Annotated in this window: 212 protein-coding genes, 6 tRNA genes, 1 pseudogene and 1 riboswitch (2 of these 220 only partly in view); of the genes and pseudogenes, 141 read left to right on the top strand and 78 right to left on the bottom strand. The window is 37.1% G+C overall.

Annotation, left to right across the window (positions count from 1 at the left end):
- From CUN60_RS11830 to ligA, 12 genes are all read left to right on the top strand, one after another.
- Positions 1-3,549, top strand: partial view of a glycosyl hydrolase family 18 protein gene (locus tag CUN60_RS11830; RefSeq protein ID WP_102952241.1) — the 3' portion only. Its footprint begins 414 nt before the window's first position; only the last 3,549 of its 3,963 coding nucleotides appear in the window; its start codon lies beyond the left edge, outside the window; its stop codon occupies positions 3,547-3,549.
- 256 nt (positions 3,550-3,805) lie between these two features.
- Positions 3,806-5,626, top strand: a complete 1,821-nt coding sequence (locus CUN60_RS11825; protein WP_102952240.1) for a hypothetical protein — start codon at positions 3,806-3,808, stop codon at positions 5,624-5,626.
- A gap of 127 nt (positions 5,627-5,753) precedes the next feature.
- The gene (locus CUN60_RS11820; RefSeq protein WP_102952239.1) at positions 5,754-6,896 is read left to right on the top strand and encodes a hypothetical protein; all 1,143 of its coding nucleotides are present in this window, start codon (positions 5,754-5,756) and stop codon (positions 6,894-6,896) included.
- A gap of 185 nt (positions 6,897-7,081) precedes the next feature.
- Positions 7,082-7,675 carry a hypothetical protein gene (locus tag CUN60_RS11815; protein ID WP_102952238.1) on the top strand — a complete coding sequence of 198 codons (594 nt, stop codon included), beginning with the start codon at positions 7,082-7,084 and terminating at the stop codon, positions 7,673-7,675.
- A gap of 38 nt (positions 7,676-7,713) precedes the next feature.
- Positions 7,714-7,822: riboswitch (TPP riboswitch) on the top strand.
- A gap of 35 nt (positions 7,823-7,857) precedes the next feature.
- Positions 7,858-8,487, top strand: coding sequence for a thiamine phosphate synthase (gene thiE, locus CUN60_RS11810; RefSeq protein ID WP_102952237.1), 630 nt, complete (start codon positions 7,858-7,860; stop codon positions 8,485-8,487).
- Between the two features lie 39 nt (positions 8,488-8,526).
- Positions 8,527-9,321, top strand: a complete 795-nt coding sequence (gene thiM / locus CUN60_RS11805) for a hydroxyethylthiazole kinase (RefSeq protein WP_102952236.1) — start codon at positions 8,527-8,529, stop codon at positions 9,319-9,321.
- Positions 9,322-9,323: 2 nt separating this feature from the next.
- Positions 9,324-10,151, top strand: a complete 828-nt coding sequence (thiD, locus tag CUN60_RS11800) for a bifunctional hydroxymethylpyrimidine kinase/phosphomethylpyrimidine kinase (protein ID WP_102952235.1) — start codon at positions 9,324-9,326, stop codon at positions 10,149-10,151.
- Positions 10,151-10,813 (top strand): TenA family protein, encoded by a 663-nt coding sequence (locus CUN60_RS11795; protein WP_102952234.1) that lies wholly within the window; start codon positions 10,151-10,153, stop codon positions 10,811-10,813. The genes thiD and CUN60_RS11795 overlap by 1 nt, the downstream gene beginning before the upstream one ends.
- A 207-nt stretch (positions 10,814-11,020) precedes the next feature.
- Positions 11,021-11,545, top strand: a complete 525-nt coding sequence (gene yjgA / locus CUN60_RS11790; protein WP_102952233.1) for a ribosome biogenesis factor YjgA — start codon at positions 11,021-11,023, stop codon at positions 11,543-11,545.
- On the top strand, positions 11,538-12,665 hold the full coding sequence (locus CUN60_RS11785) for a hypothetical protein (RefSeq protein ID WP_102952232.1): 1,128 nt from the start codon (positions 11,538-11,540) through the stop codon (positions 12,663-12,665). Before yjgA ends, CUN60_RS11785 begins: the two co-directional genes overlap by 8 nt.
- A 69-nt stretch (positions 12,666-12,734) precedes the next feature.
- A complete protein-coding gene (gene add / locus CUN60_RS11780; protein ID WP_158649414.1) occupies positions 12,735-13,769 on the top strand; it encodes an adenosine deaminase in 1,035 nt (344 codons plus the stop codon).
- A 123-nt stretch (positions 13,770-13,892) separates the two neighbouring features.
- Positions 13,893-15,986, top strand: coding sequence for an NAD-dependent DNA ligase LigA (ligA, locus tag CUN60_RS11775; protein WP_102952230.1), 2,094 nt, complete (start codon positions 13,893-13,895; stop codon positions 15,984-15,986).
- A gap of 19 nt (positions 15,987-16,005) precedes the next feature.
- Here the strand turns inward: ligA and CUN60_RS11770 are convergent, their stop codons facing one another.
- The 4 genes from CUN60_RS11770 to CUN60_RS11755 form a co-directional block, all read right to left on the bottom strand.
- Positions 16,006-16,779, bottom strand: coding sequence for an NAD-binding protein (locus CUN60_RS11770; protein WP_102952229.1), 774 nt, complete (start codon positions 16,777-16,779; stop codon positions 16,006-16,008).
- Positions 16,779-17,777, bottom strand: coding sequence for a tryptophan--tRNA ligase (trpS, locus tag CUN60_RS11765; protein WP_102952228.1), 999 nt, complete (start codon positions 17,775-17,777; stop codon positions 16,779-16,781). Before trpS ends, CUN60_RS11770 begins: the two co-directional genes overlap by 1 nt.
- A gap of 82 nt (positions 17,778-17,859) precedes the next feature.
- The gene (gene ylqF, locus CUN60_RS11760; protein ID WP_102952227.1) at positions 17,860-18,843 is read right to left on the bottom strand and encodes a ribosome biogenesis GTPase YlqF; all 984 of its coding nucleotides are present in this window, start codon (positions 18,841-18,843) and stop codon (positions 17,860-17,862) included.
- Positions 18,844-18,972: 129 nt separating this feature from the next.
- Positions 18,973-19,995 carry a tetratricopeptide repeat protein gene (locus CUN60_RS11755; RefSeq protein WP_158649413.1) on the bottom strand — a complete coding sequence of 341 codons (1,023 nt, stop codon included), beginning with the start codon at positions 19,993-19,995 and terminating at the stop codon, positions 18,973-18,975.
- Positions 19,996-20,532: 537 nt separating this feature from the next.
- Here CUN60_RS11755 and CUN60_RS11750 point away from each other — a divergent pair.
- From CUN60_RS11750 to rplS, 6 genes are all read left to right on the top strand, one after another.
- Entirely contained in the window at positions 20,533-20,994 is a 462-nt protein-coding gene (locus tag CUN60_RS11750) for a pilin (RefSeq protein ID WP_102952225.1), read from the top strand.
- A 447-nt stretch (positions 20,995-21,441) separates the two neighbouring features.
- Complete coding sequence (locus CUN60_RS11745) at positions 21,442-22,578, top strand: hypothetical protein (RefSeq protein WP_102950789.1); 1,137 nt, start codon at positions 21,442-21,444, stop codon at positions 22,576-22,578.
- 278 nt (positions 22,579-22,856) lie between these two features.
- A complete protein-coding gene (gene rpsP / locus CUN60_RS11740; RefSeq protein WP_102952224.1) occupies positions 22,857-23,096 on the top strand; it encodes a 30S ribosomal protein S16 in 240 nt (79 codons plus the stop codon).
- Between the two features lie 3 nt (positions 23,097-23,099).
- Complete coding sequence (gene rimM, locus CUN60_RS11735; RefSeq protein WP_102952223.1) at positions 23,100-23,609, top strand: ribosome maturation factor RimM; 510 nt, start codon at positions 23,100-23,102, stop codon at positions 23,607-23,609.
- Entirely contained in the window at positions 23,606-24,355 is a 750-nt protein-coding gene (gene trmD, locus CUN60_RS11730) for a tRNA (guanosine(37)-N1)-methyltransferase TrmD (protein ID WP_102952222.1), read from the top strand. The genes rimM and trmD overlap by 4 nt, the downstream gene beginning before the upstream one ends.
- 24 nt (positions 24,356-24,379) lie before the next feature.
- On the top strand, positions 24,380-24,760 hold the full coding sequence (rplS, locus tag CUN60_RS11725) for a 50S ribosomal protein L19 (RefSeq protein WP_102952221.1): 381 nt from the start codon (positions 24,380-24,382) through the stop codon (positions 24,758-24,760).
- Between the two features lie 41 nt (positions 24,761-24,801).
- Here the strand turns inward: rplS and CUN60_RS11720 are convergent, their stop codons facing one another.
- From CUN60_RS11720 to CUN60_RS11660, 13 genes are all read right to left on the bottom strand, one after another.
- On the bottom strand, positions 24,802-25,179 hold the full coding sequence (locus CUN60_RS11720) for a hypothetical protein (RefSeq protein ID WP_102952220.1): 378 nt from the start codon (positions 25,177-25,179) through the stop codon (positions 24,802-24,804).
- A gap of 11 nt (positions 25,180-25,190) precedes the next feature.
- Positions 25,191-26,639 carry a hypothetical protein gene (locus CUN60_RS11715; RefSeq protein ID WP_102952219.1) on the bottom strand — a complete coding sequence of 483 codons (1,449 nt, stop codon included), beginning with the start codon at positions 26,637-26,639 and terminating at the stop codon, positions 25,191-25,193.
- Between the two features lie 223 nt (positions 26,640-26,862).
- Positions 26,863-27,216, bottom strand: coding sequence for a transposase (locus CUN60_RS11710; RefSeq protein ID WP_102952218.1), 354 nt, complete (start codon positions 27,214-27,216; stop codon positions 26,863-26,865).
- 412 nt (positions 27,217-27,628) lie between these two features.
- Entirely contained in the window at positions 27,629-30,088 is a 2,460-nt protein-coding gene (locus CUN60_RS11705) for a hypothetical protein (protein WP_102952217.1), read from the bottom strand.
- A gap of 220 nt (positions 30,089-30,308) precedes the next feature.
- Complete coding sequence (locus CUN60_RS11700) at positions 30,309-31,238, bottom strand: LysR family transcriptional regulator (protein ID WP_102952216.1); 930 nt, start codon at positions 31,236-31,238, stop codon at positions 30,309-30,311.
- Positions 31,239-31,240: 2 nt separating this feature from the next.
- Positions 31,241-32,128 (bottom strand): LysR family transcriptional regulator, encoded by an 888-nt coding sequence (locus tag CUN60_RS11695; protein ID WP_102952215.1) that lies wholly within the window; start codon positions 32,126-32,128, stop codon positions 31,241-31,243.
- Positions 32,129-32,427: 299 nt separating this feature from the next.
- Complete coding sequence (locus tag CUN60_RS11690) at positions 32,428-34,260, bottom strand: ribonuclease catalytic domain-containing protein (protein WP_102952214.1); 1,833 nt, start codon at positions 34,258-34,260, stop codon at positions 32,428-32,430.
- Positions 34,257-35,780, bottom strand: coding sequence for a ubiquinone biosynthesis regulatory protein kinase UbiB (gene ubiB, locus CUN60_RS11685; RefSeq protein ID WP_102952213.1), 1,524 nt, complete (start codon positions 35,778-35,780; stop codon positions 34,257-34,259). Before ubiB ends, CUN60_RS11690 begins: the two co-directional genes overlap by 4 nt.
- Complete coding sequence (locus tag CUN60_RS11680) at positions 35,777-36,349, bottom strand: SCP2 sterol-binding domain-containing protein (RefSeq protein ID WP_102952212.1); 573 nt, start codon at positions 36,347-36,349, stop codon at positions 35,777-35,779. Before CUN60_RS11680 ends, ubiB begins: the two co-directional genes overlap by 4 nt.
- A gap of 19 nt (positions 36,350-36,368) precedes the next feature.
- Positions 36,369-37,112 (bottom strand): bifunctional demethylmenaquinone methyltransferase/2-methoxy-6-polyprenyl-1,4-benzoquinol methylase UbiE, encoded by a 744-nt coding sequence (gene ubiE, locus CUN60_RS11675; RefSeq protein WP_102952211.1) that lies wholly within the window; start codon positions 37,110-37,112, stop codon positions 36,369-36,371.
- On the bottom strand, positions 37,105-38,130 hold the full coding sequence (gene queA, locus CUN60_RS11670; protein WP_102952210.1) for a tRNA preQ1(34) S-adenosylmethionine ribosyltransferase-isomerase QueA: 1,026 nt from the start codon (positions 38,128-38,130) through the stop codon (positions 37,105-37,107). Before queA ends, ubiE begins: the two co-directional genes overlap by 8 nt.
- Positions 38,131-38,138: 8 nt before the next feature.
- Positions 38,139-39,059 carry a cell division protein FtsX gene (locus tag CUN60_RS11665; protein ID WP_102952209.1) on the bottom strand — a complete coding sequence of 307 codons (921 nt, stop codon included), beginning with the start codon at positions 39,057-39,059 and terminating at the stop codon, positions 38,139-38,141.
- A gap of 1 nt (position 39,060) precedes the next feature.
- Positions 39,061-39,717 (bottom strand): cell division ATP-binding protein FtsE, encoded by a 657-nt coding sequence (locus tag CUN60_RS11660; protein ID WP_102952487.1) that lies wholly within the window; start codon positions 39,715-39,717, stop codon positions 39,061-39,063.
- Positions 39,718-40,060: 343 nt separating this feature from the next.
- Here CUN60_RS11660 and CUN60_RS11655 point away from each other — a divergent pair, with 343 nt between their 5' ends.
- Together CUN60_RS11655 and CUN60_RS11650 are read left to right on the top strand one after the other, a co-directional pair.
- Positions 40,061-40,501, top strand: coding sequence for a porin family protein (locus CUN60_RS11655; protein ID WP_102952208.1), 441 nt, complete (start codon positions 40,061-40,063; stop codon positions 40,499-40,501).
- Positions 40,441-41,457, top strand: coding sequence for a hypothetical protein (locus tag CUN60_RS11650; RefSeq protein WP_102952207.1), 1,017 nt, complete (start codon positions 40,441-40,443; stop codon positions 41,455-41,457). Before CUN60_RS11655 ends, CUN60_RS11650 begins: the two co-directional genes overlap by 61 nt.
- 53 nt (positions 41,458-41,510) lie before the next feature.
- Here the strand turns inward: CUN60_RS11650 and CUN60_RS11645 are convergent, their stop codons facing one another.
- Both CUN60_RS11645 and CUN60_RS11640 read right to left on the bottom strand, forming a co-directional pair.
- The gene (locus CUN60_RS11645) at positions 41,511-42,641 is read right to left on the bottom strand and encodes a M14 family metallopeptidase (RefSeq protein ID WP_102952206.1); all 1,131 of its coding nucleotides are present in this window, start codon (positions 42,639-42,641) and stop codon (positions 41,511-41,513) included.
- Positions 42,638-43,081 (bottom strand): Fur family transcriptional regulator, encoded by a 444-nt coding sequence (locus CUN60_RS11640; RefSeq protein ID WP_102952205.1) that lies wholly within the window; start codon positions 43,079-43,081, stop codon positions 42,638-42,640. The genes CUN60_RS11645 and CUN60_RS11640 overlap by 4 nt, the downstream gene beginning before the upstream one ends.
- A 187-nt stretch (positions 43,082-43,268) precedes the next feature.
- On the opposite strand from CUN60_RS11640, the gene zigA reads away from it, so the two are divergent.
- From zigA to CUN60_RS11620, 4 genes are all read left to right on the top strand, one after another.
- Positions 43,269-44,465: a zinc metallochaperone GTPase ZigA gene (gene zigA / locus CUN60_RS11635; RefSeq protein ID WP_102952204.1), complete on the top strand. Its 1,197-nt coding sequence runs from the start codon at positions 43,269-43,271 to the stop codon at positions 44,463-44,465.
- 66 nt (positions 44,466-44,531) lie between these two features.
- Positions 44,532-45,389: a metal ABC transporter solute-binding protein, Zn/Mn family gene (locus CUN60_RS11630; protein WP_158649412.1), complete on the top strand. Its 858-nt coding sequence runs from the start codon at positions 44,532-44,534 to the stop codon at positions 45,387-45,389.
- 7 nt (positions 45,390-45,396) lie between these two features.
- Positions 45,397-46,089: a metal ABC transporter ATP-binding protein gene (locus CUN60_RS11625; protein WP_102952202.1), complete on the top strand. Its 693-nt coding sequence runs from the start codon at positions 45,397-45,399 to the stop codon at positions 46,087-46,089.
- The gene (locus CUN60_RS11620; RefSeq protein ID WP_102952201.1) at positions 46,076-46,873 is read left to right on the top strand and encodes a metal ABC transporter permease; all 798 of its coding nucleotides are present in this window, start codon (positions 46,076-46,078) and stop codon (positions 46,871-46,873) included. The genes CUN60_RS11625 and CUN60_RS11620 overlap by 14 nt, the downstream gene beginning before the upstream one ends.
- A 41-nt stretch (positions 46,874-46,914) precedes the next feature.
- On the opposite strand, the gene CUN60_RS11615 is transcribed toward CUN60_RS11620, so the two are convergent.
- On the bottom strand, positions 46,915-47,505 hold the full coding sequence (locus tag CUN60_RS11615) for a hypothetical protein (RefSeq protein ID WP_158649411.1): 591 nt from the start codon (positions 47,503-47,505) through the stop codon (positions 46,915-46,917).
- Entirely contained in the window at positions 47,442-48,275 is an 834-nt protein-coding gene (locus tag CUN60_RS11610) for a glycosyl hydrolase family 8 (protein WP_102952199.1), read from the bottom strand. Before CUN60_RS11610 ends, CUN60_RS11615 begins: the two co-directional genes overlap by 64 nt.
- A gap of 283 nt (positions 48,276-48,558) precedes the next feature.
- Between CUN60_RS11610 and CUN60_RS11605 the strand changes: the two genes are divergently transcribed.
- A complete protein-coding gene (locus CUN60_RS11605; protein WP_102952198.1) occupies positions 48,559-49,545 on the top strand; it encodes a LysR family transcriptional regulator in 987 nt (328 codons plus the stop codon).
- 30 nt (positions 49,546-49,575) lie between these two features.
- Here CUN60_RS11605 and CUN60_RS11600 read toward each other — a convergent pair whose 3' ends face one another.
- A complete protein-coding gene (locus CUN60_RS11600) occupies positions 49,576-50,097 on the bottom strand; it encodes a disulfide bond formation protein B (protein WP_102952197.1) in 522 nt (173 codons plus the stop codon).
- Positions 50,098-50,223: 126 nt separating this feature from the next.
- Here CUN60_RS11600 and ppsR point away from each other — a divergent pair, with 126 nt between their 5' ends.
- The 5 genes from ppsR (at position 50,224) to alsS (ending at position 55,474) form a co-directional block, all read left to right on the top strand.
- On the top strand, positions 50,224-51,036 hold the full coding sequence (ppsR, locus tag CUN60_RS11595; protein ID WP_102952196.1) for a posphoenolpyruvate synthetase regulatory kinase/phosphorylase PpsR: 813 nt from the start codon (positions 50,224-50,226) through the stop codon (positions 51,034-51,036).
- A gap of 140 nt (positions 51,037-51,176) precedes the next feature.
- Positions 51,177-51,965, top strand: a complete 789-nt coding sequence (rpsB, locus tag CUN60_RS11590) for a 30S ribosomal protein S2 (RefSeq protein WP_222593329.1) — start codon at positions 51,177-51,179, stop codon at positions 51,963-51,965.
- A 76-nt stretch (positions 51,966-52,041) separates the two neighbouring features.
- Positions 52,042-52,920: a translation elongation factor Ts gene (gene tsf, locus CUN60_RS11585; RefSeq protein ID WP_102952194.1), complete on the top strand. Its 879-nt coding sequence runs from the start codon at positions 52,042-52,044 to the stop codon at positions 52,918-52,920.
- A gap of 176 nt (positions 52,921-53,096) precedes the next feature.
- Positions 53,097-53,819, top strand: coding sequence for an acetolactate decarboxylase (budA, locus tag CUN60_RS11580; protein WP_158649410.1), 723 nt, complete (start codon positions 53,097-53,099; stop codon positions 53,817-53,819).
- A gap of 11 nt (positions 53,820-53,830) precedes the next feature.
- The gene (gene alsS, locus CUN60_RS11575) at positions 53,831-55,474 is read left to right on the top strand and encodes an acetolactate synthase AlsS (RefSeq protein WP_102952192.1); all 1,644 of its coding nucleotides are present in this window, start codon (positions 53,831-53,833) and stop codon (positions 55,472-55,474) included.
- A 68-nt stretch (positions 55,475-55,542) separates the two neighbouring features.
- Here the strand turns inward: alsS and CUN60_RS11570 are convergent, their stop codons facing one another.
- On the bottom strand, positions 55,543-56,649 hold the full coding sequence (locus CUN60_RS11570; protein ID WP_102952191.1) for an ion channel: 1,107 nt from the start codon (positions 56,647-56,649) through the stop codon (positions 55,543-55,545).
- Between the two features lie 21 nt (positions 56,650-56,670).
- Positions 56,671-57,282, bottom strand: coding sequence for a helix-turn-helix transcriptional regulator (locus CUN60_RS11565; RefSeq protein ID WP_158649409.1), 612 nt, complete (start codon positions 57,280-57,282; stop codon positions 56,671-56,673).
- Between the two features lie 310 nt (positions 57,283-57,592).
- Here CUN60_RS11565 and CUN60_RS11560 point away from each other — a divergent pair, with 310 nt between their 5' ends.
- The 7 genes from CUN60_RS11560 (at position 57,593) to glmS (ending at position 64,627) form a co-directional block, all read left to right on the top strand.
- The gene (locus tag CUN60_RS11560; protein ID WP_102952189.1) at positions 57,593-58,006 is read left to right on the top strand and encodes a carboxymuconolactone decarboxylase family protein; all 414 of its coding nucleotides are present in this window, start codon (positions 57,593-57,595) and stop codon (positions 58,004-58,006) included.
- Between the two features lie 11 nt (positions 58,007-58,017).
- Positions 58,018-59,751: a thiamine pyrophosphate-binding protein gene (locus tag CUN60_RS11555; RefSeq protein ID WP_102952188.1), complete on the top strand. Its 1,734-nt coding sequence runs from the start codon at positions 58,018-58,020 to the stop codon at positions 59,749-59,751.
- Between the two features lie 205 nt (positions 59,752-59,956).
- Positions 59,957-60,289, top strand: coding sequence for an iron-sulfur cluster insertion protein ErpA (gene erpA / locus CUN60_RS11550; RefSeq protein ID WP_102952187.1), 333 nt, complete (start codon positions 59,957-59,959; stop codon positions 60,287-60,289).
- Positions 60,290-60,342: 53 nt separating this feature from the next.
- On the top strand, positions 60,343-60,891 hold the full coding sequence (locus CUN60_RS11545; RefSeq protein ID WP_102952186.1) for a hypothetical protein: 549 nt from the start codon (positions 60,343-60,345) through the stop codon (positions 60,889-60,891).
- Between the two features lie 13 nt (positions 60,892-60,904).
- Positions 60,905-61,813, top strand: coding sequence for a glycerol-3-phosphate 1-O-acyltransferase PlsY (gene plsY / locus CUN60_RS11540; protein WP_102952185.1), 909 nt, complete (start codon positions 60,905-60,907; stop codon positions 61,811-61,813).
- A gap of 2 nt (positions 61,814-61,815) precedes the next feature.
- Positions 61,816-62,787, top strand: coding sequence for a ferrochelatase (hemH, locus tag CUN60_RS11535; protein WP_158649408.1), 972 nt, complete (start codon positions 61,816-61,818; stop codon positions 62,785-62,787).
- Positions 62,788-62,800: 13 nt separating this feature from the next.
- Complete coding sequence (glmS, locus tag CUN60_RS11530; protein ID WP_102952183.1) at positions 62,801-64,627, top strand: glutamine--fructose-6-phosphate transaminase (isomerizing); 1,827 nt, start codon at positions 62,801-62,803, stop codon at positions 64,625-64,627.
- 64 nt (positions 64,628-64,691) lie between these two features.
- Here glmS and CUN60_RS11525 read toward each other — a convergent pair whose 3' ends face one another.
- Positions 64,692-65,360, bottom strand: coding sequence for a hypothetical protein (locus CUN60_RS11525; RefSeq protein WP_102952182.1), 669 nt, complete (start codon positions 65,358-65,360; stop codon positions 64,692-64,694).
- Positions 65,361-65,698: 338 nt separating this feature from the next.
- Between CUN60_RS11525 and CUN60_RS11520 the strand changes: the two genes are divergently transcribed.
- Together CUN60_RS11520 and CUN60_RS11515 are read left to right on the top strand one after the other, a co-directional pair.
- Entirely contained in the window at positions 65,699-66,346 is a 648-nt protein-coding gene (locus CUN60_RS11520) for a DUF47 domain-containing protein (protein WP_102952181.1), read from the top strand.
- A gap of 2 nt (positions 66,347-66,348) precedes the next feature.
- Positions 66,349-67,236 carry an inorganic phosphate transporter gene (locus tag CUN60_RS11515; RefSeq protein ID WP_222593268.1) on the top strand — a complete coding sequence of 296 codons (888 nt, stop codon included), beginning with the start codon at positions 66,349-66,351 and terminating at the stop codon, positions 67,234-67,236.
- A 158-nt stretch (positions 67,237-67,394) separates the two neighbouring features.
- On the opposite strand, the gene rpmG is transcribed toward CUN60_RS11515, so the two are convergent.
- Complete coding sequence (gene rpmG / locus CUN60_RS11510) at positions 67,395-67,550, bottom strand: 50S ribosomal protein L33 (RefSeq protein ID WP_102952180.1); 156 nt, start codon at positions 67,548-67,550, stop codon at positions 67,395-67,397.
- Between the two features lie 16 nt (positions 67,551-67,566).
- A complete protein-coding gene (rpmB, locus tag CUN60_RS11505) occupies positions 67,567-67,803 on the bottom strand; it encodes a 50S ribosomal protein L28 (RefSeq protein WP_102952179.1) in 237 nt (78 codons plus the stop codon).
- Positions 67,804-68,104: 301 nt separating this feature from the next.
- Between rpmB and CUN60_RS11500 the strand changes: the two genes are divergently transcribed.
- From CUN60_RS11500 to CUN60_RS11475, 6 genes are all read left to right on the top strand, one after another.
- A complete protein-coding gene (locus CUN60_RS11500) occupies positions 68,105-69,004 on the top strand; it encodes a DMT family transporter (RefSeq protein WP_102952178.1) in 900 nt (299 codons plus the stop codon).
- A gap of 222 nt (positions 69,005-69,226) precedes the next feature.
- On the top strand, positions 69,227-70,663 hold the full coding sequence (locus CUN60_RS11495; protein WP_102952177.1) for a mannose-1-phosphate guanylyltransferase/mannose-6-phosphate isomerase: 1,437 nt from the start codon (positions 69,227-69,229) through the stop codon (positions 70,661-70,663).
- A 45-nt stretch (positions 70,664-70,708) separates the two neighbouring features.
- Positions 70,709-71,953 carry a serine hydroxymethyltransferase gene (gene glyA / locus CUN60_RS11490; RefSeq protein WP_102952176.1) on the top strand — a complete coding sequence of 415 codons (1,245 nt, stop codon included), beginning with the start codon at positions 70,709-70,711 and terminating at the stop codon, positions 71,951-71,953.
- Between the two features lie 179 nt (positions 71,954-72,132).
- Positions 72,133-73,089 carry a hypothetical protein gene (locus CUN60_RS11485; protein ID WP_102952175.1) on the top strand — a complete coding sequence of 319 codons (957 nt, stop codon included), beginning with the start codon at positions 72,133-72,135 and terminating at the stop codon, positions 73,087-73,089.
- 191 nt (positions 73,090-73,280) lie between these two features.
- Positions 73,281-73,367 (top strand) — tRNA-Leu (locus tag CUN60_RS11480).
- 166 nt (positions 73,368-73,533) lie between these two features.
- Complete coding sequence (locus CUN60_RS11475; protein WP_102952174.1) at positions 73,534-74,079, top strand: lipocalin family protein; 546 nt, start codon at positions 73,534-73,536, stop codon at positions 74,077-74,079.
- A gap of 265 nt (positions 74,080-74,344) precedes the next feature.
- Here CUN60_RS11475 and CUN60_RS11470 read toward each other — a convergent pair whose 3' ends face one another.
- From CUN60_RS11470 to glnA, 6 genes are all read right to left on the bottom strand, one after another.
- On the bottom strand, positions 74,345-74,932 hold the full coding sequence (locus CUN60_RS11470; protein WP_158649407.1) for a BON domain-containing protein: 588 nt from the start codon (positions 74,930-74,932) through the stop codon (positions 74,345-74,347).
- 288 nt (positions 74,933-75,220) lie between these two features.
- Positions 75,221-75,904: an ABC transporter ATP-binding protein gene (locus CUN60_RS11465; RefSeq protein ID WP_102952172.1), complete on the bottom strand. Its 684-nt coding sequence runs from the start codon at positions 75,902-75,904 to the stop codon at positions 75,221-75,223.
- Positions 75,897-77,144, bottom strand: a complete 1,248-nt coding sequence (locus tag CUN60_RS11460) for a lipoprotein-releasing ABC transporter permease subunit (RefSeq protein ID WP_102952171.1) — start codon at positions 77,142-77,144, stop codon at positions 75,897-75,899. Before CUN60_RS11460 ends, CUN60_RS11465 begins: the two co-directional genes overlap by 8 nt.
- Positions 77,137-77,358, bottom strand: a complete 222-nt coding sequence (locus tag CUN60_RS11455; protein WP_102952170.1) for a hypothetical protein — start codon at positions 77,356-77,358, stop codon at positions 77,137-77,139. The genes CUN60_RS11460 and CUN60_RS11455 overlap by 8 nt, the downstream gene beginning before the upstream one ends.
- A 3-nt stretch (positions 77,359-77,361) precedes the next feature.
- Entirely contained in the window at positions 77,362-78,096 is a 735-nt protein-coding gene (locus CUN60_RS11450) for a C40 family peptidase (protein WP_102952169.1), read from the bottom strand.
- Between the two features lie 200 nt (positions 78,097-78,296).
- Positions 78,297-79,709, bottom strand: a complete 1,413-nt coding sequence (gene glnA, locus CUN60_RS11445) for a type I glutamate--ammonia ligase (RefSeq protein WP_102952168.1) — start codon at positions 79,707-79,709, stop codon at positions 78,297-78,299.
- Positions 79,710-79,944: 235 nt separating this feature from the next.
- Here glnA and ttcA point away from each other — a divergent pair, with 235 nt between their 5' ends.
- From ttcA to CUN60_RS11430, 3 genes are all read left to right on the top strand, one after another.
- A complete protein-coding gene (gene ttcA / locus CUN60_RS11440; protein WP_222593267.1) occupies positions 79,945-80,805 on the top strand; it encodes a tRNA 2-thiocytidine(32) synthetase TtcA in 861 nt (286 codons plus the stop codon).
- A 183-nt stretch (positions 80,806-80,988) separates the two neighbouring features.
- A complete protein-coding gene (locus CUN60_RS11435) occupies positions 80,989-83,517 on the top strand; it encodes a glycoside hydrolase family 18 protein (RefSeq protein ID WP_102952166.1) in 2,529 nt (842 codons plus the stop codon).
- A 92-nt stretch (positions 83,518-83,609) separates the two neighbouring features.
- Positions 83,610-85,370 carry a lytic polysaccharide monooxygenase gene (locus CUN60_RS11430; protein WP_102952165.1) on the top strand — a complete coding sequence of 587 codons (1,761 nt, stop codon included), beginning with the start codon at positions 83,610-83,612 and terminating at the stop codon, positions 85,368-85,370.
- Between the two features lie 120 nt (positions 85,371-85,490).
- Here CUN60_RS11430 and thrC read toward each other — a convergent pair whose 3' ends face one another.
- The 3 genes from thrC to thrA all read right to left on the bottom strand — a co-directional run bounded on the left by thrC (position 85,491) and on the right by thrA (position 90,360).
- Entirely contained in the window at positions 85,491-86,765 is a 1,275-nt protein-coding gene (gene thrC, locus CUN60_RS11425) for a threonine synthase (protein WP_102952164.1), read from the bottom strand.
- A gap of 177 nt (positions 86,766-86,942) precedes the next feature.
- Positions 86,943-87,899 carry a homoserine kinase gene (locus CUN60_RS11420; protein WP_102952163.1) on the bottom strand — a complete coding sequence of 319 codons (957 nt, stop codon included), beginning with the start codon at positions 87,897-87,899 and terminating at the stop codon, positions 86,943-86,945.
- 4 nt (positions 87,900-87,903) lie between these two features.
- A complete protein-coding gene (gene thrA, locus CUN60_RS11415) occupies positions 87,904-90,360 on the bottom strand; it encodes a bifunctional aspartate kinase/homoserine dehydrogenase I (RefSeq protein ID WP_222593266.1) in 2,457 nt (818 codons plus the stop codon).
- Between the two features lie 173 nt (positions 90,361-90,533).
- Between thrA and CUN60_RS11410 the strand changes: the two genes are divergently transcribed.
- The 4 genes from CUN60_RS11410 (at position 90,534) to CUN60_RS11395 (ending at position 96,038) form a co-directional block, all read left to right on the top strand.
- Positions 90,534-91,184 (top strand): M48 family metallopeptidase, encoded by a 651-nt coding sequence (locus CUN60_RS11410; protein ID WP_102952162.1) that lies wholly within the window; start codon positions 90,534-90,536, stop codon positions 91,182-91,184.
- Between the two features lie 71 nt (positions 91,185-91,255).
- Positions 91,256-92,035, top strand: coding sequence for an inositol monophosphatase family protein (locus CUN60_RS11405; protein ID WP_102952161.1), 780 nt, complete (start codon positions 91,256-91,258; stop codon positions 92,033-92,035).
- A 9-nt stretch (positions 92,036-92,044) separates the two neighbouring features.
- Entirely contained in the window at positions 92,045-94,618 is a 2,574-nt protein-coding gene (gene mutS / locus CUN60_RS11400; protein ID WP_222593265.1) for a DNA mismatch repair protein MutS, read from the top strand.
- Positions 94,593-96,038, top strand: coding sequence for a cation:proton antiporter (locus tag CUN60_RS11395; protein ID WP_102952160.1), 1,446 nt, complete (start codon positions 94,593-94,595; stop codon positions 96,036-96,038). Before mutS ends, CUN60_RS11395 begins: the two co-directional genes overlap by 26 nt.
- 201 nt (positions 96,039-96,239) lie before the next feature.
- Here the strand turns inward: CUN60_RS11395 and CUN60_RS11390 are convergent, their stop codons facing one another.
- From CUN60_RS11390 to lpxK, 3 genes are all read right to left on the bottom strand, one after another.
- Positions 96,240-96,677, bottom strand: a complete 438-nt coding sequence (locus tag CUN60_RS11390; protein WP_102952159.1) for a VOC family protein — start codon at positions 96,675-96,677, stop codon at positions 96,240-96,242.
- Between the two features lie 189 nt (positions 96,678-96,866).
- The gene (locus tag CUN60_RS11385; protein WP_102952158.1) at positions 96,867-99,176 is read right to left on the bottom strand and encodes a beta-N-acetylhexosaminidase; all 2,310 of its coding nucleotides are present in this window, start codon (positions 99,174-99,176) and stop codon (positions 96,867-96,869) included.
- A gap of 18 nt (positions 99,177-99,194) precedes the next feature.
- On the bottom strand, positions 99,195-100,217 hold the full coding sequence (gene lpxK / locus CUN60_RS11380) for a tetraacyldisaccharide 4'-kinase (protein ID WP_102952157.1): 1,023 nt from the start codon (positions 100,215-100,217) through the stop codon (positions 99,195-99,197).
- Between the two features lie 177 nt (positions 100,218-100,394).
- On the opposite strand from lpxK, the gene CUN60_RS11375 reads away from it, so the two are divergent.
- Positions 100,395-100,904 carry a lactoylglutathione lyase family protein gene (locus CUN60_RS11375; RefSeq protein WP_102952156.1) on the top strand — a complete coding sequence of 170 codons (510 nt, stop codon included), beginning with the start codon at positions 100,395-100,397 and terminating at the stop codon, positions 100,902-100,904.
- 377 nt (positions 100,905-101,281) lie between these two features.
- Positions 101,282-101,710: a hypothetical protein gene (locus CUN60_RS11370; RefSeq protein ID WP_102952155.1), complete on the top strand. Its 429-nt coding sequence runs from the start codon at positions 101,282-101,284 to the stop codon at positions 101,708-101,710.
- A 5-nt stretch (positions 101,711-101,715) separates the two neighbouring features.
- On the opposite strand, the gene CUN60_RS11365 is transcribed toward CUN60_RS11370, so the two are convergent.
- Positions 101,716-103,365: a cytochrome c biogenesis protein DipZ gene (locus tag CUN60_RS11365; protein ID WP_102952154.1), complete on the bottom strand. Its 1,650-nt coding sequence runs from the start codon at positions 103,363-103,365 to the stop codon at positions 101,716-101,718.
- Between the two features lie 218 nt (positions 103,366-103,583).
- Between CUN60_RS11365 and CUN60_RS11360 the strand changes: the two genes are divergently transcribed.
- From CUN60_RS11360 to CUN60_RS11340, 5 genes are all read left to right on the top strand, one after another.
- A complete protein-coding gene (locus CUN60_RS11360) occupies positions 103,584-104,789 on the top strand; it encodes a hypothetical protein (protein WP_102952153.1) in 1,206 nt (401 codons plus the stop codon).
- A 228-nt stretch (positions 104,790-105,017) separates the two neighbouring features.
- A complete protein-coding gene (locus CUN60_RS11355; RefSeq protein ID WP_102952152.1) occupies positions 105,018-105,947 on the top strand; it encodes an FUSC family protein in 930 nt (309 codons plus the stop codon).
- Positions 105,932-106,837 (top strand): FUSC family protein, encoded by a 906-nt coding sequence (locus tag CUN60_RS11350; protein ID WP_222593264.1) that lies wholly within the window; start codon positions 105,932-105,934, stop codon positions 106,835-106,837. The genes CUN60_RS11355 and CUN60_RS11350 overlap by 16 nt, the downstream gene beginning before the upstream one ends.
- Positions 106,824-108,224, top strand: coding sequence for a TolC family protein (locus CUN60_RS11345; RefSeq protein WP_222593263.1), 1,401 nt, complete (start codon positions 106,824-106,826; stop codon positions 108,222-108,224). Before CUN60_RS11350 ends, CUN60_RS11345 begins: the two co-directional genes overlap by 14 nt.
- A 48-nt stretch (positions 108,225-108,272) precedes the next feature.
- Positions 108,273-108,806, top strand: coding sequence for a cupin domain-containing protein (locus CUN60_RS11340; protein WP_102952150.1), 534 nt, complete (start codon positions 108,273-108,275; stop codon positions 108,804-108,806).
- A gap of 54 nt (positions 108,807-108,860) precedes the next feature.
- Here the strand turns inward: CUN60_RS11340 and CUN60_RS11335 are convergent, their stop codons facing one another.
- Both CUN60_RS11335 and dapA read right to left on the bottom strand, forming a co-directional pair.
- Entirely contained in the window at positions 108,861-109,697 is an 837-nt protein-coding gene (locus tag CUN60_RS11335; protein ID WP_102952149.1) for a 4-hydroxy-tetrahydrodipicolinate reductase, read from the bottom strand.
- Positions 109,698-109,813: 116 nt separating this feature from the next.
- Positions 109,814-110,689, bottom strand: coding sequence for a 4-hydroxy-tetrahydrodipicolinate synthase (gene dapA / locus CUN60_RS11330; RefSeq protein ID WP_102952148.1), 876 nt, complete (start codon positions 110,687-110,689; stop codon positions 109,814-109,816).
- Positions 110,690-111,174: 485 nt separating this feature from the next.
- Here dapA and miaB point away from each other — a divergent pair, with 485 nt between their 5' ends.
- The 12 genes from miaB to CUN60_RS11270 all read left to right on the top strand — a co-directional run bounded on the left by miaB (position 111,175) and on the right by CUN60_RS11270 (position 119,554).
- Entirely contained in the window at positions 111,175-112,503 is a 1,329-nt protein-coding gene (gene miaB / locus CUN60_RS11325; protein WP_102952147.1) for a tRNA (N6-isopentenyl adenosine(37)-C2)-methylthiotransferase MiaB, read from the top strand.
- A gap of 283 nt (positions 112,504-112,786) precedes the next feature.
- Positions 112,787-113,431 carry a 50S ribosomal protein L3 gene (gene rplC / locus CUN60_RS11320; RefSeq protein WP_102952146.1) on the top strand — a complete coding sequence of 215 codons (645 nt, stop codon included), beginning with the start codon at positions 112,787-112,789 and terminating at the stop codon, positions 113,429-113,431.
- Positions 113,431-114,057 carry a 50S ribosomal protein L4 gene (rplD, locus tag CUN60_RS11315; protein ID WP_102952145.1) on the top strand — a complete coding sequence of 209 codons (627 nt, stop codon included), beginning with the start codon at positions 113,431-113,433 and terminating at the stop codon, positions 114,055-114,057. Before rplC ends, rplD begins: the two co-directional genes overlap by 1 nt.
- Positions 114,054-114,353 carry a 50S ribosomal protein L23 gene (gene rplW / locus CUN60_RS11310; protein WP_102952144.1) on the top strand — a complete coding sequence of 100 codons (300 nt, stop codon included), beginning with the start codon at positions 114,054-114,056 and terminating at the stop codon, positions 114,351-114,353. The genes rplD and rplW overlap by 4 nt, the downstream gene beginning before the upstream one ends.
- A 14-nt stretch (positions 114,354-114,367) precedes the next feature.
- Positions 114,368-115,195 carry a 50S ribosomal protein L2 gene (gene rplB / locus CUN60_RS11305; RefSeq protein WP_102952143.1) on the top strand — a complete coding sequence of 276 codons (828 nt, stop codon included), beginning with the start codon at positions 114,368-114,370 and terminating at the stop codon, positions 115,193-115,195.
- A gap of 16 nt (positions 115,196-115,211) precedes the next feature.
- On the top strand, positions 115,212-115,487 hold the full coding sequence (gene rpsS / locus CUN60_RS11300) for a 30S ribosomal protein S19 (RefSeq protein ID WP_102952142.1): 276 nt from the start codon (positions 115,212-115,214) through the stop codon (positions 115,485-115,487).
- A gap of 11 nt (positions 115,488-115,498) precedes the next feature.
- Positions 115,499-115,828, top strand: coding sequence for a 50S ribosomal protein L22 (rplV, locus tag CUN60_RS11295; RefSeq protein ID WP_102952141.1), 330 nt, complete (start codon positions 115,499-115,501; stop codon positions 115,826-115,828).
- A gap of 12 nt (positions 115,829-115,840) precedes the next feature.
- Positions 115,841-116,596 carry a 30S ribosomal protein S3 gene (rpsC, locus tag CUN60_RS11290; RefSeq protein ID WP_102952140.1) on the top strand — a complete coding sequence of 252 codons (756 nt, stop codon included), beginning with the start codon at positions 115,841-115,843 and terminating at the stop codon, positions 116,594-116,596.
- Positions 116,580-116,996 (top strand): 50S ribosomal protein L16, encoded by a 417-nt coding sequence (gene rplP / locus CUN60_RS11285; protein WP_102952139.1) that lies wholly within the window; start codon positions 116,580-116,582, stop codon positions 116,994-116,996. The genes rpsC and rplP overlap by 17 nt, the downstream gene beginning before the upstream one ends.
- Positions 116,996-117,181, top strand: coding sequence for a 50S ribosomal protein L29 (rpmC, locus tag CUN60_RS11280; protein WP_102952138.1), 186 nt, complete (start codon positions 116,996-116,998; stop codon positions 117,179-117,181). The genes rplP and rpmC overlap by 1 nt, the downstream gene beginning before the upstream one ends.
- A 2-nt stretch (positions 117,182-117,183) precedes the next feature.
- Positions 117,184-117,432, top strand: coding sequence for a 30S ribosomal protein S17 (gene rpsQ, locus CUN60_RS11275; RefSeq protein ID WP_158649406.1), 249 nt, complete (start codon positions 117,184-117,186; stop codon positions 117,430-117,432).
- A gap of 109 nt (positions 117,433-117,541) precedes the next feature.
- Positions 117,542-119,554, top strand: a complete 2,013-nt coding sequence (locus CUN60_RS11270) for a DUF4118 domain-containing protein (protein WP_102952136.1) — start codon at positions 117,542-117,544, stop codon at positions 119,552-119,554.
- Positions 119,555-119,619: 65 nt separating this feature from the next.
- On the opposite strand, the gene CUN60_RS13365 is transcribed toward CUN60_RS11270, so the two are convergent.
- The 5 genes from CUN60_RS13365 to kdpB all read right to left on the bottom strand — a co-directional run bounded on the left by CUN60_RS13365 (position 119,620) and on the right by kdpB (position 124,218).
- Entirely contained in the window at positions 119,620-119,937 is a 318-nt protein-coding gene (locus CUN60_RS13365; protein WP_279639053.1) for a potassium-transporting ATPase subunit KdpA, read from the bottom strand.
- A 38-nt stretch (positions 119,938-119,975) separates the two neighbouring features.
- Entirely contained in the window at positions 119,976-121,367 is a 1,392-nt protein-coding gene (kdpA, locus tag CUN60_RS11265; RefSeq protein ID WP_279639052.1) for a potassium-transporting ATPase subunit KdpA, read from the bottom strand.
- Positions 121,368-121,379: 12 nt separating this feature from the next.
- Positions 121,380-121,469, bottom strand: coding sequence for a K(+)-transporting ATPase subunit F (gene kdpF, locus CUN60_RS13495; protein ID WP_102952135.1), 90 nt, complete (start codon positions 121,467-121,469; stop codon positions 121,380-121,382).
- A gap of 2 nt (positions 121,470-121,471) precedes the next feature.
- Entirely contained in the window at positions 121,472-122,041 is a 570-nt protein-coding gene (gene kdpC / locus CUN60_RS11255; protein ID WP_102952134.1) for a potassium-transporting ATPase subunit KdpC, read from the bottom strand.
- 113 nt (positions 122,042-122,154) lie between these two features.
- Positions 122,155-124,218: a potassium-transporting ATPase subunit KdpB gene (gene kdpB / locus CUN60_RS11250; RefSeq protein WP_102952133.1), complete on the bottom strand. Its 2,064-nt coding sequence runs from the start codon at positions 124,216-124,218 to the stop codon at positions 122,155-122,157.
- Positions 124,219-124,834: 616 nt separating this feature from the next.
- Here kdpB and rplN point away from each other — a divergent pair.
- The 20 genes from rplN to CUN60_RS11150 all read left to right on the top strand — a co-directional run bounded on the left by rplN (position 124,835) and on the right by CUN60_RS11150 (position 135,694).
- The gene (gene rplN / locus CUN60_RS11245; protein WP_102952132.1) at positions 124,835-125,203 is read left to right on the top strand and encodes a 50S ribosomal protein L14; all 369 of its coding nucleotides are present in this window, start codon (positions 124,835-124,837) and stop codon (positions 125,201-125,203) included.
- An 11-nt stretch (positions 125,204-125,214) separates the two neighbouring features.
- Positions 125,215-125,529: a 50S ribosomal protein L24 gene (gene rplX, locus CUN60_RS11240; RefSeq protein ID WP_102952131.1), complete on the top strand. Its 315-nt coding sequence runs from the start codon at positions 125,215-125,217 to the stop codon at positions 125,527-125,529.
- A gap of 12 nt (positions 125,530-125,541) precedes the next feature.
- On the top strand, positions 125,542-126,078 hold the full coding sequence (rplE, locus tag CUN60_RS11235; protein WP_102952130.1) for a 50S ribosomal protein L5: 537 nt from the start codon (positions 125,542-125,544) through the stop codon (positions 126,076-126,078).
- 9 nt (positions 126,079-126,087) lie between these two features.
- A complete protein-coding gene (gene rpsN / locus CUN60_RS11230; protein WP_102952129.1) occupies positions 126,088-126,393 on the top strand; it encodes a 30S ribosomal protein S14 in 306 nt (101 codons plus the stop codon).
- A 15-nt stretch (positions 126,394-126,408) separates the two neighbouring features.
- Positions 126,409-126,798 (top strand): 30S ribosomal protein S8, encoded by a 390-nt coding sequence (rpsH, locus tag CUN60_RS11225; protein WP_245866352.1) that lies wholly within the window; start codon positions 126,409-126,411, stop codon positions 126,796-126,798.
- Between the two features lie 15 nt (positions 126,799-126,813).
- Positions 126,814-127,350 carry a 50S ribosomal protein L6 gene (gene rplF / locus CUN60_RS11220; RefSeq protein ID WP_102952128.1) on the top strand — a complete coding sequence of 179 codons (537 nt, stop codon included), beginning with the start codon at positions 126,814-126,816 and terminating at the stop codon, positions 127,348-127,350.
- Between the two features lie 20 nt (positions 127,351-127,370).
- The gene (gene rplR / locus CUN60_RS11215) at positions 127,371-127,724 is read left to right on the top strand and encodes a 50S ribosomal protein L18 (protein ID WP_102952127.1); all 354 of its coding nucleotides are present in this window, start codon (positions 127,371-127,373) and stop codon (positions 127,722-127,724) included.
- 13 nt (positions 127,725-127,737) lie between these two features.
- The gene (gene rpsE / locus CUN60_RS11210) at positions 127,738-128,232 is read left to right on the top strand and encodes a 30S ribosomal protein S5 (RefSeq protein WP_102952126.1); all 495 of its coding nucleotides are present in this window, start codon (positions 127,738-127,740) and stop codon (positions 128,230-128,232) included.
- Between the two features lie 4 nt (positions 128,233-128,236).
- Positions 128,237-128,419, top strand: a complete 183-nt coding sequence (gene rpmD / locus CUN60_RS11205; RefSeq protein WP_102952125.1) for a 50S ribosomal protein L30 — start codon at positions 128,237-128,239, stop codon at positions 128,417-128,419.
- Positions 128,420-128,423: 4 nt separating this feature from the next.
- Positions 128,424-128,849, top strand: a complete 426-nt coding sequence (rplO, locus tag CUN60_RS11200) for a 50S ribosomal protein L15 (protein WP_102952124.1) — start codon at positions 128,424-128,426, stop codon at positions 128,847-128,849.
- 10 nt (positions 128,850-128,859) lie between these two features.
- A complete protein-coding gene (secY, locus tag CUN60_RS11195; protein ID WP_102952123.1) occupies positions 128,860-130,152 on the top strand; it encodes a preprotein translocase subunit SecY in 1,293 nt (430 codons plus the stop codon).
- Positions 130,153-130,157: 5 nt separating this feature from the next.
- On the top strand, positions 130,158-130,376 hold the full coding sequence (gene infA, locus CUN60_RS11190; protein WP_102952122.1) for a translation initiation factor IF-1: 219 nt from the start codon (positions 130,158-130,160) through the stop codon (positions 130,374-130,376).
- 145 nt (positions 130,377-130,521) lie between these two features.
- Positions 130,522-130,635 (top strand): 50S ribosomal protein L36, encoded by a 114-nt coding sequence (rpmJ, locus tag CUN60_RS11185; RefSeq protein ID WP_102952121.1) that lies wholly within the window; start codon positions 130,522-130,524, stop codon positions 130,633-130,635.
- Between the two features lie 30 nt (positions 130,636-130,665).
- Positions 130,666-131,031, top strand: coding sequence for a 30S ribosomal protein S13 (gene rpsM / locus CUN60_RS11180; protein ID WP_102952120.1), 366 nt, complete (start codon positions 130,666-130,668; stop codon positions 131,029-131,031).
- A 19-nt stretch (positions 131,032-131,050) separates the two neighbouring features.
- On the top strand, positions 131,051-131,443 hold the full coding sequence (rpsK, locus tag CUN60_RS11175) for a 30S ribosomal protein S11 (RefSeq protein ID WP_102952119.1): 393 nt from the start codon (positions 131,051-131,053) through the stop codon (positions 131,441-131,443).
- 19 nt (positions 131,444-131,462) lie between these two features.
- Positions 131,463-132,083 (top strand): 30S ribosomal protein S4, encoded by a 621-nt coding sequence (gene rpsD / locus CUN60_RS11170; protein WP_102952118.1) that lies wholly within the window; start codon positions 131,463-131,465, stop codon positions 132,081-132,083.
- 33 nt (positions 132,084-132,116) lie between these two features.
- Complete coding sequence (locus tag CUN60_RS11165; protein WP_102952117.1) at positions 132,117-133,133, top strand: DNA-directed RNA polymerase subunit alpha; 1,017 nt, start codon at positions 132,117-132,119, stop codon at positions 133,131-133,133.
- Positions 133,134-133,152: 19 nt separating this feature from the next.
- Positions 133,153-133,548 carry a 50S ribosomal protein L17 gene (gene rplQ, locus CUN60_RS11160; RefSeq protein ID WP_102952116.1) on the top strand — a complete coding sequence of 132 codons (396 nt, stop codon included), beginning with the start codon at positions 133,153-133,155 and terminating at the stop codon, positions 133,546-133,548.
- 47 nt (positions 133,549-133,595) lie between these two features.
- Positions 133,596-134,303 carry an HAD family hydrolase gene (locus CUN60_RS11155; protein WP_102952115.1) on the top strand — a complete coding sequence of 236 codons (708 nt, stop codon included), beginning with the start codon at positions 133,596-133,598 and terminating at the stop codon, positions 134,301-134,303.
- A gap of 26 nt (positions 134,304-134,329) precedes the next feature.
- Positions 134,330-135,694, top strand: a complete 1,365-nt coding sequence (locus CUN60_RS11150; RefSeq protein WP_102952114.1) for an aldehyde dehydrogenase family protein — start codon at positions 134,330-134,332, stop codon at positions 135,692-135,694.
- Position 135,695: 1 nt separating this feature from the next.
- Here CUN60_RS11150 and CUN60_RS11145 read toward each other — a convergent pair whose 3' ends face one another.
- From CUN60_RS11145 to CUN60_RS11135, 3 genes are all read right to left on the bottom strand, one after another.
- A complete protein-coding gene (locus tag CUN60_RS11145; RefSeq protein WP_102952113.1) occupies positions 135,696-136,604 on the bottom strand; it encodes a LysR family transcriptional regulator in 909 nt (302 codons plus the stop codon).
- Positions 136,605-137,301: 697 nt separating this feature from the next.
- The gene (locus CUN60_RS11140; RefSeq protein WP_102952112.1) at positions 137,302-138,225 is read right to left on the bottom strand and encodes a glycosylasparaginase; all 924 of its coding nucleotides are present in this window, start codon (positions 138,223-138,225) and stop codon (positions 137,302-137,304) included.
- 1 nt (position 138,226) lies between these two features.
- Complete coding sequence (locus CUN60_RS11135) at positions 138,227-139,684, bottom strand: peptide MFS transporter (protein WP_102952111.1); 1,458 nt, start codon at positions 139,682-139,684, stop codon at positions 138,227-138,229.
- Positions 139,685-139,959: 275 nt separating this feature from the next.
- Between CUN60_RS11135 and CUN60_RS11130 the strand changes: the two genes are divergently transcribed.
- The 4 genes from CUN60_RS11130 (at position 139,960) to CUN60_RS11115 (ending at position 147,685) form a co-directional block, all read left to right on the top strand.
- Complete coding sequence (locus CUN60_RS11130; protein ID WP_102952110.1) at positions 139,960-142,350, top strand: hypothetical protein; 2,391 nt, start codon at positions 139,960-139,962, stop codon at positions 142,348-142,350.
- A gap of 151 nt (positions 142,351-142,501) precedes the next feature.
- Positions 142,502-144,952, top strand: a complete 2,451-nt coding sequence (locus CUN60_RS11125; protein WP_102952109.1) for a hypothetical protein — start codon at positions 142,502-142,504, stop codon at positions 144,950-144,952.
- Between the two features lie 187 nt (positions 144,953-145,139).
- Complete coding sequence (locus CUN60_RS11120; RefSeq protein WP_102952108.1) at positions 145,140-146,720, top strand: hypothetical protein; 1,581 nt, start codon at positions 145,140-145,142, stop codon at positions 146,718-146,720.
- A 32-nt stretch (positions 146,721-146,752) separates the two neighbouring features.
- Complete coding sequence (locus tag CUN60_RS11115) at positions 146,753-147,685, top strand: hypothetical protein (RefSeq protein ID WP_102952107.1); 933 nt, start codon at positions 146,753-146,755, stop codon at positions 147,683-147,685.
- 13 nt (positions 147,686-147,698) lie between these two features.
- Here the strand turns inward: CUN60_RS11115 and CUN60_RS11110 are convergent, their stop codons facing one another.
- The 3 genes from CUN60_RS11110 to CUN60_RS11100 all read right to left on the bottom strand — a co-directional run bounded on the left by CUN60_RS11110 (position 147,699) and on the right by CUN60_RS11100 (position 151,283).
- On the bottom strand, positions 147,699-148,532 hold the full coding sequence (locus CUN60_RS11110) for a helix-turn-helix transcriptional regulator (RefSeq protein WP_102952106.1): 834 nt from the start codon (positions 148,530-148,532) through the stop codon (positions 147,699-147,701).
- A gap of 169 nt (positions 148,533-148,701) precedes the next feature.
- Complete coding sequence (locus tag CUN60_RS11105; protein WP_102952105.1) at positions 148,702-150,264, bottom strand: acetate and sugar kinases/Hsc70/actin family protein; 1,563 nt, start codon at positions 150,262-150,264, stop codon at positions 148,702-148,704.
- Positions 150,265-150,464: 200 nt separating this feature from the next.
- On the bottom strand, positions 150,465-151,283 hold the full coding sequence (locus CUN60_RS11100) for a helix-turn-helix transcriptional regulator (RefSeq protein WP_102952104.1): 819 nt from the start codon (positions 151,281-151,283) through the stop codon (positions 150,465-150,467).
- A 432-nt stretch (positions 151,284-151,715) separates the two neighbouring features.
- Here CUN60_RS11100 and rpsL point away from each other — a divergent pair, with 432 nt between their 5' ends.
- The 5 genes from rpsL (at position 151,716) to rpsJ (ending at position 156,398) form a co-directional block, all read left to right on the top strand.
- Complete coding sequence (rpsL, locus tag CUN60_RS11095; RefSeq protein ID WP_102952103.1) at positions 151,716-152,087, top strand: 30S ribosomal protein S12; 372 nt, start codon at positions 151,716-151,718, stop codon at positions 152,085-152,087.
- A gap of 29 nt (positions 152,088-152,116) precedes the next feature.
- Positions 152,117-152,587 carry a 30S ribosomal protein S7 gene (rpsG, locus tag CUN60_RS11090; protein ID WP_102952102.1) on the top strand — a complete coding sequence of 157 codons (471 nt, stop codon included), beginning with the start codon at positions 152,117-152,119 and terminating at the stop codon, positions 152,585-152,587.
- An 18-nt stretch (positions 152,588-152,605) separates the two neighbouring features.
- Positions 152,606-154,699 carry an elongation factor G gene (fusA, locus tag CUN60_RS11085; protein WP_102952101.1) on the top strand — a complete coding sequence of 698 codons (2,094 nt, stop codon included), beginning with the start codon at positions 152,606-152,608 and terminating at the stop codon, positions 154,697-154,699.
- Positions 154,700-154,874: 175 nt separating this feature from the next.
- On the top strand, positions 154,875-156,065 hold the full coding sequence (gene tuf, locus CUN60_RS11080; protein ID WP_102950428.1) for an elongation factor Tu: 1,191 nt from the start codon (positions 154,875-154,877) through the stop codon (positions 156,063-156,065).
- A gap of 15 nt (positions 156,066-156,080) precedes the next feature.
- Complete coding sequence (rpsJ, locus tag CUN60_RS11075; protein WP_102952100.1) at positions 156,081-156,398, top strand: 30S ribosomal protein S10; 318 nt, start codon at positions 156,081-156,083, stop codon at positions 156,396-156,398.
- Positions 156,399-156,479: 81 nt separating this feature from the next.
- Here the strand turns inward: rpsJ and CUN60_RS11070 are convergent, their stop codons facing one another.
- Positions 156,480-157,274, bottom strand: a complete 795-nt coding sequence (locus tag CUN60_RS11070; protein ID WP_158649405.1) for a helix-turn-helix transcriptional regulator — start codon at positions 157,272-157,274, stop codon at positions 156,480-156,482.
- Between the two features lie 235 nt (positions 157,275-157,509).
- Here CUN60_RS11070 and CUN60_RS11065 point away from each other — a divergent pair, with 235 nt between their 5' ends.
- Entirely contained in the window at positions 157,510-158,409 is a 900-nt protein-coding gene (locus CUN60_RS11065) for a LysR family transcriptional regulator (RefSeq protein ID WP_102952098.1), read from the top strand.
- A 51-nt stretch (positions 158,410-158,460) separates the two neighbouring features.
- Here the strand turns inward: CUN60_RS11065 and CUN60_RS11060 are convergent, their stop codons facing one another.
- From CUN60_RS11060 to CUN60_RS11035, 6 genes are all read right to left on the bottom strand, one after another.
- Positions 158,461-159,957, bottom strand: a complete 1,497-nt coding sequence (locus CUN60_RS11060; protein ID WP_102952097.1) for a PilV family protein — start codon at positions 159,955-159,957, stop codon at positions 158,461-158,463.
- A 19-nt stretch (positions 159,958-159,976) separates the two neighbouring features.
- Positions 159,977-160,222 carry a hypothetical protein gene (locus CUN60_RS11055; protein ID WP_102952096.1) on the bottom strand — a complete coding sequence of 82 codons (246 nt, stop codon included), beginning with the start codon at positions 160,220-160,222 and terminating at the stop codon, positions 159,977-159,979.
- A gap of 218 nt (positions 160,223-160,440) precedes the next feature.
- Positions 160,441-161,181: a hypothetical protein gene (locus CUN60_RS11050; RefSeq protein WP_102952095.1), complete on the bottom strand. Its 741-nt coding sequence runs from the start codon at positions 161,179-161,181 to the stop codon at positions 160,441-160,443.
- Positions 161,182-161,327: 146 nt separating this feature from the next.
- Positions 161,328-165,911 (bottom strand): RHS repeat domain-containing protein, encoded by a 4,584-nt coding sequence (locus tag CUN60_RS11045; protein WP_102952094.1) that lies wholly within the window; start codon positions 165,909-165,911, stop codon positions 161,328-161,330.
- 60 nt (positions 165,912-165,971) lie between these two features.
- Complete coding sequence (locus tag CUN60_RS11040; protein ID WP_102952093.1) at positions 165,972-166,553, bottom strand: hypothetical protein; 582 nt, start codon at positions 166,551-166,553, stop codon at positions 165,972-165,974.
- 21 nt (positions 166,554-166,574) lie between these two features.
- Positions 166,575-167,258 carry a hypothetical protein gene (locus CUN60_RS11035; protein WP_102952092.1) on the bottom strand — a complete coding sequence of 228 codons (684 nt, stop codon included), beginning with the start codon at positions 167,256-167,258 and terminating at the stop codon, positions 166,575-166,577.
- A gap of 592 nt (positions 167,259-167,850) precedes the next feature.
- Between CUN60_RS11035 and CUN60_RS11030 the strand changes: the two genes are divergently transcribed.
- Positions 167,851-169,098: a hypothetical protein gene (locus tag CUN60_RS11030; RefSeq protein ID WP_102952091.1), complete on the top strand. Its 1,248-nt coding sequence runs from the start codon at positions 167,851-167,853 to the stop codon at positions 169,096-169,098.
- 88 nt (positions 169,099-169,186) lie between these two features.
- On the opposite strand, the gene CUN60_RS11025 is transcribed toward CUN60_RS11030, so the two are convergent.
- From CUN60_RS11025 to CUN60_RS11010, 4 genes are all read right to left on the bottom strand, one after another.
- Positions 169,187-169,384, bottom strand: coding sequence for a hypothetical protein (locus tag CUN60_RS11025; RefSeq protein WP_102952090.1), 198 nt, complete (start codon positions 169,382-169,384; stop codon positions 169,187-169,189).
- A gap of 13 nt (positions 169,385-169,397) precedes the next feature.
- The gene (locus CUN60_RS11020) at positions 169,398-172,646 is read right to left on the bottom strand and encodes a beta propeller repeat protein (RefSeq protein ID WP_102952089.1); all 3,249 of its coding nucleotides are present in this window, start codon (positions 172,644-172,646) and stop codon (positions 169,398-169,400) included.
- 88 nt (positions 172,647-172,734) lie between these two features.
- Positions 172,735-175,335, bottom strand: a complete 2,601-nt coding sequence (locus tag CUN60_RS11015; RefSeq protein ID WP_102952088.1) for a beta strand repeat-containing protein — start codon at positions 175,333-175,335, stop codon at positions 172,735-172,737.
- A gap of 268 nt (positions 175,336-175,603) precedes the next feature.
- Positions 175,604-176,974 (bottom strand): pentapeptide repeat-containing protein, encoded by a 1,371-nt coding sequence (locus CUN60_RS11010; RefSeq protein WP_102952087.1) that lies wholly within the window; start codon positions 176,972-176,974, stop codon positions 175,604-175,606.
- 317 nt (positions 176,975-177,291) lie between these two features.
- Here CUN60_RS11010 and CUN60_RS11005 point away from each other — a divergent pair, with 317 nt between their 5' ends.
- The 11 genes from CUN60_RS11005 (at position 177,292) to CUN60_RS10960 (ending at position 192,214) form a co-directional block, all read left to right on the top strand.
- A complete protein-coding gene (locus CUN60_RS11005) occupies positions 177,292-178,035 on the top strand; it encodes a class I SAM-dependent methyltransferase (RefSeq protein WP_102952086.1) in 744 nt (247 codons plus the stop codon).
- Between the two features lie 552 nt (positions 178,036-178,587).
- Positions 178,588-181,878, top strand: coding sequence for an Lcl domain-containing protein (locus CUN60_RS11000; protein WP_158649404.1), 3,291 nt, complete (start codon positions 178,588-178,590; stop codon positions 181,876-181,878).
- Positions 181,879-182,202: 324 nt separating this feature from the next.
- Entirely contained in the window at positions 182,203-182,352 is a 150-nt protein-coding gene (locus CUN60_RS13015) for a hypothetical protein (protein WP_158649403.1), read from the top strand.
- Positions 182,353-182,701: 349 nt separating this feature from the next.
- On the top strand, positions 182,702-183,061 hold the full coding sequence (locus CUN60_RS10995; protein ID WP_102952084.1) for a reverse transcriptase family protein: 360 nt from the start codon (positions 182,702-182,704) through the stop codon (positions 183,059-183,061).
- A gap of 240 nt (positions 183,062-183,301) precedes the next feature.
- On the top strand, positions 183,302-183,865 hold the full coding sequence (locus tag CUN60_RS10990; RefSeq protein ID WP_158649402.1) for an Lcl C-terminal domain-containing protein: 564 nt from the start codon (positions 183,302-183,304) through the stop codon (positions 183,863-183,865).
- A 436-nt stretch (positions 183,866-184,301) separates the two neighbouring features.
- A complete protein-coding gene (locus tag CUN60_RS10985; protein WP_102952082.1) occupies positions 184,302-184,649 on the top strand; it encodes a hypothetical protein in 348 nt (115 codons plus the stop codon).
- Positions 184,650-184,862: 213 nt separating this feature from the next.
- Positions 184,863-185,090 (top strand): hypothetical protein, encoded by a 228-nt coding sequence (locus tag CUN60_RS10980; RefSeq protein ID WP_102952081.1) that lies wholly within the window; start codon positions 184,863-184,865, stop codon positions 185,088-185,090.
- Between the two features lie 152 nt (positions 185,091-185,242).
- The gene (locus CUN60_RS10975) at positions 185,243-186,496 is read left to right on the top strand and encodes an MFS transporter (protein WP_158649401.1); all 1,254 of its coding nucleotides are present in this window, start codon (positions 185,243-185,245) and stop codon (positions 186,494-186,496) included.
- A 58-nt stretch (positions 186,497-186,554) separates the two neighbouring features.
- Positions 186,555-189,374 (top strand): beta strand repeat-containing protein, encoded by a 2,820-nt coding sequence (locus tag CUN60_RS10970; protein ID WP_102952079.1) that lies wholly within the window; start codon positions 186,555-186,557, stop codon positions 189,372-189,374.
- A 69-nt stretch (positions 189,375-189,443) separates the two neighbouring features.
- Positions 189,444-190,721 (top strand): hypothetical protein, encoded by a 1,278-nt coding sequence (locus CUN60_RS10965; protein ID WP_102952078.1) that lies wholly within the window; start codon positions 189,444-189,446, stop codon positions 190,719-190,721.
- 8 nt (positions 190,722-190,729) lie between these two features.
- A complete protein-coding gene (locus CUN60_RS10960) occupies positions 190,730-192,214 on the top strand; it encodes a hypothetical protein (protein WP_102952077.1) in 1,485 nt (494 codons plus the stop codon).
- A gap of 303 nt (positions 192,215-192,517) precedes the next feature.
- On the opposite strand, the gene CUN60_RS10955 is transcribed toward CUN60_RS10960, so the two are convergent.
- The 6 genes from CUN60_RS10955 to CUN60_RS10920 all read right to left on the bottom strand — a co-directional run bounded on the left by CUN60_RS10955 (position 192,518) and on the right by CUN60_RS10920 (position 202,392).
- On the bottom strand, positions 192,518-193,300 hold the full coding sequence (locus tag CUN60_RS10955; protein ID WP_102952076.1) for a sulfite exporter TauE/SafE family protein: 783 nt from the start codon (positions 193,298-193,300) through the stop codon (positions 192,518-192,520).
- A gap of 51 nt (positions 193,301-193,351) precedes the next feature.
- Entirely contained in the window at positions 193,352-193,870 is a 519-nt protein-coding gene (locus CUN60_RS10950; protein WP_102952075.1) for a hypothetical protein, read from the bottom strand.
- Positions 193,871-193,909: 39 nt separating this feature from the next.
- Positions 193,910-194,443 (bottom strand): outer membrane beta-barrel protein, encoded by a 534-nt coding sequence (locus tag CUN60_RS10945; RefSeq protein ID WP_102952074.1) that lies wholly within the window; start codon positions 194,441-194,443, stop codon positions 193,910-193,912.
- Between the two features lie 292 nt (positions 194,444-194,735).
- Positions 194,736-197,948 carry an Ig-like domain-containing domain gene (locus CUN60_RS10935; RefSeq protein ID WP_102952072.1) on the bottom strand — a complete coding sequence of 1,071 codons (3,213 nt, stop codon included), beginning with the start codon at positions 197,946-197,948 and terminating at the stop codon, positions 194,736-194,738.
- Between the two features lie 151 nt (positions 197,949-198,099).
- Positions 198,100-200,802: a COG1361 family protein gene (locus tag CUN60_RS10930; protein WP_102952071.1), complete on the bottom strand. Its 2,703-nt coding sequence runs from the start codon at positions 200,800-200,802 to the stop codon at positions 198,100-198,102.
- Between the two features lie 570 nt (positions 200,803-201,372).
- Positions 201,373-202,392, bottom strand: coding sequence for a LysR family transcriptional regulator (locus CUN60_RS10920; protein ID WP_158649400.1), 1,020 nt, complete (start codon positions 202,390-202,392; stop codon positions 201,373-201,375).
- 263 nt (positions 202,393-202,655) lie between these two features.
- Here CUN60_RS10920 and CUN60_RS10915 point away from each other — a divergent pair, with 263 nt between their 5' ends.
- On the top strand, positions 202,656-203,393 hold the full coding sequence (locus CUN60_RS10915) for a helix-turn-helix transcriptional regulator (RefSeq protein WP_102952068.1): 738 nt from the start codon (positions 202,656-202,658) through the stop codon (positions 203,391-203,393).
- Positions 203,394-203,411: 18 nt separating this feature from the next.
- Here CUN60_RS10915 and CUN60_RS10910 read toward each other — a convergent pair whose 3' ends face one another.
- The 3 genes from CUN60_RS10910 to CUN60_RS10900 form a co-directional block, all read right to left on the bottom strand.
- Complete coding sequence (locus CUN60_RS10910) at positions 203,412-203,693, bottom strand: hypothetical protein (protein ID WP_102952067.1); 282 nt, start codon at positions 203,691-203,693, stop codon at positions 203,412-203,414.
- Between the two features lie 13 nt (positions 203,694-203,706).
- Positions 203,707-204,099 carry a pilin gene (locus CUN60_RS13360; RefSeq protein ID WP_102952066.1) on the bottom strand — a complete coding sequence of 131 codons (393 nt, stop codon included), beginning with the start codon at positions 204,097-204,099 and terminating at the stop codon, positions 203,707-203,709.
- A 313-nt stretch (positions 204,100-204,412) separates the two neighbouring features.
- Positions 204,413-205,459 (bottom strand): NHL repeat-containing protein, encoded by a 1,047-nt coding sequence (locus CUN60_RS10900; RefSeq protein WP_102952065.1) that lies wholly within the window; start codon positions 205,457-205,459, stop codon positions 204,413-204,415.
- A 183-nt stretch (positions 205,460-205,642) separates the two neighbouring features.
- On the opposite strand from CUN60_RS10900, the gene CUN60_RS10895 reads away from it, so the two are divergent.
- Positions 205,643-205,840, top strand: coding sequence for a hypothetical protein (locus CUN60_RS10895; RefSeq protein WP_102952064.1), 198 nt, complete (start codon positions 205,643-205,645; stop codon positions 205,838-205,840).
- 127 nt (positions 205,841-205,967) lie between these two features.
- On the opposite strand, the gene CUN60_RS10890 is transcribed toward CUN60_RS10895, so the two are convergent.
- On the bottom strand, positions 205,968-206,972 hold the full coding sequence (locus CUN60_RS10890) for an HlyD family secretion protein (protein WP_102952063.1): 1,005 nt from the start codon (positions 206,970-206,972) through the stop codon (positions 205,968-205,970).
- Between the two features lie 140 nt (positions 206,973-207,112).
- Positions 207,113-208,105, bottom strand: coding sequence for a YeiH family protein (locus CUN60_RS10885; RefSeq protein WP_102952062.1), 993 nt, complete (start codon positions 208,103-208,105; stop codon positions 207,113-207,115).
- A 311-nt stretch (positions 208,106-208,416) separates the two neighbouring features.
- Here CUN60_RS10885 and uxaC point away from each other — a divergent pair.
- From uxaC to CUN60_RS10825, 13 genes and pseudogenes are all read left to right on the top strand, one after another.
- Positions 208,417-209,810: pseudogene (gene uxaC, locus CUN60_RS10880) on the top strand (glucuronate isomerase).
- A gap of 23 nt (positions 209,811-209,833) precedes the next feature.
- On the top strand, positions 209,834-210,787 hold the full coding sequence (locus CUN60_RS10875; protein WP_102952061.1) for a sugar kinase: 954 nt from the start codon (positions 209,834-209,836) through the stop codon (positions 210,785-210,787).
- A gap of 276 nt (positions 210,788-211,063) precedes the next feature.
- Positions 211,064-213,415 carry a 3-hydroxyacyl-CoA dehydrogenase/enoyl-CoA hydratase family protein gene (locus tag CUN60_RS10870; RefSeq protein WP_102952060.1) on the top strand — a complete coding sequence of 784 codons (2,352 nt, stop codon included), beginning with the start codon at positions 211,064-211,066 and terminating at the stop codon, positions 213,413-213,415.
- Between the two features lie 145 nt (positions 213,416-213,560).
- Positions 213,561-214,745, top strand: coding sequence for an acetyl-CoA C-acyltransferase (locus CUN60_RS10865; protein ID WP_102952059.1), 1,185 nt, complete (start codon positions 213,561-213,563; stop codon positions 214,743-214,745).
- A 47-nt stretch (positions 214,746-214,792) separates the two neighbouring features.
- Complete coding sequence (locus CUN60_RS10860) at positions 214,793-216,469, top strand: AMP-binding protein (RefSeq protein ID WP_102952058.1); 1,677 nt, start codon at positions 214,793-214,795, stop codon at positions 216,467-216,469.
- A gap of 13 nt (positions 216,470-216,482) precedes the next feature.
- On the top strand, positions 216,483-217,298 hold the full coding sequence (locus tag CUN60_RS10855; RefSeq protein WP_222593261.1) for an SDR family oxidoreductase: 816 nt from the start codon (positions 216,483-216,485) through the stop codon (positions 217,296-217,298).
- Between the two features lie 12 nt (positions 217,299-217,310).
- Positions 217,311-219,758, top strand: coding sequence for an acyl-CoA dehydrogenase (locus CUN60_RS10850; protein ID WP_102952056.1), 2,448 nt, complete (start codon positions 217,311-217,313; stop codon positions 219,756-219,758).
- Positions 219,759-219,772: 14 nt separating this feature from the next.
- Complete coding sequence (locus tag CUN60_RS10845) at positions 219,773-220,030, top strand: acyl-CoA-binding protein (protein ID WP_102952055.1); 258 nt, start codon at positions 219,773-219,775, stop codon at positions 220,028-220,030.
- Positions 220,031-220,174: 144 nt separating this feature from the next.
- Complete coding sequence (gene rpsF / locus CUN60_RS10840; protein ID WP_102952054.1) at positions 220,175-220,513, top strand: 30S ribosomal protein S6; 339 nt, start codon at positions 220,175-220,177, stop codon at positions 220,511-220,513.
- A gap of 18 nt (positions 220,514-220,531) precedes the next feature.
- Positions 220,532-220,810 (top strand): hypothetical protein, encoded by a 279-nt coding sequence (locus CUN60_RS13490; protein WP_425266157.1) that lies wholly within the window; start codon positions 220,532-220,534, stop codon positions 220,808-220,810.
- A 10-nt stretch (positions 220,811-220,820) separates the two neighbouring features.
- Positions 220,821-221,048: a 30S ribosomal protein S18 gene (gene rpsR / locus CUN60_RS10835; RefSeq protein ID WP_102952053.1), complete on the top strand. Its 228-nt coding sequence runs from the start codon at positions 220,821-220,823 to the stop codon at positions 221,046-221,048.
- A 20-nt stretch (positions 221,049-221,068) separates the two neighbouring features.
- Complete coding sequence (gene rplI, locus CUN60_RS10830) at positions 221,069-221,521, top strand: 50S ribosomal protein L9 (RefSeq protein WP_102952052.1); 453 nt, start codon at positions 221,069-221,071, stop codon at positions 221,519-221,521.
- 63 nt (positions 221,522-221,584) lie between these two features.
- A tRNA-Val gene (locus CUN60_RS10825) sits at positions 221,585-221,659 on the top strand.
- A 154-nt stretch (positions 221,660-221,813) separates the two neighbouring features.
- On the opposite strand, the gene CUN60_RS10820 is transcribed toward CUN60_RS10825, so the two are convergent.
- The gene (locus tag CUN60_RS10820) at positions 221,814-222,917 is read right to left on the bottom strand and encodes a hypothetical protein (protein ID WP_102952051.1); all 1,104 of its coding nucleotides are present in this window, start codon (positions 222,915-222,917) and stop codon (positions 221,814-221,816) included.
- Positions 222,918-223,136: 219 nt separating this feature from the next.
- Here CUN60_RS10820 and CUN60_RS10815 point away from each other — a divergent pair, with 219 nt between their 5' ends.
- The gene (locus CUN60_RS10815; RefSeq protein ID WP_425266156.1) at positions 223,137-224,072 is read left to right on the top strand and encodes a PhoH family protein; all 936 of its coding nucleotides are present in this window, start codon (positions 223,137-223,139) and stop codon (positions 224,070-224,072) included.
- 35 nt (positions 224,073-224,107) lie between these two features.
- On the opposite strand, the gene CUN60_RS13355 is transcribed toward CUN60_RS10815, so the two are convergent.
- The gene (locus CUN60_RS13355) at positions 224,108-224,230 is read right to left on the bottom strand and encodes a hypothetical protein (protein ID WP_279639051.1); all 123 of its coding nucleotides are present in this window, start codon (positions 224,228-224,230) and stop codon (positions 224,108-224,110) included.
- Between the two features lie 32 nt (positions 224,231-224,262).
- Entirely contained in the window at positions 224,263-224,439 is a 177-nt protein-coding gene (locus CUN60_RS13010; protein ID WP_158649399.1) for a hypothetical protein, read from the bottom strand.
- Between the two features lie 939 nt (positions 224,440-225,378).
- On the opposite strand from CUN60_RS13010, the gene CUN60_RS10805 reads away from it, so the two are divergent.
- The 12 genes from CUN60_RS10805 to CUN60_RS10750 all read left to right on the top strand — a co-directional run.
- Entirely contained in the window at positions 225,379-226,164 is a 786-nt protein-coding gene (locus tag CUN60_RS10805) for a segregation and condensation protein A (RefSeq protein WP_102952049.1), read from the top strand.
- Positions 226,161-226,757 carry an SMC-Scp complex subunit ScpB gene (scpB, locus tag CUN60_RS10800; protein ID WP_102952048.1) on the top strand — a complete coding sequence of 199 codons (597 nt, stop codon included), beginning with the start codon at positions 226,161-226,163 and terminating at the stop codon, positions 226,755-226,757. The genes CUN60_RS10805 and scpB overlap by 4 nt, the downstream gene beginning before the upstream one ends.
- Entirely contained in the window at positions 226,750-227,028 is a 279-nt protein-coding gene (locus CUN60_RS10795; RefSeq protein WP_102952047.1) for a YbeD family protein, read from the top strand. Before scpB ends, CUN60_RS10795 begins: the two co-directional genes overlap by 8 nt.
- Complete coding sequence (gene lipB / locus CUN60_RS10790; protein ID WP_102952046.1) at positions 227,028-227,666, top strand: lipoyl(octanoyl) transferase LipB; 639 nt, start codon at positions 227,028-227,030, stop codon at positions 227,664-227,666. Before CUN60_RS10795 ends, lipB begins: the two co-directional genes overlap by 1 nt.
- Position 227,667: 1 nt before the next feature.
- Complete coding sequence (locus CUN60_RS10785; RefSeq protein ID WP_102952045.1) at positions 227,668-228,267, top strand: hypothetical protein; 600 nt, start codon at positions 227,668-227,670, stop codon at positions 228,265-228,267.
- A 246-nt stretch (positions 228,268-228,513) separates the two neighbouring features.
- A tRNA-Val gene (locus CUN60_RS10780) sits at positions 228,514-228,589 on the top strand.
- A gap of 3 nt (positions 228,590-228,592) precedes the next feature.
- Positions 228,593-228,669, top strand: a tRNA-Asp gene (locus tag CUN60_RS10775).
- Between the two features lie 21 nt (positions 228,670-228,690).
- A tRNA-Val gene (locus tag CUN60_RS10770) sits at positions 228,691-228,766 on the top strand.
- A gap of 10 nt (positions 228,767-228,776) precedes the next feature.
- Positions 228,777-228,853, top strand: a tRNA-Asp gene (locus tag CUN60_RS10765).
- A 248-nt stretch (positions 228,854-229,101) separates the two neighbouring features.
- Positions 229,102-230,034 carry an MBL fold metallo-hydrolase gene (locus CUN60_RS10760; RefSeq protein WP_158649398.1) on the top strand — a complete coding sequence of 311 codons (933 nt, stop codon included), beginning with the start codon at positions 229,102-229,104 and terminating at the stop codon, positions 230,032-230,034.
- A 51-nt stretch (positions 230,035-230,085) separates the two neighbouring features.
- Complete coding sequence (locus CUN60_RS10755; RefSeq protein WP_102952043.1) at positions 230,086-230,574, top strand: DUF2844 domain-containing protein; 489 nt, start codon at positions 230,086-230,088, stop codon at positions 230,572-230,574.
- A gap of 11 nt (positions 230,575-230,585) precedes the next feature.
- Positions 230,586-230,686: the start of a DUF3443 family protein gene (locus CUN60_RS10750; protein ID WP_102952042.1), read on the top strand. Its footprint extends 916 nt past the window's final position; the window shows 101 of its 1,017 coding nt (coding positions 1-101); it begins with the start codon at positions 230,586-230,588; its stop codon lies off the right edge, out of view.

Here is a 230,686-nt window from a genome sequence, read left to right as displayed (position 1 = left end):
GAAGCTAATTATGCTGAATTAACCAAATTCAAATCACAAAATAGTAGTACGCTTGTCATTGCTTCAGTTGGTGGCTGGTCATATACGGCACGGTTTAGCCAGTTCGCCAAAGATGCCAATTATGATGTTAATTCTACAGTCGCTAAAAGCTTCCTTGATTCTTCTGAAAAATTACTGCGTGGTACTCTAACACTTCCAAATGGTGCGGCTTATCCAAAGTTCGATGGTTTAAATATAGACTGGGAATATCCTGGTTATGGGCATAATGCTACAGCGCAGTCCGCGCTTTCCAAAGAGCCAGCATTTTTTGCGGCTTTAATGAAAGAATTGCGTAACCGCGTAAATAAAGTAAAAGCTGATACTGGTGAAGTGAAAGTATTAACCGTAGCACTGCCGATTGTACCTGCAAAAATGACTGGTAATAACGCGATCAATTGGTCAGATCTAAAAAATACCTTTGACTGGATTGATTTGATGGGCTTTGATGCACATGGGCAATTTGATGCGGCAGATAGCAATCTTATGACATCTATTGATCAGGCTCCAGCAGGTGAACTCAAGGCTGCAATTGACTATTTGGTTAATACTGCTGGTGTTGACTCGCGTAGAATTGTTCTTGGCGATCCAACTTACACCCGTCAAATGCTAGTAAAAAATAAACCATCAAATACTAATAATTATGGTTACGGTGATTCAAAAAATATGGATCCAGTTGCGATTGGTCTAACTGTCTACAAACCAATGTTGTTTACCGATGCACCAAATGCGGAAGATTATTATCCAGCAGGTGGAATGGTTGATAATACTGGAGTTTATAGTTATAACTGTATGTTACAGAAACAGGGCTTATTATCAGCTAATTATTGTCCGGCACCAGATACTGTCCCAACCAAAACAGATAATCGTGGATTATTTGGTCAACCATTGCCAGCTAAATTATATTTTACCGAAATTGCAGGTGATAGTAAGGATCTCGGTGTATCACATGCTTGGGCTTATGATGATGCATTCAACGTAGTAAAATCTCCTGCTGCAGGTAATGCGGTTACTGTTAATGTTAGTTCAAAATATAATGGTTATTCGGTATTTAGTTATGATACTCCAACGGTTGTTGAGCAGAAAATTGACAAATTAATCAAGCCGCTTAATCTAGGAGGGATGTGGTTCTGGGATATCCATAATGATGCCTATAAATCCGCAGATGCAAGTCGATCATTATACCTTGCCGCCACTAATAAGCTTGGGACTAATACGGGCGGTAATACCCCAGCTCCTACACCTGCTCCAACTCCTACGCCGACACCTGCTGGTGCATTGGTAACTCCTGATGGTACTTGGACTGGTAGTTATTTTACTAACTGGAATGTATGGCGTAATTCGGATGTGTCGGGTGAGGCAATTGGTAGTGTTAAGCACCTAGATATATTTGATCAGAAAGCCCCAAGTTATATCAGCTATGCTTTTTTTGCACCGAAGGTAAGTTCAGATAGTGCAAGTACTCAGGGCTATGGTGGTGGAGCAATTGGTTCTGGTTGGGCTAATCAGGCAAATGGTACCATTGGTGATCCAGATAATGCGTATGAAGCAAATATTGCCCAGCTAAATTATAATGAGCTAAACCGTTATAAGGCTAATAATAGTGGTACATTGTTAATTGCCTCGGTTGGTGGCTGGTCATATACGGCACGCTTTAGCCAGTTTGCTAAAGATGCACAATATAATATTAATTCTGCAGCAGCTAAAGCATTTCTCGATTCTTGTGAAAAATTGTTACGTGGTACATTAAGCCTATCTGGTGGCTCAGCGTATCCACAATTCGACGGGATTAATATTGATTGGGAATATCCAGGCTATGGTCATAATGGCTCTGTCCAATCAAATCTAGCTCAAGAGCCAGCGTTTTTTGAGGCTTTAGTTAAAGAATTACGCAATCGTGTTGAGAAAGTTAAGGCAGATACGGGTAAAACAAAAGTTCTGACAGTGGCATTGCCAGTGGTACCAGCTAAAATGACAGGTAATAATGCAATTAACTGGTCTAATCTGAAAGATACTTTTGACTGGATTGATTTAATGGCCTTTGATGTACACGGGCAATTTGATGCTGCTGATCCAAATCTGATGAAGGCCATGGATCAGGCTCCTGCTGGGGAAGTAGCTATTGCGATTAATTATTTACTAGATTCTGGGGTGGACTCGCGTCGAATTGTACTTGGTTCACCAAACTATACTCGTCAAATGCAGGTTGTTGATAAACCATCTTCTAGCAATAATTATGGTTATCTTGGCAATATGGATCCGACAAAAATTGGTCTGGAAGTATATTATCCGATGCTGTTTACTGATGCGCCAAACGCTGAGGCTTATTATCCAGCAGGTGGAATGGTTGATAATACGGGTGTTTATAGTTATAACTGTATGTTACAGAAGGAAGGTAAATTATCTGTAAATTATTGTCCAGCACCGAAGTCAGTTCCAACTAAAACTGATAACCGCGGTTTGTTTGGGCAGCCATTGCCAGCAGAGTTATTTTTTGTTGAGATTGCTGGTGACAGTAAGGATCTGGGCGTCGGGCATGCTTGGGCATATGATCAGGGATATAATGTAGTTAAATCTCCAGTAGCGGGAAATGCAGTTACAATTAATCCAAATGCTAAATATAATGGTTATTCTGTATTTAGCTATGATACTCCTAAGACAGTTACCCAGAAAATTGATAAACTGGTTACACCATATAAATTGGGCGGTGTTTGGTTCTGGGATATTCACAATGATGCCTATAAATCGGCTGATGCTAGTTTGTCATTATATATGGCAGCTGTAGGTAAACTTGGGACTAATACTCAGGGAAGTGGAACTGGTGGAGGTGGTGGAAATACTTGTACCACTATAGCTTGGAGTAGCACAGCTACATATACTGGTGGAACACGAGTATCTCATAATGGAGTGATTTATGAGGCGCAGTGGTGGACTCAGGGAGAAAATCCTGCTAGTAACAGCGGAGCCGCTGGCTCAGGAAAAGTATGGAAAGTAATTGGTAATTGCACGCCAACGCCTACGCCTACGCCTACGCCAACGCCAACGCCTACGCCTACGCCTACGCCAACGCCTACGCCTACGCCAACGCCTACGCCAACGCCTACGCCAACGCCTACGCCTACGCCTACGCCTACGCCTACGCCAACGCCTACGCCAACGCCTACGCCAACGCCTACGCCTACGCCTACGCCTACGCCTACGCCTACGCCTACGCCTACGCCTACGCCAACGCCTACGCCTACGCCAACGCCTACGCCAACGCCAACGCCTACGCCAACGCCAACGCCAACGCCTACGCCAACGCCTACGCCTACGCCTACGCCAACGCCAGGATATGCTAAATATCCAAGTGGTATTGGTTCATATGCCGCAGGAACAAGGGTAATTGGTAGTGATGGTAAAGTTTATCAATGTAAACCTTGGCCTTTTAGTGGTTGGTGTAATGGTGCTGCCTTTGCATATGCCCCTGGAACGGGTTCTGCGTGGTCTATGGCTTGGACTTTAGTGAAATAAATCTAATTCTTAGTAAAGCAACCATTTTTATGGTTGCTTTTTCTAGGTAAGATTAATTATAACTTTCATAATATCTGGGAAATAGCAAAATAGAAAATTTTCCAGATCTACTACCTTTATCTTCTAGCTATTTTTGTAAAAGAGTTTTGTGAACCGTCCAATTTGGACGGTTCTTAAACTTGGTAATTTAATCTAGAATATGCTATTGAACCAAATAATTTTAGCTAAGAAGTACATATTTTTAAGGAAAGTGTCTATGAAAATTAAAACATTAATCAGCTCCCTTTTAGTATCTTCCATTTTATTGGGATGTAACAGTGGGCAATCAAACTCTATAAGCAGTGTTCAATCTCCTAGTATAGCAATTAATCAAAATCTTAATAAAAAGCAATCGTTAAAAAGCGATACCCTTCCAGATGCACAACAGTATGAAATAGTTTACGGTGCATCTACTGGTATTTATTCAGTCCCTATATATGGACTATTAGTGCGAGGTTCACTTGAGAATGTGTTTATTTCAGAGGTGGCACAATTTGTAATGGAGGGGATTGGTTCCATTATGTTCGCCAATCTTGGTGGACTCGTAACTGCTTTTACTGATGGTATTTATCATGCGATTGCTAATATGGTTACAAGACATGATGGCTACCAACATATAAACTATTTGGGGATTGGTCCACAGCTTGAGGGTGTTAAATGTCCCTTGATATTATCAACTGGAGGATTTAACGTTGATGGAGCTGGAAAATTTGGTAACTCTTCAGTAGTTCATGATTTTAATGGTAATTTATGGAATGATATATCAGACACAAAAGTTTATGATGAGATTGTTCAGACTTCAGTTTCTTGGGATAGAACGATTAAATATGCAAATGCAAATGGCTTAAGCGTAGCAGGAATTACACCGTATATGGTTATTGTTACCAAGTATGGAAAAGTTAGGTACTATGATCCTGCTAAAAATCAGTGGAGTGATCTAATGGATCAAGCCCATAAAGGAGACATTAACTATGTTAATTCAAATAATGAACTAACTAATACAGTTACTGCTATGTCAGTATTATGGCCAAGTAATGGTGATGATCCAAAAATAGTTTTGGGTAGTGATAACAATGGTGAGAATGGTGCGGAAGTTTATTATTATAATGGTCATTCGTGGACAAATTTTGGGATTACAACTGGACACGGTGACTGGGGTAAAGGAAATAGCGTTACTCAATTAAATGTTTCATGGGATCGTTATGGTTATGAGACTCCAGATAGCTCTGCACCTTATATTGTAGCAGCTACTAACTTTGGTGAAGTGAAGTACTATGATCCTAGCCGTAACAACTGGTTTAATCTGGTAAGGGACGATGATAAAGGTAATATTGAAAATGTTGTCAATGGTAGAGCTATTGAGGGTGATGCTATAGGTGTAATGTCTGTTGATTGGAATATAAGTGGTGATCCACAGATAATGCTAGGTACAAATAATAGTGGTGCAAATGGGGCTGAAGTCTATTACTACAATGGTCAGGTGTGGAACAATTTTGGGATTAAGACTCATCAAGGAGATTGGGGCGTTGATAATGCTGTTACTGCTATGCAAGTTGCTTGGTGTGGGCAAAATTGTATTCCACGAATTTTAGTTGGTACAAACTATGCTGAGGTTAAGTATTATGATCCTAGTCGTAATAGCTGGTTTAACCTAGTAAGAGACGATAACAAGGGTAATATTGAGCATGTTGCAAATGGCAAAGCTATTGAAGGTAATACTATTTTAGATCTTCAAGCATATTGGCCATCATCAGGTGATCCGCAAGTTGTGATTGCTACTAATAATAGTAATAAAAATGCGGCGGAAGTTTATTATTATGACAGTCATACTTGGACAAACTTTGGTGTTACAAGTGATAATGGAGATTGGGGAACTGATAATGCAGTTACTTCAATGAGAGTTTATTGGCCGTTAAATGAAGATCTAACACCTAAAGGAAATGGAGTTCCATATATTCTTGCTGGGACGAATTATGGAGAAATTAAGGTATTTGATCCAGGAGTTAATCATTGGAATCAGTTAGTGTTATTTCATTAAAGTTTGCAAATTGGTGAAGGAGGAATAGGACTGAATCAGTCAAAAGGCTCGTGTTGGGTTTATTTTTCAATTGAGCTCTAGTAGATAGCTAATTTAGCAAATTTAGTTTAATTTTAAAGGAAATCAGATGTTAGTAAAACGTAATGTCATAATTTTAAGTTTATGTGCTTTTCCACTAATTATTGCAGGTTGCAATAGTGGTGGATCTTCTGGTGGAAGCACAGCACCAGTAACTAATCCGACAGCTTTTATTTTAAATCAGGGCTCTGGAGATATTTCGGTATGTCCATTTATTCAAGCTCAAAACAATTTTGGTATATGTTCAGTTATGCGTCCGACTACAGCCAATACTACTGTTGCTACTGGAACTGATTATGGATATAACCCGCTTTTAAATGGGGGGTCGCCAGTAGGGATAGTAATTAATAATAATTATGCATTTATCAGTTTGGATAAAGGAAGTAACCCTTTAGCTGCTTCACAGATAGTTAGCTGCGCGATAGAGTCTAATGGTCAATTTGATCAATGTAACGTATATACTACTAGTGAACTTAATCCCCAAGCACTAAGAGCTTTCCAACCTGCCGTATCTAATAATACTTTGTATTTTCCAACATTTGGATTGGGAGAACAGAGTAAAGCATCAATTATGGCATGTCAGATCGGTGCTAAAGGTGAGTTAAGTGCAGACAGTTGTATGCTTTATAGCTCGGTTTATTCGGCTAGTAATACAGACTTTAGTCTAATTGCGGCAAATCAGATGTTATACGGAGTATCCGGTGCGACTGATGTAGTTAATGTTATTGGTTTAAATGCGGATGGCAGCCTTATTCCAGATAGTCTAAGAGTAAGTAATGCCCCCAACAGTAATGGAACAGGCAGTTTAGTTGATCCAAGGATGATGACCATTACTAATGGCTATGCTTACATAACTGATCCTGGTCAACAAAATAATGCCAATATGGTAGCTTGTCAACTAACTGAAAGTGGCTTATTGGCAAATTGCCAGCCGCAGCAAGGACAAACCAGCTCTGGGGAAAATGTATTTGCTGGTCCGGTAGGGATAGGTAGTTATCAGCAAACAGTTTTTCCACTTAACTGGGGGTATAATGGGGCTCAGTTAGGTACTAGTGTTGCGCTGTGTGCCGAAGGATCTGGAAATAGTCCACTAGTTCAGTGTAATTTGAGTATGGCAGATGGGCTTTATGGTTATTCAACACCATATATTCCAATTGGAATTGCAGTATCTACACTAGTATCACTTCAATAATTAATTTTGTTGTATTAGGGTGATTAGGTTATATCCAAATTTGTAATTGTAAAAATCAGGGGTAGTAAATCTTCTATCTAAAAACTACCCTTTGCGTTGTTCCCGTCCATTTTGGACGGTTTTTTAATAGTGTATCTAAGTGTAAAATAAGCTTATTAATAAATTTATTTTAAAGGTGATGAGTCATGAAAAAGATTTTGCTGCTGTTAGGTATATTTGGTATTACACATGTTTTCGCTACTCCAGATATTTATCTGACTATTAATAATAATACTTCTGCGGCTTACACTATATCTGTAACAGATAGTTACCACTTTGATTGTCAGCTTGAAGGGCAGAAGGACAGTAAGGATTGTGGAGATGAGGTGCAATTTTTAAATCAGCAAGTTATTAAAGCTAATTCCAGTTTTCATGTGAGAGTTACACCACAAGTGGTAGAAGAAAAAAGTAGCATGCTTATTTATTTACTTCCTTCAGAGACAACGCAGTTACTTCTCGGTTTTGGGCTATGGGGCTATGAAACAGGTTCAGATCATCTACCACCGAGTGATGCTTATAAACATTATAATTTAAGCTATAATGCCAGCTATGCAAATAATACTAATTGGAGTGAACTACACAGTTCTGGCGATTGCGTCCGAGGGATGATGCTAGAAACCAGTAACCCACTAGTTACAACTTCTATGGCTTTCATTGAAAATAGTAGTAATCATTATTATACTGCCACAGTAAACGTTAACCAGTCTCTTATAGCTTCAGCAACACGCCTACCATGGTAAACATCTTTATGGTTGCTTTTTTTATGTTATAATCCTGCAAATTCTAGCGGGGGTGCAACAATCTAGTTGCTGAGAGAGGATAATTCCTTAACCCTTTGAACCTGATTCTGGCTAATACCAGCGTAGGGAGGCTAATTCACAATATTATCCTTTTTACGCTTATTTTGTAAGAAAAGTGCAAAATGAGTGCTCATAATACAATTCAAATTCATCTATTGACTAATTGTCAGGTTTTTCCTGATGATAAGTATCTTAAATTTATCGAAATTTGTGCCAAAAGTGGTATAACTCATCTCCAGTTACGTCAGAAAAACTGGGCTTATCCTGATCTACTATCTTTTGGGCGGGAATTAAAAGCCGTTCTCTCAAACTATGATGCTTCTCTAATAGTCAATGATGATTTCAAACTAATGCTGGAACTTGATGCAGACGGTATTCATCTCGGGCAGACAGATGCTAATCCTGAATTAGTTAGGGCATTAATCGGGCAAGATAAAATTATCGGTTTATCGATTGAATCGATGAGTGAGCTTTTGAGCGCTAATCAACTTGATTATCTTAATTATGTAGCAGCAAGTAGTATCTTTCCTACTAATACCAAAAAAAATCTCAGGACTATCTGGGGTATCGACGGATTAAAACAGTTTTGTCAAGAATCCAGACATCCCGTTATCGCAATTGGTGGAATTAATCTTACTAATGTGAGTCAGGTCTATGCTACTGGAGTTGCTGGTATTGCACTAATCAGTGCTATTCACGAAGCTAAAAATCCGGAATTATATATTCAAAACCTTATAAATCAAGCTAGATAAATTAAATAGTTATAAAAGTAATTTTAGAGGAGAATCTGGATGATAGATTATGCAGATATTTATAGATTACATCAAAAGTTAGTCAACACCAAACCAGTTGTTTTAAATCTGACCAACTCAGTTACACAAGATTTTATGGCAAATGTTTTATTGGCTTTAGGTGCTGCGCCAATTATGTCTTCTTCAATTGATGAGGTTGCTGAACTAGTGTCAATTTCCGGTGCAATAAATATAAATATTGGGACGCTTGATAATCAATTTATAAATATTGCTAAATATGCAACTAAAGATGCCAATGCAAAGAATAAGCCTGTCATTCTTGATCCGGTTGGTGCTGGTGCTAGCCAGATTCGTACTAATAGTGCAGTTGAGCTGAGTCAGTATGCGAATATTATCCGCGGCAACTCTAGTGAAATTATGGCATTAGTGCGGAATGATGTAGTTACTCATGGTGTCGAATCTAGTCGTCAGTCGCAAGATGCTATTGAAAGCGCTAAATCTCTTGCAAATAAGTATAAATCTATTATCGCGATAAGTGGTGAAACTGATTATATCATTGGAGTTGATCAAGCCAGTGAGAGTAGTTATGGTACTGAATTGATGACTAAAGTTAGCGGGATGGGCTGTGCTCTTGGTGCCGTAATTGCTGCCTTTGCCGCGGTCGAGAAGGATTATTTTCTCGCGACAAATATAGCCATAGCATTTTATACTTTAGTTGCAGAGGATGCACGGCGTAGAGCTGATAAGCCAGCAAAATTTAGGACTGAGTTTATCGATAGTCTTTTCGCGCCCGATTGGGATTTTATAAATGATAAATTAGGAAAGGTTAAATAATCATGTTAGCTAAAGCATTAACTATTGCTGGATTTGATGCTTCCGGTGGTGCGGGGATACAGGCTGATTTAAAGACTTTTTCAGCATTGGGCTGTTATGGAATGAGTGTATTAACTGCATTACCAATACAGAATACTTGTGGTGTGAGTAATTGTTATTCAATTCCCTTAACAGCAATTGAAGAGCAGCTAGATAGCATATTTTCTGATATTACTCCGGATGTTATAAAGATTGGAATGTTATTTAATAGTGAAATAGTCAATCTAGTAGCTCAGTATCTAAAGCAAAATGCGAAAGGAATACCAGTAGTTGTAGATCCGGTAATGGTTGCCAAAAGTGGTGATATGCTACTACTTCCAGAAGCGGTTAGCACTTTGAAAGAAAAAATCCTGCCATTAGCAACGGTTGTTACGCCAAATACTGATGAAGCGGAGGTTTTATTTGGACATAAAATTAATACCCAAGAGGCAATGCTGGATGCTGCCAGACAAATCCTTGAAACTGGGGTCGAGGCAGTTTTTCTTAAAGGTGGGCACATGGAGGGAGGTATGTGCCAGGATTTATTATTTACCGAAGATAAATACCAGTGGTTTATATCTAGAAGGATCAAAAGTAAAAACACACATGGTACTGGTTGTACATTATCGGCGGCAATTGCTAGTGGGCTCGCACGGGGAGATTCATTAGTAACTAGCTGTAGTAATGCCAAGGAATATATTACTCAGGCAATTTTGAGCTTTCAGTATGAGGCGATTGGTAAAGGACATGGACCAGTAAACCATTTTCATGCGATCTGGAAGCAGAATCTAGCAGAGAAGGTGGCAATATAATGAAATTTTCACAGTTGGCATGGCAACAAAGTGAGCATAATTATGCAAAGATTCTGAATCATCCGTTTAATCAGGAGTTATCGCAAGGTACATTAGGAAAAGATAAATTCATGTACTATATCGAACAAGACTCAATCTATCTGAAAGAATATGCCAAATCGCTAGCAACAATAGCTTCCAGACTTGAATTGAACGAGCATATTCTTGAATTTATCGATTTTGCCAAAGGTGCCTTTATTGCTGAACAGGAAGTGGTACATAGTTCTTTTCGGAAGCAATTTAGCGAAGTGAGGGCAATTGATAAATCAATCTCAAACGCCTGTATCGGTTATACCAGTTATCTGAACGCTACAGCGAAAGGTGAAGCAGTTGAAGTAGGTGTTGCAGCAGTCTTACCTTGTTTTTGGGTTTATCATCAAGTAGGTTGCCATATTCATAAATATTCAGCGGAAGGGAATCCCTACCAGCTTTGGATAGATAACTATGCGAGTAGTGAATTTGAAGCTGGGGTTAGGCGGGCAATAACGATTGCTGATGAATTATATGTTGCTGCTAGTGAAAGTACACGGATAAAGATGCTCGATGCGTTTACCAACTGCGTTATTTGGGAGTATCACTTCTGGAATGATTCATATAACCGCAACTACTTTGGCGTGCTTTAGTAGAAGTGGGCTGACTGCTATCAAAATCAATATGTTTATGCGGATTCAACTTATTTGTCTAGTCATATAGCTATAGTTTTCATCTACGTATTTGCCAATTAATAGTGGTAATTTTTTGAAATTATTCATTTTTCATATATTTAATTGGATTTTTCAATGTGAAAATATAGTAATATAATGGTTGAAGTTAAATAACTTATAAGCTATATGAATCAAAAAAATACAAATCTAAATGAAGAAGAGCTTTTGGATCCGCTAAGTAAAACCAAGCGTAAAGCCCAGATGGAAGAGCTTCAGGATTTAGGAATAGAATTGGTGAAGCTACCAAAAGACAAATTAAAAAAACTGGAATTACCTCCGGAGCTGCTTGAAGCAGTAAAACATGCGCAGCAGATAAATTCTAATGGTGCATTACGTAGGCAATATCAGTACATTGGTAAATTGATGCGAAAAATTGACGCAGAACCTATAGTCAACAAATTGGCGGATCTAAATGGCGAATCTTTAAAGTCCACTCAAGTATTTCATTTAAGCGAATCATGGCGTGACAAATTATTGTCTAGCGATGAAAGTTTAACCCAGTTTGCACTTGAGTTCCCCATCCCGGATATTGCTGAGTTGCGAATTTTGATACGGCAGGTGCGTAAAGAGCAGCAGGCAAATCAGAACCGGAATTACACCAAACTATTTCGATTAATTAGAAGCATAATTGAGGAAAATATTAATGAATGAAGTACAGCTTAGTATAGTCGTTATTATTGCGGTAATAGTTTTAGCAATAATAGTTTATTATATTTATCAAGAGCATAAATTTAAGAAAATTATCGAAGCAAATTTTAATCAGGCTGCTGATGATGTGATCAAACACGATCAGGGATTGATTTTTGATAATCAGGCAAATGAAATTTCAGCATTTAAGAGTTCGGTTGAAGATCGTGTAATCCATGAGCAGGATAAACTTGAACAGGCAGAAATGGCGTTTGATCCATTATTAAATGATAGTGAAGTTATAAAACAGCCAAAAGACATTGATTTTATAGATTATGACAAGATAGAGTTTCCATATGCAAATATTGTTGAGCGTGAACTTGATCATGTCATTGACATAACTTTTCCTAAAGCAGTGAAAATTAAAATGTTACCGGACATTAGCCAGTATATTACTAAAAGTTATGTTTTCTTTGTTCTTGATAAAAGTGGTGGTTGGCAAATCTATCAGGCGGGAAATAAGTATATTGTCCGGGGCTTAAAACTGGTTTTAACGCTAGTTGATAACGAAGGCGTGGTCAATGATTTGCAATTAAACAACATTTATAATGAATTAGCCAAATTTGCTCTTCATCATGAAGCTCATATCCGACAAACGGATTCAGAGTTACAAATCAGAAAACTTCAGCAACAATTGAAGGGATTAAATAATGTTGAACTTGAGCTTGCCTTGTATCTAGTGAATAAAGATAAGCTTGAGTTTCGTCATTTGCAGAAATATTTTGATAGTAAGGGTTTTAGTTTTAATCATGGTTATTTTGAGAAAATAGAAAATGGCAGAACTTTGTTCCGTATTGGTGATGAATTTGATAAACCATTAAATCTAAAATCATCGTACCAGCTTCTTTCAATTAATGCTAAATTACAACATTTAGAATATCCAATGCTTGCAGTTGAAAGTATTTTTGATTTTGCTGAAGATTATATGCAGATTTTTGAGTCAAGATTACTCACAAATAACAAACTGGTACTTGCTGAGAAGGATTATAATACTCTAGTTAAGCAGGTAAATGTGTACATTAATAATATGAATCGTCAGGGTGTACAGCTGGGGTCAGCATTAATTATGCGTGTATTCCCATAATAAACAAGTAAAAAGCTAATATTGCGTTAGCCAGCTTCTGAAACTTCAGAGTTAATGGCTAGGAAAGTAATGATGTTGTCATTTAGTGAAATTCGTAGTATGCCCAAAGTCGTGTTACACGATCATCTTGATGGTGGGCTACGAGCCACAACAATTGTTGAACTTGCAAACCAGCAGCATATTGATTTACCCATTAGCGAGCCGGAGAAATTAGCAGAATGGTTTTATAATGAATCAGTTGCTAAAGATTTATTTCGCTGTCTTAATGCTTTTAGTGTATCATGTTCAGTGATGCAAACTCCTGAATCTCTACGCCGAGTTGCCTATGAAATGATGGCTGATTTTGCCAATGACAATGTAATTTATGTAGAAAGTAGGTTTTGCCCATTCCTACATCTTCAGCAGGGTTTAAGTTATAGCGAAGTTATGGATAGCATTATTCTAGGGATGGAGCAAGGCAAGCGTGATTTTGGAATTGAGTACGGTATCCTTATCTGTGGAATCAGAAATTTCACTGACGAGATCAATTTTGAGCTTGCAAAACTCTGTGTAGAATTTTATGGTGAAAAGGTTGTTGGTTTTGACTTTGCTGGTGCGGATATTGGATTCCCATTGTCTCGGCAAAAAAACACCTTAGATTTGCTTCATAAGCATAATATTCCATTAACAGTGCATGCAGGTGAAGCTGGGGATATTTTTTCAATTATTGAGGCTTTGGACAATAAGGCGTTGCGGATTGGACATGCTTGTCAAATACTTAATCATAAAGATGAGCGATTGGTTAATGAAGTTATCAAGCGTATGATTAATGAAGGTATTCATGTTGAAATTAATTTATCGAGCAATCTTGGAACTGGTGTTGTCAGCGAGTTAGACCAGCATCCGGTAATGCATCTGTTTAATAATGGTGTAAGTTTGGCTTTGAATCCAGATGATCGGTTGATGTTTAATAATAGTACGACAAATGAATACTGGTTATTAGCCGAGAAATATGGAATTAACGAAGATGATATAGTTAAAATGAATATAAGTGCGTTAAAAGCCTCGTTTGCTAGCCAAGAAATTAAAGATTGTTTAATTGAGAAGTATTTTTCTCACGGTTAGTTCTGATATTATTAATGCAAACTAGACTTCTTGTTTAATTATGTGTATCCTAAAAATGATGGTTAATACATATTATTTTAATTTCTACCTCATCAATCTGGTGAGGTTTTTTGTTGGTGGAACATGGATTTATTTACTGTGAATGAGAATGAAATAACAGTTGGTGCAAAGATTAGCCAGTTAACCTCAGATTTAAATAAATTTAACTTGTATTATCATACTTATGACCAATCTCTAATTAGTGATGAAGAATATGATCGTCTATTTAAAGAGTTACAAGAACTTGAGCTTAAATATCCTGATCTAGTGCAGCCAGATACCCCAACTCAGCGTGTTGGTGGTAGAGTTTTGGATGGTTTTAGTCAAATAACACATGAATTACCCATGCTTTCTTTGTCAAATGTATTTTCAGTGATGAATGAAGTAGAATCATCATTACGCCATAAAGAATTATTTCAATTTGCAGAACGGGTTGATAAAGAATTGGGTGTTGGTATTGATCAAATTAATTTTGTGGCTATGCCAAAATTTGATGGGGTAGCAATTAGTCTTATCTATGAAAATGGAGTTCTAACCAAAGCAGCAACTCGCGGTGATGGTTACACTGGCGAGGATGTTACCCAAAATGTAAAAACAGTACGTAATATTCCACTTTCTTTTACAAATGATCTTACCCGATCTGAGATAATTGAAGTGCGTGGTGAAATATTGATTCTAACAGAAGATTTTATCAAATTAAATGTTGAACAGCAGCAGAAGGGCGAAAAGATTTATGCAAATCCGCGAAATCTTGCAGCAGGAACGATACGTCAGCTAGATACTAGTATGACGGCTCTGCGACCATTGCGCTTTTTTGCCTACTCAATTGCTAGATGTAGTGATGAGGTAAAGTGTAATACTTTTTATGAAGAGCTGGAGCTACTTAAAAAGCTTGGGTTTACAATTAGTAACGATTGCCGATTATTATCTGGTATAAAAGAATTGGTTATCTACTATGAGGAAATGCTTACTAAAAGGAATCTCCTTGAATTTGGCATTGATGGTGTAGTTTATAAGATTAATAGTATTGCTGAACAGAAAAGATTGGGCTTTGTTTCACGTGCACCCCGATTTGCTATTGCACATAAATTTCCAGCTGAAGAGGTTGAGTCAGAAATTATAAATATTGAGGTTCAGGTTGGACGCACTGGGGCATTAACTCCGGTGGCAAGAATAAAACCTGTCAATGTGGCTGGCGTAGTCGTCACTAACGCAACTCTTCATAATCAAGAAGAAATTCATCGCAAGGATATTCGTATTGGCGATAAAGTAATTGTTAGACGAGCAGGAGATGTAATCCCTGAAATTGTTAGAAGTATCCCAGAAGCGAGAACTCGTGAGCTTGATGTGTTTCACATGCCATTAAGTTGTCCGGCATGTGGTTCACATCTAGTGCAAGAGTCAGGCGAAACAATTATTCGCTGTTCAGCGGGATTATATTGTATAGCGCAAAAGAAGCAGGCGATAACCCATTTTGCTAGTAAGTTGGCATTTAATATTGATGGGCTCGGCGAAAAAATTGTTGAGCAATTGGTTGATGCCAGGTTAATTAACTCCATTCCCGATATTTTTCGTCTGACTGAGATTCAATTAATTAGCCTTGAACGATTTGCCGCAAAAAGCGCAAGGAACCTTGTTGAAGCGATTAATAATAGTAAGAATACTACATTGCCTAGGCTAATTTACGCGCTAGGAATTCGTCATGTAGGAGAAGCCTCAGCTAAAGATCTGGCAAAAGCATTTGGCTCGATAGATAAACTACTGCGGGCGACAAAAGAAGAGTTGATGCAAGTAAATGATATTGGTGAGGTTGTAGCCGAATCAATTTTGAACTTCTTTGCGGAGGAGCATAATTGCATTGTCATCGATGAATTAAAACAATTGGGGGTTAACTATCCTGAGCTTGCTGCTAAAAATCTTTTTAACCCACAGGTAACTGGCAAAACATATGTTATTACTGGGAGTTTTGTTAATCATAAACGTGATGAAATTAAGGCAAGACTGGAAGAGTTTGGAGCTAAAGTTGCAGGCAGTGTTTCTAAAAAAACTGATTATGTGATTGTAGGAGAAGATGCCGGGAGCAAGCTTGAAAAGGCACGAGAATTGGGCGTTACGCTAATAGATGAAGAAAGGCTAGGGACACTTCTTGCGGAGCTGGATGGCAGCAAAACAGGATAATTATGCTATTGGGTTATTTTTATAATAACCCAATAATTGCTGTGGCTTCCATTAATGTGGGCGAAATTACATGATCAGCGCCATTGCGTTTGGCTGGTTCGGCATTTTCTTCATATAATACCCGTACCAAAATTTTAAACTTTGCTCCATATTCTTCACGCAACTTATTGGCATTGATTGCTGCAAGTATATTTTCACTATCGAGTGATGAGGTTGCTATTACTGCTTTACAGAATTCTATATTAGCTTTTGCTAGACTTTCAGCCCGATTAGGTACGTTTACAAACAGAAAATTTTCTTCATTTGGTAATTCCGGATGTGGTCTATTATCAAGGACAATAAATTTTATATTACTTTTATTATACTTACTGATTAATAATTCAGTAAGTACACTGTAACCACATAGGATAATGTGATCTTTCATATGCAGTTTCCCTCCGTGAAGTTTATTTAATGCTTTTTGGATGCGATTTACAACCTGATAAAAAACTACCGAGACAAACATGGCAAAATTACCAAAGCCAAGTACGACCATGGTAATTACCAGATATTTAGCTCGCTCGGTAACTGGATAAATATTTCCATCACCAAGAGTACTGTAAGTAACTACCGTATAGTAGAATGAGTCATTGAGGCTTTTGATACCACTAAACTCATCACGCATCAGGTAACTACCAATAGTCCCATATGCTAATACTGCTATAAATGAGATAATAACAATCAAGCTATATAGATTAACCCCAGCAATGATCCATTTATAGAGTTTACGATAATATCTTTTCTTTTGTGGCATTAGAAGTATTGAACTCCGATAGCTCGTCTAACTTCACTAAGGGTAGTCGCTGCAACTTCCTTAGCCTTCAGTGAGCCCTCTTTAAGCATTGCCATAATCGCAGCTTTATCTTTAGCCAGTTCTGCACGTTTCTCACGAATCGGCGCAAATTTAGCTTCTAATATTTCCAGTAAATAACGTTTTACTTTTACATCACCTAAGCCACCACGCTGATAGTGTGCTTTAAGTTCGGCGATATGCTCTTTATCTTGACCAAATACGTCCAGATAGGCAAATACCATATTTCCTTCAACCTTACCGGGGTCTTCTACGCGTAAGTGATCCGGATCAGTAAACATTGACATTACTTTTTTCTTGAGTGTATCAGCATCATCCGCAAGATAAATTGCATTATCCAATGATTTACTCATTTTGGCTTTACCATCAAGTCCCGCAAGACGGGTGGTAGTTGATAATAAACCTTCTGCCTCAACTAGAACTTCACCGTAGATACTATTAAATTTACGGACGATTTCGTTAGTTTGTTCAATTACCGGTAATTGGTCTTCACCAACTGGGACAATCTTTGCCTTAAATGCAGTAATGTCAGCTGCTTGACTAACTGGATACATCAGAAAGCCGGCTGGCACATCAGCACCAAAACCTTTTTGCTGCATTTCATTTTTAACGGTTGGGTTACGTTGTAAACGAGCAACCGTAACCAGATTCAGATAATACATGGTTAATTCGGATAACTCAGTAATTGCCGATTGGATAAACATAGTGGTTTTGGTAGGGTCAAGTCCGACAGCGAGGTAATCAAGCGCAACTTCCACTACATTACTCCGGACTTTTTCTGGGTTATCTGCATTATCAGTTAGTGCTTGCATGTCAGCAATCATGATAAATTGCTGATGATTATCTTGGAGCTTAACTCGGTTTTCGAGTGAACCAACATAATGCCCCATATGTAGTTGTCCGGTTGGGCGATCACCAGTTAGTATAATTTGTTTTTCCATCTGTATTTTCCTAATGTCTAAATTTCTTTATCTGATCAAATAATTAATGACCATAAATAATAGCTCTGTACTTATATTCTTATTATTTCTTCTTTGCGCTTGTCCGATTAGGTCGTGTAGTTTTTTGCTCTTCTTCATTGTATTCATATTCTGGACGAGTATGCATTTCCTCTTCAGCAGTAGATTGTTCCTCTTCCTCGACAAATTCGCTAATCCACTTATCCCATAATTCAGGGGTTTCCAAACTAATTTTACCGATTTTGCCATCACGAAAATCTTGGATAACAATTTCACTGATTTTTTGGCGGTCAATCACGCCACCAGACATGATACAGCCTCGTTTATTAGCTAGTACGTCAAGCAATTTATCATAATGTAACTCAAGCTGCTCTGGCTTTAATTTATAGCGTGCAGCAAAAGAATCGCGATAAATGCTTTGCTGTAAAAATTCTACTAAGTAGAGAGCTACCAATTCTTCATCTAAAGCATTACGCCCGATACTATTACAGATTGCTAGATTATAACCAATTTGTGGATAGCGGATTTTTTGCCACATCATGCCTGGGGTATCAAAAATTACAAAAGTATCACTGACATAAAGTCGCTGATTAGCTTTGGTAACCGCAGGAACATCGCCCGTTTTAGCGGCTTTTTTGCCGACAAGTTGATTGATTAAGGTTGATTTACCAACATTGGGTATCCCGGTAATCATCACGCGTAAAGGCTTTTCAAAACTAGTACCACGTGCAGGCGCAAGCTCTTTGCATAAGCGAATTATTTTATCGCGTTGCTTCTTATTGTCTTTATCGCCTAAAATAGCTGTGGTGTTTTCTTGTTGACTAAAATAATCTAGCCATACTTTACTAATTTCAGGGTCGGCTAGATCACTTTTATTGAGAATCCTGATTTTACGCTTGAAACGAATTATATTTTGAATTAGCGGGTTACAGCTGGAAAAGGGTGCGCGCGCATCAAGCAACTCAATGACGATATCAATTTCTTCACTTAATTCTTGTAGTGCTTTTTTCGCACGATTCATATGCCCCGGAAACCACTGAATAGCCATTATAAACCCTTATAAATTTGCCAAGATTTTATCATACTTCACAGCCAGTAATGGAGTTCTGGAGTGGTAGATGGGAAGCTTGATGATGCGCAGCATGAAATAAGGGGTGTAACAGCTATTTTAGGTTCTTTAATTTAGGAAAAATTTACTGCCAGTTACAACTTCATTATTTTTTAGATTATTAATTTGTTTAAGTTTATCGATTGCTACTTTGCTGTTAATCGAAATCCTGAATAGAGTATCACCTGCCGTGATGATGATGTAACTTCTGCCATCAGCTGCTGTTTTTACTCTACTGTTAAAGTTGTTAGTATTTGTAGCCGGAGTAGTTTTACTCTCTGTATCTTTAACTACAATGGTAACTGGAGCGGTAGAGTTAGTAATTTTATTTGTAGCTGCTATTTGGCTTGCTTGTTGCTGGTTATTGTCTTTAATGCCAAGCTCTTCTTTTAATTCATTGATGGTTTGTTGAATTTTTTCCCGATTGGTAAGTTTTGGTTCTGTTTTTATCAGCCCATTAAGAGTGACTAATTTTATCTGTAGGTATTGTTTATTTGGGATTCCTTTATAGAGACCCAGATAGTAGTTGGCAACTGGAAAGTTTTCCTGAAGTATGTATGCGTGAGCAATGCCAATATATGCAGTTACTGGAGCACTTTCATCTGCCAGCGCATTGGTGTAGCTTGCTATAGCTGGTTCCAATTTATTTTGGGTGGTGAGACAGTCGCCATTGTCGATATAAATTTTTGTTAATTGGTGGTTTAGTTTTTTGGCTTGGTTATAAGCCTGATCATAGTAAATTTGGGCTTTAGTATAGTTTTGCTCTTGGCATAATAGGTTAGCATAGCTTACCATATAACTTTCATTTTTCTGGTCAAGTTTTAATGCGGTTTGGAAATCGGATTCAGAAGCTGCAAAGTTATTTAGCTGCTGGTAGGCTAATCCTCGCAGATGGTATGCTTCGGCATTTGGCTTGCCACTTTGTATGATTTTTGTGCTTGATTCAACTGCAAGTTGAGGGTTTATTGTCAAATTTTCTTTTGTGGCGGTTAAGTATTGTTGTGTTGTCTGCGCGCTCATAGTAGCACAGCCGAATAAAATTAAACTTCCTGTTGCTATTAATGCCTGACTTAGCAGAAATCTATTTTTCATTCGACGATCTCCTTGAGTTTGTAAACATATGGTTGAATTTGAGTGTTTTTTATAACAAATGTTAACTTGTAATAAGGATATTTTATTCTTATAATTCATTAAAATAAGTCGATAGTACAACTAATACTAGAAATAAAATTTATCCCTTAGACAAATTTATAAGTGACAGCAATACTTAATCACAGCAGAGTTTAACATTGTTTTTGACTTTATGCAAATATGGATATTAATGGCTTTTTTGTTTAAAGTAACCAGATTTACAATGCTTAATTAATTGCTTGCAAATATAAATGTTATGTTTGTCACAATTGATATTATATCAATACTTGTTAATCAAATGACACCAACCAAATTTGTGGGCTAATTATGTTATCCCGAGTTCGCGCTAGAAATGTCAAGTGCAATTTTTGTGCTTTTGTTAAATATCTAGTAGCTGGTAGAATTATTAGTTATATCAAATAAGCTTTTAGACTTTGATACTTTGATGTTTAAGTTGAATATAGCGCTTATTACAACCCTATTTTTGAAGCATAGTCTATGAAACGTCAAGGTTTTACAATGATTGAATTAATGATTGCTGTTGCAGTTATTGGTATTTTAGCAGCTATTGCAGTACCCGCATATCAATCATATACTATCCGTTCTAAGATGTCAGAAGTATTTATATTCGCTAATAATGCTGAGCTAGCCGTTAATGAGTATTATATGACGAACCATGAATTCCCCACTACTAATGATCAGGCGGGATTAGCAACTAACATAACTGGGCAATACGTAACGAATGTAGAAGTAGTAGTCCCCACACCTGGTGGTAGTAACAGTAACCCTTTTATAAGAGTAACCTTTTCAATACCTGGATTATCTACTTCATACGCGAATGATCTAAGATTTCTTGTTACAGTAAACTCTGATGCCACCTTAACCTGGAAGTGTACTGCTTTAGGTCAATCTGGAGCCTATAGAATGGATCGAGCATATATACCAACTGCTTGTCAATAGATGGCTAATTAATAACTACATTGTAAGTTACCCAATCTGCTCACTAGCTTACAATTTCAGCGGCAACTATTTAATGAAGTTGCTGCTTTTATTAAAAGTGTTGGTATGGTAGGTCTGATAAATGCATAACCACATTACCGTGTCAATTCATAATTTCTAAATTGATGTAATATCAATACTTGTTAATCCAATGATACCAAGCAAATTTGTCAGGCTAATTATGTTATTGATTTGATGGTAGGGTATTGTATGTGTAAGTACTATTAGCTGTATTTAGTTAGTTGATATTCCTTTCTAAAGGGGTGAGTTTAGATGCCTCAAAATCGTATAGGTAGATTGCGTAGTTAGCTATATTCAGACTGTGTGATGAATTGTTAATATAGCGTCATGGGAAATAAAAAGCCCGGTAAGCAAAAAAGTAAAAAACATACGTCAAGGAGACATCAAATGAAAAAACTACTTATCGCTTTAGCTGCAATTGGTTCAGTAAATGCTTTTGCAAGTAATATAAATGTTCAGTTACAAAATAATACAGTATGCCCAGTATCAGTAAATGGTAGTACAGTAGCTCCTGGTGGTACAGGCACAGCAACAATAAATTCAGATGGTACATATGCAGTAACCGAATATGCTTCATATTCTGATGGTTCATACCATTGTGAGATAGCAGCTGGTTCAGTGCTATTATCAACTGCTGGGAATCACTCAGGAGCAAAAGAAGATGATTCGTTTACTCTGACTGCAATCCAAGGGAGTTCATTCTCGACAATCAGTAACCCATTTGGTGGTGTACTACAGGTTGACGGGCAAAGCCAGCCATTAAATAATGCTTCAATTAAATTATCCGCTGGTCAGACACATAATGCGGTTCTGACAGTAAATGGTGGTGGAGTTATTCCATCAAGTGAGAAACCAAAACCAGTACAACCGGATTACCAATACCCAAGTGTAATTCGAGCAACAATAACTAATAATACAACCTGTCCGATGATGGTACTGGGTGGTCCAACAATCCAAGCTGGGGAAACAGCAAGAAACATTACGCTAGGCGCAACCAGTGCTCTTCTAGAGAAGATGGATGGACCAACTGGGAAATGTGCATTGTCGGCAACAGCAAGTGTTTATTATGATCGTGCAACAGTAACTCCAGCTACTAATGGTAAAGTTACATTAGAGCAAAGCCCATTAGAGAACAAAGGTTCTTACTTTAAGATTAGTGCAGTATCAGGTAATCAAAGTGGATCAACGACATCAAAATCAGCAGGAACATTCCTAAACCATGCGTTTAATGATGAAGTAGAGAAGAACAATCCTGCAGTAAATATAGCAGTAGGTACACATATCAATCCAGAGCCAACACCACAAGCAGGGGTATATCCGGAAGGTTACCCTAACTATAAGGCAGGTGATCGTATTAAGGGTACAGATGGTAAGACTTATGAGTGTAAACCATTTCCTTACACCGGATGGTGTAATCAGGCTCCATCGGTTTATGCACCGGGAACAGGGACTAGCTGGTCAGATGCATGGACAGTGGTAAGTAATAGTGTATCTGTAGCAGGTGCAGGACATAGTTTCTGGTAGAACACAGTAAGCACACAGAAACAAAGATAGTGTAAAGATCCTTGACGGCCACCGTAGTTTACGGTGGTTGTTTTCTTTTATTTTTCACTATTTGCGGTAGGGTTGTAGCTTATTTGTTACTACTGTTCGCCTATGGTTTATGCTGCTGGAAATTGGTGTGGAATATCTATCTGCAAATTACTGTGTATGGTTTTAAAAGTTATACATTGACATTTTTTATAAATTTAAGTTAAAATAACGGGCTTATTTTAAGTATATTACATTAAAAGGATTTAGTAATGGTTGTTATCCGTTTAGCACGTGGTGGAAGCCATAATCGTCCATACTTCAGTATCGTGGCAACTGATTCACGTTCACGTCGTGATGGTCGTTTTATTGAAAAATTAGGCTTTTATAATCCAGTTCCTTCTGAAGGTGTTGAAGCTGTGCGCATCAATTCTGAGCGTGTTGGTTATTGGACTTCAGTTGGTGCTCAAGTTTCGCCTGCTGTAAAAAAATTATTGAAAAATAATAAATAATTCATGACAATAGCCGCTAATCTAGTGCCGATGGGTTATATAGCTGGTCCGTTTGGCGTAAAAGGCTGGGTTAAGGTTAAAGTCAGTACTGAATATTCAGACTCACTTGATGAGTATCCGGAGCTTTTTCTGGGTAAGGATAGCAGCTGGAAATCAGTAACAATTGAATCAAGTTTTGCTCGTGATGGTATCTTTCACGCAAAATTTATCGGAATTGATGATCGGGATGCTGCGTTTTCTTTAAAAGGAACAACTGTAGCAGTACCACGAGAGCAATTTCCGGAAGCTGAAGAAGACGAATATTATTGGGTTGATTTGATTGGGTTATCGGTAGTTAATCTTGAAGGTGAAAACCTTGGGCTAGTTACTGATCTCATGGAAACTGGCGCTAATGATGTGTTGATAGTAAAAGACGATAAAACTGAACGCTTAATCCCGTTTGTTGCGCGTCATGTTATCAAAGTTGATCTTCAGCAGAAACAGATTACAGTTGACTGGGGACTTGATTATTGATCTTTAGTGTCATTACCATTTTTCCAGAAATGTTTGATGTGTTGCGGCGCTATGGTATAGTTGGGCGAGCACAAAACAATAATCTGTTTCAATTAGATGCAATAAATCCACGTGATTACACGACTGATAATTATCATCGGATTGATGATAAAAGCTTTGGTGGTGGTCCAGGAATGGTTATGATGATTGAGCCGCTTGAAAAAGCCCTAGAAAATGCAAAATTGTCACATGCTAAACAAGGCATAAATCATTCCAAAGTAATTTATCTGTCGCCTCAGGGGCAAAAAATTACGCAAAGCTTAGTTAATCAACTTGCTTTAGAGCAGGGGTTAATTATGATCTGTGGACGCTATGAAGGGGTAGATGAGCGTTTTATTGAACGAAATGTTGATCTAGAACTATCAGTAGGTGATTTTGTGGTCTCAGGTGGCGAATTGCCAGCCCAGTTGCTGATTGATGCAATTGCGCGGCAGATGCCCGGAGCATTAAATACCAGTGAATCAGCATTAAATGATTCATTTATGGATGGACTTCTGGATTATCCGCATTATACCCAGCCACGGGATTATAATGGTAATTCAGTGCCGGAGGTATTATTGTCAGGTAACCATAGCCTGATAAAAAAGTGGCGGTTGCAGCAAAGCTTATGGCGAACTTATCAAAGACGTCCTGATTTGCTTGAAAACCGTGAATTTACAAAAGAAGAATCTCGGCTACTTCAGGAAATCCTTGAAAAAGGTAAGTAGGAACAAGATTTATAAGGAAAAAAAATGAATATTATTCAAATTCTTGAGCAAGAAGAAATTGCACGTTTAAATAAAACTATTCCATCTTTCGCACCTGGTGATACAGTTGTCGTGCAGGTTAAAGTAAAAGAGGGTACTCGTGAGCGTTTACAGGCATACGAAGGTGTGGTAATTGCTAAACGTAATCGTGGTTTAAATTCAGCTTTTACCGTGCGTAAAATCTCTGCTGGTGAAGGCGTTGAAAGAACATTCCAGACATATTCTCCATTAGTAGAATCAATCGAAGTTAAACGTCGTGGTGATGTGCGTCGTGCTAAACTTTATTATCTGCGTGAGCGTTCTGGTAAATCAGCTCGTATTAAAGAAAAACTTACTCGTAAAGAGACTGTGCAAGCAGCACAATAATAAGGCTATCTTAAAAAAAAGGCACTTTATCAGTGCCTTTTTTATTTTGCTTGAGAACTATTTGTAGTTGTTTTTTTTGCTTTACATTTATATAGTTTATCATTTCTGTAATAACATTTGAGATGGCTACCATCATCGGTATAGAAAGAAACTTTCTGCAAATTTGCAACTGTTGGATCGGTATCGTCTTCTTCAATCAGATCGCTGCCGCGTAAATCTCCAGCATTGTGACCGCTAGTAATTTGTTTATCTGTTCTTACTTTTACGTTTTTACAGTTTTGACTGATAATTGCAGAGGTTGTGCTATCTGTCAGCTTTACTCCTTTACAGGTGAATTTCTGCTGGGATAAATCTACTTTGGTCATCGCAAACGTAGAACTAACCCCCATCATAGTTAAAATCATTAATATCTTACGCATTTAAATTTCCTTTAGTATAGATAGCTGACAAATATTTGTGTAACATAGGTACTACCCGCAGTATTATAGGTAGAGTATGGAACTGATTGATAGGCATACACACCAAATAAAGTTAATCCCTTGATTTCAGGTATTGAATAGGTTGTTACCAAATCATATTCTTTAGTTCCATTCCATTGTGGTGAAGCAGTAGTAAATGAGGTAAATGCTGGTGCGATTGACAAATTACCATTTAAGAAGTTAAATGAAGGACTGACCTTATAAGCGCTACCTGCAGTTCCCAGATCTACTAAACCTGCCATATATGGGGTGGTGTATAACGGATCAGTTGCAAAACCATAGGTATATGGTGAAACAATACCTCCATTACCATAAGCGGATTGTGGACCCCAAACACTATTGTAGCCAACATTCAGACTAAACCATTTATAAGTCATTCCGCCCTGGATACCCACGAAATTACTTGAAATTTGACCTAGTCCGGCATCGGTCATGGCATTGGTTCCATTTGGATTGCCTGCACTACCATTAGAGTTATTCGTTCCACCCTGTGCAGCTACATTAAAAGCTAAATTCTCAGTAGGCTGGAACTTAATACTATTATCCGCATATAATAAACTGCCATAATTTTGAAATTCATATCCCCATAGGCGCAGATTATATTGGTTATTCCATGCTAGATAGTTAGCTCCAACCGCAATGGTTTGGTTTGATGTACCAGTTGTAGTATTATTAGCAATCAACCCGCCTCCATAGTCATAACCTTTATTGTAAAAGGTTAAGCCTGTAAATCCAGTTTCACTTACTGCTTGAGCTGCATTAAAGCCAAGGGCAGTTAATAACCAGCCACCACCTGCATCTATATTAACTAAAATTCCCTGATAAGTGGCACCAGGTGCTAGGATATTACTATAATAATTTTGTGATAGCCAAGGACTATTATTAATACCAATTAAACCAGCATCTACTTGTACAATATTACTGTATTGGTATTCTACAAAGGCTTCAGATACGGCTACCTGTTCATTAGCTGGTAAAAATGGTGCCAAATTCTGGTTATAACCATTCATATTGCTGGAAAAGAATGGGTTAACTGCAGTTAATAAACCACCAAATGAAAATCCGGCTACCTGACCTGTTTGTCCAAATAAATTTGCACCATAGGCATAACTTGGAAATCCAGCACCAGCTCCAGTGTATTGTGCAGCAGCACCTGCTAATACATTCCATGTCCCATCTGCAAACCATTTTTCTGCAACGTTCTGGTTTGCCATCTGGCTTTCACTAACAACTTGAGTACCGCCACTACTAGTCAATGTTCCATAGGGGTTTTGAATATAGGCAGTTGGGTTAATGTACTTATCATTATTATTTACTACAGGAGGAGCAGATTCGGAGCCGTCGGCAAAAGCTAAGCCCGAGATTCCTGACATGATCAGGCTATAAATTAATTTCTTCATTTTATTTTCTTCCACAAAAATTTATCTGCCTTGAATTATTTTAATTTATACACTAAATATATCCATTAATAAATCCATTTAAATAGTAGAATAAGTTCATGTCTTAGAATTTAATGTTAAAATATTGATTTATAACAGTTTGTTATATTGAAGTTGTGGTGTAGTTTAATGTAACGTTTATTATATGCTATTTTGTTTATCTAGTTACATAAGAACCTATTTGCTAAGTCGCATTCAGGCGTTTTAACATCAGCCTAATCATGGCAATTTTAATAAACGTCTCAGATGATGAGGTTTTGTGCTCATAATCTTTAGATAGCCTACGATGACTACCAAGCCAAGCAAAAGTTCGCTCCACTATCCACCGTTTAGATAAAACAACAAATTTACTCTGTTCATTACGTTTTACTATAATGAGCACCCAACGAAACATTGCAAAAGTCCAGTCAACCAATTTGCCAGTATAGCCACTATCAGCAAAAATAGCTACTATATGCCTATAGTTCTTGGATAAAAGTAGCAGGGCTCTAGCTCCTACCCGATCTTGAATACCTGCTGAATGAACTATTACTGCCATCTTTATCTGTCAGATTACTTGGATAATTCGTCATTTTCTCTATGCTAATTCTAAAAACCTATATTTTATCGGGCTTTATGAACTTAGCAAACAGGCTATTCGTGAATGATGTTTATTTAATAGACCTCTTTCCTAACCTGCTTCTTTAACTCTTATACGTTGTCATAAAGACTTCTGCGATACTCATGTACTTAAGTGTACACTCCGTTTCTCAAAGTCCTTATTCCTAGTCTAAGAATGAAATAATGGGTTATGAAAGAACTCTAATTTGTAAGTATGATTGAAATAAGCTATAACCTTACTTCGGGATATAGCTTATTATAGTAACTAGCAGATTGTCTGAATGTAAGATCCAATACTGCATTATTATGAAATGCGGCTTTTTATGGATCACACTCTTTATAACCTGTAGTTAATCGGTGGTATTGATTTCAAAATGGTTATTTCCTTTATCTGACACACATGTTTTGAGATTTTTACCAAACTTGGTGCTGTAGCTATGGCAAAAACCATTCTCCATTTTTAGATTGAATGATGGAGTATCATCTTGTCCAGCTTTGTTAATATCTTGCATACCGTATGAATATTTAAATCCTACTACTTTCTCTTTATTATAAAAAACATCAGTAGAATTAGGTGCAAGATTATGACTTCCTGAAGATATACTACTAATTTTTGGCGAGTAATAAAAATAGTTATAACTCGACGATTCGTTTTGTGAGAAACGGAAACTGGTGGTTATTGTATATTTTTGCCAACTAACAATCTTAGGATCTCTTGTAATATTAATATTAGTATTCCCACGCTCACCACTAATTACGACAAAAGTACCATCGGGATAAGCAAGCGTCCGATCATCAAGTTGTTTACAAATGAAAGTTGGACAAAACAATCTAAATCCCCAAGCCCATTCATCACGCCACCTTGCATCACAGCCAAAATTATTGCACTCAGATTTCAGGATACTAGTATTTCCCCAGGCACCATACTTCACTCCAAAGGCATACTGTGTATTTGCTGGAACGTTACCCCCACTTACCGCATATATTGCATACCTTGGTTCGACATCTCCCTGTTTGCTAACGTTTGTTTCATAGTTAGGACGATTCATTCGAATATGGTTGCCATTTATCACTTCCATTGGGCGATTCCATTCGTAAAGATTAGCATTCCCTTCTTCATACAAGCGTACCAGATGCTGATAATTTAACTCTGAATACACAGGGATATCATTGAATGCTTTCGAATTATAAAACCTAGACTTGCGCCAGTGTATAACATCACTATTCCACTTAGCCCCATCTTTACCCCACCAAGTACGAAACTCTGTATGATCAACATGCTCTAGGCGAACTATTCCATCATAACTATTATCTACAGCATTTTGTGGAATAAATATAGCTTGATCATTAATAACGTGAACTTTACTATTTTGATAGTTTTGGAATGGAAGACTAAATACTGCGGCAGTAGGCCAATTTGAGCGCGAATTTCCGCCATAAGTTCCAACAAGTGTAGTTCCATCATAGGATGTAATAGTCAACCCAGCCAATGATGATAATTTTGTAGGATCTAAGCGACCCTCGCTACTAAATCTCGAATAATCATCAAACCTTAAGCCCGTTGGTCCATAGACATCTTTTAAACTATTCTTATCAATTGGAAGTTTATTTAGTAATAATTGTATTTTTTTTGCGTAAAACTCACGGACTATTGCAGCATTCTGTTGTATAGTATTTTGAGGTGATACTCCATCAATTTTAATCGAAATGTGTCCGGCATAAATATTCGCATATTGAAAATCTTTACTGATTAAAGTAGCTCCAAGTGTATCAATCTGCTGCATACTTGCAATAGCAGCAAGAATATCGGTGTAGCATTTTATATATTCTGCGTTATAAAAGCTATTTAGCGCAATATAATTGACTTTTGCATTATCACGACTGGTTTCATGCATTAAAGAATCAAGAACCGATTTTATATTTGTTAGATTATCACCATTTTTACCCAAAATATTGCCTAAGGCGAGTTCAGCAGCATTCCGATCCTTTTGAAAAAAATCCATTATCGTAGTTAACCGTTCAGTCTTCTGATGAGCTTTCATATATTCAATTAGACTATTATTAGATGATTTTAATGTGTAGCCAACCTGCTGAGATAATTGATTAATAATTCCCAGATCACTATTAAGCCCTTTAATCTTATCCTGAAATCTGTCTTTATTGTATTGAGTATAAAAATTTATTAATTTATCCTCAAGGATTTTTACTTGAGTACCAACTTGACTAATCAAATCAATTGCGAGGAGTAACTGCTTATTCGTTGTATTTAAATCAATACTTCCTCCGCTATTTTTCGGGAAAATTAATTCTATTACACCACCAGCAAAATCACTGACTGGTTTTAATTGTGGGAAAATCGCAGCAATAATTTTAAAGCTTGCACCAACACGCTGAGATATTTCTTTATAATCACCAAGGTTACTACCATCAATACTAATTCGTGATGCTTCAGGCGTAGCTAAATTGCTAAGATTTAGATTATTTAAATTTAGATTGATATTATAAATATCGTCACCCGGAAGATTCGCAAATTTTTCAATTGGTGCACTACCGATCTTCTTGCCGTTATTAGCCGCATAGATATTAATTTCATAAACCCCAGGAGCTAATGAGACTCCTGCCATGGTAATGTCACAATATGAAAGATTCGCACAGTTTTGTGTGGCTGATTTTATTCCGCTAATAGTAGGGATCTCAGCTCTAATAACCGTATAGTTATTAAGTTGTGTAGAAGGAACACTTATTATAGTATTGGCTGCATAGCTATTTAAAGCTAGACAGGTTAATAGACTAATCAGCTTGGCTTTCATATATATCCCTTTTTTAATTAAACTTAAAATTGCTAATAACTAGCATAAAGTATTATCCTCTAACTTAAACTATCATGTAAATGAACATTTGTGTATAACAACGATTCATTTTTGAAAATCATATAAGAATTACTTATTCTAAAAATATTTATAATCCTCAAAAATACAGCTATACTTTTTCTCTATATAAAGGCTTTTTTATTAGCTAAATAATAGATCATTAAAGAGGTTCAGTTAAAGGGTTCATCTTATTATGTAATGATTCATTAAATACCTTGATGATAAACTCAGCAAATGTTTGCTCAAGCTTACTGGTAACTCCTGCTTTACGCACCAGAAAACACGGAATTTCAAAAAAACTGTAGTCTGGCAATATTTCAACTAATTCGCCGCGAGCTACTTCATTAGTCACAACAGCATCCCAAGCGCCGGTGATAAACTCACCGTGTTTAGCAACAATTGCTGCATGTGAAGTAGTATCCATATATAGCCTACTGGTATAAGAGATTATTTTCTCCTCGCCTGTTTTTAGGTTTTCCGCCTTATAGTTATTATTTTCTTCGCCAGCAAAACCAAGTGAGCCAATACAACGGTGGGTTAATAATTCATCTAGGTTGGTAGGTGCGCCATATTTCTTTATATATTCTGGGCTTGCATATGGTTTAAACTTGAATTTACTAAGAATGGTTACGGTATGTGTTGCTGACTCTGGTAAAGACGAGCTAATTGCAATATCATAATGCTGTTTTACTAGATGAATTGCCTGCGTTGTAAATGTTACATGTAGCCTAGCTCTAGGGTGTTCATTTAAGAAGTCTTGGAGTTTTGGTAAGATAATATCTCTTGCTCCTTCGGTAGTCAATGCTAAACGGATAGTTCCTTGCAGCTCATCCTGTAATTCTTCACAAACCAGCCGCCATGATGACTCCAGATTAGTTGCTGGTTTTTTAAATTGTTCATATAGCATTTGCCCGTCATGAGTAACTTCAAGATGGCGTTGATTGCGGTTAAGTAGTGTAACACCTAAATTCTCTTCAAGGCTTTGGATGCGGCGGCTCACTGTTGCCTGACTGGAATTTAGTAATTTTGCCAATTGACTAAAACTACCAACCTCAACTAGTTTGATAAAAAGAATAATATCATCAAACATGGTTACACTCCAAGACTTTTAAAAATAAAATCGGTAAACAGATTCTCAAGCTTTGACGGAGTATTATTATGCCGAATAAAGTAGCATGACATTTCACCAAATAGATAATCTTCCAGTACCGGAATTATAGAGCCATTTTCAAGTTCAGTTTTCATCAGTTCATCCCAACCACCAATAATAAAATTGCCCGTTTTGGCCAGCTGGATTCCATGCAGCAGATTATTTATATAAACCGATGCCTGATGGTTAATTATGGTTTCTTTACCGGTTTTTACATTTGTAAGCGGATAGCTTACACGTAAATGACCATCTAGGCTCATTAGCCCAATTACATTATGATTATTTAGATCTTCCGGTTTTTTTAATTTTCCGTGGCTTTTAATATACTCTGGTGTAGTATAAAGCTTAAACTGAAATTTTTTAAGTAGCTTAACTTTACTATTTTGGGAGGTTGGTAGAATAGTACTAATTGCAAGATTATAGTCATCTTTCATTAGATCAATTGGATTACTGGTATAGGATACTATTAGTTGTACTTGTGGATATGATTGATTAAATTTGCTTAATAGCGGTGTTATCAATTCATAGGATAGTGCTGCTGGAATAGCAATTTTTAGTGTCCCACGAATAACATCCTTGTTTTCTTTAAAGTCGCTAAGTGTGGTATTAAAGTCTTTTACTGATTCAACCATCTTCTCATAAACGAGTTTACCTTTGTCGGTTAATTCAAAGGTACGACTATTTCTTTTTATCAGGTTAACCCCTAGTTCCTGTTCAAGACTTTGCAGCCTTCTGGTTATGGTTGCCTGACTGGTTTTTAATAGTATTGCCGCTTTACTATAATTTGCAATTTCAGCAACTTTAATAAATATATGTAAATCATCATACATGGTGGTAAATTCCGTATCTGTATTGATATGATTATATCACTTAGATGCAAAATATTTGTAATATTGTGTTGTAGATTGACTGAATATTGTTTGATTTTTTTGTTTTATGTTGCTATTAATCCAGAAGGGGGATATTTAGTTGGATATCATTCTCGATATTACCAAAGTGGGGTACAGTAGTAATACGTTAAATAGAGAGAAATAAGCAGAAATCTAGTTTAAGTAAAGACTATTTTAGCTAATATTCTTTATGAGCGAGTAAGGTTAAATCAGTGACTCATATTTTATTTCGATATAATCTAGTTTATTATTCGGTAATTAAATGTCTGATTTATCAAATTAATATCACTGATAGCTAGTTTAATAACTGTACCCGCTGGTTGCATAGTTGTCAGATGGCTAATATCAAGCTGGATAGGCACACCATCAAGCTGAACATTGCATTTAAAGGTAAATGTTGCATTGACCTGAGTAATATTTTCTTGTAAGAAATAACGTAATGACCAATAATGTTCCATACTATCCTGGAATTTCAGATAAGCAGAATACACATCATCAAAATTCTCAACGATATTAGCTACCGCATAATCAGTCGCAGCTAATGGTTTTGTTTTGGTTAGTAAACTGATTATTTGTGATTGATTGACAATATCTGCTGCACGCCTTAGTGGCGAAGTTGCCCAAGTATAATAATCAACATTAAGCCCAGTATGTGAATTAGGCGTAAGAGTCATTACTACCGGTTCTCGTGGCTGTTTAACCCGATAAATTGCCGGAATAAAGGCGTTAGTAAGCATGCGACCCCACGTACAATTAGCTAGTATCATTAATTCACTAACCAGTTTATCAATCGGATTACCGCGTAACCGTGGCTTGATAATTACCTGGCCATCATCACTAAAGCTAAAATTATAATCAACCATTAGCTGATTAACACTTGGGCGTCCGCGTTTTTCTTCTAGGGCTAAAGCAAATTTATGTAGTAGCTTTAACTCTGATTCATACGGGTAGCCATGATCAATTGAAAGATTTTCGGTATTGAAATATTGTTCCAATGTTTCTGTACGAAGATTATCACTAACTTTTACTAGTTCAAGTTTGCTTTCATGTGAAACAACTATCATTTGGTTATCAATTGTGAAGTAAATACTCACAACTGGTAATTCCTTACCTTGATCAAGACTATAATGAGAGATAATCTGCTCGGGTAGCATGGTTATTTTATGTCCCGGATAATACACAGTTGAAATGCGGCTACTTGCGATTGTTAGTAATTCCTTATTTAGTGAAGGAGCCGAGATATGAATCCCGATTTTCCAGCCATCATTAATTTTTTCCACAGAGAAAGCATCATCGATTTCGGTAGTATTACTATCATCAATTGAAAACACTTTGATTGTATTATTAAATGGAATATCTTCGCTATGGTCATTAATAGTTATGTTAGCTAATTCTGTTCCTTGTGGGAAATAATGACGAATAAAATTAGTAGTCATTAATTCTTCAATTGATTTTATATAACCAAGTTCAAATAATAACTCTGCTAACGTAAGCTTTAATTCTTTGGCAGCCTTACTGCTCGCCTTGAATTCAATTGAGTTCTTATCCGGTTTATTAAGTAAGCTAAGTGGATCAATCTGCCAATCGGGCTGTTCTTTATTGATGAGTTTATTATAAATGCGGTCAAATTTTTCCTGATATTCTTTTTGCTTGGCAATTTGGAGCTTATGCTGGTTTATTTCTTCTTGATTACAACGTTTTAGTTTTTTTTCTTTTGGGTTATAAACGAAGTAGATCTCAGGAGAGGTTAGTGCAATAAAGAGTGCTATCTTATGTGCCAAAGAGCTGTCACTAAAATATAATTCAGCTAAACTTTCATAATTCCATAGCTGATTATCACTACTTAATTCCCAGAGTAATTCTTGATCAATCTCCTGGCTCAAAGTAGAGACTGATGTAATTAATTTTTCTGGATTTGAAGAGCTAAAACTATCGACCAGATTATCAAATTTAATCTTTTTTTGCTGTTTGTTCGCAGCAAGCAATTCAATTGATACGCTTTTTTTGTCCTGACTAAGCAGTCTTACAATTTTATAGCTATTGTCGTCGTAAATTAGAGCTAAATCGGTCATAGTTTGATACACAGTACTAGAATTAATATGATTATTACAAGAATCAGTAATTGATTTTGTCGCTGATTATTTTTTAATAGTTTTTCATAACGCAAATTCATATCACTAGACTCTTGCAGTTTAAGCAAGGTATTGGCAAAGTTACGCGGTAGGGTAGGCAAAGTATATGACCAGTGCGGTAATTCTTCTTTAAGGTTTTTGATTACTCCCTTGATACCCATTTGCTCGCGGAGCCATTTATTTAGAATTGGTTTGGCAGTTTGCCAAAGATCTAATTCGGGATTAAGTAATCGACCTAAGCCTTCTACATTAACAATGGTTTTTTGTAGTAGGATTAATTGTGGCTGGACTATAATTCCGAAGCGCCGGGAAACCTGAAACAATTTGATCAGTACTTGGGCAAAAGATATTTGCGCTAGTGGTTTATTAAAAATTGGTTCACAAACTGCGCGAATTGCATTTTCAAATTGTTCGATTGGCGTATCTTTGGGTGCCCAGCCTGATTCAACATGAGTTAATGCAACTTTTTTGTAATCACGATTGAAAAATGCCAGAATATTGATTGCGAGATAGCGTTTATCTTCTTCTGATAAACAGCCAACGATGCCAAAATCAAGTGCGATATAACGTCCATCTGCTGCGCAAAGGATGTTTCCCGGATGCATATCGGCATGGAAAAAACCGAAATGAAATACCTGCGTATAGAAGATCTCTACGCCATAATGCGAGAGTTTGACTAGATCAATATTTTGTTCCCGAAGCTTAGCTATTTCTGAGATTGGAATACCATTTTTCCATTCCATCACAATAACATCTTTGGTGCAGTAATCGTAATATATCTCAGGAATTACTATTCGATGATCACCTTTATGTAGCCTTGCTAACTCGGTACAATTAGCAGCTTCCTGAGATAAATCTAGCTCACCATAAATGGTTGTTTCAAACTCTTCAACAACAGCAAGTGGACGTAAGCGCTTGCCATCACTAAACATTTTCTCAACTATTTTGGCAATTATTTTTAGGAGGCGAATATCTTTACGGATTATTTTACCAATACCCGGACGTAAAACCTTAATTGCAACTTCTTTGCCATTTTCAAGTAGTTTACCCCGATGGACTTGTGCTATTGAAGCGGATGCAACTGGATCATCAGTAAATGAACTAAAAACCTTCTGAATCGGATGCTTTAATGCCGACTCAATAATTTCCCGAGAAAGTTTTGAACTAAATGGGCGAACTTGGCTTTGCAGTTTAGCTAATTCTTCCATGTATTCAGCAGGAATTAAATCTGGACGGGTTGATAGTAATTGACCGAATTTGACAAAAACTGGTCCAAGCTTTTCAAAGGCTAGTTTTACTCTTTTGGGTAATGGTTCATTGGCTAATTTAGCTGGAATAAACCAGAGCAGTAAGTCAATTAGTATAGCAAATCTGGTAATTCGTTCATTAAGCCGTAGGATCTGGAATAAGCCATAGCGTTTAAATGTAATGATTATCTTTAAAAGACGAAGTAATGTCATATATTTCTTAATCTGGCAATTCGTTTATTTAATAGTTCATAGCGGGAATTTAATTCATCAACCTGATTGCAGAAGTCTTCTATTTCATAATGTCCAACTAAATCTTGACTTTCGTATTGCAGATATTGACTACTTGAATATAATCCATTACTAATAAGGAGTTTGAGATAGTCAATTACCATTATGACTAATTTTTCCAGTTTACGCGTAATTATTCCCAGAATCATATTATCATGTTGATATAATAAATCTTCCGGATGAAGCTGGCTTAATAGTTGCAAAAATTCCTGCCCGATTTTAAGTTCGCCTTCAATCTGGATCTGTTTCATAGTCTTTAGCTGATCAGGATTAATCAGATGAGTTGAAGCACTAAGTGGAATATTTATTCGCACATTTGGTTCAGTGTTTTCGGTTTCAGTAATAAAGTTACCAGTTATTTCAAATCGGAATTTTGCGCCAATGAGGATAAGTTCAATAGTTTTCCCTGTAAGCTTGGCCATTTTATCAGCTAGTCCGACATTTGCACGGAGTAGGCGATTTATAATAAGGATAAATAACTGATTTTTCATGATTCTAGCTATTTCATGGTTAGGCTTTATAGCCTTTATGTAATGCTGTCACACCAAAGGTAAGATTATGATATTTTACTTTATCAAATCCTGCTTCAAGCATCATCTCTTTCAAGGTTTCCTGATCGGGATGCATCCGGATTGACTCTGCTAAATACTGGTAACTATCAGCATCTTTGGCGATGACCTTACCCATTAATGGTAGAAGCTTAAATGAATAAATATCATAAATTTTATCGAGTGGTTTATGAACTTTGGAAAATTCCAGCACCATCAATACGCCACCTGGTTTTAGTACCCGATACATTTCTTTTAGAGCAATATCCTTATGGGTCATATTCCGGAGTCCGAATGAAACGCAAACCCCATTAAAGTAATTATCTGGGAATGGCAGCTTTTCCGCATCACATAGGCATTGTGGAGTTAGAATTCCTTCATCAAGCAAGCGATCACGCCCAACCTTTAGCATTGATGAGTTAATATCGGTATGCCAGACTTCGCCACTATCGCCAACGATTTTTTTAAATCCTTTGGTCATATCACCAGTACCACCAGCAATATCGAGAATTTTATCTCCCGGTTTTATTTCTGAGGTAAATAATGTGAATCTCTTCCAAATTCGGTGTAATCCAAACGACATAACATCATTCATAATATCATAGTTTTTGGCAACTGAATGAAAGACATCCGCAACCAGACTTGCCTTTTTATCTTCAGTAACTGTTTTAAAACCAAAGTGAGTTTGTTGCTTATCATCATTCATGGTTACTCTCCTTTCGAGTCAATAGCATGGCATCACCATAGCTAAAGAATCGATATTTATTTTCTATTGCATATTGATATGCATTTTTAATTTCATTTATTCCGGCAAATGCCATTACTAGCATTAGTAAGGTTGATTTAGGTAAATGGAAATTGGTGATTAATTTATCTACTATTTCAAATTTAAAGCCGGGAGTTATAAAAATATCAGTTTCACCACTTTGAGCTACTAAGCCGCGTTTGGCTACTGTTTCGAGGGTGCGCATACTGGTAGTTCCAACAGCAACTATTTTCCCGCCTTTTTTTTTGGTGTGAATAATTTTATCAATTGTTTCCTGACTGATATTAAAGATCTCACTATGCATCTTATGTTCTGAAATATTCTCTACACTAACGGGTTTGAATGTCCCAGAACCTACATGTAGGGTTACATAGGCGATTTTTGTCCCCTGTGCTTCAAGTTTATCGAGAATTTCTTTGCTAAAGTGAAGCCCCGCCGTAGGCGCAGCAACTGAGCCTTCATCCTTAGCATATACTGTTTGATAGCGTTCTTCGTCGGATAATTCTGCCTGACGCTGCATATATGGTGGCAATGGCAGATTTCCATGTTTATCGAAATAGTCTATCCAGTTTACTGGGATTTTGCTACTTACCTTAAATAATCCACCAAGAATTTCAGTGATTTCAACTTCTAGTTCAGGTAGGGTTATCTGCATACCTAGTTTAATTGATTTACTAGTGCGTACGTGGGCAATTAATGAGTAATCATCAACTATTCGTTCCAGCATAACTTCAACTTTGCCACCACTTGGCTTATGCCCAAATAATCTAGCTTTAATCACCCGAGTATTATTTAAAACCAGTAAATCTCCGGGAGAAATATATTTGCTTATGTCTTTGAATTGTTGGTCAAGCAATTTGTCGCTAACTATTAATAGGCGACTATCATGGCGCTCTTTTAATGGCGCAGTTGCGATCAGTTGTTCTGGTAAATAATAATCAAAATCAGAAAGTTTCATTTTGTGGCTTAAATATGATAAGTATTACGAAATACCCAACGAACAGCAATAAATACAGTAAATATTGTAAAAATAGTTAAAACTAGCCATATTACGAGCATTTGTAACCAAGGTAACGGTAGGATTTGGATACCATTACCAAATAATGGCTGCATTGTAGATAATAGTTGATTTAAATATTTATTGAGAAAGTGAACCCCCAGTGCGGCAATACTGGTTGCAAGTGTTACTTGCCATACTGCATAGTGAATTAACGGGCGCATAATGAAGCTATCGCTGGCACCAATTAACCTAGAGACGCTAATGGCATCGACTTTAAGTAACATTTGTAAGCGAATAATATTGTATACTACCAGTGCTACCAGAACTATGCAAATTAGCTGAATCGCCTGCACAATAATTGAAGAAAATCTTACCAGATGGCTGATCTTTTGGGCATAATTTAAGTCAACGTGCGAATTATCTACTTTTGGTAGTTGTCCAAGCTGAATATTTATCCGTTCTATATCTTGGCTGTTATTGGTAGCTGTTTCAACAATAAATACATCTGGTAACGGGTTGGCATTTTCTTCAAGTGTATCAGATGCTATTTCTTTTAGGTTCTTATCTTCTTGTAGTTCGACAAGAGCCTGTTCCTTACTGATAAACTTGTAGTTGCTAATTAAAGAATGATCAAATTTATGTAATTCTTTTTCGATCTTGGCAATATCTTTGCTATTGGCCGATCTGTCTAGATAAATTGTAATTTGTGGGTGTAGAATATTTTTTTGTTGCCAGTGGCTCAGGTTGTTTCCAATAATTATAGCTATTAGGCAAATTGCGATAATTACAGTTAGTGCCATAATATTGATAAAGTGTTCAACTGGTTTGGTTAAGATATTATACCAAGCATTATTAAAACTTCGTAAGTGTTGTGCTAGTAATTTCATGCTAACCCCGGAATTGACCGTTATTCAGATAAAGTATCCTTTTTCCATAATCGCTTAAAAGTGTTTCATCGTGAGCAGAAATTATAATCGTCACTCCTGCCTTGTGAAATGCCTTGAATAATTCTAGGATTTTTAATGCATTTTCCCGGTCAAGATTTGCGGTTGGCTCGTCAGCTAGTAATATTTTAGGTTTGTGTACAACTGCTCTTGCAATACACAGGCGCTGCTGTTCTCCTCCGGATAGTTCTTGTGGATGAGTTTTGATTTTATGTTCTAGTCCAACCGCATGAAGGGCGCTAGTGACCCGTTCAATGGTTTCTTCTTTATTATATAGTCCGGTTATATCAAGACCCAGTCGCACATTGTCAAATACATTGCGATCAAATAATATCTTGTGATCCTGAAAAACGATTCCTACATGCTGGCGAATAAATGTTCGCTGGTTTTGGCTGATTTGGGCTAGGTCAATACCGTTAATAATAGTACTGCCCATGCTGGCAATTTCTATCCCGGCTATGAGTTTAAGGATGGTTGATTTGCCAGCACCGGAGTGTCCTGCCAAAAAAACCAGCTCACCTTTATTTATGCTAAAACTAATATTATTAAGAGCATTGTTTGACGTACCATAGCTTTTAGTTACCTGATTAAATTGAATAATTGGGGTTTCTGGTGTCACCTTAGTGCCTTATAAAGGTCTTATATATATAGTCTCGGTTATAAAAATTATTGTAATAAGTTGAATATTATACCATTTACTAGTTTTGGTCTGGCTGGTTAAATTGCTATTTGCCTATTTACGTATAAAAAAATTGCATAAATGCAACATAAAAATACCGTGAATTGAAAGAAAAACTAAAAAAGAATCAATTTTCGAAGCTGGGCGGATTAGTTAATATTTGTTATATGCTAAAGTAATGGTATATCATCAAGGGTAATTTTTCTATTCCCTGAGTAATTTTTGAGGAAAATCCTCCATTTATGCTTTGTGGAAGGGGCATGTAATGAATAAAAAAATTCTTGCGCTTATTTGTGCCAGCATTAGCTGTGGAAGCTATGCCGATGTGACGTTGTATGGTCGTGTATCTGCTGCTTTGGAAAATGATACTTTTCCTAGTGCTAATCAGGTTCAGCCTGGCGGTACATCAGTACAGGATTATGGTTCGTATTTTGGTATTCGGGGTACAGATAATGTATATGGACAAACAGCGGCAATCTGGCAGGTAGAGCAATTTTTAAATATTACGACTGGTGAAGCCTATCAAAATACTACAGGCTCAGGCTGGGTACCAAATCATCCAGGTAATACTACATATTATGGACAGCCAACTTCTGGTGTCAATGTTCTGGCTTCATCGGATTCTTATATTGGTTTGCAGGGGGCATGGGGCGTGTTCGTATTGGTAACCTTTCTAATACATTCCGTACTAATACTGGTGCCGTAGATATCTATAATGGTGCTAATGCCAACGTATTTGGTACCTATGATCGTATGCTTGCAGTATTACCTAATAACGTTAAATATGATTCTCCGGCATGGGGCGATGTTTCTTTTTCTGCTTATTATAGCTTCAATCTAGATGGAAACTTTAATACTGGTGGTGCCAATGGGAATGGTATGGATGCTGCTGGTGACATGAATGGAGCAAATAATGCCGGGATTTATGGTTTTGGTATTTTCTATACCCCTGGTAATGTTTCTCTGACTTGGAATAATCAAATTTATCAAAATACAGGTATTTATCAAACCATGGGTGGAAGTCAGCCTGGTGGGGTAGGTACTGGTGCTAATGGTGGGTTTTTATATACGGCGAATCAGGGTATTAATGCGTATGTTAGCCGTCTGGAGCTACAGTATGATGATCCTGATAGCTGGTTTGCTGGTGTTGGTGGGCAGATTACACAGGGTCTTGGTTATTTCTCGGTACCAGGAAATGGTAATATGAATAATTACTGGATCCAGAATCCTTCAGCTAATGGTGTAAATAGCCAATATATAAATTCAGCAAATTGTGCCAATGGCTATTGCCCACTAAATCAAGCAGTGTTATCGACAGCTGAGATTGGTGTGAGTTTTGGTTGGCATATTGATAACTGGACACCAAAAATTGGTTATGTGTATGGTAGCAATCTGATGGCTGGTGGATCACCGTGGGATATTATTTCTGGAAATAATCAGCTTGGTGGCACTGGCTACCAACAGGCAATTGCTGAGCTTGACTGGAATATTACTCCGCGCACAATTGCATTTGTCAACTATGGTCAAATCTGGTGGGGCAATGCTGCACAAAATACTATTATGTCGGATGGAACTAACCCTGGTGCAAATGCAATTGCTCAGTCGGGTTCCAAATGGATTAATAATGGAACTGCGGCAGTTGGATTTTCACATACTTTCTAGAGTCTGTTTTCATAGCAAAGCCACCAAAAATTGGTGGCTTTTTATTTGATTAATTAACTTTTATTTTTGACTATTATCTGATAAATGACACTAAGAAGATCACGCCCAAGTAGGCTTGAGCGATAACCATTCCAGCCATATTCAATATCTGGTAGGTTGGCATTATCCTTAAATGGCATTTCTAATGTGAATGACAGACAGTCAAACTGGTTTCCAATCCAACTGGTTGCAATGGTTGGCGTTTCGACATTAAAATGACCCTTTTCGTAGCCATATTTGGTTTGGTAATCTGGGTTGATTAATTGATAAATTTCTTCAAATTTCTTCTCTAGTGTTTTTTGTTTGTTACTATAGCTTAAATTATCAGCACAGCCAGCGGTAAAGATATATGGTAGCGCTTCATCGCCATGAATATCAAAACTCATGCTAACACCTGTTGCAAGCATTTTATTTCGAACATGAAATACTTCCGGAGATTTCTCAAGACTTGGGGTTAGCCATTCGCGATTTAAGTTAGTTCCGCTAGTATTAGTCCGTAAATTACCATTATAAGCTCCATCTGGGTTCATATTTGGTACTAGATAGAATACTGAATCTTGTAATAGGCTATTACTGATCGCATCCTGATTATCAAGAAGGCGATGAATCAATCCTTCCATAAACCATTCTGCCATAGTTTCGCCCGGATGTTGTCTCGCGATAATCCAGATTTTATTTTTAGCCTCTGCTTCGCCGATAACAAGTAAATCAATATTACGTCCTTCTGCAGTTTGCCCAAGGATTTCGTGAGAAACAGTATGGTGTGAATTGGCAAAGCCAATCAATTCTAAGTGGCGGTTATATGAATATGGCTCAAAATATGCAAAATAAATTGAGTTTGCTTCGGGAGTGATGCTAAATTTTAGCGTGTTGTTATTAAACTGTGATTGAATTCTAAACCAGTTCTGGTTATCATAACTAGCACAGACATTATAGTTTTCCCAGCCACCCGGATATGCTGTTTTATCTAAGTCTTCAAGGTTGATTGTCAGTTCTTGATGTTTTACATTATTTAGCTGGAAATAAAACCATTGAGCAAAATGCGAGTTGGTGTCGTTTCTTATTCCAAAATGTAAGTTTTTGGGGTTGCTAACATCTTTTACTATGATGCTCCCAGCATCAAAGCGGGTATTTACATTTATCATAAAGTTCCTTTCATTTGACATTTGGCGCATAACCCAGTTATCTCAAGCGGGTTTGCGAGGTTGAAATTATAGGTTTTACTGATTTCTAGTAGAGCTTCAGTTATCTTTGAGTTGTGTATTTCGGTTTGGTTTCCACACTCTTGGCAGACAAGAATTTGGCAGTGATGGTCATGTTTGCAATAAAGGTGGTTACATAATTTGTAGGTATGATTAAAAGCCACTTTATGAATTAGCCCGTTCTGTATCAAGATTTCTAATGCACGATGAATTGTCATCCGGTTTGCTTTAGGATTTAATTTTTGTAGCTCATGGAGTATCTCATTTGCTGTTAGTGGTGAAGCTATTTCGGTAATTATTTTGATGATCAGGGACTGCTGGTTTGTTAGCAGTATGCTGTTTGCTACACAATAGGCTGTTATTTTTTCAATTTTAAGCTGCATACTGAAATTATAAGTTGGTTATTAATACTATATTATAAAACTAATTATTGTTTGTCGAGGTTTATTTTAGTTTAGTGATGTAGTTTTTTATTATGGTATAATGTTACAGTGTAACATTAATGGGTGTCGATAGATTATGTCTAAAGATTATAAATGATGTTACTTTGTAACAGAAAGGTGTATAATTATGAGAAAATTACCTGTGACTGTGTTGTCAGGGTTTCTGGGTGCTGGTAAGACTACTCTTTTGAGTAATATTTTAAATAATCGCGAAGGCTTGAAAGTAGCGGTTATTGTTAATGATATGTCAGAAGTCAATATTGATGCTGCGATTATTGAAAAGGGTGATGCCAAATTATCCAAAACCGATGAAAAACTAGTTGAAATGTCAAATGGCTGTATCTGTTGTACTTTGCGTGATGATTTGCTAGTAGAGGTTGAGAAATTAGCCAATAGTAACAAGTTTGATTATCTATTAATTGAGTCAACTGGTATATCTGAGCCGCTTCCGGTTGCTGCAACTTTTGCTTTCCGTGATGAGAATGGTAAGTCGCTTTCTGATGTTGCCAGTCTTGATACTATGGTGACAGTTGTTAATGCTGAAACTTTACTTAAAGATTATAGTTCAGATACGTTTCTCAAAGATATTGGCGAAAGTCTTGGCGAGGATGATGAACGAAGTCTAGTGAATTTACTGGTTGACCAGATTGAATTTGCGAATGTAATTATTGTCAATAAGGCTTCCCTTGTCGATAAAGATGAGTTGCAGCAAATTATTTCGGTTATAAAAGGACTTAATCCGACCGCAAAATTACATATTACTGATTATGCGCAGGTGGAATTAAAAGAGATTCTAAATACGGGATTATTTGATTATGATGAAGCTAGTCGCTCACCTTTATGGGTTAAAGAGCTAAATGGTGAGCATGTCCCGGAAACAGAAGCGTATGGAATTAGTGGTTTTGTTTATAAAGCGAGAAAGCCATTTCATCCTAAGCGATTTTATGAGTTCCTTGAAAGTGATTGGGGGAGTGTAATCCGAGCAAAAGGATATTTCTGGCTAGCGACGCGTAATGATTGGGTTGGTCAAATTGCCCAAGCGGGGATGGCAGTACAGCATGAGGCTGTTGGCATGTGGTGGGCAAGCTGTCCGGCAGAAGAGCTTGATGAAGAAGCGTTAATTGAAATGCAGAAAGATTGGGATCCACGCTGGGGCGATCGTCGTCAGGAAATGGTTTTTATCGGTATTGGGATTGATAAAGAGAATTTAATCTCAAAACTAAATGACTGTTTACTTACTGATGCTGAAATGAATCGGGGGGTTGATGCTTGGCTCAAATTTGAAGACCCATTTCCACGCTGGGCATTCGTTGATGAAGAATAGGCTTAACTAATTTAGTTTAAGATGTATCAGGGTTATTCTAAAAATAATTTTATAAAGGTGTTAAGTATGAAAAAATTTGGTTTAATTACATTATTATCAATTCTTGGTGCTAGTTCTTTTGCTGCTGGGATAAATATTGTTGCTGCTGAGAATTTTTATGGTGAATTAGCAACTGAAATTGGCGGGAAGCAGGTGAATGTGCAGAGTATTATCAGTAATCCTGATGCAGATCCACATTTATTTACAACTTCTCCTTCGACAAGTAAGGCTCTTGGGCAAGCACAAATCATAATCTATAATGGTGCTGATTATGATAGCTGGATTAATCAAATGATAGCTGGCGTTGATAAGAAAAAGGTGATTATAATTAATGTAGCTGATTTGGTTGGGGTGAAATCAGGTCAAAATCCACATCTATGGTATAAGCCTGATACGTTCCCGAAATTAGCCAAGGTATTAGCAGATAAAATTGCTACACTCAATCCAGCAGCTGCATCTGAGGTTAATCAGAATTTGGCGACCTTTATCAAAGGGCACGATACGGTAGTTAAGATGATAGATACTACTAAATCAAAATATGCTGGAACTCCAGTTACTGCGACAGAACCGGTTTATGGTTATATGGCAGATGCAATGGGTTTAAAAATGGAAGGACTTGATTTTCAATGGAAAGTCATGAATGATACTGAACCTACCCCTAAAATGATTGCTGATTATCAAAGTAGGTTAACCAACAAGCAGGTTAAAGTATTATTCTATAATAGTCAAGTTTCCGATTCAATCACTAAAAATATGCAAGATTTGGCGAAGAAAAATAATATCCCGGTTGTTGGTGTGACTGAGACTATGCCTGCTAATACTACTATTAATAAATGGCTAACTAGCGAAGTAGAAAATACTAACCAGGCTTTAGCTAAGAAGTAACCATAAGATGATAATTTGTAAAAATCTTGAATTGGGCTATGCCTCGGGAAGCTTAACACCTGCTTTTAATCTTGAGATCGATGATAATCAGTGGATTGGGATTATTGGCAAAAATGGTGCGGGGAAGTCAACCTTTCTAAAAACAATTCTTGGCGTTATCCCGGTGATAAAAGGTGAATTAACTATCTTGGGGCAGAAGCTAGGTGAATGTAATAAATTGATTTCGTATATCCCGCAGGAGCGCGAAATTAATCTTGCGGATAAGATGAGTGGCGTGAGTCTGATAACTTCAAGCTACTGTGGCTCAAAATATGGCTTACCCTGGGTTAGTAAAAAATTAAAATCTAGAGTAGATGAGTTGATTGATCTAGTTGGTGCTAATAGTTATGCACATCAACCATTTACAACTTTATCCGGTGGGCAGAAAAAAAGGATTTATCTAGCACAAGCATTGATAAATCAGCCTCAGCTACTATTACTTGATGAGCCTTTGGCTGATCTTGATCCGCATGCTAAGCAGCATTTTATTGAAGCCTTGCAAAAAATTCATCAGCATCAACGGCTGGGCTTAATGATAATTTCACATGATATGCATGAAATAGCTAGTCATCTGGATGCGTTTGTTCATTTTAGCGGTACTGGTGTACACTACTGCCCAACTATAGAATGTGTAAAAGAGGATACTTATGTGGGCATATAGTTTTATGCAAAACGCGCTATTTGGCGGTATTATTGTTGCTACAGTATGCGGGATTGTTAGCGTTTTTGTTATTTTAAGGCGGATGGGGTTTGCTGCTCATGCGCTTGGACATATGAGTTTGACCGGTGCATCAGCCGCAGCATTACTTGGCATGTCTTCAATTCTGGGGCAATTAGTACTAAATGGTTTAGCTGCTATTGTTATGGGTTTAATGGGGGATAAGGTTAAGAAAAACGATCTGGCAATTGGAGTAGTTTTGACATTTGTCCTTGGGCTTGGAGCCTATTTTCTTTTTCTTTTCCAAAATAACTACGCTGGTAGCGTTATGGCGATACTTTTTGGCAACATTTTTGCGGTATCTAATACCCAAATCTGGCAGCTTCTTGGTTTAGCTTCTGTTATTCTCATGATTATGCTCGTGATTAGTCGTCCATTAATCTTTGCCTCCATAGACCCGGTCGTTGCAGAATCAAAAAATGTTTCCGTAAAGCTATTATCCGTAGTGTTTTTCTTGGTGCTGGCAATTACTGTATCTATGGCGTGCCAAGTAGTTGGTGCGTTACTGGTATTTGTATTATTAATAATCCCGGGCGCTATCGGGATTCAGTGGGGCGAATCAATTTACCGTATTGTAGCAATTAGTGTTGGGGTTGCGAATGCTGCACTGATACTTGCACTTTATGTTTCATATCATTTTGATTTGCCAGCTAGCTTTTGTATTACCATGTTATTATGTTGTGGCTATTTTATTGGTGTAGTAAAGGCTTTTATAAAAAGAGGGTAGCAATATTATGCTACCCTGTAAATTAAATAATTTTTAGTTGTTTAATGAAAAGTATTAACACCCCAGTAGTTACCAGTCATAATAAGTAATGAGAACATGGTAATTGAATCTTCGTAATAATCTTCATGCTTATTTTTTATTTCTTTATAAATCTTATTTAGCCATTGTTGTTGTGATGCTCCCCCGGTCATTGCAGCAACACCATATGGTGCGGCAAAGAAAGCCGTGAAATAATCTTTAGACTCATCTAAGAGAGCATCGCCATTTAGATAGTAGCCAGCATGAATATTCAATGGATTGTTATTCGTTGAATTTTGCATCCAATGTGACATCCTGCGAGTTTCAGCTAAAGAGTCGAAGTCATTATTTAATAATGCATCAACTCCTAGCCGCCAAGGGTCACGTCCTGCATTATAGGCATAGTTACCATCATCTTTTCCTTCCAGAAAACCGATATAGGCAGGGGCAAAATCATTTAGATTGGTTCCAACAATAAAATCTGGTAACAAGCCTGTAATTGGGCTATAGTTTTCTTGCATATAATCAATGACAATATGAGAGTTATTTATTACTCTATTCCAGTATTCCGGATTATTACTGATGGCTGCAAAGCTATGGAAATTTTCGGGCATAAAATCAGAAGATCTTGGTGTCCACTGGGTATGGCTTTCATCGTAAGGGGATGACCATTTTGTCCTACCCAGTCACCAAGCATTGGTAAATAGCTATCTTCACCGATAGTTGATTCTTGAATCCCGGCTATAATATTCTCGGCTTCAGCCAAGTAGTTTATTGCTCCATTGCTTCCCCATTGTTCGGCAGCAAGGATAAGCCCCAGCGCAATATCGGCATCACCATCAAAAGCACTGCTATCATTATCTGGATTCTTTGGCTGTTTCCATGACATTAGACGGTTATTATTGGGGCTAGGGTGCGCTTTGACATAGCGGAATAAGCCATCAAATAAGTTTTGAGCATTTTCATCATAGCCTGCCATCATCACCGTAAATATCATGCCATAGCCTTGTCCCTCGGAGACTGTAGTGTTGGCATTGTTGCCAGATTTACCAAATTTTACCCGATAAAGAGTTTGTCCATTAACTGTGCCTGCTGTAGTAATATAATTATTTTTCCAGTAATCATAAAATGTACTAACATCCGTATCATTCCGGGTAGTTGGATAAATAGCTTCTGTTCCGTCAGCAAGATGATATGAAATTTTTGCTGATTGTGGAAACGGATGGTTTGCAACTACGTAAGTGCTTTTTGTTTTTTGATTAATTCTACTAGCTAGCTCCATATTAGCTACTTGAGCGTCAGAACTACCGCTATTACACGCAACAAGCATTAATCCTGTACTTATTATCCCCGAATTGATTAATGGATTAATAAAATTTTTCAAATAAAATCTCCCTTTAGTTTATTTTAAAAATACTGGATTGAAATAATTATCCAATAAATTGATTTGACGTTATAAAAATTCTAAACATTGTTAGGATTTCTTTTACACCATATGGAGATTATAGGTTAAATATTGAAAAAATAAAATAGCAAAATCAACATAGGATTTATGCATAAATGCATAAATTAAAAGACGCTACCCTGAGTTTATGCATGTGTGTTATCAGTGAGTGAATTATTGTTATCATATTATATGCTTAGATCTAATTCTCTTGTATGTTAAAATGACTTATCCTATCTATTTTATAATGGGTGCTGAGATGAATATTCTTGAAATACGCAGCATTTATAATGATGCCCTAATTTTTTGTGAAGTTTATGAGATAAAAAACTTTAGTCTTGTTGCTAAAAAACTAGGGATTAATCAATCTACTGTTACCAGACGAATCCAGGCTTTGGAAGAGAAGTTGGAGTTGCAGTTAATTCGTCGAAGTACTAGAAAAATAGAAGTTACTGATGATGGAGTTAAATTCTATCAGCTCTTTACCGGACAGGAAAACTATTTACGAAATGCAATTGAAGAGTTTAAGTTTTCAAGAAACTCACTCAATGGCAAGATCAGGCTGGCAATTCCTTATGGAATAGCCAATCATATTTTATCTCCGTATATCGCTAAGTATGTCAGGGAAAATCCTCAGGTTAATATTGAGTTAATCTATCAGAATCGCGAAGCAGATTTGATAAAGGATGCAATTGATTTGGCAATTGTTCGCCAGATTCCTGCACAACAGACACTAATGGTAAAAAAAATATATGAGACGTATGTTCAATTATTTTGTACGCCAGAATACATATCACGTTATGGAGAGCCAAAAGATCTAAATGATCTGGAACAGCATCTGATAACTGGTTATATAAAAGATGACTCTTCAATTGATAACTTGATGCGGGTTGAACATCTGGATGGTAGACAATTTTTCATTCGTGGGAAGTCTAGCCTTTCAATAAATAGTACTGAAGCGGGGAAAACACTTATAAGGGGTGGGCATGCTATAGTGATCGGACTTGATGAATTATATGAGGGCGAGCAAAAAAGAGGCGAAGTAGTAAAGGTATTACCAGAATACCGTTTTGCTCATACGGCATTTTATCTAGTTCGACTAAACAATAATAATAGCCCGCTTGTTAAACATTTCATGCAATTTATAGAAGAGTGCTTTAAATTAAAAAATAAAAATAGTAATCAAGTAAATTTACCCGAGATTAGCTAACTCATCTATACTATCTAAATTAGAGCTGGGTTATTTTGTTTTTATTAATGATCTCATTATGCAAGTTAGAGTAATTAAAGTAATTAGACTAAATCCATAAAGACTTAGTTTGGCACCAGAAATACCAAATACCTTCCAGCTAACCATTGCGCATTCTGCCGACCCTGATAAAACCGTATGTAAAAACCCGCTTAGTGGGATTTGTTTATATAAAATGTCAAGTGGCATCCCGCACGATGCAGGCCATTCTGAAGGTGGTAAGCTCTGTAACCAGACGTGGTGATAAGCAGTTTTTATGCCAAAGATTGCGATAGCACCTATGATTAGACTGTAAATTATGGTTCCCGTTTTTTTTGCGCCATGAATTAATGCTACAAGTGATATTAAGGCAATTGCTGCAAAGATTACTCGTTGAGCAATACATAATGGGCAGGGATCTGCATTTTGATAGAATTGTGCATACATTGCATAGCCAACCGCAAAAAAACAAATTAGAAAGATAGCCAGAAACAGGCAGCGCGTATTTATTTTATTCAAGAGACTAGTTTGCATTTAGGGTAGCCTTTAAGTTTTATCTTAACCTTATTCTATGGGGATAATTGTGATATATTTACGGTTAAATTATATCCGGTAGCTATTATCGCACATTAACCTGATTATATCCAATTTGGAGGATTTATGCGGAGTGTCTTTTTTATCTCTGATCAAACCGGGATTACCACTGAAAAGCTGGGTAATGCCCTTTTAGCCAAATTTCCTGAAGTTGAATTTCGCCGCGAAACATTTCCATTTATTGACACACCTGCGAAAATGAGTCAGGTGATGTTGCGTGTTTATAACCGTTATTTGCAAGATGGTGAGAAGCCAATTGTTGTTTCTAGTGTTCTTAATGCTGATTTGCGTAAGATTATTGAAGTTGATTATGCACATAGTTTAGATTTCTTTCAGGCATTTATTCCTCAGTTAGAAGAGGCTCTTGGCGTACAGGCGACCCAAAAAATCAATAAATTACATGGTATCAGTGATGAAGAGAAATATAACCATCGAATTGATGCAATTCATTTTTCACTCGAAAATGACGATGGGGTAAGCAGTAAAAACTATCATGAAGCTGATGTAATTATCGTTGGTGTTTCAAGGGTTGGTAAGACTCCTACCAGTATTTATCTAGCAGTTAATTATGGAATTAAGGCTGCTAATTATCCATTTGCCGAACTGGATCTTAAAACCGATCATTTACCAAAATCATTGGTTCCATTTCATCAAAAGTTATTTGGACTTAGTATCGAGGCAGACAGATTACATCAGATTCGTTCACATCGACTGCCTAATAGTAAGTATGCAAATATTACTACTTGTATGGATGAGATCAATGCAGCTGAAAGAATTATGAATACCTGCGGGATTCCATTCTTAAACACCAGTCATAAGTCAATTGAGGAAATTTCGGTAGCAATTATGCAGATGGTACGACTTAAGCGTCAGTATTAGTTAAATTAAAAGTAGAAAAATATTTCTATTTAGTGTATAATGTGGCTCTTATTTTAAAATTCACACATCTGTGGTTAAAGGGTGTGGGCTTAGTGCTCATCTAAATCCATGGGTGGCGGTATAACCCTTTTTAAGGAAAAATTATGTCTGTTTCTATTCGCGAAATGCTGGAAGCTGGTTGCCATTTCGGTCACCAAACTAAATTCTGGAATCCAAAAATGAAGCCATATATCTTTGGCTCTCGTAATAAAATTCATGTTATCAATCTGGATAAAACTTTACCTATGTTTGAAGATGCAATTAAATTTGCTAAGCAAACAGTAAAAAATAAAGGTACTATTTTATTTGTTGGTGCTAAATCTCAAGCTAGTGAAATTATTGCTGAAGAAGCTGCGCGTTGCGGGATGCCTTATGTTGATCACCGTTGGTTAGGTGGTATGCTTACCAATTTTGAAACAGTAAAAAAATCAATCAAAAAATTAGAAACTAAATCTGAATTAATGGAAAAAGCTGATGCTGGCTTATCTAAAAAAGAATTACTTGACTTATCTCGCGATGTTGAAAAACTGCAAAAAACAATCGGTGGTATCGCTGAGATGAAAGGTTTACCTTCGGCACTATTTGTAATTGATACTGGTGTTCATGCAATTGCAATTCTTGAAGCTCAAAAACTTGGTATTCCTGTTATTGCTGTTGTTGATACTAACAATGATCCATCAGGCGTTGATTATGTAATTCCTGGGAATGATGATTCAGCTCGTGCGATTAAACTTTATGCTTCAGCATTTGCAGATGCAATTTTATCTGCCAAGGATGAAACTGTTGCTGATTTGGCAAAAGCTATTAAAGTTGAGATGGTAGAAGATGCTGCACCGGAAAAGAAAACAGTGCGTACGGTAAAAAAAGCTGAAGAAGCTTCTGCTGAGTAATTCGATAAACCGTAACTAAGTTACGGTTTTCTGTTTATTTTTCTAAATTAATACAATACGAAATTAGGAGTAAAGAATGGCAAACATTACTGCTGCGATGGTAGCTCAGTTACGTGAAATGACTGGTATGGGGATGATGGAGTGTAAAAAAGCTCTAGTTGAAACTGATGGCGATCTTAAAAAAGCTGAAGAATTAATTCGTGTAAAAAGTGGTGCTAAAGCATCAAAAGTAGCTGGACGTACTGCAGCTGAAGGTGTGGTGGTGGTTGCTACTTCTGCCGATGGTAAAAAAGGTGTTGTGGCTGAAATCAATTGCGAAACAGATTTTGTTGCAAAAGATGAAGGATTCCTAGATTTTGCGAATAAAGTTGCTGCAGCATTGCTTGCGACTCCGGTGGCTAGCCTTGAAGAAGCGGCTAATGTGAAAATGGCGGAAGGTAAAACTATTGAAGAAACGCGTAAAGATATTATTGCTAAACTAGGTGAAAATATTTCTCTACGTCGTTTTCAGGCATTTTCTACTGAAGGTTCACTTGCAAGTTACCTGCATGGTAAAAAAATCGGTGTGGTTGTTGATTTGGTTGGTGGTGATACTGAGCTTGGTAAAGATATTGCGATGCACATTGCTGCGAATAAGCCAATTTGTGTTTCTAAAGATAATGTTCCTGCCGAGAAAATCGAGGAAGAACGTAATATCTATTCACAACAGGCTGCACAATCTGGAAAGCCAGCTGATATCGTGACTAAAATGGTTGAAGGACGTATTTCTAAATATCTTGCTGAAGTTACATTATTAGGTCAGCCATTCGTTAAAAATCCAGATCTAACAGTTGAAAAATTGTTGGCTGCGAAAAATGCTAAAGTTAATAGTTTCGCCATGTTTGTAGTAGGTGAAGGTATTGAGAAAAAAGTGGTTGATTTTGCTGCCGAAGTAGCTGCGGCTGCTAAAGTATAAATCATCTTATTGTGATTAAAAACCCCTGCAATTATTGCAGGGGTTTTTGTTTTCTAGTATCGGTTTTTAGTGCCGTTAAAATAAAATTAGATATATGAAAACTTGTCTGTTATAGTTACTTTACTAATTTTAAATTATGATATTCTAATGGTAATTGGTTAAAAATGGAGGGTAGGGTGTCAAACTATAAAAAGAAGCCTAAAATGTATCAGACAGGCACGATTAACTCGTTAATCAATGCTGTCTATGATGGTGATATTTGCATTGGTGAATTAAAAGAACATGGCGATTTTGGTCTTGGAACTTTTGACATGGTTGATGGTGAAATGATTGTTTGTGACAATATTTACTATCGAGCGGATGTTAATGGTAATCTTGAAGTAGTAAGTGATGAGACTCTCACTCCATTTGCAGTTATAAATAAATTTATACCAAATCAGGATATTGGTCTCAATAATAAACGTTATGAACAGATTGAAGAGTATTTATTGAATTTCTTTCCTTCGAAAAATATGATTTATGCAATCAAAATTGAGGGGAAATTCAAGTCTATATTACTTAGAAGCGAGGCATGCCAGCCAAGAACTTATCAGAAGATGAGTGAAACGATGCCTGAATTGCAGAAAACCTTTAGTAAAAACGACATTGAGGGCACGTTGGTTGGTGTTTGGTTTCCTCAATATCTAGAACAGTTGAATGTGCCTGGTTTTCATTTTCATTTTATTGATAAAGACCGCTCTATCGGTGGTCATGTCTTTAATTTTGAGTTAGAGAAGGGGCGGGCTTATATTCAGGAATTGAAGAGTTTGCAAGTGGATTTGATTGATAATGATGAATTTGCGACGGCTGAATTAATGGCAGATAGTGAAGCAATCCATCAGGTAGAAAAACAACGTTAATTGGAGAAAAAATGAATAGAAATATTGCTACGTTATTAGTTGATCAGATGGAAAATTACGGGATTGAATATGTTTTTTGTGTGCCGGGAGCTTCGATTGATGCTATTACTACGGCGTTAACTGGGCGCAAACCTAAATTAATCTTGTGCCGCCAGGAAAGTGGTGCAGGTAATGCAGCTGTTGCCTATGCTAAAAAAACGGGTAAGCCAGCAGTAGTATTAGTAACTGCTGGACCTGGTGCAACTAATCTAGTAACTGCTGCCGCCACTGCAACATTGGAACATAATCCACTGATTGCAATCTGTGGGCAAATGGATAGCCGAACAACATTTAAGCCATCCCATCAAATTATTAATGCCGAGGATCTATTTTTACCAGTTACTCGTTATAGCAAAGAGGTAACTAATCCAGATACGGTAAGTGGCATTTGGGATTTTGCATATAATAAAGCAATAACTGGAGAGACCGGAGCAGTTCATTTATCCTTTGCTGCTGATTTATTAGCTCAACCAACTAAACTTATCGCCTCTACACCACGTAAAGAATCCGTAGCAATTGCCCAACAAAGTGATATAGATGCGGCGCAAGAATTGATTAAACTTGCGAAATCACCATTAATTATAATTGGTGCAGATGCAGCGACTAGTGCGGTTGCTGATAGTTTAGAGAAGCTACTTGATAATACCAAGATTCCCGTATTAAGCTCTTTTGAGGGCGGTGGAATGGTGATGCCCCGTCATTTAGGGCATTTTATGGGACGTTTGGGAGCATTCCAGAATCAACCATGTAATGAGATTATCCAACAGGCTGATTTATTCATTGCTATTGGTTACAATATTGCTGAACTTGATCCATTAAAATGGAATCCTACTGACAAGAAATTAATTCATATTGCAAATTATACTCCGGTATTTGCAGAGGGCTATCGTCCGGATATTCAGCTATTGGGGAACATTGCCCATAATGTAGCGGTATTGTCGGAAGGATTAAATTATTCACCATCAGAGGAATCACAATTACAGCAAAAAAAGGTTAGAGAAAAGCTTGCTAAGCGATTAACTAATTATACGCAGCCTAAAATAAATATGGTGCATCCACTTGAAGTGGTCGCACTAATTCAGGCAAATATTGGTAGTGATGATACTCTAGTTAGTGATGTGGGGAGTCATCAATATTGGCTATCTGAGTATTTTGTTAGCCATACTCCGCGCCAATTTATAAATAGTATGGGCTTTCAGACGCTTGGGGTATCAATTCCTTTTGCTGTTGGTGCTGCGTTTAGCAATAAATCGCGAGGGCTTGATAGTGCACGGGTTTATTCGGTATCTGGCGATGGTGGTGTATTGATGTGTATTATGGAATTAGCTACCGCAGTCGAACACCAATTACCAATAATTCATCTGGTGTGGAAGGATCATAGTTATAATTTAGTTGCAATACAGGAAGAGCATAAATATGCTGAAACTAGTGCAGTCAAATTTACCCATAATATTGACTTTGCAGAAATGGCAAGAAGTTTTGGCGCCTATGGAATAACAGTAACAGCTCAAGAACAGCTACTGCCAGCTCTAAAGGAAGCGCAGTCGCAGACTGGACCAGTAATTATTGACGTTGCAATTGATTATACGGATAACCTGAAATCATTGGTTGAGTAGATTAATAATAGCATAAATGCCCGTGAATGATCTGCTTCTCATTTAGTGGATAGATCAAATCCGGGCGTTTATTTTCTCTTGAGTATCTGCTCGGCAGCTAAAACGTGTGGAGCAATGATCTCATCAGCTCCAGCACGTTTTGCCTTACTAATATTTTCAAAATACAATATCCTAACAATAATTTCTGGTGTATTTGGTTGATTCTTTGACTCCAGATATTCACGGGTGTTCATGGTTGCTAATATACTGGCTTCATCTGTATCGTGGGCGATAATAATTTTTGCGGCTAATTCTGCCTGTGCCTTGATTAATGAGTCATTATTTCCATGGTATGAAGCAATTATCAATCGGTTGTTATCTATTAATAATTGTTTTTCATAATCAAGATTTTTGTCTGTATCAATAACTAAGAAATTTATTTTGTCTTTAATGTATCGTTCAATGAGTATTTTAGTAAAAATTCCACAACCAATTAGAACAATGTGATTAGTCATGCCAAGCCTGCCTTTATTGAGATGATTTAGTACTTTTTTTAAATGTCGATTTATATTATAGGCTATTACCGTGATGCTGGTAGCGAAAACGACCAAACCTATTATGATCATACTAATTACAAAAAACTTTGCAAATACTGTTTTTGGAGAAATATCACCATAGCCAACGGTGCTATAAGTTACAATAGTAAAATAAAGTGCATCATAGATTGAGTTAATGCCAGTAAAATCAATGCGAAAAAGGTATGTGCCAATAGTCCCATAAATCAAGGCAAAAATCAGAAACCCAAAAACAAATAGAAATATATATGAAACAAATAAATCCAGATCAAAGGCTTTTCTGGAGATAAGTAGTAATGCCAGTGTAATTAGGTAATAGTATAAGATTGTATAGTTTGTCCAAAAAATGATATTGGTAATACAAATAATTATGATTAGGCTAATTGCTATATACCATACTATCCGAGAACGGTTTGCGAGGAGTAATCCGATCACTAGTGAGCAATAGGTAAAAATGACCTGGGAGAATATCTGTATCCCAACTTTTGATTTATATATGAAGTCATTTTCTGGATGACTTCCAACTAATGGAATCAAGCCTTGTGTAAGGATGATAGCTGCACTTATGACTAGCATAACACTGCATAGTTTGGCTAGCATACTAAAATATTTATATGGCATTTGATATGTTTCTAATTAACATCAGGATAAGTCAAGAGTTGAAAATACAATTAATTGGTTGCTTGCAATTAATGACTTTGGAATAAATTTATCCATGCCCGAATTATGTATTTTCTTAATAAGATCAGATTTATTATGCACATCAAGTTTTCTATACAACTGATTATATACAATACTGGCTATAGTTTTATCTGAGACAGGCGAGCCTTTAGTGCTTAATATTTCACTAATTTCCCGATCTGTTTTGCCAAGATATTTTAATACTGCGATTTCATATTCTCTCTTAGTCAGAGTTGGAAAATGAAGTTGATAATCTTTCTCTTCATCAAGGATATTGATGATCGGGAGTCCAGCCATACTTATACATTCGAGTTCAATACCCACTAACTCCTGATTTTCATCCATAATTGGCGATAGATATACTCGATCAATTAAATGTCCACTACTTCCATCTAAATCTTGTGCAATAAAATATCCTTGTACTTTTTTGCTTATAATTAAATTGGTATATATTTCGCTTTTTTTATCCATTAGTGGCAAATGTTTTAAACAGTCAAAGAGGTTACTATTTTCTTCAAAACCAGCATTATATCTTGTGAAAAATTCCGGATTAGTTATACACAGTATTTTCATATCAAGATTGACGATGATAATGTTATGATTAGACTTAAATTTTTTTGTAAAAATACAGTATTCGGACAGTAAATTGGACATAAATCTGACATAATTATAAAAACCGATTTTCGATTTTAACATATATCAAGAGTACTTGCAATAAGAGAAAAATCTTACTTAACAATTTCGCCTTAGTGTATTACAATATGGTAATATTTTGATGCTTTTGGTGTTTGCATTGGCTTTGTAATTTAATGTGTGAAGCTTATCTTACCAAAAGAGTTATAAGCTATAAAATTGAACCTATCTTGGAAGTGAGCTCGACTTAATGGCAGATTATAAAAATAGTGATAAATATAAAGCTGGTATTAAACTTATGCAGGAAAAGTATGAACAGTCGGTGATTGATTCTGTTGACAAAGGGTTATATGAATTTTCACCAGAGTTGGCTGATTTAGTAGTTAGTCATGGTATGGCAGAAGTTTGGGGCGAAAAGACTTCATCTCTTGCCTTAAAAGATAAAGAGATGTTGATTGCTGCAGCCTTAATTGCTCAAGGTGGCTGCGATGAAGAATTTGAAGGACATATCTATAACTCTCTAAGTGTCGGTAATAGCAAACAGCAGATTAAGGAAATGTTGATATTGTTAACTCTTTATGTTGGCGTGCCTAAGGTTTTAGCTAAATTACCCTATGTGCAAAAAGCATTTAAAAAATTTGATGATTCTAAATTAAACAAATAGAAGGGAATAAAATGAAAGTAAAAAGATATGTAATTGAAGCTTTGAAAGCTGAAGGAATTAAGCATGTATTTATGGTGCCAGGTGGTGAATTAGATCCGATTGTTTTTGATATGGTAGAGGAGGGAAGTATTCAACCCATTTGCTCAGCTATTGAGGGTGGTGCGGCATTTATGGCGGATGGCTATTCAAGAAGCTCAAATAAATTTGGTGTTTGTGCTGCGATTGGTGGACCTGGTATTTTAAATATGGCAACAGCTATTGCTACAGCTGCCGCGGATCATTCACCGATGTTAGTAATTTCGGGTGATGTTCCTCTTGATGAAGAAGGGAAGGGATTTATTCAGGATAGTAGTTCATTAGGTCTTAATACTTCGGCGGTAATGGCGCCACTAATGTCTGGACAGGTTGAAGCGCATTCGGCAAATCAGGTTCCATTTGGCTTGAAAAATCTAATGAACAAGATGCTAACACCAAGTACCAGAGGTCCGGTTCATTTATCGATGACACTTGATGTACAGGATAGTGATATAGCTGATGAAACAAGCTATAAACCTGTTTCAGAATCAATGTTGCACCCTAAATATTTAAATGAGGAAGCGTTTGAAGAAGCCTTTAGTGCTCTTGCAAATGGTAAAAAAGTAGTTATTTATGCTGGAAGTGAAGTTAGAAAATCATCTTCATGGGAGCTATTGACCCAATTTGCTGAGAAATATAGTATTCCTGTTGCAACTACCATTAGTGCTAAAGGTGTTATCTCAGAAGAGCATGAATTATCATTAGGGATTATTGGTTGGGTTATTCATCCATATGCAAACAAAGTTGTTATGGAAGATGATATTGATGTCATGTTATGTCTGGGAGTTCAGCTTAATTCCGCCGAAACAATGGCTGGTAGCAAGGAGTTTAAAGCTAAAACGACGATTGTTAGTTATACTAATTTCCATAATGTGTTCCAGAATATTGATTATGAGTATGAAGTTTTAGGTGATAGCTATTCTTTCCTGAAGCATGCATTGGCTGTTAATGATGAACGTAGTGCTAAGTTATTAGCAGGTAAACAATTCCGTGAAGAGTGGTTGGCTACAGCAAAAGCAGGCTGTAATAATGTTAATGCTTATGATATTGAAAATACTGCTAATGTAGACAAGCCTATACATCCTGCGAGATTAGTAAAAGCCTTGCGTAATGTGCTGCCTCAAGATACAGTAATGGCAATTGATTCTGGCGCACACATGATGTTTGCATTCCATTATTGGACAGTAACAGATCCTACCCAAGTAATTACAGCACTTGATTATATGGGTAGCATGGGTTGGGCATGGGGTGCTATTATTGGTAGTAAAGTTGCTTTGCAAAATCGTCCGCATGTATTATTTACTGGTGATGCCTGTACACTTATGCATGGCATGGAGATAAAAACAGCTGTTGAGTATGATATACCTGTGATCTTTGTTATCTCAAATAATCGTGCCTATGGTAATCCCAAATTACGCGCAATGAAATTTAGTCAAAAAGTAAATGACTTTATGAATATTCCTGCATTTGATTTTGCTGCCCTTGGTCGCTCGCTAGGTGCAGAAGGGTTTACCGTAACAGACCCAGCTGATCTGGAAGCAACTATTGACAAAGCTTATAAGTTAAATAAACCAGTTGTGATTGATGTTATCGTTGATAATGTTCCCACACCAACTAAAGTTTATGATAAATACTTTGCTGCAAGTTTTTTCCATGGTGGGAAACTATAAATAAAACTGCTAAGTATCTTAAAGTCAAATAATAAACTGTAAAACCACCTTTTTAAAAGGTGGTTTTCTTCTTTAGGGTGCCTTGACTATGTCAAACTAAAGGCTGACACCTTACTGTAAGTGATATTGATGAATAAAGCTCGACATTGGAGGTCATTTTTTGCTATAATAAACATATAATTATATTTTAAATTTAGGATGAAAAATGGAAGTAGCAATTAATTTTACGGATAGCGCGGTTAGTAAGGTCCGCGAGCTGATCGAAGAAGAAAATAATCCTGATCTTAAATTAAGGGTGTTTATTACTGGTGGTGGTTGTTCTGGCTTTCAATATGGCTTTACTTTTGATGAAATAGCTAATGAAGATGACTTTTTGATTGATCGGGAAGGTGTGAAGTTTTTGGTCGATACCATGTCATATCAATATCTGGTTGGTGCTGAAATTGATTATATTGATTCTTTTGAAGGGTCGCAGTTTACAATTAAAAATCCAAATGCCCAGACTACATGCGGTTGTGGTTCTTCTTTTTCGGTATAAAGCAAATTATTATTAATCTGAACTGAAAGATTCAGAAAAGGCTAATTAAAAAAATGACTGCGCCTAAGTTATTGGTGATTCTATTATTTGTCATGTCAGAAGTTTTTGCGATAAGTCTGGATGATTTTGTTCCTGATTTCTTGGATCCGTCTGGTCATAAAACTGAAAGTAGCATTGATCCGCAAGTGGCATTTAGCTTACCTGCGGATACTAAAAAACGGGCAGCAAGCAGCAGTGATGCTTGGTACTGTAACCGGAAGCAAAATGTTTTCTGTAACCGAAAAGAAGAAAGTTCGGCTAATACTACCTTAGTAGTAGAAAGCTCTTCTGGGGTTACTGGTAATGGTATTGCTAATGACGCATACACTGGTGCAAATGGTAGTTACTTTAATCGCAATAGTAATAACTATGATCAGAATGCATTAAATAATTTTAATATTACCAATTCTAATCAGGCAGCAATGCAGGTTGCTTCTCCTAAACTAAATAACTCTTCAATGGAAGATCAGCTCCGCAATAATGTAACCGTACCAGTTCAGGCGGGTAAAAATACCAATGTTAATATTGGTCAGCAACAAATTGAATTTAATATAAAATATTAAAGAGGAATTCTTAATGATGCTTTATTCCATGCTCATTATTGCCTATTTACTAGGCTCTTTGTCATTTGCAATTATTGTTTCTAAGTGTATGAAACTTGAAGATCCGCGCAGTTATGGTTCACAGAATGCTGGGGCAACTAATGTGATGCGTAGTGGTAACAAGAAGGCGGCTATTTTTACTTTGCTTGGCGACTTGATAAAGGGGCTTCTAGTTGTAGTGGTTGCCAGATTTATTACACATGGAATTGATGGTGGGGATGCAATAGTTGGTTTGTGTGGTGTAATGGCGGTGATTGGACATATTTATCCAATTTTCTTTAAATTTAAGGGGGGTAAGGGTGTTGCTACAGCAATTGGTGTAATGCTTGGGTTAAACCCTTATTTGGCAATGCTTCTGGTTGTAACTTGGATCATAGTTTTTAAGTTATCCCGTGTTTCCTCTCTTTCAGCAATTATTGCTACGTTGATGTCTCCATTATACGCTTACATTTTAATGGGTAATTCATCCTATTTTGGTGCAACTACTATAGTAGCATTTTTTGTAGTTTATAAGCATAAAGATAATATTATTCGCTTGATAAAGGGTACGGAAGGTAGTTTTAAGCAAAAGAAACCAAGTGAAGATCATCTTGATGATGTTGTTCATATTGCGGCTGTGACTGAAGGTATTATTGAAGAAACAGTGAATGAAGAACAGATTGATTATTATGATATTCTTGGTCTATCAAAAAATGCAACTGATGAAGAAATTAAAGAAGCTTATCATACTATAAAATCGAGACTTCCCGATGGTTCCACCAGTGTTAAGTTTGTTTACTCTGCTGCACAGCTTGAAGAGGCTTACGCTACTTTAAGCGACTCAGTAAAGCGTAAGGCTTATGATGATGCTTATCTTAAGTTTTCTGAAGAGCAAGGGGATTAATTTTGACTGACTTTTCGCGAAAGTTGATTTTATTGGTTAATTTGGGCTCACCAGATGAGCTTTCAGTTGTGGCTATCCGTAAATTTTTGCGGATATTTTTATCAGATCAGCGAGTTGTTGGGTTACCAAAATTACTATGGTATCCTATCTTGTATGGAATTATTTTACCAATTCGGGCAAAAAAACTACTCCACAAATACCAGCAAATTTGGCATTCGAGTAATAGCTCTCCACTAGTTTACTATACTCAGGAGCAGTCGCGCTTATTGCAGGAAAAAATTGCTAATGGCTATACTGTTGACTATGCCTTTAGCTATGGAAGCACTTCAATAGCTGAGGTACTTAATCAAGAAAAATACAAACATTTTGAAAGTTTGATTGTTATTCCGCTATATCCACAATATTCAAGTTCAACTACTGCTAGTGTATTTGATCAATTAGCTAAATACTATAGAGCAAAATATTTCATCCCGGAGATACAATTTATCAATAGCTTTTCTAGTAATCCAGTTTATATTAAAGCTATTGCTGATAAAATCAGGCAGCATTGGGAGCTAAACGGACGAGCAGAGCGTTTATTAGTCAGTTTTCATTCAGTTCCAGTTGCTCTTATTGAAAAGGGTGATAGTTATTTTGAAGAATGTAAATTAACTTACTTTTTGTTGTGTAAGGAATTAGCAATAAACCCGGAGATTGATGCAAAATTATCCTTCCAGTCTAAATTTGGGCGGGCAAAATGGATTGAACCTGCAACAAGTGATGTGGTTGAATTATTCGCAAAAACACAAATAAAAACAGTCGATGTGGTTTGTCCTGGTTTTATGAGTGATTGTCTTGAAACACTTGAAGAAATTGCTATAATGAATAAAGAGATCTTTATTGCTAATGGTGGTTATGATTTACGATATATCTCCTGTCTCAATGATGATCCAGTGGTTGCAGATATATTGAATGAATTAATTAGAAAAGAATAGAGGAAACAAGTAAATGTGCGGAGTAGTTGGTGGTATTGGTGAACGGAATGTAGTCTCAGTGATTCTTGAGGGATTATCGCGACTTGAGTATCGTGGTTATGACTCCGTTGGGGTAGCAATCATTGACGATGATGGTAATTTGATGCGCCAACGGGTAACTGGTCGTGTACGTCAATTAACTGAATTATGTCAGCAAACAAAATTTAAAGCACATATTGGGATTGGACATACCCGTTGGGCAACACATGGCGGTGTTAGCGAAACTAATGCTCATCCGCATTTTTCTAAAGATACTTTAGCGATAGTGCACAATGGAATAATCGAAAATTATGCTGAACTTCGTAGTGAATTGATTGAAAAGGGTTATGTTTTTGATTCTGAGACGGATACTGAAGTTATAGTTCATTTAGTTCATTCAATTTATTCTGAAACTAAGGATTTATTAGCTGCCTTAAAACAAGCTATAACACGCTTACATGGTGCATATGCAATTGGTCTAATTAATCGCGAAAACCCACAAGAAATCCTTTGTGCTAGAGCTGGTTCACCAATGGTAATTGGGCTTGGAATTGAAGAGAACTATTTCGCTTCCGATGTTTCAGCTTTGTTGCCAGTAACACAGAAATTCGTCTATCTCGAAGAGGGTGATATTGCTAGGATAACTATTGATGGTTATCAAATTTGGGATAATATGGGTAATCTAGTTACCCGTCAAGTAAATATCAGTGAACTTTCTGCGGCGGCAACCGAGCTTGGGCATTATCGGCACTATATGCAAAAAGAAATATTTGAGCAGCCAAAAGCAGTTGCAGATACCATGCAGCACTTGGGTAATAGCTTTGACCCAGCGGCATTTGGTGCTGAAGCAGAAAATATATTTAGATCAATTAATAAAGTGCAAATTATTGCTTGTGGGACCAGTTTTAATGCCGGTTCAATTGCTAAATACTGGATAGAGGAGTTTGCTAATCTGGAGTGTGCGGTCGATATTGCCAGTGAATATCGTTACCGTAAGATTCCAGCAAATAAAGATACTCTGGTTATTAGTATTTCGCAATCTGGTGAAACTGCTGATACTATGGCAAGCATTAAATATGCAATTGAATTGGGAATGGTTAATACGCTAGCAATTTGTAATGTACCAGAAAGTAGCTTGATTAGGTTGTCTAAATTAAAAGTTTTAACTCAGGCAGGTCCAGAAATTGGTGTAGCTTCAACCAAAGCCTTTACAACTCAGTTGGTAGTTTTACTATATCTTGCATTTACCTTAGCTAAGGTGCGAGGGGAGTTAGCGAATGAAGCCGAATTGATTGAACAGATTCGTAGATTGCCGCATATGGTGGTAGAAGCATTGTCGGTTGAAGATGAAATTAAGCAGATTGCCAAAGAGTTTGAATATAAGCATAATGCCTTATTTCTTGGGCGACATACTATGGCGCCAGTAGCAATGGAGGGCGCGTTAAAGCTAAAAGAAATTTCATATATTCATGCTGAGAGTTATGCAGCAGGTGAATTAAAGCATGGTCCGCTAGCATTGATTGATAAAGACATGCCTGTCATCGTTGCTATGCCGCATAATTTACTAGCAGATAAAGTTAAATCAAATGTACAAGAAGTACTGGCTCGTCAAGGGCAGGTTTATTTGTTTACTGATAAAGAAGACGAACTAAGTAAACAGTGTTACCGGACTATAGTTATTCAAGCTAAAGGCATTCCTCCTTATCTTGCTCCGATTATCTATACAATTCCAATGCAGCTTTTAGCATATCATACCGCGATTGCCAAGGGAACCGATGTTGATAAACCAAGGAATTTGGCGAAATCAGTTACTGTTGAATAAAAAAATAAAATCCGGATGTGGTGGTTTTTGCATCCGGATTTTATTACATGGAAGAACTTGAAAGTTAGAATAGGTAACCTACTCTAACATTAATTGAACTATTTCCATCTCCTCCACCAACTGTGCCTTGCGAATTGAATGAGTTGGTATAACTATAGCCAGCACCGAGTAAGACAGTTTTTGATATATCATACTGAATTTCAGGTGTTATTGCATAAGCAAAATTTTGTCCATCAGTAGTTGCACTACTGCCACCAACATTGGATGTAGTTGTAACGCCAGTTTGTATTCCGTAGATGTTCATGTCTAATGCTAATTTTAATGAATCAAGGAGTCGGTATTCAGGCTTAATTCCGAGAGCATATTGATATTGAGTCCCATTTCCCTGTGATCCACCACCCTGTTGCATACTTAAACCAATATATGGAATTAGCTGAAACCCATTCGAGTCATTCTGGAAAAATTGTAGTGCATAGCCTCCCTTGATTCCAAAGTTTGAGAGAACATCGGCATTTTTGTTAGTGCCGGAAATAGCATTTGCATTTAACCAAATATCATTTTTGGTCTGTACCGTGCCACCAACACCCCATTGATTGTAGCTGGCATAAGTTCCTTCGTTTGGTGCAAGATAATTATATTGTGCATATATATTGTTATTAAACTCTTGAAAAGAATCTGCATAACTGAAGCTTCCGATGCAACCAAAGATTGTTCCAAAAATCAATTTTTTCATATTACCTCCAAAGATTTTACTTAACTATGGCTTGAGGTTGTGATTGTATAGGTTATGTGTACGTAAAATTGTCCATATTTGTGGACAAATGATTCTTGTTCTCCTAAAAAATTGGTATCGAATGCTGTGTTTTTATAATAATAACAGTTGGTTATTCGAAGAATTTGGGTGATGTAGTTTTCTGTAAATGTGTTTGTTAGTTTTGGGTTGGTTTTTGATTGTAACATGCTGATATTAATTGAAAAATATCTTATATTGATAAATTTTAAAAAATAAAACTCAGTTTGTGTATGGTTATGATATTATACTGGCGTATAAAATAAATAGGAGTCTATGGCGTGTTACGTCGAATAATTAAAGCTATATTGCCAAGTAAAGGTGAAGTATTTTTTAATATGTTTGTGGAAGCTGCAACTAATGCACATGAAGCCGCAATTGTTTTTACCGAGATTATCAATACTAATGATAAGACTCGTGAGGCACAATTATCTTCTGATTTGCGTAGTAAGCGCCAAAAAGCTGTTGAAATAGAAAAAAAAGTACTGATTGAATTAAATAATCAGTTTATTACTCCGCTTGATCGTGGTGATATTCAGGAATTATCGGTTCTTCTTTTGAAGCTTACTAAGCGAATAGTTAAGATTAATCAAAAGCTTAAAATCTATAGCATTGATGCTAGAGCAGATGATTGCCTTATCCGTAGTGCAACAACGCTACAAAATATTACCAAGGTGCTGGTTGATATTATGCAGGCCTTAAAAAATGGTAATTATGAGCGGATTTCCAAAGATGATCAGAAGACTGATGAGTTTGATGATAGTATGATCGAAGACTTGCGTCATGCGATGAAAGAAATGTATTCTGGTAATTATGATACTATGACCATCCTTAAATTGAAAGAAATCTATAAAAGTATAGAAAATGCAATTGATACCAGTGCAAATATTGCTGATCTGGTAATGCAGATTTCAATTAAGGATATGTAACTATGAGTCCCTCGGTAATTTTAATCGCGATTATTATTGTTGCTCTTGCATTTGAATTTATCAATGGCTTTCATGACACGGCAAACGTTGTAGCTACTCCAATTGCTACCCGCTCACTTTCTCCTTATCAGGCAATTATCATTGCCGCAATCTTTAATTTTATCGGCGCTTTTATGGGTACCGGGGTTGCCACAACTATTAGTAAAGGTTTGGTTGATTCTAATCTTGTTACCCATGTAGTACTAATTGCAGCATTAGCTTCAGCAATTAGCTGGAATCTAGCAACTTGGGCACTGGGGATACCATCCAGTTCTTCGCATGCATTGATTGGTTCTCTTGCTGGGGCAGTAATTGCTACGGATGGCTTCTCAGCTGTTAAATATGCTACTTTAGTGAATAAAGTAATTATTCCGATGGTTATTTCACCGATTCTAGCTTTTTTCCTCGCGCTGACAATCATGCTGATAGTCATGCGGGCATTACATAATAATAACCATCCAAGAAAAGCAAATAACTTTATTCGTGAGTTACAAGTTTTATCTAGTAGTTTGTTGGCACTTAGTCATGGCTCAAATGATGCACAAAAAACAATGTCAATTATAACACTAGCATTATTTAGTTTTGGTCTCGTTAGCGATGCCGCACATATTCCGGTTTGGGTTATTGTTATTTGCGCGTTGGCAATGGCATTGGGGACTCTATCTGGGGGGATGAAAATTATTAAAACCCTAAGTACTCGAGTTGCCAAATTGCGTCCGGCAAATGGATTTGCTGCGGAGCTAAGTTCTGGTGCATTAATCCTTGCAGCCTCTCACTTCGGGCTTCCGGTTAGTACGACACAAGCTGCATCTGGCTCAATTATGGGGCAGGCTATACTGGTAAAGGTTTAAACTGGAATGTGGTTCGTTCAATGGTTACTGCATGGATTTTGACTTTACCTGTATGTATGCTACTTGGTGCAGCAATCTTCAAGATTTTGCATATCTTCTGGTAAGTATAGGGCTGGGTAATAAAAAAACCGAAGAGTTAATCTTCGGTTTTTTAATGCTTATTTAAGTTTTGTTTCTTTATAAAGAACGTGTTTACGTGCTTTAGGATCGTACTTAGTAAGCTCTAATTTTTCGGTTGAGGTGCGTTTATTTTTAGTTGTAGTGTAAAAATGCCCCGTACCTGCCGATGATTCTAGTTTAATTTTCTCACGCATGATTGTACCTTATAAATTAGATAGCAAGACCTGTCGCGCGTAATTCGGCTAAAACTACATCAATACCTTTTTTATCAATGGTACGTAGAGCAGCATTAGTTACACGTAGACGAACCCAACGATTTTCGCTTTCAACCCAGAATTTGCGTGATTGCAAATTTGGCAAAAAACGACGTTTGGTTTTGTTATTTGCGTGAGATACGTTGTTACCAACCATAGGCTTTTTGCCTGTCACTTGACATACTCGTGCCATAATCTCATCACCTTTAAAAATTAATGTAAGCCCGTAATTCTATCCGATTTTAAGATTTGATGCAACTATTTTTCTGGTGAAGTAGTTAGAAGAAGATACTAGGCTTTTATTGGGGGTTTCTTAATTAAGCTATCTTCGCTGATTTTTAATGCCTGCGTATAGCTTAATTGAATAGTTTCAAGGATGGACAAATTTGTACTTGATTATAGTGTGTGGGTATAATTTCTCAAATTGCTATTATACAGTCTAACGTTATGATAACATATGCTTATAAATGTTATTTTAATTCATGTGAGCTCTTATGGCAAAGTTGACATTTCTCCACCAGTTCTTTTATTCAAAATGGCTTGATGTGATTTTGCTATTACTGGTAGCTATTGTTTGGGGAACTAGTTATGGTGTTGCTAAACATGCGGTACTATATTATCCTGTTTTAGGATTTCTTGCATTGAGATTTTGTATTACATTTCTAGTCTTTCTACCATCTTGTTTTCGCTTAAGTGCCGATAGTATCAAAGCAAATATAAAAATAGGGGTTCCTTTAGGTCTGGTATTACTACTAATTTTTATTAGTGAAACCTATGGCTTATCTATAACAACAGCTTCAAGCTCGGCATTTTTAATTAGCTTATATGTGGTTCTGACTCCGTTTATCCAATGGCTGGTATTAAAAGAGCGTCCACAAAAGACAATTATTGTTGCAGCATTTTTATCTGTCATTGGTGCATTTCTACTAAGTAAGAATAAAGATGGATCATTTAATCTAAATTTGGGTGATTATTTGATAATTGCTGCGGCTATCATGAGAGCATTCATGGTTACATTTACAAAAAAATTAACGCAGGATGCTCCTACAAATATGGTTTTTCTTACTTCTATCCAAACTGGTATTGTTGGATTAGGATGTCTTTTACTTGGTTTGTTATTAAACTATGATCAACTTAAGATTTTACCCTCCAGTGCTGTTTTTTGGCTTGATTTAATTTATCTTATTTTATTTTGTACTATGTTTGCTTTTTTTGTTCAAAATTTCTCGGTGAAACGTACCTCTCCAACTAAGGTTTCACTATTAATGGGTAGTGAACCAGTGTGGGGCGCTTTATATGCTACAATAGTTATTCATGAGTCTTTAAGTCCAATTAGCTGGCTAGGAGGAGTATTAATTGTTGCTGCATCATTATGGGCAAGCATAAAACATTAAACTCTGTCCCAACTTTGTTTCATTAATTTTTTTGTGTTGTTATAAAGGTTTCTGCGATACTTAAATCAGATTCACTGACGTCTATCTGAGTAAAGTAATTCAGAATTTGCGTTTTCAGAAATATCATTTAGGATCATCTAATTATAAGCCATTACACTGGGTTTTTACCGTATAATATAGCCTTAATCTAAGCTTAGTAGTAATCACTCTCATGAGGATGTTATGATTCCAGTAATTATTTCAGGCGGTAGTGGTTCACGCTTATGGCCAGTTTCACGGCAGGCTGACCCAAAACCATTTCTTAAATTGTCTGATGGTAAAAGTTTATTACAAAATACTTTTTCCCGTTCTGCTACCCTTACAGAGTCAATCACGAGTATACTGACTGTTACCAATGAAAAGCTTCATTTTCGGATGAATAATGAATATCAGCAGATAAATGATAAAAGTATTCGCTGTGATTTCATCCTTGAACCATTTGGGCGTAATACTGCGCCAGCTGTTCTTGCAGCAGCTATTTTTGCTAAAGAAAACTATACTGAAGATGAAATAATTCTGGTTTTACCGGCTGATCATTTGATAACTGATCTTGATGCATTTAATAGCACTGTAGCAAAAGCGGTAGAAATGGCAAAGCTTGGCTATCTGGTTACCTTTGGAATTAATCCAGAATATCCTGAAACAGGTTATGGCTATATTGAGGCAGATACAGCAACCCAGATTGGTAGTGGTTTTGCCGTGAAGCGATTTGTGGAAAAGCCAAATTTAGAACTAGCAACACAATACGTTGAATCTGGCGATTACCAGTGGAATTCGGGTATGTTTTGCGGTCAGGTGAAAACTTTCTTGGCTGAATTTGAGAAAAACTCACCTAAATTGGTTCGTGATGTACACAAGTGTCTGTCAAATTCGGTGGTAAATGATTCGGATACTGGTAAGTCGGTAAAGCTAAATCCTGAATTATTCATTAATGCGGAAAATATCTCAGTTGACTATGCCTTATTTGAAAGAACTGCCAAGGCAGCAGTGATCCCCTGTTCTATTGGTTGGTCAGATATTGGTTCATGGCTCTCAATTGCACAAACTTTACCCAAAGATGCGAATGGGAATGCAATAATTGGTGAAAGTATTTTACATAATACCAAGGACTGCTTGGTTTATTCCACTAATCGGATTATTGCGGGTGTAGATATTGCTGATCTAGTTGTGGTTGATACTCCGGATGCGCTATTGGTTGCTAACAAAAATCAGACGCAGGACGTAAAGCACATTTTTGAGCAACTGAAAAAAATGCAGCATAGCACTTCGGAATTGCACCAAACCGTCCATCGTCCGTGGGGAACTTATACTACGCTTGAGGAAGGTCCTTTTTATAAGATTAAACGGATTGAAGTAAAGCCAGGGCATGCATTATCTGCGCAGTCTCATGCTAAACGGAGTGAGCATTGGGTTGTTGTTGATGGTGAGGCAACTGTTTTACATAAAGATAAGGTTGTACGATTATTAGCAAATGAGTCAACTTTTATCCCAGCGGGTGATAAACACCGTTTAATGAATGCTAGTGAAGATGAAACACTGGTGATTATTGAAGTTCAATGTGGTAATTATCTTGGCGAAGACGATATTGTCCGCTATGATGATATGTATGGGCGTGAATAGTTTTTATATATTTAAATATTAAATATGATTTAGGAGAATTTATCGATGAATAAACTAAATAATGTACTTAAAAATAGTGATAAAGCAATTTTTGATCTGATTGGCGAGGAAGCTCGTCGTCAGGAAGAACATATTGAACTAATCGCATCTGAAAATTATGTATCAAAGGCAGTTCTTGAAGCACAAGGTTCTGTCCTTACCAATAAATATGCCGAAGGTTATCCACAAAAGCGTTATTATGGTGGATGCTATTATGTTGATCAGGTAGAGCAAATTGCTATTGATCGGATTAAACAGTTATTTGGTGCTGAGTATGCCAATGTTCAGCCACATTCTGGTTCACAAGCAAATCAGGCAGTTTATTTTGCAGTATTACAACCGGGTGATACGGTGCTTGGGATGTCCTTAGCTCACGGTGGACATTTGACACATGGTTCGCCAGTTAATCTATCCGGCAAACTATTCAAATTTATCAGCTATGGTTTAAATGATAAAGAAGAGATTGATTACGCTGAAGTTGAGCGTTTAGCGATGGAGCATAAGCCAAAATTAATCGTTGCTGGTGCATCGGCTTATTCTCTTGCAATTGATTTTAAACGCTTCCGTGAAGTTGCTGATAAATGTGGTGCATTATTGATGGTAGATATGGCGCATTATGCAGGCTTGATCGCAGCTGGTGTTTATCCTAATCCAGTACCGCATGCTGATTTTGTTACTTCTACTACGCATAAAACATTACGTGGTCCGCGTGGTGGGATTATTCTTGCCAAAGAAGAGCATGGCAAAATGTTAAATTCTTCAATTTTCCCAGGTTTACAGGGTGGACCACTTGAACATGTGATTGCGGCTAAAGCGGTTGCTTTTGGTGAGGCATTAGAGCCTGATTTTAAAGCCTATCAGGAGCAGGTTAAGAAAAATGCAGTTGTATTGGCGGAAACATTGATTAAGCGTGGACTGCGGATTGTATCTGGACGCACCGAGTCGCATGTTATGCTAGTAGATTTACGTGCTAAGGGGATTACTGGTAAGGTTGCTGAAGAGGTATTGGGTAATGCTAATATTACGATTAATAAGAATGCGATCCCAAATGATCCAGAAAAACCGTTTGTAACTAGTGGTATTCGCCTAGGAACTCCAGCAGTTACTAGCCGTGGATTTAAAGAAGCTGAATGTGAAGAGCTTGGCAATATGATTGCTGATGTCTTAGAAAACCCTGATAATCAGGCTGTGATTGAAAAAGTCAAGCAACAGGCACTGGCTTTATGTGGTAGATTCCCAGTTTATCAATAATCTATACTCAATCAGATTCATAATTCTGGGTTGTTGCCAAGCTTCTTGCTTACTAGTTGTAGGCGGCGGCTCTTGTCGCCTACCAGTATTTCGAATCTGGTTGAGTAAGTTATACTTACAAAAAATATAAAAGTCCAGTTAAAATAGATACTGGACTTTTTTTATAGATATGGAAAGTTATGCTTACTTATTTAACCAGCTCATTTAGGCAATATTGCAAAGAATGGTCTGAAGCTGATCTGGAAAAATTTAATGTTTTTATTTTTAAGAATATTCTACGTCATATCTTTAGACTAGAAAGTATTCTTCCAATTCTAATGGTTATACTGGTGGTTGCCCTTAGCATCCAAGCGCAGCGAGCTACTTATATTTTTATTCCCCAGTCAAGCCTTACTGCTTATGCGACCTTTGTGGTTTTGCAGCTATCAATTGCCTTGCTCGTGATTTTTATTTACCCATTTCTAATAATCCTTTCATTTAATTATATTGGTTATCGCTTACCACATATTATTCCGCGGATTTTCTTGCCAACTAAGCTGATCTTGCTGTTATTGACTTTTTATTTATGTCTTCGCTTGATCTCTCATGATACATTAAAGCCAGTAATTGAAATATTGGTGGTAGCTACTTGGGCATCACTCTATTTCTTTTTGATGAATCTGTATCTGGCTTATAAGCATAAAAGAAATGCATTACATTTGGGTAAATTCCGCTTGATATTTATTTTGCTTTTTCTGGCATTAATGATTAAACCGTTTAGCATGATGTTATATCGTACGGCAGAAATGATAAATTTTATGGAAGTAAATCCATTATTATTTATTGATTCCAATCAGTGCAAATTGATCGGTAGGAAAATAAATAGTTCGGTTAAAGATACAAATATGGCAATAAATAATCCGGAGATTATTGAACGTACTAGCAACGGCTGCTTTCTGTATGGTAATGTAATCCGCTTCGGATTTGCCAGTGATTATGTGATTATGTTCAAGAAAAACATGTATCCTGTAGCTGAAGCTGACGGTCTATATAATTATTACGCTCACTTAAGTTGCTACTCGGGAAACTGTTTTGTTGAGGATAATGTTCGGATTAATGTCCTAAATGATATTAGTAATAAGATACTTATGAAGTAGTTATACTCAAATAGATTCATCATCCTGGGGTGTTGCCAAGCTTCTTGCTTACTAGTTGTAGGCGGCGGCGCTTGTGTCGCCTACCAGTATTTCGAATCTGATTGAGTATAGATTTTAATTTTAGCTTGATTTTTGTAAAATACTTTGACGTTCATTCTAAACATAATATATAATCTCTATCTCATCTTTTAGCCGGGATGGTGGAATTGGTAGACGCGCCGGACTCAAAATCCGGTGCCAGCAATGGCGTGAGGGTTCAAGTCCCTCTCCCGGCACCATAAACTCTCTAAACTTATTTTAGCTTTATTAAGTACCTATTTATTAAGTATATTGATATTTTTTGTGCGAAATGATCAGGAGTTATTCCTTCTTGAGTATAGATCTTTTTCCTAGCCTGTTTTTTATGCTTATATGTTGTTATAAAGACTTAGATAGAAAGAAAATATGAAAAAATTACTAATGAGTTTTGTATTGTTTACTGTTTATATTACTGCTTATGCTGGTGATATGGCTGCAATTGATAATTTTGATAGTAGCAAATACCTTGGTAAGTGGTATGAAATTGCAAGGTTACCCAATAAATTCGAAGATAAATGTCTGCCACCAGTTACCGCAACGTATCAGCTAAACCCAGATGATGACAATAAAATAATTGTTACTAATGAATGTAATACTCGGGATAGTGTTCCTGAGATTGCAGAAGGAATGGCAAGCTTTGTCGAGTCACATAATATTGCTAAATTGAAGGTGACATTCTTGCCAAAATTTATTCGCTGGCTACCTTTTGGTTATGGGGATTATTGGGTTTTGAATGTTGATTATAATAAGATGGCATTGGTTGGAAGCCCGGATCATAAGTACCTTTGGATATTATCCCGTTCTGAAAATGTGCCAGAAAGCGATCTTAAGGCAATAATATTGATTGCAAAAGATCAGGGCTTTGATACTTCGCAGCTTATTTATAATTACACCCCTCCAAGCATATTTTGAGATAAACCCCTTGCGTTTGTGTAAGGGGTTCTCTTTTGTAGCTAAAACTATTAGTTTGTATGTGTCCCACCAAGGGACAACGAGATCTTTTAGCAAATAGTATAATTCTGGCTACTTTTTCATTTTAATTTATTCTTCCCTTGATTGCCAATCGCTGGCAATTTTCTGCCTTACCGCTGAGAAATCAGCGGTTATTTTTTATCGTATGGGCAAAATAAAAGCACTGATATAAAAACAGTGCTTTAAAGAGCTTTTTTGAGAGTAATTACTCTGTGCCTGGTAGATTGAGCTTACTATCTGATGTTTTATAGTGAACTAGAGGGATAACTTTTTTAACACCATCAACATTGCTTGCAACCGTTACCATGTTTTTTAGCTGTTCTTTTTTGATGATTCCTAAAATATAAACATCACCAGCATAGGTAACTATTTTTACATCATTACTATTCACGTCTTCAGAAGCAAAAAGTTTACTTTTTACGGTAGCTGTAATCATTGTATCATCAGTTGTTGAAGCAGTATCAGTTTTAGCAATATACATATAATCATAAACCTTTGTTACGCGGTCCATATTTTTTGCTGCTTCGACTATTTTATGACGCTGGATAAGACTTAAAGCTTGTCCATTCAATAAAACTTCATGATTATAAACGGTAGTCTGAATATGTGCACTTTCAAACTCTTTATCCATATATTTTACTTGTAAATTACGCATAATATATTGATCATCGGTAAGAGTAGTTATGCTTCGCGGATCAGTTACTGCTAGAGCAGCATTTGCACAGCCAGTTATTGTTACGGCGATGTAAATACTACCCACTACAAGCATTAATTGCATAAGCTTATTTCTCAATTGTAAATTTCCTCTCTTCATAAATAAAAAAATAGTTCTTGGAGTTAAGCACAAGAGCCCCCAAAGTAGAAGTATTTTAACAGATAACCAATTTTATAGCTGGATTATTGAAGCCATTATAATTATTTTACGGTAACTGCTTGTACTATCTCGCAATGGCTGCGTTGCCAAGCTCCTCATTTACTTCTCATGTAACCCGCGGGACACACGTGTCCATCTTGCGCCTTCTCTTGCTAGCATATTCCGACAGTTACGGGGTTACATAGTATGAGTATTTACATTTTACGATTAATTAGCTAATTCACCATTATGCAGGGTAAGCTTTTGTTGTGTTCGGCTGGCTATCTCATGGTCATGAGTAACCATAATGAGACTGGTATTTAACTCTTGCTGTAGCGAAAGAAAAATATCAAGTACCTGATGGGCTGTGGTATTATCGAGATTTCCAGTTGGCTCATCTGCAAATATTATCTTTGGCTGGTTAATTACAGCTCGAGCAATTGCTACGCGCTGGCGTTCTCCACCAGATAGTTGGCTCGGGTAGTGTTGTGTACGTTTACCTAGTCCGAGTTTACTTAGAATATAATTTGCATACTCTTTACCTTGTTTATCACTTTTATTGCCAATGATTAATGGCATTAGAGTATTTTCAAGAGCAGTAAATTCCGGCAGTAGATGATGAAATTGGTAAATAAAGCCCAGCTTCTTGTTGCGTAATTGGCATAACTGGTTGCTATTCATTTGTTGTAAATTTTCGCCATCTATACTAACGTATCCATCGGTAGGGCTATCAAGACCAGCTAATATCTGTAATAGTGATGTTTTGCCGCTTCCTGAACTGCCAACGATACTGACAGTTGCACCGGCTTCAAGGTTAAAATTAATATTGCTAAAAATTTGTAGCTTGTCACCACTGGATTGGGTAAAAGATTTTGAAAGCTTCGTAGTTTGCAAAATATAATTATTATTCATAGCGCAGTGCCTCAGCTGGGTTGGTTTTTGCCGCGGCTCGGCTTGGATAAATGGTTGCCAAAATACTTAGTATAATTGACACAGTAAATATACTGGCAACATCACTAAACTCTACCTGAGATGGCAGGTAATCTATCATATAGACTTCACCAGAAATAAGTTTAGTATGAGTAAGCATTTCTATGCCATGAACCAGATCGCCAATGGTCAGGGCAAGGATCACACCAAGGACGGTCCCACTGACTGTTCCAATAATCCCGGATACCCCACCTTGTAACATGAATATCTTCATTATGCTTTTCTCTGATGCTCCGATTGTGCGTAGAATTGCAATGTCCGGACGCTTATCGTTTACTGTCATTACTAAAGTTGAAACAAGATTAAATGCGGCTACTGCTACGATTAGGGTTAATATTACAAACATCATTTTCTTTTCCATGGCAACAGCTGCAAAATAGTTTTGATGCTGATCAATCCAGTCTTGAATTATCAGATCTCCGGGCAAGATTCCATAAAGCTGGTTTTTGATTATTTGTGTTCGCATTACATCATCAACCTTCAACCGTAATCCGGTTACACTATCTGGTGTTTTGAATAATACCTGTGCTTTTGCAAGACTAATAAATACTAATGAAGTATCATATTCATACATGTGGCTATCGAAGATACCACTAATGGTAAATTGCTTCAATCTTGGAATCATTCCTGTCGGGGTAATTTGCCCATCTGGAGTAATTAAAGTGATTTTATCACCTAAAGTTGCACCAAGCTGGCGGGCGAGTTCTTTACCTATTACGATGTTAAAGCTGTCTGATTCAAGACTTTTGAATGTACCCTGAACGATTTTATTGGTAATATCATCTACTTTTGGTTCATATTCTGGTTCTACGCCACGAATTAGTATTCCACTAACGCTGCCGCTAAATGAAATGAGTCCTTGACCGTCAATATAAGGTGCATAAGCAAGGACTTCCTTATTTTTCATGGTAAGTTTACCCGTATCCTGCCAATTAGAAAGTGCATTTGCTGCCGAAATTATCTGCATGTGCGAAGTTACGCCAATTATCTTGTTGCGAATCTCACGCTGAAAACCATTCATTACAGATAGTACAGTAATAAGTGCAGCCACACCCAGTGCTATACCGATTATTGATACTAGTGAGATGAATGATACAAAGCTATTTTTTTGTTTGGCACGTAAATAACGCAAACCAACCAGTAATTCAAATTTATTAAACATTTTGATCCTTATAGGGATTGTCGAGGTTGTTGACTAGAGTCAGCAAAAACTGCCGGAATTGGGTTTCATCAACATCCATTAGTAAGGCATCCTCAAAGGCATCCTGCAAATATTGTTGCAGCTCTTCAATATTTTCACGCATAACCTTGATTTTCTCGGTGCAGGCAATTATCTCTCCATTGCTTCTATGCCAAGTTGGAATTTGTAATTTCATTTATCAATGTTTTTTACGCTTCTTCTTGGTGGAAGATTTTTTGCTGCCAGATTTTTTACTGGTGGTAGTTGCATGTTTTTTGGAACTATACCGCGAACGACCTGCATGTTTGGATGATTTTCCACGATAACTACTTGGTAGTGCTTCATCGTGAATGTCCTGATAGCTTTCGACAGACGTATTACCATTGTCATCAACATTTTCCTGAACTACTCGTTTAGCACCGTTAAAATGTTGTCGCCACCAGCCATCAAATTCAGTGATTTTTATGTTCTCACCAGTTCGGGGCGCCTGAATAAACTTATTATTACCCAGATAGATCCCAATATGGGTATTTGAGCCGCGTCTGGTATTAAAGAAAATTAAATCACCCGGTTCTAGGTCGTCAGGGCTGACTTTTTTCCCAACTTTTGCCATTTCAGCAGCTGTTCTTGGGAGATTAATGCCGAGAGATTTTTTAAATACATAACGTACAAAACCGCTGCAGTCCATCCCGGTATCGGGAGTATTTCCACCCCATTTATAGGCAATGCCCATCAGGCTTACTGATTGAAGGAGCATGTTTCCAATTGCATCGCTGGAGGTTGCATCTTTTTTGACAGTATCCGAGCTACTATCATCAGATGAAACTCCGCTTAAATCATTAATATCATCGGCTACTGATACGGCGGGGTATATAATAGTTGCCGCTATTAGTGCTAATGCGAGTATTCTTTTTTTGATTTTTAAAAATTTCATTGTAAATAGTACTTTTCTTTGCGTCGTAAGTTACTGCTTTTATGTAACTTTTCTGGTCAAATCTTAATTTTTAGGTATAGTAACCTTACTGCTGGGTTTATTAAAGTAATAACCCCCGATTTTCTCACAAAACCCGATATTTTTCAATTAAAAAAGCCACTAGCTTTATTAGTGGCTTTAAATGCATTTTCTACAGGCTGTTACAGGCTATAGTACATCTGTAATTCAATCGGATGAGTTGTCATACGATATGTTGTTACTTCATGCATTTTTAATTGAATGTAACTATCGATCCAATCGTCAGTGAAAACGCCACCACGAGTTAAAAACGCACGATCTTTATTTAGATTTTCCAGTGCCATTTCTAGACTAGAACAAACCTGAGGGATTTTTGCTAGTTTACTTTCTGGCATTTCATATAGATTTACGTCCATTGCTTTACCTGGATCAATCTTATTGATAATTCCATCAATACCTGCCATTAACATTGCGCTAAATGCTAAATATGGATTAGCCATCGGATCCGGGAAACGAACTTCAATTCGCTTAGCTTTATCTGATGTAGTAAATGGAATACGAATTGCAGCAGAACGATTACGAGCTGAGTAAGTAACGATTACTGGTGCTTCAAATCCCGGTACTAGACGTTTGTACGAGTTAGTTGTTGGATTAGTGATTGCATTTAAGGCTTTTGAATGCTTAATAATCCCACCGATATAGTGTAGGGCAGTTTCAGAAAGATTAGCATATTCTTTACCCGCAAATAGGTTTTTGCCGCCTTTCCAGATTGATTGGTGTACGTGCATACCAGAACCATTATCACCAACGATTGGTTTTGGCATGAAAGTAGCAGTTTTACCATAGCGGTGAGCAGTATTTCTCACTACATATTTTAAAATTTGTGACCAGTCAGCACGCTCAACAAGACTACTAAATTTAGTCCCGATTTCGCATTGACCTGCAGTTGCTACTTCATGGTGGTGTAATTCAACCGGCACGCCTAATTCAGATAGAGTAAGACAGGCAGCAGCACGTAAATCTTGATGTGAGTCTACTGGTGGTAAAGGGAAATATCCACCTTTAACTCTTGGGCGATGTCCAGTATTACCACCTTCAATCTCGGCACTAGAACTCCATGCCGCTTCTTCAGCATTGATTTTGTAGTGACAACCACTCATATCAGCGCCGAAAGTTACCGAGTCAAAAATAAAAAATTCTGGCTCTGGACCGAAATAAGCAGTATCACCTATTCCACTTTCTTTGATAAATGCTTCAGCTCGCTTGGCAATCCCGCGTGGGCAGCGATCATAGGCTTCCATTGTCGCTGGCTCAACAACATCACAAGTCATAAATAGGGTTGCATCATCAAAATATGGGTCAACTTTTAATGTATTTGCATCAGGTCGTAATAACATATCAGATGCTTCAATTCCTTTCCAGCCCTCAATTGAAGAGCCATCAAAAGGATGTCCGATTTTAAATAAATCTTCACTGATTACATCGGCTGGTAGGGTAACATGATGTTCCTTGCCTAGTGTATCACTAAATCGTAAATCAACGAATTTAATATCATGTTCTTTAATTAGTTTTTCAATTTTTTGGAAGCCACTCATTAACATTTTACCTTTAGAAAGATGGACTAAGAATTATGGACAAACGCCTATTTTATATCATCATGTTGCTATGCAGCAAATAATTTTAATAAATTATCTGTATGTCGTTTTTTTCTTAAAACGTAGTGCAAAATTACTGTATAATATTGTCCTCTTTAAAATTGTAATCTCAGTTGCAATTCTTGTTGCATCAACATATAAAATAACCTCTTAAATATCAGATAAAAGCATCACTATGGATCAGCAATACGAAATAAATAAATTGGCAAAACGTTTACGCGCTGGCGTTGGCAAGGCTATCAATGATTATAATATGATTGAAGCTGGTGATACTGTAATGGTTTGTCTCTCTGGTGGTAAAGATAGTTATAGTATGCTTGATATTCTGATGAGTCTTCAAAAATCCGCACCAATATCATTTCGCCTTATTGCAGTAAATCTTGATCAGGGACAGCCGGGCTTTCCTAAGGAAGTGTTGCCAAATTATCTTGAAAGTCTTGGGGTAGAATATAAAATCATCGAAGAAGATACTTATTCTACCGTGAAACGGGTGATTCCTGAAGGTAAAACGACCTGTGGTTTATGCTCGCGTTTACGCCGGGGGATTTTATATCGGGTGGCGCGAGAAATTGGCGCAACGAAAATCGCCTTAGGACATCATCGTGATGATATCCTTGAAACGCTATTTCTAAATATGTTCTACGGTGGAAAACTAAAAGGTATGCCTGCTAAGCTAGTGAGTGATGATGGTAGTAATGTTGTTATTCGTCCATTAGCTTATTGTGCCGAAAAAGATATTGCGCGTTATGCAATGATTAAAGAATTTCCGATTATCCCATGCAATTTATGCGGTTCTCAACCAAATCTGCAACGTCAGGTAATCAAAGATATGTTAACCGAATGGAATAAAAAGCATCCGGGCAGGATTGAAACTATGTTTCGAGCAATGCAAAATATTGTCCCGTCGCACCTGATGGATACTGCGTCTTATGATTTTGTAAATCTAAAATCTGATGGTATTGCTAGAGAAGATGGTGACAAAGCTTTTGATAAAGAAGTATTTTCAGCGCCGTTGGCGGTTAATTTTACTAATTAACTTATCCCGAGTTCGCGTTGTTAACTGAATTTTATGTAATTCCCCTTCTATAAGGTTATTTCTCGAGCCCCGTCATTTTTGGACGGTTTTCATGTTTAACTTTCCTTGGTAGAATGAAGTCTTGAAATTGTTATCGCAATTATTTTAAGAATCATACTATTACTTTTAAAGGGGTGTTAAAGCATGAAACATAAAATTAAACGAATTATACCAGTTATTTTGATTGCCGGATTAGGTGCCTGCCATAGTGGAGGCAGTACTTCTTCTGCTTCTGGTTCAGTGCCTGTTGCTGGAACTATTGATTTCTCATCAACTAAACAGTACGCCACACCATTATTAAATCAATCATTGGTTACGGAACAAACCGCTAGTAAAGCCGCTAATGCTTCTACTGCGTGTCTTGCTGTTACGAGTTCAAGTTTTCAGTCTAGTGGTCAATATTATGGTAGCGGTTCATTTGTTATTACCAATGGTTGTGGTGAAACAAAGAGCCTTGATGGTATGCAGGTAACCATGGAAGATTCGACCAGTCTAGATCCAAGTAGTTTTGCATATAGCACCGTTAGTCCTTGGATGGAAATAAAAACAAGTGTTGTTGGTATAACTGATGATAATGGACCAACCAAGCTATCAATAACTCTTGAAACTGGCGGAGTACTTGCTCCTAATGCATCAGTTAAAATCAGCTATGGTTATAATTCTCCATTTGGTAATGCTCCAGTAAACCCTGTAGTTAGTTCTGATGGCGAAGTTACTCCAGTTGAACCAGGTAACATAAATCTGACAATAAATACTAGTAAACTGGTTACTGCTTGTCAAGAGCCAACTATCTGTAATATTCCAGTAGTTCTTGCTGGTCAAGGTGGACAATTTGAATCAGTAATTGCAAGAATTACCAATAGTAATGTAAAAAGCAAGATTGTTCAAAAGCTTAATGGACTTAAACCTAGTACTTATTCTTTGACTGTTCCTGCAAATACTTTGCCACCAAAAATTATGTTTAATGCACCAAATCCAATTTTATTGGCTGCTGGTCAGACAGTTTATGAATCGGCATCGTTTTCAGCAGCTAAAGTTACTACAGGCGTTATAAGCTATAGTATTAATAAACCAACTGGAATAGATCAAAATACTCTAGATGTTTCGGTTATTAATGCTGAAAGCCAAATGGTTGCGACTATGAATACTGAATTTGGTAAGACTGTCAATGTTGGCAATTTGACAGCGGGTCGTTATACTTTAACTTCATATGGTCTGGCAGATGCAATCAAAGGAATATTCTATAATCCATTAAATAAAGTAGCTCAAGTAAAAGCTAATAAAACGACTGAGCTTGGAGCAATCAGTTTGGTTGCTCAACCTGAATCAAATATTGTTCCTGCTAAGCTAAAAATTACTGGTCTTGATGCTGGTGATACTGCAACAATTACTTTTACAGATAACTATAAGGGCAAGCAGTATAAATTTAACCAGCTGACAGCTTCTAATGGAACTAGTAATCTTAAATTGCTAAAAGGTGATGTAGTTACACTTAATGTAACTTCTAGCGCTGCTAGCAAATATGAAGTGGTTGCACCAGTTACTGGCACTATTAAAGCAAATACAACTTTGCTTGTACCATTTAAACATAAATCTCAACCTTCTGGAGGCAACCATATTGCTGTAGGATATATTGATGGTACTGCAACGGGAGCTTTTGCTGCAATCCCTGATGCTGCTTTTGCTAAATATGATGTCTTAATAGTTGGTTTCTCTGCCTGTGATGCGGATCATGTAAATTGTGCAAATAATGCAGATGATGCATTGGTTCCTATTTTCCAAAGAGTATCCAAAAATGCTAAATCTGGAACAGTAATGTTGCTTAGTCTTGGTGGTCAAAATGGTAGCCATTCATTTAGTGGCGGTAGCAATGCTGCGGAAAATATGTCAACATTAGCCAAATCGTTAGATGCGGACATTCGTTATATCAATAGCAAGATTACCACTCCAGTTAAAGTTACTGGTGTTGATCTGGATATAGAAGCAAATGATTCTGGCAATAATATTACCGAATTAGCCAAAGCTTTGCATCAGATGGGGTATTTGGTATCAACTGCACCTCAAGCATCAACAAATGGGGTCGGAGTAACCAATCCATCTAACCCAACCAGTGTTGATTCATCGAAGCCAAGCAACTTTATTTTAACAGCTTCAGGAACTACAAATAACGATTATGGAGCAGCAATTGCGGCTGGTTATGTTGATTATATCAATCTTCAAGCTTATAACTCTGGTCCAGGGGTAATCAAGATTCCTCGGGAAAATGGTGGCTTCAGTGATGAAACTTATACTGATTTCCATCAATATATCGCTAAAGCAATGAACCAAACGGTTAGCAATGATTGTGGTACTCTTGATCCAGTAACCAAGCTTTACAAAAACGGTAATCAAGTATGTATTCCAAGTACAACAAAAATCTTAATTGGTACAGTAGCAAATAAAACTGCAGGTGGTGATGCAACGATGTGGGCGTATGAAGAAAAAACTGCAGCAGGAAATGCAAAAATCCTTGCTGAATATACTAGCTCTGTAAAAGTTGCAACTCAGTACCAGTACTATGGTGGAGTAATGGTGTGGGCACTTGGTAACGATTATTACCCTAGTGCTTGGGGTGGTAATACTTGGGATCCAGCTGGTGCATATACTGACAATTTGGTAAACCTTGGGTTTTAATAGTTATTTAATTTTAAATTAATATTGGGCAGGATTTAATATAAATAGCCTGCCTAAAAGTAAAAATAATTTATCAGAAAAGAGAAATTCATATGAAAAAAAATAAATTAATTACGCTACTATTAGCGCTTGCTACTGGTCAGGTATTTGCTCATGGCTATCAAACAGCTCCCTATTCAAGAACAGCATATCTTGTTGATACTAACAAGGTTGGCTTAATCGAATATAATCCAAATCAGATATCTAATAATATGCCAACACAGGAACTTGGTAGTATGACATTAACACAGATTAATGCTTATGTTAGTCCTAAACAGAATGGTACTGGTCCATTGGCATTTTATAAAGATAACTATCCAATACAAGATGATCGCTTATGTGGTTATACTGAAAATAGTAGTGCCAAATATTTTCCGGATCTTAATAAGTCATTGCCTGATAACTTGATGACTAAAATCAGTTCTGGGCATGATATCCAGTTTAACTGGTCATATTCTGCATGGCATAAAAACAGTAATAACTTTGTATTTATTACGCATTATGCACCTGGACAGTATAAGCCAAATCCTAGCTGGAAAGATTTGCATTTAGTTTGTGCATTGGGAGCCGACCCGTATGTTAATAGTGGCGACAAGACTTCAAGCTGGAAATGCAAATTGCCTGAGATGAGTGGTGATGAAAAACAGGTGATGGTTACTATCTGGCAACGGGTTGATCCTGCTGGGGAAAATTTCATCTCGTGTTCAGATGTTAAGGTAGAAGGTGGACAGGTAGTTCCTCCTGAGCAGATTTGGACAGTACTTAATAAGAGTCTTGGTCCATGGCCAGCTAATCTAGCGGCGGAATCAGCTGCACCAAAAGCCGGGCAATTGGTTACTTTTGAGTTATCTGGAACTAAAAATGGAGTGAAGAGCATAATTGAAAGCTACTCACTGTCAATTTCAGCAAATAATCTTCATAATTGGGAGAAAGTTCTTGCTGCTAAAATTAATAGTGACACTACTCATGCGAGATATGTTGAAGTAGGTGAATTAAATAAATCAACTGGTGGTGTTGTTTATAATGAAAATGATAAAACCAAGAATTATGTATATCTTAATCATACAATTTCAGATCCAACTGTTAAATATAGCTATCGCTTAACCAAGAAAAAAGACCCTAATCCGGTAATTACTACCTGGACTCCGGTTGGTGAAAAATTAAGTAGCTGGGTAAATCCGACTTTGGTTAAAGCTAAAGACAAACTGACTTTTGCCTTGCAAGTTAATGGTACTGAAGAAACGGTTCCTGCTGTAACTGTTAGTACTCCTGAGAAAGCAGAAACACAAGTAGCCAATGCGGTTAATAAGTATGTATTTAGCAATTCACTTAAAGTTCGCGCTGGAGTTTTATCTGGTAATACGGTTAAATTTGTTGCTGGCGGAGATAATCGTGTTTACGTTTATCGCGCAACAGATGATACCAGAACTATTTCTTATGTTGTAAGAAATAGTCATGCGAAACCAGCGAGTAATTATCCGGTTTATCCAGCAGGTATTGGTAGTTATAAAGTTGGTGATCTAGTACAAGATGCAACAAGTCAGCGTGTATATGCTTGTGTTGAAGCTAGCTGGTGTAATATGTCACAATATACATTGACAGGTACAGAGGGTGCGTGGAAAGAAGTACACCCAAAAGCTGCACCAAGCGGTTACCAAACTTATCCAGCAGGACAACCTTATGCAGTTGGAAGCACAATTGCCGATGTTGAAGGTAATTTGTATAAATGTAATGTTGCTGGTTGGTGTAATCAGGGTGGCGCATATACCCCGGGTATTGGTGCTCACTGGGCTGATGCATGGTCTAAGCTATAAATTCTTTTACGGGTAAGGAAGATCATCACCTTAATTGGTAGGTCTTCTTTATGCTAATGAAATGACTTACCCCCATTATTTAGTAATGGGGGTAAGTCATTATAAAATAGTCTATTTTGTCTACTTATTTGCTAGGGCTGCTGCAACCTGACGGATATCAGCATCAGTTTCAACCAATTTGACTGGTTTATCCAGTAACGTTTGTAATTGTGGCGCAACTGGTAAGATATTACCAATAATTGGCTCAATAATAGTTTCAAATTTGCATGGATCTGCTGTTGCTGCAATTATCCACGGTTTATCATCAAGCTTTTTGCGGGCAAAATATCCGGTTGCCGTATGCGGACATACCACATAATTAAATTTCTGATTAACTTCAGTAATAATTTCCCTGATTTCTTCGTCGCTAACGCTAAAGGCTTTAACATTTGCGCGGAATGTTTCAGGAGTATTATATAAATAGCTCAGACGCTCAAAATTACTTGGATTTCCAACATCCATTGCATTCGCAATTGTTGCAATACTCTTACGCGGCTCAAATTTACCATTATCTAGATAGTCTGAGATTACCCGGTTGGCATTGGTCGCAAGACTAATTTCGCGAATTGGGAAGCCCATTGCTTTTGCCCAGAAAGCTGCTGTAGAATTACCGACATTACCAGTTGGGATAATATACCCAGCTTTCTCACCATGTTTTAGGAAAAATTGCCAGCTAGTATAAGCATAATAAGTAAGTTGTGGCAGTAATCGAGCAATATTAATACTATTCGCGCTACTCAAATGTGCACGACTAGTAAACCATTCATCGCTAAACGCTTGTTTAACAATTTTCTGGCAATCATCAAAAGTCCCGTTAACTGCAACTGAGAGAATGTTTTCGCCCCAACAAGTAATTTGTTGTTCCTGACGTTTGGAAATTTGTCCTTTCGGGAACATCACCACAACTTCAATATTTGGCTTTTGATAAAAAGCACCAGCAACCGCAGAACCTGTATCCCCGGAAGTTGCAACGATAATTGTAGTTTTTCGTTCTTTAGATAAACGAGTCATACATTCAGCAAGAAATCTAGCGCCAAAATCTTTGAATGACAGAGTTGGCCCTTGAAATAATTCCATTATATAGGTATTCGCGTTTAATTCACGTACAGGTAACGGAAAATTAAATGCATTCCGACAGATGTCAGGTAACTGTGATTCAAGCTGATCGCCTTTAAAATAATCCGCAAGAATTTTTGCTGCAAATTCTGGATAGCTTAATTTACTATCCAGATCGGCAATATTTATCTGCGGGAAATATTCTGGGACAAATAAGCCGCCATCTTCTGCTAAGCCTTGTAAGATTGCTGCGCTTACACTTTTATGGTTATTTTTATCACGAGTACTATAAAAAAACATGATTTATTCCTGTGTTAATTAAGCCGGGATTTTTGGCTAAAATAATTATTTATACTATATAATCCCTTATAGCTGCCGGAATATTTAGCAAAAGCAAGGAGCAAGGCGACGCGGTTTACATGAGAAGTAAATAAGGAGCCTTGCAACGCAGCTATTGCGAGATAGTCAGAGCAGCTACTATTTATCTTCGATTATATATGCACCATCTGGATTTATTGGAGAAATCCATTGGTCTGCTTCAATTCCATGTTTATTAAACATGGCTAACATCGCTAGAGTTACTTTTTCAGCATTTGCTTTACTATCGCAAAACGCTAGCATACTTGGACCTGACCCTGAAAAAGTCGCCGTAATTGCGCCACTTTTAAGGGCGGCTTCTTTTACTTGATAATAGCCAGTTACCAGATTAGCTCTTTGTGGCTCAATGATTAAATCCTGCATTGAACGGCGTAATAATTCAATATCTTTTTGATAAAATGCACAAATTGCAGCACCAAGCTGAGCAGATTGCTCAACGTATTTTTTTAGTGGTATTTCAGGTTTCAAAATACCGCGGGCACTTTTGGTTTCTACTTGAAGGTGCGGATGAATTATTACGCAATATAGTTCTGGATAGGGCAGATTAATGACCTCCATTGGCGCAAGGCTACGAATTAGAGTTATCCCACCAAAAACGCATGGGGCTACATTATCAGCATGACGTCCGCCAGATGCGATTTCTTCACCGTAAAGAGCATATTCTACCAATTTCTCTCGCGAAACTGGATTACTCAAAAAGCCATTTAGGGCAACTACTGCAGCAACGGCAGAGGCTGCTGAGCCACCCATTCCTGAACCCATTGCAATGCCTTTATCAATCTGCATTGAAAAGCCACAGCTAATATCCAGCTCTTCACACATTTTCTGTAAGGCATATGAGGCAGTATTTTTATTTGGTTCAAGAGGTAATCCAGTAACTGAATTAATCTTCTCAATAATAATCTGTCCATCATCACGTTTAGTAAGTGTAACTTTATCACCAACCGCATCAAGAGCCAAGCCAAGGATGTCAAAGCCAACCCCAAGATTGGCACTAGTTGCTGGGGCAAATGCAGTTAGCTTATTAACCCCTTCTTTTAATTTAACGTTACTCATTATATTAATACAGATATGAAGTTAAGCGTAGTAAATCAGCAAATACACCAGCGGCAGTTACTTCTGCTCCAGCACCCGGGCCTTGAATTACCATTGGACGACTACTATTGTAACGTGAAGTCTGGAATATTAGGATATTATCAGTGCCATTTAAGCGCGCTAGTGGGTGTGATTCAGCTACCGACTGAATTGCAACAGTAATTTTGCCATCTTCATGGATTTTACCAGCATAGCAAACTTTTTCATTATTAGCTTTAGCTTTGGCTGCCATTTCCATGATAGTTCCATCAAATTCTGGTAAACGAGTTAGAAACTCATCTATAGAACAACTACGTAGGGCTTCTGGTACCAGATTAGTAACCTGAATATCAGATAGTGAAACACTATAGCCACTTTCACGGGCAAGACAAACTAATTTACGGGCAACATCCTGACCAGATAAATCTTCACGTGGATCTGGTTCGGTATAGCCTAATTCTCTGGCTTCTCTAACTACATCTGAGAATATGCGACCTTTACCAAGTTCATTGAAAATAAAGCTTAAAGTTCCGGATACTACACCTTCAATCGTAACTACTTCATCACCAGTTTTAACTAAATCTTGAAGGGTGCTGATTACTGGTAATCCAGCACAAACCGTTGCTTCATATAGATAATGACAGCCTTTTTTATGTGATGCTGCCATAATCTGGCGATAATAATCAAGATCACCTGCATTAGCATGTTTATTTGGTGTAATGATATTAATGCCTTTATTGAAGAATGATAGATATTGTTTGGATAGTTCATTGCTTGCGGTACAGTCAATAATTACTGCATGCGGAATGTCATCGCTTAGTAAATGTTCAATGAATTTATCTAGATCAGCTTCCGTTGCATTTTCTTCAAAATTTGTTTTCCAGTCGCCATCAAGTGCATTCTCAGCAAGAATCATTTTTTTACTACTCATGATTCCACGTAAGCATAAGTCAACCTTGTTTTTAGCTTTTACTGAATCTCGTGCCGCAGCAATCTGATTTAGTAATGCAGCACCAATTCCGCCCGGTCCAATCAAGCCAATCGCAATTGGCTGATCCGCTAGATAAAAACTAGCGTGCGCAGCTTGCAAGGCTTTATTAATATCTTTACTATCAATAACGGCTGAAATGTTGCGTTCTGAAGATCCTTGCGCAATTGCCCGGATATTGATATTAGCTTTTGCCAAAGTATCAAAGAATTTACCAGCAACTCCTGGACTACCAATCATACCATCACCAACAGCAGCAAGAATTGCACAGGTTGTATCAGCGGTTACTTTATTAATCTGTCCGGTTTCAATTTCAAATTGCAAGTTAGTATTTAATGCTTCAATTGCTTTGGCTGCAAATTTATTCGCAATTGCGATACATAGTGAATGTTCAGAACTCGCTTGAGAGATCAGAATTACCGAGATATTACATTGTTGCATAATCTGGAAGATTCGTGCGGCACTGCCAGAAACTCCAGCCATACCTGCACCTTCAATATTTATCAGCGCAATATCATCTACATATGTAAGACCCTTGATTCCGTGTTCAGATTTGGTTGAAGTGTGTGAAATATACGTTCCAGGCGCAGCTGGATTATAGCTGTCTTTAATATAAATAGGAATATTGTCATCTTGAGCCGGAGCAATAGTCATTGGATGAAGTACGCTCGCCCCAAAATATGCTAATTCAAGAGCTTCTTTGTATGAAAGAGTATCAATACAGAAAGCATTTTTTACTTTAGCTGGATGCGCAGTATAAATTCCGTCAACATCAGTCCAGATAATTAATTCGATTGCATGGAATAATTTAGCAAAAATCGCGCCAGAGAAATCACTACCATTGCGTCCAAGAGTAGTGCGTTTACCTTCAGGTGTTGAAGCAATAAACCCAGTTACAACTAGCTGATCAAATTTTTTATCTTGAAAGTAATTAATCAGTGCTGCTTCACTACGTTCCCAGTCGATGCAAACTACACCGTCTTTTTTGTATGAGTATAATACTTTAGTTGCATCAAGATATAAAGTGTTTGTACTTAATGCTAAGTAGGCTGTCAAAATTTGTGCAGACCATTGTTCTCCATAGCCAAGAATAAAATCTTGAATGTCTGTAGAATAATTACCAATCTGGCTAACGGTATTAAATACATTGGCAATAGTTGCGAAATCATGCCCAATTACCTGTAATAAATCCCCACGTTTATTGTCTGGCAATAGACTTTCTATTATGATCTGATGTGATTTCTCAAGTGCCGCTAGCTCTTCTTGCCAAGCTAACCCATCGCGGGCATTATCCATTAATAGTTGTAGTTTTGAGGTGGTGCCTTTTGTAGCTGAGACCACAATAACTTCTTTTGTGCCGGTTAAGATTTTTTTGACTTCAACGAAGCGTTCAGCATTGGCTACGCTTGAGCCACCAAATTTATGTACAGTGTAATAACGTTTGATCAGTTCCACGGTAGTGTCCTATCTATTTTTGCTAAATGGAGTTATTTTAAACGCGTAATTATATCATTTATCAGTTGCTTATGAGGGCTAATGGTTAAATTATTTTGCAATGCAATATAACGGGAATTACGGGTGTCAGATAGTTATGGCCATAGACAAGCTACATCAGTTATAATTGCGAAATGGAATATGAAATTATCAAATCAAAACGTAAGACTATGGCTATTAGTATTAATCATGATGGTATGGTGGTCATAAGAGTTCCGTTTCAGGCAACTACTAATAACATAAACGACCTTATTCAAAAATATCAGCATTGGATTGACAAAAAACTTGCTGAAGTTAGGAGTAGAAAAAAAGATACTGGGGTGATTTATTTTCTAGGTGAGACTTATTCCTTGGTGTTATTGGAAGGTGATTCTCCAGCGGTTCAAATTGTAGCAGATACAATCAGAGTTTATGGCTATTCTAAAGAGGAGCATCAGTTAAGATTAATTAACTGGTATAAAGAGCAGGTAAAAAATATCGTACAACCATTAATGGTAAAATACCAGAATTTGTACGCTCTTAAACCCGAAAAGGTGAAAGTAACTAAAGCTAAGGGGCGTTGGGGAAGTTGTAGTAGTAAGGGGACAATTTCGTTTAGTTATCGACTTATAATGCTTCCACTATTTGTGATTGAATATATTGTAGCACACGAGCTTGCACATCTGAGAGAGTTAAATCATTCTCTGCATTTCTGGACACTGGTTGCTAACATTTATCCAGAGTATAAAATGGCTGAGAAATGGTTGAAAAATCATCGCTACCTTTTGGCTGATTTATTTATTTGAAGTAAAAGCCATGGCATCATCTGCGGTATAATACTGGGTTAAAAACTGATTTTAGAATACAAAGGATTAGCATGTCAGGCATATTGAATATTGCGGTACAGGCTGCATATAACGCAGGTAATATCATTCAGCAAGAAAGTAAAAATATTGGTAGACTCAAAGTGGATCGTAAGGGACACAATGATTATGTAAGCGAAGTTGATAAAAAAGCTGAACAAATTATTATCAATACCATTCTAAAAGCTTTCCCAGATCATAATATTCTTGGTGAAGAAGAGGGGAATATTGATAATGGTTCAGACTTTACTTGGATTATCGATCCTTTGGATGGGACTACTAATTATTTACATGGGCATCCACAATATTCAATTTCAATTGCTGTAAAGCATCAAGATAAAATTACTCATGCGGCAATCTTTGATCCAAATCGTAATGATATTTATACTGCTGAACTAGGTAAAGGTGCTCGCCTAAATAATGGGCGGATTCGAGTATCTACGACAGCAAACTTAGCGGATAGTTTATTGGCAACTGGATTTCCAACTTACGATATGAGTTTACTTGATAAATACATGCCAATTTTTAAGGAAATGCTTTTATCTACCTCAGGTCAACGACGTGCTGGTTCAGCTGCGCTTGATTTAGCTTACGTTGCAGCTGGTATGGTTGATGGCTTCTGGGAATTTAACCTAAAGCCATGGGATATAGCAGCTGGATATTTATTAGTTAAAGAAGCTGGTGGATTGGTTTGCGACTTTAATGGTGGTCAAGAGATGCTTGATAGCGGTAATATTATTGCGGCTAATCCTAAATTAGTTAGCCCAATTCTTAAAATTATCCAGAAATACTAAATCCAATCAATGAGTGCTACCGATATAAGTAATCATACGCCAATGATGCAGCAGTATTTGCGCATCAAGGCAGATTATCCGGATATGCTGTTATTCTACCGGATGGGTGATTTTTACGAGCTATTTTTTGAAGATGCGGAGCTTGGTTCCAGATTGTTAGGAATTACGCTAACTCAGCGTGGTTCATCTGCTGGTACGCCGATAAAAATGGCGGGAGTCCCATTCCATTCTGCTGATCAGTATCTGACTAAAATGGTCAAGCTTGGGCAATCGGTAGTTATTGTTGATCAGGTAGGTGAAGTTACTGGGAAAGGACCGGTTGAGCGTAAAGTTACTCGTATCATCACGCCAGGAACACTCACTGACGAAACCCTTCTAAATGATAAAGAAGATAACCAGATTTTGGCGATCTATCAGAAAAATAATCAATGTGGTCTTGCTTGGATATCACTTAGTGGTGGTAGTTTTCTGATTAGTGAATGTGTTGCTAGTGATCTCCAGAATCAAATCGAGCGGATTCGTCCTGCGGAAATAATTGCCAGTGAAAATTTGATTAAGCAGCTAAAAATTATCCGTCCAAATCTTGCCTATAAAATTATTCCCGAATGGCATTTTGAATATGATCTGAATTTACGCCGTTTGTGTGAGCATTTTTTAGTAAATGATCTCGATGGTTTTGGGATTAGTCATTATCATCAAGCTATCATAAGTGCGGGTATTATCCTTGATTATGCCAAACAAACACAAAATAATCAGCTACCACATATTAATAGTGTTATTTATGATAATCAAAATGATTATCTGATTCTTGATGCAATCTCACGAAAAAATCTTGAGATTAGTGAAACTATTCGTGGTGAAAAAGCTCCGACATTATTTTCTGTAATGGATCAATGTGCTTCAACAATGGGTAGCCGCTTACTTGATAAATGGTTAAATAATCCATTGCGTGATCATAAAGAGATTCGTGCGCGGCAGGAAGCTGTCAAAGTACTTCAGGAAAATTATAACCAGATACATGGTGTATTAAAACAGGTAAGTGATATTGAACGTATCAGTTCGCGTATCGGTCTAAGAACTGCTCGCCCGCGTGATTTATCCGGGTTACGTGACTCTTTACAGCTGATTCCACAGCTTGGGTTTATTCGTGAATATTGCTCGATTAGTCTGATAGCTGAAATTTATGCTAAATTTAGCGAGGTAAGTCAAGAGATTTATTCTTACCTCCTTGCCGCAATAAAGCCAGAACCAAAATTATTGATTCGCGAAGGTGATGTGATTAATGAGGGTTACAACCCTGAATTAGATCGCTTACGAAGTATCAATACTGATGGTAGCCAGTTTATTCTTGAATTGGAAGCCAAAGAGCGTGAACGTACTGGGATTGCCAATTTAAAAGTCGAATATAACCGTGTGCATGGATATTTTATTGAAATTTCGCGTTCCAACCTAGATAAAGCCCCGGTTGAATATCGGCGTACCCAAACTCTCAAAAATGCTGAGCGATTTACGACTCCAGAATTAAAATCTTTTGAAAATGAAGTTTTAGCCGCAAATGACAAGGCGTTGGCACTTGAGAAAAAAATTTATGAAGAAATTCTTGATTTTCTAAATCAACATCTTAGTCAGTTGCAGCAATTAGCCGATGCAATAGCAACACTCGATGTTTTAGCTTCGTTTGCCAAGGTAAGTCTTCTGGGTAATTATTGTTGCCCAGAACTCATTAATCATCACCAGATTCGTATTGATGATGGGCGACATCCGGTTGTCGAAAAACAGATTGATCAGTTTATTGCCAATAGCATTAATGTAGATGATACTAGTAAATTTCTAATGATTACTGGTCCCAATATGGGAGGTAAATCAACTTATATGCGGCAGGTAGCAATTATTTGCCTTCTTGCGCATTGTGGTTGTTATGTTCCGGCAACTAAAGCTGTAATTGGGGTAATTGATCGTATATTTACCCGAATTGGTGCATCAGATGATTTATCAGGTGGCAAATCAACCTTTATGGTTGAAATGTCTGAAACGGCAAATATTCTGAATAATGCTACTAGTCAATCACTCGTAATTATGGATGAAGTTGGGCGTGGTACTTCCACTTTTGATGGCTTAGCACTTGCTTATGCAATTGCGCGCTATCTAATCGAAAAATGTGCTGCTTATAGTCTTTTTGCAACTCATTATTTTGAATTAACCGATCTTGCCAATCACTATGCTAAAGTCGCTAATGTTCATCTAAGCGCAGTCGAACATAAAGATCAGATTGTATTTATGCATCATGTTGAATCAGGGCCTGCTGCCAAAAGTTATGGAATACAGGTTGCTTCACTTGCTGGCGTGCCAAAGCCAGTTTTAGCTACGGCAAAAAAATATTTGCAACATCTTGAAGATGGAAGTGAAAAACAAGCTAAACTCGACTTATTCAGTATTGATGCAGCACTTACAGATGAATATCCTAGTTCACTTAGCCCAAATGAAGAAGCTGTGCTAAGTAAGCTTAGGCAAGTTGATCCGAATGATTTAACCGCAAAACAAGCACTGGATCTTCTTTATGAACTTCAGCAAAAACTACGTTAATCAATTTGTATGGTACGCTCTTGGATTGCTATTAGACACAAAGATAGTTACAAGAGGCTGCCTGATTACTCTATTTCTCTTCATTTCATTAAAAAGCTTTGCTAGTTCAACTGCTAATACTAATACTTCAGGGACAGTTGATTTTACTCCCGCAATTTATCTGTGGCTTGCTTTATCAATATTAATGTCGCGAGGGTTATCAATTGTCAAAAAAATTGGTTTACCAGTAGTTACTTCGGAAATTCTTGCTGGGATAGTTCTTGGACACCTTTATTTATTTGGTATCACCACATTTATCGGCATGAATCACAATGAAATTATCCAGTTTCTGTCTGAAATAGGTGCAATGATTCTGATGTTTGAAATCGGTCTTGAGACTCAAATAAAGGATATCAGCAATAAACTGGTTTCTGGAATGAAGATTGCTTTATTTGGCACGGTTCTTACTTTTAGTGGTGGGTATTATCTTAGTGCTTTTTTCTATCCGGATATGACTACCGATAGTCGAATTTTATTAGGTGTTATAACAGCTGCAACAGCAACGGGAATCTCTGCTAAAGTTTTTAAGGATCTAAAGATTCTTGGCAGCCGGGAAGTGAAGTTGGTACTTACTGCTTCATTGATTGATGAAGTACTAAGCATCTTATGTTTTGCGATAGTTTCTGGTGTACTAATCGCAGGTAATATTGAAATAGAAACATTAATCACTATTACAGCAAAAATTACAATGTTTTTCCTCCTTTCGATAACTTTAGGTACACGGTTGACACCTTTATTGACAAAATTGTCAGTGAAGATTCATGCCGGTATTAGTATGAAAATTGGCTTATTATTTTTTATCTGTACTCTTTATACTTGGCTTGCTAGTATTCTTGGCGTTGCTCCGGTTATTGGTGCTTTTATTGCTGGTCTGGTTATTGATCCTGAGCATTTCAAAAATTTTTCACAAGCAAAGTTTTTGCGTGAATTAAAGTTGATTGCCAATCATACCAGTGACGAAAATACCAAGGTCCAGATATTGAAAACTGTTCATGCACAGGAAACTAGATCACTTGATGAACTTATTAAACCCTTGTCTAATATCTTTGTCCCAATATTCTTTACTTACATTGGTTTGATTTTTAAGCTTTCTGACCTTACGAAGCCAAGGGTAGTTTTATTTGCTATTTCATTGTTAATAATTAGTCTGATCGGGCGAATTATCAGTGGCTATAGTGAGAAGGAAAAGCTTAATAAATTATTAGTTGGGCTTGGGATGACACCTATTGGAGAAGCTGGTCTTATTTTTGCTGTAACAGGTCATCAGCTGGGTATCATAAATAATGATATTATGTCAGCAATTGTACTTGCTGTTGTTTTGATTACTATCATTACACCAATTCTTATCAAAATTTCCTTAAAATCAGGACGTCTTAGTTAACAGTGATTTGCCATATCCTTGCTTTTTAGATTGGAAAAATATAATCAGGTGGTGGAAATAGAAAACCGCATTGAGGAAGAAACTAATGCGGTTTTATTTTTTTAGTCAAGAATAGTTATAGACTAAACGATTATTATATCGGATTTTATCTAATTGTGTAGTAGCGCTGCACAATTATTGAATTACTGGCTTGTGTTGCGATTAATTTTGTGGGTAATCGTAATTTACCATCCACTGAATGCCAAATTTATCGGTTAACATGCCAAAGTAAGCATTCCAGAAAGTTTTTTGTAATGGCATGCTTATAGTCCCTCCAACAGCCAAAGCTGCAAAAAGCTTATCTGCCTCAGCTTCGTTGTCGGGAGTAATGCTGATAGTAAAATTATTCCCTGCTACAAGTTCTTGGCTTCTACATTCAGGTATAGAATCTATCGTATCAGACGCCATTATTGTCTGACCATTAGGCAAAGTTAATGATGTATGCATTACTTTATTCTGGTCAGGTTCTGGTAATTTCTCTCCTTCTGGCATATCCTTGAAGCGATGTGTTTCTAAATTACCACCCAAAGCCTGTTGATAAAAATTAAATGCTTCTTCCGCATTACCTTTGAAAGTCAAATAAACACTAACTGCTTGCATAATAAACTCCAGAGAAAATTAATATTTTAGATTGTAACATCAGTTAAATAACTCATATTACGCAGATAAGCCATTTCAGAGGTATAAAACAAATTTTTCCTCATGGCGGACGGGTTCAAAACGACGAACCAGTCCGCAAAATCGTTAAAATTCATTTTATACCTCTGAAAATTAAATACATGGGTAAAATCAGTTACACAATAATGGTGCTTCAAGCTTGATTCCATTTGGATAGCCACGATAGATTATACTATAGGTCTGATTTAAATAAGCCAAAAATCCGGTCTTACCACAGCCAAGCCTACTTGCTAATGATTGCCATTGTGGTTTTGCACTGGCATAGCTAGAGTACGACCATGCAGCTTCAGCTAGCCCGGCAATTTTCGGGAATGCCATATATTGTAGCTGGCTATAACTTGGGATAATATCTGTCCAAAGTGCTCCTTCGATACCCAAAATCTGTTCAGGGTGTTTAGTACTTTTAAGCGTCTTGGCAACTGGATTGACTGAACTTAATAAGGCATTGGTATCACTGAATTTAGTATCACCATAAAACCCGGGTTCATGAATATCTGCATTATAGGTCATATTCATATATAGATAATCAGAATAATCTAGGACAACTGGATAATTGGCATTAGCAAGTTTAGTTGCAATAGCTGACGACTTCACCGAGTAGTTATTCCATACCCAGACATGACCAACATCATCGTTAGCTATGGCATTACTGTTATTTACATTGCCATTTTTATCAGTAAGAAACTCATGCCAGCCAGATAGTTTCAATTTATTTACTTTAGCATCGTCGTTTAGCATACCTAAGAAATAATGTTCTTTTTCGGTTTCTGACATGCTATTCCATGGTGAAACCTGACAGGACGGAGCATCTTTCCAAGTACCTTTAAACACTTCATCACCACCGATACTCACTTCATTATTTGTGGCATAAAGGGTCGTTTGGTTACTAAATAAACTAGCTGTATCATTGAGGATGCCAGTAATAGCGCTAGTAAATTTTTTACCAAGTTTAGTACTACTACCATATGCGCAGACCGGGATACTATCATCGCCGTAGCCAGCATATTCACTATGATCTTCCGGTTCATAGAATGCTTCGGGCATTGCTTTCATCATTGCGCGCGAATGCCCCGGGATGTCAATTTCTGGGATAATGGTTATTTGTCGGGAGTTGGCATACTTTATCAAATCGCGAATATCATCACTTGAATAGCTGCCACCATAATCGCTATCCGCAGTTGCAACTTTTTCATCTTTGCTGGTTTTACCAAGGTTTTTCTGTGGGAATGCTATAGGACCAATTAATTGTCCATAACCACGATGACTAGCTTTTTTTGCCAAATCCGGGTAATTGTCAAGTTCTAGTCTAAATGCTTCATCATCAGATAGATGCAAGTGTAGAGTATTTAGTTTGCTAGTAGCCATTACATCAATAAAGTTTTTTAGCTCTTTAGGTGTGAAATAATGCCTAGCAACATCAAGCAATATTCCGCGATATTTAAATTTAGGTGTATCAAGAATTGTCATGCTTGGGATAGCTGTATTTTTAAACCATAGCTGGCGAAGACTTTGTAAGGCATAAAAAAATCCGGCAGCATTACTGGCATTAATAGTAATTGCTTTTGCTGTAATTTCGATATCATAGCCTTCTGGATTTTCCATTTTGCTATTGCTTACTTTATTTAGAATGATTCCAGAGGTGGCGTCTTTAGTATCTATATCTGGTGTTAAATCATGATCCTGCTTTAACGCTTGTTGCCAGAATTTTAGTTGCTCTTTATCTAGTTCAGCTAGATTATGAATTGCCAGATTATCATCGAGAATAAACGGATTACTACTATTAATTGCGGTAACTTGGGTTGGCATGGGAATAATATTAACAATCGGCTCTGTAGTATCAGAATTACTCCAGTTATTACTGATTCGTTTTTGGTTTGCTACTTGATTTTGTTTATTGGTCGCTGATGTTAAGTTATAGCTAGCATAATTTGTCGCTAAATTAATCACGCTATCATCATCAGTAATAAAGAAATTTTGCGGAAATGAGGCGTAATTTTGTGGACTACTTGAGCTATTATGCAAGAGGCTAATCTGGTATTTTTTGCCTTTTTGTAGCGGATATTTTCCTTGTGGTTTGACAATCGTTGTAAATACAGTACTTAAATCTGGATCAGTAAATTTGGCTTTTTGGTAACTAAGTGGAGCGCATTGATTGGTATTATCACAAATTTTCATAGTCAGATTTAGATTACTTTTGCTAGTTTTACGAAAATTTCTTGGCATATAAAAACCAAATTGCCAATTATCAATATCCTTATAGTTATTGATTAGACTGACATTGATTGAAAAATTAGTTGGTTTATCTCCTGTTTGCGGACCAACGATTACCTGCTTTATCTGTAATTGGCTGCTACTCGCGGCGTTGGCATAGCCTATTCCTGTACTAATAGCTAAAAGCAAAAGTTTTTTCTGTTTATTCATGTTTATCCTGATCCTTATTTATTGGTGCTTAACTAGGCTGACTATTTTATCAATTAGTGATTCATCGCTTAGTTCTGCGCTGACATTTGCTACCCAGATTTGTTTATTTTTAAATTTCGCAAGTTTGGTATAGTCTTTTTCTGTAGTTATTATCGTGTAATTATCTGGAATATCACTAATCACATAGTCATGGTGATCGGGTAATGATTTAACTTTACAAAAATTTACCCCTAGGTCTTTGAGAAAGTAATAAAAGCGTTGTGGATTGCCAATTGCTGCCATCGGTAGAAGCTCGCTAATTTTATTCAGTTCTTCAACTGTGGTTACTTTATCCAATACTGGATTATAAAAATTGATAAAGCGCAGTTCCTGATAAATTACTGGTTTACCATATTTAGTCAAAATTTTATTTAACTGCTCTTGATTATGTTTACCATTAATCGCAAAATAATCTATTGTTTTTAGCCTAGACATCGGCTCACGCAATGGACCAAGCGGCAGCACCTGTTGATTACCAAGAATGCGGCTACTATCGATCACGCATATTTCGAGATCTCGTTTTAGGTAATAGTGTTGCATGCCATCATCGGCGAGGATTAACTGTATCTCTGGATATGTAGCTAGAAGTAGCTTGGCTGCTTCTACACGCTTACTGCCAATAGCTACCTTAAAACCAGCTTGAGCATAAATTAGCGCTTCATCACCAACTAGACTACTGTAATCTTCAGGCAAAACTATTCTGGCATCTTTGCTGCTACCTTTATAGCCGCGTAAGATAATTCCGGTATTTATTCCGCGCTGATTTAGTTCAGTTGCGAGCATCTTAGTTAATGGTGTTTTACCCGCACCACCAACACTGATATTACCTATTATTACTACTGGCACAGGTAATTTGCTTGATTTTTTCAAGCCTAATTTAAATAACAACCAACGTATCCTGACAATTAGTTCATAAATCAGGCTAAAAGGAAACATTACTACGCCGATTATAGGGTCAAATTTGCTGTACCAGTGGCTTTCAATTATTGTTTGTAATTTCATGGGTGCTTGTTAGATTAATAGTTGCAGTATTTTATCAATTTGTTGTCAACTGTTTGGATTTATTTCTTGTCAGATGATAGAAATTAGTAAAACATTCTTGAAGCTTATTTGACTTTAGTTTAAATAGCTGCTAAATTTACTCTTTCAAAAATTTTTGCAATATAAGGAAGATAATCGATGACGCAGCAAACATATCCTAGAGCCTTTTCGCATATCGGTATAACTGTTCCAGATTTGAACAAGGCAGTTGAATTTTACGAATCCGTATTGGGGTTTTATATCATAATGCGCCCAACCGAAGTTCTTGAGGATCCAAATACCGCAATTGGAATAATGTGCCAAGATGTTTTCGGTGCTGGTTATGGTAAGTTTAGAATAGCACATATGTCAACATCAGATAAAATAGGTATTGAATTATTTGAATTTCCTCAAACAAAAGATCTGCCAAAACCTGAATTTAACCCATTCAGAACGGGATTATTCCATTTTTGTGTTCAAGATCCTGATGTTGAGGGATTGGCAGCCAAAATTGTTGCCGCTGGTGGCAAACAGCGTATGCCTGTCAGGTATTATTATCCAGATGAAAAGCCTTATCGGATGGTTTATTGCGAAGATCCATTTGGCAATATTCTAGAAATTTACTCTCATTCTTATGAGTTGCACTATGCCGCAGGAGCTTATAAATAAGCAGCTGGATTTAATGGGGTGGAAATGAAACAGAATACCAGCGACTAGCTGGTTTGTTTTATTAAATTTTAGATAATATCTATCATAAAAAGTTAGTTAGGTACAAAAATACTAACAGATTCACCTTTCTTAATGTTTGAGTAGAGAATTGTTGTCATAATGATTTTTGCGCTACTCATTTGACTCTCATATAAATTTTGTCTTTCAACATTTTTATTCCTAAGTCTAGGAGTGAAATAATTGCTTATGAAAGAGATCCAATGACGTAAGTGATGAAGAAATAACTAATAATCGATGCTTTCAATTGACAAGAACTAATATTCTGGTTTATTATTTAGTTTGATCATAGATTCATTATAATTATTTTAGGGAAGCAAATGTTGGCGCAAAAAACTTTATCCTTAGCAGGGATTGGATTGTTGGCACTTATTATCGTAGGTTGTAACTCTGGTTCTAGCTCTTCTACATATCAATATCTACAAGTTACAACCAGTGTAAATCCTCCAGTTTATATGGCAAAAATTGGCGAATCTGCAACAATGACTTTTATTAATACGATTGTTAGTAATGCTGCACCAAGTTTTAGCCAGTATAATATTGCGGTGGCTGTTCCTAACTCAGCTTTTACGGTTTTAACTGAGTCGGGCAATAATGGCTGTATGTATATTACTGCAAATCAGTCATGTAATATCAAAATCAGTTTTACACCAACACAGGCAAGCGATTATCAAGCAATTAATAGTATTCAATTTACGGTTGGTAATCTGGAAAGTACCGTCAATGTTGCAACGGTACCTAATCTATAATTATGTTAGCCAAAAGTAAAGGCGTAAGCTTCAACTCCTGATTCTGAAGCATTGATTTCAAGTAGGCTATTAGCAACTTTTCCTTGATCAATCAAATCATATAGGCGATAGTTGTTAATCGTGACGCTGCTATTTTTTACGTCTTTACCAGCGGTGTTCAGAACAGCTTTCCCGTTTAGTTTAAGGCTTACTTTGATTGGCTTCCCGCTAGCACTACCTAATACCAGATATACATGACGTGCGTTGAAGTTTAGCTGTAAGTCAGACTTACCACTACCCGAGACAATTTGCTGTTTATGAATCGTCCAGTTACCCTGAAGCGCCCAGTTATTTACCGATAAAAACCCGGGTAAAGAGTAGTTATTTGCTTTATCCATGATTATTCCTTCCGGGCTTGCAAAAGCTTCAGTTCTAGCATAGCCAAGATAAGTTTCTGGTGTTTGGCTGATATTGTAATTTAGCCCGCTATCTTCGGTACTATTCCCGATGGTTTTTTGCCCGAGTAATACTCGGATATTATTTTCAGTTTCCTGATATTGTCCTTCACCAAAATGCGTATATACCACCATTCCATTTTTGTCTATCAAATAATGTGCAGGCCAGTACTGATTATTATAATTAATCCATGTATCTAGGTTATTATCCATCGCAACCGGATATTTGATATTATAGCGGCTGATCGCTTGCTTTACGTTATCCATGTTTTTTTCAAATTCAAATTCTGGTGCATGAACCCCAACGATAACTAGCCCATCTTTACGGTATTTTTTATCCCATTCGGTAATGTATGGCAGAGTACGAATGCAATTTATGCATGAGTACGTCCAAAAATCAACGAGTACTACTTTACCTTTTAGGTTTTTGATGCTGAGTGGCTGATTATTCGGCGTATTTAGCCATTTGTCTGACGCTGCAAACTCTGGGGCAGGGTATGGCGTTGCTAATGCTCCTTGTAATTTATCTGAGCCAGCTGTAGCTTTATTATTCCAGCTAGTCAGATCGGCTGCATTTACGCCAAAGCTGATTAACGCGATACTTGATAGTATCATGATTCCTAATGTTTTATGAACTAGTGCTGAATGGTTGCTGATGAAGCGTAATTTCATGATTAATTTCCTTCCGGTCAGTGAGATGATAAACATTGGTAAGCCAGCACCAAAGCTAAAGGCAAAAATAAGCATTATTGCATTTAGATTCCGCTCGGCTCTGATAATTTGTATCAAGGCTGAAGCCATAATCGGACCTGCACATGGTGTCCAGACTAATCCGATAAGTGCACCAATCATAATGCCACTTAAAAATCCATCGCGTTTTATATTGGAGCTTTGCATGCCAAAATTGGCTAGTCTTTCGGTGAGGCTAGCAAAGCGTGCCAATAGCTTTTCAGACAGGAATAACACTCCAAGTAATGTAAGTAGGGCTAATGAACCGTATTTTATATAATCAAGGTTTATATTGAATAAAACTACTAACTGACGTGAACCAAGGGCGAATAAGGCAAAAGTGAGGATGAATCCGAGTATGATTCCAAATGGGCGGCGTCTGCCACCATCTATCGATGTCGATAAAACCAGTGGTAATACTGGCAAGATGCACGGGGAAATTATTAATGCCAGTCCTTCAATAAAAGCTAATCCAATCTGTAAAAAATCCATGGCTTATGTCCTGATACTTATTCTTATTTGTTAAAAGTTGAATGCTAAACTAATTTTACTATAAAAGCCCAATTGGCTGTCTTAAATTTGAAAAAACATAAGGATGACAAGCTTGAAAACTTTAACAATACTGATGTTGGTGGGCAGATATATACGATATTAACGTGTTGGAATTAAAAATCGAGTTATAATAAAGAGTTATTTTCAAGGGGGGTAATATGGATAGATACGCAAGACATTTAGAAGGAAAAGCAGCAGATTTGAAGGGAAAGACTGGTGAATTAATTGCATATGAGTTAGCTCAGGTTTCATTTTTGAAAGATTGGTGTTTTCAGTCACCACTAAAAGAAGATGGTAAAGAACTATGTGATTTACTTATCATTTTTGATGATACGATTTTTATTTGGCAAATAAAGAACGTAAAGTTAGACGATGGGCACTATAAAGAAAAGCATAAAGTTAAAAATATAAATCAGTTAATCGGAGCATATAAGACTATATTTGTAAAAAATGAGGAAATTAAATTGCCAGGGTATGGTATTTTAGATGGTAACGTATTTAAAAATATTTTCCTATGTTCTGTTTTTATGGGGGAGAGTGAGTTTATTAGCAAAATGATTGAAGAATCTGAAGGTCTGGTAATTCATACGATACACAGAGATTCACTTGATATTATTGTAAATGAGCTTGACACCGTGTCAGACTTTATTCATTATTATCAAATGAAATTGGATATGTATAAAAGGCCTATGGGTATGATGATAAATGGTGGGGAAAAAGAGTTATTGGCGCACTATCTAAAAAATAATAGAGATTTGAACTTTAATGATGCAGATTTTATTATTCTGGAGGATGGTATCTGGGAAAATTTGCAAAATAATGAGCAATATTTGGCAAGAAGTGAGGCAGATAGATATTCCGAGATTTGGGAGCATATAATCAATACCATTAACGAAGAAGCTAAGTTGCAATTATTAGATATTAAGTCATTAATGGTTGAATTATTAAGGCCAAATAGGTTCTATCGACGGGTATTGTCTAAATGTTTCCTCGGGCTAATTATTAAATCGGAGAAACATTCATTAATTGAAATGAGGAGATATATTTATTTAGAAAGTTTAAATACAGCATATTGTTTTATGTATATTGATTTGACAAATGATAATAATATTCCAGTTGCTAAATTACTTGAACTAGGATGTATTATATCTAGAACCCAGCATTCTCAAGCAAAACTTGTGGTTGGAATAGCATATTTAAAACATGGCAATTTATCATCATATACTTGTATTTTATATGATGGGGATGGTCTAACAACAGAAGAATATGAAAATTATAGAAAACAGTTTAATCGAACTGTTGAAATAGTTGAATTTAATGAAGAGGAGTATCCTGAAGCTTCTTTAGTTAACAATATTCGATAAATAAAGAACATTTCCAGATTGTTACAAATAGCTTTAAGGCTTTTAAAGTAAGTATTTCCTTTTTTTGAACTTTTTGATGGAGCGAAGGTTTTCTCAAAATAGGGTTAATCTGGAAAAGTGTATTTTATTTTACCAATAAAAAAATAAAATACTCCCATAAATTATGAGAAAATATCAATTCGTTTTACCATGCGGAAATTTCAATAAATATGTATAAAAAATCAGAGTATGTTTATAAATAGTCTTAGAACAAAACTAGTTAATTACGACCGTTTTGGTGAGCACCGGGTTAACGGGCTAAAAGCAGTATTTATTCTAGAGATACTATTTTTAATTAATCTCATCTATAGTATCCATACTCCATATTTTTATTATTTCTATATCCCATTAACTGCTTTTGCTGCGGAAGTGGCTGGTAATAGCTTAAAAGATAAATTTACCCTTTATTTTTATACTCTGCTGGGTAGCACTATCAGTGTTTTTCTCTTTGGGATGTTTTCTCCGTACCGGACATTTTTTGTCTTCTTTGTTTTCTTTTATGCAATATTGATTTATCTGGTTGCGATATATAAATTACGAAATATGTTTGTGCCAGCTCCACTTATCCTGAGTCTAGCTTCATATTCATTGAACTATGGCAGTAGTGACAGTAATTTTTATATTGCAATCAATCACGCTATGCAAACACTTTTGGCTACCTCATTAGTAATGAGTGCATTATTATTCTTTCCGCGCCTTTATTATCTATGGATTTGGCGTAATGGATTTTACGATGTATTGACTCGGATCGAAGAACTAACAGGGAAGATAACTAATGGGGTAGAGGTTGAAGTACCGATTATTCCGGGGACAATTGTGATGGATCGGTATTCGCGGATGTTATCAAGAAGGATGAAGGTATTTAGTATCCTGAAAATTACCTTATTAACTCTGGATCTGGTAATGGCAGTATCTTATCTGGTATCATTCCAAAAGCAACTTCGCGCGCCATATATTGCCTTCTTACATCGCTATGTGCTATTACTGAAAGAATCGTGTAAGTTAAAAAAACCATTGATGATCAAGCCAAACGAAGACGTGATTTTTCGTGAGACTCACGAGCTACGCACACTACACGCAATTATACTTAGCTGGAATTATTTATGCTTAAACAAATAATCAGTCAGCCACTAAGCTATAGGGCAATCCGCGCACTACATATTTGTATTGTTTTTGGCTTTATTATCTTTGTGCAGGAATTTCTGGGTTTTCCGCAAGCTGGATGGGCTGGCTTTTCGCTAATGATGATTTATGCTGGGTTTGATAATGGAACAACACTTTTTCGAGCTTATCATCGCTTTTGGGGTATGATACTTGGGCTATTTAGCGGCTATATTTTATGGTTTATAGGACATCTTGATTATCGCTTGCTGATATTGATTATCCCGGTGACGGTGTTCTTTGCCTACTTTTTGGTTGGGCGAGCATACAGTGTGCCAACTATTTTTACGGTAAATACTGCGGTGATAGGTACCGGATATTTTGCCGCGCATAGCGAATTTTCAATTACGGCTTTTTTGGTTGATTATACTGTTTGTACCATATTTGCTTTTGTAATTTGCGTGGTTTTTGAGTTTTTTATCTTCCGTAAATATGGCTTAATGAAGCGTTTTATCGCAGATACGCAAAAAGATGTAGTTAATCATTTACTAGGCTTAATAAATCTACTAAATCAGGAAAAAATTGATCGTAGCCGATGGTTTAATGCCTGCATCAATTTCAATCGTAGCCTAAATGAGGTAAATAATCTAGTTAGTAATTCAGCCTTTGAGCATAGTTCTGAGGCGGCAGTTGGTGATGAGTTTAATCGCTTCGTGCTTCTGACAAATAAAATTTTTGTTGCCCTAAAAGCACTCTATTCAGCATATTATACCAAGCGCTATCATAAGCATGATTATAATCAATTGTTTTTACAGGTGCAACAAGACCTTGTCGAGCTACAACAGCTTATTAATAGCCAGCAAAATTTAACGATTCAGTCAGGAACTATTTACGATGCACAAAAATAGAGTTTTAACGATGATAATTGCCAGTTTGCTAGCTGGTTGTGCCTACTTTAGCGAATATAAAAAGCCTGATGTGCCTGTAAATAATCAGTGGGATGTACCGCAAAATACTGGCTTGAGTGAAAGTAATCTTCCTTTTGTTAGCTGGTGGCAAGGCTTCAATGACCCAACACTTAATCAGTTAATCGAAAGTGGATTAGCTAGTAATAATACTCTAAATATGTCACGAGGTAATGTCGAAGCCGCTGAAGGTGAATTAAAGAAAGTTCAGTTGCAATGGATTCCTGATATTAGCGTTATACTTGGTTATTCAAATAATCCGGCAACTGGGTTTCCGGGCTTACTGGCCGTTCTTGCGCCCAATTATACGATGAATGTATTTAGTCAGATTAAGCAGCAGAAAAAAGCTAAATATGAGTTAGCCGAAGCCAAAGCAGAAGATGATGCGGTAAAATTAAATGTGATAACTCAAATTACTGCCAGTTACTTCACTTATCAGGCAGAAATCGAGCGAAAACAGTTGCTTGATGTTTTAGCCAATGATATAACGCATCTGGCGGAAATTGCCAAGAAAGTTTATAAGGGTGGGTTAAGTGCCAATATAAGTGTGCAGGATTTGGATGCACAGGTAAATATGATTCGTGGCGAGCAAGAGGTGATTGAACAAAATATCGTTGTTAGTCGCAATGCTCTTCGCTATCTGATTAATCAAAATCCAGGGCAAATTACTACTTCCCAGAAATTCTCAATGCTGAATAATAAAACTCTGGCACCAGCTCAGTTACCAATGACGGTACTTGAGAATCGTCCGGATATGCAAATGGCAGAAAATCGCCTGCGTGCTTCTAATGAGGGAATTGGGCTTGCCGCTAGTCAGTTGTTGCCTACGGTACAATTAGATTTTATCGGTGGTCCAGTTGCCGGTAATAATTCTTATAATATTCCAAACCCGATAACAACCAATGTAGTTGATTTCAATGACGAGCTGCTAAAAATTCCGGTATTACGTGCCTCGGTGCTTGGGGAGATTGATAAAGCCAAGGGCTTGGATAAAGTTTCTTATTATAATTATGTGGAAACCTTGCAGAAAGCCTTACGTGATACTTCGAATGCTTTTTCAGCAAATTACCGGTTAACAAATAAACTAACGCAAACTGAATCAGCACAGATGCATTTGACGAAATCTTATCGGCTTAACCAGAGTTTGACGGATAGCGGGATTCAGAGTGTAATGGACACCTTGAAAACCAAAATTGCACTTGATCGTATGAATATTAGTGTAAATCAGGATAAATTGCAGCAGTTGATAACTATTGTCAATCTTTATCATGAGCTTGCTGGTGGTTATAAAGCTGGTGAAGATACTGCAAAAACTGCTGAATCAAAGTAAGTAATGCTTTATAATTTGAGGGTTAATTTGTTAATAAAAGGAAAGTTCATGAAAGTTACAAGATTACTTGCTGGTTTAATGGTAAGTGGTTTATTGTTTGCCTGCTCAAGTACTCATGCACCGGGTGATACCGATGGTAATGACGATAGCGTTACATTGACAGCTGTGCCAGCACCAAAACTTAAAATGGATCAGCAAGCCTATAATGGTAGTGATGATCTGAAAGTTAACGGTGAGACTCCGTATGGTAAGGTTGGTGGTAAATTCAAAACTTTACTTAAACAAACTGATAAAAATGATATTACTCGCACAGTTACTGAGATTACTCGTGAGCCAGGTTACCGCTCTTCTGTTCATTATATGAATTATGCTGTAACTACTTGTGTAACCAAAGGTGAAGCAACTATGGAGCTAGATGGTAAAGAACCTCAATATTTTACTGCAGGACAGTGTTTTATCATGCCTGTAGGAGTTAAAGGTTACGTTGCCAATGATGGCAAGGGTGTTTTAAAAATGCTTGATTATAATACTTTCCCTGCCGGTGAGGATACTATGGTTATGCTAGAAAGTAGCAAACACTAGTACGCTTAAATCTTAATATAAAATACCAGACTATCAGTCTGGTATTTTATTTGATTACTTAAATAGTCCCAGAATTTTATTTTTGAATTGTTGTAGATAATTGCTACTGGCTTTCTCCTCCATTTGTTTCTCTAGTAATTGTTCTTTTACTCGGTTTTTAATTACGTCTTCCATGCAATATAAGCCTGGTCCTGCATTTATCAGCCACTTGGCAGCAAATATCGCACCCTGACCAAAAGCCGCTTTGCTGATGCTTTCATGAGTCAGGCGGATGGTCTGGTTTGGCAAACCAAAAATGACTTCATGCTTGCCAACGATACCACCGACTCGGATTGAATTAATCTGGGTTTCTTCATCAAGCCCCAAGGTGTCAGCAATTTTCTTTGCAGTACCTGAAACTTCATTTTTGTTTCTGAAGTGTTCTTCAATTATTTCAATGTCCGCATGTGGCAAAATATTTTGAAATATTTGCGCTGCCATTAGAATTAGATTAATCCCAATTGTAATATTCGGTGAATAGAGAACAGCCGTCTTTAAACCTAGGTTTTTTAGGTATTCCATATCCCCACTTTCATATTGGGAAATTGCTGAGATAATCTTAATACCTAAGTCGGCAGCTGGAGCATAATAATTAACCCCAGAAGTATCTGAGAAGTCAACAATTATATCAACAGGATTATTGGTGAAAAATTCTTTATTAATTTCTGAAATGGGAACAATCTTGCCAGACTGTCCTTTAAGCCCAAGAGCATCACTAGCAAATATAAAGTCCTCACTAGCACTTCGTTTTGCAACCCATACCAATTCAAAGCTTTCATTGTTTATAAATTCGTGTGCGACAAGTTTTCCGGTTTTACCAAAACCGAATAAACCAATTTTTATCTTATTCATTTCATCCTTCCTTATTCATGAAGCCAAGCTTTTATCTTTAGAGTCTTAAATACAAGAAAACTTCTTAACAAGATAAATTGGGAAAGCAGAGTTAAGCTACCTTCCCATTGTAATAATCAGACTGCTTCAAGCGCTGCTTTTACTTTTAGCTGATTTTGTGGAGTGAGTTCCGTTAGCGGTAATCGTAGCTGCGGTGAACCAATGATTTGCTGATAGAATAAAGCCCATTTAACCGGAATTGGATTTGCCTCACAAAATAGCGTATCATATAATGGTTCTAGTTTCTGATTTACTTGTTGCGCTTCTTTAAAGTTTCCCGCTAGACCATATTTGCATAATTCAACCATTTCGGCTGGGCAGTTATTACTTGCTACTGAGATTACTCCATCGCCACCAGTTAATAGAAACTGGAGTAATGTTCCATCATCACCAGATAGTAATGAGAATCCAGCTGGACGATTTCGTACCAGATAACCACAGCGTTTTATATTTCCTGTAGCATCTTTCAGTCCAACTATATTAGAGAATTCTGTTGCTAGTCGCAAGGTGGTTGTGTCCGATAAATCGGTCGCAGTTCTTCCCGGAACGTTATATAGTATTATCGGTAGTTTAGTTGCTTTGGCTAGCGTAGCAAAATGAAGGTATAGCCCTTCTTGAGTTGGTTTTACGTAATATGGTGTTACGCACATCAGGTAATCAATCCCGCTAATACCTTCCAATAATTTGAAACAGTCTAGCCCTGACTGAGTACTTACTGCGCTTACACCGATGATAATCTTAATCCGACCCTGATTAATATTAATAACATGTTTGATAACGGCAAGTTTTTCTTCGCTAGTAAGCGCAGTTGATTCGCCTGTAGTTCCCATTACTACCAAACCATCAACTTTGTTTTCTATTTGAAACTCTACAAGCTTAGTTAATGAGTCATAATCAACTTGACCATTTCTATCCATCGGTGTAACTAAGGCGGTAATGCAACCTTTTAGCATAGATGATACTCCTAATCTTTCTGGTACAATTATTTTACTGTGTATGTTTATTAATTGTGTTTATTTGATTTTATATAATTGCTTATTGTATAATTTGCAGATAATAGTTAAAGGAAGCTATCAATATTACTATCAAGCGTTCTAGTTTCTAACTATTCATGAAACAGATTTTGTGTTCACGGCTAATTCATTGCCGGTTTATAGTATGCATAAGACATGCAAAGACTCCTCTAATAGGCTGATTCGTTACCAACCTTTGACTGTCAATATTTTTGCTTAATTGACAAGTCTTCAAAAACAATATGGTAATGGATATCCTGCTGGGCTCATTATAGCAAGTTAAATCTAAAATAACAAGACCTCTTTAGGTAATTATCACTGGATTAATTAGGTTAAATCAGTTATAATAGCGGGCTTACATTACTAATATAACAGCTTAAAACAATTTGTTAGCTGATGATTTTTTAGGTTCCAAGAATTTTACAATGACAAAAAAAGTTTATATTAAAACTTATGGCTGCCAGATGAATGAATATGATTCCGACAAAATGGCGGACGTATTAAATAACTTTCAAGGTTATGAAAAAACTGACAATCCTGATGAGGCAGAGGTAATCTTATTTAATACTTGCTCAATTCGTGAGAAAGCACAGGAAAAAGTGTTCTCCGATTTAGGGCGTGTGCGACATTTGAAGCAAAAAAATCCTGATCTCATTATCGGAGTTGGTGGTTGTGTGGCCTCTCAGGAAGGGCAGACAATTGTCAAAAGAGCTCCTTATGTTGATGTGGTTTTTGGTCCGCAAACCTTACACCGAATTCCTGAACTGATGGAAGAAAGACGTAAGACTGGTAAGTCGCAGGTGGATATTAGCTTTCCCGAGATTGAGAAATTTGACAAGATGCCCGATGCTAAAGTTGAAGGTGTGACGGCTTTTGTTTCAATCATGGAAGGTTGCTCCAAATATTGCTCTTATTGTGTAGTGCCATATACCAGAGGGGAAGAGGTTTCGCGTCCATTTGAAGATGTGTTGACCGAGATTGCTAAGCTGACACTGCAAGGGGTTAAGGAAGTTAACCTTTTGGGGCAGAATGTAAATGCCTACCGTGGTAAAATGGCAGAGGGTGGAATTGCTGATTTTGCAATGCTATTAGAATTTGTCCATGAGATCCCGGGTATTGAACGAATTCGTTATACTACTTCACATCCAAATGAGATGAGTCAACGAATCATAGACTGCTATGGTAAGTTGCCAAAATTGGTTTCGCACTTGCATCTTCCTGCACAAAGCGGTTCTGATCGGATTTTGGCTGGGATGAAGCGTGGTTATACTTCGCTAGAGTATAAATCAGTAATCCGTAAAATACGTGCTTTACGTCCGGATATTTCCTTTTCTTCTGATTTTATCGTTGGTTTTCCCGGTGAGACTGACGAAGATTTTGAAAAAACTATGAAGCTGATTGAAGATGTATTTTATGATGTTAGCTTTAGCTTTATATTCTCTGCTCGTCCGGGGACTCCAGCGGCTGAATTAAAAGACGATACGCCACATGAAGTAAAACTCGCACGCTTACAACGCTTACAGGCGCGGATTGAAGAGATGGCTGGCGTGATTAGTCAGAAAATGGTCGGTACTACTCAGAAAATCTTGGTCGAAGGAGTTTCCAAAAAAGATCCGAATACTTTAACTGGGCGGAGTGAAAATTTCAAGGTTGTGAACTTTGTTGGTAATCCACGCATGATAGGTGAAATTGTCGAAGTTAAGATAACTGCTGGTAATCCATATGCTTTAACCGGCGAGGTTATAACTGTGTAAGTGTTTTGATGTTTGATAAATTAGACCATAAAAGGGTGATATGACAAATTATCACCCTTTTATTATTTTTTGCTACTGAAATTAATTTACTCAGTATTGTATTTTAATTTTGGTTGTTTGAATATCGAATTTACTGATAAATACTTGCTTTTGCTAATCTAATTATGCTATAATCGCGTCCCTATTGTGTTAATTATGCAATAGAAAATTATTGGTCAATTGTAACCAAGCCATTGCTGTGTAAGCAGTATTGGTAAATAATAACAAGAAAGGTAAATATAAAATGAGTCTAGGACTAGTAGGCCAAAAACTTGGCATGACTCGCATATTTGCTGAAGATGGAGCCTCAATTCCGGTAACGGTTTTGGCGATGTCTGCAAATCGCGTAGTTCAAGTTAAAACGGCGGCAACTGATGGATATGATTCAGTTCAAGTTACTTTTGGTGCTAAAAAAGCAAACCGTGTAAGTAAACCGTCTAAAGGTCATTATGCGAAAGCTGGTGTTGAAGCTGGTGTTTCGTTACAAGAATTCAATTTAACTGCTGAAGAAGTTGCAAACTTCCAAGCTGGTTCAACAATAACTGTTGAAATTTTCTCAGCTGGTCAATTAGTTGATGTTACCGGTACCTCAAAGGGTAAAGGTTTTGCTGGTGCTATCAAGCGTCACAATTTTGCATCAAATCGTGCTTCTCATGGTAACTCGGTTTCACATAACGCTCCAGGTTCTATCGGTCAGCGTCAAGATCCAGGTCGTGTATTCCCTGGTAAACGCATGGCTGGACATCTTGGAGATGTAAAAGTTACAACGCAAAATCTTGAAGTTGTACGTGTAGATGCTGAGCGTGGTTTACTGCTGATTAAAGGTGCCATTCCAGGTGCTAAAGGTGGTAAGGTTGTTGTTCGTCCAAGTGTGAAGGCAGGTGCATAATGGAATTAAAACTATTAAATATGCAAGGTGCTGATGCTGGTCAATTAACAGTTAGTGATGCATTGTTTGGTCGTGAATATAACGAAGCTTTAGTTCATCAGGTTGTGACTGCATATCTGGCTAATGCTCGTTCAGGTAATAGCAAACAAAAAACTCGTGCTGAAGTTACTCACTCAACTAAAAAGCCATGGAGACAAAAAGGTACTGGACGTGCGCGTATTGGTACTACAACTTCACCTGTTTGGCGTGGTGGTGGTCGTGCCTTCCCTAATACTCCTGAAGAAAATTTTACGCAAAAAGTTAATCGTAAAATGTACCGTGCAGGTATCGCAGCTATTTTATCTAAACTAGTTGCTGATGGTCGTTTAGTTATCGCTAACGAATTAAATATTGATAGCCCTAAAACTAAATCATTTGTTTCGGTGCTTAATAACCTATCATTAAATAATGAAACCGTATTGGTTATCGTTGATGAGTTAACTGAAAATGTTTATTACGCTTCACGTAATTTGCCAACAGTATTGGTGTTGGAAGCTCATCAGATCGATCCATATACCTTACTACGTTGCAACAAAGTTGTATTTACGCAGAAAGCTATTGAGAAAGTACAGGAGCACTTGGTATGAAACAAGTAGATTTATATAAAGTATTGATTTCTCCGGTAATTACCGAGAAAGCAAATACCGTTGCTGAAAAATATGAGCAAGTGGTATTTAAAGTGCTAAAACAAGCTAGCAAAGATGAAATCAAAGCAGCTTTTGAGTTGGCTTTCAATAGCAAAGTTGCATCGGTTCGTGTATTAAATGTAGCGGGTAAAGCAAAGCGCTTTGGTCGTTTTAATGGTCGTCGCGATAACTGGAAAAAGGCTTACATTAGCCTTATGCCAGGTCAAAGCTTTGACTTAGCTGCAAACCAGAAGTAAGAGGAGCTTAGACTATGGCTATCGTTAAATTAAAACCTACAACCCCGGGTCAACGTGGTGTAGTAAAGATTACAACTCCAGGTCTGCATAAAGGTAAACCTTTTGCTGCTCTTCTGGAAAAACAGACGCGTGGTTCTGGTCGTAACAATAATGGTCGCATTACAGTGCGTCATAAAGGTGGCGGTCATAAACAACACTATCGTCTAGTTGACTTTAAACGTAATAAATTAGATGTTCCTGCTAAAGTAGAGCGTATTGAATACGATCCTAACCGTACAGCACATATTGCATTATTATGCTATGCTGATGGTGAGCGTCGTTATATTATTGCTCCTAAAGGTATGGAAGCTGGTCAAACAGTTATTTCAAGTAATGAAGCACCAATTCGTGCTGGTAACACTTTACCGCTTAGAAATATTCCTGTTGGTACGACAGTACACTGTGTTGAAATGATGCCGGGCAAAGGTGCTCAATTGGCTCGTTCAGCTGGTACTTCAGTACAACTATTGGGGCGTGATGGTATTTATGCTCAGTTGCGTCTACGTTCTGGTGAGATCCGCAAAGTTCATTTAGATTGTAAAGCTACAATCGGTGAAGTTTGTAATGGTGATCACAACTTACGTCAATATGGTAAGGCTGGTGTTAAACGCTGGTTGGGTATTCGTCCAACAGTGCGTGGTGTAGCAATGAATCCTATCGATCACCCACATGGTGGTGGTGAGGGAAGAACTGCAGCAGGTATGCATCCAGTTTCACCTTGGGGTGTTAAGACTAAGGGTTATAAAACTCGCAACAATAAGCGTACGGATAATATGATCATCCGTGATCGTCGTCGCAAATAGTAGGTAAGGAATAATAATGGCTCGTTCATTGAAAAAAGGTCCTTTTGTGGATCATCACTTAATAAATAAAGTGCTGGTTGCAGTTGAGAAAAGCGACAAACGTCCAATTAAAACTTGGTCTCGTCGTTCGACAATTCTTCCAGAAATGATTGGTTTAACAATTGCTGTGCATAATGGTCGTGCACATGTGCCAGTATATATTACTGATAACATGGTAGGTCATAAATTGGGTGAGTTCGCTTTGACTCGCACTTTCAAAGGCCACGCAGCTGATAAAAAAGCTAAACGTTAAGGAGTTTATAAATGTTAGTAAAAGCTCATGCTAAAAACATTCGTGTTTCAGCACAAAAAGCGCGTTTAGTAGCTGACTTGATCCGTGGTTTGCCAGTGGCTAGAGCCCTGAATACTTTGACGTTTAGCAGCAAAAAATCAGCTGGAATCGTTAAAAAGACTTTGGAATCAGCTATTGCAAATGCTGAACACAATCAAGGTGCAGATATTGATGCACTTAAAGTAAAAGAAGTTTATATTGATAAAGGTCCTAGCTTGAAGCGTCATACTGCTCGTGCTAAAGGTCGTGGTAGCAAGATTGAAAAACAAACTTGTCACATCAATATAGTGGTTGGTTATTAATAGGAGATCAAGATGGGACAGAAGATTGACCCACGTGGGTTTAGGTTAGCAGTAACGAAAGATTGGTCTTCTCGCTGGTATGCAAATAACCAATCATTTGCTTCAAATCTAGCTGAAGATATTAAAATTCGTGAATATATTCTTAAAAAATTTGGTCGCCGTGCTGCGATTGGACGTGTTGTAATTGAACGTCCAGCAAAAAGCATTAAAGTAACAATGTTTACTGCGCGTCCAGGTGTAATCATTGGTAAAAAAGGTGAAGGCATTGAGCAAATCAAAAAAGAATTGCAAAAAATGACTTCAGTTCCTTTACATCTGAATGTTGAAGAGATCCGTAAGCCGGAATTAAATTCACAAATCGTTGGTGATCAGGTTGCTCAACAGCTTGAAAAACGCGTTGCGTTCCGTCGTGCGATGAAACGTTCAATGCAAGCTGCGATCAAGCTTGGTGCGGAAGGTATCAAGATTGAAACTTCAGGTCGTTTGAATGGTATCGAAATCGCTCGTAGCGAGTGGTATCGTGAAGGTCGTGTGCCATTACATACATTACGTGCAGATGTAGAATATGCAACAAGCGAAGCTTTGACTACTTATGGTATTATTGGTATCAAAGTGTGGATTTATAAGGGTGATCTTAACCTTAATAAAAACAAATTTGCTAAAACTGCAACTACTGGTGATGATGATAAAAGAGCCAATAAAAAGCCAGGTGCGCGTAAACCAGCACCTCGTAAAAGAAAGGTAGAAAAAGATGCTATCGCCGAATAGATTAAAATACCGTAAAGTACAAAAAGGTCGCAATAAAGGGATTGCTACACGTGGTGTTGCAGTTAGCTTTGGAGAGTTTGGTCTTAAATCTGTAAGTCGTGGTCGTTTGACTGCGCGTCAGATTGAGGCAGCACGTCGTGCAATGACTCGTCACATTAAACGTGGTGGTCGTGTATGGATTCGTGTATTCCCAGACAAACCTGTTTCTAAAAAACCAGCCGAAGTTCGTATGGGTGGCGGAAAAGGTTCTCCGGAATATTTTGTTGCTGAAATTCAACCAGGTAAAATGTTGTATGAAATGGATGGCGTAAGTGAAGAGCTTGCTCGTGAGGCTTTCCGTCTTGCAGCGGCTAAATTACCATTCAAAACAACATTTGTAATTAGACAGGTAGGTGCGTAATGCCAAATACTGAATTAAGAGCTAAATCAGTAGATGAATTAAATGCTGAGCTTGAGGCTTTGTTAAAATCTCATTTTTCTTTACGTATGCAAGTTGCAATGCAACAGCTTACTAAAACAAGTGAGTTGAGAAAAGTGCGTCGTGATATTGCACGTGTAAGAACAATTTTACGTGAGAAGGCATAATAATGACTAAAGTTATTCGTACCCTGATTGGTAAAGTAGTTAGTGATTCACGTGATAAAACTGTATCAGTTTTAGTTGAGCGTCGGGTTAAACACCCTTTATATGGTAAAATTGTTAGAAAATTTAACAAATACCAAGCGCATGACGAGAATAACCAGTATAAAAATGGTGATATGGTTGTAATCGTTGAAACTAAGCCAATTTCAAAAACTAAAAACTGGGCTGTTCAATCTTTGGTTGAAAAAGCTTAAGTTTGTAGGGTTTAGGTAAAGAAATGAAATGGGTGGCAAATTTTGCCACCCATTTTACATTGTATGGTTCTATCTATTTTTTTAGTTATTAATTCTTACAGGTTATATCATGGATAATCGTCCCAGCCCAGAACAGTTACTTTTAAAATGTGCTCAAGATAAAGATTCTAGAGGTAAACTGACGATTTTTTTAGGAGCTGCAGCTGGTGTTGGTAAAACCTTTACTATGTTAAAGCAAATACCAGAATTAAGGGAAAAAGGTGTAGATGTAGTAATTGGATACATCGAATGTCACCAGCGTAGTGATACTATTAGTGCCTTGCCGGATGAGGTTGAAATAATTCCATTAAAAGAAATTGAGTATAAAGGAATTATTCGTAAAGAATTGGATGTTGACGAGATATTAAAACGTAAGCCCGAGCTTGTTATTGTTGATGAGTTAGCTCATTCCAATGTTCATGGGTCGCGCAATACAAAACGCTTTCAGGATGTACTTGAGATATTATCGGCGGGAATTAGTGTTTATACCGCTTTAAATATTCAGCATATTGAATCTCTGAATGACGTTGTCGGACAAATTGTTGGTACTACAATAAAAGAAACGGTTCCAGACTATGTTTTAGAAGAAGCAAATGAAATAAGGTTGATTGATATAACGCCTGATGAGCTGATTAATCGCCTAAAAGAAGGTAAGATTTATCCTGTAGAGCGAATTAATACCGCCTTAGGCAATTTTTTTCGTAAAGGTAACTTAACTGCTTTACGCGAAATGGCACTGATAAATACCGCACGTAAAGTGGAAAAGCAGGTTAAGGAATATCGTTTACACAATGCAATTGAGCAAATATGGTCTAGTCATGATAATCTCATGGTTGTTTTGGAAATCGGTTATTCAACTGAGAAAATTATTCGTAGCGGCAAAGCTATGTCTAATAAAGGCTTTAGTAACTGGTTTGTCGTATATATGGATAATTCTGAGTTTGCTGATAAGAATATTAAAGAGCGTGAGAAATTATTAAAATTACTTAGTCTAGCTGAAGAGTTAGGGGCGAAAGTTTTACCACTAAATGGTGACCGATTGGATGAAGCTATAATTGCATTTGCACGTGATAATAATGTTAATACAGTATTATTGTCTCAGTCACGGATCAATTTATATTACAGATTGTTTAACACCTCATTAGTTGATAAGGTGCGTGAATTAGCTCCTGAGATTAACTTACATTTAGTTACTGATGATGAGAGTAATAAAAATGGACTTGACCTATCGGCAAATAAACTAAAGCTAAAGAGTAAGCCAATCAACTATCCTAAATTAATTAAAAAAACTCTTACTAATTTGATTATTTTTACTGTGCTTAGTTTGATATTAATTCCTATTAGTAAGTATACATCAAATATAAATATATTGATGGCATATCTTTTGGTAATTGTATTGACTAGTCGTGGTAGGGGTATATTGTCTTCAATAATTACAGCACTTATAGCCACCTTATCTTTTGATTTCTTTTTTATTCCGCCGCAATTTTCTTTCTCAATCTCTGATTTGCAATATGTATTTACATTTATAGTAATGGCAACGGTTGGTGTATTATTTGGCGTAATGAATGGTAATTTACGTTTTCAGCTAAATATCTCACGTAAAATCCAAAAACAAACCAGAATCCTATATGCATTTAGCCGCAAATTATCCGAGGCTATGGTAGAGAGCCAGGTGGTTGAGGCTACTACTGAATTTATTCCGCCGCTACTTGCTAGTCGATACACATTAATGGTTCATACATTAAATGAAGAACTTTCTATTGTGTATCAGGATATCGATAATATAGATTTAGTAATTGCACAATGGGTATTTGATAATCTGAAAAGTGCTGGCTATGGAACAAATACATTTTCTAGTAGTAAAATTTGTTATCTTCCCATTCACTCAAAAATTAGAAGTAGGGGAGTACTGGCTATTTTGCCAGATGAAAATAACATTACGTTATTTTTGCCAGATACACAGGAGCTTATTGAGAATATCACCCAATTACTGGCATCAACCCTTGAACGTATCCACTTTACTCAAATTGCAATAAAAACTGAGGTGATGCTTGCTAAAAATAATAATTTAGGAATGTGATTATTGAGGAAGTTTTGAAGGGTAATAAAAAAACACTAGCAAGCTAGTGTTTTTTTATTACGGAGTTATTTATATAGCTGAAGATGTTCCACTATTGGACCTAGTGCTAATGCTGGAATATACGTTAGAACTCCAACTATAATGATGACCCCAATCAGTATTGTTATAAATAATAATCCTGTAGTTGGCATAGTACCTGCGCTTATAGGGAGCTTCTTCTTATTCGCTAGGCTCCCAGCGATAGCTAATATTGGAATAATCACGCCAAAGCGTCCAGCAAATATTGCAATACCTAGCATTAGGTTATAATAGACCGTGTTTGCATTTAATCCGGCAAACGCACTACCATTATTATTAGCTGCGGAAGTGAAGGCATAAAGCACTTCAGATAAACCATGTGCTGATGGGTTGCTAATCCCGGCTAATCCCGGGTAATAAGTAGGGATATTGCTGTACCGAGCAGAACTATCAGTGGAACTAGTAATATTATGAGTGCCGTCATTTTCATTTCGAAACTCTCGATCTTCTTACCCAGATATTCCGGGGTGCGCCCAATCATTAGCCCACAAATAAACACTGCTAATATGGCAAATATTAACATCCCATAAAGCCCACTCCCTACGCCGCCATAAATGACTTCGGATAATTGCATCAGGAATAGTGGAATAAATCCCCCCATTGGTAATAAGGAATCATGCGCTGCATTTATTGCTCCGCACGATGCGGCTGTAGTTACTGCTGCAAAAATTCCAGAACCAATGATACCAAAACGTGTTTCCTTGCCTTCCATATTGCCGCCACTTTGTAACACGCTATGTAATTGGTCAACATGAAATTGATTGAATACAGGATTGCCACGTGCTTCAAAACATAATATTGCAATTGTGGACAGAATAAAAATAATACTCATTGCTAAGTATAGGGAATAGCCTTGCTTGCGATCTTTCACCATTTCGCCAAACATAAAGCATAGTGCAGCAGGAATCAATAGTATTGATAGCATTTCAATAAAATTACTTATCGCAGTAGGATTTTCGTATGGATGCGAAGAATTGGCATTAAAATACCCGCCTCCATTGGTGCCAAGCATCTTAATTGCTTCTTGTGATGCTATTGGACCAAGTGGTAATGTCTGAGTTTTTATAATATCGGTATGATTTTTACCATCAATTACCTGCGTTACTGTCTGAGGGTCAAGAACATTACTAACTGCATAGTTATTGAAACTTTGAGGTACTCCCTGCTGTACCAGAATAATTGCAACAATAATCGAAAGAGGCAGTAATATGTATAGGGTAGATTTGGTTATATCAATCCAGAAGTTACCGATGGTTTTTATGCTAGCCCTACTAAACCCTCGAATTAATACTAATAGTACTGCCATACCTGTTGCCGCCGAGAGAAAATTTTGTACTGCAAGCCCAAACATTTGTGTGAAATAGCTCATTGTAGTTTCACCCGCATAGGATTGCCAATTTGTGTTGGCAATAAAACTAATAGCAGTATTAAATGCTAGATCCCAGCTTAATTTATCAAAGTGCTCTGGGTTTAATGGAAGGTTTTTTTGTGCGGTAAATAATATACACAAGAATATTGCACCCATGATATTAAAGAACATCAAGCTTAGTGTATACTGTTTCCAATTTTGTTCTTCACTATTGGATATTTTCAAAAGCATGTAAATGGGTTTTTCAATAAAGCCAAGAAAGGTGATTTTATTTTCAAAAACTAATGCAATATATTTACCAAGCGGTATTGCCAATACCGTTAGTAAAACAAAATAGATAGACAAATTAAGATATGCCATATTCATAATGATTCTCAATTAAAATTTTTCGGGATTAAATAACGCAACAAATAGGTATACAAATAGCAATAATGCTATGATACAACTAATAATATATAAAAACTCCATGATTAATTTCCTTTATAGTGATCTAATGCAATATTCAGGCGTAAAACATTTACCCGAGTTTCGCCTAGAAAGCCCAAAATAGGGTATTGTGTATTTTGATTAATTAAAGCTTTTACAGTATCTATCGCCATATGGCGTGCTTGTGCTACTCTAGGTATTTGATAATATGCGGCAGCAAGACTTATTTCTGGATCAAGTCCGCTACCAGATGCTGTTACTAAGTCAACTGGTACAGCATTGTCTGCTGAGGCTTTTAGTGCCGCAGCATATTGTGCGACATTGCTTTCCAGTTGTGGGTTTAGTGGTCCCAGATTTGAACCACCAGACGCTAAAGCATTATATGGATAATTGGTAGTAGCAGAAGGGCGTGACCAGAAATATTTTTCTAGAGTAAATTGTTGCCCAATCAGCAGTGAGCCCATTGGTTTATTATCTTTATCATAAATAATACTTCCATTTGCCTGAAATGGAAATGCTGTTTGTCCTACGATATAAATGATACCCGGATATATTATTCCAACAATAATACTGAGTATTATTAGTGAGATAATGGATTGATAAATATATTTCATGATATATTATTTTACCTTTCAGATTTGAGTTTAATAGTTACTCAAAATAAATTTTATAACGTTTTATCTAATGCTATGTTTAAATGCAATTTTTACGGTCAATCAAAGCTAGTTTAGATTAGTTGTAACAGAACATCAATTAATTTTATTCCTATAAATGGAACTATCACGCCACCAAGACCATAAATGAAGAAGTTTCTTCGTAATAGTTTACTTGCTGACATTGGACGAAATTTAACGCCTTTTAGTGCTAGCGGAATCAGAAATACAATGATTAAGGCATTGAATATGATTGCTGACATAATTGCAGATGCTGGGGTTGCCAGATACATAATATTAAGCTTGTTCAATACCGGATAGGTACTTGCAAATGTTGCTGGTATAATTGCAAAATACTTGGCAATATCATTGGCTATGCTAAAGGTGGTTAGTGAACCTCTGGTCATAAGCATTTGTTTTCCAATTTCAACAATCTGGATTAGCTTCGTGGGTGATGAATCTAGATCAACCATATTGGCAGCTTCTTTAGCTGCCTGAGTACCACTATTCATTGCAACGGCAACATCCGCTTGTGCAAGTGCTGGAGCATCATTAGTTCCATCACCAGTCATTGCTACTAAATGACCTTTTTGCTGGTATTCACGTATCATTGCTAGTTTGTTTTCTGGTGTTGCCTCAGCAAGAAAATCATCAACGCCTGCTTCTGCCGCTATAGCAGCAGCAGTTAAACGGTTATCTCCGGTTATCATGACAGTTTTAATTCCCATCTCACGCAACTCCATGAAACGTTCCTTAATGCCTTCCTTGACTACATCTTTTAACTCAATAACGCCTAGGACAATATGATTTCTAGCAACAACTAATGGTGTAGAGCCACGGGATGCAACCATATTAACAATTTCTTGGGTTTGTGCTGGATAACTCTGACCATTACTTGCTATCCATTTTTGAATGGCATCTACTGCACCTTTGCGAATTTCAATATTTTGATAATTTACTCCCGACATTCTAGTTTGTGCCGTGAATGGAATAAATTCAGCATTGGTTTCATTTACTTCTGACGGTGGAATGTTGTATTTATTTTTTGCGAGGGCAACTATACTTTTACCTTCTGGTGTTTCGTCTACCAGAGATGAGATCATTGAAGCTTCAGCTAGATCTTGACTTGAAATTCCATCGATTGGATAAAACATACTTGCCTGACGGTTACCATATGTAATCGTGCCAGTTTTATCTAGAAGTAGTACATCAACATCTCCTGCGGCTTCAATTGCTCGTCCTGATGTTGCAATTACATTTGCAGTCATCATTCGTCCCATGCCAGCTATTCCAATTGCAGATAATAAGCCTCCGATTGTAGTTGGGATAAGGCATACCAATAATGCCACCAGAATCGTGATGCTAATAGGAGTACCAGAGTGATTGGCATTTACACTGTAGATTGACATTGGTAATAATGTAACAACAACCAGTAAGAATATTATTGTCAAAGCAGTTAATAATATAGATAGGGCAATCTCATTGGGTGTTTTTTTTCTTTTGGCACTTTCAACCATTCCAATCATCCGGTCAAGAAATGATTCACCTGGATTAACTGTAATTTCAACTATTATCCAGTCTGATAAGACTCTGGTCCCGCCTGTGACCGAACAAAAATCACCACCAGCTTCTCGAATTACTGGAGCTGATTCACCTGTAATTGCGCTTTCATCTACCGATGCGCAACCGTTTAATATTTCTCCATCACAGGGAATATTGTCCCCGGCTTCAATTAGAACAATATCACCTTTGCGAAGGGTGCTACTTGAAACGGTTGTAATATTTTTGGCTGGATAGCTTCGGTCAGCAACTTTTTTGGCGGGAACATCCTGTTTGGCAACTTTTAAGCTATCGGCTTGTGCTTTTGAGCGACCTTCTGCAATCCCTTCTGCAAAATTCGCAAATAATAAGGTTATCCATAGCCAGATGGTAATCCCAATAATAAATGATGGTGAACCTCCAGCATCATGACCAGTTATTGCATATATAGATAAGAAAGTAGTTAGAATGCTGCCAATATAAACCACGAACATAACCGGATTTTGAGCCTGAGTAGTTGGGTTTAGTTTTTTAAAACTGATTATTAATGCTTCGATAACCAGATGCTTGTTAAATAAATTAGATTTAGTTTTCTTCATGTTAGTTTACATCTATTAAATGTTGAATAATAAATATTAGTTTATCCCTTAGCCTACGTAACTAATTACCCTAGATCCTTACGTAATTTTAAACTTACTGCTAAAGGACATTGAGGCAATTAATTGTAGGTGATTTGTATTTGGTTAAAATGAATAACAATACAATATAATGCCATAATCCATTGATGAATGGCAGAATGTATTAAATTATTTTATTTATAATTTGTTTAGCTATGGGATCTTTTTATGATTGAATTTGATAATGAAGGGAGAATTATTGTGAAGCGTAGAAACACACTGTTGTAAAATTTTAAATTTCATTTTATTGATGCTAGTAAATAGCATACTCCTGTAAATAAACGGACTCAAATTGTAGCACCAAATAAAATAAAAAGTCAAAAATATTAATAACAGTTATTTAAGAAATTATAATTATAATACTTCAATCACTTGTAAGTATATGAAACCCAATCAAAATTAAATAATGAATAGTTGTTGCAAATCGCAGTTGACTTATGTTAAAATGCTCGCCTTACTTATGATGTCTAGTAGTCCGGTTCTATCGGACCCAATACTGGCCGTTTGCGTAACGTGTTAAGTTGGAAAGGTAAATCAAATGATTCAAATGCAAACAAGATTGGATGTTGCTGATAATACTGGTGCACGTTCTGTTATGTGTATTAAAGTGTTAGGCGGTTCAAAGCGTCGCTATGCAAGCGTTGGTGATATCATTAAGGTATCAATCAAAGATGCTGCTCCACGTGGTCGTGTGAAAAAAGGTGATGTTTATAACGCGGTTGTTGTGCGTACAGCTAAAGGTGTACGTCGTCCGGATGGTTCATTGGTCAAGTTTGATGGTAATGCTGCGGTATTGCTTAATGCAAAACTTGAGCCAATTGGTACTCGTATTTTTGGTCCGGTAACTCGCGAACTGCGTACAGAACGGTTTATGAAAATCGTTTCATTAGCTCCAGAAGTAATTTAAAGGCAACAATAATGAAAAAAATTCGTAAAGGTGATGAAGTCATCGTTATTGCTGGTAAAGACAAGGGTAAAATTGCTCAGGTTCAACAAGTTGTTGAAGATGGTAGCAAAGTTATCGTTGAAGGCGTTAACGTTGCAAAAAAACATGTTCGTCCTAACCCAATGAAGGGTGTTCAAGGCGGAATAGTAGATAAAACAATGCCGGTTGATATCTCGAATGTTGCTATCTATAACTCTGAAACTAAAAAAGCTGATCGCGTTGGTTTCAAAGTTGAGGGCGATAAAAAAGTTCGTGTATTCAAGTCTAACGGTAAAGTGATAGGTTAATAGAGGTAGAAAATGGCAAGATTAAAAGAGTTTTATACTACCAAAGTTGTTCCTGAATTGATGAAGCAATTCAACTATGATTCAGTAATGGAAGTGCCACGTATTGAGAAGATTACTCTTAATATCGGTTTGGGTGAAGCTGTTGCTGACAAAAAAGTAATGGAATTTGCTTTGTCTGATTTAACTAAAATTGCAGGTCAAAAACCTGTGGTTACTAAAGCGCGTAAATCAATTGCAGGTTTCAAAATTCGTGAAGGTTATCCGGTTGGTTGCATGGTTACATTGCGTAAAGAAAGAATGTATGAGTTCTTTGATCGTTTGATCAGTATTGCAATTCCACGTATCCGTGACTTCCGTGGTTTAAATGGTAAGGCGTTTGATAAATTCGGTAATTATAACTTCGGGATTAAAGAGCAAATCATATTCCCGGAAATCGAATACGATAAAATCGATTCACTACGCGGTATGAATATTACCATTACAACTAGTGCTAAAAATGCTGAAGAAGCGCGTGCTTTACTTAAAGCATTTAGCTTTCCAATCAAATAAGGATATATTATGACTAGATTGGCCTTAATCGAAAGAGAAAAAAAGCGTGCTAAGTTAGTACAGAAATATAGTGCTAAACGTGATGCTTTATTCGCTATTATTGAAGATTCATCAAAATCAGATGAAGAAAAATTTGAAGCCAGACTTGCGCTACAAAAATTACCTCGCAATGCTGCGCCTATCCGCAAACGTAATCGTTGTGCGTTGACAGGTCGCCCAAGAGGTACGTTCCGTAAATTTGGTATTGCCCGTAACAAACTACGCGAGTTATCACTTAAAGGTGATATTCCTGGTGTTGTTAAAGCTAGCTGGTAAGGGAGGGTATTAGAAATGATGCAAGATACTATTGCTGATATGTTGACTCGTATTCGTAATGCTCAGGCTGCGAATAAAGAAGTTGTTACAATGCCTTCATCAAAAATCAAAGTGTCTATCGCTAAGGTTTTGAAAGAAGAAGGTTATATTGATGATTTTAAAATTGATGGTACTGTAAAACCTGAATTAATAATTACTCTACGCTACTATGCTGGTCGTCCGGTAATTGAAAGAATCGAACGTGTATCACGTCCTGGTTTACGTATTTATCGTGGTTGTGAAGAATTGCCTACTGTTATGAACGGTTTGGGCGTGGCTATTGTGTCAACTTCACGTGGTGTTATTACTGATCGTAAAGCTCGTTCACTTAAAGTTGGTGGCGAAGTTTTATGTCTAGTTGCTTAATAGGGGGGGCTCGTAATGTTATCACGTATGGCTAAAACTCCTTTAGCAATTCCTGCTGGTGTTGAAGTAACTCTTGATGGTTCAAACGTTAAGGTAAAAGGTCCTCTTGGAAGTCTTGAGTACACTTTTAACGATACTGTTACCATTACCAAAGATGGTACTAATATCGTTTTTGCAACTAAAGAAGATTCTAAGTTTGCTAAAGCGTTATCTGGTACTGTAAAAGCAGTTATGAATAACATGGTTACTGGTGTAACTAAAGGTTTTGAGAAAAAACTTACAATTCTTGGTGTTGGTTACCGTGCTCAAGCTCAAGGTGCCAATCTTAATCTAACCCTTGGTTTCTCTCATCCAATTGTATTCCAGGCTCCTGTCGGAATTAAAGTTGAAACTCCTACTCAGACAGAAATTCTGATTAAGGGAATTGATAAACAACTAGTTGGTCAGGCTGCTGCGGATATCCGTTCTTATCGTCCGGTTGAACCTTATAAAGGTAAAGGCGTTCGTTATGCGGATGAAGTGGTTATCCTAAAAGAGACTAAGAAGAAATAATTTTAGAGGTTAGTCTGAGAATGAGTAATAAAGTTAATCGTATTAGACGCGCACGTAAAACTCGCTTAAAAATTGCTGAGTTAGGTGTTAAACGTCTTGTTGTACATAAAACAAATTGTCATATTTACGCCCAAATTATTGATGAGACAGGTTCTAAAGTGCTTGCAGTTGCTTCAACTGCACAAAAAGCTCTTTCTGGCTCAGTAAAAAATGGCGGTAACATTGAAGCTGCAAAATTAATCGGTAAAGCTATTGCTGAAAAAGCAACTAGTGCTGGAATTAAAGAAGTTGCTTTTGATCGTGCCGGGTTTAAATATCATGGTCGTATCAAAGCAGTTGCAGATGCAGCTCGTGAAAACGGTCTTGTGTTCTAATTGGAGTAAATAAATGGTTGAAAATAAAGAACACTTAATAGAAAAACTGATTAGCGTTAACCGCGTAACAAAAGTGGTTAAGGGTGGTCGGATTATGGGCTTTGCTGCACTAACAGTTGTTGGTGATGGTGATGGCGGTATCGGTATGGGTAAAGGGAAAGCCAAAGAGGTTCCTGTTGCTGTACAGAAAGCTGTTAAAGAAGCTAATAAAAACATGGTTAAAGTTAGCCTAAAAAATGGTACTATTCATCATACAGTAAGTGCAACTCATGGTGCAACTACTGTATATATGCAGCCTGCTAAAGAAGGTACTGGTATTATTGCTGGTGGTGCAATGCGTGCATTGTTTGATGCTATCGGTGTTAAAAACATCACCGCTAAAGTACATGGCTCAACTAATCCTTATAACGTAGTGCGTGCAACTATTAAAGGGTTGCAAGCAATTACTACTCCTGCTGAAATTGCTGCTAAACGTGGTAAGACAGTAGAAGAAATCCTTGGGGAGTAATTAAATGGCTCAAAAAACAGTTAAAGTTACTTTGATTAAAAGTCTGATTGGTCGTCTTGAGAACCATAAAGCTTCTGCTCGTGGTCTTGGTCTACGTAAAATTGGTCAAACAGTTGAAGTTATTGATACTCCAGAAAATCGCGGTATGATTAATCGCATTAATTATTTAGTAAAATGTGAGGGTTAATACAATGTTTTTAAATAGTATTAAACCAGCTGAAGGTGCTAAGCATTCTTCTAAGCGTGTAGGTCGTGGTATGGGTTCTGGTCTTGGTAAAACATGTGGTCGTGGTCACAAAGGTCAGAAAAGCCGTGCTGGTGGATTCCATAAAGTAGGATTTGAGGGTGGTCAGATGCCTTTATACCGTCGTTTACCAAAACGTGGTTTCAAATCATTGAGCAAACAAGCTGAGGTTAGACTTGGTGATTTGGTTGCTTTGGCTGGGAATGATATCGATCGTATCGCTTTGATCAAAGCTGGTCTGATTTCAGCATTAGCTGACACAATTAAAGTTATTGGTACTGGTACTATTGCTGTTGCAGTTAACCTACGTGGTATCAATGCAACTGAGAGCGCTAAAGCTGCTATTATAGCTGCTGGCGGTTCGGTTGAGTAAGGTATAAAAAATGGCGATAGCAAAAGTTGATAAGTTTGCTGATCTCAAAAAACGTGTCTGGTTTTTGATTGGGGCTTTAATCGTTTTCAGGATTGGTGCGCATATTCCGGTTCCCGGGATTGACCCAACTCAGTTGGCGAAGTTATTCAAATCAAGCCAGACAGGTTTACTAGATATGGTAAACATGTTTTCAGGTGGAGCGCTATCGCGCTTTACAATTTTTGCCTTAGGAATAATGCCATATATTTCAGCCTCAATTATTCTACAACTATCATCAGAAGTATTTCCATACCTGATTCAGTTAAAAAAAGAAGGTGAGGCTGGTCGCAAAAAAATTACTCAGTATACTCGTTATGCTACAGTAATACTTGCATTTGTGCAAAGCTTTGGTATTGCTACCATGCTTTATAAACAACCAGGTTTGGTAGTTGATTCACAATTTCATTTTTTTGCAACCGCAATTATTTGTTTAGTTACAGGTACTATGTTCTTGATGTGGCTTGGTGAACAAATCACTGAGCGCGGAATTGGCAATGGTGCTTCAATGATTATTACTGCGGGTATTATTTCTGGGATTCCTGGTGCAATAGGAAAAACCTTGTCACTTGCATCGCAAGGGTCAATGTCAATATTTTCTGTGATCATGATTTTTGTGATTATTGCAGTAATTACTTATGTGGTAGTTTTTGTTGAGCGTGCACAACGTAAAATTCCTGTAAACTATGCTAAACGTCAGGTTGGTAATAAGATTATGCAAGGGCAAAGTACTCATTTGCCATTGAAGTTAAATATGGCTGGGGTAATACCACCAATTTTTGCTTCAAGTATTATTTTGTTTCCGGCAACATTGCTTGGCTGGTTAGGGCGTGGAAAGTTATCTTTCCTGTCTTCAATAGGTGATTCTTTACATCCAGGGCAGCCTGTATATATTGTAGTCTACACTGCTGCAATCATTTTCTTCTGCTTTTTCTATACTGCACTAGTATTTAATCCAAAAGAAACTGCGGATAATTTGAAGAAGAGTGGTGCATTTATCCCAGGTATCCGTCCAGGTGAAAATACTGCGAGATATATAGAAAAAGTTTTATTGCGCCTTACTTTTGGTGGTGCAGTTTATATTGCAGCGATTTGTTTGTTCCCTGAATTGCTGATTCTAAAATGGCATGTGCCATTTTATTTTGGTGGGACATCACTTCTAATTGTCGTTGTTGTAACTATGGATTTTATGACTCAGGTTCAATCACAGATTATGTCTGTTCAATATGAAGGTCTGATGAAAAAAGCCAATCTTAAAGGATTTTAATAGTTATGGCAAAAGATGATGTAATACAGTTTGAAGGTGAAGTTCTTGAAGCTTTGCCGAATACTATGTTTAGAGTGAAATTGGAAAATGGTCATGCGGTTTTGTGTCATATTTCCGGTAAAATGCGGATGAATTATATTCGTATCTTGCCAGGGGATAAGGTTACTGTTGAGATGACGCCGTATGATTTAAATAAAGGTCGCATTGTTTTTCGTGCGAAGTAATATTGTTTGCTCACAGTCTAGTACTGTGTTGCAAAACTCCTCGTGTACTTTTTTTATGTACACGTCGTCGTTTTGCGCCTTGTCCTAGCCGTGATAAACAATATTAATAAAACTCTGTGTGACACAGATATTTACGAGGTGTAAAATGAGAGTTCAGCCTTCAGTGAAAAAAATATGTCGCAACTGCAAAATTATTCGTCGCAACGGTGTTGTACGTGTAATTTGTAAAGAAGCAAGACATAAACAAAGACAAGGTTAATTTTTTTATATTGATTTGAAAGGAATTAGAATGGCTCGTATAGCTGGTGTAAACGTTCCTGATAATGCTCATATCGTTATCGGTTTACAGCATATTTACGGTATCGGTCCTTCTCGTGCCCAATGGATTTGTGATGCGTCACAAGTTAGTCCACAAACTAAAGTTCGTGAATTAGCACCAGAAGCAATGGAAGCTATTCGTAACGAAGTTGCCAAATACACTGTAGAAGGTGATTTGCGCCGTGAAGTTTCGATGAGCATTAAACGTTTGGTTGACCTAAAGTGTTACCGTGGGCATCGTCATGCCAAAGGATTACCAGTGCGCGGTCAGCGTACTAAAACTAATGCACGTACCCGTAAAGGTCCTAGAAAATTAGTTAGTGGTAAGAAAAAATAAGATTTAAAGGATTTTTTGTATGAGTAAAGCAAACACAGCGCGAGTACGTAAGAAAGTTAAAAAGCAGGTTAGCGAAGGTATCGCTCACGTCCATGCTTCTTTTAACAATACCATCATAACCATCACAGATCGTCAAGGAAATGCATTATCTTGGGCTACTTCTGGCGGTGCTGGTTTTAAAGGTTCACGTAAAAGTACTCCGTTTGCAGCACAGGTAGCTGCAGAAAAAGCTGGTAAAGTTGCCCAAGAATATGGTATTAAATCATTGGATGTTAGAGTGCAGGGACCTGGTCCAGGCCGTGAATCTTCTATTCGTGCTTTAAATGCTTTGGGTATAAAAATTACATCAATTAGTGATATTACCCCATTGCCGCACAATGGTTGCCGTCCACCAAAAAGACGTAGAGTATAAATTTAAGGAGTAGATTCACATGGCAAGATATACAGGACCTAGATGCAAATTAATGCGTCGCGAAGGGTTAGATCTTTCATTGGTAAGTACCCGCAAAAGTGCGGATGCAAAATGTAAATTAGCTAGTGCACCTGGTCAGCATGGTGCGAAATCTGGTAAATTATCAGACTACGGTGTTCAATTGCGTGAAAAGCAAAAAATTCGCCGTATTTATGGTGTGTTAGAGCGTCAATTCAGAAAATATTTTGCTGAAGCTACACGCCGCAAGGGTTCTACTGGTGAGAACCTATTAAAATTATTAGAATCCCGTTTGGATAACGTTGTTTATCGTATGGGTTTTGGTTCAACTCGTGCAGAAGCTCGTCAACTTGTTTCGCATAAATCGATTACAGTTAATGGTCAGGCAGTTAATATTCCTTCATTCCAGATTAAAGCTGGTGATATTGTGTCTCTTTCTGAAAAAGCTAAAAAACAAGTACGTGTTCAGGAAGCTGTTTCTTTAGCAGAACAGTCTGGTTTCCCGGCTTGGGTTGAAGTTGATGCCAAAAAATTGGTTGGTACATTTAAAGCTGTTCCTGAGCGTACAGATTTATCTAGCGATATCAACGAACAATTAGTTGTTGAGTTCTATTCTAAATAATCAACTAAGCTATGCTTAGGAGGAATAAATTATATGCAAGCTTCTAGCAAACAATTGTTAAAGCCAAAATCAATTACAATTACACCACTTGGTGTAGATGCCAATAATTGTAAAATTGTAATGGAGCCATTTGAGCGTGGTTTTGGGCATACAATAGGTAATTCTTTACGCCGTATTTTGCTGTCATCAATGGTTGGTACAGCAGTTACTGAAGTAAAAATTGCTGGTGTAAGCCACGAATATGCCGTTTTAAATGGTGTGATGGAAGATGTAGTTGATATATTACTAAATCTTAAAGGTTTAATCTTTAAACTGCATAATAAAGACAGCATAATTGTTAAACTGCAAAAAAATGAGCCAGGAGTAGTTACTGGTAAAGATATCGAGCTTACGCATGATCTGGAATTAATGAATCCAGAGCATGTAATTTGTACACTGGCGAAAACTGGTTCCATTGATATGGAAATCAAGATTGAAACTGGTCGTGGTTATCAGACAGCTAGCTCCAGACGTCAGGAGACTGATACTTTGGCTACAGGTTGGATTTTGCTTGATGCAACCTTCTCTCCTGTAGTACGTGTGGCTTTTACTGTTGATAATGCTCGGGTTGAGCAAAAAACTGATTTGGATAAACTGGTTCTGGAAGTAGAAACGAATGGTGTTATTACTCCAGAAGATGCTGTACGTTCAGCATCTAAAATCCTGATTGAACAAATGCTAGTTTTTGCTGGTCTTGAGCATATGCCAAATACCGAGACACCAAGTAGCAGACTTGCTGCTAAAGTTAAGGAAGAGCCTGAAGTTGATCCGGTATTCCTTGAGTTGGTTGATAACCTTGAACTGACAGTTCGTAGTGCGAATTGTCTGAAACATCTTGATATCAACTATATTGGTGATCTAGTGCAAAAAAGCGAAAATGAACTGTTGAAAACACCAAATCTAGGTAAAAAATCACTTACTGAAATTAAAGAATTATTGGAAGTTCGTGGTTTAAGATTAGGTATGCCTCTTGATAATTGGCCACCTGCGTCAATCAAGAAAAAGAAATAATTAAATAAGGGATGTAAAGATGAGACATCGTTGTGGACATCGTAAATTAAATCGTACGTCAGCGCACCGCAAAGCTATGTTTAAAAACATGGCAGTTGCTTTGTTGACACACGAAGCTATTGTAACTACTTTGCCAAAAGCTAAAGAGTTACGTAAAGTTGTTGAGCCATTAATTACTTTGGCTAAAAATCCTTCACTTGCTAACCGTCGTCTTGCATTTGACCGTATCCGTGATCGTGATACTGTGGTTAAATTGTTTGATGTATTGGGACCACGCTATGCTACCCGTCCAGGTGGTTATACTCGTGTTCTTAAATACGGTTTCCGTCCTGGTGATAATGCTCCGCGTGCTTTTATGGAGCTGGTTGACCGTCCGGAAGATACTTCGGCAGTTGAAGATAATTCTGATGCATAATAAAAAGCTAACCATTTGGTTAGCTTTTTATTTTTGGAGATGATGAAATGATGAAGAAATATACTACGATATTATTTGACCTAGATGATACGCTTCTTGATTTTGTCAGTGCAGAGAAAAAGACTCTTCGCTACATTCATCAAGAATATTATTCTAACTATGAGTTTGAGAATTTTTTAAAGACCTATCAGACAATAAATAATAATTTATGGGAACAGGTAGGAAGCGGTCATGGTTCTATCTTGCCGAGAGATGTCAGATATCGCAGGTTTATTGATCTTCATGCGACGTTAAAAACTGATCTGAATCACGAAATAGTTGCGCACTCTTTTGAGAATTATCTTGGTGTAAATACTGACTGGATTGATGGTGTAGAAAAGGTTATCGATCTTTTAGCCGGGAAAGGTTATCGTTTAGGAATAATTACTAATGGGCTTACCTCAGTACAATATCTGAAATATAAGACTAATTTGCTACATCAATGGTTTGAGTGTTTTGTTGTTTCTGACGAGGTTGGGGTTGCAAAGCCGGGGCGAGAAATATTTGAAATTGCCTTTGCACAAATGAATCTTAAAGATCAAGATGTAGCTCAGATATTATATGTTGGTGACTCATTAGCTAGTGATGGTTATGGTGCCAAAAATGCGGGTATTGACTTTGCTTTCATAAACCGGAAAAAACTAGCTGTAGAAAACCACGATTTGCAAATTCACTTTAATCTTGATACGGTTGCCGATTTATCGAGCTTACTTTAATTTATCTTGTTAGCTGAGGCTCTTGAATGGATTATGCACTAAAAATTATTGAGCAAAGAGAGTTTTTTGATAGTGGGATAACCCATGATCTGAATTTTCGAAAAAAACAGCTCATGCAATTAAAAGCGGCAGTCGAGAAATATGAAACAGCGATCCTTGATGCATTATACAAAGATTTAGGTAAATCAGAATTTGAGGCGTATAGTAGCGAAATTGGATTAGTATATAAAGAAATTGACTTTGTATATAAGAACTTACATAAATGGGTGAAAGAAAAAAGAGTTCCCTCACCGCTAACAATTTTCTATTCTCGAAGCTCTATCCTTAGAGTTCCTTTGGGCTTGGTTCTTATCATTGCACCATGGAATTATCCTTTTCAATTGTTAATTTCTCCATTAATCGGCGCGATTGCAGCAGGAAACTGTATTACTCTAAAACCATCTGAGATAAGTAGTAATACGACTAAAGTCATTAGCGCTATGATTAGTGAATTTTTTGCCGAAAATTATATCTCAATTGCTGAAGGTGATGGTGTGGTGGTAGTTCCAGAGCTGATAACACGGGGTAGTTTTAACCATGTGTTTTTTACTGGTTCGATAGTTGTTGGGCAACAAATTGCCAGCTTATGTGCTAAGCGTCTGATTCCTTATACACTTGAATTGGGTGGTAAATCGCCAGCAATCATTGATAAAAGTGCAAATCTAAAAGTTGCAGCAAAGAGGCTTATTTGGGGCAAGTTATTTAACTGTGGACAGACCTGTATTGCTCCTGATTATGTGCTGATTGAGGCGAGTATATATGCCGATTTTGTACAAGAATTGATTAATGCGGCAAAAGAGTTAGGAGCGGATGACTTTAATCATGCTGGGAAGATAATCAATAAACGCCAATTTGAACGGCTAATTTCATATTTGCAGCATGGGAAGATAATTTTTGGTGGAGCTATTGATGAAGAGAATTTACAAATAGGTTTAACCATTATTGAAAATCCGGATTTTGATTCGGCACTCATGCATGAAGAAATCTTTGGACCAATATTACCATTAGTAAAATATGCTAGTTATAATGAGCTGATTGAGATACTAAATATTAACCGCTATCCATTAGCAGTTTATTTATTTAGTAATGATAGGAAGTTTAGGGAAAAAATTATTCATCAGCTTGAAAGTGGCGCTATCGGTATTAATAATTGTCTCTACCATTTCGTCAATCATAATTTACCTTTTGGTGGAGTAATGTATAGCGGAAATGGACATTATCATGGTAAATTTAGTTTTGATGTTTTTAGTCATCCAAAAGCATTAGTTAGAAGCAGTAATTTTCCCGATTTTTCAGTGAAGTATCCACCATATGACAAACTCAAGCTAAAATTACTCAAGCTATTTACTTAGTTTACGGAGCTATATTACTACAATTATATTCTCTAAAACATTCTTCAATAAAATCAGCAACTATATTTATCTTATAGTCATCTTCAAGCCGTTTTATCAGATAAAAATTGCCAACTTCAAAACTATAATCAACAAGAACTCTCACATATTTACCATTCCGGATATCATTTGCCATGACAGAATAAAATGAGCTGGCAATATATTCACCTGTATCAACTAGTTTTAGTGCATGTGTAAAGCTATTTGTCGCAATATTATAATCAATTTTTGCAGATTCTATTCTTCCGGTTTTATTATTTATCAGGTTGATACGGTTAATAAGTTCTCCATGGTCTAAAAGGACAGGCAACACTTTATGTTGGTTAATATCTTCCAGATTATTTAACATACCATATTGTGCAATATATTTTGGTGTGCAAAAGGCAACTCTTTCAGCCTTATGAATTAATTTTACCTTTTGTGCTTGCTGTTCTGGAAGTCCGTATACTAGTGCCAGATCAATTAGGTTTTTTTGAAGATTAATTTCATGATTTTGATAATAAATTCGTAGCTTGAGTCTAGGGTGCTTCTTGATAAACTCTGGTAAGCGAGGGGTAATAATATTTAATGGTAATGAATGAGGTAGCATAATTTTAACTTCCCCAAATACGATTTCGTCTTTATCGAGTGCTTCATGGATTTTATTTTGTAAAACTGCCTCATCATCCTTTAGTAATTCAAAAAATTTTCTTCCCTGAGTGGTTAATTCGAAGTGACTGGCATTTCTATTTATTAGTTTTACTCCTAGAGTTCTTTCTAGGTTAATTATACGCCGACTGAGTGTCGATTGGTAAAGTCCTAACTCTTTAGATGCTTTAGTAAAACTGCCAAATCCAGCAGTCTTTATAAACAAAAATAAGTCATCAAACATTTGCTACCCTTATTTTATAGTAAAGTTTTCTGCATAAATTTTATCATGCTAATAAATATTTATGTTTATACATTGAGGATTTATTAAAGCTGGATAAAATAGATGGTAAGATAACTTTGATAAAGATATTTTACCATCTATTCTTGTCTTTGAAAGTTTTACAATTACTTAATAACTGGAAGGAATAGCTAAAGGATCAGAGTTTGCAAAAACGGATAATTAATTATCTGCGTTTGCAACTTTTCTATTATTCTATTAATAAGTATAATCTGGTTTTATGAATTGATGTAAAGAGAGCTTATCAATTAAAAATAGTCTTCCTCTAGGTGATGTAATATGAGTTCTGCCTGCATATTACTAGAACCGTTGGCATGGTATTTAATAAGTATCATGCCATTTTTTTTATAGATAACATAATTAGGACACTATCTTATTAAAAGCAAAAAAAATACCGCTGAAAAATCAGCGGTCAAATGTGGAGGGAATTACAGGCAGAGTCATATCTCTCTCCACCTAGCGATATTATAGCTATATCACAAATTAACACCAAGTCCACTTTAGTGGAGTTTTGCTAATATATTTATATATACTAATGCCGTGAAGGTTCTGAGTCGTTGCACTGCTCCTTACTTTCTACTTGTAAGCTGTGTTGCACGCCTACCACGCTTCTTCGCTGATTGAGTATAACCACTAAATATTAGAGGCGAACGATTTCTGCAACTTTAATTTCTGGTTGTTCCATTCCTGGCTGCCAGATAACATAGCGGATTTCTTCACTTGAATTTAATCCAATCACCTTATGGTTGCCTGATTTATCTACTGCATGAATAGTAACTTCATCTAAGTACCCGGTTTTAAGATCAGCAAGATCGCGGGCTGCTTCATAGACTGCATCAGCTACACTTAAACCCATTTTCATGTAAAGTACAACACTACGGGCTGTACCCGCGCGAATACTCATTTCTCCAGTGTGGGTACAGGCGCATGCACCATAGCGACTATCTGCATAACTGCCAGCACCGATAATCGGGCTATCACCAAGCCGCCCCGGATATTTCCATGCCCAGCCAGAGGTACTAGTTGCCGAAGAAATCCGTGCTTCATGATCAATACTGAGATAAACAGTGGTATCAAAGAGCTTTTCTGGGTCAACTGCTTTATTTTTGATGTCAAGAAGTCTTACATCTGGAAACTTAGCTTTCTGTTCTTCGGTTAATACGTCATTAAGATGTTTGTGCCAAGTATTTATCGAGAGTTCGGTTTCATTTTTGGCGATTTCGGCACCAATTTCACGGGCAAAGCGTTCTGCACCTTCACCAACTAATATTTCATGGTCAATATCGGTCATGATCCGATAAGCCACTTCAACTGGGTGTTTGAAATTTCGTAATGCACCTACCGCACCAGTTCGCCTAGTTGTGCCATCCATTACAGCTGCATCAAGCTGTAGTTCGCCAAGAATATTTGGCCATGAACTCATGCCAACAGTATGAATATCCAGATTGGCCTCGACAATTTTTATTCCTTCGATTATTGCGCGTAATCCATTTTCCTTGCTAGCAAGGATTTCAGCTGCACGGTTAGTCCCGGATCTTCCTTCATAATTTGCGATTAATAACATCTTAGCTTCTTTCATCAATTTTATTACGAATTATAAACAATATTGCGGTGATTATTATGCCAAGAATGGTTACCTTAATAAATCCATTTTGATAAATATTTAATTGTTCGGCAACTGGAAGTTTATCCGCCGACTGAAAACCAATTAATTGGGCAATTAATCCTGCGGTCAAACCAGCAAAGGCATTAATCATCCACCATAATCCCATCATGATACCAGATAGATTTTGCGGCGCATATTTTGTTACTAGCGCAAGACCATTTGGTGAAATACATAATTCGCCAAAGCCAAGTAGGGTATAGCAAACTAGTATCCAAACGAGACTCATTTTACCCGAATGTTCAGCCTGCATAATCCCAAATATTATGAATACAAATGCTAGAGTTGCGACAAATAAACCAAGCGCAAATTTACCCGCATAGCCTGGCTCATGTTTGATTTGTTTCGTAAAATTCCAGAACCAAGCAATTATTGGTGCTAAAATGATCAAAATCAGAGAGTAGAAGCTTGAGATACTTGAAGCGGGAATTGTAACGCCAAAATAATTTAAATCAACTACTCGATCGATAAAAATTGGCAGGCTCGCAATAGTCTGGTTAGATAATGTCCAATAACTAACTGAGAATATCGATAATACCAGAATAATCCAAACTTTACTGCGTTCTTCAATAGTTAGTTTGCGCCATAATGAGATTATGTAACCACCAAGGATTAGGAGACAGATTCCTGAAACTACCGTTGATTGAATTGGATTAGCTAATAGTGTAGCAAAGATTGCGGCTAAAGCCAAAAGCATCACATAAACCCAAATATTTAGCTTTATTCCAGCAAAGCGAGAGTTAATTAGTTCATTATTGGCAACCTTACAATTAGCAGGGAATTCTTTTTCTCCGCGTTTAAAAATATATAAGCCAAGTGCCATCCCGATTGCCGCTAGCCCAAATCCTGCATGCCAAGCAACTTTTTCGGCAACAAAACCAACCGCAGTTGGGGCAATCACCGCACCGATATTAATTCCCATATAATAAATATTAAATCCCTGAACGCGCATATCTTCATGTTCGTCGGAATATAATTTACCAACCATGACCGAGACATTTGGTTTTAGTAGTCCAGTTCCTGTAGCGATACAACCAAGACCGAAATAGAATAACGAGAAACTAAAATTTGATAAAGCCATCGTCAGGTGCCCAATCAGGATGAATATACCGCCAATGAATGCAACCTTTGCATAACCGTAAAGTCGATCGGCAAGAAATCCAGCAATTGTAGTCGAGAGATAAACATATGTTACATAACTACCGAATATGATTAAAGCTAAATCTTCTGGTATATGCGCCGCTTTAGTAAGAAATAGTACTAAGACCGCATTTAAGCCGTAGAAGCTAAAGCGTTCCCACATTTCGGTAAAGAAAAGCCGTTTCAGACTTCTCGGGTGGTTTCTCCATCCTGTAAACATATGATCTTCCCTCGAAAAATGATTATTTTAAGTGTCTATTTTATAGTATTGGTACTGACATTGGTAAAAAGAAACGTAGCGTTTGGTGTTACTGCTAAATAGGGTATTTCATTGAAATGATAGTTGTAATTTAGTTTCGCCTTTGAGCGTGGCTAGTCTAATTGAAATAAATCATGAGGGATAGACAAAATTATCTATTGTGGGAGTTTTACTAACCCTGTAAAATCTACTTTATCTAGATTAAAGAAAAATGATGGGTTTAAAAAGGGAATGTCATGAAAAGAAATATTAAACTATCAGCCATACTAAGTGTTGCACTATCCTTGTCAATGCTGGATGCGCATGCGGTATGGAATACTAATAGTATTGGTGATGATGGTAATCCACATACAGAGGGTAATGCGGGTGCTAATGAGCATCATGCAAAGCTAAAGTCTGCGACAAAATTAGTGTTGCGTAATGATACAAATTCAATAATTAGCTCAATTCAAATCAAGGATCCCGATGGTAAAGTTCATTACAGTAATAATCTTAATTGCGCTACTGAGAGTTTTTGTGAAATTAGTGCACCGGGATTAAAGCTTAATAAAGATTTGGATGCATTTTTCTTTGATAGCAAAAATAAGCTAGTCTCTGTTTATGATTTTAGCTCAGTACCTGATTCTTCGCAATATGAGTACATATACGCTAGTAATCTCTCCTTGGGTTTATATATCTATAGCCTACTTGAGGTTATCGATAAAGCTATGACATTTGAGCGCTTAAGTCATGCCTTTGGCGCGAATAGTGAGAAATATTCGCCATTTGAATTATTGGGCGGATATTATCAGCAACAAATTGATAGCGGTAAATCATCGAATCAGGTATTAAACTCGATAGACAATGTTATAAAACATAATGGAGTGCTTATGCTTAATTCCAGCCTATTAAAAAATAGTCATTTGCTTTTATCTTCTAATCAGGGGAGAATGGTTGGTTCTTCGGCTACAAAAAGTCCATTTTGTAGTAGTGGCATGAAAACCGCGGTTGGATTCTTTGAGGCTGTTGCCAAAGGCCCATTCGCTGGGATAGGAATAATTACAAAAATGATTACAGCTGCACAGTATTCTGCTTGTCCAAGTAGTACTCCTGATTATACCCAGCAATTTAGACAAATTAATGAACGGCTGAGTGAGTTACGCGACCAAATGAATGCGATCAGTGATCAGATAGGCGCATTATCAGTTCAAGCATCTTTAATTCAGATAACTAATGTGACCAATGAGATGGATAGAGATACTAATAGTATGGAAACAGCATTAAATCTATACTATTCGTTTCTGCGAAACCAGCCAGATCGGAGTGGTAGATATCATACAACCTTACAATCTTATGTTGCTGCGAATGGTGGTATAAATCGTGTAATGAATTCCAACCTCTGGACATCACTAAATAATCTCTATGCAACCTCTAATCAACTAAGAACTTCAGTACAAGACCTTGAGTCCACAAGACCTAATCTAAGACGAGAACTGGATACTTTTTGCCGCGTAAATAGTTCAACTGCTAATCCGGTTGATAATATAGCCGGTAGCATCATGCGCCGACGAATAGATTGTAACTATTATGTACTTAGAAGCTATGTTCGTTATACAAGTATTGCTACTGCAGCACAACAAGCATTACAAGATATGTTTAATTCATTAATCGGTGCAGGAGGCGCAAGCAACTTCCAATATCAGAATGATCAGGCTAGATTAAATAGCGACTTTGGTACTTTCCTACAGAGTATGGAGGCTGGTTTTGGTAGTAGTAGATCATTTATACATCTAATTAATGGGTTAGATAGCCGTTTGATTAGCCGAATCGAGGCAGTTGGATGTATTCACAGATATCGAGACAGCAATGGACAAAATATTAGTGAACCTTATATTCTTGACTGGCACGGTGGAACAAGTCCGTATGTAGAAGTTATGTGCCCGGGAGATGATCAAAATACTATGTTTAGATCTCGTTATCAATACCGGAGTGGAACTACTAATTATTTTAATCCGCGAAATGTAATGGGAGTCCTAGTACCAAATGAATTTTTCTCTAGCACTAGAAATAACAATCAATTTCAGCATTCTGGCGATGTAAGTCACTCATCAGGAAGCAACGATGAGACGATATTGTGGTACCGATTAATTGCTCCACAAAATACAAGAGTATACTCTACTAATCTGACAAGTATTACTGGTATCACTGATATTCGTTTGAATCCACATCTGTTTCAGTTAAATTCTAATGGTGGTGTCTGGAATATAATGACACCAATTAATCATAATATTGGAGCGGTGAATGTTTATGAAAATAGAACCAACAGTTCATTTCTACGCATAAGAAATGGTTTAGTAAGCCAAGAACGAGAGTATAATAGTTTTATTCGGTTTACTGATGAAGCTGGTTTAAGTTGGGTTTGGAGTATAGTGTCAAAATATTCTCGTTCTTTCCATGGTATCTGGGGTGCAAATGTGAGTGAAGGATTCCAGCAGCAATGTATGACTCTTGATTGCCAGGCAACTCCTTCAAGTCTAGCAGTTAGGTTTGGTCTGACTAGCTATAGTTGGAGGGCAAGTCCGGCTGGATTACTTGATTCCTCATATATCATGACTATCAATGGTGAAGCAATACCATTTTCTCGCTGACAAAAGCCCTGCGGGGCTTTTTTATTCCTCTTTTGTAATAGGGGGAATAGACAAAATCATCTATTGCGGATCGCAAGTAAATAGCAGATAATCATTATCTGAGAACAATATAAACCTTCAACCTCGCTACTTATGAAAGGATGCGATTATTATGAAAATTATCAATAAACCAAAATCATTATTCATGGTTTTACTTACCTCACTTGCATTTAATGCTAATGCTATCCTTAATGTAAATAGTATTGGTGATGATGGTAATCCAAATACTGTTGGTAATGCAGGAGCAAAGAAAAGCAACGCTAAAAGTGTAAATAATGGTCAGATTTTATTTAATGTAAATAATCAGTCAAGTGCTGCGATAAGCAAGATAGTAGTTGTAAATAATAAAGATAAGCAACTATACAGTGGCAAATTTAATTGTAAGGTTGATCAACGTTGTGATTTAAACCTCGGTAAAGTAGAATGGCAAGGCACAGTTTATTTAAAATTTTATGATGCAAAAAATAATTTGGCTTCAGCTTATCAATTACTTGATAAACCATCATCAGGGACTAACTATATTATGATCAATGATGCATGGCTTGGTGTTTACGTGTTTAATCAGTTGCAGCAAAAATCTGGCAAGCCAGCAATGAAATTAAATGAAGAATTAACCAGTTTCTTCATAAATTACAGTAGTCCGGATAATACTCCTGATATCTTTGAAGAGTTAGGACTATATTTTGTCGCACAAAAAGTCGGGGCTAACGAAAATAAATTCTACAAAGATTTTCTGGTTAAACTGGCACACGATAAGGTATTAAATAGTGAGACTGCTAGAGGACCTATGGTTAAATCTGTTGCTATGCCATTTCCCTCTGGTAAGGGTATCTGTGATGATGCGGCAAAAGCCCAAAGTATCTTTAGTTATATGGGTTCAGTTATTGGTATGATCCCTGTAGTGGGTGGTGTAGTTGGAGGGTTTTTCAGTATTGGTTCGCAGATAGTTGGCGATGCTTGTCCTTCTGGTACTGATGCAAAACTGGCTGAAATTAATAATAAAGTAGAAATGCTGGATTCAAAAATTAACGCTTTAGATTATCAAATTGATGCTTTAGCCAGTAAACTATCTAAAGCTGATGCACAAAAAGCAATAAATAGCTTGACTGACCGTAATCGGTATAACTATAACTTCTATGTGGCGAAATATGTTTCATTTACCAATAACTACCAAACTATTTTAAATTATGTGCAAAATAACGGTGGCTTAAGATCAGCTTTCGAAAAGTCTGACAATGCTAAATATTTGTTACAAAATTTAACGGCGCAACTAAATCAATTTGAAGGATTGTTGACGAATCAGAATATAAAAGATCTTAAAATTTCTTTGGATGAGTGGTGTAACAAAGACCCTAAGCAAATAACTGGTGATGTAATAGCTAATAGAATTCAGTGTGATATTGTCATAAATAAAGCAGTTACAACGGTAATCGCTAGTTCAATGCAATTTAAACCAATGCTGAAAGATGAAATCAATACTATTGTAGAGGCAAAAAAAGCTAAAACAATTGATAAAGCTTGGCTAATTGACAATTTGGCTGAAAGCTTTACCTATCTGCCAGATGGTGTTGGTAGTAAAAGTATTTCTGTTCCATGGGAGCAAGCTGCCGCTAAAGTTGATGAGATTATAGATGCTAAAGTAAAATTTTTAAGTGATACTCTACTTGGTGCAAATAAGGATCAATTATATGTACCATTAGCTGGCTTCCCTGAAGAGTTAGCCAAAGGCATGATTGCGGCAGGTTGCTCTTCATTATCTACTGATGGTAAAACAGTGATGCCAGCAGTTCTTGAATGGTATGCAAGAACAAGTGATAACAAACCATATATAGTGACGCAATGTAAAAATGGAAATGAACTAGTTAAATCCAAATATTATTATCAGAAAAGAGGTGCAACTGAAGTTGATGGTAAAGTAGTAAATGTGATAGGTGTATTAGTGCCAGATAGGTTTTTCCATGGTGGAACTGGTAATAATTACGGTGATGGTTCAGCATTCCCATGGGCAAATTATAGTTTGTTACAAGATACTTCTGGATCAGGAGTATTTGATGATGTTTCTGTGTCAGCAGGATTGAGAGCACCCGATAGTACCCTTGCTGCAGGTTTTGGTTTCTCACCAGCTGATTTGAATAAATTAGTTATTCCAGCAGGAGGTTTTACCGAAAAATTTACTAGAAATAGTAAGTCTTATATCCGTAGCATTTTTAATCGTTCAATTCTTACTAATGGTGGAGATTGGGCATTTGGCATTACTTACTATGGTGCTGATTACTGGCAAATTGGTAGTGGAGAGTTTTTTAGTTTCATGCGCTATGTTAATAGTGATGGTACTTCGTATGTATGGGCAATCCGTTCTAAAATTGATAAAGCAGATAAGAGGTTGCAGCTTTGGCTTACTCCACAATGTATAACCAATGATTGTAAAGCAATTGATACAGGTGCGAAAATGGATGAGTTACAATTTAGCAGTGGGCCTAAAGTAAACTGGGTGGCAAGTACATATGGTGGTAGTGGTACATACGTATTATCTGTTGATGGTAAACCAATGCTGAAAAATTAAGCTGGTAATAATTAAAATAGCCAGTCATAATGACTGGCTTATTTTTAAAGTAAGATGTTTAGAGAATATCTCACAGCTTATATTAATTCAATAAGTAGACAAAATCATCTATTGTTGAAGTTTTGCCTGTCAGCTATAATACTTTCATCGCTTCCAAAAGGGGGCAACAAATAAATAAGGGAAAATAATGGGAAATAGAAAAGCAGCTTTTGCTGGGTGCATTTTGACTTTATTGGCAGGAAGTGGTTTTGCCAGTAATGCTAATCTGCAATTGAAAAAAAGTTCGTTAAAAAATGCAGTCAATGATGATTGGGCTATTCTAGGTGCTCCTACTCTTAGTGCAACAGGCATGCCAACTAGTTCTACTATCTGTATGGATACGAGTAATGTAAGTATTGGTACTTCGCCTCAGGCGGGGCTAACCTTTAATTCGACTGCCTCAAATCTACAGTTAAGTCGTTCCTTAAATCTTGGCTTAGGGCTCGATGGTCTTCAGTTGTACGGAATAACTGTTGGTGCTAATGCTTCTTTTGCTTCCAGTACCAAGAATACTGACTATACCTATAATTATACTTATCTATATACATATTCAACCAAAGCTAGTTTGACAACAGTTTATGGTAACGATAATCTTAGCACCAGTGGTAAAAAGGCCTTGGCATCTAGCGAAGCTGCATTTTTTCAGACTTGTGGTGATTCTTTTGTCAGTAATCTGGATGCTGGGGCAGTTATTGCAGTCAATGTTAGCATAACTTTTAAAACAAAAGAACAGGCAAATGAGTTTAATGGTTCTGTTTCGGCAGGAGTTAGTCTGGTTAGCATTGTCCCAACACTTAAAATGGCAGGCAGCAAGATAACTAAAGATGCCGTTATTGCCATTTCTGCTTTGCAAAATGGTGGTACTCCAGAAAATCTGAATGATATTTTTGGCAAAGATCCAAATACAGGTAGCTATAATGTTAGTGCCTGTAGTGTTGATACTCCGGCAGCCTGTCAGGCTTTAGTTGATTCAATTATTGCTTATTCTTCAACGCTTGGCTCACAAGTTAAAAATGATAGCGGCATGATTGTTAATAATCTATTTTATTTTAATCCGGTATTAACTTCTTATTCTTCAGTAGGAGTAACTGTACCTGCGCCAAAGCCACTTTCGACAGCTGCTGTTACGGCACAAAATGAAGTATTTGATGAATTAAATCTTTCTAAAAGCCGGATTGAATTTCTAAATCATTATAAGGGTGATTCATTACCGATTCAGCCTGATCTTAATTCGTATATCAATAGCCAAACAAAAACATTGAATGCCCGGATTGATTATATTAATTCTAAGGCGGTAAATTGTTTTAATGCTCAGGCTGAAACGTGCCCGGCTATTGTAACCCAAATGAAAAGCACTTTTAATAATAGTAAGACAACCTATAATTTTGATGCTGTAAAGTATGGGCAATTAAATAGTGCTTGGTATTATATTCTTGGTGGAAACTTGACTTATCTGGTTCCGGTCTCATTTGTGAATGTTTATTCAACATATACTACCGATAAAAATACTACGAATAAAACCGCCCAAGGATATACGGCTACAGAAAATGGTGTTTCATATATTAATCAGTTTGTGATTCCATATAAAGGACTTTTGGGTGCAAATAGAACTTATAAATGTCTGCCCACTACAGGTGATAATAAACTTGCAGATAGCAGAACTTTTGCTTGTAATGATGGACTTACAAATTTCAATATGCAGTTTACTAAAGTAGTAAATCCACTTTAACGCAAGTACATAAATAAAGAAAGAATCATATTATGAAAATTAAATTGAGCAACAATTTTTTAGGTGGATTAATATTACTGAGCATAATTCTTGCCGCATGCAATGGAACAAGTAATTCATCGGGAAATCAGACGAATATTACTGAAAACCCAACCTTAAGCGGTTTAGCTTATGATCCATTAAGTAAAAGTGTTTATAGTGTAGATCAAAGTGGGGTTTTATGTAAGCTTGCATTGCAGAATGTTCCCGGCAAGATGAGTTGTAATCTGACTGTGCCAAATAATATTATCATCTCATCTCAAGTTGTTAGTGATAATCAAGGTAATATTTATGCATTAGGAAGTCAGGCTACAACTGAGAGTAACTTCATCCTAAAATACCAGACGCAGACAAATACTTGGACAGTTAACAATATTGATATTCCTTTCGTAATGTCATTCAGTAAACTACTCTATCGTCAGGGGCAGTTATATCTGGCGGATCCGAATGAGTCGGCATTATATACAATTCAATTGGCTACTAATCAGTTAGAATCAGTTCCCGATTTTTTTATACCAGGTCCGGCTACTATTGAAGACTTTGATCAGAGTGGTAATCTTTACTTTAGTTATCAATTAAACACTGAATCGAACTTCCGCACAGTTACTACCACTCAAGTTTATCTGACGCCTCTTGGTAGTAGTGCTACTCCGGGGATAAAATTTGGAGCGGATAACAAAAATATTAATGATCTGGTCTATATTAAAAATACTGCCTATGCCTGTGCTGAATCAGATTTTCTATATTTGCCAGCGGATTCTTCTGCAAATGCTAACTGGCAAATTTTGACTAACTCAGCGGAATCAGGGTATTTCTCTTGTGATTATCTTACAACTGATGGAAATAATCTATACTATGTTGAAGGGCAATGGGGTAGCGAAAACAGTTTTAGTAATAACTATGTAAACACAATTAAAATCCAATAATGTAGGTGAAATTCTAGTAGCACGTGAGAGCCTCTTTTTTAAGAGGCTTTTTTTTATCCAGATTTATTTCTTTGGCAAGCTGCTCATCCAGAATAATGATATATGGTTTCGATAGCGATTCTGGTATCAGCTTATGGTAACCTTGTTCAATTGCTAGCTGGGTTAGCAGTTTCGAGTTGGAACCAGCTAGTCCAAATTTTTTGCTGAGTTGTTTAGCAATTATATTGGCGATAGTACTTCTGCTAATTCCCAGTATTTGGGTCATCTGTTCTGGTGGAATCAAATTTGCCAATAAAAAAAGTATCTCATGCTCGCGATTGGTAAGTTTTACCGCTGTTTTGCTGATCTCGGTTTGCTTATTATACCCCAAGATATTTTGCAAATAATCATGATGGCTAAAAAAAGGAATACTGGTAGCAAAGCTTTGAATACCAATAACTTCACCTCTTGGATGAAATATCGGCACATAAGTTATCAGATAGGCAATAAACTGATCATTGTATGGTAATAAATCAATAAAATTCACCACATTTTTATTACGAAAAATACTTAATTGCAGCTGATATATTTTCTCAATATAGTGATGAATAAACTCGACAAAGGCTCCTGTATACTTGGAGCCAAAAATTTTAGCACCCAGATCGGAACGGTGCTGATCTTTAAATGATATGCCAACCGCATCCTTCCAAGATTCCATTGCAATTGATTGCGCCGAATAATTGGTGCAAATAGCAATCTTACAGTCATAGTCATAGATGACTGAAAATATCTTTTGCTCGACTAATGGCATAAAATCTGATATTACAACTTCCTGCAGATATTTATATTTTTCTTGTTGACTTAGCATGTTTTCCAGTTAAATCGAATATGAAAATAAACTGGATATTATTATACTACATAAATCTTTAATGGTTTGCGCGTCAGGATGCATTGATTTAAAATTAGATGTGAAAATGATGAGAATTTTGTTACTGTATATAAAAAAGGCTGCAAATGCAGCCTTTTAACTTTTGGGACTAGTTAGCATATTTTTGTAGCAGATAACCACGAGTCCAAGTTAGCACAGTAACACCGTTTATTTTAGACGGTAAGACTCCCGAAAAGCTAGCAGTACTTCCATTAAATAAACCATTAGTAGCAGCAAACAGAAATGAGTTCATAAAAGTACCATTCGCACAAATTGCTTGTATTTGTAATTTATTTCCAGCAATCACTGTAGAGCATTTACTTACCAAATTATTTTCAAACGTAGTTGGGTTAAAGTTTGTTGATTCAGCAAGATTCAAATCTGCAGCTGTATAATAAAAATTATCAACACCAACAAATGGGCTAGTACTTGTCTCTAATGTTTGTTTAAATTCAGCCCAAGTAGCAGTATTTCCTTCATTTAAGGTACCATTATTATTACGTGCCAGAGAAATTACCTGACTGATTACTGTATCATATTTAGCGCTACAGGTATTCAAACTATAGTTAGGATTTCCTTGCAGGTTAAGTGCTGAGGCAGACAAAGTAAACCATGGCGTAGTGGTAACAGTATTTCCGGGGAAAATATTTGGCGTTAAGGTTGTTGATGGATAGAGTGAAATTCCACTATCTTCAGTTGTACTAGATTCTGTTGCTCCGGTTGCAAAACAATCCAACCCGCCATTCTGGTTACTATAGTTATATGCTCTTACATACTTACGGGCATCATCGGCACCTAAGCCAAGAAAGGATTTGCTATAGACATTAAATGTTTTGCCATTAATCGTTACCTTATATACATTCCCTGTAGGATTTGGCGTGGTATTGGTTGGAAAAGCAATCTGCATTGAGGAACCACCCACTTCAAAATCTCCAACAGGTTGCTGAATTGTAGCGCTAACAGTTGTGTTCCCACCAAACACATTGTAGTAATAATCATTCAGGTTAATCCATGTCCAGACACCTTCTTCACTATTCCCGTTAATAGTTTTAAATTCACCCGTTGCAAAACCCATTCCGGCAACATAGGTTTTCATTATCTGGTAGTAAGCTGTTATGGATTCAGTTGAATAACTACCACCATTACGAGTATCTTCGGTACGCATACCAGCGGTTGCAAAAAGTTCTGTTTTCACTTGGGAACGAGTCAAGTTATTTGCTGCTAAGGTAGTATCTTGAGAATTTAATAGTGGAGCCAATACACATGGGCTAACATCAGACTCTCCCAAACCAATAATTTGAACTTGTTTACCAGTAGTTTGCTCAGTGCCACCAGTACAATTAACAGGTCTGGTGCCTCCCGGAAGGGTATTTACGCCAGCTTTATCAACCAACTCTATGGTTCCGTTTCCATTTAGGAAGTCATTGATGCCATTATCGTTATACTCTTTTTCACTTAGTTTAGTGATCTGCGGATAGCCACCATTTCCGGGAATAACTTTATACAGAGATAAGCGTGTGCCACTACTTCCAGCATCAAAAAGAATCGTATAAACCGGCTGAGATGATGCACTACTTGAACTACTACCCGAATTGCAGCCAGTAAGTATTGCTCCGCTAATAATACTTAATACTGTTAGAAGGATTGGATTCTTTTTGTGTTTGATTAGCATTTCTAGTCCCTTTTAAATAGTTATCTAATTTACTAACCAAATTTTAAATGATTGTTAGATTACTCGCAATAGATGATTTTATCTATTGCATTATGAACTATTGGATTGATAAAGATTATGTAGTTTTTAATTTTAGGTAGTAGTATCAATCGGTGATTATTAGATATTTAATTCGAGTGTGATTTATTTGAGCTACCATTTTATTCACTTAGCGGATTTAATCCTATCGTATAATTTCCTATTTGTTCAGCCAGCTTCTCATCTAAAACGACAATATATGGGCGATAGAGACTGGAAGGGACTAGTTGGTGGTATTCATGATTTAATGCCATTTGTGCCAAAAGTTTTGTATTTGATCCGGGAATACCAAATTTTGGACAAAGCTGATTTGCGATGATATTGCCAATTGTACTTCGGCTAATTTTTAAAATCTGGGCACATTGCTCTTGATTAATACCATTAGCAAGTAGAAACATTATTTCATGCTGTCTCAAAGTAAGCTTATCAAGGTGAAGGTACTTGCTTTGTTTATTTTGATCGATTATTACTTGTAAGTAGTCCTGATGGCTAAAAAAGCGAGACTCAATTGCAAAGCTCTGAATAGCAACTACTTCCCCGCATGGATGCAAGATAGGAACGTATGTGACCAGATAGGAGACAAACTTTCCGTTATAGGGTAATAAGTCAATAAAGCTGATAATGTTTTTTGTTTTAAATACGGTCTTTTGTATTTCATAAATTTTTTGTGCATATTGGTGGAGCGAGTCCATTAGGTCTTCAGTGTAATGTTCCGCAAATATTTGAGCGGCAAGTACGGTATCTTCATAGTTACGAAAACTTAACCCCGTTGCCTCTTTCCAGTTTTTAAAGCCAATCGACTGTGCTGTTTTAGTAGTGCAAATTGCAATTTTTAATTCGTGGTCAAATAGTGCGGAATAGATATTTTGGTCAATTAGATGGGTAAAATTGGGAATTAATACTGATTCCAGATATTCATTTTTTTGTGCTTGATCCAGCATTAATGGAGATCCTTTTCGGATAAAATTTAGCTCTGAGGTATGTAAATTTTTAAGATTGGGTGGGGTTCAGTAACGCTCAAGTTTAGCATTTAAGCTGGTTATTGTGCAAGCTGAATAATAAAGCCAGGCATGTATTGAGCGCAAAACTGTATTTTTCTGTGGTTTTATAGGGTGGTATTTGTGGCATAACGCTACAGAAAATTGGCGTATTTTCTGGGAATAATGCAGGTGTAAGCTTGATGTAGTTATTTGAGTTAATTTGCTTTGTGATTTATCTTGATTGTATGGTATAATAACGCGCCTCAAAATAATATTTTGAATAAAAGCATATTTATAATCAATAAATATATTGTATATATCTGATGCGGCTTATGCTTGGAGGCTTGGACATGGGGTCCACGCTTCAGTATTTTTAATAAAAGAAGGAAGATAATGCCTACTATTAATCAATTAGTAAGAAAGCCACGTGTAAGCGTTCGCTACAAGAGTAAATCTCCTGCGCTAGCTGAATGTCCTCAACGTCGTGGTGTTTGTGTACGTGTGTACACTACAACTCCTAAAAAACCTAACTCTGCATTACGTAAAGTATGTCGTGTACGCTTGACTAATGGCTTCACTGTGAATAGTTATATCGGTGGTGAAGGTCATAATCTGCAAGAGCACAGCGTGGTACTTATCCGTGGTGGTCGTGTGAAAGATTTACCAGGTGTACGTTACCATACAGTGCGCGGATCTCTTGATCTGGCTGGTGTTAAAGATCGTAAACAGTCACGTTCTAAATACGGTGCTAAACGCCCTAAATAATAAAACAGGTTTTTTAAGGAAAAGAGATTATGCCTAGACGTAGAGAAGTCGAGAAAAGACAAGTATTGCCAGATCCTAAATTTGGTAGCCATGCCTTGTCAAAATTTATGAATATCATTATGGAAAGCGGTAAAAAAGCCGTTGCTGAGAAAATTGTTTACGGTGCTTTAGATATCGTATCAAACAAATCAAAAAAAGAAGGTATTGAAGTATTCAATCAGGCACTTGAAGCGGTTAAGCCGATTGTTGAATTGAAATCACGCCGTGTTGGTGGTGCTAACTATCAGATTCCTATCGAAGTTGCGCCTGAGCGTCAGGTTGCTTTAGCAATGCGCTGGTTGCGTGATGCTGCTCGTAAACGTGGTGAAAAATCAATGGACATCCGTCTTGCAAATGAAATGATGGAAGCAATCGAAGGTCGCGGTGCTGCTATGAAACGCCGTGAAGAAGTACACAGAATGGCTGAAGCAAATAAAGCTTTTGCTCATTTCCGCTATTAAGATAGGGATTAAGACAAGATGGCAAGAAAAACTCCGATTGAAAGATACCGTAATATTGGTATCTCTGCGCATATTGATGCTGGTAAAACCACTACAACTGAGCGTGTGTTATTCTACACTGGTGTAAATCACAAAATTGGTGAGGTACATGATGGTGCGGCGACGATGGATTGGATGGAGCAGGAGCAAGAGCGTGGTATTACCATTACTTCTGCTGCTACGACAACTTTCTGGCGTGGTATGGATGGTAATCGTCCTGAGCATCGCGTAAATATCATTGATACACCAGGGCACGTTGACTTCACGATTGAGGTTGAGCGTTCTATGCGTGTACTTGATGGTGCATGTATGGTTTACTGTGCAGTGGGTGGGGTTCAGCCTCAGTCTGAAACTGTATGGCGTCAAGCTAATAAATACAAAGTACCGCGGATTGCATTTGTAAATAAAATGGATCGTCAGGGTGCTAACTTCTTTAAAGTGGTTGACGGTATCCGTAACCGCCTTAAAGGTAATCCAGTTCCGATGCAAGTGCCAATTGGTGCTGAAGAAAACTTTACCGGTGTAATTGATCTGGTTAAGATGAAAGCGATTGCTTGGGATGATTCTACTCAAGGAATGAAGTTTGAATACGTTGATATTCCTGCTGATCTAGTTGATGTTTGTAATGAATGGCGCGGTAAAATGGTTGAAGCTGCGGCTGAAGCTAGTGAAGAGTTAATGGATAAATACCTTGAAGGTAATGAATTAACTGAAGCTGAAATTATGGCTGCTATTCGTCAACGTACAATTGCTTGCGAAATCATTCCGATGTTCTGTGGTTCAGCATTTAAAAATAAAGGTGTTCAGGCTATGCTTGATGCCGTTATCGATTATTTGCCTTCACCAACAGAAGTTGCTGCGATTAAAGGTGAATTACCTGATGGTACTGAGTCAACTCGTGAGTCATCTGATGATGCCCCATTCTCAGCTCTTGCATTCAAATTGATGAGTGATCCGTTTGTTGGTCAGTTAACATTCTTCCGCGTTTACTCTGGTGTGGTTAAATCTGGTGATTCAGTTTATAACCCAGTTAAAGGTAAAAAAGAGCGTATCGGACGTATCGTTCAGATGCATGCTAATAACCGTGAAGAGATTGAAGAAGTTCGTGCGGGTGATATTGCTGCGGCAATCGGACTTAAAGAGGTTACAACTGGTGATACTCTATGTGATTCAGCACATGAAATTACGCTTGAGCGTATGGTGTTCCCTGAGCCAGTAATTCATATCGCGATTGAGCCAAAAACTAAAGCCGATCAAGAGAAAATGGGTGTTGCGCTTAACCGTCTAGCTAAAGAAGATCCTTCATTCCGCGTTAAAGGTGATGAAGAAACTGGTCAGACGATTATCTCTGGAATGGGTGAGCTTCACTTAGAGATTATTGTTGATCGTATGAAACGTGAATTTGGTGTTGAAGCTAACGTTGGTGCTCCTCAAGTTGCATATCGTGAAACTATCCGTAATGCAATCGAAGTTGAAGGTAAACACGTTAAGCAGTCTGGTGGTAAAGGTCAGTACGGTCACGTATGGATTCGCATGGAGCCAGCTGGTGAAGGTAATGGTTACTCATTTGCTGATGAAATTAAAGGTGGTACAGTTCCGCGTGAATTTATCCCTTCGGTTGATTATGGTATCCAAGGTGCAATGAAATCAGGTGTCGTTGCTGGTTATCCAGTAGTTGATGTGAAAGTTGCGTTATTTGATGGTTCTTACCATGATGTCGATTCATCACAATTAGCATTTGAGTTAGCTGGTTCAATGGCGTTTAAAGAAGGTATGCGTAAAGCACAACCAATTTTACTTGAGCCAATGATGGCAGTTGAAGTTGAAACTCCTGAAGAATACATGGGTGATGTGATGGGTGACCTTTCATCTCGTCGTGGTATCATTCAGGGTATGGATGACGATGATAGCGGCGGTAAAAAAGTTCGTGCTGAAGTTCCTCTAGCAGAAATGTTTGGTTACTCTACTGATTTGCGTTCAATGACTCAAGGTCGTGCAACGTATTCGATGGAATTTAAACATTATGCGGAAGCGCCTAAGCATATTGCTGACGCTGTTGTAAACAAAAAATAAATCTTGATTATGAAGTGATAACGTTGTTGCAAGGCTTCTTGTGTACTATTAATGTACACGGCGTCGCCTTGCGCCTAGTTTTCACTTCATACTCTTGCGATTTTATCTTATTATCTTATAAATAAAAGCTGTGGATAGTTGTATTCTTTGACTATCCAGTATTAAAGGAATAAAAATGGCTAAAGAAAAATTTGAACGTACGAAACCGCATGTAAACGTAGGAACGATTGGTCACGTGGATCATGGAAAAACTACATTGACAGCAGCGATTACGACAATTCTGTCAAAAAAATTCGGTGGTGAAGCTAAAGGTTACGATCAAATCGATAGCACTCCAGAAGAAAAAGCACGTGGTATTACGATTAATACAGCACACGTAGAATATGAAACAGAAGGTCGTCATTACGCACACGTTGACTGCCCAGGACATGCTGATTACATCAAAAACATGATTACAGGTGCAGCACAGATGGATGGAGCTATTCTTGTAGTAGCAGCATCAGATGGTCCTATGCCACAAACACGTGAGCATATCCTTCTTGCGCGTCAAGTTGGTGTACCATACATCGTTGTATTCTTGAATAAATGCGATATGGTTGATGATGAAGAACTTCTTGAACTAGTAGAAATGGAAGTTCGTGAGTTGTTAAGCCAGTATGAATTCCCTGGTGATGATACACCAGTAATTCGTGGTTCAGCTTTGAAAGCCCTTGAAGGCGATCAAGGTCAATACGGTGAGCCAGCAATTTATAAACTAGCAGAAGCTTTAGATGCTTACATTCCACAACCAGAGCGTGCAGTAGATGGTGCATTCTTGATGCCTGTTGAAGATGTGTTCTCAATTTCAGGTCGTGGTACAGTTGTAACTGGTCGGGTAGAGCGTGGTATTATCAAAGTAGGTGAAGAGATTGAGATCGTAGGTATCCGTGATCTTCAAAAAACAACAGTAACTGGTGTTGAGATGTTCCGTAAATTATTGGATCAAGGTCAAGCTGGTGACAACGTTGGTTTACTACTTCGTGGTACAAAACGTGAAGACGTTGAGCGTGGTCAAGTATTGGCTAAGCCAGGTTCAATCAAGCCACATACAAAATTTGAAGCTGAAGTATATGTACTAAGCAAAGAAGAGGGTGGACGTCATACACCATTCTTCAGTAACTACCGTCCACAGTTCTACTTCCGTACAACGGATGTAACAGGAGCAGTAGCATTACCAGAAGGTACCGAAATGGTTATGCCTGGTGATAACATTCGTATTACTGTAGAATTGATTGCACCAATTGCGATGGAAGACGGTTTACGTTTTGCGATTCGTGAAGGTGGTCGTACAGTAGGTGCTGGTGTTGTTTCTAAAATTATTGCTTAATAAAGGATACTGAAAATGACTCAACAAAGACAAAATATCCGTATCCGTCTTAAAGCTTATGATCATATTCTTATTGATCGTTCTGCTGAAGAGATCGTAGAAACAGCTAAACGCACTGGTGCTATGGTTAAAGGTCCGATTCCTTTGCCTACTAAGAAAGAGCGTTTTGACTTATTACGTTCACCGCACGTAAATAAAACTTCACGTGATCAGATTGAAGTTCGTACACATTTACGTGTTATGGAAATCGTTGAGCCTTCAGACAAGACTATTGATGCTTTGATGAAGCTTGATCTTCCTGCTGGTGTAGATGTAGAAATCAAATTAAAGTAATTTAATTTGTTAGATAAAAAAACCTCACGGTACTCCGTGAGGTTTTTTTATTGTCTATATTCTAAATTTTGTTAACTCCTGCTATGCCCGAGCTGAATCAAATAAAATAAATTTTTGTTTCCGTAATCTAAAAGGGATTAGTTCATTTATACCTAGGTTAACAGCACGTTCAATTAGCTTTGCGGTATTTGGCGGATTAAGATTAAATTTTCTAATTATTTGCGTATTAAGGATCTTCGCTACGGTGCTTCTTGAAATGTTTAAGAGGTCAGCTACCTTGTACTGATTTAGTCCATTAGACATAAGAAATAGAATTTCATGTTGCCGCTCACTAAGTTCAATCCCAAATTTTTCCTGAAACTCGGACTGTTTCCCACTCAAACTATCTTCCGTACTATTATCCATTCCTATATAATCTTTTAATAAGTTTATTAATATATTAATACTACATTGTCTAGTATGAGTTTGATATGCGATTAGCTCTCCATTTGGATGAAAAAAAGGAACTATTGTTACCATATGGCTTGATAAGTTATTATAATATGGAGATAGGTCAATATATTGGACTATTTCTTGCTTCTCAACAACATATTGATGTAGGGTAAACATCTGATTAAAATCAAGCCAGACATTTTGTATGGATACTCTAGTTTTAGTTGAGATTTTTTCAAGCATAGCAATTGGTAAATTACCCAGGTTTAAACCGAGGCATTGAGAACTATTTTCTGCAGCGAACATCTGTACTTGGGCATCAGATAACATGAGTAGTGTGCCATTTCTATCATAAAGGGCATATAGTCCATTATTATTTAGCATTCCTTTAAATAATGGTATCACCATGTGCTCAATAACATGTGGGAAGTAATTTTTAGTCATTTCAATTTTCATTATAGGGTAATTTACGCTATTATAGACAATAAAAATTTCTTTGACTATAGTCATTTATAGATAGCTGTCTTCTATTTTTAGTCATTGCTTATTAATTTTAACCATTCAGTAAAGAAATACTGATATATATATAACAAAATGTTAAACTATTGCTTAATAATATTAGATAAATTATAAGCTGGTACGTGAAAGTAAAAATTATTATATTTGGGGGTAAGAAAAAATGTTAGATGATTTATCGCTATTTATCAAAATTGTGGAATGTGGTAATTTTACCAAGGCAGCAAATGTTCTTAACATCTACCAATCAAAAATAAGCCGGAGGATGAACTCTCTGGAAGAAATGCTTGGTGTGCAGCTATTTAAAAGAAATGTCAAAGAGATGGAGTTGACTGAGCATGGGCTTATTGCTTACAATATGTTCAAATTTAATATAAATTCATTAATTAACCGGATTGACGATTTTAATGCTTTATCTGGTAAAATTACCGGCAGAATTAATGTTATACTACCACCACTATTTGCAAATAGATTTATTAATCATAGACTTAATAGTTTGATTAATGAATATCCTGATCTTGAGTTAAATATCTCCTATTTGGTACTAAATGAGCACGACTTAAATTCATTTGTCTTTGATTTAGCTTTAAGTCGTATTCCGGCAACAAAGCCTTCTTTTCAGCAAAGCGTATTATTTAAAACTAAATTAATATTATGCGCATCCAAAGAATATCTTGAGAAAAATGGAAGCCCAGCAGATTTTAGTGATATTTTAAAACATAGGCTAATTACAATTGTAGCAGATGATAATAATCATCAGCTAACTGCATTTGGTGAAGTAATTGGTGAGGCTGACAGCAATAATGTAGAAATTGAATTACCTCGCTATAACATTATTCATAATAGCAGTCTTGCGGCATATGATATGGTAAAAGCTGGGACTGGTTTAACTTTCATGCTTGAGTACGGCATCAAGGAGGAGCTTGAGAATGGCGATATTGTAAGGCTACTACCTGACTACCATTTCGGGGAAGTTAAATTTTATTTGATTCAGTCAAACCATGAAACTAATAGTAAACTTGAAATAGTAAAAAAATTTCTTCGTGAAAGTTTAACTGACTAATATTTCTATCATTCATAGGCGCATTGTGGTTTAGCAAACAGGCTCTAAGAGCTAGCATGGACCTGGATTAGCAGTTGACGCTCTACAGGTTGAACCACTACAATTAGCGCCATTGCCGCAAGTGCCACTAATTTGTGAATTGCTACAATTAGCATTGTTACCGCAGTTACCTTTGATTATTGAATTACTACAGTTAGCATTATTATTGCAATTACCATCAATAATTGCAGACTGGCATTGCGCATTATTGCCACAGTCGCCGTTAATTGCTGAACCATTGCAAGTCGAGCCATTCGTACACTGTCCCATTATCCGGTTTGAACAATCAGCCCCGCTACATTGCATACCATTTTGGTTGCCAGTTTGAAGCTTATCTATCAAGTAATTATTAGGAGTATTTTTGCTAATTAGTAAGTTATTGGCAGTATTTCCGGTGATGGTGACATTTAAAGTGCTAGTTAAACTGTTAACTAGAGATGCATTGCCAGAGCACGTCCCTGATGGGCAGCTTCCACCTATAACATAGGTGCCGCTACAGTTACTTGCTGTACAGCTGCCATAGACCACCGAGTTGGTGCATGTTCCGCTACATGTCCCATAAACTATTGTATTATCACATAACCCGGTGCAGTTTCCGGCAACTACTGTTCGGCTGCAATTACCAGAGCATTGACCATAAACTACTGCATCTTGACAGCTACTACCATTGCAATTTCCCAAAACAAATGAATTATTGCAGTTAGCACTATCACACTGTCCGTAAATAACCGCATTGGAACAGTTCTGTGAACTATTATAACATGCGCCAAAGATTACTGAACCTGCGCAGCTGCCACTACCAGAAGTGCCACACGTTCCAAAAATGGCACTATTTGAGCAATCAACATTGCTTCCAGAGCAATAATTCATAGGTGCCCACCAACTCGTTGACCAGAAACCAGACATTTTAGTTGGATCTAATGAATAAGCTGGGGTATTGTTGACTTGATTATCAACAGCTGCCAGTGCCATACTTATTTCTTCATTAACTGGTACAATCAGATAGTTACGAACATTGCCGCTTTCAACGAGAGCCAAATTATGTGCCCAGACTAGCTTGATATATAGATTGCTTCCTCCAGAACAGTTTGGTGAATTTTGCGTCGGGATTCCAGGACTATTTCCATCGAGACACACAATCCCTTGTAGAGAGTTTATTTTCAATGTGGCTAGATATTCATGCCATTTAAATAAGTCATAATTTCTTTGCTGGATTTGATTGCACTGATTGGTATCACACATTGTCTGTGGTGTAGGGTTGCTGCTTAGCCAGTTAGTTCCCTCAGCATAATGTAGTGGGCTAGCTACGCTTCCATTTATTATCCGATTTGCATTTATTCTATCCAGCATGGATTGTGCGGCAAAATGGGTTAGCTTTTGTAAATTGGAATAGGAAGCTGTTTTTACGCTGGAATTTAATAATCGTATAAAGCCAAAAAATACAGTGGAAATAATTAACATTGCTATCAATATTTCAATGGTGCCAATGCCATGAATATTTCTTTTCATTGTGTACTTTACTAATAAATTATAGAAAATTACCAAATAGAGAGGTAAGCTCTGGTATTCCAGCTTCAGAATAGTTTGGAGCATCAGAAACATGGCTAAGATAGCAAGATTTAACTTGCTTGTTATGAACCAGAACGATTTCTTTATAGAGAAAGCCTTTTTCACGGTAATCAAGTGGGGTTATCGATAATGAATAGGTCAGAAATAAGGCAGATGAAAATTTTAATATATTGCCAGTGTTAATTCGAGTTAGTATCAATTTCATAAAGATTACCCCTTATACAAATATCGTGTATTGTAGCTGGGGTAATGGCTTAATTGATATAGCTAAAAATAGAAGTGATGTTTCCAGAAATAGGAAGAAGGGGATATTTTATGAGGGGATATAATTACACAAGACCTCATGGAGGGTTGAATGGCAAGACTCCATGAGGTCTTAAGAGAAAAACTAAGTTGTAGTTAAATATGTCTCACCAGACAAGGTTATAAGTTTTCAACATTAATCACTCTAAACTGTCTATGGCCCTTACCTGTTATCTGAATCAAAGCAGGAGTATTAGTTGCACTATTAACGCAAGTTAAATCAAATTTACGTAAATTATCAACTGAGCTGGCAAAGCCCATCTGATTTTCTTGCCCAATAATAAAACTGTCCCAAGTACTACCATACCATGCTCCTATACCAACATTACTGCATTTATATTGTTCCTGATCATATATTATTGATAAATCACCTCTTGTAATCAGGTCTAATCCTTTACAGGTTATACATGCTGGTTTAAAATTATTGATATTATCTGCGCTACCCATATGCCATTCATTTGTCCACGAATGATAAATATACCCCCATACATCTGAATAACTGAAAGAGTTATTGGCAGTTTTTTCATAGGTACTCTTAATAGTTAGTGTTCCATAAACAGGGTTTCCAGAGTCTCCTTCTTCAACAGTGATATTAGCAGCTCCTCCAAGCTTGCAATGATAACTATTTCCATCAATAGGGCTTGCTTCTTGAACTCCATATAAACAAGGAGAATATACTGTTTTGTTGAAATTCATAAAATCTGATTGTTTGGTTACAAAATTTACATTACTTATTTTGTGTCCATCGTTAGCATAGAAATACATATTCCAAGTAGCAGTGATTGCATGTGCAGAACAACTGATACTTATTAATATTATAGAAAGTACACAAATTTTGTTTAATAAGATAGGTGCTTTCATATATTTTTCCTTTATGATTTTAAGTATTTAATCCCTTATGACTTAGCAGGCTAAGACAGTAATTTCCTGCGAATGGCCTTAAAGAGAAAGGTTGCTGTATATCTCCGCTGTAAACAGCGAAGATATACAAACATAGTTCGTTGGTTTTAATACCAAGGATCGGCTTTACCCGCATGAAAAGTATTACTAAATATCTCAGAGCTGGTTGATGAATGTACACTTCCTGATACACTTCTATCTCCTAGTAAAAGCTCAGGTCTGTATTCTGAGACAAAGGAAGTTCCAGATAGTTCCTTGTTTAGCCGAGCTGTGTTTTTCTCTAGTATTTGTAGTTGATATTCTTCAAATCTTTTATTTATGCGAAGCATCGGTTGTTTTTCCTGATAGTTGAAATATCTTCTACTCCATTTTGCAATAGGTAGTCCAATCATGGCGAAATCTGCAATTTGATACAAATGTAATTGGTCTGAGAGTGTCCCGTTCACTATTGAAACAGCAGATGACACCCCCGCGATTATATCAGTCGCAACTGTAGCTCGATTAGAATATTTAATTGCTTTAGCTGCTTTTGACACATTTCCTCCTATAGCCTGGGATTTTAAAGCTGCCTTTTCTGCCTGTTTCCAGAATCCTTTGCTTGTTGGTCTAATCATTGCCTTAAGTCCAGCTTTTACACCCATCTTTAACGCACGTGTTGCAGCTATTCTTCCAGCCGCAGCAATAGCATATGTACCTCCTGTAGCAATAGTTCCAATTATAGTTGTAGAAATATCTATCCAGCCCCAAACTGACAAGTGCCCACTCGGATCAACCTTATTAATCGGATCTCCCTCGGTATATGCATATCGATTCATTACATCATACGTATCTATATTCATGAACCTCATCAGTCTTGGATTATAAAACCTTGCTCTTAAAAATACCAAGCCTGTTTTGTCATCCAGATACTCCTGATTCCAGCCTAGATATTCCTTTTCTTCTTTATTGTTCTGGCTTACCGTTTGACCATAGGCATCATAGCTGTAGCTATTAGATACCTGACCTTTACTAAACGTGCCTATCGTTGAACCATGGGCACTTAATAGCGCCGATATATGGGTTCCTTTCATGCGGCTTAATGGTTTTCCATTTCCATCTAACATATAGTTACTCACTACACCATTTGTTACCATGGCATCCACATTTCCTCTGTCGTAGTAAAACTGCTGATCTTCGTTGCTACCTTCTTTACGACTCAGTAATGAATCAGGATAATAACTATATTTACTTATCGCTACCCCGGCTTTTGTTACTGATGTTAGTCGATTTAATCCATCATAACTATATACATTTCCCTCGTCATCAACTGTCATATTTCCAGCACTGTCATACGTCACTTTTTTGCCGTTAACTGATGTTAATTGATCCATATTGTTATAGGTATAATTTGTAACTTCTGTTCCACGTGCATGAGAAAGAATATTGCTTTTAACATCATAGCTGTAGCTATCGGTTATAGTTTTACCATTTTCTCTTGTTGTTGCCGATAATAGCTGATTTAATCCATTATAGCTGTAGCTTTTTTCAGTATTTAGTTCAGCGTTAGCCAGGCTACTTGATGTTTTTTGTCTGATAAGCCGATCGAGGTGATCATATCCATACTCGGTATCAATAACCTGTCCATTTTGATTTACCTTATCTGATGTTACCTTGCCCCAGCCATCATAGCTATAATTATGGCTTAGATTACTACCATCTCCACTAAAGCTACTTGATGTTAACAGAAATTGTCCGGCAATAGGCTCATTTGTATAGGCATAGCTCATGCTTGCGTTTCCGCTTGATATACCAGTTACCCGACCGATTTTGTCTACCGAATAATTAGTCGCAATTCCATAAGCATTAACTTTTTTGATCAAAGTACCATAACTATCATATACATAATTTACGGTTTTTCCATCTGGATACTTTTCTGATAGCAGATTACCCAGTTGATCATAAGTATAGCTTATTGTGTGCATACCATCTGAAATACTAGTTACATTATTCATGCTATCATATGTTTTACTTATCGTAAGACCGCCTTTACTCATAGTTAATTCATTGCCATTGGCATCATAGCTGTGAGTAGTTACACTTCCATCAAAATCAGTGAAGCTGATTAAATTCCCATCCGCATCATAGCTAAAACTTTTCTTTTTGCCGGCAGGATTTGTTTGCTCTACCAATCGGCCTAACTCATCATATTTCTGAAGATCAGAGCTATAGCTTCCTTTGCCGCTAATATTCGTAGTTGTTAGTGTTATGTTTCCGTAAATATCATATTTATTTGTTCTTGATATTGCTGTTCCATCTGATAATGTGGTAGTTGAAGTAATTACCTTATTTGCCCCATTATACTGATTAACTGTATCGGAAATTGTTATTGAACCATTTCTAACAACCTCATGCAGCACATTACCAGCTAAATCAACTGTCATCGTCTTGGTTTTAACACTACCATCAGCACCGTATTCAGCTCTATAAATTTCGGCTCCAGCACCATTTTTCTGGATCACTGATGTGGTTTTTCCATTTAAACTTGTAGTAGTGGTTAAGCCGTCTGCACTATAGCTTATATTTGTAACGTTACCTAATGCATCTACTGATTTTATTACCCGGTTAAGCCCATCATATTCGTAGCTGGTTACGTTACCACGTATATCTGTTTCTGTTTCCACCTGACCTAGGCTATTATAGCTTTTTGTCCCAAGTACACGACCCAGACTATCCGTACTCTTGATTAATCGACCAAGACCATCATAGTATTCAGTCACACTATAGCCATTTGGACTGCGTCTGGTCATTGTATTACTCGCCCCAGTAGTGTAACTATAGCTCGTAACGTTACCTTTTGGATCTGTTTCTGTTAATACTCGTCCCATATCATCATAGCTTGATACTACTTTATGTCCACCAGTTGTAGTTTCTTCAAGTACCGGACTACCAGGTAAAATAGTACTTGATAATTGCTGTACCTTTTGATGTTTTGCGTTTATCTTGGTTCCCGACATTACGCCTGTACCAAAAGAGTAATTATACTGTGTGGATACAGATGTAATACCATCGTTCATCCCAGGTGAAGTAAGAGTTGCACTTGTTAATAATCCATCCTTGGTAAATTCACTGTCACTGGTATCAAAAGGCATTCCATTATGTTTTCTGGAACTGTGCTCAATATTTGTTTTCTCGCTATTTAAACTATTGCTGGTTTCATCAGTTATACCACTGAGTAAATCTTTATGGGTGCTTTTTACAACCAGATAGAAAGCTTCCGAATCATATTCCTGTGTATCTTCGGATGCCGGCACTAATGAGCCACCATTATTGATGTAACTCTTTGTTCTTACAACTTCGCCATATTCATTATAAGTATTTTCTGACTTGGTGAGTACACTACCACCCACTGATTGGATTTGTTCTACAGGGTTTGTATAGCTTGCTGATCGTAAGTAACTCTTTTCTGGTATATCATACTTGAAAGTATTGCTTGTCAATACCTTACCACCTGATAATACTTCTTGGCTTACAGGTAATGCTAAATAATTATAACGTGTCTTTGTCTTTGTTGCCTGTGAGTCTTTTCCTCTCGTGACAACTACATCATAATTAAAACCACTACTTAAACTATCTGCTAGTTTATCAGAATCAGACCCCATGCAAACAGATGGATAACCTGTAAAATTATTTCCACTTCCATAATCATAACTAACACTATCCGAAACACCACCGCCTGAATGAACAATTCTCGAAACTGCAGGTAAAGATTTTACTTGCCCACCATCACAATCCTTATAGCTTATATTTGTGTAATTGATATTGCTTGTAACTCCTGATGGATGACGAATCGATGTAATTACACCATTATCATATGAATAAATTGTTTTATTACCAGCTGCATTTACAAAACTAGTTATTCCAGCATCTGTGAAATCAAAGGACGCAACTAGACGCTTATCTTGGCTTATTGTAACCGCAGAGCTACCACTTTGAATAATATATCTGTTTCCATGACTATCTACTATTGATGTCAATAAAGAATGATATACACTTCCAGATGAACTATAGTAATAGCTTATCATATTACCAAAGCGATCTACGTTTGCCAGTAATTTTCCGTCAGTATCAAAATACTGGTGTCCGCCCTGTGCATCATTATAAACATATTCATAACGACGAGTATCTGATTTACCAGATAATGTTCCAACCTGGCGCTCAAATTTTACCCCATGATTATTTACATATTTTAATCCCGAACGATAACCATTAATATCTTCCCAGTTTTCATCAATGGCAAAAGTAGAACCTCCTATTGTTAATGACTTACCAGGAATTACAAATGATATGTCATAACTCCAGCCACGAGGTAAACCAAGTATGCTTTGATCTGTTGCTGATGAAGAATAAAGTAAATTCAGACTCAAATTAACATATTCTGAAAGTCCCTTGGTATTTATCAGGTTTTGTCCTAATGTTAATGTACCAGTCTGCTCATTAACATTCTCACCAATAAATAATGAATTTGCATATGCCTGAGAGCCTTTATAGGCGCTATTATCCTGTCCAGCATTTGCTGATTTCAGTGCGTGACTTCCTCCAATATTCGTATTTCCCGAATGGCAGGATATCAATAGCATAGTTAATGTACTTAAGCATGGTGCCAGTAATTTTCTTTTTGCGATATTTTTTTTGTTAGTAGTTTGATTTATCATGATTTACCTCAATTCTTGTCTATTAATTGCTATATACGTTTTATTTGGTGTAGAGTTTTATCATTGTTTTTTAAGTTCAACAGTAAATTCGCCAACTCCCATACCTTGAGTAAATGGTATTTGATCTGTTGATGTTGAAGTAAATTCGCCAGAAACCCCATCGATTGTATTTATCCATTTCCCAGATGTACTAGCGTTAGTAAATCTTTCTAAGAGTCGTGTGTCAATCATCAAATTTTGCATTGCAGTAAAATTATATGAAGGTTGCTGCATTTCATTAACAGTACCTTCTGCTTTCACACTAAAGTAAGAGTGTGAGCTCCAGCAAGTATCACCATTAGAAGTACTATTTTTAGGTACTATCCATACAGGCGCTCCACAAAATTTACCTTTCTGCCCATCTGGTATCTTTACCGTAACTTTAATATCGTTGTTTTTTGCCGGGCTATACATGCAAGAAGCACCGTGCCAAGCAAATTTAGCACTTGCAAAAGTAAATTCTATCTTAGTGTCGGTTATTTGATTAGTATTTACTTCCACACATGGTTTTATGTGCTTACCTTCAAACGCTCCAGCAGCAGCATTAGATGTTTGCGCCAATAGAAGTAGGCATAAGGTATTTGTTATAATTTTTAGTTTCATGATTCTATTCCTTTAAGATAATTATTGATTAATGATGCTAGCAATGGATTTAGCACAAGCGGTTGTATTGGTAGCAGATCCACTTCTTGAGTCTGGCACTTGTAATTTAAAACAATCTGTTTGAGGCTCATATTTAAGTACGAATTTTTTATTTGGATTATTTCCATACCACTCGCTAAATACAATTGGCGTAGCATAAGTTATTAGCTCACGTTCACCATTATTGCTTGTTGCTTCACGTTCAAAATAAAAACCTACGTACCCATAAAACAAAAAACCATTTTCTTTATATTTGGCATCAGCCGTCCAGCTTGTGCTAACTGTTGCATCTTGGGGTGCGTTGCTTGAAAGATCACCTAAGTGGCTTTGCCACGCATAAGCATTTATTTCATAGTAATACCAATCAAATGTGTTGATAGTTACATTTTTTAAATTCACCAGCTCAGGAGGCGTAGAACCATCTTGAAGAACTATCTCAACAGGGATATTTAATTTTGCTGGTCCATTTGTTGCTCCGAGTTGATTATTGTCTTCGGCTTTATTGTTGGCACTATTTTCTTTACTGACATGATTTTCGGTAGTGTTCGGAGCCTTCATATTCGATTGTCTTGGCTGTATGCCAGTTCCGCTATTACATGCAGATAATCCGATCAAGAGTAGGGAACTGATAGCGGATAGTTTAATTAAAGTTTTATTTGGTTTCATAATGATGCTCCATCAAAGAGTGATATTAATTTGTAATCTGATGGCATAATTTTATTGCTGAAGCATGTAAGAATGATATAGCTAAAAATAGAAGTGATGTTTCCAAAAATAGGAAGATGAGAAAATTTCAAATTATTCGCCCTTTTTATATGCAATTATTCTGCTATTTTATGTATTGCTTACTCCCGCTCAACTACTAACCCATGGCAGCAATCACCTTATGCTTTTGTAGCATTACATCTACAAAAATCAGCAAAAAGCTTTAAAAAAAATTTAGTGATTTGAGTAAAAAGTAGCTGAATTTCGGCTGATGCCGTCTATTTTAGTTGGCTATGGTTTTATGGTGGTTTTCGATGCTCAATTCCGTGAGGGTTTATTGCGTATATGTTAGATGTATCAATATACTATGAGATAGACTACTAATCAGGAACTATTCGCTATATGATAATTAATCAAATGTGCCTGATTTTAGTGCTATCTAAAAATAGAAATAAAGCATGGGTTTAGTTCTATAAATAGCTATAGACTGTGCGGGGGGGGGCTGATATTATACGCTCGTTAAAAAAGTTTGTTAATCTTGGAAAGGTAAATTATGCATAAATCTATTATGTTTAGAAACATAGTTTCAGTCTCAGGGATTTTTTTATCAGTGAGCTTGGCTGCCTGTTCATCAGGTAGTGGCTCGTCAGGGGCTAATGGTTCAAGTGGGGTAGCTTATGTTTTAAACGATCAGACGTGGAATATATCAAGATGCCCACTTGATCCTGATGGTAATTTAAATAATTGTGATTTGATTACGCCAACAGATGAATCAGGAAATAATATTATGCGAACTGCTAACTCGGATGGAGAACCAGGAACCACCGCTGCTGGTATAGTATTTAATAAACAATATGCATACATTGGCATCGCTAATAATGGTAGTAGTAGCTATAATTCATACATATCAGTATGTTCGTTGGGTTTTAATGGTGAGTTAACTAGCTGTAAAAATGTTGATACCAATGTATTATTTGAATCAGCGACGAGTAGGGTATCACAAACACCGATTTTAAATAATAAGATTTACTTTACCAGTCGGAGTCAGGCACAAGCAGGCATTGAAAGTAATGGATACATAGTTTGGTGTGATTTAGCTGATAATGGATCTATCCTATCCTCTACTTGTAAAAATATCAATGATAAGAGCAATGAGCCGGGTAATTTGGTTTTATTTGGTAATTATGGTTTAACTATTAGCAATAACCATATTTATACCATATCAGCTCGAAATAAACTAGTAAGTATATTAACACTTGACTCAGCAGGTAATATTCTGGCTGATTCCCTGTATCTGGATCATGGCTTAAATGCTAATGGAGTTTCAGTACTTGAATCTCCGAGAAAGATGACCATTGTAAATGGTTATGCCTATATTACTGATCCTGGATATAACGGTACGGATGATTCATTGGTTGTCTGTCAGGTAAATGGAGAAAATGGACATTTATATAATTGTCAACCTGAGTATGCACGAGATAAATATACGGATAAAAATATTCTGTTAGGACCAGTAGGTATAGGTAGCTATGGCAATAAGGTTTACCCTTTAAATTGGGGCTATAATCGGGATGAATTGGGACATACTGCTGGAGTTTGCGATTTATTTTCAGGAAAAGATACTTTATCTTGTATTACAAGCTATGGTTATGATTCAAACATGGAAGGGACATTTAATATCCCAATGGATATGGCAGTAATCAGTGCCAATCAAATAAAACTAAATAGTGTAAAAGGTGTTAATAAAAAATCTGTACCTCTATTAGCGCCAAATAAATTTATGGAGGCGCAATTACCTTAATTCAGAGCAAAATTGAATTAATTCTAGTCTAATCTATTAATATTTGGCGACATTCTGTCGCCTTTTTTATTAGTTGGCTTGGCTAAAGTTAATCGAAGAATTTTTTGCGACTAGTATCATTTAATGCACTACGATATAGGGCATGGTTTCTTTCGCTATTAATGGTCTGTACTTTTAGTTTCTTGATTAATTCCAGATGGATGTTATATAGGTCACGGTTACAATAGATCCAATTATCCAGCAAACTAAAATTAAAAGTGTCAGTTATATTTCTTGGGGTGCGCATACAAAATTCCTTTCTAATCCGGGATTACCGCGTATAAATTATTTGAATTACTATTATTAGTTGGCCAGGTTGCAGCTGTCCAGCTTGACATATTTGAGGAATAGATAAGCCTTCCAGCTTTACCAACGGCGGCAAATACGCCCGCATTGTAGCTAACTGAAGTTATATCCGAGGTTCCATTTGAAGTGGATGTCCAGCTGGTGCCAAATGCGCTAAAGATAATACGTCCAGAATCACCGACAGCTACACAGCCGATATTCTCACCGCAGGCAATAGCATTTAGATCGTTGGTAGTGCTGGAAGTGACACTAGACCAATTTAAACCATTAGTCGAAGCATAGATGACACCACCATTACCAACTGCAAAATACTTATTATTGTAATAGGTTATTCCATTAAATTTGCTGGTCGGGAGCGTTGCAGTAGTTACAACCCAACCGGTATAGTCATTGCTATAAAGAAGTGTGCCTGTATTAGTCGCATTATTACCTCCGGCAATCACGCAATTATTATCCTGACAAACCATAGCCATTAGGTTACGGGTAGTTCCCGAATCGAGCTTAGTCCAACTAGTTCCATCGGTAGTTTTGAGAATAGTGCCATTTTCACCAACTGCGAAGCATAAATTATTACTTGGACAGTAAACGGTATTTAGCACCGTACCAGTGGTTAAGCCACTAACTCCAGATAGATCAACTTGCGACCAATTGCTGGCATTGTTGGATGAGTACATATTACCGAGATTATCTACCGCCAGATAGCTACTACCATTTTTTGCAATGCTTTGTAAGGCTGGGGTTTTCCAAGAAGTAACTGAACCATTTGATTTAAAGATTGCATTAACTCCGGTTAGCCAGATATTATTTTTGGCAGCATCATAACTAGCTCCAGTCAGATTCATAGTCGTGGTATTTTGTCCAACAACTAATCCATTAGCCAAATTACTACCAGTATTGGCTGTCCAGGTGCCAGTCGGGGTAGTCGTACTAACATTAACACCTGAATTACCAACCGCCAGATAAGTCCCGCTATTGATACCGCTGGCATATATCAGTTTGTTAAATTGGGTTGATCCATTATATCCTCTAGTAAAACTGGTCACATTTGTTGAGGTATAAATATCGCCATCAGACATTGCTAAAATATATATCCCACCCTCATATAACGCCCCTCTGACCGCACTAGCTGCTGGTCTAGTCGTAGTATATCCTGTCCAATTAGTGGTTACCGTAGCTATTGGCTCCGAGCTTCGGTAACCAACCGAGTTCCAGGCATATAAGGTATTCGATGCTCCGAGGACTACTGAGAAAAAATTACTATTCGCGGCACCACCTATGCCAGAATTTGGTTGATTCCATGTCGCTCCATCAGCGGAAGTAATTAATCCGAGACCAGAGTTAGAATTGGCAACAGTTGCGACAAAGGCGCTATTGCTACCATTATTAAAATAGCTGATATCATTAATATTGGCGGTCTGACTAGTTGAAAACATTCCATTCCAGCCACTAGCAAGATTGGAAGTTTTAATCACACAACCACGACTATTAGTACAACTCTGAAAATTCTGGGTTGGTGTCCCACAAGTATAGTAATTGCTACCATCATAAACAATTGAGCAGGAGCTAAAGTCGATACCTTTACCACTACCCAGTGGGCTAGCTTGCCAAAATAAGCCATTTAGGGTGCTATAATCAATAGAACCATCACTTAGCGTCATCACATGAGTATTGCCATTTACGAGCATACTATTGGCTGAGGTCGTCGTCGTTGCAAAAGGGCTAGCTACATTGGCAATCCAAGTGCCAGCTCCACCGTTGGGCGAAGTAAATACCATCCCAAAATCGCCAACCGTCTTGAATTTACCGCCACCGCTACTAACTGCAGAAAATGGCAGCGTAAGACTCGTATTCGAATAAGTTAGTGTTTCGCCGCCACTACCTGTATAGCTAGCAGTTACGATAAATGGAGCTGTGCTTGGGCTGGTAGTACTGCTTGGAGCATAACTCATTTTCATCATGCAACTGGCACCGGCAAGTAAAGTTTGTCCATCCTGACAGTTGCTGCCAGTGACAAAAGAACTCATTGCACTATTTATTGTATAGAGATTATTGAATTTCAGGTTAGTTAGTGGCGTAGTGCCATTATTAGTGATAGCTGCGGTAACATAAGAGCTAGTGTTGGTGAGGGTATTTAAAAATGAACCACTGCTAGTTATCTCAAGTGAAGCTCCTGCTACTGGAATGATATAGCTGACATTTAGTGATAAAATTTGGTTACCCGCTTGATTGAGATAATTTATCATTACCGAAGAATTGCCGCTAGCACTGAGGTTGGCTAGTGTATTGATCTTGAATGTACATGAACTATTTGCGGCTAGTGTGCTTGTACAGAAATTATTTTCTATTTTTAGTGGGGTGAGAGCATTGATATTCACACCCGTTGCTGGGGCAGCACCATTATTATATAAAGTAACCGTATATGGATTACTTCCATTTGCTGGGCTAATAACCGGGTTAATGGTAGATACTATCAGATTGGCACTTAAATTGGGATTAACGGATAGCACTGCACTGGCAAAACTATCGGTAAATCCAGTTTGTTGTCCACGAAGTAAGATTTCGGCATTAGCCGTATAGCTACTTTTATTTATGCTAAGGGTACACAGGCTGCCTTTATGATAGCCATTGCTACAATTAACTGGTAAATTCGTATCATTATAGATGGCGCTTACTTGATTAAAATCTTTATCCAGTAAGACTGGCAAGTTAAAATTAGTTTCTTTATTTGTGTTATTATCACGATTTAAAATAAATCCATCCTGCTCGACCAATTCACCTGTAACATTAATCATTTGATTAAGGCTAATTACTTTGTTGTTGCTCGTAGTATAGTATAGATTGAGTAAGTATCCTCCGATAGGGAGATTATTATGGATTTTTATCTTACAGCTGCTATTTGACTTGATTTGCTTACAGTCTGCTAGATCAAAATACTTATCCTGTTCTGCTTTTTTTAGCTCTTTAGCTCCATTGGTGATGATTATATCTTTAAAGCTAAGAGATGTAGCTCGCGGGTTTATAACCGTGAGAAGAGCATAGTTATCCGGATTATTCGCATATGGGATTTCTGCCATAGTTGCAATATTAGCAACTGCCGTTTCAGTAATCTCATTATTACCTTCTGACTGATTCTGATAGTGATTACCAAAATTACAGCCACTAGCTATAAGCGATAAGCATAATAGTAATAGATTTAATCGCATTTTTATTCTAGAGCCTTATACAAAAACCTGTTAGGATTAACCAATGTCTGGGGACAAGCCCAGAACATTAGTAAAAAATAGCTATATCCTAGTTAATCGTAAATGATCCTGATTGGATAATACTATTTGTGGTACTAGGAGTTACAGTACCTGTAGGTGATACATAATAAATATAACTAGCAGTACCTGCCGGGAATGATGCCGGAATCGTTACTGGAATATTACATGTGCCACCTGCAATAGTACAAGTACCACTATTGCCAACGGTAAAGCCTTGCAGCTGACTAGCTGGAATAGTTATAATCGTACCATTAGTAGCACTAGTAAACGTAAGATTACCTGCCGCACCGCCAGCAGTAATTGTTGGCGTATTACTAGTAACTGAAGCAAACAATGTAGTTGTCACTGCTACTGCATTAGATGAACTATAAGTTGGGCTATTATTAACATTTAGCTTGGTATTGGTATCAGTATAGCTAAAGCCTGGAAGATTAAAGCTAAGCCCACTACCTTGTAAGGCAAATGGATTATAAAGACCAGTTGGATTTACCGCTTGGAATTTAACATTACAGGTACCTCCTACTGCCAATGTAGTTGTAGTCGCACCAGTTCCACAGGCAGTACCTGATGGTGTAACTGAAGCATAACCAACTGGCAGATTATTCAGTGCTACATTGAAGTTACTTGCATTCGCAGTACCACTATTAGTATAGGTTACTTCGACAGCTAATGGAGTCGCTGGCGTATTTACATAACTAAACGTAGGATAAGTACCAGTAGCACCAGTCACAGTAACATTAGTAATCTTAACTAGAGCTGCTAAAGCGGCGTTATAATCAAGATTAGCAAATGCGGTTACGTCACTAGTATAGTTACCATTTGGCTTATAACCAGCAGTTAGTTGTACGGGAGTATTATTACTATCCTCAGCTGTAGTAGTTGGACCATATTCGACATTAATCGTACATGAGCCATTTGCTGCCAGTTCATCATTTACCGCACAAGTCCCAGTACCTAAATCTGTGAATTCAGTAGGGATTGTCAGTGAATTGATATCTGCTGCTTGTAAGCCAGCATTTACTAGAGTGAAAGTTTGCGTTGCGGTATCTACACCATCAGCACGGATTGCAAATGATACATAGTTTGGTGTGATATAGAAGAATGCATCCCCTTCAATTGCTGACCAGGCAAAGCCACTAGTCATTGAATAAGTTTGCGAACTACCACCAGGGCTTGTCCAATCACCAAGTGCAGTTACGTTTAGTGTACCACTACCAGTTGTAGTTGGTGCAAAATTAACTACTAGGGTACAAGAAGTACCCGGTGTCAAACTTTGTGTACCATTAGTTAAACAGCTGCCACTTCCATAAGTAAATGGTGTAGCCATTGAAGTAAATTTGATATTACTTATAGTGGCACTACCAGTGTTTGCTACAACTAGCGTAGCTGTTGCCGTTGTATTTTTGGGAATGTTCACTAAACTATTATTTGTGGTAATAGTTAATGCTGGCGAATCTGCACTAGCAATATAAATCACATTAAATGCCAATACGCCGGAAGTATTACCAGTACTAGCTCCATTATTATAGTTGACCGTAACTGGCGCTTGCCCACTGGTGCTTGACGTAACATTTACGGTAAAGGTACAGCTAGCATTTGCCGCTAAGCTACTACAGCCATTGCTGCCAATTATTACCGGGGTAGCACCACTAATCTGGATATTACTGATAGTAGCAGCACCATTATTTAGTAAAGTAATGGTTTGAGCACTAGTACCATCAGATGGACTAACTACTGTATTGATAGCCGAAGTAACCAAATTACCAGTTGCATTTTGGCTAACTGTAATTTGCGTACCAAATAAATAGCCAGTTTCACCTTTCAGGCTGGATGATTTGGCTGATACAGCTTTATTAGCTGATTTTGCTTGTACAACACTATCACCATAAACACTTATCCCACCAAGTACCATTGGTGCTGTTCCAGTACCGGAGATTTTAACTGAAAGAGTACATAATGTACCAGCAGCAAAGCTATTTCCCGGGCAGTTTATGCTTGGTGCAAATACCGGGTTGTCATTATTACTCTTCGCAGTAACTTTTCCAAATGATTTGGTTAGCTGAAAAGGAATATTAATAGTAGTAGTTCCACCTGCTTCATTATAGACATTGTTATTCTGACTTGAGTAGCGTACCCCAGTAGCAGTTGCTGGTATAGCTTCCGAGTAGCCAATAATGTTACTTGTAGTATGGCTTTTACCAGTAGCAGGATCTAGATAATCAAGTTTAAGTGTATATTGCCCTTGAAGACTACCTTCTGGAAGATGAACGCCGATGCTACACACGCCGTGAGCACCAATACTGCTACACTGACTGACATCAAGTGGACTAGCTGCATTATCAGCTGGTAATTCTGCACTGGTTGTGTCATTTTGCGACAGCACATAAGTAGCTTTTTGCAAAATCACTTTACTCGCAAGATTATTGCTTACGGTTACTGATGAGATACCGGATGAGCCATTACCAGTTGGAATGGTAGTTATATTACCGATATTAACCGAAGTAGCAACGGTAATTGGACCTGGTCCTGGCTGTGGGTTATTTCCACCGCTACTACCACCGCCACCGCTACATGCTGCTACACCAATAGCTATCAGTGCTGCAGTTGTAAGTTTTATGTATTTTTTCAAGGTTTTCCCCCTAAAAATTAAATATAACTGGATGTTGCCATCCAATAACTAGATTAACTGGAAATTTCCATGTTAATTAGTTGCAATTTTACTTTTTAACGACATCCTTTTGATATGGCTATTTATAGAAAGCTATTTTCTATTTTTAGGTAATCATTGTTGTGAGATTAGTAAAATGGAGTAAATAACAAAAGCCCGGATAATCCGGGCGATTGTGACACTAAAGGGTAGAGATAGTGCCATAGAGGAAACTAATGAACTTATCAGATTACAAACATTTCCCTATTGAACCCTGTTGACATACCTTACCTTCTGGGATTACTTCACCGTCTGGCATTACTGCGCCGCTCAAATCTGCCCCGGTAAAATTAACATTAGTTAGTTTAGCCCCTTTGAAGTTTACATTTTTTAGACTACTATTGGTGAAGTCTACGTTTGTTAAAGATGAACCTACAAATTGTGAATCTTGTAAATTACAGTTTTTATAATTTGTGTCGATTATCTTATTGTAGTTATAATTTGAGCTTGGTAGATGTGAATCGATAAAATTAACATTTACCATACTGCTCGGCATACCCGTAGAGGCGATTACTGCTTTATTGAATGTGGAGTTCGATATTTCAGAGCCCACAAACGAGCTTTTATCTGAGTAAAAGTTATTAAAGATAACATTATCTATTTTTAAATTAAGCTTATTGTTAATAAAGTCACCTGGCCTAAAAGCTAGATTATTAATGGTTTTATTGCTTATTGATACATTGTTAAGATAACTATTTTTGAAGCTTAAGTTATCAAGTTCAGCTTTTGATAAGTCTGCTCTTTCAAACCGAAGTTCATGTTCGAAGTAATCATTACCAGCTGGTTCAATATTAGTTACTTTAAATGCAGCCACATTTTGTGTTGTAAGGGTTACCCAAAAATTACCATTACCCAACCCCTGATCGTTTTTACATCTGAATCTGACAGTTGTATCATTATATTTACGAGAGGCAGAAGTGTAGCCGTAAGTTAATAGCTTTTCACCCAACGACTGAGCTATGTAAACATAGTTATCATTGTCAAAGGCAATGCCCATATTTGAACATTCGTAGACGTAGCCCAGCTTATCCTGAACAAACAATGTTCCACGTGATATCATCTTGACATTTGGCATTTCAAGTATGTCGAAGCCTCTACCCAAGATTTTAGTGGTAACTGCATAATTCATATTGTATTGCCCGCGCCATTTATTTTGAACGTCTTCAGTGCTAAACGGATAATACATGAATGCGGTTGGTTCCAGATACTTCAATGTTAATTCAGCATATTCATTAGAGTAATCAGGTTCAAATTTTTCTACCATATGTGCAGTTGACCCATATCCTTTGTAGGCCCCCACTAAATTACCCTCGGCATTATAATTGAGCTCTGGATCTAATGAAAAACCAATTACGCTGCCACCAGGACCGTTTTTGTTGAAGAGCATCGCCATGGTTGTCTCGGTATCATGGCTGCTGAGCGCATGATTTTCGGTAGTGTTCGGAGCCTTCATATTCGATTGTCTTGGTTGTATGCCAGTTCCGCTATTACATGCAGATAATCCGATCAAGAGTAGGGAACTGATAGCGGATAGTTTAATTAAAGTTTTATTTGGTTTCATAATGATGCTCCATCAAAGAGTGATATTAATTTGTAATCTGATGGCATAATTTTATTGCTGAAGCAGGTAAGAATGATATAGCTAAAAATAGAAGTGATGTTTCTAAAAATAGAAGTGAGAGTTTAAATTTCTTAACTCCTAGTCTAAGAGCGAAATAATGGCTTATGAAAGAGATATAATCCAATTATATTGTGGGTTGCTGTAATGTATATTTTGTTATAATTGCCGTCAAGATAGTACAATAAAGAATAAAATAGTTGCGTTTATAGGTATTATCCATTCAATAACGCGATTTTTTGATGAAGGTATAATTCTGCATGGAAAAATCCTATAATAATTATCAAGGTAAATTACTACTGGCTGAAGTTCGTGATAATCAGGATTTTGCCCACCCAGGAGAGGAAGAAGCAATTGAGCTATTGCTTAAACAATTAAGTTTCCGCTCATATTCTACAATCTTGGAAGCAGGTGCTGGTTTGGGTGCTACTCTTGACATCATGGCAAAATCTTTACGTTGTCATGAGGTAGTTGGCACTGATATAGATTCTACTTCAGTTTCTCATGCGCGCAGTAAGTACCCTAATTATAAGTGGATTTGCTGTGATACTCAATCATTAAGTCACCATGTAACAACTGGCTACGACTTAATCTACCTGTTTAATGCATTTTATTGTATTCCAGATCAGAAAAAAGCTTTGCTTGAGATTAATAAGCTATTGAAATTTAGCGGTGTTCTAGCTATTAGCGATTATTATGATCGGCGCACCTCGATAAGTCAACACTTTCTAAATCCATTTGCAACAGCTATGTTTAAACCATTGGGAGTAAAAATTATCAGTGACATTAAGCAACAATTTAATGTGCTAAAAGAGTTAGACATAAGTGATTATTATGCTCAATGGTATTCCCAATTTCTTAAAAAGATGCTGGACAAACGTCCGATAATTATTAAAAAATTTGGTACCAAGTTGTTTGATGAGTTTTTTAATAAATATGATTTGATGCTTGAAGATATTTTGAGCAAGAAACTAGGCGGCATCATAATAATAGCTGAAAAATAAATCTATCTCTTTCCTAACCTTCTTCTATAACTCTATTGCGTTGTCATAAAGACTTCTGTGATACTCATGTACTTCTGTCACATCTTGACTCTTTTTCTATTTAGTTAGTATCTTGCTTGATTCAGGATACTTAAAATTTCTATTGCTCACTCGTCATCAAATGCTAAGACATGTCAGCAATCACCTTATGCTTTTGTAGCATTATATCTACAAAAATCAGCAAAAAACTTTAAAAAAGATTTAGTGATTTGAGTAAAAAGTAGCTGAATTTCGGCTGATGCCGTCTATTTTAGTTGGCTATGGTTTTATAGCGGTTTTCGATGCTCAATTCCGTGAGAGTCTATAGGGTGTATCTTAGATGTATCAATATACTATGAGATAGACTACTAATCAGGAATTATTCGCTATATGATAATTAATCAAATGTGCCTGATTTTATTGCTATCTAAAAATAGAAATAAAGCGTGGGTTTAGTTCTATAAATCGCTATAGACTGTGCGGGGGGGCTGATATTATATGCTCGTTAAAAAAGTCATAACGGGAAATAATAAAATGAACCTACAGCAATTAGATAAAAAACTATCCCTGAAACAGATAGTATCACTATTACTCACTTCAGCACTAGCAACCGCTTGTTCAAATAGTGGTGGCGGAAGTAATGGTAACAATAATGGCGGAAATGGTGATGTTAGCAGCTTACAGCTGGTAGCCCCAAAAACAATCTATAGCTTACCATCCGAAAGCGGAGCAGGCTATATAGTAATCAATAACCCAACTGGAAGTGCAGTAAAGAACCTTAGCTATAGACTAAACTACCAAACTGGTAGTGGAACATCAGCAGAGATAGATCCGGCAAGTGCAGCTGAGTGTGCTGTAGTAGCAGCGTATAGCCAGTGTAATATAAAAGTAACAATTCCAGCTGGAACAGTAGCTGGTAGCATTGGAGTAAGTGCGGATAATAGTGGTACTAGCTTACTAAGTAAGCTTGGAAGATCATTAAAAGCAGATACGGTGAAGAATGTTGCGTATAGCGGAATAGAACAGGCAGCGTATAATAGCTTAAGCGGAGCGGATGGAGTAACGCTAAGTTACTACCATACGGTGATTAATGGTACACCATATATCTTGGTGAGTGGACTGGTAGCTTCAGCAAATGCAGGTAGCTTCAATAATGTAGTATTGGTAGATAGCAATAATAACCCGATACCAAATCAGCAGCTAATCGCAGGAAGTGGTAGCTACACCCAAGGTAAGACATTTAGTGTATTATTGCCAGCTCCATCAGGGAATAATCTCAGCCAAACAATAAAAGTTCAAACCCAGCAAGTCAATAATGGACAAACAACAGTAGTATCGACAGCGACAACAAGTAGTACGCTGACGACAAAAGAGAATATCGGGATAGCGGAGATGCTGCCATCAGCGGTATACCTAACATCAAGCAGTCCGGAGCAGACAATCAGCTTTGTAAATACCGGGGATGCAATGGCACAGTTACAAGAGCTGACAGCCAATAATCCGAATATCGAGATAGTGTTTAATCCAACAAGTCTGGCAAGCGGTGGAATAACAAGCGCAGTATTAAGATTAAAGAATCCAGAGATAGCTGGGACAAGTGGAAATATAAGCTTATCATACAATAATGGACAGGAACAAACTGTCACGAGTGGTATAGTTGATCAGAATGTAAATCCAGCACCGAGTCCAAGTCCGACACCGCCGCCTACACCGCCTACGCCACCGCCGCCACCTCCAGCGCCAAGAGCCGGATTAACCGCAGCAATTAATCCAGATAGCCAGTTTTATGTAACAACGGCAAGTCCTAGCACCACTAGACAGCTAACACTGACTAATACTGGAGATACTGATGAGACTGCAATAATATTCACCTTACCAGCTAATTTCACCATCAGTAATGGAGCTGACCCAGCTACAGCATGTGCTGTAACCAATCCTACCAGCCCGGCAACGATCAGTAACACGCTCCAGCCGGGAAGTAGCTGTACGGTAACGGTAACTTATAATAATTCAACAGCAACCTCACAGGGAACAGATAATATCAGTATTGCCTATAACTACAATGGAGCAACTCCGGCACCAAGTCCGACAACAGCAGCGGTTAGTTATCAGGTAACGCAGTCAACAGCAAGCCTGAGCGTAAGCCCATCTAGCCATAACTTTGGTAGTATAGTTAATAATAATACAGATGCAAGTGCAGATGTAGAGTTTACGATAACAAATAGTGGTGATATAGCCACCGATGGTACGAGTTTTACCCGTACAATTACAGGTACGAATAATACTATGTTTACTCTGAATAATACCGGTATCGCAGAACAGGATCAATGTAGCACCTCCCTAGCAGCAGGAGCAAGCTGTAAGGTAAATGTGAAATTTGGACCAACAGCCACAGCAGTAGCAAATGCAAGCGCAGTATTAAATGCCAACTATTCATATAACGGACAGGTATCGACAGCTGCGACAAGTAGCCTAAGTGGGGTTTCAGTATCAGCATCAGCAGCCAGTATCAATATCAGTGGACCAACAGCTAGTGGCTTCACTGGGGCAGGAACTTCAGGTAATCCATATGTGGTAAATACTAATACCGCTGCTACGCTAACCTATACCTTCACGAATAGTGGGACTCAGGATGCAACCGACTTCTACGTAACCAACAGCACGCTAACTACTGGCTATACAAGAAGTGGTGGTACATGTGCATCTTCAACTGGCACTAATTTACCGAATACAGGCAGCAATACCTGTACCGTAGAGTACACAATCAATAGCGGAACGGTAGGAACTAATAACTTCAATCAGAATGTAATGACGGAGAACTGGACAGACCAAGCAAATCCGTCAGGGACTAGTCAGGCTGTAGGCAGCAATCTAACTTATGTGACGGTACAAGCTCCACCTGCACCTGCAATTACAATTACTCCAGTAGCTAACTGGTCAACAGTGATGGGTAACCCCTATTCTTTCACTGCAACGATAACTGGCGGTACTAGTACAGTTACGTTTAGTGGTTTTACTAGTGATATATTTGGTGCTACACTTTCATCCAGTACCTGTAATCTTAATTCAAGCACTAATCCTAGCTGTACAATTATTGTTACCCCATATAATACGAGTAGTGGTGATTATTCATTCTGGGATCCAGCAAATATTGGCAATAGTAGCGTCGGTAATGAAATAACCGTTAGTAGTGCTTCAGGTATCGGGTTTACGGTATCAGCAGATAATAGTGCAACCATCAATGGCAATGCATCACCACAGACATATAGTGGCATAACTGGGACGGTAACTGCTCCGTATGTGTATCTGGCGGCAGACGTGCCTGGAGATGCTGCAACCGCAGGAACTGGTATCACTTGGGGAACTAATGGCACTGTAGCTACGCGCTTTACAGTAGGTAGTGGAGCTGAAGCAAATTGTATTACCGATAATCTTACCGGGCTAATGTGGGCAAAGAATGCTAACTTATTCGGGGCAAAAAGATGGCAGGATACATCTGCTAATCCTAATACTTATCCTGCACAGGAGGCTATTGATGCCATGAATACCAATAGTGGTGCTACTGGCTACCAGCTATGTGGACATAGTGACTGGCGCTTACCAACCCAAAACGAACTATTAAGCCTGCTTAATTATGCTGCCGCAAGTGGTAATCAAGCTACTTGGCTAAATTCACAGGTATTTAGTAATGTGGAGGCCGGCGGCTATTGGTCGTCTACTCCGGGTGGTAATGGTGCCTGGCGCGTCAATATGCTTGCCGGTAGCAGTGGTTCGACCGGCGTGACTAGCCTCAACTATGTTTGGCCAGTCCGCGGTGGACAGTAGGATATTTGATCATTTGATTATTTGCAGGTGCGTAGCACCTGCCTAAAATGATAATTTTATCTAGTGATGAGGAGATAAAAATGGCGTATTATGAGAATTTGCCAATCTATCAGAAAGCTCTGGCTTTATGTGTTTATCTAGAGAAAGTTGTTTGTCACTTTAGCTACTCATTGTCTTTGAACCCTGGACTTTGGCGCATTTTATAAAAAGCTCCTAATGTACTGTTATGTACATGTCGTCGCTTTTAATAGCAATGCTTCGCGTCCACGATTCAAATACTGCGAGTAAAAGTTTAGATTAAAAATAGAGATATTAAAAGTCTGTATGCGAATATGTAAGGAAATCGGTGCATTTAGGAATCTTAATTCATTTGTCTATGCGATGGAGGAGACGATACTTTTAGCTCGTCAGAATGAGGGATGGATTAAAAGTATCGAAAGTTATCGAAAGATTACTCCGGTGAGCCGTACTTGAGTATGGTTCATGGGTGTAACGGCGAGAACTATAAAGGATAGTCTTTATGGGAGTGCCGAGTTTTATCACTGTGCGCTAGCTACACCATTGGCTGCTTTTGGGTGGACGATGGTATAAAAAGCTAACTATTCCTGCTGGTAGAAAGGGTGGAATAGTGAAATAAAGTTGGCTAGTTAATGTGCAGACCAACAACTATTGGTCGTCTACTCCGGGTGGTAATGGTGCCTGGAACGTCAATATGAATAACGGTAACAGTGGTTCGAACGACGTGACTAACAACAACTATGTTTGGCCTGCGGTGGATAGTGATAGTATTACTTAAATAAGTAGAATGATAGGGTATCAGGCTATGGAAGAATATATTTTTTCATTTGCCAATTTGTATCAGCGTTATTTGGAGTGCCGCAAGCGTAAGCGTGGCACTATCAATGCGCTTAAATTTGAATTGGCTGCCGAAGTTAATCTACTTAATTTAAGTACTGAGCTGCAAAATAAAAGTTACCAGCCATCCCGCTGTGTGTGCTTTGTGGTTGAGAAACCCAAGCTCCGCGAGATCATCGCAGCTGATTTTAGGGATCGGGTGGTACATCATGTATTGATAGAGCGGCTAACTAAAATATTTGAACCGCTCTTCATTCATGATAGCTATGCTTGTCGGGTAAATAAAGGTACTCATGGGGCAGTGGATAGATTAAATGGAAAAGCTTAGTCTGTATATTATTTGCAGTTTGACATACCGGGCTTTTTTATCAATATTGATAAGAATATGATTTATAGTTTTCCTTTCTACGGAAAGAAGCATACTATAGGCAATTGCTGTTAAGCAATGGATATAGCGTATTAATCGTAAAAGAAACAGGCAATAGCTATTGCCGGATAAAGGAACGAGAGGCAGTAAGTCATTATGTTATTCAAAATTAATAGTAAATATAAATCACAAGGAGTAATAATGAAATATAAAACAATTAAATTAGGCCTACTATTAGCTAGCCTATGTGGCTTAGCTAGTGCGGCGAATATTGCTGAAGTGGCAAAAACAGGACCAGGTAATACCGCAACAGCAGGTGCCGGTAAAGAATGGCCAACTACCCGCTTCGTAGTAAGTGGTGACTGTGTAACCGATAAATTAACCGGGCTAATGTGGGCAAAGGATGCTAACTTATTCGGGTTAAAAAAATGGCAGGATACATCTGCTAATCCTAATACTTATCCTGCACAGGAGGCTATTGATGCCATGAATACCAATAGTGGTGCTACTGGCTACCATCTATGTGGATATAGTGACTGGCGCTTGCCAAAGCAAAAAGAACTTTTAAGCTTGTTTAACTATGCCAATGCTAATCAGGCAACTTGGCTAATTTCAGCGGGATTTAGTAATGTGCGTTCCTACTACTATTGGTCGTCTACTCCGGGTGGTAATGGTGCCTGGGGCGTCAATATGAATAGCGGTCTCAGTGGTTCGCTCGACGTGACTCTCAACTACTATGTTTGGCCTGTCCGCGGTGGACAGTAGGTGATTTGATCATTTGATTATTTTATTCATTAGCGAATAGCTTGCTTTTTTGTGCTATCTGCCCGAGATAAACGTGATTATTATTCCTTCTATCACGCTTATCTCCTTTTGGGATGCTTCTATATCCACTTTCTAGGAAGCATCCTTCTTTTTTTATCTATTTATAGATTATTGATTTCTGTTTTTAGCTATAGCCAGGGATAATATCTTTATCAGATAATTACGTTATTAAACCTCTTTCCTAACCTTCTTCTTTAACTCTAATGCGTTGTCATAAAGACTTCTGTGATACTCATGTACTTACGTGTACATTCCGTTTTTCAAAGTCTTTATTCCTAGTCTAAGAGCGAAATAATGGGTTATGAAAGAGTTCTATTATTGCTTTTAGCCGTGAATTTTTAATTCCAAAAATTTCACCAGTAACAGGAGAATAACGATGAAAAAACAAATTATATTTCTTTGTGGGATGTTGATTTGTGCTTATTATGCTCATGCTGCAAATATTATGGAGCAAATTGATATAAGTAGCCAGACTAATCATTGTAGTGATTCTAAATGTATAGTCAAAATTAATATTTCTAATAAAAAAAATAACTATCTGCATTTGAGTAATGTTCTATTAGTTTCAGCTGAAGGCGAGTCAATTCATTCTTCTTGCAGAAAAGATAATTGTTTAATTGTTAGTAAATTAAACCGTACCAGTCAAAAGCTGAAAATATCCTTGAATGTAAACGGTGAAGAACGAGTTATTGACTATGATTATGAACTACCACAGCATCTCTAATTTTTACTGCATATTTCGTGTTAGATAAGGCTAATCGCCTGTTTAAAGTTAGTCAAGCTACCAAAAACATACACACTAAACTAGCTTTAATTCACTTATTTTCATCACCTAAAAATAGGAAGATGATTTCTATTTTTGACTATAGCATTTATATGTATTTTTCGTCGAAAATAACGTGTTATTTTTGAAAACATTTACTTTTAGGAGTGCCTAATGGCTATCGCTATCGATAGTGATATTTTATTGTTGGTTGGTGAAGCCGTACTTTTTTTATGTGCTTTACCAAGTATTGTAATACGTGGCATGAAGGGAATAATCCTTCTACTTTGTGCTGCTGGTTGCGGGGCTAAAGTGTGGGCTTACTGGCATCATCCTGTTTATGCGGCCTTGACTACGCTTTTAATAATTTATACTGGGTTTGTATTATTTAAGTCAGAATAATTACGAAGAAAGATATTTATGTCTATGTTATCAAGAATTTTTAGGGGCAGTCTTCAGTTTATTACTTATCTTGGTAAGTATGATGTTGAACAATATTTGCTAATTAATCGGGATATTCTGAAATGCTTTTAGTTTAGTTAATGGGATTATTTATGCAAAATAAACAACGTACTGAAGATACTAAAGTAATTGGGCTTTCCTTTATCGGTGGAATGCTTGAGCTCTATGATTTTGCCATTTACGGTATTTTTGTAGTTTATTTTGCTCCACAGTTTTTCCCGGCAGACAGCCACTATGGCGCAGTTATACAAAGCTATACGCTTTTTCTGGTCGGCTATTTATTGCGCCCGGTAGGTGGAATCATTTTTAGCCACTTAGGTGATGAATATGGGCGTAAAAAAGTGTTGGTCGCAACCATACTATTGATGGGGCTGTCAACACTTGGGATTGCCGCCCTTCCTACTTATGCGCAGATCGGGGTTGCCGCTCCAGTATTGCTCGTGTTATTTCGAGTTATTCAGGGACTGGCTCTTGGCGGAGAGTTACCAACCGCCTTCGTTTTTCTTTCTGAATCCATGAAAAAGACGCGAATATTGGCATTTGGTGTAATGATGTCAGGGGTATATAGTGGTTTTTTATTTGCTGCTTTGATCCACCGTTATTTAACCGAACACCTGACCCAGGTAGCTTTAAATGAGTATGGCTGGAGGATTCCATTTGCTATTGGTAGTATTATTTGTTTGATCAGTTATCTGGTTCGACAATCATTACATGAAACTACTGCTTTTAGGAGTGTTAGAGAGCACCCACGTCTACCATTAGCTACTATTTTCAGCCAATATCGTCGTGAGCTTATCATAGCCATATTTCTTGCAGTTACCCAACAGATATGTACTAATATCAGTATGATTTATATGCCAAATTATTTGAAATCCGTGCTGAATCAGGATAGACTTTTCGTCAGCGAAATAATGCCAATCTGTATTGCTATGGGGGTAGTTGCTACGTTCTCATTTGGGTATTTTTTTAGGCAAGTACAAAATATCCGTAACTTTCTGTTTTTTGCATTATTCATTAATAGTTTAGTTATTCCTGTAGGGTTTTTCTTGGTGGTCAGTGAGATTGATCTACCATTTGGATATATTTTAATTATGATATTTCAGGGGCTATTCGCGGTTATTATACCATTATACATAACACAAATGTTTCCGGTTGAAGTAAGGTTAAGTGGTGTAGCCCTAGCTTATAATCTTTCGGCGGCTACTTTTGGCGGAGCGGCGCCGTTACTGATTAGCAAACTCATTGAATATACAGGACAAATTTATCTGGCTCCAGTATGCTATACCTGCTTTTTTATTGCTTTATCTGCATTGTTACTCTGTAGGTATATTCGCCTAAGTAATTAGTGTTGTTTTTTATAAATCAGTTTATCTGCGTTTATTGTTTATTATAGGTTATAAGTATATGTTAAAAAAAATATTTATCTTTATTAGTGTCCTGTTTTTTGTGGCATGTAATGGTGGCAATGGCGGTGGAGGCTCCTCTGCTAATAATGATCCAGTTAATCCGGAAGTGCTAAGTTCAATTGAGATAAGCTCTTCCGCAGCAACAAGTTTACCCGTCGGTGTCTCGGTGCAAATGATAGCAACAGGCGTTTATACTAATGGTATTCGTAAAGATATTACCTCTTTAGTTAAGTGGGGAGTATCTGGGGATGCTATTCGTATTGATGATTCTGGGATGATTACTACGCTACATTCTACTCTTAAATCAGCACCTGTGATTATTACGGCTTCTTTGGCTGATAAAATATCCGAACCTTTGGCTATTTCAGTCAAAGCTCTGGATGTTAGATTAAATTCGATCGTTATTAATTCAGAAGGAACTTTGGAGGTAGCCAAGAATGCTAGCATCCAGTTTAAGGCAATGGGCTCCTACTCTGATGGTAGTAGTCTTGATCTAACTAATAGTGTTACTTGGATAGCTAGCGATAGTTCTATTCTATCCGTTGGGAGTAATGGTAACGCAAGTGCTTTGACTGCTGGAAGTGCTAGCGTAAGCGCGTCTATGGATTCGATAAGCTCTAATAGCTTGTCTGTTATAGTTAAGGATATTTCATTAAAAAGCATTGAGATTAATATTGATGATAATACTTTAGTAGCAGGTACTTCAGGTAAACTGACCGCAACTGGACATTATAGTGATGGCAGTAGTCAGCAGCTAACCAATCAGGTAAGTTGGGCATCAAGCGATAGCAGTATCGTAAATGTAACAGCAGACGGAGTGGCTCATGCGAATAAAGCAGGTTCAGCAAATGTAACAGCAAGCTTGGCTGGAGTAACATCGAATAGCCTAGGACTAACAGTCCGTGCCGCAGTATTAAAAAGCATTGAGATTAATATTGATGATAATACTTTAGTAGCAGGTACTTCAGGTAAACTGACCGCAACTGGACATTATAGTGATGGCAGTAGTCAGCAGCTAACCAATCAGGTAAGCTGGGCATCAAGCGATAGCAGTATCGTAAATGTAACAGCAGACGGAGTGGCTCATGCGAATAAAGCAGGTTCAGCAAATGTAACAGCAAGCTTGGCTGGAGTAACATCGAATAGCTTGAGCGTAACAGTCCGTGCCGCAATATTAAAAAGCATTGAGATTAATATTGATGATAATACTTTAGTAGCAGGTACTTCAGGTAAACTGACCGCAACTGGACATTATAGTGATGGCAGTAGTCAGCAGCTAACCAATCAGGTAAGCTGGGCATCAAGCGATAGTAGTATCGTAAATGTAACAGCAGACGGAGTGGCTCATGCGAATAAAGCAGGTTCAGCAAATGTAACAGCAAGCTTGGCTGGAGTAACATCGAATAGCTTAGGAGTAACAGTCCGTGCCGCAATATTAAAAAGCATCGAGATCAATATTGATGATAATACTTTAGTAGCAGGTACTTCAGGTAAACTGACCGCAACTGGACATTATAGTGATGGCAGTAGTCAGCAGCTAACCAATCAGGTAAGCTGGGCATCAAGCGATAGTAGTATCGTAAATGTAACAGCAGACGGAGTAGCGCATGCGAATAAAGCAGGTTCAGCAAATGTAACAGCAAGCTTGGCTGGAGTAACATCGAATAGCTTGAGCGTAACAGTCCGTGCCGCAGTATTAAAAAGCATTGAGATTAATATTGATGATAATACTTTAGTAGCAGGTACTTCAGGTAAACTGACCGCAACTGGACATTATAGTGATGGCAGTAGTCAGCAGCTAACCAATCAGGTAAGTTGGGCATCAAGCGATAGCAGTATCGTAAATGTAACAGCAGACGGAGTAGCGCATGCGAATAAAGCAGGTTCAGCAAATGTAACAGCAAGCTTGGCTGGAGTAACATCGAATAGCCTAGGAGTAACAGTCCGTGCCGCAACTATTAAGAGTATAGCGATTACCTCGGCGTCATCAACGATAATTCAGGGATTAACAACTCAATTAACAGCGGTTGCAACTTATTCTGATAATACAACGCAAACGGTAACAACTCAGGTATCGTGGATCAACTCTGATTCCAGCATTGCCAATATTTCAGCTAATGGTTTAGTAACGGCAAATAAAGCAGGAAAGATAAAGGTTAAAGCTACTTATAATTCAATCACATCCAATGAGCTTAATCTAGAAGTAATTCATGCGAGTATAACTAGCCTTGAGGTTTCAATTGTGGATTCAACTTTAGTTGCCGGAACAACATCACCACTAAAGGCAATAGCACATCTTTCAAATAATACTACTGAAGATGTAACTAGTCAAGCTAGTTGGTGGAAAACTGGTAATAACACTCAGTATGTTTCTATAGATAAAAATAAAGGACTATTATATGCAAATTCAACTGATAATGATGTGACAGTTGGAGTTTTTGCTTCGATTAATGATGGCAGTTATGTGCAATCAAATAATTTGAATATAGTTGTTCTACCACAAACAACAATTAAAAGCCTTGACATTAAAGCCACGGATCTTTCTGGTAATCCAATAACTGGGACAATTCGGTCGTTAAACAATTTTTATATTAAGGCAACAGCTGTTTTTGATAACCAAAGCAATACTAGCCAAGACGTAACTCATGAAATAAATTGGCACAATGATAATGAGCAGTTAATTACCTTGATAGATCCAGTGACAGGGAAATTTAGAGCTGCAAATAGCGTTGGCGTTGCCAATATTTATGGGACAATTAGTATTCCTAATTCTAAAACATCAAATACTATAAAAATTTCGGTAAGTAACCCTTTGTAACTTATGCGAGTAATAGTAATTGTATTTGCAGTAATACAAAAATATTTTTTTAGAAAGAGTGATAAATTTATGAAGAAAAACATACTTTGCACTATTCTGGGGCTAACTGCACTTAGTCAGTATGGTTGTAATCTTGGTAATAATAATCAAATTCAAGATAATGCAGCTGGTAATGCTAGCGCATTAATCAATAATTCCAGTGCAAAAATAGTGGAGGCTTCAGTTGTTAGCAATTCAAAATTAAATGAGCTGCCGGCAATTACCAGCACCAATCTGGGGGTGCCGATTAAACAGTATGTGGATTTTTCTACCTCTTACTTTCTTGAAACTGATTACTTAGATCCATCGCAACATACGGATAAACATGAATTTGATATTAAACCAGACACAGTAGTGAGTGAAGAAGTTGATCAAGAAGCTGATAAATCATATCGGTTTATTGATGTGATAATTCATAACTACTCAGATGTTGGTACAGTCAGGTTGTTTGCCAATACTAAAGGTGCAATAAATGGTGAAGATCCGGATCCAAGTGATAGTAGTAGTTGGATTACCAGTGGACAGTTAAGTGACTATAATATAAAGATTTTTACTAGTAATAACGATTCCATTCCACCTAAGTTAGCTGGGGAGCAAGAGAATAATAAACAACCAGGTGATATAAAAAATAATGCATTTACGTTATTTATAGCAGAGGCAACCAAAAAAGGGGCTAAATATTTTCCATTAAGAATTCCATTTGCCTTAAATCAAACCAAAGAAGTTGCCAGCTCAGATGAGTATATTGCCTTTGGAAATGCTGTAAATATAATAGATGCAGATAAGCAATATCTTGTTCGCTTTGGCACTTCTAAAGATGGTGATAGTGCATATAATGATAATTTTATCGATACTCGTTCAGTTTATATAAGTTCCCTTAATTACTGGTTATATCCCGTAACTGATTCTGAATTTAACCAAATTACAACTATTTCTATAGCGGGAACACAAACTTTGGCGGAAAAGGTTGAGCAGGTGATTAAACCATCTGAACTAATCAATTTAAATAAAAATAATCCTATTTATAAAAAATTTGATAGATATAGTTACCGGTCTTACCCTAAACTTGAAGATTACTACAGAAAAGTAGACTCATTTTTTCAGACTAATAATGCTTCAAACAATTTTACTATGTATAAAGTTATCACTGGATTTGATAGTTGCTATAACGTTTCAATAATCCCATTGAGCTGGAGTAGTAGCGGCTCTTCGTGGCCAGATGTTCAGTCGCTTAATCAAAGCTATAGCGACATTCATGGTTCTTCATTAGTGACTCATATCTATGTAACAGATGCTAAATGTAATTAGGAAATAGCATGAAAAAAACATTATTTTTAGTTCTGGTAGCAGCCAGTTATAATTCATTTGCAGCTTTAGGCGATGCCCCTAGTGATAGCCGTCGCTCAGTACCGATTACCATGCGTGGTAACTCGCTTGATTTCAATTTTTATAATAATACTGATTGTGATGTAAAAATCGAAGCCAGTGGTTCAAATAGCTCCAATGTAATGTTTTTTAAGTATGATTTGCATATGCCGCAAACCATATCTATTCCTGCCCGTCAACGAATCTGTCAAGATTATGCTGCCTGTAATCATGAGGATAGTGGAAGGTTCTCTGGTAAAACTTTTGATGAATATATGAAATATGTTGATACACTGATTAAGGCCAATAAAAATATTGACGTGGTCTCGATGGATAAATATGGGATGTTACTGTTAAATACAGCTACAAGATATCCATTTATCGACACTTATTTTAAGGTAATACCAATAGAAAAAGGCTATTATGAAAATGCAATTAATGGAATTCGACAAAAATATAAGATTACGCTTAGCTGCCCACATTATAGTGCAACTTTTGATTATAAAATAGATTCTAAATATGATCCAGAATATGCGCCAGCAAGTGCAGCAAATGAGGTTGACTTAACCAATACAATAGGGGCGAGTTTGACCTTTATTGGCGGTGCGTTGGCTATTTTTGTTGCTTCCGGACCTATTGGAATAGCGGCCGGGATTTTTGCGGTGATAGGCGGAGCCTTCTGGTCTTATTCTGCTTTCAACCAAATGAATGGAAATATCAAGCCTGATTATTATACTCAGTTTACTCGCAATATTTCTTCTGTCCCATTAACAGTCCAGGGTACTCTGGAATTACAAAGTAATAATCAGATGGCACGATGCATTTCTGGAGAGTGTGACTATAAAAATTCAGACTTAATGGTACTAGAAACTAAAACTAGCAGTGGTTGGTCATTTAAGATAAATTCTCCAACTATCAATAATGTGCCATTTGGTGATATTTCATTTAATATTGATCCGACAAAGTATGGTGTAGTTAATTTTGTGTTTAATCAATGTAGCATAACAGGTGGCTGTACTAAAGCGACTACACCATTTAATCGCTATATGAGTAATGAGTCGCCAAGTTATACCGAGGAAGGTGGATGGTTCTCGAAGAAAAAAATCCGTCATGATAATCAATGGATCAAGCTAATTGATAGTCAAGGCAAGCAAATTCAGGTCGCAGATGATCGCTATTATCATTTGCAGGAAGATAGTGAGGGTTTCCGTATACAATTAGTAGAGTCTATGATTCCAAATGCTTCTAATCTTAGCTTCTATAGAGCAGATGTTGTTTGTAGTGATCAAGTTATTAGAAGTAGTACTAATGGTCAAATTGATGATTTACGTTTATGGCTATATCCCAAATGTAATAAAGGAAGTTATCTAAACGTTTTTTTATTAGATAAAACTCATAATGCAATGATTCATTACTTATCTCCGATAAAACAATGAGAAATTAATTTAATAATGAAAAGTTGAAGTTTCCGGTAAATAAAAGCTTTTAGAGGTTAAATTTTCATTATTTGAACTAATCTCCAATATTATAATCGATGTGTTTAGGGTGGTAATAGTTATCTATAATTTGGTATGATCTTTAACTTTGATGATATAATGACAGCTCTCTGTATCTGGACTTACCAAGGGAATAGTGAGGAAGTAAGCCAGATACAGGATTGTCAATCATGGTAAATGCATCGCAATTACCCATGAACTTTGCTAACAGAGATATTTACATCTTGTTAGCCATAAAATATGCTAAACCAAAATGCTCAATATGGCTATAAATAGTAAGCCAATATATATTTTTGCATGTAATTGATCGCTTATCTTTCCTGCAAGATGCGTACCAATAGGTACTCCAATAAAGCCACAAATCGAAAGAATGATTACCCCTGGCAGATAAATAAAACCAAGATACATGTGGTCAGGGTTAATATTTGTCTTCTCACCAAGGATAATATATATAATAGTAGCAATTATTGCCACTGGTAAGCTTAATGGGTTGGCTAAAGCAACAGCATGCTTCATACTTAGCCCCAATTTACGCATTAAAGGAACGGTAAGTACACTGCCTCCAACTCCAAGTGCACTGGCAATAATGCCTATACCCAATCCATTCCAGATTTTTTGTTGAGTAGAAAGAGTTTTGCTGCTTGCTTTTTGCTGGATAAATTCCTTTTTTGTTAGACAGTCATAAATCACATAGCTTATATATGCCACGAAAGTATATTTAACCACTTTATCACCCAGATGACTTGCCAATGCTGCCCCAAAAATACTTCCTATGCCAATAAAATACGCTATCGGTGTTACCCACGACCATAATATATTTCCTGCTCGATTATGACGGTAAATCGCATTTATTGAATTAATTATCATGATGCTAGTTGATGTGGCAACTGCAATCTGCATAGCATGTGGATTATTCCCAACCATATGGTAGATTAGTGGTACGATTACAAACCCTCCACCAAAACCAAACAAACTAGCAGTCATTCCGGTGAGGACTCCAAAAAAGACTAATATAAAATACTCCATGAATTTTGCCTAAAAGATTGATATAAATTTTATGTTCTTGTAAATAATCTACTAATGCAACTTAAATGGCAGTATTTTTGCTGGTGAAGGTGAATACTCATACGAGTGATCTGCTAATAGCTCAATACTTATATACGATTGCTTAAATGGAAGAACTGATGCCTGATAATCGCTCCCTGAGCTATTGCGTAAACTAGTTATATTAATTGCAATAACGGCACTATTTTTATTGGATGAGTAGAGGATGTAGCACATTGCATCGTGAGAATTACATTTGATATCTTTTAGTTTGACATCTTTGGATATATCTCTATCTAACATTACTGCATAAGGAGTCAATGAGCTGGCATTTTCACCAATATTAATTACTAGTGCCTGCTCAGTATTCCCTATAATTTGCTTTTCAGGAACAATGAAATAGTTATCCAACTTAGCATATAAATGTTTATTTAGACTACAACTTTTATCAATTTCGCAATCAGCCATTGGTTTTATCAGTGTATAACTGGTAGCAGATACTGCCCCACAAAAAATTATTGATGTAAAGAAGATGTTAAAATAATTACGCATTTTATAGTTTCACCTTTTTAATAGACCGACTTACGGTCGCTAAAAATTTATTTGAATCCCACCCAGTAATAAATTAACAACTCCAGAGGATTGCGAACCTATTCCAAGTGGTATATAAGCATTATCTTCCAAGTGTAGTTCAAGGTTTTGAGTGATGCTATAACCTAATCCAACCCCGATTAGACCAACTGCACTAATCTCATTGTTGCAACTATTATTGTTATTTGTACTGTTTGTCCAATTCATACTACCAAGCCCTCCACCAATTCGACCATAAAGATTCAGATCTCGGGCTGGACGCAAAATCCCCTTGGCTGCCACATTCATAAAAACATTATTGCCCTGATTGCCATTGTATTGAGTACCTACAAGCATCGCATAACCACCATCCAGAGCAAAGTATGGGTTAAACTCGTAGCCAGCATTTAGGGTGGTGGCAAATGTGGCGTTTTGATCCAAAAATTGCTGGGTGCCGACCCCCGCATTGACATTCAAATAAGCACTGGCGTTAGCTGCGGGTATTATTGACCACAAGCTGGCGGCTATCATACTGATAATATAACTCTTCTTCATAATTCCTCAAAGATAGCTTTATTAGCTATTAAAATTGATTTGCTCCCAGTAATGCTCATATGCAAATTGCATCGCATCATGTAAGCGGTTAAATTCTCTACATATTTCATTTGTATGATCTGTGGCTCTTATCCTAAGTTGAAACCTATAGCCAACCACTCTGATTGTATATTCAAAATTACAGTTATTAGTCGTGGCTATATAATCAACAGCAGATACTGACCTCCATTCAAATACTCTCAAATATTTCATAATTACCCCTTTAATTATGTTTATTGAATAGGTCTTTGAATTATTGTGTTACACAAAATAAAGATAATGTTGCCCCACATTGTGCTGATCCAAAACTATTCCATTGTGCGGTGCTGTATTTTGAACTTCCAGTTGAAGCCCAAGCAACCCCAGTCATAGTCCAGTTCGAACAATCTCTATCTGGATTTGCTGCTGAACCATACCATGTTGTAGCATCTTTGTTGATGTCAATAGCTGACTCTAATGAACCATCGCTTCTAAAAGTATTATTATCAAGAGCGGTACCGACAAAATCATCATAGACATTAAAATATCTCGCGCCTTTTATTGTTGGTCGTGATAGTTCAAGCAACGCTTTAGCGGTGGTGCCAGTTGGTGCTTCAGCTTGACACTTTTGATTTGCTCCACTAACCCCACCAAGGTTTCCTGTGTATTTATTTTGAGTGACGTAGATTAATCGCGCCACCTCATAATCTTGGCTAACTGTAACAATACTCCAAGCAGTAACTGTTAATGTTTTTTTACCTGTATATGAATCTGCTACCATGTTTGAGCTGCATTGCTGACTTGCATTTTTTGAATCATATGTTGCACAAGTTTGACCGCTTTTTGGTCTACCAATGTTAATATCGTTACCACCAAGATTAGGGTTATACAAGTTTGTGAAGTTTAATAATATAGTTTTAGATGCATCCTTAATCTGGACAAAACTCTCAATCGTAAAAGTTGGATTAACTATAGCAATATTTTGCCATGGAGATTTTGGTAGTTCAATACTGTAAATGTTTTGTGAATTATCGGTATAAATGTTGTATCCCCATGTAAAATTAAAATCAAAATTAGCTGGATTTCTTCTTACATTACCGGGCAATCTGTAGCTTATGCTACAGTATTGATTATATGCCAGCTTTTGCTGGCAGGTATCAGATACTAATATCATGTCTAGCTGAGTTAATTTGCTTTTCGTTGTATTATTAAGTTCAATTTTATCAATAATCCGAGTCATATCTTGATTTCTAAAACCAAGACTAAGCCTTATTTCAGTTGCTGAACCCCCAGTGTCATCAGTATTATCATAAAGTATCCCGTTGATTACTTTTGCAAAGCTAGATCTAACAGTTCCTTGCGTTTGTTCTACTTTAGGGGCATTTCCGTTATTGGTAGCAAAACTTGATAAAATTGTTTTGCTATTATTTCCAACTGGATTTCCTGCTTTATCCTTAATTTGTGTTTCATCAATAATCAGATTGTACTGGACTTTTTTTGCAAGCTCATTACCATTGCTCAAAATGACGCGTACCATGCTTTCGCCACTTTCAATCCGTGTGCTTATTCCTGTAAACTTAACTTTACCAATATCGCTCTCCAGATAAATCGAGTTTGTATTGATGGTACTTGTATCCATGGCTTCACTAAATCGCACAAAAATATCCGGGTTAGTAGTTGATACGTTGCTTTGCCCGTTTGTCGGAGCAAAATTAATGATAGTCGGAGCAGTAAAATCTCCAGTTGTAAAGCTTCCCACTATGTAGTGGCTATCATTTCCAAGTGGTTTACCATTCTGATCCATAATAGCTGTTTGATTTATTACTATTTTGTACTGAGTGTTTTCTTTAAGGGTGGTGTCTGGTTTAAGTGATATATGCTGATCAGTGATCGCTACACCTGATTCAAGTGTAACCTTTTCCCCAGCATTTGTTTCAAGCTCGATATTTGGGCTAATCATGCTGTCAAGCTTAACTGGTTTATTAAAAAATAATTCAAGCTCAGTATTGATTCGAATGTTGTTAGCCTCATTTAATGGACGAAAATCTGTGAGTGCTAACTGGGTTTTATCGGTAACTTCCACCTTTAATGGTAAGCTCACAAAGTTATAGTGTTTAGTTGTTTTTATAGAATTATAACCTTCGGTAGATAAGTAAATAATTCCGCTCTCATTCCAGTTACTTACTGCATCTATCTGAGCTGTTATTTGGCAGCTACTACCTGCGGCAAGAGTGTCCTTGCAGTTGCTTGTTACAGTATTTATTCCCACTGTAGATTGTAGCTGTGTACTCCTCAGTATATTCTGTATCCCCTCAAGTGATAAGTCACCGATATTGTTGAGAATAAATTTAACTTGAGCAACATTGCCACCATCGATATTCAGTTTTGATATTTCAGGTGCTATCCGTAGTGATGGTTGTTTAGTATCTCCGATATATGCCAGACTATGAGCTTCACGTATTTCATTTATTCCATTATTGTAACTGAGGTATAGTACCCTTACGTCAGAGCCATTTTTATCTAGTACAGTTAGCTGATAATTACAACTGGCTCCAGCTTCAAGATCACCCCCTTGAATGCAGCCATTTTCACTGTCTGGGCTTATCATGATTTTATTTGCATTGTCTGCAATTAGATTGATGTTAGTAGCAGTTGAAACACCATTATTGTATAGGGTAAACTTACCGATAGTTGTTTTTGTTAGGTCTAAAACTCCACTATTACTAACAAGGAGATTAGCTTTATTTTCAGGGCTAACCATAATCTGCATTACTGGTTGTTCTGTATCTTCTGCAAGATACATACTTGTTCGTTTGTCCATTATCATATCTGCTAGTTTAATCTCAATTGGGAGAACCTGATTTGCTGCCAAAATTAATTTATTATCCTTTATACCATTTACAATTTGACTACTAGTATTATCCATTTCAAGTTTCCCTGAATAGCCTTGATTTATTAGCGGATTAAAAGCATAAACAGTTGCGTATGGATGGCTACGATCAAGTTGAATCAATGGATTGCTAAAGCTTACTCTCTGATAGTTATGCCGATCAATGTATTGGTAGTTAAGTAGTTGTTTAGTTTGTTTACCATTGTATTCTGCGACAAGTAATGCACTTCCTGCATCGCTAGGGTTTAGCTCTGGAGTAGTGAACTTTAATAAACAACTTCCGCCAGGGGCAATTTCACTACAGGTTTCCTTGTTATCGAGCTCAAGTTTGTAATCTGTGGTGCCATTAATCACATGGTAATTGATATTATTTATTGTTATGCTACTCAAGTTATGAATGTAAACTCCACTATTGGTAGATTTTCCATTTATAACTGGAATTGTTCCGACAGTATCAATCAAAATTTGTCTATCTAGAAATTGGTTATTGTCATTAGGCTGCTTATTACCTGTACAGGCGGTTATTCCTAGGAATATAGTTCCGATAAATAAGCTTTGTAATAACTTTTTATTAAGTTGACTTATAAAAAATTTCATTTAAACACCCTAAACTTCATTAAGTTGATAGATTCAGGAATTATAACAATCTAATGTCAAGTCTGAATATAGCTATTTATAGAAGTCATCGTTCTATATTTAGGTAATAAAAATGACTGCGTAATGCAGTCATTTTTATCTAAAGTAGATTTTAGATACTACACTGAGGAGCAGTGTACTGGAAACCAAAGTATGCTGGCATTACTGTTTTAGCAGGAGCATTTTCTACTGACAGGAAGTTATCAATAGTGATGTCACACAGATAATCAGGCATTGGTAAGGTTATTTGTGGGCTACCTTGATTTAAATCACAGCTAACTGAGTAATATCCCATCCCATCACCATAATCCTCTTCCAGAGTACTAGTACAGCCGCTTGACACAGTCGGAGCTGCAGTTAAGAACTGATCTAATACAAATTTTGGATTTGCTGTAGCAGGTAATAAACTACTGTTTGCTATAGATAGATCTAGAGTTATTGAAGTTCCTACCTGTGCAGCACCAAAAGTTGCCTGCGGCTGTGAGTAATTTACATAAATTGTTCCATTACCTGGTTGTGTAAATGATTTGTCATCAATTTTCCAGCTAGTTTGCGGTTTTTCGAAGCTAATATCCATTTCTGAGGTAGCTCCTGGTACGTCTGCTAGTGTTGCTGGATCAATTATTAATACCAATTTACAACTGCTATGGGCATTCAAATCAGAAACACTAGTTCCTGTAGCGCAGGTTGTTTCTTCTGGGGAAATAATATATCCTGAAGGAATAGTATTTGTATTTACATTGAAATTATTCATATCAACCGCAGTATTATTATGATACTCAATTGTAATTTTGCTTCCTTCAACAGTTGAGTTAGTTGTAAATGGATCAGCTTGTGTTCCGCTACCATTTGTGTTTTCACCACTTGGGTCATCAACAACAACACTGCTATTATGACCTGTTAGTTCGTAATCTGTTGTTTTTTGAGCATTTCTTTCTGCATCACTAGTTCCACCTTTGTAATTTAGCTCTAGTGTAGCAGTACCGGTTTGAGATGCATTATAGTCTAAGGGAGCAGGTCCATATTTTACGGTTATTTCACAACTAGCATCCTTGGCTAGGTCACTACTACAACCATTAACATCTATCACTGGTTTTGGGTCATTGGCTGAAGTATCAATAAGATTTGCGCTCAAGTTAGTTGCTTTTACATTACCATCATTTTTAATTGAGAATGTTTTACTTACAGTGCTAACTCCATCAGCAACTAATACCATAACATTATTAGAGGCACTAATAGACAATAATGGTTCACCATTAATAGTGTATTTTATTGGTAATGATGCAAAGTTATAACTTTTACCGTTATAGCTACCTGCAATTGTATAAAAACTATTACCGATGCCATGTGCTGATTTAGGCTTAAATCTTCTTTCAATTTGGCAACTACTGCCTGGATTGATAGTTGTAGTACAATTATTAGTTACTTCCTCCCAGTCAGTTATACTAGCATTACTAAGTCTTGCTGAGTAACTTGCTGATTGTAGTGGAGCTTTACCAATATTCTGAATAGTGTAGGTTACTATCTCTTCTGGTGTACTCGCTGCATCATAGGTTACCGAACTTGTGTTTGGTGTGGCCTTAATTGAGGGAACTGCCTTATTATTTACCCAGTAGATTGTTTGTGAAGCAATTTTTTCACCTTTATAACGATACTCTACTAAAGCATTGCCTGAGTTATAGTCAGTTACAGAGAATTTCACCTGACAACTATCAGTTGCACCTTGAGCTAAATGACTATTTGAGCAGTTATTGTCGATAATCAGATTAGTGTGACTATCACCACTAATAGCAACAACTTCAATGCCGCTATCAGCATCCGCACTACCATTATTGATAATATTGACAATATTGTCTTGAGTGCTTGGTGCTTGCATTATAGCAGCCTGACCAACGATAAAACTTACTTGATTACTTAGTGGGTCGATACTAATTGAAGCTGGATTGCCCGTATTTACAGAGTCAGCTCTTAGTGCTGATTTATTTATTACAGTTCCATTATCCCATTTAGCATATGTTTGAAATGATAATGGTTTGTTGCTTTGACGCTCCAATTCCATTTCAACTGGAATAATTTGCCCCACAGTAACTTGTTGTTTAGCAACAAAGCCGCGAACCACTTTGAAACCCGCATAATTGATTGATTTGGCAATTTCTACATTATTAAAGACTGTACCGGGTTTACCTGTGGCATACAGATAGCCTACAATATGACGGGCTTTAGTTTGTGGCATTGCAACAGAGGTGTTACCTAGTAGATTTATGCTGTTTTTAGAGCTTGCATCAACATAAGCATAGTTTACTAATTGATGTGTTTTTTTCATTGTTCCATTCTGCTTGTAATTCATTTCTACTACACTTGTACCACTGTCTGCAAACTCAAGTACAGGAGTAGTAAAGCTGATAGTACAGTAACCACCAGCCGGAATTGACGTACACTTAGAGGTGTCATTTAATGACAGTTGGTTCTGAACGTCATTTGCTGCGAGTGATTTTTTCGCTGATTTTTGGGCTAATTGGTTAGCCTGTTTTATTTTTGAGTTAGCTTTAGTTTGCTTCGTTGTCGAGCTATTTCTTACATTAAAGGTAAGGTTATCAATGAGGGTAGTTCCATAGTTATGAATATAAAGAACACCTTTAGTACTTGAGCCATTAAGACTTGGTACAGTTGTCATTGCATCTATGCTTACTGCTTGCTCTTTTGTCAGCGGAGCAGGTTGTGGGGTGCTATTGCTGCTATTGGCGCCACCACCTTGGCTACAACCAAGCATGCTGCTAGCCATTAGCAAGAGCATGATTCTTTTTCTATTTTGCATGATTCTTCCTTGAAAAAATTAAAAATTTAATAATCAGATGATTAATATTTATCTTTAACTGTATAATCAATCTTATTTAAAAAGTTAGCCTAGTTTAGATAATTACTCATAATCTGTTTATAAACTAGCGATTATAAATGTAGCTTCCTAAGTTTGGATATAGCTATTAATAGAAGTCTGACTTCCTATTTTTAGATGTATAAATAATTATTAGGTTCATGGATTAAAATTGGTTAGGAATAATCCGCTTTGGTTGTCTAGCTACATACTATATTACAAAAAAGAGCATATTCAGCTCCATAACTACGATGCTGAAATGGCAATTCAGGAGCTGAAAAAGGCTCAAAAAAGTGAAATGATGTCTATGAATCACACAATTTATATAGAACTTGCGTGCCTAAATTATTTCTACATTAAGTTGTTGATTTGTTTTGTAGTGAATTTACAAATTTAATTTAATTCTCTAATTTAACTAGAGAGTAATATTTGTTAAAATTTAGTAATGCCAATGGTTACATGAAATTATCAATTTGTCGATGCGTAAGTTCTATTATATATCTGTGTATTATTTCACCGTAGTCTGAAAGAGTAAGTATTAGGCTCGAGCCCCCTATTGTTTGCAGTAGTAGTTAATAAATTTAATCTGCTGTTTTTAGTAATGTCTTTTTGAAGGTGTAGTTTAATACTGTTATCTTGTTCTTTGTTTTCTGGAAGGCTACAGCTGTATAAAAATTCTTTGACAATCTCATGTTTCATACTGGTTTCATGATTTGCTTGAATCAGATAATACTTAATCTTACCGAAATGAAACTCTGGCAATACTCTAGTTAACGCACCTGACTTTAACTCTGCTTTAATTGCGAACTCGGGAATAAAAGCCATAGTATCGCCTAGTTGTAGTAAATCTAACGTTGCATTCCAACAGTTAAGATTTATAATGCCATTTCCAAGGGAAATTTTCTGATTAATATGACTATTTTCACCATAAGCTAATAGTTGCTTCTCATTTTCGGCTGTTGTTATAATCTTATGCTCAATCAGGTCGTGAAGATTTTTAATTTCATTATTTCTGTCAATATAATTTTTTGTTGTAACTAAAATAAGTTTACTTTCAAATAACACTCTCAGTATATGATATGGCTTACTTGGTGGTAGGTGATTTATTATCAAGTCATAATTATTAAAATAATTCAATTCTTCTTCATTTGCTGTTAAATATGATAGTCTTAGTTTAATTTCAGGGTAATTAGATACAAATTTTGATATCTGATTGTTGATATATATCTTAGCAAATAAAGGGGGTAAAATAACTTTTACTTCTCCGCAAACTGCTTTATTTAATGCGCTAAAATCATCAAGTTTATTTTGTAACGAGGAAAATGAATTTTTAAACATTTTATATGCTACCATTCCGGTGTCGGTTAATTCCATTTTGCGTGTATTTTTCTTAAATAGACTTACTCCTAGTGAATTTTCAAGGTTTTTCATCCTGCGGCTAATTTTTGATTGATATAAATTTAATTTATTCGTTGCTTTACTATAACTACCGCAATCAACTATATTTATAAACAATGATAAATCATCAAACATTTCTTTTCCCCTAGAAAAATACATTGAAAGGTATTTTTTATTGAACGGTTGTGGTATCATAGTATCTTAGTAATTTTTTCTAAGATTATTACTACACGTTCCTTTTTATGAGAGACGTATTCTAATAAAATAAACTTTAGCGTTGTGGCTTTTAAAAAAGCCTACCGATTGTAGAGTGGTCTGGTGTCGTTAATCTGGGATTGATTTCCAAGTATTTGTATACTAATTTAGTATTAGAGTAATCAGTACAAGTGAGGTTAATAATGTCTTATGATGTATCCACCAACTTAATTAAAACATTCCCATATCTATTTTGTAATAAGAATGAAATAAATTTTCTAATTGACGTAGGTTTTAATATTCTAACGATTACAGAACCATCTTTAGGTGTCTGGACTAATGCAGATGACATTAAGCCAGAAGATATTATTGGCAAAAACCTATATGATGAGTTTTTTCTACAATATAATGTCTACAAAGAAGATCTTGATCTTATCTCGCATAAATTATCTGGTAAAGACAGCTTTCAATATATTGGGATCAATTTTCGGCGTAAAGAACGATACCGAGTATTGGTTTTCGAATATAACAAACTAGTTGATGGCACTTTAATTCACGCTCGTGGTTATGTACCAAAACAACCATTAAATTGGTATTATTTGCAATCCCTTCAAATAACAAGGACAGCTCCAGCTGAGACTGATGACCCAGCCTTAAACTTAAATATAGCCGATGCAAATGGTCTAATTGCCCGAGAGCAGGAAGTGTTATTTTTAATGTTTCACTTTCATTCATATGAAGAAATTGCCTGTGTGATTAATCTGTTTTATGAGCAAAAAACCACAGCGAATGCCATTGGCAAACTGGTTAGAAGAAGTCTTTATGAGAAGCTTAATGTAGTAAACCTACCCAGTCTGAAACAAAAGGCGTATACACTTAAATATCACTTAAATGTTCCCAAGTCGCTATTTCCAGAAATATTGATCGAAATTCCCGATTAATTATTCTTTAGCATGGACCTATGATCCTATATATTGCCCATTACACCAAGGAGGACACATAGATCCGCCACCGCCTTCCGCTGGTGGAGGTGGTGGCGGTGGCGGAGATGCAGTTGGGTTAGGAGTAGGTGGTGCTGGTGTTGGACTACTGCCAGTACTTGAGCAGCTAGACGGTAAATATTGACTCGAAATATCTGGTGAAGTGCATGCCCAGACGATAGCTCCACTAGCATTAGCCTCTGGTAAATGTAAGCTAGAAAATAATGCCAATAAGCTGGCAAAAATAATTTTTTGATTCATTTTAGGTGTCCTTTTAATTCGAACTAGGGGTAAATACGATACTGCCAGTTTGATTGCTACCATATAATAAAGATACTGTGATTACGCCATTGCTAGCTATGCTTACACCTGTTACATAGTTACCAGTATTGCTTGCATTTATCCCTGCTTGAGCCAGTGTTGCTGGATAAACACCATTGGTTTGATAATATTCCGCAACACTTAGCGCTGCCATTCGGGCAAAATGATACCCCTCACTGATTTGAGCGCGTTTTACATATATGTCATAAGCTGGTATTGCAATCGCTGCCAGTATTCCAAGAATTGCTACAGCAATCATTAATTCAATTATCGAAAATCCTTTGGTTTTTGGTGATGAAATTATTGTACTGTGATGATTTGGGTTGTTTTTGATATGTTTCAGCATTTGATCTTCCGTAATTAATTTTTACCAGAGTGCGAGCTAAGCTAAGTCTAAATGTTTTGCTATAGCAGAAAGAGGTCATATGTTTTTTTATAGTATCTTAGGTGTCAATTGTAATAAATAGCCATGCTTATTTGATATAGCTATTTTTAGAAAGTCACTTCCTATTTTTAGGTGTTGACTATTTTTATACTAGACTGCATTAGTAGGTGAGGAGTACGTATTTTTTATGAGGATGTTTGATCTTGGAGGATCGTGATTAGAAAGGGGAGCTTATATAAAAAAACCTCACGGTTTTCCGTGAGATTTTTTCAATTTATCGATTCAGATAAGCAATATATAAATTCCCGTTAGTATTAAAGTATAGATTATCAGAATTTAACTGATACATCGTACAATTATTGAAAGAACCATCATTACCAATGTTACATGCATTTAGGAATGTTCCCTTTTGTTGTACTTCTTGTGTGATTATATTGTAATTTTCATAGTAATCAATAAAATACCCATTATTAACATTGTCAGTAGTTAAGGTATAGATTGATGCTGAGGTTGGTAATGCACCAATGAATCCACCTAGCAGATATGAATTAGAGCACGAAGACACAGAATTTGAATTTGAGAAAGTACAGCCATAAATACCTCCACCAAGTAATCCAAGTGAGACTATTGAATTGCTATACGCTCCATAAAGTAAATTTTGTTGATTATTATAGTATATTTGGAATGGACTTCCAATTAACATCCCGGGGCTACTTGACTCAAAAGAAACTTGAGTACAGCCACTAAGGTTGTTTAAATCACAGGTGTATAATGAAGTTAAAATTGGTGAAGTAAGTCCATATAACTGATTACCATTCGCAGTTATTGAAGAAAAACTGACTATAGTAACAAAGTTGTTGCAGCTAGAAAACTGCCCATTACTCTCAATATTACATTGAGCGATAGTTCCATTTTGATTTGCTACATATGCTAAATTATTCTGAATTAGTATTGATGAGGGTGAGGAAAACCAGTTTTGATTATTACCTAATTGGATGCAAGAATTTAGCATTCCGTTAGAATCAACTGCACATTCGGTTACTGAGTTATTCTGATTGGTAATATAGGCATAGTTTCCAGCATTATCAAATGCTATTGCGGTTGGAGATTCAAAAAGCCCATTGCCATTTATTGTCTGACAATTGTTAAAATTTACCTGATTGCCACCTACCGGACATTTTTGGATACTATTATTACCTAGTATCATATAGACTGAACCAGTATAGTTAGGGCTGCTTCCTGAGCTACCTCCGCCATTGCAGGCAAGTAATCCCAACGAGCAAAGTAGTAATAGCATACTATTTTTCTGATTTGTTCTCATAATAACCTCTCTAGCTATAAGTAATTCATATTAGCATATCATTAATAATTTTAGCAACACCAATTTAGTGGAGTTATTTTGCATTTTTGGAAAATTGATTATCCATAAATACTACTGTATTTGTGTTTTGAAATAGACTATAGTATTTTCCTGAGCTATAATAAATAAAGGGAATAAGAAGATATGCGTAAACCAAATGAGGAAGGGGTTCCAAATCTGGAATTAATCTGTGATTATTTAAATGCTAATACATTATTTTCTGAAGCACATCGAAAACTGCTGAAATTAATGCGTGTAAGTTTGATTAGTGGTGGCCGAGCAATTCAGGATGAAGATGAGCTGAAAAATATGAAAAAGCGGATTTATGTTAGACGTAGATAACTTTTGCTAATGATTTGATTGAACAAATTCAAATTAGCGAATTTAGTATCTCTTTAAAAATTATAAGTCAATTGCTAAACTGGCTTAAATTTCACTTTCTGATAAATTAAGTCAGGTTTAAATGATTCTATTTTTTGGTTGAGACATAAACATATGCACTTGATCCCGGGTTTAACGGATAGTTTGGGTCTGGGTCAAGAATCTTTATCTGTACTGGAAAGCGTTGTGGCAATAATAGCCATTCATTTTCATTCTGGACTTTCTGGATCTGGCTTTTAGGAGCAGTTGTCTGCCGCTCTGCTGCCCATAGTGTATTTACTATTTCTCCATGAAAGATCTTATCAAAGTAATACATGCGTAACATGATATAGACTTTATCTCCAACCCGAACATTTCGCAGGTCAGTTTCATTAAAGTTTGCCTGAATATAATAATTTGACGTATCTATAAATGAAAATATTGGTTCATGAATTTTGATTGGGGTATTTGGTGATACGTACATATTATCAATTACACCATCAGCAGGCGCTCTGACTGTTGTTAAATCAAGATTTACCTTTGCGTCATCCATTTTTGCTTTTAGACTGGCAACAGTCTGATTTTGCTCTTCAATCTGGGCTTTTAATACTTCAACTTCTTGTTTTAACGAGTTAAGCCGATTTGCCAATGTTTCTACATCATAGCCAAGTTTACGAATTTCAAGTTGGGGAACAGCCTCAGCAACGCTAATATCTTTCTTTAAACCTAGTTCGTACTTTGCTTTATCCAGTTCTGCTTGCGTTGATTTAATTAATGCGTTAGTTTTATCGATTTGTTTTTGTAGTACCACGATTTTTTTTAATGCTTGCTGGTAGTTAGCTGTAGCCTGTGCTAATGCCAAGCGATATGGCTCCTGATAAACTACAAATATCGGGTCGTTCTTTTTTACGGGCTGACCATTTTTTACATGGATATCGGTAATAAATCCGGAAACATCAGCAGCAACCGGGGTTATATTAGTCACCACAAAAGCGTTGTCTGTAAATGGAATCATATATGAAAAAACATGATAGATCCCAATTATTGCAGCAATGAGGATCACAATAATTGGCAGGTTTAATTCATTGTGCATTAATTTAAGAATTTTTAGCATTATTGTTGTTACCTGAGGCTATCTGATTTGTTAATTTCAGTAATTTTACATTATTTATAGCCACAGGTTACAAAAATATTAGCAGATATTGAGATACTGCGATAGTGGTTGAAATAAAGCCTATCCTATTTGGAAAGAGCTTAATGTAATAAATGAAGCTTCAATGCTGCAAGTACCAAGCAGGAAACAATTACCCATAGTGATACTGCTTGAATAAATACTTTTGCGCCCACGGCTTTGATGTTTTTAAATGAAACATTATAGCCAATTAAAAATAATGCAATTACAAATAGTGATTCACCAAACTCTTTTAAATGACTTCCTATTGGCTGTAATCCTGGTACTATCGTTACCAACAGAGAAGCTAAGATGAACCATAAGATAAACCATGGTTTTTTGGTTTTTCCAGTATGTGCTTCTTCATGATTTTTTCTCGAGTAGATTGCAGCGATGATTAGACTAACTGGGATTATCCATAATGCTCGAACTAGTTTAACTGTTGTGCCTACCATTAGCGCTTCTGAACCATAAGCAAGGCAACTACCAACAACTGAAGATGTATCGTGAATTGCAAGTGCGGAAAGTAATCCAAACTCATTTTGCGTAAGATGTAAATGGTGGCCAATTATTGGAAATAAAATCAAGCCAACTGCATTTAGTAAAAATATCGCACCCATGGCTACGGCTGTCTCTGCATGATTGGCACGAATAACCGGAGCTATTGCCGCAATTGCGCTACCACCACAGATAGCAGTGCCAGAACTAATTAGCATTGAAATTTTATCTTGATTCTTGAGCCATTTTCCGATTAGTAGTCCAAGGCATAGTGTTCCACCGATACTAATTACCGTATAACCGATTCCTGCCATTCCTGCTTTTAAAATATTGCTTAAATTAAAGCCAAAACCAAGAAAAATGATTGCATAACTAAGAACTTTGCTTGACCATAATTTTGAATAATGGGCTATCGCATCATCATTCTGGATTGCTGTCAAGATAATTCCAGCTAATAGGGCAATTCCTGGTAAAAAATGCTTGAAACTGAAGTTGCTAAAATTTAACCCCAATAATATTAGGATAATGAAGACAAATAATAGTGTATTTAATTTTGATTTGGGTTTTAAATTACTCATGATGCCCTATTGGAAAATTTAAAGTTCGCGATTTTAGCAAATATTATGTTATTAATGCAATAGATAAAATATCTACTATATTCCCATAATTAAATTTAAGACAAAGGCTTTATTCTTCTCTAGGAGCTAGACAATTGATTATGAAAGAGGGGTAGTGAATCTTTACAGGCATAATATTGGCTTTAATATTAATCATCAGAGAACGGCTAAAATAGTATAATCATTATGCAAAATTTCGATACACAATAAACCCGGTTTGTATCATGGGATAATTGTTCCAATATATGTAAACTTATATTCAGGAAATAGCAATGGCTAAACCGTTTTTAAATGAAGACTTTCTACTCTCAAATAACACTGCAGTAAGCTTGTATCATAACTATGCCAAAGATCTTCCAATTATTGATTATCATTGCCATATCCAACAGCACGAGATTCTGGAAAATAAGCAATTTGCAAATATAACTCAAATCTGGCTTGCGGCAGATCACTATAAATGGCGCGCGATGCGTAGCTGTGGTATTGATGAAAAATATATCACTGGGGATGCTACGGATTATGAGAAATTTCTAGCATGGGCAAAAGCGATACCGCAATTGATCGGTAATCCGCTTTATCATTGGACTCATCTTGAATTACAGCGCTATTTTGATATTGATTTAATTTTAAATGAAAAAAATGCTGAAACTATCTGGAATCTTGCTAATGCTAAATTACTAAGCGGTGATTTAAATGTTAACGCTATCATTGAGAAATCAAAGGTGGAAGTTATTTGCACCACTGATGATCCGACTGACGATTTGGCAATTCATCTTCAATTACACGGTAAATTAGCTACAAAAGTATTGCCTTCATTTCGTCCGGATCGTGGACTAGATATAAATAACCCGAATTATCTATCATGGCTTGATAAGCTTAGGCGAATTACTGGATTAAAAATTGAAAGCTATTCTGAATTTAAAACGGCAATGGCAGCACGGATCAAATTCTTCAATGATGTCGGTTGTAAGGTATCTGACCATGGCATGAATTATGTCCCTTATGCTGAAACTAGCCAAGAAGAGGTAGAGCAGATTTTTGCCAAAGTTCTTTTAGGTGAAAAAGTAAGTTTTACTGAAGAAACAAAATTCCGAGCATGGACATTGATATTTCTCGGTAATGAGTATGCGCGCTATGGCTGGGCAATGCAATATCACATGAATGTTACGCGGAATAATAATAGTCTAATGCTTGAGAGGATTGGTCCCGATACTGGCTTTGATGCGATAAATGATACTCAATTAGCAGAGTCATTACCTAAACTTCTTGATGCAATTAACCGGAATGGGTTGCCCAAAACAATTCTTTATAGCCTTAATCCTAAAGATAATTATGTGCTAGCAACTGTTATGGGGCATTCCAGACTGGAGAAGCGAGAGGTAAATTGCAGCTTGGTTCTGGTTGGTGGTTTAATGATCAACGTGATGGGATGGAAGAGCAGATGCGTGCATTAGCCAATCTTGGTGCATTCGGCACATTTATTGGGATGCTCACTGATTCACGTAGTTTTCTATCTTATACACGGCATGAATATTTCCGACGAATTTTATGTAATCTCGTTGGATGCTGGGTTGAAAATGGCGAATATCCAAATGATGAAGCAGAGCTTGGCAAACTTATCCAGAATATTTGCTATTATAATGCCAAAAATTATTTTAATTTCTAATTGCTAGATAAAAAGAGATATAAATGAAAAAAGATTTGGTTACCCTTGGTGAAGCACTAGTTGTTTTTAGTCCAGCAGATGCGGGACCATTAAGGTTTGTGCATAATTTTACTAAGTCTATCGGTGGAGCAGAAGCAAATGTAGCAATCGCATTATCCCGGTTGGGTCATAAAGCTGGCTGGATATCTAGGCTTGGCAATGATGAATTTGGGCGTTATGTGCGCTACGCTTTGCAAGGTGAAGGGATCGATTTAAGCCAGGTCACTCTAGATGATAATCTACCAACCGGGATTTTATTTAAAGAGCAGTATCATAATTCCAATCCCAATGTTTATTATTATCGTAAGGGCGCAGCGATTACTGCTATGGGTAAGGAACTTATTAATCCAGAATATATCGTCAATGCCAAAATTTTGCATACGACTGGGATTTTACCTGCTTTATCAGCAAATACCAAGGAAACAACATTTGAAGCCATACAAATTGCTCGTGATGCTGGGGTAATGGTTTCTTTTGACCCTAATTTGCGTTTAAAACTCTGGTCTGAACAAGAAGCAAAAACAACTTTGCTAGAGATGGCAAAAAACGCTGATATTATTTTCCCTGGTTTGGATGAGGCAGAGTTTTTACTCGGGACTAGCGATATTGATAAAATCTGCGAGCAATTCCACGAAATGGGAATCAAATTAGTAGTGATTAAACTTGGTAAGGATGGTTGCATAATTAGTGATAATTCTAATAAAGTTAGAGTGCCAGGATTCCACGTCCATAGGCTCATAGACACTGTTGGTGCCGGGGACGGATTTGCTGCTGGCTTTTTATCTGGATTAGTTGATAATAAACCTCTAAACGAGTGCGGCGAAATGGCTAATGGTGTCGGTGCCATGGCAACCCTAGTTCGCGGTGATACCGAAGGGTATCCAACGAGACAACAACTTCTCGAATTTATCGGCAAGGCAAAATCTATTGAGCGTTAAACCGCACATTAATTAGCTACTTTACTGCTACTCTAACTATTGCGTTGCATGATGTATTGATAGTGCATATGCGCTACAATATCACAACAAAAATATTAGATCTCTTTCCTAATTTGCTTCTTTAACTCTTATACGTTGTCATAAGACTTCTGTGATACACATGTACTAATGTGTACATTCCGTTTTTCAAAGTCTTTATTCCTAGTATAAGAGCAAAATAATGGGTTATGAAAGAGATCTATTGTTGAAATACTTTACGCTAATGGAGATAGAAAGATGTCAAATCGTATCAGTAAAGTTGCAATTCTTGGTTCTGGAGTAATGGGTTCACAGATTGGTGCACATTTTGCCAATGCGGGGATTCCAGTTATTCTTTTTGATCTTAAAGTCCCTGAAAACCCAAATGGAATTGCCGAAAAGTCAGTTGCCAATCTGGCAAAATTAAATCCCAACCCTGTAGCCTCTTCCCGTTCTTTCCAGTATATTTCAGTAGCTAATTATGATGATAGTCTTGAGGAATTACGTAGTTGCGATTTAGTTATTGAAGCAATTGCCGAACGGATGGATTGGAAACTTGATCTGTTTCATAAAGTAGCCGCTTACATCAATCCTACGGCAATACTGGCTACTAATACTTCGGGATTGAGTGTTACTGAGATTGCTAATAGCTTACCAGAAAACTTACGGAGTAATTTTTGTGGAATCCATTTTTTTAATCCACCACGGTATATGCCATTAGTTGAGCTTATTCCACATGCTGGCACTGCTTCACATGTATTACCTGAATTAGAAACATTTTTAGTAACCTATCTCGGTAAAAGTGTAATCGAAGCTAAAGATACGCCAAACTTTATTGCGAATCGGGTAGGGGTATTCTCAATGATGGCGGTAGTCCATTATGCTGAGAAATATAAAATCCCTTTTGAAGTGGTGGATCAGTTAACTGGTAAAAATCTTGGTCGTGCCAAGTCAGCAACCTTTAGGACTGCTGATGTAGTTGGTCTTGATACCTTTGTTCATGTAGTTGAAACCATGACTAACAAATGCCAAGATGGATTTGAACATAGTTATGTAATACCTGAATGGCTGGAGAAGCTTATCAAAGCAGGAAGTCTTGGGCAAAAAACCAAAGCCGGAATTTTCCGTAAAGATAAAGATGGTATAAAAGTTATTGATACCATAAGCGGACAATACATTCCTGCTGATAAAAAAGCCAATCCAGATGTTTTAGCAATCTTGCAGCAAAAATCTTGGGCGGATAAAATGGCTGCGCTGCATAATTCAAGCCATCCCGAAGCACAATTTTTATGGTCAACATTTCGTGATTTGTTCCACTATTGTGCATGTTTACTTGGTGAAATTGCTGATACTCCACGTGATATTGATCTTGCTTTACGCTGGGGATTTGGCTGGAAAGAAGGTCCTTTTGAGATTTGGCAACAGTCAGGTTGGCAGCAGGTGAGTAACTGGATTAATGACGGTATAAAAAGTGGTGAAACAATAGCCAATCGTGAATTACCTGCTTGGGTAAATAATCAGAAAGATGGTGTTTATGCAGATGGTAAACATTATAACTTTGTTAAGCAATCTTTGGTTAATCTTGAATTACTGCCAGTTTATAAACGGCAAATATTTCCAGAGTTATTACTTAATGAAAAGGTTGATGTAAAAAAAGAAGTTCTTTATGAAAATGATGGTGTAGTACTCTGGCATACTGGTGATGATATTGGTATTTTAAGCTTTAAGACCAAGATGTGTACTATTGGTATGAGTGTTTTAAGTGGCATTGATGAAGCTCTAGCTATCGCAGAAGATAAATGTCAGGCAATGGTAATCTGGCAGGAAAAAGATATCTTCTCTGCTGGGGCCAATCTTGAAGAGTTTGGTTTTGCTATCATGATGAATGGCGTTGAAGCAGTTGATGAGATTATCGGCAAAGGGCATCAGATTATTGCTAATAAAATACGTTATAGTCGGATTCCGGTGGTTGCCGCTGTAAAAGGCTATACCTTTGGTGGTGGCTGTGAAATCATGCTTCATTGTGATGCTGTGGTTGCGGCTCTTGAGTCTTATATTGGGTTAGTTGAAGCTGGTGTTGGGCTTTTGCCTGGCTGGGGTGGAACTACCGAAATGGCATTAAGGGCATCACAAGCATCAGACCCATGGCAGGACTTGACTAAACGCTATCAAAATCTTGCTTTGGCGAAAGTTGCAACCTCTGCTAGAGAAGCTCAAGAGATGGGTTTTTTACGTGAATTTGATACGATAGTTATGAATAGTCGTGAAGTATTGTTAATTGCCAAAGAACGGGCAAAATATATGGCACTGGCTGGATATTTACCGCCTATTAAAGGTAAATTTAGCGTATTTGGTGAACAGGGTATGGCAACAATCAATGCTCTTCTAGTTAATATGTATGCAGGTAAGCAAATTTCAGACCATGATTACCTGATTGCTAGGAATATTGCTGAAGTAATGTGTGGTGGCAAAGTTGATAAAGGAAGTATTGTTAGCGAAGACTGGGTTTTGAATCTGGAGAAAGCCAGATTTGCTGAACTTGCAATTAGCGATAAAACTGCGGCGAGGATACAGCATATGCTGGAAACTGGTAAACCTCTTCGCAATTAACTGCATGAATTATTTAACAATAATTGCGTCACAAAGCTCCTTATGTGCTCATATGTACATGGCGTCGCTTGGTTTCTTATTCTTGTTAAATATTACAGCAGTTTGATAGTTTTAAAATCTAAATTTATTTAGGAGCCATGGAGAAATGAAATCAGTATATATAGTTGCAGCCAGACGTTCAGCATTGGCTAAAGCCAAAAAGGGTAGTTTTGCAAATGTGCGTCCAGATGATTTACTTGCCCATATAATCAAACATACCGTTGCCGAATCAAAAGTAAATCCGGCAGATATTGGTGATGTAGTTATTGGCTGTGCCTTTCCAGAAGCTGAACAAGGGCAGAATATAGCCAGAGTTGCAGCTTTACTGGCTGGATTACCTGATAGTGTACCAGGAATGACAATTAACCGTTATTGTAGCTCTGGGGTAAATTCGATAGCAATTGCGGCAAATCGGATTCAGGCTGGCGAAATTGAAGTCGCTGTAGCTGGTGGTGTAGAATCAATGAGTTTGATTCCAATGGGTGGCAATGACTATTCAATTAGCCCAGAGGTATTTGCAAAAGATGAAAATACTGCAATTGCTTATGGTATGGGTATCACCGCAGAAAATGTTGCTAGTCAATGGCAGATTAGTCGTGAAGATCAAGATGCTTTTTCAGTAGAAAGCCATAAAAAAGCAGCCTTGGCTCAGGCGGCTGGTTATTTTAACGAAGAGATAATTCCTTATGAGCTAATTCGTAAAGTTCCAGATTTGAAGACTAATCAAATAAAACAGACTAGCAAACAGATAAACACTGATGAGGGTATTCGTGCCGATACTACACAGGAAGGACTAGCTAAATTAAAGCCAGCTTTTGCTGCTAAAGGCTCGGTAACCGCGGGTAATAGCTCACAAATGACTGATGGAGCTGCGGTACTGGTACTGGTTAGTGAAGATTATCTAAAGAAAAATAACCTCACTCCACTAGCGCGTTTTGTTAATTTTGCAGTAGCGGGTGTACCAGCCGCAATTATGGGAATCGGTCCAGTAAAAGCAATCCCACAATCACTTGGAAATGCAGGACTAAGTCTGGGACAAATTGACTGGATAGAACTAAATGAAGCCTTTGCCGCCCAATCTTTGGCAGTAATCAGAGATTTGAAGTTAGATGCAAATAAAGTCAATCCGTATGGAGGTGCTATTGCGCTTGGACATCCTTTGGGGGCAACTGGTGCCGTGCTTGCAACCAGAGTAATTCATGGCTTACGCCGTAATAAACTCCGTTACGGAATGGTAACTATGTGTATCGGTACGGGGATGGGTGCTGCGGCGATTTTTGAAGCGCTATAAGATAAGATACCAGCCAATAATAGAAAGCTTTTACGGGGGTAAAGAAAATGGAAAAAATCTGGCTAAAGAGCTATAAAAATAATGTTCCTCATGAGATTGGGCTAGATGATAAGACTCTTATTGATCTTTTTGAAGCGACCTGTAAAGCTTATCCAGATAATCGGGCGGTAACTTGCCATGGTGAAACGCTTAGTTTTAGTGAGGTGTATGAGCGAGTATCAAAAATTGCTAGAGGCTTAGCTGATTTAGGAGTAGGTCATGGTGATCGGGTAGCGCTGGTTTTACCAAATTCTATCCAGTATCCATTATGCGTTTTTGCAACTCATCTCCTTGGCGCAATCGTTGTAAATATAAATCCACTCTACACCGCTAGTGAGATGGAATACGTAATTGGTAATTCCGAACCAAAAGTCGTGATTATTCTTGACATGTTTAGCGAAAAATTGAATGGATTTTATAATAAATATGGTATTGAGCATATTATTGTAACTCGGATTGCTGATCCTTATCCATTTCTTAAAAAGACAATTATCAATTTGGTATTGCGATATATCAGTAAAGTCAACCCAAAGCTTCAATATCAAGCAAAATCATTTACCGATTTATATAATAATCCAAATAAACTTGAAGATTCGCCATCAGTAAATAATAATGATATAGCTTTTATCCAATATACTGGCGCAACTACTGGACATCCAAAAGGTGCTAAGCTACTACATCGGAATATCGTTGCTAATATTTATCAGATATATGCTGTGATTGGAGCTCAGGTAGCAGACCTTGATAAACAGGTTGTAATCAGTGCATTACCGCTTTATCATATATTTTCATTGACAGCCAATCTCTTTACCTTCTTCTTTAAAGGTTCAGAGAATGTGATGATTCCAAATGCCAAAGATCTAAAAGACTTGGTAAAAACTATGAATAAAACCCCGTTTACCATCTTTAACTCTCTAGATACCTTATATAACAAACTTCTCGAATATAAACCCTTTACTTCTGTAACCCACAAATATTATCGCTACGGAATCTGTGGTGGTATGCCGACTAGGCAGTCAGTTGCTGATGCTTGGTTTAAGCATACCGGAATGTATCCCACTAACTGTTATGGGTTAACTGAAACTTCTCCTGCTGTATCGATGAGTTATTTTGATGACACATTTAATGGTTCGGTTGGTTATCCTCTGCCTTCTACTGAAATCAATATTGTTGACCTCCAAACAGGAAATAGTCTTGGAGTTGGCGAAAAAGGGATTATTCAGGTGCGTGGACCACAACTAATGGCTGGTTATTGGCGGAATGAAGAACAGACAAAAAAAGCTATTAATGAAGAGGGGTGGTTTAATACGGGTGACATCGGTTATATCGATGTTAACGGGCATCTCTTTATTAGTGGGCGTGAAACTGAGATGATAATAGTTTCAGGATTTAATGTTTATCCAGTTGAAGTTGAATTGGTAATTGATGAGTTGCCTGAAATTGCAGAAGTTGCTATTGTTGGTTACAAAGATGAGGATACTGGTGAAGCACCCCATGCATATATAGTCTTTCATGAAGGAATGTCATTAGACAAAGAGCAAATTATCAAACATTGTCGAAAGGAGCTTGCACGCTATAAAATGCCACGAACAATCAATTTTGTTGCTGAGTTGCCAAAAACGCTAGTTGGTAAAATAGACAAAAAAGCAATTGTTGCCAAATATTTGGCAAATGATGACAAATAATCAGGAGGTTGACATGACGAAAACAGTTTTTATTACTGGCGGTACGCGTGGAGTTGGATTAGAAATAGCCAAGCGTTTTGCTAAAGATGGTGCAAATGTAGTGATCGTAGGTAAAACAGTTGATCCTCACCCAAAATTACCGGGAACATTGACTACAGCGGCTGAAGAGATTCGTACGGCTGGGGCGAAAGAAGTTTTGGCGATTCCTTGTGATGTTAGAGATCTGGATGCTTTAAATCTAGCAATAACGGCAGCAGGTGCCAAATTTGGTAAGATTGATGTGCTGGTTAATAATGCTAGCGCCTTGTATCTCTTGAAAACTACTGATTTAACGCCTGCAAAATTTAACCTTATGCATGAAGTAATTGTTCGTGCTAGCCTGTTTGCGGCTCAATTTGCATTACCTTATCTACAAAAATCTGAAAATCCGCATATTATTCACCTAGCACCAAAACCAGACTTGCTTGCTAAATGGTTCAAGGGGCATACGGCATATACTTTATGCAAATTTAGTTCTTCGATGCTGGTGATTGGTCTTGCTAGCGAATTTGCTGAATTAGGTATTGCAGTGAATGCAATTTGGCCAAAAACGCTACTTGCTACTGCCGCAGTTCAGAATTTGCTTGGTGGTGATAATTCAATTAAGCATTCACGTCATCCACGAATTGTTGCTGATGCTGCTTATTTTTTGACTACTAAGCCAATTAGTCATAGTGGAAATTTTCATCTGGATGAAGAGTTAATTAAGGAAACTGGTGGTAATCTTGATGAATACAACATGATTAGTGGTAGTAAATTATATACCGATTTATATGTTGAAGAAGCGTAAGGGAGAGTTATCATGAATATAATATTTTTACTTGGATACTTACTAGTAACATGGCTCGTAATTTACCATAAGCCCAAACTCTGGCTGTGGACAGTAGCTATGCTGGCTTATTTCATTGGTGCGCATAGCCTTCACGAAGAAACATTAAGTACATTTCTTTATGTGCTACTGGCACTAATTTCTCTGGCTATTGCAGTGGTTGGGAATATCCCTTTCTTCCGGCTTAAAATTTCAGCCTCAATCTTTACTAAGGCTAATGGAGTTTTGCCAGCAATCTCAGAAACAGAAAAACTTGCACTTGATGCAGGAGACTCATGGTGGGAGCGTGATTTATTTCAGGGGAAACCTGATTTTAATAAACTCCACTCATTAAAAAAATTTGAGTTGACTGAAGAGGAGCAAGCGTTCTTAGATAATGAAACTAATCAGCTTTGTGCGATGATTAATGATTGGGAGATTACCCATAATGTTAAAGATATGCCCGTTGAAGTATGGGATTTTCTAAGAGAGAAAAAGTTCTTTGGCTTGGTTATCAGTAAAGAATATGGTGGGAAAGGGTTTTCGGCGGCAGCTCATTCCGAGATTGTGCTAAAGATTGCAACTAGAAGTACTTCAGCTGCTGTAACTACTATGGTTCCTAATTCGCTTGGTCCAGGTGAACTTCTCCAGCACTATGGTACCAAAGAACAGAAAGATTACTATTTACCGCGTCTTGCTGATGGTCGTGAAATTCCATGCTTTGCATTAACTGGGCCAACAGCGGGATCAGATGCAACTTCAATCCCGGATATGGGTACAGTATGCATGGGTGAATATAATGGCAATACTGTGCTTGGTATTAAGCTAACAAATGTTGATAAACGTTATATTACGCTTGCTCCAATTGCAACACTTGTAGGACTGGCTTTCCAATTGAAAGATCCAGATGGCTTATTAAAAGGTGTTGGGCGTGAAGGGATAACCTGTGCTTTATTACCACATGATCACCCCGGGCTTGAGATTGGTAAGCGTTTGATTCCACTAGATCAAGTGTTTATGAATGGAGTCATTCGGATTAAAGAAGCATTTATTCCAATTGACTGGGTTATCGGTGGACAGGCAATGGTTGGCGAAGGCTGGCGGATGCTGGTTGAGTGCCTATCAATTGGGCGTTCGATTTCATTGCCGGCTTGTGGAACTGCTAATGCTCTTCTTTCAACAATCACAACTTCAGCATATTCTCAGGTACGTGAACAGTTTAAGGTTGCAATCGGCAATTTTGAAGGGGTTCAGGAAGGGCTTGGTAAAATGGGTGGACTTACCTATATGATGAATGCTACCCGACGCTTTACTGTTGCCGCTGTTGATGCGGGGATTAAGCCATCAGTTGCCTCTGCTATTTCCAAGTATCATTTGACTGAAAATGGACGTACTGTAGTAAACTGGGCAATGGATATTCATGCTGGGCGTGGGATTATCATGGGACCCAATAATTACCTAGCTAGAATGTATCAGGGTGTTCCAATCGCGATTACCGTTGAAGGTGCTAATATCATGACGCGTAACCTGATGATTTTTGGTCAGGGAGCGATGCGTTGTCATCCATTCATTCGTGATATTTACGAGTCATTGATGCATGAGGATGGGCTTAAAAATTTTGATAAAGCTTTATTTGGGCATATTGGTTATTTGGCGCAAAATAAAATCCGGGCATTATTTCATGCACTTACTGGAGGTCGATTTGCTAGTGGCTATTCATCGCGATTTAACCATTACTATAAACAGATTAGCCGTCTTTCTTCAGCCGAGGCATTCATCAGCGATACTATTCTTATTATGCTTGGTGGGAGTATTAAAGTTAAAGAGCGTCTTTCAGCACGACTTGGCGATGTGATGAGTTATCTATATATGGCGAGTGCAACGCTTAAATACTTTAAGGATGAGGGTGAACGTGATGGTGATGAAGTGTTTGTTAAATGGGCGATTGAACATTGTCTATTTCAGGCACAGCATGCATTAGTTGAAACTCTTGCCAATTTCCCGGTAAGATGGATTGCCAATCTTCTTAAAGTAATTGTCTTCCCATATGGCTTACCGTTTCATGAGCCAAGTGATTATCTAGATCGTAAAGTTGCCCAGGCATTACTTAATAATAATGAAACTAGAGAAGCCTTTGTGCGTGAAACTTTCTTTACTTCAGATATGAATGATCCTGTTGGTCGAATGGATCTGGCATTTCATTCAGTACTGGCGGTGATGCCGATTCGGGCAAAAATTAGTCAGGCAATTAAGGATAAGAAATTACCTAAAGCTAACATCATGAAAAGTGCGGTTAAAGCACTTGAACTGGGTATAATTGATGCAGTTGAGCTTGAAAAATTGCAAACAGCTGCTAAGTATGCAAATGAAGTTATTCAGGTTGATGAGTTTGAAGCCTACGAATTAGGTCCTAAAAATGCCCATCCTGAATGGCAAGCTTAAAATAGGAGTTTTAAATGAGTGAATTGGAACAGCAGTTTATTGAAATGGTTGAAGCGGTAAAGAATGCTACGATTAATTTTCAACCCAATAATATTGAAAAATTGAAGCTGTATGCTTTTTATAAGCAGGCAACCATTGGTGATATCCAAGGAGAATGCCCGAGCGTTATGAATATGGTTGAACGGGCAAAATGGAATGCTTGGAATGCGATTAAAGGTTGGAGCAAAGAAAAAGCTATGCAAGCCTATATTGATATACTTAAAGACAAGTAATATAAACATAAAAATCTGCTAGTATAACCTTGAATAAATTTTATATTTTTGTTATAATAGCGGGCTTTTAACACAAAGGCACTTTAAGTAACCTTTCTCTTCGTCTTAGCATGGGCAAGAGATTTTTATCCACAAGGAGCTTTCATGCGTCATTATGAAATCGTTTTCCTTGTTCACCCGGATCAAAGTGAGCAGGTAGTAAACATGGTAGATCGTTACAAAAAAATCATTGGTGATAATGGTGGTAAAATCCATCGCCTTGAAGACTGGGGTCGCCGTCATTTAGCTTATCCTATCCAAAAATTGGCAAAAGCACATTATGTTTGTATGAATATCGAGTGCGGCAATGAAGTTCTTGATGAGTTAAGCCATGCATTCAAATTTAATGATGCTATCCTGCGTAATCTTGTAATCAAGAAGAAAAATGCAGTTACAGAGCCTTCATTATATATGAAAGATGAAAAAAGTAAATCTTTGATCTAATCATAGCAGGTTAAATAAATTAATCATCTTGAGCTAACAGGAATTGTTGTTAAGGTTTATGAGCAAATAATTACGCCAGCAAAAGTATTAGTCTCCAGGTTTGTAATTGAACATAGTTCAACGCAAAATGAGGCTGGAATAAATCGTTTGGTAAAATGCAGAATGTTCTGTGTAGTTATTGGTAAAAAATTAAACGATGATTTAATGAACAAAATGGTTAATGCAAAAGGTTTTTTGAGCATGAATGCTAATCGTCAGATAGTTTTTCATGTCAATCAGATACAAATTTTGGACTAAAGGAATTAAAATGTCTCGTCAAATTTTGAAAAAGAAAAAATTTTGTCGTTTTTCAGTTGAAGGTTATACTGAAATCGACTATAAAGATGTGGAATTATTAAAAAGCTATATCACAGAAACTGGAAAAATTATTCCATCAAGAATTACTGGTACATCAGCTAAATTTCAACGTATGCTAGCAGAAGCCATCAAACGCGCGCGTTTCTTGTCTTTACTGCCTTACTGCGATCAGCACTAATTTGGTTAAAGGATTAAAATATGAAGATTATTTTGTTAGAGCGTGTTGCAAATTTAGGTAGCCTTGGTGATATCGTTTCAGTAAAAAATGGTTATGCTCGTAATTTCCTGATTCCTCAGGGGAAAGCTAAGCGTGCTACCGAAGCTAATTTGCAGGAATTTGAAGTTCGTCGTGCTGAATATGAACGCAATCAAGCTGATATTCTTGCTAATGCACAAGCTCGTCATTCTAAAATTGACGGTGTTGTTTTCACTGTTCCGGCTAAAGCAGGCGTTGATGGTAAATTATTTGGTTCAGTAACATCGATGGATATTGTTGATGCTATTACTAAATCTGCTGGTGTGGATGTTAAACGTTCAGAAGTGGCATTACCACACGGACCATTGAAAACTATTGGTGAATTTGAAGTTGATGTTATTCTTCATCATGATGTTCACTCTAAAGTTAAAATTAGCGTGGTTTCTGAAGCGTAATTCAGACTCTTCAATATTCTAGGCATCATCATTCATATGGTGCCTAGATTCCCCCACTAAAATGGGTTGTTAGCTCAGCGGTAGAGCGTTACGTTGACATCGTAGAGGTCACTGGTTCGACACCAGTACAACCCACCATTTTAATAAATCAGTACGTCTTTATTTTCTTATTAGTTTAGTCTTAATCAAGTAAACAATTTTGCTTTCTTCGGGAACCCTGAGTTTAAGTATGATTCCCTGTATAACTATCCTTGGATCGACAAGTATATAAATTTAGCTGTAGCAATATACATTACGCATACAAATATACCCCAATAAAAAATATACAGGTATAGATAAAAATAGTAATAAACATTATCTGGTCGAATAGTTTTGCAGTTGCATATCCCTCTTCATCTAGTAAACGTAACGTTCTGATTGTAACTAAGAAGCATATCAAAATAACTAATCCTGAATAAAAAGTAAATAAATCAATAATCGTTAGCGCATTAATTACCTTGATTGAAGCATTCAATTGAAATACCGTAGCTGATAATGCAAATACTGAACTCCCAATAACTGCCACCCGTCCATTTTTAGGGCTATTGGTTTTAGCATTAATCAGTAGCGCAAATAAAGCTATTGAAATTGCCAGTAGCATGTATTGAACTGTTTTTAGGTATGAATAAACATTTTTATGTTCAAATAACATATACGCACGGGTTAGACCATAATATTTTACCTGGTGTTGACTATCAGTCAGAGAAGCTGTAACATCACTTTCAACCTCATTAACAAAACCAGTTTTAACTAATTGATAGTCATTTTGGGCAACGTAAGTCATGTCCTGAAAATCAACCAGTCTAAAATAATAAGGGTCATCTTCAACCTTGGGTGAGAGGCGCACTGATATCAACTCTAGGTCAAGTGGATACATCGGAAGCATATAATATGGTTCGACTTCAGCTGTAAGTCTTAGAATTTCATGAACGCGTCCATTTTTAATCCTTCGGCTTACTTGTTGCTGTTCTTTCAATGTGCCATTAAAAATTCCTATTCCAGGGGTACCATCCGGAAAATTACTTTCCGCATAGTCAAGATTGACAACGACACGTACCTGCATAGTCTTTTCTTTCATATTGATATCACTCATCCGCATCATATAGATACTGGTATCAATTGCAGGCATATTACTTAAATGAGTAATTTCTTCTTTAGTTGGCGCTGGGCGATCTACACGTTCACCAATCCACTCCATCTCGACCTTGCGCATAGTGTACAAACGTTCTCCAAGAAAGGCAATTATCAGTAACATAATAAAATTTATCAGAATAAAATATTTGCCGAGAAACCTTTTCTGTTTACCATTCAATGTCTGATATTGATTGCGTACAGAACCTAACAGATTGTTTATCATCTATCTTAACCTTTATAATCATGACTTCATCCCTAAATTTTAACAGGAATTGGCAAGTAAACAGAAAGGAATACCAGATTTATCTATCCTAAAACAGCTAAAGAGTCAAGATATGTTGTCTAGTTAAGCTAAAGTTGTAAAACCCAACAATGTCGCTTAGTGGTAGAGACACATGGTATAATTTTAAACTCTGATGGCAAATTTTATTTCAAGGAATTAATTTTGCATAAATATCTTCATCTAACTCATCTTGATAATGATCAATTATATAATTTATGCGGCGCAATGGATGAAAACCTGACACAAATTTCAAATCATTTTGATGTAAATATCAGTCGTCGCGGTAGTGATTTTAAAATTAGTGGACACAATGCCCAAATTGCCAGTGATTGTTTGGAATATTTTGCGGCAAAATCTACCGAGCGGGAGATAACTCTGGAAGATGTTCAGCTTGGACTGGTGGAGCAGCAAAATCGTGAAAAAGAAAGTAATTCTAGCAGCTATAACCTCAAATCCCGCAAAGGTGAAATAAAAGGGCGAACGCCAAATCAGATTAGTTATATACAATCAATCATAGCTAACGATATTACTTTTGGTATTGGTCCGGCAGGAACTGGGAAAACCTATCTTGCGGTCGCTGCAGCAGTAGATCACTTTGATCGTGAAACAATTAAGCGGATCATTCTGGTTAGACCTGCAGTTGAAGCTGGAGAAAAACTTGGTTTCTTACCCGGTGATCTTAGTCAAAAAGTTGATCCGTATTTGCGCCCACTTTATGATGCACTGTATGATCTGATGGGCTTTGAAAAGACTAGTCGTCTTTTTGAGCGGGGATTAATTGAAATAGCACCTTTGGCATTTATGCGTGGTCGGACACTTAATAATGCATTTATCATCCTTGATGAAGCGCAGAATACTACCCCTGAGCAGATGAAAATGTTTCTAACTAGAATAGGCTTTGGCTCGAAAGCGGTGGTTACAGGTGATTTAACCCAGATCGATCTGGATAAAAGGATAAAGAGTGGTTTAATTGAAGTGGAACAGATACTGGGTAAAATTCGAGGGGTTCACTTTCATCATTTTAATAAAAAAGATGTAGTTCGTCATCCGCTAGTGCAGAAAATTGTCGAAGCGTATGAAAAAGCCTCAGATTAAATAAAATAAGCCGGAGTAATCCGGCTTATTTCTAGCTATGCAAGTCCTTTAGCATTAGTTCTATGCTTAGACTGAATATAGTATAACTGTCCTTCAAGCCTTCCAGCTTGAGCCATTGTAGTTATAATTAATGCTATAGTTTTAAAAAATTTTCTCACGATACACCTCTCTAGTTTTCTGTATAGAATTATTATGAAATGAAGCTTAACATACCTTTTGCGATAGCATAGGTATAGTCTTTAACTGCAGCCATCACGCCAGAAGATTTTTCTTCTTCAGTTTTAGCCATAACTTCTTTTTTCACTTCTGATTTAAATAAATCTGCGTGTTCATCAACAATAATATTAAATAGGCATTCTCTTGCCATAATAAATCTCCTTAAATTTTTAATTTTGCATAAGCAACTTAAAAACTTGAATAATTTCACAACCAGTCAAGGTTATTCAAGTTCTCAAACCATCTATATATGGGGGTAAAAAAACAAATTTCAACTAACAATTATTCACCTTTCGGATCAATTGTCAGTTATAAGAGCTTTATATGAGGCATTAAACTGAACCCAGACCGAAAAATGCTTTGCTAGTGGAAATATATTTTTTGAGTAGTTATCATCATGGTGATAATTTAAAAACCATGAAATTGAGACCCCCATCAATATTTGACCAACAAACTCAGTGCATCTGTTGAGTGTAAATAAATAATCAGAACCACCAACCAGGTATATCAATGATACATGTAAAAAATTACTTACCTGGGCAAAAAATGGAAATAAACTGGAAAGAATGACTTTACCGTGAATGCAGAAGACTGCATGATTCAAGTAGTGTCCATTAATAAATACACTGTCATCACAATCAAACTGGTTTAACATTAAGATCAAAATACAAAATAAAATGCTTCTACTGGCAAATTTTGATATTAGCAGTCTGTATCTTGATTTTATTAAGGTTGCCTTCATTATTTCCTACTAAATTTATATATGCTTCAATACTTACTAAGTATATCGGTTAATTTAGTATACTTTTTGTTTAAGTATATACCAATATTATAACACAAAAAACTTACATTGTAAGCATGATGTGGATAAATATTTAATAATTTCATATGGATATATTTTAATGCGATGCACAATAATCTAGTGATTACAACACTTACAGGGGTTGGGTTGGGTTGAAAAAAATACATAAAAAAATTCAAGAAATAACGAATTAACATCAAGATGAGTTACAATAAGGTTTTAGAAATTTTGGGCAAATGTTTGTAATCCAGTTTGGAATAAACACAATTAATACTTATCATATTAGCCATGACAAATTTAGCAATAATAACCGTTAACCAACAGGAAATTACCGAGTTTCCACAGGATTTATATATTCCGCCGGAGGCACTACAGGTATTTCTTGAGATGTTTGAGGGTCCACTTGATCTGCTATTATATTTAATTCGCAAGCAGAATATAGATATCAAGGAAATCCCAATAACTAAAATTACTGATCAGTATATAAGTTACATTAATGCTATGCAAGTGCTAAATATAGAACTAGCTGGTGAATACCTGCTTATGGCAGCTGTCTTGCTCGAAATAAAATCAAGAATCTTGCTCCCGCTTCCCACACAAAGTGAGTCGGCAAATGAGGATGATGAAAGTGATCCTAGACAGGAGCTCATCCGCCGTTTGATCGAATATGAGCAAATCAAGCTTGCAGCTGAAAGTATAAATAAAATCCCGCAAGCTGATCGCGATTATCGCTGGCTAGATGTTCTAGTTGAAGAATCAACTCCCGAACTACCAATGGTAACACCGGAACAATTACAAAAAGCTTGGCAAACATTGTTAATTAGAAGTTTGACTAGCCGTAATCAACATCATATGAAAAAGCAGGAACTCTCGGTTCGTGAACATATGACTCAGATTCTCCGCCATTTACAGGAGCATGGAAAGTCGAGTTTTTTTGCCCTTTTCAAAATTGAACTGGGTACAGCGCATGTGGTCGTTAACTTTATTGCTATTCTTGAATTAGGTAAAGAAGGAGCAGTCCTAATTATGCAGGATGAAAAATTGGATATTTTTGTGGAACTGGCAGCGGAATGACAATAGCCACGTTAAGTCATATAAAAAAAGTCATTGAAGCTTGCCTTTTAACAGCAACTGACGTTATTGCAATTGATCAGCTGCTCGATGTCTTTGATAATCAAATTAGTGAAGATACCGTTAGGTTAATAGTTGAAGAATTAGCTAGTGAATATACAGATAGTGGGATCGAATTAATTACGCTTGCCAGTGGCTATCGTTTTCGTTCCCGCCCAGAGTTTCAGTCTTACTTGAATAAGTTGTACAATACCAAACCAGCCAGGTATTCGAGAGCGGTAATGGAAACTCTTGCAATAATAGCTTATCGCCAACCAGTTACAAGGGGTGAAATTGAGAATTTGCGTGGTGTTGCTGTTAATAGTAATATCGTGCAACTATTATTTGATCGTAACTGGATTGAGGTAGTAGGACACAAGCAGCTACCCGGAAAACCCGAACTATTGGCAACAACCAGACAGTTTCTGGACGATATGGGCATTCAAAGCCTAGAAGAACTGCCGCCACTACCAAATATTAATGAAACATTCCTGAATTCAGAGCAGGATTTAATAGAAGAATATGATAGCCAAAAGGAAAGTGAAGAAAATGTCTGAAAACAGTAAGATGGAAGAATTGTTACAGTTTCCCTGTTCATTTGCAATAAAAATAATGGGTTTTAATCATCCTGAGTTAATAGCTGAAGTTAGTGCTATAATCATTAAACATACAGAAGGGTTTAACCATGAAAAAGACCTGCAATATAAATTAAGTCGAGCAGGTAATTATCTATCAATTACTGCGAACATTAATGCAACTTCAAAGGCGCAATTAGACAGTATTTATCTTGCTCTAAATAGTCATCCGCTAGTAAAAATCACCTTGTAATGAATAAGACTGCAATAATCAGAAATATTGGTAAAATTGACTATCTAGAGTGTTGGCAAGCAATGAAAGACTTTACTGAAGCAAGGGGTGAAAGTACTTCGGATGAGTTTTGGCTTGTTGAACATGATCCAGTGTTTACTCTTGGATTAGCAGGAAAAGAAGAGCATATTCTTGTAAAAAATCATGGTATTCCAATAGTCAGAACTGATCGAGGCGGTCAGGTTACGTACCATGGACCAGGACAGATAGTAATCTACCTAATGGTAGATTTAAAACGTGCGCAATTATCGATTCGTGATTTTGTAACCACAATTGAAAATGCGGTTATTGACTATCTAGCGACAAATTTTAATATTGCAGCATATGGAGATCGCGCTGCTCCTGGCGTTTATGTCAATCAGAAAAAAATTGCTTCATTAGGATTAAAAATCCGTAAGGGTTGTAGCTATCATGGATTAAGCTTTAATTTTTCAATGAATAAATTGCACTTTAGTTATATAAATCCCTGCGGCTATAGTGGGCTTGAAGTGGTAAATCTATCGGAATTAAGTAATGTCAATTACTTTGATGATTTTATGAAGCATAGTCAGTTAATTGCAGAAACAATAAATAAACATATTTACATGGATAAAATTTAAAATGAAAATAAAGCACTATCTGATAATGATTATGGGATTAAGTAGTCTAGTTGCGTGTGGAACAATCTCAGGTAGCGGAGATGATAATAATCAATCAGCAAATAATAATAAATCATTATGGTATGTTGCTCCTGCAACCATCAGTAGCGGTGATCAAACACTACAAAATGGTAAATATAGTGCATTGACTGTTGGTGGCGACCTGACAGCAACCCAGATCACCGTAATCAATGATCTGCAAATAGAAAGTGATGCCAGCTTGACTCAAGTAACTGTGCGGGATGATAGTAATGTTAAAGGAAATTTAAATGCGACCAAGTGTACTTTTAAAGACTCGACAACTATTGGCGGTAATATTAGTAGTATAGATACTTACTTCGGTAACGGAATTGTATTTAGTGGAGGAAGCTTGATGCTTAGCTCAAGAAGTAAGGTAATTGGTAATATTGTTAGTAAATCAACAAAGCCAGCAACAATAATTATTGATAAGTCAACGGTAAAAGGAAATATCCAATTTACAGTGGCGGGGGGCAAAGTAATTCTGCAAAATAAGGGTAAACTTATTGGTCAAGTGACTAATGGTCAAATTATAAATCAATAATACTATACTTAACCAGATTCATCATACTGGATTGTTGGCAAGCTTCTTGCCTACTGGTTGTAGGTTGATGTATTTGTCGTTTACAAGTATTTCGAATCTGGTAGAGTATATTTACTTAGATAAGAATTAATTGTATAACAGAAGATTAAAAAATAACGTTATATATTTATGCCACCGCATAGAAAAAAGAGTTGCAAATTAAGCATGGAGCTGGCATAATACTTACCTCGCAGCCAAATAGGCGCGGGGCGCATAGCTCAGTTGGTAGAGCATCTGCCTTACAAGCAGGAGGTCATAGGTTCGAATCCTGTTGCGCCCACCATGCGGAGTGGTAGTTCAGCTGGTTAGAATACCTGCCTGTCACGCAGGGGGTCGCGGGTTCGAGTCCCGTCCACTCCGCCAATTATATTTTTATCCCATTTGGGGCGCATAGCTCAGTTGGTAGAGCATCTGCCTTACAAGCAGGAGGTCATAGGTTCGAATCCTGTTGCGCCCACCAAGTACCACATGGAGTGGTAGTTCAGTTGGTTAGAATACCTGCCTGTCACGCAGGGGGTCGCGGGTTCGAGTCCCGTCCACTCCGCCATTAAATTATTTCCCTACACGCCAGTACTATAAATTTCTAATAGATAAATGTTGAAATGGTATTTAGCATTATCCTTGAGACTCTTTAGTATGTATTTCATTTTTTAGTTTTTATTTCTAGTCTAAGCATCAGATAATGGGTTGTGAAAGAAATCTAATGTCACTCTCATATCATTCTTGCAACTATTCCGGTAACAAAATAAGGTATAATCTCAATCAATTAAACTAAATGTTATGAATGGTGAGAAAATGCTTGGAGATAATAGCGGAATTCATACGATAGATGCCCACTATGTGCGCGATAATCTTGCCGCCGTGTATTTGATTCACGAGGGTAATGAGGCGGCAATAGTTGAGACGGCGAATTTGCATTCACTTCCTTATGTAGAGTCGATGTTAGCTGATATTGGGCTTGATGAAAACTCAGTAAAATATATTTTCCTTACTCATATTCATCTTGATCATGCTGGTGGTGCTGGTGCGTATATGGCAAAATTTCCGCATGCGAAATTGGTAGTTCATCCGCGCGGTGCTAGGCATATGATAAACCCTGCTGTACTTGAACAAAGTGTGATTGGTGTTTATGGTGAAGACTTTGTCGCTAAAATGTACGGTAAATTACAGCCTATTGATCAGGAAAGGCTACTTGTCGCTACAGATGGTTTTGAAATAATGCTTGGTAATCGTCAAATCATATGTCGGCATACGCCTGGACATGCTAATCATCATATAGCAATATTTGATACTAAGGCAAATGCTGTATTTACCGGCGATGTTTTTGGTGTCTGTTATCCTGAGCTTATAAATACTAGTGGAGAGCGCTTTATCTTCCCTACAACTACTCCAGTCAATTTTGATCCAGATTTAATGCATCAGTCGATTAATTTAATCAAAAATTCTGGCGTTGATGTATTTTATCCTACTCATTTTGGTGGGGTTACAAATGTAGTGAAATATGCAGAAATTCTACATAAGATGGTTGATGATTTTGTAGTTATAGCCAAGGCTTGTAGCGACTTACCTCAGACTAGCGAAGAAATTTGCGCAAAACTAGATGACTACTTATGGATGAAGGCGCAAAAATTTGGTATCATACTTGATCGGGAACAGTTTCGGCAGTCAGTTGGAATGGATAATCAGATTAATGCACAGGGACTTATGCATTGGTTATCATATTGTTAGTAAGAACGTCGATTTTTATTATTCATCTGGTTTATATTAAAGGGATGATTTATGCGCTATAAATATTTAATTGGTCTAGCTGGTATTTTGCTTAGTAGCTTTTCTTATGCTACTTTGGGTGAAAATCCTGATTCAATAAATAAAGATATTCAAGTTTTAAATACTACAAGTAGTGGTAGTCAGAGTCTATCTTCGGCGAAAACTATAACTGTCAGTAAAGCACAGTTAAAGCAGCAAGCAAACTATGATCAATATAGCTTTATTACCGATGATGGAATAACTGTTACTCAATATGTAGCAAATGGCAATGTTTTTGCTACAAAATGGCATGGTTCACATATTCCTAATCTGCGTCAGCTTTATGGTGCGTATTTCCCAGCTTATCAGACAAGCAAGAGCGCTTATATGGGAACAAGCCAGCACAAAGTAACTACTACTATTTTTGATGCTGGTGTTACTGGTATTGTGGGTGCATTTAGTGGCTATGCACTTTTGAAGGCAGAATTACCTGCTAATTTGACATTAGATGATTTGAAATAAGGGGTATCCAAATGAAAAATTATTCTATTTTATTGGTATCTCTTACAACATTATGTCTTTCTGCTTGTAATGGTGGAAGTAGCTCATCTTCATCAGGTAATACACCAGCCTA

This window comes from Aquella oligotrophica (genome assembly GCF_002892535.1).
Taxonomy (GTDB): domain Bacteria; phylum Pseudomonadota; class Gammaproteobacteria; order Burkholderiales; family UBA11063; genus Aquella; species Aquella oligotrophica.
This window is presented reverse-complemented; position numbering and strand designations above follow the sequence as displayed.

Coding starts and splice junctions, on each gene's coding strand:
- CUN60_RS11825 (WP_102952240.1), top strand. CDS start 3,806: ATGAAAATTAAAACATTAATCAGCTCCCTTTTAGTATCTTCCATTTTA.
- rimM (WP_102952223.1), top strand. CDS start 23,100: ATGACAATAGCCGCTAATCTAGTGCCGATGGGTTATATAGCTGGTCCG.
- CUN60_RS11050 (WP_102952095.1), bottom strand. CDS start 161,181: ATGAAAGCACCTATCTTATTAAACAAAATTTGTGTACTTTCTATAATA.
- kdpA (WP_279639052.1), bottom strand. CDS start 121,367: ATGAATATGGCATATCTTAATTTGTCTATCTATTTTGTTTTACTAACG.
- CUN60_RS11155 (WP_102952115.1), top strand. CDS start 133,596: ATGATGAAGAAATATACTACGATATTATTTGACCTAGATGATACGCTT.
- rpmG (WP_102952180.1), bottom strand. CDS start 67,550: ATGCGTGAGAAAATTAAACTAGAATCATCGGCAGGTACGGGGCATTTT.
- CUN60_RS11350 (WP_222593264.1), top strand. CDS start 105,932: ATGCTTAAACAAATAATCAGTCAGCCACTAAGCTATAGGGCAATCCGC.
- rplI (WP_102952052.1), top strand. CDS start 221,069: ATGAAGATTATTTTGTTAGAGCGTGTTGCAAATTTAGGTAGCCTTGGT.
- CUN60_RS10980 (WP_102952081.1), top strand. CDS start 184,863: ATGGCTATCGCTATCGATAGTGATATTTTATTGTTGGTTGGTGAAGCC.
- rpsC (WP_102952140.1), top strand. CDS start 115,841: ATGGGACAGAAGATTGACCCACGTGGGTTTAGGTTAGCAGTAACGAAA.
- thrC (WP_102952164.1), bottom strand. CDS start 86,765: ATGTTTTTTTATAGTACTCGTGATAAAAATAACCATAAAAGTGTAAGC.
- ylqF (WP_102952227.1), bottom strand. CDS start 18,843: ATGGCTATTCAGTGGTTTCCGGGGCATATGAATCGTGCGAAAAAAGCA.
- CUN60_RS13010 (WP_158649399.1), bottom strand. CDS start 224,439: ATGGCAAGAGAATGCCTATTTAATATTATTGTTGATGAACACGCAGAT.
- CUN60_RS11620 (WP_102952201.1), top strand. CDS start 46,076: ATGTGGGCATATAGTTTTATGCAAAACGCGCTATTTGGCGGTATTATT.
- CUN60_RS11545 (WP_102952186.1), top strand. CDS start 60,343: ATGACTGCGCCTAAGTTATTGGTGATTCTATTATTTGTCATGTCAGAA.
- rpsR (WP_102952053.1), top strand. CDS start 220,821: ATGTCTCGTCAAATTTTGAAAAAGAAAAAATTTTGTCGTTTTTCAGTT.
- CUN60_RS10950 (WP_102952075.1), bottom strand. CDS start 193,870: ATGCGTAATTATTTTAACATCTTCTTTACATCAATAATTTTTTGTGGG.
- tsf (WP_102952194.1), top strand. CDS start 52,042: ATGGCAAACATTACTGCTGCGATGGTAGCTCAGTTACGTGAAATGACT.
- fusA (WP_102952101.1), top strand. CDS start 152,606: ATGGCAAGAAAAACTCCGATTGAAAGATACCGTAATATTGGTATCTCT.
- glmS (WP_102952183.1), top strand. CDS start 62,801: ATGTGCGGAGTAGTTGGTGGTATTGGTGAACGGAATGTAGTCTCAGTG.
- rplR (WP_102952127.1), top strand. CDS start 127,371: ATGAGTAATAAAGTTAATCGTATTAGACGCGCACGTAAAACTCGCTTA.
- rplE (WP_102952130.1), top strand. CDS start 125,542: ATGGCAAGATTAAAAGAGTTTTATACTACCAAAGTTGTTCCTGAATTG.
- CUN60_RS11065 (WP_102952098.1), top strand. CDS start 157,510: ATGTTAGATGATTTATCGCTATTTATCAAAATTGTGGAATGTGGTAAT.
- CUN60_RS11650 (WP_102952207.1), top strand. CDS start 40,441: ATGGGGCGTGTTCGTATTGGTAACCTTTCTAATACATTCCGTACTAAT.
- CUN60_RS11150 (WP_102952114.1), top strand. CDS start 134,330: ATGGATTATGCACTAAAAATTATTGAGCAAAGAGAGTTTTTTGATAGT.
- CUN60_RS11100 (WP_102952104.1), bottom strand. CDS start 151,283: ATGCTGGATCAAGCACAAAAAAATGAATATCTGGAATCAGTATTAATT.
- CUN60_RS11340 (WP_102952150.1), top strand. CDS start 108,273: ATGAAAGTTACAAGATTACTTGCTGGTTTAATGGTAAGTGGTTTATTG.
- CUN60_RS11385 (WP_102952158.1), bottom strand. CDS start 99,176: ATGAATAAACAGAAAAAACTTTTGCTTTTAGCTATTAGTACAGGAATA.
- rplO (WP_102952124.1), top strand. CDS start 128,424: ATGTTTTTAAATAGTATTAAACCAGCTGAAGGTGCTAAGCATTCTTCT.
- thiD (WP_102952235.1), top strand. CDS start 9,324: ATGTTAGCTAAAGCATTAACTATTGCTGGATTTGATGCTTCCGGTGGT.
- ppsR (WP_102952196.1), top strand. CDS start 50,224: ATGCGGAGTGTCTTTTTTATCTCTGATCAAACCGGGATTACCACTGAA.
- CUN60_RS10885 (WP_102952062.1), bottom strand. CDS start 208,105: ATGAGTAATTTAAAACCCAAATCAAAATTAAATACACTATTATTTGTC.
- CUN60_RS11430 (WP_102952165.1), top strand. CDS start 83,610: ATGAAAAAAAATAAATTAATTACGCTACTATTAGCGCTTGCTACTGGT.
- CUN60_RS11770 (WP_102952229.1), bottom strand. CDS start 16,779: ATGCCACAAAAGAAAAGATATTATCGTAAACTCTATAAATGGATCATT.
- CUN60_RS11370 (WP_102952155.1), top strand. CDS start 101,282: ATGTTGGCGCAAAAAACTTTATCCTTAGCAGGGATTGGATTGTTGGCA.
- erpA (WP_102952187.1), top strand. CDS start 59,957: ATGGAAGTAGCAATTAATTTTACGGATAGCGCGGTTAGTAAGGTCCGC.
- CUN60_RS11045 (WP_102952094.1), bottom strand. CDS start 165,911: ATGATAAATCAAACTACTAACAAAAAAAATATCGCAAAAAGAAAATTA.
- CUN60_RS11355 (WP_102952152.1), top strand. CDS start 105,018: ATGTTTATAAATAGTCTTAGAACAAAACTAGTTAATTACGACCGTTTT.
- CUN60_RS11435 (WP_102952166.1), top strand. CDS start 80,989: ATGAAACATAAAATTAAACGAATTATACCAGTTATTTTGATTGCCGGA.
- CUN60_RS11785 (WP_102952232.1), top strand. CDS start 11,538: ATGAATGAAGTACAGCTTAGTATAGTCGTTATTATTGCGGTAATAGTT.
- CUN60_RS10915 (WP_102952068.1), top strand. CDS start 202,656: ATGTCTTATGATGTATCCACCAACTTAATTAAAACATTCCCATATCTA.
- CUN60_RS10990 (WP_158649402.1), top strand. CDS start 183,302: ATGAAATATAAAACAATTAAATTAGGCCTACTATTAGCTAGCCTATGT.
- CUN60_RS10805 (WP_102952049.1), top strand. CDS start 225,379: ATGACAAATTTAGCAATAATAACCGTTAACCAACAGGAAATTACCGAG.
- yjgA (WP_102952233.1), top strand. CDS start 11,021: ATGAATCAAAAAAATACAAATCTAAATGAAGAAGAGCTTTTGGATCCG.
- CUN60_RS11630 (WP_158649412.1), top strand. CDS start 44,532: ATGAAAAAATTTGGTTTAATTACATTATTATCAATTCTTGGTGCTAGT.
- CUN60_RS10920 (WP_158649400.1), bottom strand. CDS start 202,392: ATGTTTGATGATTTATCATTGTTTATAAATATAGTTGATTGCGGTAGT.
- rpmJ (WP_102952121.1), top strand. CDS start 130,522: ATGAGAGTTCAGCCTTCAGTGAAAAAAATATGTCGCAACTGCAAAATT.
- rpmD (WP_102952125.1), top strand. CDS start 128,237: ATGGCTCAAAAAACAGTTAAAGTTACTTTGATTAAAAGTCTGATTGGT.
- CUN60_RS11495 (WP_102952177.1), top strand. CDS start 69,227: ATGATTCCAGTAATTATTTCAGGCGGTAGTGGTTCACGCTTATGGCCA.
- rpsQ (WP_158649406.1), top strand. CDS start 117,184: ATGACTAAAGTTATTCGTACCCTGATTGGTAAAGTAGTTAGTGATTCA.
- rpsS (WP_102952142.1), top strand. CDS start 115,212: ATGGCTCGTTCATTGAAAAAAGGTCCTTTTGTGGATCATCACTTAATA.
- queA (WP_102952210.1), bottom strand. CDS start 38,130: ATGAAACTTTCTGATTTTGATTATTATTTACCAGAACAACTGATCGCA.
- rpsP (WP_102952224.1), top strand. CDS start 22,857: ATGGTTGTTATCCGTTTAGCACGTGGTGGAAGCCATAATCGTCCATAC.
- infA (WP_102952122.1), top strand. CDS start 130,158: ATGGCAAAAGATGATGTAATACAGTTTGAAGGTGAAGTTCTTGAAGCT.
- CUN60_RS11560 (WP_102952189.1), top strand. CDS start 57,593: ATGGCAGATTATAAAAATAGTGATAAATATAAAGCTGGTATTAAACTT.
- rplP (WP_102952139.1), top strand. CDS start 116,580: ATGCTATCGCCGAATAGATTAAAATACCGTAAAGTACAAAAAGGTCGC.
- CUN60_RS11745 (WP_102950789.1), top strand. CDS start 21,442: ATGAAAAAACTACTTATCGCTTTAGCTGCAATTGGTTCAGTAAATGCT.
- tuf (WP_102950428.1), top strand. CDS start 154,875: ATGGCTAAAGAAAAATTTGAACGTACGAAACCGCATGTAAACGTAGGA.
- rpsK (WP_102952119.1), top strand. CDS start 131,051: ATGAGTAAAGCAAACACAGCGCGAGTACGTAAGAAAGTTAAAAAGCAG.
- CUN60_RS10785 (WP_102952045.1), top strand. CDS start 227,668: ATGAAAATAAAGCACTATCTGATAATGATTATGGGATTAAGTAGTCTA.
- CUN60_RS13015 (WP_158649403.1), top strand. CDS start 182,203: ATGCGAATATGTAAGGAAATCGGTGCATTTAGGAATCTTAATTCATTT.
- CUN60_RS11710 (WP_102952218.1), bottom strand. CDS start 27,216: ATGGCAGTAATAGTTCATTCAGCAGGTATTCAAGATCGGGTAGGAGCT.
- CUN60_RS10870 (WP_102952060.1), top strand. CDS start 211,064: ATGTCAAATCGTATCAGTAAAGTTGCAATTCTTGGTTCTGGAGTAATG.
- CUN60_RS10960 (WP_102952077.1), top strand. CDS start 190,730: ATGAAAAAAACATTATTTTTAGTTCTGGTAGCAGCCAGTTATAATTCA.
- CUN60_RS11485 (WP_102952175.1), top strand. CDS start 72,133: ATGCTTACTTATTTAACCAGCTCATTTAGGCAATATTGCAAAGAATGG.
- CUN60_RS11420 (WP_102952163.1), bottom strand. CDS start 87,899: ATGAGTAACGTTAAATTAAAAGAAGGGGTTAATAAGCTAACTGCATTT.
- CUN60_RS11110 (WP_102952106.1), bottom strand. CDS start 148,532: ATGCTAAGTCAACAAGAAAAATATAAATATCTGCAGGAAGTTGTAATA.
- CUN60_RS11705 (WP_102952217.1), bottom strand. CDS start 30,088: ATGAAAGCCAAGCTGATTAGTCTATTAACCTGTCTAGCTTTAAATAGC.
- CUN60_RS10850 (WP_102952056.1), top strand. CDS start 217,311: ATGAATATAATATTTTTACTTGGATACTTACTAGTAACATGGCTCGTA.
- CUN60_RS10935 (WP_102952072.1), bottom strand. CDS start 197,948: ATGAAATTTTTTATAAGTCAACTTAATAAAAAGTTATTACAAAGCTTA.
- CUN60_RS11720 (WP_102952220.1), bottom strand. CDS start 25,179: ATGCGTAAGATATTAATGATTTTAACTATGATGGGGGTTAGTTCTACG.
- CUN60_RS11565 (WP_158649409.1), bottom strand. CDS start 57,282: ATGAAAATACTGTGTATAACTAATCCGGAATTTTTCACAAGATATAAT.
- CUN60_RS10855 (WP_222593261.1), top strand. CDS start 216,483: ATGACGAAAACAGTTTTTATTACTGGCGGTACGCGTGGAGTTGGATTA.
- kdpB (WP_102952133.1), bottom strand. CDS start 124,218: ATGAAGAAAACTAAATCTAATTTATTTAACAAGCATCTGGTTATCGAA.
- CUN60_RS11555 (WP_102952188.1), top strand. CDS start 58,018: ATGAAAGTAAAAAGATATGTAATTGAAGCTTTGAAAGCTGAAGGAATT.
- rpsE (WP_102952126.1), top strand. CDS start 127,738: ATGGTTGAAAATAAAGAACACTTAATAGAAAAACTGATTAGCGTTAAC.
- CUN60_RS11750 (WP_102952225.1), top strand. CDS start 20,533: ATGAAACGTCAAGGTTTTACAATGATTGAATTAATGATTGCTGTTGCA.
- CUN60_RS10890 (WP_102952063.1), bottom strand. CDS start 206,972: ATGCTAAAAATTCTTAAATTAATGCACAATGAATTAAACCTGCCAATT.
- CUN60_RS10955 (WP_102952076.1), bottom strand. CDS start 193,300: ATGGAGTATTTTATATTAGTCTTTTTTGGAGTCCTCACCGGAATGACT.
- lpxK (WP_102952157.1), bottom strand. CDS start 100,217: ATGAAATTACAAACAATAATTGAAAGCCACTGGTACAGCAAATTTGAC.
- CUN60_RS11125 (WP_102952109.1), top strand. CDS start 142,502: ATGAAAATTATCAATAAACCAAAATCATTATTCATGGTTTTACTTACC.
- rplX (WP_102952131.1), top strand. CDS start 125,215: ATGAAAAAAATTCGTAAAGGTGATGAAGTCATCGTTATTGCTGGTAAA.
- CUN60_RS11005 (WP_102952086.1), top strand. CDS start 177,292: ATGGAAAAATCCTATAATAATTATCAAGGTAAATTACTACTGGCTGAA.
- trpS (WP_102952228.1), bottom strand. CDS start 17,777: ATGGAAAAACAAATTATACTAACTGGTGATCGCCCAACCGGACAACTA.
- rpmB (WP_102952179.1), bottom strand. CDS start 67,803: ATGGCACGAGTATGTCAAGTGACAGGCAAAAAGCCTATGGTTGGTAAC.
- mutS (WP_222593265.1), top strand. CDS start 92,045: ATGAGTGCTACCGATATAAGTAATCATACGCCAATGATGCAGCAGTAT.
- CUN60_RS10910 (WP_102952067.1), bottom strand. CDS start 203,693: ATGAATCAAAAAATTATTTTTGCCAGCTTATTGGCATTATTTTCTAGC.
- rplF (WP_102952128.1), top strand. CDS start 126,814: ATGTTATCACGTATGGCTAAAACTCCTTTAGCAATTCCTGCTGGTGTT.
- CUN60_RS11600 (WP_102952197.1), bottom strand. CDS start 50,097: ATGCAAACTAGTCTCTTGAATAAAATAAATACGCGCTGCCTGTTTCTG.
- rplN (WP_102952132.1), top strand. CDS start 124,835: ATGATTCAAATGCAAACAAGATTGGATGTTGCTGATAATACTGGTGCA.
- CUN60_RS11700 (WP_102952216.1), bottom strand. CDS start 31,238: ATGTTTGATGATATTATTCTTTTTATCAAACTAGTTGAGGTTGGTAGT.
- rpmC (WP_102952138.1), top strand. CDS start 116,996: ATGCCAAATACTGAATTAAGAGCTAAATCAGTAGATGAATTAAATGCT.
- CUN60_RS11655 (WP_102952208.1), top strand. CDS start 40,061: ATGAATAAAAAAATTCTTGCGCTTATTTGTGCCAGCATTAGCTGTGGA.
- ubiE (WP_102952211.1), bottom strand. CDS start 37,112: ATGAATGATGATAAGCAACAAACTCACTTTGGTTTTAAAACAGTTACT.
- CUN60_RS11450 (WP_102952169.1), bottom strand. CDS start 78,096: ATGAAATTTTTAAAAATCAAAAAAAGAATACTCGCATTAGCACTAATA.
- CUN60_RS11795 (WP_102952234.1), top strand. CDS start 10,151: ATGAAATTTTCACAGTTGGCATGGCAACAAAGTGAGCATAATTATGCA.
- CUN60_RS10965 (WP_102952078.1), top strand. CDS start 189,444: ATGAAGAAAAACATACTTTGCACTATTCTGGGGCTAACTGCACTTAGT.
- CUN60_RS10985 (WP_102952082.1), top strand. CDS start 184,302: ATGAAAAAACAAATTATATTTCTTTGTGGGATGTTGATTTGTGCTTAT.
- CUN60_RS10860 (WP_102952058.1), top strand. CDS start 214,793: ATGGAAAAAATCTGGCTAAAGAGCTATAAAAATAATGTTCCTCATGAG.
- zigA (WP_102952204.1), top strand. CDS start 43,269: ATGAGAAAATTACCTGTGACTGTGTTGTCAGGGTTTCTGGGTGCTGGT.
- rpsG (WP_102952102.1), top strand. CDS start 152,117: ATGCCTAGACGTAGAGAAGTCGAGAAAAGACAAGTATTGCCAGATCCT.
- CUN60_RS11130 (WP_102952110.1), top strand. CDS start 139,960: ATGAAAAGAAATATTAAACTATCAGCCATACTAAGTGTTGCACTATCC.
- ubiB (WP_102952213.1), bottom strand. CDS start 35,780: ATGACATTACTTCGTCTTTTAAAGATAATCATTACATTTAAACGCTAT.
- CUN60_RS11605 (WP_102952198.1), top strand. CDS start 48,559: ATGACTTATCCTATCTATTTTATAATGGGTGCTGAGATGAATATTCTT.
- CUN60_RS11270 (WP_102952136.1), top strand. CDS start 117,542: ATGGATAATCGTCCCAGCCCAGAACAGTTACTTTTAAAATGTGCTCAA.
- ttcA (WP_222593267.1), top strand. CDS start 79,945: ATGGATCAGCAATACGAAATAAATAAATTGGCAAAACGTTTACGCGCT.
- CUN60_RS11375 (WP_102952156.1), top strand. CDS start 100,395: ATGACGCAGCAAACATATCCTAGAGCCTTTTCGCATATCGGTATAACT.
- CUN60_RS11020 (WP_102952089.1), bottom strand. CDS start 172,646: ATGCGATTAAATCTATTACTATTATGCTTATCGCTTATAGCTAGTGGC.
- CUN60_RS10755 (WP_102952043.1), top strand. CDS start 230,086: ATGCGCTATAAATATTTAATTGGTCTAGCTGGTATTTTGCTTAGTAGC.
- rplS (WP_102952221.1), top strand. CDS start 24,380: ATGAATATTATTCAAATTCTTGAGCAAGAAGAAATTGCACGTTTAAAT.
- CUN60_RS11665 (WP_102952209.1), bottom strand. CDS start 39,059: ATGAAATTACTAGCACAACACTTACGAAGTTTTAATAATGCTTGGTAT.
- rpsF (WP_102952054.1), top strand. CDS start 220,175: ATGCGTCATTATGAAATCGTTTTCCTTGTTCACCCGGATCAAAGTGAG.
- CUN60_RS11345 (WP_222593263.1), top strand. CDS start 106,824: ATGCACAAAAATAGAGTTTTAACGATGATAATTGCCAGTTTGCTAGCT.
- CUN60_RS11365 (WP_102952154.1), bottom strand. CDS start 103,365: ATGGATTTTTTACAGATTGGATTAGCTTTTATTGAAGGACTGGCATTA.
- CUN60_RS10975 (WP_158649401.1), top strand. CDS start 185,243: ATGCAAAATAAACAACGTACTGAAGATACTAAAGTAATTGGGCTTTCC.
- CUN60_RS11035 (WP_102952092.1), bottom strand. CDS start 167,258: ATGAAACCAAATAAAACTTTAATTAAACTATCCGCTATCAGTTCCCTA.
- rpsN (WP_102952129.1), top strand. CDS start 126,088: ATGACTAGATTGGCCTTAATCGAAAGAGAAAAAAAGCGTGCTAAGTTA.
- CUN60_RS11715 (WP_102952219.1), bottom strand. CDS start 26,639: ATGAAGAAATTAATTTATAGCCTGATCATGTCAGGAATCTCGGGCTTA.
- CUN60_RS11360 (WP_102952153.1), top strand. CDS start 103,584: ATGGATAGATACGCAAGACATTTAGAAGGAAAAGCAGCAGATTTGAAG.
- CUN60_RS11405 (WP_102952161.1), top strand. CDS start 91,256: ATGTCAGGCATATTGAATATTGCGGTACAGGCTGCATATAACGCAGGT.
- CUN60_RS11690 (WP_102952214.1), bottom strand. CDS start 34,260: ATGACCGATTTAGCTCTAATTTACGACGACAATAGCTATAAAATTGTA.
- CUN60_RS13360 (WP_102952066.1), bottom strand. CDS start 204,099: ATGCTGAAACATATCAAAAACAACCCAAATCATCACAGTACAATAATT.
- rpsH (WP_245866352.1), top strand. CDS start 126,409: ATGATGCAAGATACTATTGCTGATATGTTGACTCGTATTCGTAATGCT.
- CUN60_RS11475 (WP_102952174.1), top strand. CDS start 73,534: ATGAAAAAATTACTAATGAGTTTTGTATTGTTTACTGTTTATATTACT.
- CUN60_RS11695 (WP_102952215.1), bottom strand. CDS start 32,128: ATGTATGATGATTTACATATATTTATTAAAGTTGCTGAAATTGCAAAT.
- rpsM (WP_102952120.1), top strand. CDS start 130,666: ATGGCTCGTATAGCTGGTGTAAACGTTCCTGATAATGCTCATATCGTT.
- CUN60_RS11390 (WP_102952159.1), bottom strand. CDS start 96,677: ATGCAAGCAGTTAGTGTTTATTTGACTTTCAAAGGTAATGCGGAAGAA.
- CUN60_RS11120 (WP_102952108.1), top strand. CDS start 145,140: ATGGGAAATAGAAAAGCAGCTTTTGCTGGGTGCATTTTGACTTTATTG.
- thiE (WP_102952237.1), top strand. CDS start 7,858: ATGAGTGCTCATAATACAATTCAAATTCATCTATTGACTAATTGTCAG.
- CUN60_RS10970 (WP_102952079.1), top strand. CDS start 186,555: ATGTTAAAAAAAATATTTATCTTTATTAGTGTCCTGTTTTTTGTGGCA.
- CUN60_RS10865 (WP_102952059.1), top strand. CDS start 213,561: ATGAAATCAGTATATATAGTTGCAGCCAGACGTTCAGCATTGGCTAAA.
- CUN60_RS11395 (WP_102952160.1), top strand. CDS start 94,593: ATGAACTTCAGCAAAAACTACGTTAATCAATTTGTATGGTACGCTCTT.
- rplW (WP_102952144.1), top strand. CDS start 114,054: ATGAAACAAGTAGATTTATATAAAGTATTGATTTCTCCGGTAATTACC.
- CUN60_RS11410 (WP_102952162.1), top strand. CDS start 90,534: ATGGAATATGAAATTATCAAATCAAAACGTAAGACTATGGCTATTAGT.
- CUN60_RS11570 (WP_102952191.1), bottom strand. CDS start 56,649: ATGCCATATAAATATTTTAGTATGCTAGCCAAACTATGCAGTGTTATG.
- CUN60_RS10795 (WP_102952047.1), top strand. CDS start 226,750: ATGTCTGAAAACAGTAAGATGGAAGAATTGTTACAGTTTCCCTGTTCA.
- CUN60_RS11000 (WP_158649404.1), top strand. CDS start 178,588: ATGAACCTACAGCAATTAGATAAAAAACTATCCCTGAAACAGATAGTA.
- CUN60_RS11755 (WP_158649413.1), bottom strand. CDS start 19,995: ATGAAAAATAGATTTCTGCTAAGTCAGGCATTAATAGCAACAGGAAGT.
- CUN60_RS11115 (WP_102952107.1), top strand. CDS start 146,753: ATGAAAATTAAATTGAGCAACAATTTTTTAGGTGGATTAATATTACTG.
- rpsD (WP_102952118.1), top strand. CDS start 131,463: ATGGCAAGATATACAGGACCTAGATGCAAATTAATGCGTCGCGAAGGG.
- glyA (WP_102952176.1), top strand. CDS start 70,709: ATGAATAAACTAAATAATGTACTTAAAAATAGTGATAAAGCAATTTTT.
- CUN60_RS10845 (WP_102952055.1), top strand. CDS start 219,773: ATGAGTGAATTGGAACAGCAGTTTATTGAAATGGTTGAAGCGGTAAAG.
- CUN60_RS11625 (WP_102952202.1), top strand. CDS start 45,397: ATGATAATTTGTAAAAATCTTGAATTGGGCTATGCCTCGGGAAGCTTA.
- CUN60_RS10875 (WP_102952061.1), top strand. CDS start 209,834: ATGAAAAAAGATTTGGTTACCCTTGGTGAAGCACTAGTTGTTTTTAGT.
- CUN60_RS11040 (WP_102952093.1), bottom strand. CDS start 166,553: ATGAAACTAAAAATTATAACAAATACCTTATGCCTACTTCTATTGGCG.
- CUN60_RS10760 (WP_158649398.1), top strand. CDS start 229,102: ATGCTTGGAGATAATAGCGGAATTCATACGATAGATGCCCACTATGTG.
- rpsJ (WP_102952100.1), top strand. CDS start 156,081: ATGACTCAACAAAGACAAAATATCCGTATCCGTCTTAAAGCTTATGAT.
- rplV (WP_102952141.1), top strand. CDS start 115,499: ATGTTAGTAAAAGCTCATGCTAAAAACATTCGTGTTTCAGCACAAAAA.
- ligA (WP_102952230.1), top strand. CDS start 13,893: ATGGATTTATTTACTGTGAATGAGAATGAAATAACAGTTGGTGCAAAG.
- CUN60_RS11645 (WP_102952206.1), bottom strand. CDS start 42,641: ATGATAAATGTAAATACCCGCTTTGATGCTGGGAGCATCATAGTAAAA.
- CUN60_RS10895 (WP_102952064.1), top strand. CDS start 205,643: ATGCGTAAACCAAATGAGGAAGGGGTTCCAAATCTGGAATTAATCTGT.
- CUN60_RS11335 (WP_102952149.1), bottom strand. CDS start 109,697: ATGAATAAGATAAAAATTGGTTTATTCGGTTTTGGTAAAACCGGAAAA.
- dapA (WP_102952148.1), bottom strand. CDS start 110,689: ATGCTAAAAGGTTGCATTACCGCCTTAGTTACACCGATGGATAGAAAT.
- CUN60_RS11025 (WP_102952090.1), bottom strand. CDS start 169,384: ATGCGCACCCCAAGAAATATAACTGACACTTTTAATTTTAGTTTGCTG.
- CUN60_RS11455 (WP_102952170.1), bottom strand. CDS start 77,358: ATGAAATTACAAATTCCAACTTGGCATAGAAGCAATGGAGAGATAATT.
- rplC (WP_102952146.1), top strand. CDS start 112,787: ATGAGTCTAGGACTAGTAGGCCAAAAACTTGGCATGACTCGCATATTT.
- miaB (WP_102952147.1), top strand. CDS start 111,175: ATGACAAAAAAAGTTTATATTAAAACTTATGGCTGCCAGATGAATGAA.
- kdpC (WP_102952134.1), bottom strand. CDS start 122,041: ATGAAATATATTTATCAATCCATTATCTCACTAATAATACTCAGTATT.
- CUN60_RS11140 (WP_102952112.1), bottom strand. CDS start 138,225: ATGTTATTAATCGCAAATTATGAAGGAAGATCCGGGACTAACCGTGCA.
- CUN60_RS11135 (WP_102952111.1), bottom strand. CDS start 139,684: ATGTTTACAGGATGGAGAAACCACCCGAGAAGTCTGAAACGGCTTTTC.
- CUN60_RS11640 (WP_102952205.1), bottom strand. CDS start 43,081: ATGCAGCTTAAAATTGAAAAAATAACAGCCTATTGTGTAGCAAACAGC.
- CUN60_RS11500 (WP_102952178.1), top strand. CDS start 68,105: ATGGCAAAGTTGACATTTCTCCACCAGTTCTTTTATTCAAAATGGCTT.
- CUN60_RS11070 (WP_158649405.1), bottom strand. CDS start 157,274: ATGACTAAAAATTACTTCCCACATGTTATTGAGCACATGGTGATACCA.
- CUN60_RS11615 (WP_158649411.1), bottom strand. CDS start 47,505: ATGCCCGAAAATTTCCATAGCTTTGCAGCCATCAGTAATAATCCGGAA.
- add (WP_158649414.1), top strand. CDS start 12,735: ATGATGTTGTCATTTAGTGAAATTCGTAGTATGCCCAAAGTCGTGTTA.
- CUN60_RS11820 (WP_102952239.1), top strand. CDS start 5,754: ATGTTAGTAAAACGTAATGTCATAATTTTAAGTTTATGTGCTTTTCCA.
- CUN60_RS11460 (WP_102952171.1), bottom strand. CDS start 77,144: ATGTTTAATAAATTTGAATTACTGGTTGGTTTGCGTTATTTACGTGCC.
- thiM (WP_102952236.1), top strand. CDS start 8,527: ATGATAGATTATGCAGATATTTATAGATTACATCAAAAGTTAGTCAAC.
- CUN60_RS11030 (WP_102952091.1), top strand. CDS start 167,851: ATGCATAAATCTATTATGTTTAGAAACATAGTTTCAGTCTCAGGGATT.
- CUN60_RS11145 (WP_102952113.1), bottom strand. CDS start 136,604: ATGTTTGATGACTTATTTTTGTTTATAAAGACTGCTGGATTTGGCAGT.
- secY (WP_102952123.1), top strand. CDS start 128,860: ATGGCGATAGCAAAAGTTGATAAGTTTGCTGATCTCAAAAAACGTGTC.
- CUN60_RS11055 (WP_102952096.1), bottom strand. CDS start 160,222: ATGAAATTGATACTAACTCGAATTAACACTGGCAATATATTAAAATTT.
- kdpF (WP_102952135.1), bottom strand. CDS start 121,469: ATGGAGTTTTTATATATTATTAGTTGTATCATAGCATTATTGCTATTT.
- CUN60_RS11165 (WP_102952117.1), top strand. CDS start 132,117: ATGCAAGCTTCTAGCAAACAATTGTTAAAGCCAAAATCAATTACAATT.
- CUN60_RS11010 (WP_102952087.1), bottom strand. CDS start 176,974: ATGAAACCAAATAAAACTTTAATTAAACTATCCGCTATCAGTTCCCTA.
- alsS (WP_102952192.1), top strand. CDS start 53,831: ATGAATAGAAATATTGCTACGTTATTAGTTGATCAGATGGAAAATTAC.
- CUN60_RS10945 (WP_102952074.1), bottom strand. CDS start 194,443: ATGAAGAAGAGTTATATTATCAGTATGATAGCCGCCAGCTTGTGGTCA.
- CUN60_RS11680 (WP_102952212.1), bottom strand. CDS start 36,349: ATGAAAAATCAGTTATTTATCCTTATTATAAATCGCCTACTCCGTGCA.
- CUN60_RS11525 (WP_102952182.1), bottom strand. CDS start 65,360: ATGAAAAAATTGATTTTTGGAACAATCTTTGGTTGCATCGGAAGCTTC.
- CUN60_RS11060 (WP_102952097.1), bottom strand. CDS start 159,957: ATGAAAAGAAATATTCATGGCATTGGCACCATTGAAATATTGATAGCA.
- CUN60_RS10995 (WP_102952084.1), top strand. CDS start 182,702: ATGGAAGAATATATTTTTTCATTTGCCAATTTGTATCAGCGTTATTTG.
- rplB (WP_102952143.1), top strand. CDS start 114,368: ATGGCTATCGTTAAATTAAAACCTACAACCCCGGGTCAACGTGGTGTA.
- CUN60_RS10930 (WP_102952071.1), bottom strand. CDS start 200,802: ATGCAAAATAGAAAAAGAATCATGCTCTTGCTAATGGCTAGCAGCATG.
- rplD (WP_102952145.1), top strand. CDS start 113,431: ATGGAATTAAAACTATTAAATATGCAAGGTGCTGATGCTGGTCAATTA.
- rplQ (WP_102952116.1), top strand. CDS start 133,153: ATGAGACATCGTTGTGGACATCGTAAATTAAATCGTACGTCAGCGCAC.
- CUN60_RS11465 (WP_102952172.1), bottom strand. CDS start 75,904: ATGAATAATAATTATATTTTGCAAACTACGAAGCTTTCAAAATCTTTT.
- glnA (WP_102952168.1), bottom strand. CDS start 79,709: ATGAGTGGCTTCCAAAAAATTGAAAAACTAATTAAAGAACATGATATT.
- scpB (WP_102952048.1), top strand. CDS start 226,161: ATGACAATAGCCACGTTAAGTCATATAAAAAAAGTCATTGAAGCTTGC.
- lipB (WP_102952046.1), top strand. CDS start 227,028: ATGAATAAGACTGCAATAATCAGAAATATTGGTAAAATTGACTATCTA.
- plsY (WP_102952185.1), top strand. CDS start 60,905: ATGATGCTTTATTCCATGCTCATTATTGCCTATTTACTAGGCTCTTTG.
- CUN60_RS11815 (WP_102952238.1), top strand. CDS start 7,082: ATGAAAAAGATTTTGCTGCTGTTAGGTATATTTGGTATTACACATGTT.
- CUN60_RS10900 (WP_102952065.1), bottom strand. CDS start 205,459: ATGAGAACAAATCAGAAAAATAGTATGCTATTACTACTTTGCTCGTTG.
- CUN60_RS10820 (WP_102952051.1), bottom strand. CDS start 222,917: ATGATAAACAATCTGTTAGGTTCTGTACGCAATCAATATCAGACATTG.
- CUN60_RS11515 (WP_222593268.1), top strand. CDS start 66,349: ATGAGTCCCTCGGTAATTTTAATCGCGATTATTATTGTTGCTCTTGCA.
- rpsL (WP_102952103.1), top strand. CDS start 151,716: ATGCCTACTATTAATCAATTAGTAAGAAAGCCACGTGTAAGCGTTCGC.
- CUN60_RS11105 (WP_102952105.1), bottom strand. CDS start 150,264: ATGCTAATCAAACACAAAAAGAATCCAATCCTTCTAACAGTATTAAGT.